At 57.0% G+C, this 230,686-nt stretch carries 196 protein-coding genes and 6 tRNA genes (1 of these 202 cut by a window edge); 34 read left to right on the top strand and 168 right to left on the bottom strand.

What is annotated here, in order from left to right; translation table 11 throughout:
* The 6 genes in view from ISF27_RS01000 to ISF27_RS00975 are tightly spaced (at most 33 nt apart) and all read right to left on the bottom strand, a layout consistent with a single transcriptional unit that may run on beyond the window.
* On the bottom strand, positions 1-130 hold the start of the coding sequence (locus tag ISF27_RS01000; RefSeq protein ID WP_194608293.1) for a PASTA domain-containing protein. It extends 2,090 nt beyond the left edge of the window; 130 of the gene's 2,220 nt are visible here — the first part of the coding sequence; its start codon is at positions 128-130; its stop codon lies off the left edge, out of view.
* Positions 131-163: 33 nt separating this feature from the next.
* Positions 164-2,140, bottom strand: coding sequence for a serine/threonine-protein kinase (locus tag ISF27_RS00995; protein ID WP_194608291.1), 1,977 nt, complete (start codon positions 2,138-2,140; stop codon positions 164-166).
* Positions 2,137-2,937, bottom strand: a complete 801-nt coding sequence (locus ISF27_RS00990) for a PP2C family protein-serine/threonine phosphatase (RefSeq protein ID WP_194608289.1) — start codon at positions 2,935-2,937, stop codon at positions 2,137-2,139. Before ISF27_RS00990 ends, ISF27_RS00995 begins: the two co-directional genes overlap by 4 nt.
* Entirely contained in the window at positions 2,930-3,715 is a 786-nt protein-coding gene (locus ISF27_RS00985; protein WP_194608287.1) for a PP2C family protein-serine/threonine phosphatase, read from the bottom strand. Before ISF27_RS00985 ends, ISF27_RS00990 begins: the two co-directional genes overlap by 8 nt.
* An 11-nt stretch (positions 3,716-3,726) precedes the next feature.
* The gene (locus tag ISF27_RS00980) at positions 3,727-5,331 is read right to left on the bottom strand and encodes a DUF6382 domain-containing protein (protein ID WP_194608285.1); all 1,605 of its coding nucleotides are present in this window, start codon (positions 5,329-5,331) and stop codon (positions 3,727-3,729) included.
* A gap of 30 nt (positions 5,332-5,361) precedes the next feature.
* Positions 5,362-6,471: a P-loop NTPase family protein gene (locus ISF27_RS00975; RefSeq protein ID WP_194608283.1), complete on the bottom strand. Its 1,110-nt coding sequence runs from the start codon at positions 6,469-6,471 to the stop codon at positions 5,362-5,364.
* A gap of 651 nt (positions 6,472-7,122) precedes the next feature.
* Between ISF27_RS00975 and ISF27_RS00970 the strand changes: the two genes are divergently transcribed.
* Complete coding sequence (locus ISF27_RS00970) at positions 7,123-8,286, top strand: hypothetical protein (RefSeq protein WP_194608281.1); 1,164 nt, start codon at positions 7,123-7,125, stop codon at positions 8,284-8,286.
* Positions 8,287-8,554: 268 nt separating this feature from the next.
* Here ISF27_RS00970 and ISF27_RS00965 read toward each other — a convergent pair whose 3' ends face one another.
* The 4 genes from ISF27_RS00965 to ISF27_RS00950 form a co-directional block, all read right to left on the bottom strand.
* Positions 8,555-10,069, bottom strand: coding sequence for an IMP dehydrogenase (locus ISF27_RS00965; protein WP_194608280.1), 1,515 nt, complete (start codon positions 10,067-10,069; stop codon positions 8,555-8,557).
* 370 nt (positions 10,070-10,439) lie between these two features.
* Positions 10,440-12,056 (bottom strand): chaperonin GroEL, encoded by a 1,617-nt coding sequence (gene groL / locus ISF27_RS00960; RefSeq protein WP_194608278.1) that lies wholly within the window; start codon positions 12,054-12,056, stop codon positions 10,440-10,442.
* Positions 12,057-12,090: 34 nt separating this feature from the next.
* Positions 12,091-12,375, bottom strand: coding sequence for a co-chaperone GroES (locus tag ISF27_RS00955; RefSeq protein WP_194608277.1), 285 nt, complete (start codon positions 12,373-12,375; stop codon positions 12,091-12,093).
* Positions 12,376-12,607: 232 nt separating this feature from the next.
* A complete protein-coding gene (locus tag ISF27_RS00950; RefSeq protein WP_194608276.1) occupies positions 12,608-13,582 on the bottom strand; it encodes a tRNA dihydrouridine synthase in 975 nt (324 codons plus the stop codon).
* Positions 13,583-13,720: 138 nt separating this feature from the next.
* On the opposite strand from ISF27_RS00950, the gene ISF27_RS00945 reads away from it, so the two are divergent.
* Both ISF27_RS00945 and ISF27_RS00940 read left to right on the top strand, forming a co-directional pair.
* Positions 13,721-14,119: a hypothetical protein gene (locus ISF27_RS00945; RefSeq protein ID WP_194608275.1), complete on the top strand. Its 399-nt coding sequence runs from the start codon at positions 13,721-13,723 to the stop codon at positions 14,117-14,119.
* Positions 14,091-14,843 (top strand): IclR family transcriptional regulator, encoded by a 753-nt coding sequence (locus tag ISF27_RS00940; protein ID WP_194608274.1) that lies wholly within the window; start codon positions 14,091-14,093, stop codon positions 14,841-14,843. Before ISF27_RS00945 ends, ISF27_RS00940 begins: the two co-directional genes overlap by 29 nt.
* 161 nt (positions 14,844-15,004) lie before the next feature.
* On the opposite strand, the gene hgdB is transcribed toward ISF27_RS00940, so the two are convergent.
* From hgdB to hisS, 23 genes are all read right to left on the bottom strand, one after another.
* Positions 15,005-16,165, bottom strand: a complete 1,161-nt coding sequence (gene hgdB / locus ISF27_RS00935; RefSeq protein WP_194608273.1) for a (R)-2-hydroxyglutaryl-CoA dehydratase subunit beta — start codon at positions 16,163-16,165, stop codon at positions 15,005-15,007.
* On the bottom strand, positions 16,162-17,484 hold the full coding sequence (locus ISF27_RS00930; RefSeq protein ID WP_194608272.1) for a 2-hydroxyacyl-CoA dehydratase subunit D: 1,323 nt from the start codon (positions 17,482-17,484) through the stop codon (positions 16,162-16,164). The genes hgdB and ISF27_RS00930 overlap by 4 nt, the downstream gene beginning before the upstream one ends.
* 27 nt (positions 17,485-17,511) lie before the next feature.
* Positions 17,512-18,294 carry a (R)-2-hydroxyglutaryl-CoA dehydratase activase HgdC gene (gene hgdC, locus ISF27_RS00925; RefSeq protein WP_194608271.1) on the bottom strand — a complete coding sequence of 261 codons (783 nt, stop codon included), beginning with the start codon at positions 18,292-18,294 and terminating at the stop codon, positions 17,512-17,514.
* A gap of 109 nt (positions 18,295-18,403) precedes the next feature.
* Entirely contained in the window at positions 18,404-20,176 is a 1,773-nt protein-coding gene (locus tag ISF27_RS00920; protein WP_194608270.1) for an acyl-CoA carboxylase subunit beta, read from the bottom strand.
* A gap of 98 nt (positions 20,177-20,274) precedes the next feature.
* Positions 20,275-21,075, bottom strand: a complete 801-nt coding sequence (gene gctB, locus ISF27_RS00915) for a glutaconate CoA-transferase subunit B (RefSeq protein WP_194608269.1) — start codon at positions 21,073-21,075, stop codon at positions 20,275-20,277.
* Between the two features lie 3 nt (positions 21,076-21,078).
* Positions 21,079-22,041: a glutaconate CoA-transferase subunit A gene (gene gctA, locus ISF27_RS00910; protein ID WP_328701460.1), complete on the bottom strand. Its 963-nt coding sequence runs from the start codon at positions 22,039-22,041 to the stop codon at positions 21,079-21,081.
* A 100-nt stretch (positions 22,042-22,141) separates the two neighbouring features.
* Positions 22,142-23,314, bottom strand: a complete 1,173-nt coding sequence (locus ISF27_RS00905) for a sodium ion-translocating decarboxylase subunit beta (protein ID WP_194608267.1) — start codon at positions 23,312-23,314, stop codon at positions 22,142-22,144.
* A gap of 17 nt (positions 23,315-23,331) precedes the next feature.
* Positions 23,332-23,802, bottom strand: coding sequence for a biotin/lipoyl-containing protein (locus ISF27_RS00900; protein ID WP_194608265.1), 471 nt, complete (start codon positions 23,800-23,802; stop codon positions 23,332-23,334).
* Between the two features lie 27 nt (positions 23,803-23,829).
* Positions 23,830-24,288 (bottom strand): biotin/lipoyl-containing protein, encoded by a 459-nt coding sequence (locus ISF27_RS00895; protein ID WP_194608262.1) that lies wholly within the window; start codon positions 24,286-24,288, stop codon positions 23,830-23,832.
* A gap of 78 nt (positions 24,289-24,366) precedes the next feature.
* On the bottom strand, positions 24,367-24,657 hold the full coding sequence (locus ISF27_RS00890) for an OadG family protein (RefSeq protein WP_194608260.1): 291 nt from the start codon (positions 24,655-24,657) through the stop codon (positions 24,367-24,369).
* A 338-nt stretch (positions 24,658-24,995) separates the two neighbouring features.
* The gene (locus tag ISF27_RS00885) at positions 24,996-26,693 is read right to left on the bottom strand and encodes a glutamine--tRNA ligase/YqeY domain fusion protein (RefSeq protein ID WP_194608258.1); all 1,698 of its coding nucleotides are present in this window, start codon (positions 26,691-26,693) and stop codon (positions 24,996-24,998) included.
* Between the two features lie 311 nt (positions 26,694-27,004).
* Positions 27,005-27,077, bottom strand: a tRNA-Lys gene (locus tag ISF27_RS00880).
* Between the two features lie 16 nt (positions 27,078-27,093).
* Positions 27,094-27,165, bottom strand: a tRNA-Gln gene (locus tag ISF27_RS00875).
* Between the two features lie 24 nt (positions 27,166-27,189).
* Positions 27,190-27,263: transfer RNA gene (locus tag ISF27_RS00870), tRNA-His, on the bottom strand.
* Between the two features lie 54 nt (positions 27,264-27,317).
* A tRNA-Arg gene (locus ISF27_RS00865) sits at positions 27,318-27,391 on the bottom strand.
* Positions 27,392-28,045: 654 nt separating this feature from the next.
* Positions 28,046-28,540 (bottom strand): YfcE family phosphodiesterase, encoded by a 495-nt coding sequence (locus ISF27_RS00860; RefSeq protein WP_194608256.1) that lies wholly within the window; start codon positions 28,538-28,540, stop codon positions 28,046-28,048.
* Positions 28,540-29,148 (bottom strand): RdgB/HAM1 family non-canonical purine NTP pyrophosphatase, encoded by a 609-nt coding sequence (rdgB, locus tag ISF27_RS00855; protein ID WP_194608253.1) that lies wholly within the window; start codon positions 29,146-29,148, stop codon positions 28,540-28,542. Before rdgB ends, ISF27_RS00860 begins: the two co-directional genes overlap by 1 nt.
* Positions 29,145-30,305 (bottom strand): THUMP domain-containing class I SAM-dependent RNA methyltransferase, encoded by a 1,161-nt coding sequence (locus ISF27_RS00850; RefSeq protein WP_194608251.1) that lies wholly within the window; start codon positions 30,303-30,305, stop codon positions 29,145-29,147. Before ISF27_RS00850 ends, rdgB begins: the two co-directional genes overlap by 4 nt.
* A 273-nt stretch (positions 30,306-30,578) precedes the next feature.
* The gene (locus ISF27_RS13470) at positions 30,579-31,469 is read right to left on the bottom strand and encodes an NlpC/P60 family protein (RefSeq protein WP_194608249.1); all 891 of its coding nucleotides are present in this window, start codon (positions 31,467-31,469) and stop codon (positions 30,579-30,581) included.
* 182 nt (positions 31,470-31,651) lie between these two features.
* The gene (locus tag ISF27_RS00840) at positions 31,652-33,448 is read right to left on the bottom strand and encodes a sensor histidine kinase (protein ID WP_235985979.1); all 1,797 of its coding nucleotides are present in this window, start codon (positions 33,446-33,448) and stop codon (positions 31,652-31,654) included.
* Positions 33,445-34,182 (bottom strand): response regulator transcription factor, encoded by a 738-nt coding sequence (locus tag ISF27_RS00835; protein ID WP_194608247.1) that lies wholly within the window; start codon positions 34,180-34,182, stop codon positions 33,445-33,447. Before ISF27_RS00835 ends, ISF27_RS00840 begins: the two co-directional genes overlap by 4 nt.
* 102 nt (positions 34,183-34,284) lie before the next feature.
* A complete protein-coding gene (mscL, locus tag ISF27_RS00830; protein ID WP_194608245.1) occupies positions 34,285-34,716 on the bottom strand; it encodes a large conductance mechanosensitive channel protein MscL in 432 nt (143 codons plus the stop codon).
* Positions 34,717-34,863: 147 nt separating this feature from the next.
* Positions 34,864-36,123 carry a histidine--tRNA ligase gene (gene hisS, locus ISF27_RS00825; protein WP_194608243.1) on the bottom strand — a complete coding sequence of 420 codons (1,260 nt, stop codon included), beginning with the start codon at positions 36,121-36,123 and terminating at the stop codon, positions 34,864-34,866.
* A 1,019-nt stretch (positions 36,124-37,142) separates the two neighbouring features.
* Here hisS and ISF27_RS00820 point away from each other — a divergent pair.
* The gene (locus tag ISF27_RS00820) at positions 37,143-38,324 is read left to right on the top strand and encodes an FprA family A-type flavoprotein (RefSeq protein ID WP_194608240.1); all 1,182 of its coding nucleotides are present in this window, start codon (positions 37,143-37,145) and stop codon (positions 38,322-38,324) included.
* Positions 38,325-38,450: 126 nt separating this feature from the next.
* Here the strand turns inward: ISF27_RS00820 and hemZ are convergent, their stop codons facing one another.
* The 27 genes from hemZ to ISF27_RS00690 form a co-directional block, all read right to left on the bottom strand.
* Positions 38,451-39,986 carry a coproporphyrinogen dehydrogenase HemZ gene (gene hemZ / locus ISF27_RS00815; protein WP_194608237.1) on the bottom strand — a complete coding sequence of 512 codons (1,536 nt, stop codon included), beginning with the start codon at positions 39,984-39,986 and terminating at the stop codon, positions 38,451-38,453.
* Positions 39,983-40,666, bottom strand: coding sequence for an MBL fold metallo-hydrolase (locus ISF27_RS00810; protein WP_194608236.1), 684 nt, complete (start codon positions 40,664-40,666; stop codon positions 39,983-39,985). Before ISF27_RS00810 ends, hemZ begins: the two co-directional genes overlap by 4 nt.
* Positions 40,667-40,810: 144 nt before the next feature.
* Positions 40,811-43,105, bottom strand: a complete 2,295-nt coding sequence (locus ISF27_RS00805) for a RelA/SpoT family protein (RefSeq protein WP_194608234.1) — start codon at positions 43,103-43,105, stop codon at positions 40,811-40,813.
* Between the two features lie 27 nt (positions 43,106-43,132).
* Positions 43,133-43,636: an adenine phosphoribosyltransferase gene (locus ISF27_RS13180; RefSeq protein WP_328701507.1), complete on the bottom strand. Its 504-nt coding sequence runs from the start codon at positions 43,634-43,636 to the stop codon at positions 43,133-43,135.
* Positions 43,521-46,292: a YfhO family protein gene (locus ISF27_RS00800; protein WP_194608232.1), complete on the bottom strand. Its 2,772-nt coding sequence runs from the start codon at positions 46,290-46,292 to the stop codon at positions 43,521-43,523. Before ISF27_RS00800 ends, ISF27_RS13180 begins: the two co-directional genes overlap by 116 nt.
* A complete protein-coding gene (locus ISF27_RS00795; RefSeq protein ID WP_194608230.1) occupies positions 46,289-47,578 on the bottom strand; it encodes a PLP-dependent aminotransferase family protein in 1,290 nt (429 codons plus the stop codon). Before ISF27_RS00795 ends, ISF27_RS00800 begins: the two co-directional genes overlap by 4 nt.
* 102 nt (positions 47,579-47,680) lie before the next feature.
* A complete protein-coding gene (gene hydE, locus ISF27_RS00790) occupies positions 47,681-48,754 on the bottom strand; it encodes a [FeFe] hydrogenase H-cluster radical SAM maturase HydE (protein ID WP_194608228.1) in 1,074 nt (357 codons plus the stop codon).
* A gap of 9 nt (positions 48,755-48,763) precedes the next feature.
* Positions 48,764-49,015, bottom strand: a complete 252-nt coding sequence (locus ISF27_RS00785; RefSeq protein ID WP_194608226.1) for a TM1266 family iron-only hydrogenase system putative regulator — start codon at positions 49,013-49,015, stop codon at positions 48,764-48,766.
* The gene (locus ISF27_RS00780) at positions 49,012-49,824 is read right to left on the bottom strand and encodes an ABC transporter ATP-binding protein (RefSeq protein WP_194608225.1); all 813 of its coding nucleotides are present in this window, start codon (positions 49,822-49,824) and stop codon (positions 49,012-49,014) included. Before ISF27_RS00780 ends, ISF27_RS00785 begins: the two co-directional genes overlap by 4 nt.
* A gap of 1 nt (position 49,825) precedes the next feature.
* Positions 49,826-49,966 (bottom strand): hypothetical protein, encoded by a 141-nt coding sequence (locus ISF27_RS00775; protein WP_194608223.1) that lies wholly within the window; start codon positions 49,964-49,966, stop codon positions 49,826-49,828.
* Entirely contained in the window at positions 49,963-50,973 is a 1,011-nt protein-coding gene (locus ISF27_RS00770) for a FecCD family ABC transporter permease (protein ID WP_207727358.1), read from the bottom strand. Before ISF27_RS00770 ends, ISF27_RS00775 begins: the two co-directional genes overlap by 4 nt.
* Before the next feature lie 14 nt (positions 50,974-50,987).
* Complete coding sequence (locus ISF27_RS00765; RefSeq protein WP_194608220.1) at positions 50,988-52,232, bottom strand: ABC transporter substrate-binding protein; 1,245 nt, start codon at positions 52,230-52,232, stop codon at positions 50,988-50,990.
* Complete coding sequence (locus ISF27_RS00760; RefSeq protein ID WP_194608218.1) at positions 52,232-53,452, bottom strand: nitrogenase component 1; 1,221 nt, start codon at positions 53,450-53,452, stop codon at positions 52,232-52,234. The genes ISF27_RS00765 and ISF27_RS00760 overlap by 1 nt, the downstream gene beginning before the upstream one ends.
* Positions 53,449-54,858: a nitrogenase component 1 gene (locus ISF27_RS00755; protein ID WP_194608216.1), complete on the bottom strand. Its 1,410-nt coding sequence runs from the start codon at positions 54,856-54,858 to the stop codon at positions 53,449-53,451. The genes ISF27_RS00760 and ISF27_RS00755 overlap by 4 nt, the downstream gene beginning before the upstream one ends.
* Complete coding sequence (locus tag ISF27_RS00750; RefSeq protein WP_194608214.1) at positions 54,855-55,640, bottom strand: nitrogenase iron protein NifH; 786 nt, start codon at positions 55,638-55,640, stop codon at positions 54,855-54,857. The genes ISF27_RS00755 and ISF27_RS00750 overlap by 4 nt, the downstream gene beginning before the upstream one ends.
* A gap of 430 nt (positions 55,641-56,070) precedes the next feature.
* Entirely contained in the window at positions 56,071-56,778 is a 708-nt protein-coding gene (locus ISF27_RS00745) for a V-type ATP synthase subunit D (protein ID WP_194608212.1), read from the bottom strand.
* A 12-nt stretch (positions 56,779-56,790) separates the two neighbouring features.
* Positions 56,791-58,164 carry a V-type ATP synthase subunit B gene (locus ISF27_RS00740; protein ID WP_194608210.1) on the bottom strand — a complete coding sequence of 458 codons (1,374 nt, stop codon included), beginning with the start codon at positions 58,162-58,164 and terminating at the stop codon, positions 56,791-56,793.
* 1 nt (position 58,165) lies between these two features.
* Positions 58,166-59,935 carry a V-type ATP synthase subunit A gene (locus tag ISF27_RS00735; protein ID WP_194608207.1) on the bottom strand — a complete coding sequence of 590 codons (1,770 nt, stop codon included), beginning with the start codon at positions 59,933-59,935 and terminating at the stop codon, positions 58,166-58,168.
* Positions 59,936-59,953: 18 nt separating this feature from the next.
* Positions 59,954-60,286 carry a V-type ATP synthase subunit F gene (locus tag ISF27_RS00730; RefSeq protein WP_194608205.1) on the bottom strand — a complete coding sequence of 111 codons (333 nt, stop codon included), beginning with the start codon at positions 60,284-60,286 and terminating at the stop codon, positions 59,954-59,956.
* Positions 60,279-61,247, bottom strand: coding sequence for a V0D/AC39 family V-type ATPase subunit (locus ISF27_RS00725; RefSeq protein WP_194608203.1), 969 nt, complete (start codon positions 61,245-61,247; stop codon positions 60,279-60,281). Before ISF27_RS00725 ends, ISF27_RS00730 begins: the two co-directional genes overlap by 8 nt.
* A gap of 24 nt (positions 61,248-61,271) precedes the next feature.
* Positions 61,272-61,868 (bottom strand): V-type ATP synthase subunit E, encoded by a 597-nt coding sequence (locus ISF27_RS00720; protein ID WP_194608201.1) that lies wholly within the window; start codon positions 61,866-61,868, stop codon positions 61,272-61,274.
* Positions 61,869-61,911: 43 nt separating this feature from the next.
* Entirely contained in the window at positions 61,912-62,388 is a 477-nt protein-coding gene (locus ISF27_RS00715; protein WP_194608199.1) for a V-type ATP synthase subunit K, read from the bottom strand.
* Positions 62,389-62,393: 5 nt separating this feature from the next.
* Entirely contained in the window at positions 62,394-64,409 is a 2,016-nt protein-coding gene (locus ISF27_RS00710) for a V-type ATP synthase subunit I (protein ID WP_194608197.1), read from the bottom strand.
* 62 nt (positions 64,410-64,471) lie between these two features.
* Positions 64,472-64,786, bottom strand: a complete 315-nt coding sequence (locus tag ISF27_RS00705; protein ID WP_194608195.1) for a hypothetical protein — start codon at positions 64,784-64,786, stop codon at positions 64,472-64,474.
* A gap of 319 nt (positions 64,787-65,105) precedes the next feature.
* Entirely contained in the window at positions 65,106-66,257 is a 1,152-nt protein-coding gene (locus ISF27_RS00700; protein ID WP_235985977.1) for an NAD(P)H-dependent oxidoreductase, read from the bottom strand.
* Positions 66,258-66,371: 114 nt separating this feature from the next.
* The gene (locus ISF27_RS00695) at positions 66,372-67,667 is read right to left on the bottom strand and encodes a Rossmann-fold NAD(P)-binding domain-containing protein (RefSeq protein WP_194608193.1); all 1,296 of its coding nucleotides are present in this window, start codon (positions 67,665-67,667) and stop codon (positions 66,372-66,374) included.
* Between the two features lie 40 nt (positions 67,668-67,707).
* Positions 67,708-72,543, bottom strand: a complete 4,836-nt coding sequence (locus ISF27_RS00690) for a nicotinate-nicotinamide nucleotide adenylyltransferase (RefSeq protein ID WP_235985976.1) — start codon at positions 72,541-72,543, stop codon at positions 67,708-67,710.
* 294 nt (positions 72,544-72,837) lie between these two features.
* Between ISF27_RS00690 and ISF27_RS00685 the strand changes: the two genes are divergently transcribed.
* The gene (locus tag ISF27_RS00685) at positions 72,838-73,707 is read left to right on the top strand and encodes a phosphoribosylaminoimidazolesuccinocarboxamide synthase (protein ID WP_194608191.1); all 870 of its coding nucleotides are present in this window, start codon (positions 72,838-72,840) and stop codon (positions 73,705-73,707) included.
* Positions 73,708-73,828: 121 nt separating this feature from the next.
* Here ISF27_RS00685 and ISF27_RS00680 read toward each other — a convergent pair whose 3' ends face one another.
* The 8 genes from ISF27_RS00680 to glmS form a co-directional block, all read right to left on the bottom strand.
* Positions 73,829-74,425 (bottom strand): hypothetical protein, encoded by a 597-nt coding sequence (locus tag ISF27_RS00680; RefSeq protein WP_194608189.1) that lies wholly within the window; start codon positions 74,423-74,425, stop codon positions 73,829-73,831.
* A 19-nt stretch (positions 74,426-74,444) separates the two neighbouring features.
* Positions 74,445-75,461 carry a GHMP family kinase ATP-binding protein gene (locus ISF27_RS00675; RefSeq protein ID WP_194608187.1) on the bottom strand — a complete coding sequence of 339 codons (1,017 nt, stop codon included), beginning with the start codon at positions 75,459-75,461 and terminating at the stop codon, positions 74,445-74,447.
* A complete protein-coding gene (locus ISF27_RS00670; protein ID WP_194608185.1) occupies positions 75,458-77,209 on the bottom strand; it encodes an O-antigen ligase family protein in 1,752 nt (583 codons plus the stop codon). The genes ISF27_RS00675 and ISF27_RS00670 overlap by 4 nt, the downstream gene beginning before the upstream one ends.
* Before the next feature lie 27 nt (positions 77,210-77,236).
* On the bottom strand, positions 77,237-78,385 hold the full coding sequence (alr, locus tag ISF27_RS00665) for an alanine racemase (RefSeq protein WP_194608183.1): 1,149 nt from the start codon (positions 78,383-78,385) through the stop codon (positions 77,237-77,239).
* Positions 78,351-79,313 (bottom strand): diacylglycerol/lipid kinase family protein, encoded by a 963-nt coding sequence (locus ISF27_RS00660; RefSeq protein WP_194608181.1) that lies wholly within the window; start codon positions 79,311-79,313, stop codon positions 78,351-78,353. Before ISF27_RS00660 ends, alr begins: the two co-directional genes overlap by 35 nt.
* Positions 79,314-79,365: 52 nt before the next feature.
* The gene (gene glf, locus ISF27_RS00655) at positions 79,366-80,484 is read right to left on the bottom strand and encodes a UDP-galactopyranose mutase (RefSeq protein ID WP_194608179.1); all 1,119 of its coding nucleotides are present in this window, start codon (positions 80,482-80,484) and stop codon (positions 79,366-79,368) included.
* Entirely contained in the window at positions 80,481-80,912 is a 432-nt protein-coding gene (locus ISF27_RS00650) for a GtrA family protein (protein ID WP_235985975.1), read from the bottom strand. The genes glf and ISF27_RS00650 overlap by 4 nt, the downstream gene beginning before the upstream one ends.
* Before the next feature lie 106 nt (positions 80,913-81,018).
* Positions 81,019-82,857 (bottom strand): glutamine--fructose-6-phosphate transaminase (isomerizing), encoded by a 1,839-nt coding sequence (gene glmS, locus ISF27_RS00645; protein WP_194608177.1) that lies wholly within the window; start codon positions 82,855-82,857, stop codon positions 81,019-81,021.
* Between the two features lie 570 nt (positions 82,858-83,427).
* Here glmS and ISF27_RS00640 point away from each other — a divergent pair.
* The 7 genes from ISF27_RS00640 to ISF27_RS00610 all read left to right on the top strand — a co-directional run bounded on the left by ISF27_RS00640 (position 83,428) and on the right by ISF27_RS00610 (position 90,056).
* Entirely contained in the window at positions 83,428-83,880 is a 453-nt protein-coding gene (locus tag ISF27_RS00640) for an Rrf2 family transcriptional regulator (protein WP_194608175.1), read from the top strand.
* 89 nt (positions 83,881-83,969) lie between these two features.
* Positions 83,970-84,941 (top strand): ABC transporter substrate-binding protein, encoded by a 972-nt coding sequence (locus ISF27_RS00635; protein ID WP_194608173.1) that lies wholly within the window; start codon positions 83,970-83,972, stop codon positions 84,939-84,941.
* Positions 84,922-85,917, top strand: coding sequence for a FecCD family ABC transporter permease (locus tag ISF27_RS00630; RefSeq protein ID WP_194608171.1), 996 nt, complete (start codon positions 84,922-84,924; stop codon positions 85,915-85,917). The genes ISF27_RS00635 and ISF27_RS00630 overlap by 20 nt, the downstream gene beginning before the upstream one ends.
* Positions 85,914-86,675, top strand: a complete 762-nt coding sequence (locus ISF27_RS00625) for an ABC transporter ATP-binding protein (RefSeq protein WP_194608169.1) — start codon at positions 85,914-85,916, stop codon at positions 86,673-86,675. Before ISF27_RS00630 ends, ISF27_RS00625 begins: the two co-directional genes overlap by 4 nt.
* A gap of 237 nt (positions 86,676-86,912) precedes the next feature.
* On the top strand, positions 86,913-87,965 hold the full coding sequence (locus tag ISF27_RS00620) for an IS30 family transposase (RefSeq protein WP_194609583.1): 1,053 nt from the start codon (positions 86,913-86,915) through the stop codon (positions 87,963-87,965).
* 62 nt (positions 87,966-88,027) lie between these two features.
* Complete coding sequence (locus ISF27_RS00615) at positions 88,028-88,849, top strand: MerR family transcriptional regulator (protein WP_207727357.1); 822 nt, start codon at positions 88,028-88,030, stop codon at positions 88,847-88,849.
* A 175-nt stretch (positions 88,850-89,024) separates the two neighbouring features.
* Entirely contained in the window at positions 89,025-90,056 is a 1,032-nt protein-coding gene (locus ISF27_RS00610) for an NAD(P)H-dependent amine dehydrogenase family protein (protein WP_194608167.1), read from the top strand.
* A gap of 170 nt (positions 90,057-90,226) precedes the next feature.
* Here the strand turns inward: ISF27_RS00610 and asrC are convergent, their stop codons facing one another.
* Genes asrC through asrA form a run of 3 tightly spaced genes read right to left on the bottom strand, consistent with a single transcriptional unit; the run spans position 90,227 to position 93,046 of the window.
* Complete coding sequence (asrC, locus tag ISF27_RS00605; protein WP_194608165.1) at positions 90,227-91,210, bottom strand: sulfite reductase subunit C; 984 nt, start codon at positions 91,208-91,210, stop codon at positions 90,227-90,229.
* 10 nt (positions 91,211-91,220) lie between these two features.
* Positions 91,221-92,009 (bottom strand): anaerobic sulfite reductase subunit AsrB, encoded by a 789-nt coding sequence (gene asrB, locus ISF27_RS00600; protein ID WP_194608163.1) that lies wholly within the window; start codon positions 92,007-92,009, stop codon positions 91,221-91,223.
* Positions 92,006-93,046, bottom strand: a complete 1,041-nt coding sequence (asrA, locus tag ISF27_RS00595; protein ID WP_194608161.1) for an anaerobic sulfite reductase subunit AsrA — start codon at positions 93,044-93,046, stop codon at positions 92,006-92,008. The genes asrB and asrA overlap by 4 nt, the downstream gene beginning before the upstream one ends.
* A 187-nt stretch (positions 93,047-93,233) precedes the next feature.
* On the opposite strand from asrA, the gene ISF27_RS00590 reads away from it, so the two are divergent.
* The 3 genes from ISF27_RS00590 (at position 93,234) to ISF27_RS00580 (ending at position 96,464) form a co-directional block, all read left to right on the top strand.
* Positions 93,234-93,932: a Crp/Fnr family transcriptional regulator gene (locus ISF27_RS00590; protein ID WP_194608159.1), complete on the top strand. Its 699-nt coding sequence runs from the start codon at positions 93,234-93,236 to the stop codon at positions 93,930-93,932.
* Between the two features lie 241 nt (positions 93,933-94,173).
* Complete coding sequence (locus ISF27_RS00585; protein ID WP_194608157.1) at positions 94,174-95,094, top strand: SIR2 family NAD-dependent protein deacylase; 921 nt, start codon at positions 94,174-94,176, stop codon at positions 95,092-95,094.
* 17 nt (positions 95,095-95,111) lie between these two features.
* Positions 95,112-96,464, top strand: a complete 1,353-nt coding sequence (locus ISF27_RS00580) for an MATE family efflux transporter (RefSeq protein ID WP_194608155.1) — start codon at positions 95,112-95,114, stop codon at positions 96,462-96,464.
* 332 nt (positions 96,465-96,796) lie between these two features.
* Here ISF27_RS00580 and ISF27_RS00575 read toward each other — a convergent pair whose 3' ends face one another.
* The 9 genes from ISF27_RS00575 to ISF27_RS13580 all read right to left on the bottom strand — a co-directional run bounded on the left by ISF27_RS00575 (position 96,797) and on the right by ISF27_RS13580 (position 109,448).
* Entirely contained in the window at positions 96,797-97,063 is a 267-nt protein-coding gene (locus ISF27_RS00575; RefSeq protein WP_194608153.1) for a hypothetical protein, read from the bottom strand.
* Complete coding sequence (locus ISF27_RS00570) at positions 97,053-97,487, bottom strand: PIN domain-containing protein (RefSeq protein WP_194608151.1); 435 nt, start codon at positions 97,485-97,487, stop codon at positions 97,053-97,055. The genes ISF27_RS00575 and ISF27_RS00570 overlap by 11 nt, the downstream gene beginning before the upstream one ends.
* Complete coding sequence (locus ISF27_RS00565; protein WP_194608149.1) at positions 97,484-97,699, bottom strand: type II toxin-antitoxin system Phd/YefM family antitoxin; 216 nt, start codon at positions 97,697-97,699, stop codon at positions 97,484-97,486. Before ISF27_RS00565 ends, ISF27_RS00570 begins: the two co-directional genes overlap by 4 nt.
* Before the next feature lie 105 nt (positions 97,700-97,804).
* Positions 97,805-98,047 (bottom strand): pyruvate formate lyase family protein, encoded by a 243-nt coding sequence (locus tag ISF27_RS00560; protein ID WP_194608147.1) that lies wholly within the window; start codon positions 98,045-98,047, stop codon positions 97,805-97,807.
* 309 nt (positions 98,048-98,356) lie between these two features.
* Entirely contained in the window at positions 98,357-98,743 is a 387-nt protein-coding gene (locus ISF27_RS00555; RefSeq protein ID WP_194608145.1) for a DUF5655 domain-containing protein, read from the bottom strand.
* Positions 98,744-98,748: 5 nt separating this feature from the next.
* The gene (locus ISF27_RS00550) at positions 98,749-99,348 is read right to left on the bottom strand and encodes a hypothetical protein (RefSeq protein ID WP_194608143.1); all 600 of its coding nucleotides are present in this window, start codon (positions 99,346-99,348) and stop codon (positions 98,749-98,751) included.
* 206 nt (positions 99,349-99,554) lie between these two features.
* Positions 99,555-107,999, bottom strand: coding sequence for a DUF7601 domain-containing protein (locus ISF27_RS00545; protein ID WP_194608141.1), 8,445 nt, complete (start codon positions 107,997-107,999; stop codon positions 99,555-99,557).
* A gap of 869 nt (positions 108,000-108,868) precedes the next feature.
* Positions 108,869-109,162, bottom strand: a complete 294-nt coding sequence (locus ISF27_RS00540) for a hypothetical protein (protein WP_194608139.1) — start codon at positions 109,160-109,162, stop codon at positions 108,869-108,871.
* Positions 109,152-109,448, bottom strand: coding sequence for a TNT domain-containing protein (locus ISF27_RS13580; RefSeq protein WP_207727378.1), 297 nt, complete (start codon positions 109,446-109,448; stop codon positions 109,152-109,154). Before ISF27_RS13580 ends, ISF27_RS00540 begins: the two co-directional genes overlap by 11 nt.
* 126 nt (positions 109,449-109,574) lie before the next feature.
* Here ISF27_RS13580 and ISF27_RS00530 point away from each other — a divergent pair, with 126 nt between their 5' ends.
* Positions 109,575-110,627 (top strand): IS30 family transposase, encoded by a 1,053-nt coding sequence (locus ISF27_RS00530; RefSeq protein ID WP_194609583.1) that lies wholly within the window; start codon positions 109,575-109,577, stop codon positions 110,625-110,627.
* A gap of 64 nt (positions 110,628-110,691) precedes the next feature.
* Here the strand turns inward: ISF27_RS00530 and ISF27_RS00525 are convergent, their stop codons facing one another.
* The 5 genes from ISF27_RS00525 to ISF27_RS00505 form a co-directional block, all read right to left on the bottom strand.
* Positions 110,692-111,828, bottom strand: a complete 1,137-nt coding sequence (locus tag ISF27_RS00525; RefSeq protein WP_194608137.1) for a M20 metallopeptidase family protein — start codon at positions 111,826-111,828, stop codon at positions 110,692-110,694.
* 104 nt (positions 111,829-111,932) lie between these two features.
* A complete protein-coding gene (locus ISF27_RS00520; RefSeq protein ID WP_194608135.1) occupies positions 111,933-113,060 on the bottom strand; it encodes a succinylglutamate desuccinylase in 1,128 nt (375 codons plus the stop codon).
* 10 nt (positions 113,061-113,070) lie between these two features.
* Positions 113,071-113,223 (bottom strand): hypothetical protein, encoded by a 153-nt coding sequence (locus tag ISF27_RS00515; RefSeq protein WP_194608133.1) that lies wholly within the window; start codon positions 113,221-113,223, stop codon positions 113,071-113,073.
* A gap of 16 nt (positions 113,224-113,239) precedes the next feature.
* The gene (locus ISF27_RS00510) at positions 113,240-114,526 is read right to left on the bottom strand and encodes a TRAP transporter large permease subunit (protein ID WP_194608131.1); all 1,287 of its coding nucleotides are present in this window, start codon (positions 114,524-114,526) and stop codon (positions 113,240-113,242) included.
* A gap of 62 nt (positions 114,527-114,588) precedes the next feature.
* The gene (locus ISF27_RS00505) at positions 114,589-115,308 is read right to left on the bottom strand and encodes a DUF6305 family protein (RefSeq protein ID WP_194608128.1); all 720 of its coding nucleotides are present in this window, start codon (positions 115,306-115,308) and stop codon (positions 114,589-114,591) included.
* A gap of 197 nt (positions 115,309-115,505) precedes the next feature.
* Here ISF27_RS00505 and pgsB point away from each other — a divergent pair, with 197 nt between their 5' ends.
* Genes pgsB through pgsW form a run of 3 tightly spaced genes read left to right on the top strand, consistent with a single transcriptional unit; the run spans position 115,506 to position 118,219 of the window.
* The gene (pgsB, locus tag ISF27_RS00500; RefSeq protein ID WP_194608126.1) at positions 115,506-116,645 is read left to right on the top strand and encodes a poly-gamma-glutamate synthase PgsB; all 1,140 of its coding nucleotides are present in this window, start codon (positions 115,506-115,508) and stop codon (positions 116,643-116,645) included.
* Entirely contained in the window at positions 116,642-117,067 is a 426-nt protein-coding gene (pgsC, locus tag ISF27_RS00495) for a poly-gamma-glutamate biosynthesis protein PgsC (protein WP_194608124.1), read from the top strand. The genes pgsB and pgsC overlap by 4 nt, the downstream gene beginning before the upstream one ends.
* An 18-nt stretch (positions 117,068-117,085) precedes the next feature.
* On the top strand, positions 117,086-118,219 hold the full coding sequence (gene pgsW / locus ISF27_RS00490) for a poly-gamma-glutamate system protein (RefSeq protein WP_194608121.1): 1,134 nt from the start codon (positions 117,086-117,088) through the stop codon (positions 118,217-118,219).
* A 64-nt stretch (positions 118,220-118,283) separates the two neighbouring features.
* Here the strand turns inward: pgsW and ISF27_RS00485 are convergent, their stop codons facing one another.
* Both ISF27_RS00485 and ISF27_RS00480 read right to left on the bottom strand, forming a co-directional pair.
* The gene (locus ISF27_RS00485; protein ID WP_194608119.1) at positions 118,284-118,904 is read right to left on the bottom strand and encodes a response regulator; all 621 of its coding nucleotides are present in this window, start codon (positions 118,902-118,904) and stop codon (positions 118,284-118,286) included.
* Positions 118,870-120,291, bottom strand: a complete 1,422-nt coding sequence (locus tag ISF27_RS00480) for a sensor histidine kinase (protein ID WP_194608117.1) — start codon at positions 120,289-120,291, stop codon at positions 118,870-118,872. Before ISF27_RS00480 ends, ISF27_RS00485 begins: the two co-directional genes overlap by 35 nt.
* 402 nt (positions 120,292-120,693) lie before the next feature.
* Here ISF27_RS00480 and ISF27_RS00475 point away from each other — a divergent pair, with 402 nt between their 5' ends.
* On the top strand, positions 120,694-122,940 hold the full coding sequence (locus tag ISF27_RS00475; protein WP_194608115.1) for an alpha-galactosidase: 2,247 nt from the start codon (positions 120,694-120,696) through the stop codon (positions 122,938-122,940).
* Positions 122,941-123,083: 143 nt separating this feature from the next.
* Here the strand turns inward: ISF27_RS00475 and ISF27_RS00470 are convergent.
* Together ISF27_RS00470 and ISF27_RS00465 are read right to left on the bottom strand one after the other, a co-directional pair.
* Positions 123,084-123,157, bottom strand: a tRNA-Met gene (locus ISF27_RS00470).
* A 7-nt stretch (positions 123,158-123,164) separates the two neighbouring features.
* Positions 123,165-123,237: transfer RNA gene (locus ISF27_RS00465), tRNA-Val, on the bottom strand.
* A 139-nt stretch (positions 123,238-123,376) separates the two neighbouring features.
* On the opposite strand from ISF27_RS00465, the gene ISF27_RS00460 reads away from it, so the two are divergent.
* Positions 123,377-124,126 carry an ATP-binding cassette domain-containing protein gene (locus ISF27_RS00460; RefSeq protein WP_194608113.1) on the top strand — a complete coding sequence of 250 codons (750 nt, stop codon included), beginning with the start codon at positions 123,377-123,379 and terminating at the stop codon, positions 124,124-124,126.
* Between the two features lie 56 nt (positions 124,127-124,182).
* On the opposite strand, the gene ISF27_RS00455 is transcribed toward ISF27_RS00460, so the two are convergent.
* The 4 genes from ISF27_RS00455 to ISF27_RS00440 all read right to left on the bottom strand — a co-directional run bounded on the left by ISF27_RS00455 (position 124,183) and on the right by ISF27_RS00440 (position 127,866).
* Positions 124,183-125,037 carry a TVP38/TMEM64 family protein gene (locus tag ISF27_RS00455; RefSeq protein ID WP_194608111.1) on the bottom strand — a complete coding sequence of 285 codons (855 nt, stop codon included), beginning with the start codon at positions 125,035-125,037 and terminating at the stop codon, positions 124,183-124,185.
* Positions 124,988-126,223: an AI-2E family transporter gene (locus ISF27_RS00450; RefSeq protein ID WP_194608109.1), complete on the bottom strand. Its 1,236-nt coding sequence runs from the start codon at positions 126,221-126,223 to the stop codon at positions 124,988-124,990. The genes ISF27_RS00455 and ISF27_RS00450 overlap by 50 nt, the downstream gene beginning before the upstream one ends.
* A 93-nt stretch (positions 126,224-126,316) precedes the next feature.
* Positions 126,317-127,540, bottom strand: coding sequence for a tyrosine--tRNA ligase (gene tyrS / locus ISF27_RS00445; protein WP_194608107.1), 1,224 nt, complete (start codon positions 127,538-127,540; stop codon positions 126,317-126,319).
* A 62-nt stretch (positions 127,541-127,602) separates the two neighbouring features.
* The gene (locus tag ISF27_RS00440; protein WP_194608105.1) at positions 127,603-127,866 is read right to left on the bottom strand and encodes a TIGR03905 family TSCPD domain-containing protein; all 264 of its coding nucleotides are present in this window, start codon (positions 127,864-127,866) and stop codon (positions 127,603-127,605) included.
* A gap of 161 nt (positions 127,867-128,027) precedes the next feature.
* On the opposite strand from ISF27_RS00440, the gene ISF27_RS00435 reads away from it, so the two are divergent.
* Positions 128,028-128,906, top strand: a complete 879-nt coding sequence (locus ISF27_RS00435) for a DMT family transporter (protein ID WP_194608103.1) — start codon at positions 128,028-128,030, stop codon at positions 128,904-128,906.
* A gap of 172 nt (positions 128,907-129,078) precedes the next feature.
* Here the strand turns inward: ISF27_RS00435 and ISF27_RS00430 are convergent, their stop codons facing one another.
* The 34 genes from ISF27_RS00430 to ISF27_RS00265 form a co-directional block, all read right to left on the bottom strand.
* Complete coding sequence (locus tag ISF27_RS00430) at positions 129,079-129,984, bottom strand: TIGR01212 family radical SAM protein (RefSeq protein WP_194608101.1); 906 nt, start codon at positions 129,982-129,984, stop codon at positions 129,079-129,081.
* Entirely contained in the window at positions 129,981-133,562 is a 3,582-nt protein-coding gene (gene mfd / locus ISF27_RS00425) for a transcription-repair coupling factor (protein WP_194608099.1), read from the bottom strand. Before mfd ends, ISF27_RS00430 begins: the two co-directional genes overlap by 4 nt.
* Positions 133,559-134,191 (bottom strand): aminoacyl-tRNA hydrolase, encoded by a 633-nt coding sequence (gene pth / locus ISF27_RS00420; RefSeq protein ID WP_194608097.1) that lies wholly within the window; start codon positions 134,189-134,191, stop codon positions 133,559-133,561. The genes mfd and pth overlap by 4 nt, the downstream gene beginning before the upstream one ends.
* Before the next feature lie 11 nt (positions 134,192-134,202).
* A complete protein-coding gene (locus ISF27_RS00415; protein WP_194608095.1) occupies positions 134,203-135,510 on the bottom strand; it encodes a S41 family peptidase in 1,308 nt (435 codons plus the stop codon).
* A 66-nt stretch (positions 135,511-135,576) separates the two neighbouring features.
* On the bottom strand, positions 135,577-137,052 hold the full coding sequence (locus tag ISF27_RS00410; RefSeq protein ID WP_194608094.1) for a murein hydrolase activator EnvC family protein: 1,476 nt from the start codon (positions 137,050-137,052) through the stop codon (positions 135,577-135,579).
* 102 nt (positions 137,053-137,154) lie between these two features.
* Positions 137,155-138,063: a cell division protein FtsX gene (locus ISF27_RS00405; protein WP_194608092.1), complete on the bottom strand. Its 909-nt coding sequence runs from the start codon at positions 138,061-138,063 to the stop codon at positions 137,155-137,157.
* Positions 138,060-138,740, bottom strand: a complete 681-nt coding sequence (gene ftsE, locus ISF27_RS00400) for a cell division ATP-binding protein FtsE (RefSeq protein WP_194608090.1) — start codon at positions 138,738-138,740, stop codon at positions 138,060-138,062. Before ftsE ends, ISF27_RS00405 begins: the two co-directional genes overlap by 4 nt.
* Positions 138,740-139,828, bottom strand: a complete 1,089-nt coding sequence (locus ISF27_RS00395) for a PucR family transcriptional regulator (protein ID WP_194608088.1) — start codon at positions 139,826-139,828, stop codon at positions 138,740-138,742. Before ISF27_RS00395 ends, ftsE begins: the two co-directional genes overlap by 1 nt.
* A gap of 13 nt (positions 139,829-139,841) precedes the next feature.
* Positions 139,842-140,699, bottom strand: coding sequence for a CvfB family protein (locus ISF27_RS00390; protein ID WP_194608086.1), 858 nt, complete (start codon positions 140,697-140,699; stop codon positions 139,842-139,844).
* Positions 140,696-141,430: an acyl-[acyl-carrier-protein] thioesterase gene (locus ISF27_RS00385; RefSeq protein WP_194608084.1), complete on the bottom strand. Its 735-nt coding sequence runs from the start codon at positions 141,428-141,430 to the stop codon at positions 140,696-140,698. Before ISF27_RS00385 ends, ISF27_RS00390 begins: the two co-directional genes overlap by 4 nt.
* Before the next feature lie 311 nt (positions 141,431-141,741).
* Complete coding sequence (locus ISF27_RS00380) at positions 141,742-142,284, bottom strand: HAAS signaling domain-containing protein (protein ID WP_194608083.1); 543 nt, start codon at positions 142,282-142,284, stop codon at positions 141,742-141,744.
* Complete coding sequence (locus ISF27_RS00375; RefSeq protein ID WP_194608081.1) at positions 142,281-144,233, bottom strand: fructose-1,6-bisphosphatase; 1,953 nt, start codon at positions 144,231-144,233, stop codon at positions 142,281-142,283. Before ISF27_RS00375 ends, ISF27_RS00380 begins: the two co-directional genes overlap by 4 nt.
* A 58-nt stretch (positions 144,234-144,291) precedes the next feature.
* Complete coding sequence (locus tag ISF27_RS00370; protein ID WP_194608079.1) at positions 144,292-145,584, bottom strand: DUF1015 domain-containing protein; 1,293 nt, start codon at positions 145,582-145,584, stop codon at positions 144,292-144,294.
* An 88-nt stretch (positions 145,585-145,672) separates the two neighbouring features.
* Positions 145,673-146,836 (bottom strand): phosphoglycerate dehydrogenase, encoded by a 1,164-nt coding sequence (locus ISF27_RS00365; RefSeq protein ID WP_194608077.1) that lies wholly within the window; start codon positions 146,834-146,836, stop codon positions 145,673-145,675.
* 2 nt (positions 146,837-146,838) lie between these two features.
* A complete protein-coding gene (serC, locus tag ISF27_RS00360; protein ID WP_194608075.1) occupies positions 146,839-147,924 on the bottom strand; it encodes a 3-phosphoserine/phosphohydroxythreonine transaminase in 1,086 nt (361 codons plus the stop codon).
* Positions 147,925-148,153: 229 nt separating this feature from the next.
* Positions 148,154-149,827 (bottom strand): dihydroxy-acid dehydratase, encoded by a 1,674-nt coding sequence (ilvD, locus tag ISF27_RS00355; RefSeq protein WP_194608073.1) that lies wholly within the window; start codon positions 149,825-149,827, stop codon positions 148,154-148,156.
* Between the two features lie 155 nt (positions 149,828-149,982).
* Entirely contained in the window at positions 149,983-151,068 is a 1,086-nt protein-coding gene (gene leuB, locus ISF27_RS00350; protein WP_194608071.1) for a 3-isopropylmalate dehydrogenase, read from the bottom strand.
* A gap of 261 nt (positions 151,069-151,329) precedes the next feature.
* Complete coding sequence (gene yajC, locus ISF27_RS00345; RefSeq protein WP_194608069.1) at positions 151,330-151,605, bottom strand: preprotein translocase subunit YajC; 276 nt, start codon at positions 151,603-151,605, stop codon at positions 151,330-151,332.
* A gap of 42 nt (positions 151,606-151,647) precedes the next feature.
* A complete protein-coding gene (gene tgt / locus ISF27_RS00340) occupies positions 151,648-152,781 on the bottom strand; it encodes a tRNA guanosine(34) transglycosylase Tgt (protein WP_194608067.1) in 1,134 nt (377 codons plus the stop codon).
* On the bottom strand, positions 152,778-155,306 hold the full coding sequence (secD, locus tag ISF27_RS00335; protein WP_194608066.1) for a protein translocase subunit SecD: 2,529 nt from the start codon (positions 155,304-155,306) through the stop codon (positions 152,778-152,780). The genes tgt and secD overlap by 4 nt, the downstream gene beginning before the upstream one ends.
* Before the next feature lie 44 nt (positions 155,307-155,350).
* On the bottom strand, positions 155,351-156,787 hold the full coding sequence (gene scfB, locus ISF27_RS00330; RefSeq protein WP_194608064.1) for a thioether cross-link-forming SCIFF peptide maturase: 1,437 nt from the start codon (positions 156,785-156,787) through the stop codon (positions 155,351-155,353).
* Positions 156,788-157,073: 286 nt separating this feature from the next.
* Positions 157,074-157,220 carry a six-cysteine ranthipeptide SCIFF gene (gene scfA / locus ISF27_RS00325; RefSeq protein ID WP_194608062.1) on the bottom strand — a complete coding sequence of 49 codons (147 nt, stop codon included), beginning with the start codon at positions 157,218-157,220 and terminating at the stop codon, positions 157,074-157,076.
* A 187-nt stretch (positions 157,221-157,407) separates the two neighbouring features.
* Positions 157,408-158,709, bottom strand: a complete 1,302-nt coding sequence (locus ISF27_RS00320; RefSeq protein ID WP_194608060.1) for an HlyC/CorC family transporter — start codon at positions 158,707-158,709, stop codon at positions 157,408-157,410.
* Positions 158,699-159,262, bottom strand: coding sequence for a signal peptidase II (locus ISF27_RS00315; RefSeq protein ID WP_194608058.1), 564 nt, complete (start codon positions 159,260-159,262; stop codon positions 158,699-158,701). The genes ISF27_RS00320 and ISF27_RS00315 overlap by 11 nt, the downstream gene beginning before the upstream one ends.
* 169 nt (positions 159,263-159,431) lie before the next feature.
* The gene (locus tag ISF27_RS00310) at positions 159,432-160,622 is read right to left on the bottom strand and encodes an ABC transporter permease (RefSeq protein WP_235985974.1); all 1,191 of its coding nucleotides are present in this window, start codon (positions 160,620-160,622) and stop codon (positions 159,432-159,434) included.
* Positions 160,573-161,388 carry an ABC transporter ATP-binding protein gene (locus ISF27_RS00305; protein ID WP_235985973.1) on the bottom strand — a complete coding sequence of 272 codons (816 nt, stop codon included), beginning with the start codon at positions 161,386-161,388 and terminating at the stop codon, positions 160,573-160,575. The genes ISF27_RS00310 and ISF27_RS00305 overlap by 50 nt, the downstream gene beginning before the upstream one ends.
* Complete coding sequence (locus tag ISF27_RS00300) at positions 161,388-163,202, bottom strand: HlyD family efflux transporter periplasmic adaptor subunit (RefSeq protein WP_235985972.1); 1,815 nt, start codon at positions 163,200-163,202, stop codon at positions 161,388-161,390. Before ISF27_RS00300 ends, ISF27_RS00305 begins: the two co-directional genes overlap by 1 nt.
* 57 nt (positions 163,203-163,259) lie before the next feature.
* Positions 163,260-164,372 carry an S-layer homology domain-containing protein gene (locus tag ISF27_RS00295; RefSeq protein WP_194608056.1) on the bottom strand — a complete coding sequence of 371 codons (1,113 nt, stop codon included), beginning with the start codon at positions 164,370-164,372 and terminating at the stop codon, positions 163,260-163,262.
* 78 nt (positions 164,373-164,450) lie between these two features.
* Positions 164,451-166,109: a S1C family serine protease gene (locus ISF27_RS00290; RefSeq protein ID WP_194608054.1), complete on the bottom strand. Its 1,659-nt coding sequence runs from the start codon at positions 166,107-166,109 to the stop codon at positions 164,451-164,453.
* Between the two features lie 263 nt (positions 166,110-166,372).
* Positions 166,373-168,112: an LCP family protein gene (locus ISF27_RS00285; RefSeq protein ID WP_235985971.1), complete on the bottom strand. Its 1,740-nt coding sequence runs from the start codon at positions 168,110-168,112 to the stop codon at positions 166,373-166,375.
* A gap of 15 nt (positions 168,113-168,127) precedes the next feature.
* The gene (locus tag ISF27_RS00280; protein ID WP_194608052.1) at positions 168,128-169,549 is read right to left on the bottom strand and encodes an undecaprenyl-phosphate glucose phosphotransferase; all 1,422 of its coding nucleotides are present in this window, start codon (positions 169,547-169,549) and stop codon (positions 168,128-168,130) included.
* Positions 169,550-169,579: 30 nt separating this feature from the next.
* A complete protein-coding gene (locus ISF27_RS00275) occupies positions 169,580-171,385 on the bottom strand; it encodes an LCP family protein (RefSeq protein WP_235985970.1) in 1,806 nt (601 codons plus the stop codon).
* Positions 171,369-172,376 (bottom strand): glycosyltransferase family 2 protein, encoded by a 1,008-nt coding sequence (locus tag ISF27_RS00270; protein WP_194608051.1) that lies wholly within the window; start codon positions 172,374-172,376, stop codon positions 171,369-171,371. The genes ISF27_RS00275 and ISF27_RS00270 overlap by 17 nt, the downstream gene beginning before the upstream one ends.
* Before the next feature lie 33 nt (positions 172,377-172,409).
* A complete protein-coding gene (locus ISF27_RS00265; RefSeq protein WP_194608049.1) occupies positions 172,410-174,596 on the bottom strand; it encodes a glycosyltransferase family 2 protein in 2,187 nt (728 codons plus the stop codon).
* A 454-nt stretch (positions 174,597-175,050) separates the two neighbouring features.
* Between ISF27_RS00265 and ISF27_RS00260 the strand changes: the two genes are divergently transcribed.
* The gene (locus ISF27_RS00260) at positions 175,051-176,730 is read left to right on the top strand and encodes a DUF5722 domain-containing protein (RefSeq protein WP_194608047.1); all 1,680 of its coding nucleotides are present in this window, start codon (positions 175,051-175,053) and stop codon (positions 176,728-176,730) included.
* A gap of 166 nt (positions 176,731-176,896) precedes the next feature.
* On the opposite strand, the gene ISF27_RS00255 is transcribed toward ISF27_RS00260, so the two are convergent.
* The 17 genes from ISF27_RS00255 to glpK form a co-directional block, all read right to left on the bottom strand.
* The gene (locus ISF27_RS00255) at positions 176,897-177,427 is read right to left on the bottom strand and encodes a PTS sugar transporter subunit IIA (RefSeq protein ID WP_328701453.1); all 531 of its coding nucleotides are present in this window, start codon (positions 177,425-177,427) and stop codon (positions 176,897-176,899) included.
* 178 nt (positions 177,428-177,605) lie between these two features.
* Positions 177,606-179,417: an ABC transporter ATP-binding protein gene (locus tag ISF27_RS00250; protein WP_194608043.1), complete on the bottom strand. Its 1,812-nt coding sequence runs from the start codon at positions 179,415-179,417 to the stop codon at positions 177,606-177,608.
* Complete coding sequence (locus ISF27_RS00245; RefSeq protein ID WP_194608041.1) at positions 179,404-181,197, bottom strand: ABC transporter ATP-binding protein; 1,794 nt, start codon at positions 181,195-181,197, stop codon at positions 179,404-179,406. The genes ISF27_RS00250 and ISF27_RS00245 overlap by 14 nt, the downstream gene beginning before the upstream one ends.
* A 131-nt stretch (positions 181,198-181,328) precedes the next feature.
* Positions 181,329-181,871, bottom strand: coding sequence for an NADH peroxidase (locus ISF27_RS00240; RefSeq protein WP_194608039.1), 543 nt, complete (start codon positions 181,869-181,871; stop codon positions 181,329-181,331).
* 16 nt (positions 181,872-181,887) lie between these two features.
* On the bottom strand, positions 181,888-182,316 hold the full coding sequence (locus tag ISF27_RS00235) for a Fur family transcriptional regulator (protein ID WP_194608037.1): 429 nt from the start codon (positions 182,314-182,316) through the stop codon (positions 181,888-181,890).
* 179 nt (positions 182,317-182,495) lie between these two features.
* Positions 182,496-183,773 (bottom strand): DNA polymerase Y family protein, encoded by a 1,278-nt coding sequence (locus ISF27_RS00230; protein ID WP_194608035.1) that lies wholly within the window; start codon positions 183,771-183,773, stop codon positions 182,496-182,498.
* A gap of 40 nt (positions 183,774-183,813) precedes the next feature.
* Positions 183,814-184,323, bottom strand: coding sequence for an energy coupling factor transporter S component ThiW (thiW, locus tag ISF27_RS00225; RefSeq protein ID WP_194608033.1), 510 nt, complete (start codon positions 184,321-184,323; stop codon positions 183,814-183,816).
* Positions 184,324-184,676: 353 nt separating this feature from the next.
* Positions 184,677-185,732 carry an IS1096 element passenger TnpR family protein gene (locus ISF27_RS00220; protein ID WP_194608031.1) on the bottom strand — a complete coding sequence of 352 codons (1,056 nt, stop codon included), beginning with the start codon at positions 185,730-185,732 and terminating at the stop codon, positions 184,677-184,679.
* 117 nt (positions 185,733-185,849) lie between these two features.
* Positions 185,850-186,758: an NAD-dependent epimerase/dehydratase family protein gene (locus ISF27_RS00215; protein ID WP_194608029.1), complete on the bottom strand. Its 909-nt coding sequence runs from the start codon at positions 186,756-186,758 to the stop codon at positions 185,850-185,852.
* Positions 186,755-188,596 carry a thiamine pyrophosphate-binding protein gene (locus ISF27_RS00210; RefSeq protein WP_194608027.1) on the bottom strand — a complete coding sequence of 614 codons (1,842 nt, stop codon included), beginning with the start codon at positions 188,594-188,596 and terminating at the stop codon, positions 186,755-186,757. Before ISF27_RS00210 ends, ISF27_RS00215 begins: the two co-directional genes overlap by 4 nt.
* Positions 188,593-189,657 carry a glycosyltransferase family 2 protein gene (locus ISF27_RS00205; protein ID WP_194608025.1) on the bottom strand — a complete coding sequence of 355 codons (1,065 nt, stop codon included), beginning with the start codon at positions 189,655-189,657 and terminating at the stop codon, positions 188,593-188,595. The genes ISF27_RS00210 and ISF27_RS00205 overlap by 4 nt, the downstream gene beginning before the upstream one ends.
* Before the next feature lie 58 nt (positions 189,658-189,715).
* The gene (gene rlmD, locus ISF27_RS00200) at positions 189,716-190,894 is read right to left on the bottom strand and encodes a 23S rRNA (uracil(1939)-C(5))-methyltransferase RlmD (protein WP_407926031.1); all 1,179 of its coding nucleotides are present in this window, start codon (positions 190,892-190,894) and stop codon (positions 189,716-189,718) included.
* A gap of 25 nt (positions 190,895-190,919) precedes the next feature.
* Positions 190,920-192,188, bottom strand: a complete 1,269-nt coding sequence (locus ISF27_RS13170; RefSeq protein WP_235985969.1) for a D-alanyl-D-alanine carboxypeptidase family protein — start codon at positions 192,186-192,188, stop codon at positions 190,920-190,922.
* A 433-nt stretch (positions 192,189-192,621) separates the two neighbouring features.
* The gene (locus ISF27_RS00195; protein ID WP_194608021.1) at positions 192,622-192,987 is read right to left on the bottom strand and encodes a DUF1667 domain-containing protein; all 366 of its coding nucleotides are present in this window, start codon (positions 192,985-192,987) and stop codon (positions 192,622-192,624) included.
* A gap of 5 nt (positions 192,988-192,992) precedes the next feature.
* The gene (locus tag ISF27_RS00190; RefSeq protein WP_194608019.1) at positions 192,993-194,258 is read right to left on the bottom strand and encodes an NAD(P)/FAD-dependent oxidoreductase; all 1,266 of its coding nucleotides are present in this window, start codon (positions 194,256-194,258) and stop codon (positions 192,993-192,995) included.
* A complete protein-coding gene (locus ISF27_RS00185) occupies positions 194,258-195,712 on the bottom strand; it encodes an NAD(P)/FAD-dependent oxidoreductase (protein ID WP_194608017.1) in 1,455 nt (484 codons plus the stop codon). Before ISF27_RS00185 ends, ISF27_RS00190 begins: the two co-directional genes overlap by 1 nt.
* Before the next feature lie 295 nt (positions 195,713-196,007).
* A complete protein-coding gene (gene glpK, locus ISF27_RS00180) occupies positions 196,008-197,519 on the bottom strand; it encodes a glycerol kinase GlpK (RefSeq protein ID WP_194608015.1) in 1,512 nt (503 codons plus the stop codon).
* 363 nt (positions 197,520-197,882) lie between these two features.
* Between glpK and ISF27_RS00175 the strand changes: the two genes are divergently transcribed.
* Entirely contained in the window at positions 197,883-199,217 is a 1,335-nt protein-coding gene (locus tag ISF27_RS00175) for a Glu/Leu/Phe/Val dehydrogenase dimerization domain-containing protein (RefSeq protein WP_194608013.1), read from the top strand.
* Here the strand turns inward: ISF27_RS00175 and ISF27_RS00170 are convergent.
* Positions 199,214-204,124, bottom strand: coding sequence for a nicotinate-nicotinamide nucleotide adenylyltransferase (locus ISF27_RS00170; RefSeq protein ID WP_194608011.1), 4,911 nt, complete (start codon positions 204,122-204,124; stop codon positions 199,214-199,216). The genes ISF27_RS00175 and ISF27_RS00170 overlap by 4 nt on opposite strands.
* Positions 204,125-204,321: 197 nt before the next feature.
* Between ISF27_RS00170 and ISF27_RS00165 the strand changes: the two genes are divergently transcribed.
* The 3 genes from ISF27_RS00165 to ISF27_RS00155 are packed head-to-tail and all read left to right on the top strand — an operon-like array spanning position 204,322 to position 207,692.
* A complete protein-coding gene (locus ISF27_RS00165) occupies positions 204,322-204,741 on the top strand; it encodes a GntR family transcriptional regulator (RefSeq protein WP_194608009.1) in 420 nt (139 codons plus the stop codon).
* The gene (locus ISF27_RS00160) at positions 204,734-205,639 is read left to right on the top strand and encodes an ABC transporter ATP-binding protein (protein WP_194608007.1); all 906 of its coding nucleotides are present in this window, start codon (positions 204,734-204,736) and stop codon (positions 205,637-205,639) included. Before ISF27_RS00165 ends, ISF27_RS00160 begins: the two co-directional genes overlap by 8 nt.
* Entirely contained in the window at positions 205,611-207,692 is a 2,082-nt protein-coding gene (locus ISF27_RS00155) for a hypothetical protein (protein WP_194608005.1), read from the top strand. The genes ISF27_RS00160 and ISF27_RS00155 overlap by 29 nt, the downstream gene beginning before the upstream one ends.
* Positions 207,693-207,841: 149 nt before the next feature.
* On the opposite strand, the gene ISF27_RS00150 is transcribed toward ISF27_RS00155, so the two are convergent.
* Both ISF27_RS00150 and ISF27_RS00145 read right to left on the bottom strand, forming a co-directional pair.
* Positions 207,842-209,185: an RNA-binding domain-containing protein gene (locus ISF27_RS00150; protein ID WP_328701452.1), complete on the bottom strand. Its 1,344-nt coding sequence runs from the start codon at positions 209,183-209,185 to the stop codon at positions 207,842-207,844.
* Between the two features lie 213 nt (positions 209,186-209,398).
* On the bottom strand, positions 209,399-209,965 hold the full coding sequence (locus ISF27_RS00145) for a flavin reductase family protein (protein ID WP_015541466.1): 567 nt from the start codon (positions 209,963-209,965) through the stop codon (positions 209,399-209,401).
* Between the two features lie 120 nt (positions 209,966-210,085).
* On the opposite strand from ISF27_RS00145, the gene ISF27_RS00140 reads away from it, so the two are divergent.
* Positions 210,086-210,424: a winged helix-turn-helix transcriptional regulator gene (locus ISF27_RS00140; RefSeq protein ID WP_117517817.1), complete on the top strand. Its 339-nt coding sequence runs from the start codon at positions 210,086-210,088 to the stop codon at positions 210,422-210,424.
* 132 nt (positions 210,425-210,556) lie between these two features.
* Here ISF27_RS00140 and ISF27_RS00135 read toward each other — a convergent pair whose 3' ends face one another.
* The 4 genes from ISF27_RS00135 to ISF27_RS00120 all read right to left on the bottom strand — a co-directional run bounded on the left by ISF27_RS00135 (position 210,557) and on the right by ISF27_RS00120 (position 215,535).
* Positions 210,557-210,793: a hypothetical protein gene (locus ISF27_RS00135; RefSeq protein ID WP_013978455.1), complete on the bottom strand. Its 237-nt coding sequence runs from the start codon at positions 210,791-210,793 to the stop codon at positions 210,557-210,559.
* Positions 210,794-210,970: 177 nt separating this feature from the next.
* Positions 210,971-212,398 carry an IS5 family transposase gene (locus tag ISF27_RS00130; RefSeq protein ID WP_194608004.1) on the bottom strand — a complete coding sequence of 476 codons (1,428 nt, stop codon included), beginning with the start codon at positions 212,396-212,398 and terminating at the stop codon, positions 210,971-210,973.
* A 110-nt stretch (positions 212,399-212,508) separates the two neighbouring features.
* Positions 212,509-215,346: a class I SAM-dependent DNA methyltransferase gene (locus tag ISF27_RS00125; protein WP_194608002.1), complete on the bottom strand. Its 2,838-nt coding sequence runs from the start codon at positions 215,344-215,346 to the stop codon at positions 212,509-212,511.
* An 18-nt stretch (positions 215,347-215,364) separates the two neighbouring features.
* Positions 215,365-215,535, bottom strand: a complete 171-nt coding sequence (locus ISF27_RS00120) for a hypothetical protein (RefSeq protein WP_194608000.1) — start codon at positions 215,533-215,535, stop codon at positions 215,365-215,367.
* 219 nt (positions 215,536-215,754) lie between these two features.
* Here ISF27_RS00120 and ISF27_RS00115 point away from each other — a divergent pair, with 219 nt between their 5' ends.
* The 5 genes from ISF27_RS00115 to ISF27_RS00095 all read left to right on the top strand — a co-directional run bounded on the left by ISF27_RS00115 (position 215,755) and on the right by ISF27_RS00095 (position 219,869).
* Positions 215,755-216,807 carry an IS30 family transposase gene (locus tag ISF27_RS00115; protein WP_194609570.1) on the top strand — a complete coding sequence of 351 codons (1,053 nt, stop codon included), beginning with the start codon at positions 215,755-215,757 and terminating at the stop codon, positions 216,805-216,807.
* Positions 216,808-216,949: 142 nt separating this feature from the next.
* The gene (locus ISF27_RS00110) at positions 216,950-217,459 is read left to right on the top strand and encodes a hypothetical protein (protein ID WP_194607998.1); all 510 of its coding nucleotides are present in this window, start codon (positions 216,950-216,952) and stop codon (positions 217,457-217,459) included.
* A complete protein-coding gene (locus ISF27_RS00105; RefSeq protein WP_194607996.1) occupies positions 217,459-217,686 on the top strand; it encodes a helix-turn-helix transcriptional regulator in 228 nt (75 codons plus the stop codon). Before ISF27_RS00110 ends, ISF27_RS00105 begins: the two co-directional genes overlap by 1 nt.
* A 180-nt stretch (positions 217,687-217,866) precedes the next feature.
* Entirely contained in the window at positions 217,867-219,012 is a 1,146-nt protein-coding gene (locus tag ISF27_RS00100) for an MFS transporter (RefSeq protein ID WP_194607994.1), read from the top strand.
* Between the two features lie 5 nt (positions 219,013-219,017).
* Positions 219,018-219,869, top strand: a complete 852-nt coding sequence (locus ISF27_RS00095; RefSeq protein WP_194607992.1) for a histidinol-phosphatase HisJ family protein — start codon at positions 219,018-219,020, stop codon at positions 219,867-219,869.
* A gap of 5 nt (positions 219,870-219,874) precedes the next feature.
* On the opposite strand, the gene ISF27_RS00090 is transcribed toward ISF27_RS00095, so the two are convergent.
* Positions 219,875-220,033: a hypothetical protein gene (locus tag ISF27_RS00090; protein ID WP_194607990.1), complete on the bottom strand. Its 159-nt coding sequence runs from the start codon at positions 220,031-220,033 to the stop codon at positions 219,875-219,877.
* A gap of 219 nt (positions 220,034-220,252) precedes the next feature.
* Between ISF27_RS00090 and ISF27_RS00085 the strand changes: the two genes are divergently transcribed.
* Positions 220,253-220,435, top strand: a complete 183-nt coding sequence (locus ISF27_RS00085; RefSeq protein ID WP_194607988.1) for a hypothetical protein — start codon at positions 220,253-220,255, stop codon at positions 220,433-220,435.
* A 242-nt stretch (positions 220,436-220,677) separates the two neighbouring features.
* Here ISF27_RS00085 and ISF27_RS00080 read toward each other — a convergent pair whose 3' ends face one another.
* From ISF27_RS00080 to ISF27_RS13140, 16 genes are all read right to left on the bottom strand, one after another.
* Positions 220,678-221,040, bottom strand: a complete 363-nt coding sequence (locus ISF27_RS00080) for a hypothetical protein (RefSeq protein ID WP_207727356.1) — start codon at positions 221,038-221,040, stop codon at positions 220,678-220,680.
* Positions 221,041-221,067: 27 nt separating this feature from the next.
* Positions 221,068-221,307, bottom strand: a complete 240-nt coding sequence (locus ISF27_RS00075; protein WP_194607986.1) for a hypothetical protein — start codon at positions 221,305-221,307, stop codon at positions 221,068-221,070.
* 174 nt (positions 221,308-221,481) lie between these two features.
* Entirely contained in the window at positions 221,482-222,258 is a 777-nt protein-coding gene (locus ISF27_RS00070) for a hypothetical protein (protein WP_194607984.1), read from the bottom strand.
* A complete protein-coding gene (locus tag ISF27_RS00065) occupies positions 222,255-223,166 on the bottom strand; it encodes an ABC transporter ATP-binding protein (protein WP_194607982.1) in 912 nt (303 codons plus the stop codon). Before ISF27_RS00065 ends, ISF27_RS00070 begins: the two co-directional genes overlap by 4 nt.
* A gap of 96 nt (positions 223,167-223,262) precedes the next feature.
* The gene (locus ISF27_RS00060; protein ID WP_194607980.1) at positions 223,263-223,499 is read right to left on the bottom strand and encodes a hypothetical protein; all 237 of its coding nucleotides are present in this window, start codon (positions 223,497-223,499) and stop codon (positions 223,263-223,265) included.
* Positions 223,487-224,017 carry a hypothetical protein gene (locus tag ISF27_RS00055; protein ID WP_194607978.1) on the bottom strand — a complete coding sequence of 177 codons (531 nt, stop codon included), beginning with the start codon at positions 224,015-224,017 and terminating at the stop codon, positions 223,487-223,489. The genes ISF27_RS00060 and ISF27_RS00055 overlap by 13 nt, the downstream gene beginning before the upstream one ends.
* Positions 224,018-224,029: 12 nt before the next feature.
* Positions 224,030-224,803, bottom strand: a complete 774-nt coding sequence (gene yaaA, locus ISF27_RS00050; protein ID WP_194607976.1) for a peroxide stress protein YaaA — start codon at positions 224,801-224,803, stop codon at positions 224,030-224,032.
* Positions 224,800-225,255 carry a thioredoxin-dependent thiol peroxidase gene (gene bcp / locus ISF27_RS00045; protein ID WP_194607974.1) on the bottom strand — a complete coding sequence of 152 codons (456 nt, stop codon included), beginning with the start codon at positions 225,253-225,255 and terminating at the stop codon, positions 224,800-224,802. Before bcp ends, yaaA begins: the two co-directional genes overlap by 4 nt.
* An 88-nt stretch (positions 225,256-225,343) precedes the next feature.
* Complete coding sequence (locus ISF27_RS00040; protein ID WP_194607972.1) at positions 225,344-225,697, bottom strand: iron chaperone; 354 nt, start codon at positions 225,695-225,697, stop codon at positions 225,344-225,346.
* On the bottom strand, positions 225,694-226,104 hold the full coding sequence (locus tag ISF27_RS00035; RefSeq protein ID WP_194607970.1) for a peptide deformylase: 411 nt from the start codon (positions 226,102-226,104) through the stop codon (positions 225,694-225,696). The genes ISF27_RS00040 and ISF27_RS00035 overlap by 4 nt, the downstream gene beginning before the upstream one ends.
* A 4-nt stretch (positions 226,105-226,108) precedes the next feature.
* Entirely contained in the window at positions 226,109-226,450 is a 342-nt protein-coding gene (locus ISF27_RS00030) for an arsenate reductase family protein (RefSeq protein ID WP_194607968.1), read from the bottom strand.
* Positions 226,447-226,905, bottom strand: a complete 459-nt coding sequence (locus tag ISF27_RS00025) for an AlkZ-related protein (RefSeq protein WP_328701447.1) — start codon at positions 226,903-226,905, stop codon at positions 226,447-226,449. The genes ISF27_RS00030 and ISF27_RS00025 overlap by 4 nt, the downstream gene beginning before the upstream one ends.
* Before the next feature lie 403 nt (positions 226,906-227,308).
* Complete coding sequence (locus ISF27_RS00015) at positions 227,309-227,890, bottom strand: hypothetical protein (protein ID WP_194607961.1); 582 nt, start codon at positions 227,888-227,890, stop codon at positions 227,309-227,311.
* 164 nt (positions 227,891-228,054) lie between these two features.
* A complete protein-coding gene (locus ISF27_RS00010) occupies positions 228,055-229,092 on the bottom strand; it encodes an ORF6N domain-containing protein (protein ID WP_407926030.1) in 1,038 nt (345 codons plus the stop codon).
* A gap of 906 nt (positions 229,093-229,998) precedes the next feature.
* A complete protein-coding gene (locus tag ISF27_RS00005) occupies positions 229,999-230,199 on the bottom strand; it encodes a DUF3847 domain-containing protein (protein WP_235986015.1) in 201 nt (66 codons plus the stop codon).
* Between the two features lie 255 nt (positions 230,200-230,454).
* Positions 230,455-230,686, bottom strand: a 232-nt coding sequence (locus tag ISF27_RS13140; protein ID WP_207727354.1) for a hypothetical protein, incomplete at its 5' end; no start/stop codon positions are given.

The raw sequence follows: 230,686 nt of genomic DNA, 5'->3' as shown, positions 1-230,686 counted from the left end.
CCTGAAGGAAACTGCCCGGCGCGATATAGTATGGTTTCTCCGGCCTTGTCCCGGGAACATACCCACAGTGCGGGCATCGCTCCGCCGAGTCATCGATGCGGCGCATACATCCCATACAGAGTGTCTGCATCTGATATCCTGCCCCCTTCTGCTGGCCTCCGGGCTATTTGCCCTCCTGGTCAAGTTCTGCTTCTAAATCATCACAGGCCTGCTGAAAATCCTGGCCATTGACAAGTTTTCCATCCATCGGCGAAAAATCCGAAAGAAAATTCAATTCCACATTGACCTGATCCGTAAAGAGCCGGAATGTCGAGCGGTTCACCGGAAGCGCAGTGAAATTCCTGACGCACAGGATATCCTGCGCCTTTTCTCCGAGATAATAGGCGAGAAGCCGCTCTGCCGCTTCACGGGTGATCGAATCTGTCTTCGCGCTCACGGCCATCAGGTGGCGGTATCGCACCGGCGTCCTGTCATGATCCGGAAGGGAAACCTGATACTTTCCCGGGATCGCATCCTGAACTGTCCTGTAACTCCCTACGCCGGCGACGCAGGATCCAGTCTTCTCCGTGAGAAAATTCTCCAAAGAATTTGCCGCATCCCCAGCATCCCCGGAATTCGCAGAGATTGCCTGGTTTTTATACCTTACTGCCGGCTCCCATTCCAAGGGCACGAAGTGGGAATTTTGATCCCGGCTGAGGAAATATTCTTCTTCCGTCTTGCCGCCTTCCGCCTCCTCCGAGAGCATGACGAAGAGGCTGTCAAGTGCTGCGGCATGCCCGTCATTTTCCCCGGACGGGCTGTCCAGCTCGAAGAGATCAGGCGCATTGCCGCCATCAATCCTTTCTCTCAGGGCATCTTCATACCCGGATTCATCAACATTTGTGATGGTAAGGATGACATCGGGATAATCTGCCTGAAATTCCTCCGACATCTGCCGGAACAGGCCGGCATCCTCCGCAGTGCCTGCAATCATAACCTCTAGCTGGGTTCCGGCGAGTGAAGCCGCTCTCGCCTGCCCTCGATAGACCGCGCTGCAGAATACTGCACCTGCGCCGATCATGCCGGCGATTCCACCGATCATAAGCCTCTGGCGTCGTTTCAATCGCCGGATATGGTGTTCCACATCCTCTGTTGTCTTTTCTCCGCACAGTGCCCGGCGGAAATCCTTCATATTCTGAAACCGAAATTTGGGTTCCACCGCCATCGCCCGTATGACCGCATTGTTAAAATATTCCGGGACCTCCGGAACCAATTCCCGCAGCGGCTTTACCGGGTCTTCCTCCCCTCGCCGCAGCGCTTCGAGCCTGTTCTGGGACTCCGCCGGGAGTATCCCTGACACACAATGGTAAATTGTCGCCCCCAGCGCGTAGACATCCGTGTATGGTCCCTGGATGCTGGTCTGATTGTACTGCTCCGGCGGCGCATAACCGATCTTGAGAATAACCTGCCGGTCGTGCTCTCTCTCCGTGTCGGAAAACCGGGCAGCGCCAAAATCGAAGAGTTTGACCCGCGGTTCCACCCCATCACGGCCTTCATCCGTGATCATAATATTATCAGGGCTGACATCCCGGTGAAGTATGCCCCCCTTGTGGACAACCGCGAGAATCTCGGCAACGCTGGCGCCGATCCCCCTGGCCATCTCCCATGGCATTCTGCCACCGTGCATCTTCAGATACTCCTTCACCGTAATGCCCGGCATGAATTCCATGACCATATAAGCTGTATGGTTGGCCTCGAAGAAATCATAGACCTTGACAATATTCTCATACTCCGAGAACCGGGAGGTATTTCTAGCCTCATCGAGAAACCCGCGGATACCGTTTTCAAATTCCGCTGTTCGTTTTTTGTCGAAGACAAGAACATCGTTTTTTCCCGGTTCCCGGCTTACAATCCCGGCGGGATAATACTCTTTGATCGCGACAACCCGACGGTTTTTTGTGTCGTAAGCCTTATAGAGAATACCGAATCCGCCACAGCTGGCAGCTGTTCCGATCACATACTGGCCTGACAGGACTGTCTCTGCCGGCAGATCGAATGGCTCCTTCGGTGGTGTTCCGCGAACATAACCGCAGTGCGGGCATCGATCGCCAGTTTCTTCGGTCTCATAGACCTTCATGCAGTTCAAACACAAAATTTTCATGACAGCAGATCCATTTTCATCCAGCCAAAAAGCCCCCTTCTCTGCGACTTTCTGCAGAAAACCGCGATCCCGGTATAATTATCCATTTCCTTTCCCGCCCCGGCTTTCCGGATCTTCTCATTCATTTTCCAGAGCCATTCTTCGGGGCTTGCCGACGCGGCCAGGCTTCTTAACATCTCTTTCTCGATTATCCATTCCCAGTAACCATCCGTGCAGAGGAGGAAGCTTTCCGCACCGGACATTTCCACCGGCCCGCCCAGCACATATTTCCTGCCCTGCCATGGAGTACCGATGACCCGCAGAAGCCGGCTTCGATCTGGATGGAAACGAATATCCTTCTCCCTGATTTCGCCGGCGGCAGCCAGCATCTGTGGCACACTGTGATCCTGCGTATGAAAACGCATTTTTCCGTTCTTAAATAGATACAGGCGTGAGTCGCCGATGTGCCCCCATTGCACCCTGTCGCCATCCCGGAGCAGAATTACCATGGTTGTTTTCATATCAGCCGCTTCCGGATGAGACGACTGATAGCTGAGTACCGCAGATTCGCTTAGTTCAAAGCATTGGCTGAGGCATACGGACATATCAAATTCCGGCTGTGCCGCCATATGCCGAAAGATTTGAATACTTCTGTCCGCCGCGAGGTGGGAGGCAATCTCCCCGCACCGATGGCCGCCAAGGCCATCACAAGCCACAAAAATCTGCCGGTCTCCTTCCGCGGCAGCTGCAGCCGCATCCTCATTAATTTCTCTCCCTCCCGGGTCGCTGAATTCGGCTGATGTCCAGATTTTATCCATACTCATGCCCCTGAGCTACGGCAACCACAGCCGTGATATTATCCTGTTCACCCTTATCCTTAATGGCTTCCACTTCGGCTCCAAGCTCCTGATCTGCCCCGGCACGGTCAAATACCGAGGGAATAAAATGAGCCAGCAGCCTTGCAGAATCCATCTGGTGCCAGAACCCATCGGTGCAAAGAAGATATCCCCTGTCCTCCGGTGCCTTTTCATAGTGCAGATATGGATTGGCGAGCTGCCTCTCTGTTCCCAGGCATTGAAGAATGATATTCTTCTGTCCGGAATGCAGTGCCTCCTCCTGGGTCATTTTTCCCAGTTCTACCTGGCGAGCAACCCAGGAGTGATCGGGCGTCAGCTGATTCATTCCCTTCTCCTGGATCTCGTAGATACGGCTGTCTCCGACGTGTGCGATGAACCGATATCCGTCCCAGAGGAGGAGCAGGCTCATGGTTGTTCCGCCGCATATCCCCCTCTGCTGGTTGGCAAAAAACAGGCTGCTGTTCGTATTTTCCAGAAAAGTCTTCAGCCGGAGCGAAACATTCGCCGCATCGGCTCCTTCCCTGACCAGTGGGGCAAATTCCGTGTCAAACCACTCCGATGCCATCATCGCAGCTTCCCGGCTTATCTTTTCTCCCTCGGCAAGCCCGCCGAGGCCGTCACAGACTGCAAGGAGGAGCGAATCCGAATCATCAAAGGATAAAGAGCGGATCACCAGGGAGTCTTGATTTACCTCCCGTGTCGTGCCAACATCCGTGCGATAAATGAATGCATATTTCATAAACCCACCCGTCAGTGTCTCTCCAGGCAAAAAACAAATTCCTCATTGGCCAGACGGATTGTATCCTGATCCTTCAGGGGCTCCTGCGCTCCCGCCGGCACCGCCTTTCCGTCAAGAAACGTTCCATTTTGTGAATTGTTGTCGCTCAGGAAAAATTGATTCCCTCGGTGGCAGATGATGGCATGAATGCCCCCGATTGCCGGATTGCCATTAATCCAAAAATCAACGACATCCGCAGCACTGCCGATCAGATAGCGATCCTTGGTAATCATCATGGTCTGGCCAGTCTGCTTTCTCTCTAATTTCACAATGGCAAACCCCTCGCTATCCGGCTTTTTCTCATCCACTGCGTCCCCCAGCTTTACTGTCGGCTGATAGCCATCGCCTCCGCCGATAATGACTGTGCTGTTGTTAAACTCACCCTGCCCTGCGCTTCCAAAATATACACTCATACCGTCTTCCGCCTTCCGCACAGGTGGCGCAGCTGCGGCTTGCTTTGCATCGGGCATGTTCTGCATGTGGGGCGCTGTCTGTTCTGTGGATTTTGCGCCGTTCACCGGGGGCATGACCGGTGGAATTGTTTTCCCCGGGATAGCAAATCCGATATCGCTGCCCGCCGCAGTCCGCTCCTTGGCTGATACGCCGGATGGTTCGGATGCCTGCTCCGGCTGTGGGGCAGGTTGGACAGGCGCAGCTTCCGGCTGGTTTGGAGACGCCTTTTCCTTCCTTTTGCCGAAAAGATGAAATCGCCGTTTGCTTTTCCCCTGCTGTGGCAGCGGGGACTGTGGAAACAATAGCGGTTTCTCCTTCACCACTTTTCCGGTATCGGCATCCAAATTTACAAATATTTCCGGCTGAACCTTCACCGTAACCGGATCATCCGGTGGATACTCTTTTTTCTGTTCCGCGTATTGCATCTGATTTTGGGATACTTTCGGTTTATTTTCTTCATGAGACGCCCCGGCAGAAACAGACTCCGGAACATCCGTGATTCCCCTGGCAGGTGCACTGGCATATTTCAGGCTTTCCGTAACCGGATGTGGGGTTTCCCGATGCGCCGGCGACTCTGCTGCCATTTTGCGGAGCTCCACCAGTATCGTTTCATAATCTGGAACAGGATCACGGTTCAACAAAGTAATGATCCCGGCAACGTAAGAACAGTTTTCGAAAAGATCATACCGGATGTTTGTCAGCAGCTCCATGACCAGCGATCGAAAGCTGCCTTCATTCTGATATCCCTTGATCGGCACATAGACAAGTTCCACGTTCAGTGTACCTGCGTGAACGAAGACAGAATCCAGATCCATGGCAAAGCGCTTTGCAGAAAGCGCATAGGCCTCCGCATTATACAGCGCCTCAACAAGGGAGATCAGCAGGTGCAGCAGATTGTCCCGCTTGAAGTCCCGCCCCAGAAAGAGGCGCATAGAAGTCAGTGAAGTGATCGGATATCGCAGATATTGATCCAGATCGCGCTGGGTAAATGAAGGCGTGATCACACCTCCTATGGGGTTATTCTGAAGAACCCCCTTTTCATAGCTGTCCAGGACATCTTCCGGGTTGAGATGCAGCACAACCATCGACTCAGACCCGTCCTTTTCATAGGATTTTTCTGCCATTTTTTCTCTCCTCCGCCTTCCGGTTTTTTATCAAACGAAGCCGCCTTCCAAATACCGGAGAAGGACGTCCTGCTGATTCTGGGCGATATACTCAACGATCTGTCTGGTTGTCGCGTGTTTGATCGGTGGAATATTCCCCATGACAGGTATGCCGGGGCGCGTAATTTCCTTCATATATCCCTCTGCGGCTGGATGAAAACGGTTATAGATGAGACGCATCCGATCACGAATGGTCACCTTTTCCTGCTCCTCAAGGTGCGGGAGTGCGGCCATCACACGGACAAATTTGCTGTTTGCTGTCATTGTGCCATCGGTCACAACAATGATATGATCCATCTGTGCCATCTTGCGGACAGTTTCGGCAGAAAGCGAAAAATCTTCCGTTACAACAATTCTGCTGTACTTCATCGATGTCCCCAGGGTTTCCAACAATTCCTTCCGATTTTCCTCTGTGAACTCCAGCATGTACATTGCCTCGGTGGACGCGGCAAAAAAATCTACACCGGAGCGATCCGTGCGAACACAGCTGGAAATCTTGAGAGGAAGATTTCCATGTTCCTTGAGGGTATAGAGAATCTCATCAAAAGTAAACTCCCCATCACCGTCAAACAAAACCTCGCTTGCTCCAGCCTTCTCAAAATTCAGATATATCGTCGATTCGCCTTTTGCAGCAAAGCTCCTGGCCATCGCCGCTGCGATCGTTGTTGACCCGGTACCTCCGGAAAACGAGGTGACCAGGATTCGATCACCACTTCTGATTCCCGAAGCCTGCACTTTCGCATTTTCTGCATTGCTTCGCTTCGATGGTGCTGCGTCCGCATAAAGGCTGACAACATCCTTGTAAAGGAGATCTGTCCTTTTGAATTTAAAAAATGACGGGGCATCTTCATGGCTTGCATTCTGATCTGCGGTAAGGTACGCGATCCGGCTGCAGGCATCTGCCAATTCAGATGCCTTGAGTCCAAACTGGTCATCCATAAGCAGAACATCGGTGCCATGATTTTCGAGGTATTTTTTCAGAATCTCTGCCCTTGTCATCGTAACCAATTCAATATCATCGCGATGATTTTTATCAAAATAACTTTGCAGATGCTCCAGGACATTCAGATCCTGTTCCGCAATAATCAGGGAAAGTCTCATGTCTCCTCACCATTCGTCCTAAATCACATCAATACCGCGGCAATGCCAGACGACATCTGTCAATTATTCAAAATTTATTATAATTATTTTGATGCCATTCTCCACATGTGGCAGGATATTGGACAGCAATTTTATTGGAATACAACCCATGTGTTTCCGATCCTTCCCGCACTTTTCGCATGGGAATTATTGTCCAATTTCCTGCCACTTATAGTTTGTTCTGGTCCTGATCGTCTATAATTATTTTCGAAATATGCTGAACAGATGACATTTTGCTTATCTTTCGCTGGCTGATGTTGATAAACCGACAGGTACTGACCGATGATATCATTTGCCGAATTGCTCAAAAGCTATATAGACCAAAATCATGTGACCATCAATGAGATTGCTCATTACACCAGGATTGATCATTCAACGCTGTACAAAATCGTGAAGGGAACCCGCAGGCCTTCCAGTATGCAAATGGTCAACAGCATTGCCCACTTTCTCAGGCTTTCCGCAAAAAAACGCCATGATCTGCAGGAGGCTTACTATTGTTCTCTTCTCGGGGAATCCAGATATTACGGATTCCAGCAGATCACGGACCTGCTGGGTGAGCTCCGCTCTCCCCAGCCTGCTGATCCGCAGCTGTCCATGTCTCCCGATGATTCCTTGAACAGCGCTGAGCGTATTCTTTCCGGCACCACGGAAATTTCCAGTGCGATCATTGCACTGTTCCGGGAGGCCGCCAGCAACGGGGAAAAACGGATTTCCTGTTTTACTGCAGGATCTTTAACCTTTTATCCCTCCCTCTTCCGTCAGCTGCTGAGTCTCTGGCCGAATATCGTGTTGGACCATCTCATTGTACTGGATGAATCCAGCCACCTCAGCAAAGAGTACCGCGTTTATAACCTGGAATGCTTTCGCTCCATTTTCCCGCTGCTGATCCAGTATCCGAATTATCATCTAAGATGCATCTACGCAGACATTAACACGCTGCAAAGTATCCACCCGCTTCTCAGTGAGATGGTGATTACCGGAAGCGGTGCCTGTGTCTTCCGTCCGGACGGAACCGCCGGTTTTCTCTTTCACGACAATGCAAAGCGAAGTGTTTATGAGGACAGCTTCCGGAAGCTGGAATCGGCTTCCAGCAAATTTGCGGATTATCTCTCCCCTGAACTGCTTCTTGCTGCTTACCAGAAAAATCCATTTTTATCAGATCTACAAACGGATCATTTTCTTGTCAGGCAAATCACCGGCCTCTTTAATCCCGGAATCTGCTCTGTTCTTGTCCTTGGACAGGATGACTGCACTCTGATTCAAAAACATCTGAATTTGCCTGAACCCCAGAAAACGCAGTTTATTCACGCACTGAACCAATATCTTCCCGCCCAGCGGAATCTGTTGTTGAACCCTGACACTGCTTTTCCTATTATTTCCACTCGTCAGGGAATTGAATATTTTACCAGCACCGGCTATATCAATGAGTTAAATCCCTCCGTAATGTATCCGCTGAATATCGGGGAAAGAATTCAGATATTGCGCAAATGGTATCAAGTGTATGAAGAACATGCCTTTGTCCTTGTCGATATGCCGCGGCTGAAATATGACAGCCATTCCTGGGTTGTCAAATCCTGGCAATCCATCATCCTGCAGGTCTCGACAGAAACCGGCATCTATCTGGCAGGACAGATCACTGAGCCCAATATCGTTTCTCTCTTCAATGCGTACTTTTCTTTCATTACCGATGAATTTGCCATGGATGAGAACGATGTCCGTCAGTTCTTTGATGAACAAATCAAGAAGCTGAAAAGGCAAAACAAGCAAATTTGCTAAGTTCGAACTGCGCTTACGCTTGTTCTCACTAAGCAAATTCGCATAGCTCGCACTAAACTCGCGCTTCGCCCGCCGGGCTCGCGCCCCGCTCCGCGGATAGCCACTCCACTAAACTCGGACTGCGCTTTCGCTTGTCCTCGTTAAGTGGCTGGTTATTGTTAAGTGCTCTGCATAATAAAAAGAGCACTGGCTGACTTACGTTCTGTAAATCAGCCAGTGCTCTTTTTGTATACAGACAATCCCTCTGCAGCCTATCCTTTTCTGTTGATCAGTGATTCTCCGTCGAAGTTTTCTCCTTGCGGATGACATCGTGGGCGCCACCCTCGACAATGGAGGTAGCGGACACCAGCGTGATCTTCGCTTTCTGCTGGAGCTCCGGGATCGACAGCGCACCACAGTTGCACATCGTGGACTTGATCTTCATGCAGGTCTTCTCCACATTTTCCGCCAAGGGGCCGGCGTAGGGAACGTAGGAATCCACACCCTCCTCAAAGCTGAGCTTCCGGTCTCCGCCGAGATCATACCTCTGCCAGTTTCTCGCGCGGTTTGAACCCTCACCCCAATACTCCTTGACGAAGGAGCCTCCGACAAGAAGGCGGTCTGTCGGGGATTCGTCAAAGCGGGCAAAGTAGCGACCCAGCATGACGAAATCCGCGCCCATCGCCAGGGCCAGCGTGATATGGTGGTCATAAACGATGCCGCCGTCCGAGCAGACAGGAATATAAACGCCGGTTCTCTTATACCACTCGTCTCTCGCCTCACAGACCTCGATCAGCGCGGTCGCCTGGCCGCGACCTATCCCCTTGGTCTCACGGGTGATGCAGATCGAACCGCCGCCAATGCCGACCTTGACAAAGTCCGCGCCGCACTCGGCAAGGAAATTAAATCCCTCGCGGTCAACAACATTTCCGGCACCGACCTTCACCTTGTCACCGTAGGTATCGCGGATCCATTTGAGGGTAAACTTCTGCCAGTCGGAAAATCCCTCGGAGGAATCAATGCAGAGGACATCCGCGCCCGCTGCAAGCAGAGCAGGAACTCTTTCCTTATAATCTCGGGTGTTGATGCCCGCACCGCAGATATAGCGCTTCTGGCCGTCAAGAAGCTCAAGCGGGTTTTCCTTATGCTCCGCATAGTCCTTGCGGAACACGAAGGAGGTGAGCCTTCCGTCCTTATCCACGACCGGAAGGGCATTCAGCTTCTTGTCCCAGATGATGTCGTTGGCCTCGCTCAGGGTCACTCCCTCGCGGGCAAAGATCACCTTCTCGATCGGGGTCATAAATTCCCGCACCTTGGTCTCCGTGGACATCCGGCTCACGCGGTAATCACGGCTGGTCACAATGCCGACCAGCTTGCCGTTCGTCGTTCCATCCTCGGTGACCGCCACGGTAGAGTGGCCGGTCTTCTTCTTGAGCGCCAGGATATCCGCCAGCGTGTCATCCGGGCGGACATTGGAATCGCTGGGCACAAAGCCGGACTTGTAATTCTTTACCCGGGCTACCATCGCCGCCTCACTCTCGATGGACTGAGACCCATAGATGAAGGATACGCCGCCGGCCTTTGCCAGGGCAATGGCAAGGCGGTCGCCGGAAACAGCCTGCATGATCGCGGATACCATGGGGATGGACATCTCGATCGCGGGCTTCTCGCCGGCGCCCTTATTGTACTTCGTCAGAGGAGTCTTCAGAGACACATTGACCGGTGTGCACTCGCTGGATGAGTACCCCGGAATCAAGAGATATTCGTTAAAGGTATGAGACGGTTCATTGATATAAGTAGCCATTTTTCCTCCTTGAGTAAATCCCTTGCCTGCTTTCGTCCCGGAAAGCAGCGCCGGCTGGGCTGATATTTGCTAAAAATCATAGCATTATTAAAAGAAGAAAACAAGTGCCTGTTCAGAACATGTTACTGTTCAGTGCATGCTGGGGGATATCCCGCAAACTGGCCGCTTGCGGACGGATTTGCGGGATATCCCCCAGCATGCAGCCAAGCGCCGCAGGCGCTCGGCCACCCCGACATCGAGCGAAGCAAAGCTTCGCGAGATGCGGGGGCTGAACAGTTACAAGAACAAAACTGGGGATGCGGAAAGGCATTTCTGTCTTCCCACATCCCCAGGATAATTTCAGGAGCTTATTGTCTTCTTCCTGTCCGGATTACATCATGCCGGGCTGCGGAGCCGCAGCAGCCGGAGCCGGTTCCTTGATCTCGGCAACCACAGACTCGGTGGTCAGGAAGGTGCTTGCCACGCTGTTCGCGTTCTGCAGGGCGCTTCTGGAAACCTTGGTCGGATCCAGGATGCCTGCCTCGATCATGTTCACATACTTCTCGTTGTATGCGTCGAAGCCTTCGCCGGCCGGAAGCTCCTTCACCTTGTTGACAACGACAGCGCCTTCAAGGCCTGCGTTGTAAGCGATCTGATAGAGCGGAGCCTCCAGAGCCTTCTCGATGATCATGGCACCGGTCTTCTCATCGCCGTCAAGCTTTGCGGCAACCTCATCGACTGCCTTCTGCGCGTGGATATAAGCGGAACCGCCGCCGGAGATTACACCCTCCTCAACAGCAGCCTTCGCCGCGTTCAGGGCATCCTCCATACGAAGCTTAGCTTCCTTCATCTCGGTCTCGGTTGCGGCACCGACACGGATGACAGCAACGCCGCCGGCCAGCTTAGCCAGTCTCTCCTGCAGCTTCTCCTTATCGAAATCAGAAGTCGTCTCAGCGATCTGTCCCTTGATCTGGGCGATTCTGTCCTTGATCGCCTGGGCATCGCCGGCACCGTCAACGATCGTCGTATTCTCCTTCTGAACCTTGACGGACTTCGCACGGCCGAGGTCGGTCAGCTGCGCGTCCTTGAGCTCAAGGCCGAGGTCGGAGGAAATCACCTTGCCGCCGGTCAGGATCGCGATATCCTGCAGCATCTCCTTTCTTCTGTCGCCGTAGCCCGGAGCCTTAACCGCAACAACATTGACTGTGCCTCTCAGCTTGTTGACAATCAGGGTGGTCAGCGCCTCGCCCTCGACATCCTCGGCGATGATGAGAAGCTTCGCACCGCTCTGGGCGATCTGCTCAAGCAGCGGGAGGATCTCCTGGATGCTGGAAATCTTCTTGTCGGTAATCAGGATGTACGGATCGTCCAGGGTAGCCTCCATCTTCTCCATGTCCGTAGCCATGTAGCTGGAAACATATCCTCTGTCGAACTGCATACCTTCAACCAGGTCGAGCTCGGTCTTCATGGTCTTGGACTCCTCGATGGTGATGACGCCATCCTTGGAAACCTTCTGCATGGCATCGGCAACCATCTTGCCGACCTCATCATCGGATGCGGAAATCGCGGCAACTCTGGCAATGTCCGCCTGGCCCTTAACCGGGGTGCTCATCTTCTGGATAGCCTCAACGGCGGCCTCGGTGGCCTTCTTCATGCCCTTTCTGAGGACGATCGGGTTTGCGCCGGCCTCAAGGTTCCGGAGTCCTTCATTGATCATCGCCTGTGCGAGAACCGTTGCGGTCGTTGTGCCGTCGCCGGCAACATCATTCGTCTTCGTCGCAACTTCTCTGACGAGCTGTGCGCCCATGTTCTCGAACTCATCCTTGAGATCGATCTCCTTCGCGATGGTGACACCATCGTTCGTGATCAGCGGAGCGCCGTAGGACTTGGAGAGGACAACATTTCTGCCCTTCGGTCCGATGGTCACCTTTACCGTATCCGCAAGCTGATTAACGCCGGCTGCCAGAGCCTTTCTGGCATCTACACCAAACTTGATTTCCTTTGCCATGATTTTCTACCTCCGAAAAATATGCTGTTATCGATTATTTTACAATCGCGAGAATGTCGTTCTGCTTTACGATGACATACTTCTCATCATCGATCTCTACGTCTGTGCCGGAATACTTGGAGTAGATCACGGTCTCGCCGGCCTTGACCTGCATCTTGATCTCCTTGCCGTCAACAACTCCGCCCGGTCCCACAGCAACAACCTCGGCCTGCTGCGGCTTTTCCTTTGCTTCGCCCGGAAGGATGATTCCTGCCTTGGTTGTCTCCTCGGCAACAATCGGTTTTAATACGACTCTGTCGAATAACGGCTCTAACTTCATCTTGATTTCCTCCTGTTTTTATCGTTATACTTCTGAATTTTCCACTTGATGGACCTCACGTCCTTTTGGCTACATGAAAAGTTATAACACGCGCTGTTAGCCATGTCAATATTTGAGTGCTAATTATTTATTTCATCCTGTAACCGGCTGCCGCAGACCCTCGGAACCCTGCACCCTGCGAAGCAAAACTTCGCGGGATGCGTGGTTCCGGACAGCTGCGTGCCTCCCACAATCACTCCCCGCTGAACAGCTCGTTCACCGCGGCGAGATATTCGTCCATTCTCCGGGCTTTCCGGATCCGCTTGAGCGCCTTTTTTCCATTGGGAAATTCTTCCCCGAACATCCCCCACAGCTCCTTCATCTTGAACAGGACATTATCCTCCTCCGGAATGACTGCCCGATAGTTCCCGAGCACCTCCCGGTGAAATTCCCGAAGTTTCTCCCTGCCCGCCCGCGCCCCGCCGCGGCACTCGGAGAAAAGGGACGGCCGGGAAACGAGCCCCCGCCCCGCCATCACCGCGGTAAGCTGCGGATATTCCTCTGCGGGGAACGCCGCGAGCAGGCTCCCGACATCCTCCGGCGCCCTGAGGTCCCCGTTATAGCAGACCGGGTTCCGGCTTTGCCGGAGCATTTCCCGGAAAATGTCCCTGTGCACCGGCCCCTTGTACCCGTCCCGCAGCGTCCTTGGATGGATGGTGAGCAGGGAAATCGGATACCGGTTGAACACCGCGATAAGGCGCAGCCCCTCCGACGGATCCGCGACCCCGATCCTGGTTTTCACGGAAATGCGGATCTCCGACATCTCCCCATGGCCGGCCGCGGAAAAGACTTCCGCAAAGAAATCGTCCAGCGCTTCCGGATCCCGCAGGAAGCCGGCGCCCCTCCCCTTCCTCACCACCGTGCCGGAAGGACAGCCCAGGTTCAGGTTGACCTCGGGATACCCCAGGGCGCTCATCTCCCGCGCCGCCCAGATAAAATCTCCCGGGTCGGATGCCATAATCTGCGGGACCAGGTGGAGCCTCCCGTTATTTTCCGGCAGGACATCGCGGATCTCCCGTTTCCGGAAGGCTCTCGACGCGGTCGCGGTCAGAAACGGGGAATAGTAGAAATCGGTTCCGGGAAAGCAGGAAGCGTGCGCATTTCTCCAGGGGAACCCGCACACGCCCTCCATCGGGGCCGCAAGAAACAACAGATTCTTCGTCTTCACAGGATTTCCTCCTCCTTGAATTTTAGAGGGCTTCGTATTACAATCATCATAATATCGGTTTTGTCAGGGGATGGCAAACCGATGATTTCTGGAAAATCCGTCCGCCGAGGCGGAATATGGAATGGGAAGGAGTTTTTTATGGCAAAACATTTGGGAAGGTTAGTCGTCCTGGCTGCTGTCGCCGGGGCAGTTGCCGCGGGAGTTTCCTATGTGCTCCAGTATAAGTCTTTCCACAAGGATCTGGATGAGGATTTCCATGAATTTGAGGATGACTTCGACGATTTCGACGATGATGAAGACAAGGCCGGGGATGCTGAAGCCCCGCAGGCGAAGCGCAATTATGTCTCGCTGAACCCAAAAAAGGAGGAAGCCGCTCCGAAGGCTGAGGAAGCTGCTTCTGACGAAAAATCCGCGGAGAGCGCAGCTGACGAAGTGGTAAAGGACGCCGCGGCTGGCGATTCCGCTGAGGCTGCTGCGGAAGCTGAGAATCCGGAAGAGGAAACCGCTCATGATCAAGAGTCTGCTCCGCGCGCTTGAAATCCTCGACCTGATGAAAAAGAACGATCACGGGTACACCATCGCAGAGCTCTCCGACCGGACCGAGCTGCCACCCAGCACCGTTCACCGCATCCTGCAGACCTTCTGCGAGATGCACTACGTCACGCGGAATGATGAATCCCATACCTACGAGCTCGGGCCTGCCCTGATCTCCCTCGGCCGCGCCGCCATCGGGAATTTCGACATCCAGCGGGCTGCCGTGCCGGTTCTCCGCTCGCTCACCCAGGAGACGCGCGAGGACAGCTATCTGGTGGTCAAAAACGGCAACATCGGCCTGGTCCTCCTCAAGCAGAACGGGCCGAACCACCTGAAGGTCGTCGAGGAATTCGGCTACGAGATGGATCTGCACTGCGGAGCGATCCGCAAGGTTCTCCTCGCCTATCAGCCGGCATCCTATATCCGCTATTATCTCGATGAGATCGTGAGCCGTCCGGAGGCATTTCCCCAGATCAGCAGCCGCGCGCTCGAGAAGGAGCTGGCGGAAATCCGCAGGGACGGCTACGCCATCTCCTACGGGGACTATGTCCATGACAGCGTCGGAATCGGCGCCCCGGTCTTCGACGCGGAGGGAAAAATCTCCGCTTCTCTGGGGATTATCGCCCCGATCAGCCGTGTGGATGACGCCCGGAAAGACAGGCTCAGCCGGGCAATCCAGAAGGCTGCCCGAGACCTCTCCTACAGCGCCGGCTATGCGCCGGCATAACGGGAACAATATTTCAGAAGCCCTCACCCCGCGAGGCGGATCTTCGCGGGATGAGGGCTTCTCATGATCTGCGGTGTCTGGCCGCAAAATGTTTTTATATCCTGAAAGGGCCGCCGGCGGAAAACCGCCGGCGGCCCCTCTGAAATTCTTTATCGGAATAATTACTTTCTCATCTCAAGGACATCGGCAAATGCCTGGAGAGAGGTTCTTACCTGTCCGAAGTCTCTCATCTGCATATCCAGGCCGAGCTTCACGTGCGGAACATTGGCCTGATCCAGCGCCTTCTTCAGATACGGATACTCCATCTCCTCAGGATCGCAGAACTGGGTGATGAAGACAACCGCGCCCTGGGCACCGTTATCAAGCGCCAGCTTCGCGACATGCTCGCCGCGGCGGTTCTCATTGGACTTCTCGTCGAAGAGGATCGTGTCATAGTCCTGGTGGGAGAACTGGACAGCCAGGTCTCGCATCGGATCGTCGGTCTCCGGCGCGTCCGTGCGGAAGGAACGTGTCCACTGTGCCACATCATCGGCGACAATGGCGATGTTGTAGTCCTCAAATACCTTGAGCAGGTCCGGATTGTCGCAGATAATGCCGCTGACAATGACCTTGGTTCCCTTCCAGTCGCACTTCGGCGTCTTCGCCAGCTCGGCGTTCAGCTCCTCGAGCTTTGCGGTATACTCGTCCTTCTTCAGGTAATACGCGGCCTTGAGGACAGCACATCTCACGGTAGGCGTGCAGATGTCCAGATGATCCTTGGCCAGCTCGTTGAAAGCGCGGCGTGCCTGGCGGCTCTTGTTGTATACGCGGACGGCGTTCTTCAGGGCTTCCTTGTCGAGCGGCTTGCCCGCAATCTTCTCCAGCGCCTCGCGCACGTTGTTATACTGGTCCATGCAGTACTTGATGCCGTACTCCGGAACACGGTTCTGCGGATGCGCCAGGAAAATCACCGGGAACTTGTGTAGCTTCTCATCGAGGGCGACACGAAAGTTCTGGGATGCCGGGCGGAGGGTATCGCAGCAGGTCGGCGTGATCATACCGTCAAGGATATCCAGCGTGCCGTCCAGGCCCATTTCCATATCCAGCTGAACCATGGAGCAGTAGAATGTGAGGAAATACTCCTTGGCCAGGGTAACGGTCTTGTCATTGCTGCCCCAGAGCCCGACCGGAACCATGTCCAGAGCGTACACCAGCTCCTCCGGCGCATAATAGGGAACAATACCGATCAGCTTTTTGCCCTGATCCTTATATGCCTTCATCTGTTTGCCAGGGTTGGAGACAACATCCTGGAACTCACTGATAATTTCTTCGATTCTGCTCATTTCGCAGCCTCCTCCTTCTTGGCAAGTCTCTTCTGACGATTCTCTTCCATTGCCTCGACAAGGCCCTGTACCCTGGTCAGATACTGTGCCTCATTGAAGTTGCGGGGATCTGCCTGGTCGCCGTCGAAGGATACGCACGGAATACCCAGATCCTTGTTGAATCTTCTTGCCATCTCGGACATGTAGCCGGACCACGGTTTGCAGGAACGGTTGTTGTGGATCAGCGCGCCATCAACCTTATTCTCGCGGCAGAGGCCTTCACGCCATGCAACGCCCTGCTCGATGGATACCGAGTTCGGAGCCTTGTAGTATGCGCGGCAGAGGCCGTCAAGGTTATCCAGGCTGTCGGTATCATAGACGAAGCCGAACGCCGGGGCATAAACGACCGCGGTAACATTGATGCCGTTCGCCTTGAGGGGCTTGAACAGCGTCTTTAGCTCCGGCCAGCACGGAATTCCCTCGAACATGATCCTGTACTTCTCCGGGAACGGTGTCGTGGTCTCGCCCTTCTTGACGAGCTCGGCCAGGTTCTTGTCGAGCAGCTCAAATGCCTCGGCAGCGGCAACCTTGCCTCTCGCGGTAACAACGTCCGCCATGTGGTTGAACAGGTCGAAGCCGCTCATCGGCGACGGGTCATACTGCAGATAATCGCAGACCTTGAGCCATGCCTTGGCGGTGCGGTTCGCGTTGTGACATGCCTCAGCGAACTTCTTCTCGCTGAACTTCGTGCCGGCGATCTTCTCCAGCTTCTTGATGGCATCGAGGAACTGGCCTTTGATGTAGGCAACCTGGGAATCCGACACCGTCATATCGTTGTTGTACGGAACATCGATCATGATCAGCGGAATGTTGTGCATTCTGGCGATGTTCTCATACCACTTGGTCATATCGTTGCAGATGTTGTTGCAGCAGAGAACGAAATCCGGCATGGGAACACGGCGGGTCTCGTTGGTTGTCTCAACACCTGCGGAATAGGCCAGGGAAATGCGGGTGTAGCCGCAGATATCCGGATCATAGCCCATATCCTCGGCAGCCTCGCACATTCTCTGTCCGTCGTGGCGGGCACCGATGCCGGCAGCCTGGTTCTCCGGATAGACAACGGCGAGGTCAAGAGCCTCGCAGATTTCGCACGGGAACTTGGAGGATGACCAGCCTACCGGCTTGCCGGCCTTCTTGGCATCCCATGCCGCCTGGTATACATCATTGACGACCTTGCGCAGGGCGAGAACTCCGGGAAGAGTCGGCTTCTTCGGCGGTTTTGCCGCCGGTGCCGGTGCTGCCGCTTCCGGAGCTGCGTTCACTTTCTCATTTTCAGCCATAATATTCATTTCTCCTTTCAGGATTTGTTACATCGTTGCCTTCTGCCAGGCAAATAACGCCGCACCTAAAGCCCCCACATACTGGGTCAGCGGTGAGGTGTTGATGACATGTCCGAGCTCCTCCTCAAGCGCATTGACGACGCCCTTATTCTGCGCAACGCCGCCGGTCATCATAACCGCGTCGCGGACGCCGACGCGGTGGGCAAGGCCGACAACCCTGGCTGCGACCGAGTGATGCACGCCGTTGATGATGTCGCACTTGTCCGTTCCCTTCGCCAGCTGGCTGATGACCTCGCTCTCGGCAAATACGGTGCAGGTTGAGCTGATATCGACACGCTTCGTGGACTTCGCGCCGAGGTCGCCCAGCTCGCTGACCTTCACCTCGAGAACCTTCGCCATGACATCCAGGAAACGGCCGGTGCCCGCGGCACACTTATCGTTCATCTGGAAATTGACCATCGCGCCGTCCTCGATCTGGATGACCTTCACGTCCTGCCCGCCGATATCGATAACCGTGCGGACACTCGGAAGGAGGAAATACGCTCCCTTGGCGTGGCAGCTGAGCTCACTCATGTTGTGATCGACAATCTGCAGGGAATTGCGCCCGTAGCCGGTGCCCATAATGTAGGCCATTTCTTCCTTTTTCATCCCGGCATCCTCGAACACTTCGTCGATCGCCCTCTGTGGGCCGCTGGTTCCTGTGCCGACATCGACGAGCGACTTCCCGACGATCTCCTTCCCGTTTTTCAGGATGATCGCCTTGGAGGCTGTGGATCCGACATCGATCCCCATGGTAAAAATATCGCCCATTTGGCATTTCCCCTCTCTTCAGAAAATTTTTCCTAACATACTCCGAAGCGGCAGGGTCTTCCTGCCGCCCGGAATTATTGTATCATTGATTGCATTTCCTGCAAAGAGATTACTTCTTTTCGAAAGTATTGAAATCGCGGATTACTCTCGGGGTGATCATCTGGTGGAACGGGCAGATCGACTGCGGGTTCTGGTAAGCAGCCTCGGTGAATGCCTGCATGTACGGGCGAATCTCTGTCATGTCGACAATCTCATCGACCATGCCGAGCTTCGCGGTGTAGGCCGGTGCGGACTTCACCTCGTAGTCCTCAATCAGCGCGTTCATCTTGTCGATGGTCGGCTGGAGATCGTTGCCGGCCTTCTTCTCCTTCACCAGTCTTCTGGAGTAGAGGGCGTTGGCTGCCGTCACGCCGGGCATAACGTAATACTTGGAAACCGCTGTGCCGATCGAGAAGACGTTGTTGTCATTTGCCTGCGGACCGCCCAGGACATAATGGGCAGCGGCGGAAGCGATACGCAGCGTGATCTCAAGGGACGGCATACCGGAGTTCTGGATGGAGTAAATAAGGGACTGTCCGAGGCCGAGCAGCTCCGCCTTCTCCGCGTCATCGCCGACGTCGATGCCAGTGGTATCCTGCAGCCAGATCAGCGGGATCCGGTCGCGGGCGCAGAGGGTGACGAACTCGTTCATCTTGATCAGGCCCTGGCGATAGAGCTTGCCGCCGACAGCCATGTGCTTCGGATCGTTATAGTACTCCGGATAGCCCATGAAGATGCCCTGGACATTGGCGATGATGCCGACCAGGAGGCCGTTGATCTTGGCAAGGCCGGTGGTCATCTCGCGGCCGTACTCCTTCTTGTACTCAAGGTACTCGCTGTTATCGACAAGGCGGGCGATAATCTGGTAGATATCATACGGGCGCTTTACATTGGCCGGAAGAAGCTGGTACAGGTCCTCCGCCGGGAACTTCGGAGCCTTCGGGCTGTCCACGCGGAAGAACTCGAGGTTGTAGGCCGGCAGGTAGCTGACATATTTCTTGATGCCCTCAATCACACCGAGGTCATTCTCGTAAACCTCGCGGAAGAAACCGGTGCAGTCATAGTGGATCGGAACGGAGCCCGGAGCCGGAACCTTGTGTTCCTTGTTCGCCTCAAGGTTCTGGATAATGCCCTCGGCAACTTCCTTGTCCACCCTGCCCTTCGGGTTCATTCCGGAGAGAATGCCGGCGCCGCCGACAGCCATATTGGCCTTCTGGTGGGCAATCAGGATGGTCGGGGAAATGCTGTGGTAGCCGCCGCCCGCCGGGTTCGTGCCGTAGATGCCGACAATCACCGGTACGCCGAGCTGGTTCAGCTCAGCATTGCGGAAGAACGGTGTGCCGCCGCCGCGGCGGTTCGGATAAACGAGATCCTGCACCGGGAAATCAACGCCGGAGCAGTTCAGCAGGTAAACCACCGGGATGTGCAGAAGTTTTGCGGTATCCGACGCGCGGAGCAGGTTCTCCGCCTGGCCCGGAACCCAGGCGCCGGCGATCTTCTTGTTATCGGAAGCAATCACCATGACCCACTTGCCGCCGACACGGCCAAGGCCCTTGACGATGCTGGTATCGCCGAACTTATTGTCTGCCGGATTGAACAGGCTGTTTAACGGGCAGAAGGTTCCCTCATCCACAAGGGCGTTGATTCTCTGGAGCGCAGTGAGCTGTCCCTTCGCGTTCAGCTTCTCCTCCGTCGTGATGCCTGCCGCGTGAGCAGCCTCGATCTTCTCGTGGATCTGCTTCTCGACGGTCTTGATCTCCTGCTCATTTTCCGCATTCGGAGCTGCTGCCTTGCCGATGGTCGGCATATTCTGGAAATAACTCGGCATGGAATAGTAATTCATTGTATCTCTCCTCAATAGAACAGAGCATCTGCCGGCGGCGGGAGGCTGTCGGCAGAACGCTGTTTTCTGCAGTCCGGATAACTCTTATCCGATGAATATTACTTTGCCTCCGGAGCCGGAACCTTGATGAATACCTGTCCCGGATCAATCTCCTCACGGATCAGGCGGATGACATCCGGATCCGGCGGAGCAAGCTTTACGGCTCTCGAAACATCCAGCTCGAAGCCGGTGTTCTCGATCACCTGCTCCGGTGAGGAGGACTCATAATAGCCGGCAAGGTACATTCTCTTGGTCTTCTCGTCGAACTTCAGGATACCGAGATCGGTAACCACGGCGAGAGGCCCGCGGTTGCCCGGAAGGCCGAGTCTCTCACGCCCGCCAGGACCGTCGATCCAGCCCGGGCTGGTGACATAATCGATCTTCTGCATGAATCTTCTCTTTTCATGCTGGATCATGATGATCGTATTGGCAAAGGTGGCGATGGCGTTCGCGCCGCCGGAACCGGTAAATCTGGTCTTCGGGTGATGATAATCGCCGATGCAGGTCGAGTTCACGTTGCCGTAAGGATCGATCTGCGCGCCGCCGATGAAACCAACCAGGCGGTTGGAATCATGGAGCCACTCATTGGTCTCAAATCCGATGAAACGGATGTTCGGCCACTGTGCGCCGCAGTGTGCCATGAAACGGAGGTCGCCGACACTTCTCGGCACCTCGATCGGGGAGCAGTCCATGAGGCCGCTCTCCACGATCAGGTTGCAGCCCGGAGCGTAAACTCTCTTTGCCACGGACGCGCCGATCAGCGGCAGTCCTGTCCCGACAATGGCGACATCCCCGTCATGAATCTGCTCTGCGAGGGTGATCGCCTGCATCTCTTTATTGGTATAATATGTCTCTGCCATCGCTTAATCCTCCTTGCTCACATCTGCATGATATCCGTAGCCTTCGGTTACCTTCAGATTGAGGAGACGCTTAACCCCAAGCTTCTCCAGATACTCGTCCTGGTCCTTGACACCGTATACCCACTCGTTGAGGAATGCCTTGAAGTCCTCCTCAGTCTTGCTGGCCGCGCCGTAAGCCTTGAGGAATGGGTTGTCATAGTCATAATATCCGTAGCACTGGGTCGGATGGGCGCCATAAGGAACATGGCATACCGCGTCAACGCAGAAGCCCGGAATCTTGGTCTTGGTGGGATCGCGGCGGATCACGTCATTGCTGATCAGATCCTCGCAGGTCACGATCGTGTGCTTTGCGGCAACCGCGATATCAACATCGTGGAACTCATCGCCGATCAGGACGCAGGTGCCGTCCGGGGATGCCTTCTGTACGTGGATAATAGCGGTATCCAGCTTCGGAACCGGCAGGCAGACACACTTCTCGCCGGGGTTGAACGGGTTGTCCATCATGACAAACTTATCCTCGGTAAGTCCTGGGATCGTCTTGCGGACTTCCTTGCTGATGCCCCACTCGTCAACGAGGCTGGAGCCGATCATGAAGCGGACCGGAAGGAACGGAAGCCCGAGGGAGGCGGCGTGAAGCATGAACATGATGGCATCCTGGGAGTAATCCTCCATGATCAGCTCTCCCTGCTCGATCTTCTTGCGGAAGCGGCGGGATACATTCGTTACACCGGAATCGGCGGTGTAGCAGTTGATGTATGCCTTTACACGGCCTTCACCGATCAACATATCCCAGTCTGAACCGGCAGGGCCAGCCCAGGCAATGAAATCCTTCTGTCCCTGGCGCAGAATCTCGCGAACCGCTGCCTGCGGCTTCTTATTCGTTGTGAAACCGCCGAAAGAGATCTGATCGCCATCGTGAACATAGGTGGCAACGGCATCGTGCAATGACATAACCTTATTACTCACAATAAAGCCTCCTTTATAAAAAGTTTTCATGCTTTTTATCTATCTGCAGGCGGAAGAAGCGCACACCGCCCTCCCGCCGTACATGTGAAGTTTTCCAGGATCATCCCTTGAAGACAACCATGAAGAATCCGGCAGCGACCGCGGAACCGATAACGCCGGCAACGTTCGGCCCCATGGCGTGCATCAGAAGGAAGTTCGTCGGGTCGTCCTTGGAGCCGACCGTCTGTGACACACGGGCAGCCATCGGAACGGCGGACACGCCGGCCGAGCCGATCAGCGGGTTGATCTTGCCGCCCGTCAGGGCGTAGAGGACATTTCCCAGGATGATTCCGCCCCAGGTGGCAAATGCGAAGGCGATGAGGCCGAGGGCGACGATGCCGAGGGTCTTCGGGGTCAGGAAGGTCGCGCCGTCCGCCGTCGCGCCGACAGACACGCCGAGCAGGATGGTGATGATGTTGCAGAGCTGGTTGGTTGCCGTATCCACAAGACGTTCAACCACCCCAGATTCCTTGAACAGGTTGCCCAGCATCAGCATACCGAGAAGCGGGGCTACCGACGGAAGAAGCAGGGAAGTGAACAGCGTAACAAAGATCGGGAAGACGATCTTCTCTGTCTTGCTGATCTGTCTCAGTGTGGTCATTCTGGTTCTGCGGGCCTTTCTCGTCGTGAACGCCTTCATGATCGGCGGCTGAATCAGCGGGATCAGCGCCATGTAAGAATAGGCGGCAACCGCGATGGGCGCCATCAGGTGGGGTGCCAGGTTGTTGGCCAGGTAAATGGAGGTCGGGCCGTCCGCCCCTCCGATGATGCCGATCGCCGCGGCTTCCTGCGGGGTGAACCCGAGGACATTGGCCAGGAAAAAGGCAACATAGATGCCGAACTGTGCCGCAGCGCCGAGAAGCAGGGAAACCGGATTTGCGATCAGCGGCCCGAAATCGGTCATCGCGCCAATCGTCAGGAACATCAGGCAGGGAAATACCGAGCACTTGTCGCCCATGTAGATGATATGGAGAATACCGGACTCATACCATGCGCCGCCGTTCACCGTGGCATCGTATGTCAGGCCGGTCAGCGGCAGGTTTGCCAGGAACATGCCGAAGGCGATGGGCAGGAGCAGGAGCGGCTCATACTCCTTCTTGATGGCCAGATACATAAGGACGAAGGAAATGATGATCATCACAATCTGCTGCCATCCGGTGGTGGAAAAATTCGCACCGATGGAAGCAAATCCTGACTCACCCATCAGCCTTCCCAGGATGTCAAAAAAGTTCATTGCTTACCTCCCTCAAATCATTCGAGTGTCGCCAGGACCGCCCCGGTATCGACCATGTCTCCGGCCTTAACCAGAATCTGCGCAACCTTTCCATCCTGGGGAGCAACGATCTCCGTCTCCATCTTCATCGCTTCCATGACAATGACAGCCTCACCATATTTCACGCTCTGGCCGGCCTGCACATTGACCTTCAGGATCTTGCCGGGCATCGGCGCGTCAATCTTCACACCGCCTGCCGCCGGAGCCGCCGCCGGGGCGGGTGCAGCGGCAGGAGCAGCCGCAGCCGCGGGGGCCGGGGCAGGAGCCGCAGCCTTCGGAGCCGGAGCCGCTGCCGGGGCAGGAGCCGCAGGCCTCTGAACCGGAGCCGTCTTCGGAAGATCAGGAATCACCGGAGCCGCCACACCGTCGCGGTCAAGTGACTTGTACGCATCGAGCTTTTCCACCATGACCTCGTATTGTTTGCCGTTGATCGTAGCAATGTATTTCATAGCTTTCCGTCCTTTCGCTTATCCCTCTCAGTTCATGGTTGCCAGCGTAGCGCCGGTATCTACCATATCGCCCGCCTTGACGCTGACATTCGCGATCGTGCCATCCTTGGGGGCGACAATCTCGGTCTCCATCTTCATGGCTTCCATGACGATCACTGCCTCGCCATACTTCACTGCCTGGCCCGGATTGACGTTGATCCGGAGAATCTTGCCCGGCATCGGTGCGTCGATCTTCGTGCCGCCGGCCGCCGGTACTGCCGCGGGAGCCGGGGCTGCTGCCGGAGCAGGTGTGGGTGCTGGTGCCGCCGCCGGAGTGGGTGCTGGTGCCGCCGGGGCGGGTGCCGCTGCCTTCGGGGCAGGCGCCGGTGCTGCCGGTGCGGGTGCTGCCGCCGCTGCCTCCCCTGCTCTCGGGATCGGCTCATACTCTTCGATCCGCTTTAACTCAACCTCATATTCTTTTCCATTCAGAGTGGCCCTGTACTTCATCTCAGGTAAACCTTCCTTTCCTCCTGCCGCCCTCTCTCCGGCGGGCGTCCTCTATCGCTCACTGTACGGAAACTTCCCTCAGCGAATCTCTTTCACGCTGGTAATCCGGAATTCCGAGGGATCAGCATCAAGGTCTTCCGCAATGACGGAAGACAAAACTGCCAGCAGTTCCTTATCTGCCTCATCGTCGTATGCCGCCGGGGCAGCTGTCTCTGCCTTGGCCTTTCCCTTCCCCTCGATTCCCTGAATCACTTTCGATGTCACGATGATCGCGAGATCCAGGACAATCAGGGCGAGGAAAACAACCACTATACCCAGAAGACACACGATGAGCACATCCGGGATAGGCATGGTCTGCTCAGTCCACATGTAACCGCACCTCCTTTAATCTGCCGGCCATTCCCAGGATACCTGGGGCCACTTTTTCTTATGGATTCCATATTGTGGAATGTGTTCCATTTTTGTGCTCAAAAAATGAAATCGGACTTTTCTCATCCGAATTTATTCATTTTGCACAGAACTCTTCCCTGCAAATCCGCTTAAATTATACCTGCCGCCTAACAGAAAGTCAACGCAAATCAGTCTCTGCCAACACTTTAGTTCATAAGGAAAGCCCGCCCCTCCGGCGTTTTCCGGCGGAGAGGCAGGCTTATTGATCTTTCTGTATAAGTGTTATTTCCTTTTTTCTTTTCCGGATCAATGCGATTTCAGTTCTTCTTGTCCGGCAGCTTGAAGGATGCTTTCAGGGAGACAATGCGGTTAAATACCGGCTCTCCCTCCCTGCTGTCCTTGCAGTCCACACAGTAATAGCCATCGCGGACAAACTGGAAGCGGTCATAGGCCTTCGCGTCCCTGAGGCTCGGTTCCAGCCAGCAGTCTGTGAGGACAGTAAGCGAATTGGGGTTCAGGTTCAGCGTGCCGTCGGCATTGAGTTTCCCCTTTTCCTCGTCGATCAGGTTCTCGTACAGGCGGACCGTGGCCTTAAACGCTGTCTTCGCGGCAACCCAGTGGATGGTGCCCTTGACCTTCCGCCCGGTGAACCCGGACCCGCTCTTCGTCTCCGGATCGTAGGTGCAGTGGACCGCCGTCACCTTGCCCTCGGCATCTTTGTCAACGCCGACGCATTTGACAAAGTAGGCGTTCATCAGGCGGACCTCATTGCCCGGATAGAGGCGGTGATATTTCTTTGGCGGTTCCTCCATGAAGTCATCCTGTTCAATATAAAGCTCACGCCCGAAGGGAAGCTTCCGGGAGCCAAGCGCCTCATTTTCCATATTGTTGGGCGCATCCAGCATCTCGATCTGGTCTTCCGGATAATTGTCGATAATCAGGCGGAGCGGATGAAGCACGGCCATCACACGGTTGGCCTTGAGCTTCAGGTCGTCCCGCACACAGCTCTCCAGCATGGCACTGTCAATCGAGCTGTCCGCCTTGGAGACACCGGCGAGTTCCACAAATTTCTGGATCGCCTCCGGCGTGTAGCCGCGGCGGCGCAGTGCCGCGATCGTGACCAGCCTCGGATCATCCCAGCCGTCCACAACCTTGTCCTCGACCAGCTTCTTGATGTAGCGCTTCCCGGTAACCACGTTGGTCAGGTACATCTTGGCAAATTCAATCTGCCTCGGCGGATTCTTGAACTCGCACTCGCGAACCACCCAGTTGTACAGCGGGCGGTGATCCTCAAACTCCAGGGTGCAGATGGAGTGGGTGACCCCTTCCACCGCGTCCTCGATCGGGTGGGCGAAATCATACATCGGGTAAATGCACCACTTGTCGCCGGTATTCTGGTGGGTCTGGTGTGCGACGCGGTAGATCACCGGATCGCGCATGTTGATGTTCGGGGATGCCATGTCGATCTTCGCGCGGAGCACCTTCTCGCCGTCCTTGTACATCCCGTTTTTCATGTTCTCAAACAGCTGGAGGTTCTCCTCGATCGAGCGGTTGCGCCAGGGGCTCTCCTTCCCCGGGTGGGTGAAATCCCCGCGGTACTCCTTGATCTGCTCCGCCGAAAGGTCGCAGACAAAGGCCTTGCCCTTCTTAATCAGGAAGAGCGCGCACTCATACATTTTGTCAAAGTAATTGGAGGCAAAATACAGCCTGTCGCCAAAATCCGCGCCCAGCCACCGGACGTCGGCGATGATGGACTTTACAAATTCTGACTTCTCCTTGGTGGGGTTCGTATCGTCAAACCGCAGGTTGAAAGTCCCGTTGTACTCCTTTGCGAGGCCGTAGTTGAGCAGTATGGACTTCGCGTGGCCGATATGGAGATAGCCGTTCGGCTCCGGCGGGAAACGGGTGGTCACGTGGGTGTAGACGCCCTCCTCGAGATCCCTGTCAATCTCCCGCTCAATAAAGTTCTTGCTTTCCTTTTCCTCAGCGCCCTCAGCCGCCCTGACTTCTTCCATGCTGTGTTCCTCCTCTTTTTTCGCATATTGCCGTTACGGACAGACTCCTTTTCCGGCCGAAGAAATTTACCCTGATTTTATCATAGCCGCAGGGAATGCGCAATCTTTCCCGCGGCGCTTGCCCCCCGGAGAATCCTGCCTTTTCCGCCCGTCAATCAACCCCTCGCAGCGCTTGCCCCCCGGAGGAACCCGCCTTTTCTGCCCGTCAATCATCCCTCGCAGCGCTTGGCCAACCGCGCGGGGGGCGCCCGCAAAGCCGTCCGCACAACGTCAAAAGCCGCATCCGCGGAATGCGGACACGGCTTTTATCGTGAGGCATGCGGGATTCGAACCCGCGACAACTTGATTAAAAGTCAAGTGCTCTACCACCTGAGCTAATACCCCTCAGCAAAAAATTAAACTGGGCTAGTTGGATTCGGACCAACGCTGTGGGAGTCAAAGTCCCATGCCTTAACCGCTTGGCTATAGCCCATCACCAATTTTCCCAGAAGGAAAGGGTGGGTAGTGGGGCTCGAACCCACGATCTCCAGATCCACAATCTGGCGCGCTGACCAACTGCGCCATACCCACCATACGAGTATATCGATTACGGACCGCCTCTGCGGAAGGCAGAAGTTAGTCCACTGATCCAGCGGGGATTCGAACCCCGGACACACGGCTTAGAAGGCCGTTGCTCTATCCAGCTGAGCTACTGAATCTAAGCACGCCCGGAAATCCGTACCTGATCACCGAACAGCAAAACTAGTATACGACCATCGGTTATTCTTGTCAAGCATTTTTTGTCCCTGTTCAGCACATGCGTGTGGATACCCTGCGGAACGACTGCTTGCAGGCAGTTCCGCAGGGTATCCACACGCATGTGGCCAAGCGCCGCAGGCGCTCGGACCCCCACATCGAGCGAAGCTTCGCTTCGCGAGAGGCGGGGGCTGAACAGGAATGGATAACCCGCAAACCGACTGCTTGCAGGCAGTTCCGCAGGGTATCCACCCGCATGTGGCCAAGCGCCGCAGGCGCTCGGACCCCCCACATCGAGCGAAGCTTCGCTTCGCGAGAGGCGGGGGGGCTGAACAGGAATGGATAACCCGCAAACCGACTGCTTGCAGGCAGTTCCGCAGGGTATCCACCCGCATGTGACCAAGCGCCGCAGGCGCTCGGACCCCCACATCGAGCGAAGCTTCGCTTCGCGAGAGGCGGGGGGCTGAACAGGAATGGATAACCCGCAAACCGACTGCTTGCAGGCAGTTCCGCAGGGTATCCTCACGCATGTGGCCAAGCGCCGCAGGCGCTCGGCCACCCCCACATCGAGCGAAGCTTCTCTTCGCGAGAGGCGGGGGCTGAACAGGAACTTCAGCTCACAGTTCACTGATCGTGTAGTGCGCCTGCCCCTCCCGGTCGATCTCCATCTGGATATATGTCCTCTCCCTGCCCTCCTGGCGCGGGTAGGAAATGCTGCCCGGGTTGAGTGTTGTCAGATTCTCCCCGATTTTCAGGAACGGCCGGTGGGTATGTCCAAACATCACAATGTCCACACCGCGGTCCCGGGCCTCCTCCTCCAGCACCTCAACGCCCATCGAGACGCCGTAATTATGGCCGTGCGTAAGCAAGGCGGTATAATCGCCGATGCAGATCATCTCCTCTTTCGGAAGGTCTGAGAAAAAGTCATTATTTCCCTGAACAATATGAACCTCACAGTCCGGATTCTGCTCAAGGCACCATTCCCGGATCCTGTCTTCCGATCCCTCCGTATCCCCGAGATGGATCAGCATGTCAAATGGCTTTGTGCGCTGGATCACCTCGCGGACATTGGAATCCTTCCGATGCGAGTCGCTGATAATCAGGATTTTCATCAGAGAACCCCCTCCCCGGCCAGCAGGTCCCGCATGAGGCGGAGCGCCCTGCCGCGGTGGCTGACGGCGTTTTTTTCCTCCTCCGTGAGTTCGGCGGATGTCTTTCCAAACTGCGGCAGCCAGAGAATCGGATCATAGCCGAAGCCGTTCTCCCCCGCCGGCTCATGCGCCACCTCCCCCTCATAGGGAGCCTCCGTGTGGAGCACCCGCCCGTCCGGGAGAACCGCGCAGATATTGCAGATAAATCTCGCCCTGCGGTCAAGGGACGGGTTCTCGGCGATGGCCTGGTCCACGCGCGCAATCAGCACGCGGTTTTTCTCCGCATACGGATGTCCCGCCATCCAGCGCGCGGAATACACGCCCGGCTCCCCGCCGAGGCAGTCCACGACAAAGCCGGAATCGTCAGCGAGGACAAGTCCGCCCAGGACATTCCAGACGGCTTTTGCCTTGATTTCCGCATTTTCCCGAAAAGTCGTGCCGTTTTCCGCAATATCTCCGGAAAATCCGGCTTCCTTCATGGAAATGATCTCACGGCCCTGCCCGCCGAAGATCTCCCGGATTTCCCGCATTTTGTCCCTGTTGCCCGTGGCAAAGACCACTCTCGTCATGCCCTGTCCTCCCGCTTTCTCCTCGGCGGCTTCGGCCCCATAAACTGGTAAAAATACGTCTTCATCATCCCATTGTAGATCTTCCGGTTTTTGTCGGCCTTCCTGCCGATCCAGCGCTCGGCGTCCTCATAGGAAGTGATCACAAACATCGACCAGGAATCCAGGGCGCGGAAACGTTCCCCCAGCGTCCGGTAGAGCACGGGCAGATTCTTCCGGTCCTCCATGCGCTCGCCGTAGGGCGGATTGGTGATGATAAAACCGTACTTTTTCGGGTGGCTGAGATTCGCCACCGGCCGCTGCTGGAAATGGATCAGCTTCTCGACCCCGGCGCGCCCGGCGTTCGCTCTCGCCGCCTGGACAATCTCCCCGTCGATATCATAGCCCTGGATGTCGACATCCACATTTTCCCGGACCATGGACTGTGCCTCGTCCGCCGCGTCGTACCACAAATTCCGGGGAATCAGGTTCGTCCACTTCTCCGCGAGAAATTCCCGGTTCATCCCCGGGGCTATCCCCGCGGCGATCATCGCCGCCTCGATGGGAAATGTCCCCGACCCGCAGAAGGGATCCACGAGGATGCGGTCCGGATGCCAGGGGGTGAGGAGGATCAGCGCCGCCGCGAGCGTCTCCGTGATCGGCGCGGCGCCCTGCAGCAGGCGGTATCCGCGCTTGTGCAGCGAATCCCCGCTGGTGTCCAGCCCGACCGTGACACGGTCACGGTTTAAGAAGACTCGCAGCGGATATTCCTCCCCTGTCTCCGGCATGGAGGAGAGGCCGAGCTTCTCCGACCAGCGCGTCGCGATCGCCTTCTTCATCATGCTCTGGATGGAGGAAGGCGCGTGCAGCTTGCTGTTGATGCAGGAAGCCTTCTTCACCCAGCATTTCGCGTCCTTCGGCAGATATTCTTCCCAGGGAATCGCCTTTGTCCCCTGGAAAAGCTCCTCGAATGTATCCGCATGAAAATCGCCCACCTTGATCATGACGCGCTCGGTCGTGCGGAGAAACATGTTCGCGCGGCATACGGCGTCCGGCCCGCCACAGAACATGACGCGGCCATTCTCCACCTCCGTGATCTCATAGCCGAGATCCTGGATCTCCCGCCGGAGCACCGCCTCAAGCCCGAAATGGCACGGTGCCATCAATGTAAATTCTGTCAATGCCGTCCTCCCTGTCTCCGCCGGGTATGGCGGTCTGCGGTTCAACCAATTCCCACTAATAGTAAATGGATGCCCGATTTCTGTCAATCAAATTCAGCGCAGGCGCCTGCGGCGCTTTAACGCGGTGTGGAAGAAAGCCCGCCGTTCGGCCGCCTGCGGACGGCCAGGCGGGACTTCTCCCACGCCTCGCTGAACAGAGAACAGACACAAAGACGGGCTCCGCCGAAGCGGAAGCCCGTCGCTCTCTTTTTTGATCGCTCTCACTGATCTCCCTCAGCCAAGGACGTTCACGATCTTGAGCGGTGTGCGGTAATCCCAGTCTGAAATCTTGACCCCGTCCCGCTCATTGCTGGAATGGATGATTTTCCCGTCCCCGATATATATCGCCACGTGGCCGATACCGATCTGCGCATCCGTCGCGGAACCCCGGGTATAGAACAGGAGGTCTCCTGGCTGGAGCCGGTCCTCCGTGATCGGCGTTCCCTGCTGTGCCTGCTCAATCGCCGTGCGGTTCATCGAAACCCCCGCCGCGTGCGCCATCACATACTTGACAAAACCGGAGCAGTCGGCGCCGACATTCGGATCCTCCCCGCCCCAGATATAGCGTCCGCCGAGATACTGCTCAGCAAAGGCCACGACCTGGTTTCGGAGCGCCTGGTTGGCATTCTCTGCCGCCTCGGTTGCCGCGGCCTCAGCCGCCGCCTGCGCGGCCGCCATGGCTTCCGCCTCCTTTTCGGCGGCATCCTCGCGGGCAACCATCGCCGCATCGGCGACCTGCCCGACGTTGACGAGGGAAACTGTGCTGCCCGGCTTCAGATATCCGGTCGTATTCCCGACAGACACCTCGGTCCAGCCGCTGGTATCCGCGTTGCTGACTTTAAAGGAATCCCCGACGCTTCCGTTCGCGATCACCTGCGAATTGCCGCTGTCGCCGGAATAAATCGTCACATCATCATCCTTCACCACAGCGAAAAGCTGCTGTTCCGGGACAACCTGGCTGTCATCTTCTGCGGAGGCGTCCTCCGGAGATGTGGAATCTGTCTGAAGTTCTTCCGTCTCGGCCTGGGTCTCTGCCGCGTGAATATACGCCGGCGACGGCACCGCCGCTGTAATCAGCCCGCAAAGGCTGAGGGCTGCTACTGTCCTGATTCGAGTAAAATGCACCTGCAAGCTCCTTCCGGCCGGTTCCCGATGGTCTGCTTCCGGCCGTTGATTGTTACGTATTTATTACGTATTGTTACATAAATTATATTTTCCTGCAGGGTATTTGTCAATAAAGCCGGTGAACTTCATAAAATATTCATTTTATGCCATGTTCAGCGCAAGCTGGGGCTGAACAATACCATTCACTTGCCGGGATTTTCCGCCAGGGCAAGCTCAAACCAGAATTCCACGCCGTCCTCATGATCGATGACGCCGTAGGCCTGATGGTGCCGGTCCATGATTGCCTTGACGATCGAGAGCCCGATGCCGCTGCCGCCGTATGCCCTGGTTCTCGCCTTGTCCACCTTATAAAACTTCTGCCAGAGCTTGTTCAGGTCCTCCTCCGGAATCGGCGTTCCCGTGTTGAATACGGCGATCCGGACCTTGCCGCTCTCCGGCTTCGGAATCGTCCGAATCCGGATCATTTTCCGGTCATCCACATGGTTCAGGGCGTTATTCAGATAGTTAGTGACAACCTCCTCAATCTGGAACTCATCGCCCAACACCGCCATCGGCGCATTCACATCCACCGTCACCTGGACTCCCTTGTCCCGGATAACCAGCTGGTTAGCCTGCACAACGCCATTGACCAGCTCGGCGAGGTCGAAGGCGCGCAGCTCCGTCTGCTCAGAGCCAGACTCAAGGGCGCTCAGCGTGAGCAGCTGCTTCACCATCTTGTTCATTTTCCCCGCTTCATCCATGATGACATTGCAGTAATAATCACGGTTTTCAGGGTCCTCCGCCATGCCCTCGACAAGCCCCTCGGCATAGCCCTGGATCAGCGCGATCGGCGTCTTCAGCTCGTGGGAGACATTGGCGATAAATTCCTTCCGCATCTCGTCGATGCGCTCCTTCTCCCGGATGTCCTTCTGAAGCTGAGCATTCGCCGCCTTCAGTTCCCCGATCGTCTCATTCAGGCGGTCAGAGAGGCTGTTCATACTGTTTCCCAGTGTCTCGATCTCCAGCGTCTGCCGGCGCTCAGGCTCGTATTTGGCCCGGAAATCCAGCCTGGACATCCGCTCCGAGAGTTGGGACAGGCGGTTGATGGGACGGGTAAAATGCTGGGTCATAAAGTAGACGACCACGGAACCGATGACGAGAACCACCAGGCCGAGATACATCAGCAGCTGGTTGGAAATGTGCACCGCCTCGCGGATGCTGTCCACCGGCGTCGACATGAAAAACATGGTGCCGTCGTCGGCGAAATACCCCCAGCTTTCCAGGTAGGTCTTGTCACTTCTGCGGTCGGACGATTCCTGGATTGTGTAGTTGCTGGTCTGTTTGATCGTCTCGTATTTCGCCGGATACTGCCCCAGAATGTAGTGCTGCATTTTGTCCAGCATCCGGTAGGCCTCGGAACTGGAGGAAACCAGGATTTTTCCCTCCATGCTGTCGTAGATCAGGACGGAAATGTTGGACGTCTCCCCGAGAGCCTGGACCGTGGCGACCACCGTGTCATCGCTGGCGATGCTGTAGCTGCTTCCGCTCCCCTCGCTTCCAATAATAAAGGGAGAGTCGTCATCCGGCTCGGAAGGTGGCTCGACCGCGTCAGACGGGCGGGCTGCCCCTGCCGGAGGTGCACCCTCCGGAGATGGCAGCGTGGGAAGGGATTCCTCCGTGGTGCCCTCCGTCTCCGCGGAGGATTCCGATTCCTCCTGCGAATCCGACGCCTCCTGCGAGTCCGACGCCTCCTGCGAATCCGACGCCTCCTGCGAATCCGTCCCATTCCCGCTGTGCTGGGCATTTGCCCGGGAAATCACGGTATTGATCTCTTTGTAGCCATTTTCCAGCAGCCGTACCTTGTAGCGGATATAAAAATCCTCCAGGAACCAGTTGTTCATGATCCAGAGGAGGGTGATGAACAAGGCTATGATCGCGATGAAGGCGGCGGTCATGCGGAAATGCATGGAATTGGCGCGTTTAATCTTGAATCGTTTCAATCTGTTCTCCCGGCGGCCGCGCCTTTCGCGTCCTTCTGCTCCTTCGCGTCCTTATCCTCATGTTCCGGGGTGAACCGGTAGCCCATCCCCCAGATCGTCTTGATATAATCGCCCTTGTCCCTGAGCTTGCTGCGCAGCTTTTTCACGTGGGTATCGATCGTGCGGGCATCGCCGTAATAGTCATAATTCCAGACATTGTTGAGAATCTTCTCGCGGGAGAGCGCCTGCCCCTGATTCTCCGCAAAATAGGTAAGAAGCTCAAATTCCTTGAAGCTGAGCTCCACCGGTTTTCCGTCCACACTGACCTCATGTGCGCCCCGGTCGATGCGGATACCGCCGATCTCGATGGTGTCGGAGGCGGCGGTGCCGCTGCGGCGGAGAATCGCCTCCACCCTGGCGACCAGGATCTTCGGGCTGAACGGCTTGGAAATATACTCGTCCGCACCCAGGTCAAAGCCCTGAAGCTCGTCGCTCTCCTCGCTTCTTGCCGTGAGCATGATCACCGGCACCCGGGAATACTGGCGGATCTCCTTGAGCACCTGCCAACCGTTCATTTTCGGCATCATCACGTCCAGGATCACCAGGTCGATATCCTTCTGGGCAAAGAAGACATCGAGTGCCTCCTCGCCGTCCCCGGCCTCGACCACCCGGAAGCCCTTCACGGAGAGGAAATCCCTCACCAGCTTGCGCATGCGCGCTTCATCGTCCACCATCAGAATTTTCAGAGCGTCCATCTCTTCATTCCTTTCTTCCCTGCCCGCGGAAAAGCGGTAAAGCAAAAGCTGCCGCAGGGAGGGATTCCCCCACCGCGGCAGGCGTTGATTCTATCTAAGCAGTTACTCCAGTTCAGAAGTGCAGTGCGGGCAGCGGGTCGCGTCGATCGGGATCTCGCTCTTGCAGTAGGGGCAGATCTTCGTGGTCGGCGCCTTGGGCTCCTCCGGCTTCTTCCCGATCGACATCAAGCGGTTGATTGCCTTGAGCAGGCAGAACACCACGAAAGCCATAATCAGAAAGTTGATCACCGCGGTGATGAATTTTCCGTAATTCAGCACGACCTCACCGCCGTTCAGCGCTTGGAAGCTGAAAGTCAGCGAATCGAAATTTGCGCCGCCGAAGATGCCCAGGATCGGCGACAGGATATCCTCGGTCAGGGATTTTGTGATGTTGGAAAATGCTCCGCCGATGATCACGCCGACGGCCATGTCCATCACATTGCCGCGAAGCGCAAACTCCTTAAATTCTTCGATAAACCCTTTCTTCTTTGCCATCTCTCTTCTCCTTATCCCTCCCCGGAATTCCGGGGAGCCGATGCCATCGGTTCCCGGAGCCGCCGGAACTTATGCCTCCACAGGTTCCCGGAACCATCCGCCAAACCGCGCCTCACGGGTTCCCGGAACCATCCGGCAAACCGCGCCTCACAGGTTCCGCCGGTAGAACTCCTCAAATTCCGTATAGCCGTCCTCGGCGAATTTCTCTTTCTGGAACTTTTTATTTTTCGCCATCAGGGCCAGGGCGACCTTCGTCCCCTTCTCCCGCTCCGCCTCGGCGGCAGAGAGCACCTTGGAAAACTGTTCCGGAGAAAGCCCTTTCTCATACAGGAAGGCTTTCTTTCCCGCGCTCTCCGGAACCTTGAACCCGGCTTCCAGGAGAATCGTGATAATCCGCTCAAAACCGATGGAAATTCCGCAGGCGGGAACATCCTGCCCCGTGAATTTGCCGACCAGGTGGTCATAGCGGCCGCCGCCGGCCACCGCGCCGCCGAAGCCGTCCATCGACACCTCGAAAATCGTTCCGGTATAGTATCCCTGCCCCCGGACCATCGTCGGGTCAAAAATCAGGTCAAAATCCAGGTGGGAAACTGCCCGGACGGTCTCCATGATCTGGGCAAGGTTCTCTGCCTTTGCCGGATCCATGGCGCTGCTGATCTTCTCCCCGAGGCGGCGCACGCCATCCGCGTCGGCGGTAACATTGTCCAGAAGGCCAAGATAGCGGTCAACCGACTCTTGTCTTAGGCCGCGTCCGAGGAGCTCCTCCCGGACGCCGCTCTCCCCGATCTTATCCATCTTGTCAAGGATGACGAAGATCTCGGCGATATCCTCCTCCGGGAAGCCGCAGTAATCCGCCATTCCCTTCAGGATCGCGCGGTCGTTGATGTGCACCGTCATATGGCGGTCCGGAAGAATCCTGTGAAGGGTCTTGGTGATCGCGAGCACCGACTCGATCTCGACCTGGTTTGTCGGATCCCCGAGGACGTCGATGTCACACTGGACGAACTGGCGGAAACGCCCCTTCTGCGGACGATCCGCGCGCCACACATTGCCGACCTGCAGTGCCTTGAACGGCATCGGCAGGTTTGCCGCGTTATTGGCGTAGTAGCGGCAGAGCGGCAGCGTCAGGTCATACCGGAGGCCGGAATCCACAATATCGGTATCAGACTTTGCCTCCGCGAGGTTCAGCCTGTCGCCGCGCTTTAAAATCTTGAAGATCAGCTTCTCATTGTCCCCGCCCTGCTTGCTCGTCAGGTTCTCGATATGCTCAACACCGGGCGTCTCGATTGTCGCGTAACCGTAAGAACGGTAAGTCTCCCGGATGATGCCGAGCACATAATCGCGAATTTCCATCTCCGCCGGCAGAATATCCTTCATTCCGGTAACCGGTTTCTTGATCAGTGCCATTGATTTCCTCCTGCTTTTCCATGATCTCTATCTTTTTAATACTAACAAACCGGCGTCATATTTCAAGCATTTTTCCCTCACCGGACGGTTTTTTTGTAAATGTTCAGCCCTTGCGGGGGGGAGATGCGGCTGCAAACCGGCTGCTCGCGGACGGCTTTGCGTCCTTCTCTCCCCTCTCTGTCAATTTGCACAAAAACGGAATCCGGGTATCTTCCAAAAGCGTGCTCCCCAATTCTCAATTTTCTTTGCCCTGTCCGGATTTTTAAACTTTCCCGGAGTTCGGAATGACTTTTTTCTGTGTATAATTTACCCCGTTTTCTGCTTTCTCCATTTCGCGGGCTTCTTTTTTTCAGTCGGCGAAAAATGGCCTGGTTCTCCGGGGTCTGTCCCGATTTTTCCAACTGTCTTTATTTTCACAACTGAATTTGATTTGCGAATTTTCTGTAAAAATAGTGTCCTCTGCAAAAATTTTGTTAAATTTTCCCATATTATTTGACAATTTATGCGGTATAATAAAACTGACATCGAAGGGGACAGCTTAGCTGACATCTTAGGTGTGACCCGAAGAGCCTGGCCGGTGCATTCTTCTCATGCGCGGGTCAGGCTCAAATGGAGAAACATCTGGGAGGATCCTCGGAGATGCCGCCAACACGGCCGGCCCTATGCCACTTCAGCACGGGCTGGCCTTATTTTTTTGTCCCTGCCCGGCACTTGCAGGGGGGAAATGCGGGGGGTAAACAATACCTCGGGGCTCCGGCAGTCACATTTTTTTCCGCAAAGCCAACACAGGCGGGCGATTTTATGCTATGATTTCTGCGAAAATGTAACTGTTCAGCCCATGCCGGGGAGGATCCGAAAAAGCAGCCGCCTGCAGGCGGTTTTGCGGGTACTTTCCGGGATTTGGCCGTGCGCCGCAGGCGCCCGGAACCCGAGACAGGTTCAGAACAGCTACCGAAAGATATGAAAACGCAGGGCGCCCCGCGTCGCCGGGGAATTTCCGTCGGAGAAAGGAATCTGTCATGGAAGCAGCTGATTGCAGGGTAACTGATGACATTCGTTATGTGGGAGTCAATGACCATGAGATTGACCTCTTTGAATCCCAGTTCGCGGTTCCTCGCGGCATGGCTTACAATTCTTATGTGATTCTGGATGACAAGATCGCGGTCATGGATGCAACCGCAAGGGAATTCGGCGGGGAGTGGCTCGCGAACATCGAGCGGGTCACCGGCGGAAAGGCGCCGTCCTACCTGATCGTCCAGCACATGGAACCGGATCATTCCTATAATATCCAGGCTTTTGTGGAGAAGTATCCTGACGCGCAGGTCGTGGGCAACGCGAAAACCTTCGCGATGATCGGCCAGTTCTACGGCCTGGACAGCCTGAAAAAGATTGTCGTAAAAAATGGCGACACGCTGGAGCTGGGGCACCACACCCTGACCTTCATCTTTGCCCCGATGATTCACTGGCCGGAGGTGATGATGACCTGGGACAGCCGGGACAAGGTCTTCTTCTCCGCGGACGCCTTCGGAAAGTTCGGGGCAAATGACGTCGAGGATCCTGATGGCTGGGCCTGCGAGGCGCGCCGGTACTATTTCGGCATCGTCGGAAAGTACGGCATGCAGGTGCAGACGCTTTTGAAGAAAATTTCCTGCCTGGAGATGAAGACCATCTGCTCCCTCCACGGCCCCGTGCTCACCGGAGACATTTCCGAATACCTGAATCTCTATCTCACCTGGTCCGCGTATAAGCCGGAGGAGCCGGGCGTGACCATCGCGTATTCCTCCGTCTACGGGAACACCAGGGAGGCGGCGCTCCGGCTCGCGGACATGCTGAAAGCGGGGAACTGCCCGAACGTCTCCGTCTTCGATGTCTCCCGCGACGACATCCACGAGGCTGTTGAGGACGCTTTCCGCTACAGCAAGCTGGTTCTCGCCACAACGACCTACAACGCGGACATTTTCCCGACGATGCGGACCTTCATCGAGAACCTTACCGAGAGGAATTACCAGAACCGGACGGTAGCCCTGATCGAGAACGGCAGCTGGGCGCCGATGGCGGCCAAGGTAATGCGCGCCCTCCTGGAAAAGAGCAAAAATATCACGTTCACGGAGACAACCGTGACGCTGAAATCCGCCCTGAACGCGGAGAGCGAGGAGGCGCTCCGGAAGCTGGCGGACGAGCTCTGCCGGGACTGGCAGTAAATAAAACTTAAAGCAAAAAGAAGGCGGAGAACCTATCCAACCGGACCGGGCTCTTCGCCTTCTTTTTCTCTCGCGGCAGTTCAGCACAGGCGGGAACCGGCATAAACCACGCCGTCCCCATTTTTCTCACGCGCGGCAATCACGAAGTTCCCGGAAGCGCCGCTCTTTTCTCTCCATCATCTCCTGAACATTCGCGATGTAGGTGGCGACATCCTTACAGTTCTCCGCCCGCTCAATCCGGTTTTCCTCCGGAACCAGGAACTTCGACGTTGTCCCGGCACCGCAGGCGAGGATCGTCTGCTTCTCCTCCATAATCAGGACATTATAGAGGCACTCTTTCCCCGGAGCCGCGTAGCCGGTATTCTCAAAATTGCCGGCCATGTTCTTCTGGCGATAGAGATAATACGGCGAAAGCCCCATCTCACGGGCCGCCTCCGCGGTCATTTCAATCATCTCCTGCGTATTCACAATCCGGACATCCCTCCACTGCGCCCGCTGGACATTGAGGCGGGCGGCCCGTTTGACCGCCAGTGAGTGGACGGTCAGGCTGTCCGGGGCGAGCTCGCGGATTTTGCCCAGCGTCCGCGCGACATCCTCCGGATTCTCCCCCGGAAGGCCGCAGATGATATCCATGTTGATGTTGTCAAAGCCCAGCTCCCGCGCCATGTGGAACTTCCCGATCACCTCCTCCACCGTATGCCGCCGGCCGATCAGATCCAGGGTTGCCTGGTTCATGGTCTGGGGGTTGATGGAGATCCGGCTGATGCCGTGGGCGCGGAGGACACGGAGCTTCTCCTCCGTGATGCTGTCCGGGCGGCCCGCCTCGACGGTAAATTCGCGGAGCCGGTCCAGGGAGAAGGTTTCCCCGATCTCTGTGAGCAGCCGGTCCAGGTGCTCCGGATCCAGGGCGGTCGGCGTCCCGCCGCCGATATAGATCGTCTCGGGACCACGCCCCGGCTCGCTCCCGCCCGTCCGCTCCGCCAGATAATGCATTTCCCGGAAAAGGGCATCAAAATAGCTGTCCAGCCTGTCCTTCCACGCGCCGATCGGGAAGGAAGTGAACGAACAGTAGAGGCAGGTGGTCGGGCAGAACGGGATGCCCACATAGAGGCTCCAGCCGTGCACCGCGTCGAGGCCGGAGATCATCCGCTTCTCCCGCTCGGCGACCGCGAGGCAGAGGGCGATCTTCTCCCCGCTCGTGTAGTAGTCCTCCCGCATTTCTTCCCGGATTTCCCGGCTGTCCCGGCCATCCAGGAGCGCGGTGAGGGCGATCTTGGTCGGGCGGATGCCGGTCAGCGTGCCCCAGGGGAGCTCCCGCCCGGTGATTTCCCGGCAGAGCCGGTAAAGGGTGCGCTTGATTTCATTCTTCGCGGATTTCCGGACAGCAAAATCCGGCTGGCAGGACCTGGTCCAGGTCTTTCCGGCAGCCTCCGCCGGGAATTCGCCAGGATAGGCCTCCGGATGGAGATCCGTATCCCCGGATTGTTCCGGAAAGCTGAGCGAGAGGATAAAGGCACTGCCCTCCCGCTCACCACGGCAGACCAGGGAAGCGCCCGCAGCCTCCTCCTCGGTGTGCACAAAGCCGTGTCCGGGGAAATACGCCATCAGCAGCTCCCGGATGTCCTGCTCAAAGGCATTGTCCTCGAGAATCAGCGCGATCATGCTTCCGCCTCCCCGTCCGCACGGGCGCTGTCTTCCGGGTAATTCCCGGCAGACAGGGGATTTCCCGCCCGCTCATCGGCGATTGTCGTGAAGCCCATATGGCCTGGGAATACTTTGGTCGCCGCCGGCAGCCTGAGAAGGATATCCCGCACGGAGTGCACCATCTCCCGCTCACTCCCCGTCGGCATATCGGTGCGCCCGTAGGACTGGGCAAACAGGGTATCGCCGGAAAAGAGGACGCCGGCCTCAGGCAGATAGTAGCAGCAGGAGCCGGCGGTATGGCCGGGCGTCCAGATGACACGGATTTTTACCCCGGCCAGGACAAATTCCTCCCCGTCCGTGAGGTAGCGGCTGGCATCCAGCGTAAATCCCTGCCCGCCGCCGAACTCGGCGGTGAGGTTCGCCTCCGTATCGTGCAGGACTGCCTTCTCCCGGTCGAGCGCCCAGACCGGTACCTGGATCTGCTTCTCCAGTTCGGAAATGCCGCTGATGTGGTCCGCATGCCCGTGCGTGAGGAGGATCGCCTGCGGATGCATTTCCATGCGCCTTACCTCCCGCGCAATCCGCTGCGCGTCGCCGCCGGGATCCAGGATAAATCCTTCTTTCGTATCCTCATTGGCTGCGAGATAACAGTTGGTGCCGATCACGCCTACCATGAGGCGCTTTAACATGAGTCCCATAATCCTCCTTTATCCCCGGCAAAATGCCGGGCAAGCGAATTTGCTAAGTTCGAACTGCGCTTACGCTTGTTAAGTGCTCTGCATAATCGCAAATGCCCACCGCCTTCCCCGGCAGTGGGCAGCTTCTCTCTCGGTTTTCCAGGATCAGCCCGCGTTCCGGACAATATCCAGAACGCCTTCAATCTGGCGGAGTTTTTCCGTCAGTTCGTTCAATTCCTCCTTGCCGTGAATGTCAAAGGTCATGATGATCGTCGCCTTGCCCTGACGGCTGGTGGTGACATTCATGGAGGTGATGTCGATCTGTTTTTCCGTAAATACCTTGGAAATATCCACAAACATGCCGATGCGGTTGTTCGCGATGATGCGGATCTCGGTGGCATATTTCTCCATGCCGGTCAGATGCTCCGGCGCCTGCCATTCCGCCTCGATGATGCGGCTCCGCTCCTCCTCCGGGAGCTTCGCGAGGTTGATGCAGTCGCTCCGGTGGATCGTGATCCCGCGCCCTCGGGTGATGAAGCCGACGATATCGTCACCCGGCACCGGATTGCAGCACTTTGAGAAGCGCACTGCAAGGTCCCCGAGCCCCTTGACCACGATACCGCTCCTCGATTTTCCCTTTGCCACAACCGGCATCTTGTTGCCGTCCGCGGCGATGGTATCGAGGATGGTCTCATCGGTCTCCTCACGCTTTTTCTGCTTGTTGCGCTCCTCGACCATCTTGTTGATGATCTGGCCTTCCTTGATCCCGCCATGCCCGACAGAGGCCAGCACAGACTCCCAATCCCGGTAGGAATAGCGCTGCAGCACCTTCTGGACGCACTCCGGCTTGTTGATCTCATTGAAATCGATGCCGTGCGCCCGGCAATACCGGTCGATCATGTCCCGGCCCCGCTGGATATTGTCCGCCCTGAGCTCCGCCTTGAACCACTGGTTGATCTTGTTCTTGGCCTGTGTGCTCTTCACCAGCTTCAGCCAGTCGCGGCTCGGTCCCTTGGAATTCTGGGAGGTGATGACCTCCACCCGGTCGCCGTTCTGGATCTTGTAATCGATCGTCACGAGGCGCCCGTTGACCCTGGCGCCAACCATCTTGTTGCCGACAGCGCTGTGAATCGCGTAAGCGAAATCAATGGGCGTCGATCCGGCGGGCAGGTTCTTCACATCGCCCGTCGGGGTGAAGCAGTAGACACTGTCCTGGAAGAGGTCAAGGTCACTTTTCAGGAGGTTCATGAACTCCTTGTCATCGGACATGTCCTGCTGCCACTCGAGAATCTGGCGCAGCCAGGAGAGCTTGGCCTCGGTGTTGTCGATATTGGCCGCCTCGCCGCTGCCGGATTCCTTGTACTTCCAGTGTGCCGCAATACCGTATTCCGCCGTGCGGTGCATCTCAAAGGTGCGGATCTGGATCTCGAAGGGCTCGCCGCTCTTGCTGATCAGCGTCGTGTGGAGCGACTGGTACATATTCGGCTTCGGCATCGCGATGTAGTCCTTGAACCTGCCGGGGATCGGCTTGTACATCTCGTGGATGACGCCGAGCGCCGCATAGCAGTCCTTGACCGTATCGACGATGATGCGGACGGCAAACAGGTCGTAAATCTGGTCGATGGTCTTGTTCTGGTTGACCATCTTCTTGTAAATGCTGAAGTAGTGCTTGACCCTGCCCTCGATCTTGCAGTGGATCCCCTGCTCCTTCATCTCCGCGGAGACCTCGCCCATAATGTGGTGGACGAACTCCTCCCGGTTCTCACTCCGCCTCGCGACCTGCTCCTTGAGGCTCTTATATACCTCCGGTTCCAGGTACATGAGGGAGAGGTCATCGAGCTCGGTCTTGATCTTGCTGATGCCCAGACGATCCGCGATCGGCGCGTAGATATCCATCGTCTCCCGGGCCTTCTCTTTCTGCTTCTCCGGCTTCATGTACTGGAGCGTCCGCATATTGTGCAGGCGGTCGGCCAGCTTGATCAGGATCACCCGGATATCCTTGGCCATGGCAAGGAACATTTTCCGGAGGTTTTCCGCCTGGATCTCGATCTTGTCCTTGTGCCAGGAGATCTGGGTCAGCTTGGTGACGCCGTCGACCAGATTCGCAACCTCCTCACCGAATTCTTTCTTGATGTCGTCGTAGGTCACCTCGGTGTCCTCGACCACATCGTGCATGATCCCGGCGGCGATAGTCTCCTTGTCGAGCTCGAGATCCGCCAGGATGATCGCGACGCAGAGCGGGTGGATAATATAGGGCTCCCCGGATTTTCTCTTCTGGTCCTTATGGGCGGTCTTCGCCACCTCATAGGCCTTCTCGATCATGCTGATGTCGTCCGAAGGGTGATAGCGGCGGATGGCCGCAATCAGCTGCCGGTAGAGCACCTCCGGATCCGTGAAATCCGCCGGGGACTCAATCACTCTCTCCTGCTTCGGAGTCTGGCTGCGGTCTTTTTCCTCCATGTATCATCCCTCTTTCCCAATCTGTGATTATTTTCCCGGATAGGTGATCAGTGAAGCGACATCATAGCTGCTGAGCTTCTTCCTGCCTTCCAGTCCGGCGAGCTCCATGACGAACGCGATCTTCACAACCTCGCCGCCCATCTCCCGGACCAGCTTGCAGATCGCCTCCATCGTACCGCCGGTGGCAATCAGGTCGTCAATGATGACCACCCTCGTGCCGGGCTTGATGGCATCCTTGTGGATCTCCAGCTCCGCGGAGCCGTACTCCAGGTCATATTTCACGGAAACAGTCTCCGCGGGGAGCTTCCCCTTCTTGCGGACCGGGACAAATCCCTTGTGGAGCTTATACGCCACCGGCACGCCGAAGATGAACCCGCGGGATTCCGGGCCGAGGACGAGATCAAAATCGCAGTCCTCAACCGCCTTCGCCAGGCCGTCCACCGCCATCGTGAGTCCGTCCGGATCCTTCAGGATCGTCGTGATGTCCCGGAATATGATCCCCGGCTTCGGGAAGTCCGGGATGCTCCGCACATATTCTTCCAGTTTCTTTGCCATAATCATCAGCCCTCTCTTTTTTCGTGAGACTCCGGAGACGCAGCCGCCCCCGCGTGCCATTTCCCCCCTGCCGGCGTTTCCCCGCCGCTCTCTTCCCCCGGAGGATGTGCTCTGCCTGCCAGGCAGCTCCGAGGAGCAAAAGCCCCGACAGGGAAATGCAGATGCCCGGCCGGAAGCCCTGCGGGGTATAGCAAAGCGCAATCGTGTGTGTGCCGGCCTCCAGATCGATGCCGCTGAACGCGTCAAACATCTTATATATTATACTCTTGTTTCCGTCAATAGTCACCCTCCAGCCGCTGTCGTACGGGATCGACAGGAAGAGCGTCCCCGCCTCCCGCATCGTGACCTCGCCGGTGATCCTCGAATCCTTCCACTCCGTCACGGTCATGGTCTCCTGCGACAGGGTATCACACACCTTCGCCAGGCTGTCATAATTAAAACGGTAGACGGCCGCGCGGAGATCCTGGTTCTCGGGGTCATCCGCCCGGAGCGTCACCATTTCCCCCGCGGAGAGCCAGCCGGTCTCAACAAAGAAGCCGCGGTTCACATTGGAAATCTTCTCCGAGCCGGCATCCTTCTCCAGCTCCACCTTCTTGACGGCGCTGTTGCCCACATAGATATAGTACTCGCCGGATTGGTCCGCGGTGAAGGTCACGGTACTTCCGCTGTCGTCCGCGCTCACCATATCCAGGACGTCCCGGGCGCCCAGCGCGTTCGCAAAATCATTCTGCACCGCCGCCGGATCCTTCTGCTTGTAATCCCAATGATCGGCAAAGCCGCCCGGAAGGCCGAAGCCCAGGGGGAGGACATACTCATTCTCATAGAGGGACATCGCATCGAGCTCCTGCAGGAGATGCATGTGGGGATTGTCCGTCTGCGTCTTCGTCAGCGTATACTGTGTCGCGAACAGGGCGTCCGTGAGAGGCGTCGCCCCGACGGTGGAGTAGGCGTTGGTTGAGCCCTCGCAGCCGAAAGAGCGGAAGAAATCGGTGACCCCGGCGCTTGCCACCGAGGAAAACAGCGACGAAGTGGGGAAATTCATCCAGGCGCCGTCATTTTTCGTCCTCGCCTTGACCTTGTCGATCCGGTAGAAGCCATATCTGGCGGAGAGATCCGAGGTCAGCATCGCGATGGCACTGTCATCCGCCTTGTAGGTGGTCCGGTTAGTCGTCGGGACGCTGGTGACCGCCGTGTTGATGAGGGATTCCGCGATGACGAGCGCGAAGGCCGATGCCCCCAGGATCCTGCGTATCCCCTGCCTCGTCATGCGGTAGTACAAAAGCAGGGCGTAGAGGCCGAGAAGAAGCATCGCGCCGTACCAGGCGCCGTCATGGAACGCGTCATCCGTGACCAGCTTCTGCCCGAGCAGCACAAAGCCCATGGCGGCGGCAAAGGCGGTTCCCAGAAGGCGCGCGGGCAGTTTCCGGAGATCCAGGTAAGCCCTCGCCGACATCGTCAGCAGGAGAAAAATATAGATAAAGGACTGCCTCGACGGCAGGCTGTTGGGATAATGGAAGCCATGCCAGATAAAGTTCAGGACATTGACCGAAAAGCTCGCGTAAAACACCACGAGCAGGACGCCGTACACACATTTTTCCCGAAGGGAGACGCGCCTGTCCATAAAGTACAGCGGGATGAACAGGAAGACGGCCGTGCTGCAGAAGACGTTCGGCCAGTGGTCAAGGCCTTCCTCCACCTCCACGCCGCAAAGATGGCGCGCGATCATGTCAAAAATCGGGAAATAGGTCTCCACGGTCTTCGGAAAATCGAAATCTCCGGATGCCGTCGACCTGAGCGCCGCGATCTCCGGGAGGAGGATCGCCGCCGCCATCATCCCCGCAAGGAGGGAATACAGCGCAAAACGGAGCATGTCCACCAGAACCGCCCGGGGGGACTTCCCCGGTTTCAGGATTTCAAGGGAGATGGCATAGATCACCATGAAGATGCAGATCATGATGGAGATATAATAATTGGAAAGGATGGAGAGCCCGAGCGTCACCGCGTAGAGGAACGGCTTCCCCGCAAAGACCAGCCGCTCCAGCCCGTACATGATCAGCGGGAACAGCCAGATACAGTCCAGCCACATGATGTTCCAGCTGTATGCCGCGATATACCCGGAGAGAGCATAGAAAACGCCGAAGAACGACGCCCCGACAAACCGGCGTCCGAAATGCTTCTGGATGTACCAGGTGAAGGTGAGGCCGCAGAGGCCGATCTTCAGGACAACCAGCGAGGTGATGAACTCGATCACATGCGCCTTCGGGCAGAGGATGATGAGCCAGTTGGCCGGGCTCGCCAGATAGTAGGCGTAGAGCGCCGAGAAATTGACCCCCATGCCCACATCCCAGCTGTAGAATAGGCTTTTCCCGTGCTGGAGCTTGTACTGGAACTCCGAGAAAAACGGCGCGTACTGGTGATAGAGGTCCGTCCGGAGAAAGCTGTTGCTCCCGAAGGGGTAGATCCCCCTCAGGGCAAAGACCACAATCATGACCAGCACCGGAATCAGGAAGGACAGCAGGAGGCTGTCGCCCGGCTTAACCTCCGGAAGATATTTCCAGACAGAGAGCCGGCGGGGGCGGACCTGGTCCGCCCCCGAATTCTCCCTGCCTGAGGTGTGGGAATCCTCAATCATCCTTCTCTCTCCTCAAGGATCTTATCAATGCTGACGATCTTCACGGAAAGCGCAAAGATCTCCGCCGCCGTCTTCAATTCACTGAGAGACGGATAGGACGGTGCCACGCGGATCGTGGAATCCTTCGGATCCTTGTGGTACGGGAACGGCGCTCCCGCGTCGGTCATCTTGACGCCCGCCTTCTTGCAGCGCGCGATGATCCGCGCCGCGCAGCCGTCCAGCGAAGTGAAGCAGATGAAGTAGCCGCCTCTCGGCTTTGTCCAGCTGCCGATCTCGAGGCCGCCGAGTTCCCTCTCCAGGATCTCCTCCACCGCCTCGAACTTCGGGCGCAGGATCGCCGCATGCTTCTTCATGTGCTCATGCATGCCGTCGATATCGCGGAAGAAGCGGACATGGCGCAGCTGGTTCACCTTATCGTGGCCGATGGTCTGCACCCGCAGCTGCCTCCGGATATCCTCCAGATTATTGTGGGAGGCGGCAATCGCCGCGATGCCCGAACCCGGGAAGCTGATCTTCGAGGTGGACGAGAACTTGTAGACAATGTCCGGATTTCCAGCCTTCAGGCACTCGTTGAGAATCTCCGGCACCTCATCGTGCTCCTCATAGAGGTGATGGATGCTGTAGGCGTTATCCCAGTAGATGCGGAAATCCGGCGCGGCGGGCTTCAGATGAGCGAAGCGGCGCACAACCTCATCGGAATAGGAATTGCCGGTCGGGTTGGAATACTTCGGGACGCACCAGATCCCCTTGACTGCCGGATCCGTGGAGACCAGTTCCTCCACCATATCCATATCCGGCCCGTCAGCCAGCATCGGCACGTTGATCATCTCGATGCCGAAAAATTCCGTGATCGCAAAGTGGCGGTCATAGCCGGGAACCGGGCAGAGGAATTTCACCTTGTCCAGCCTGCACCAGGGCGTATTGCCCATGACGCCGTGGGTCATAGAGCGGGAAATGGTATCGTACATAACATTCAGGCTGGAGTTTCCATAGATGATGACATGATCCGGCGTAACCTCCATCATGTCCGCGATCAGCTTCTTCGCCTCGCTGATGCCGTCCAGGACGCCGTAATTGCGGCAGTCCGTCCCATCCTCGCAGCGGAGGTCGCTGTCACTGTTCAGGACATCCATCATCCCCATGGAGAGATCAAGCTGCTCCGGGCAGGGCTTCCCCCTGGACATATCCAGATGCATATCCTGATCCTGGAAGCCGTGATATTTTTGAGAGAGCTCCTTGCGGAGAGCTCTCAGTTCATCTGTTGACATTTCAGAATAAGCTGCCATCGATCTTACCTCCTGCTTGTCATCAAATCCTGTCTGTTCAGAAATTCCCTGTCATCATAGCATGGAAAAAGTTCACAGACAAGAACAAATCCGCAGAAGCGTTCAGCATCCCGCGGCCCTGTCTTTTTTCTCCCAGCCGGGGGCGTCCCCACGGGAGCGGGAAATCGTCCTGCCGATCGCGGCCATCCTTCTCTCCATGCAGGCGCTGCACATCGCGGCATCCTCGCCGGTACAGATCTTGCCGTCGTAGAGGAGATATTTTCCCCGGTTCTCCACCGGGGAGACGTTCGGCATGATGACATTTGCCCCCGCGAGGATCCCCTTCTCCCTCCCCTTCGGGTCGAGCGTGCCGAGCGCCGTGGTCGCCGGGATCAGCGCCTCCGGGAACATCAGGCGGAGGACGCCGAGCATGAACAAGGTGAGCTCCACCGTCCCCGCCGGGAAATCCCGGAACGGCGTGTCCTTGTGCGGAATAAACGGGCCGATGCCGATCATCTCCGGCTGAAGCTGCCTGAGGAACAGGAGATCCTGCACGAGATCGTCTGTCTGCTGGTACGGCGCCCCGAGCATCATGCCGGCACCCACCTGGTAGCCGATCGACTTGAGGTCGAGAAGGCAGCGGATGCGGTTCTCCAGGAGCTGGTTTGCCGGTTTCAGCCTCTTATAGAGGGAAAATGACGCCGTCTCGTGCCGGAGCAGGTAGCGGTCTGCCCCCGCGTCGTAATATCTCTGGTAAGATTCCCGGGATTTTTCCCCGATGGACAGGGTGACCGCCATCTCCGGAAACTCCCGGCGGATGTCCCGGACAATGCCGCAGATCTCCTCATCGCTGTACGCCGGATCCTCCCCGCTCTGGAGCACCACGGTCCGGAAGCCGAAGGAATGCGCGCGCCCCGCGCAGGTGAGGATCGCCTCCCGGCTCATCCGGTAACGCTCCGCCTTCCCGTTTGACCGGCGGATGCCGCAGTAATTGCAGTCCGACGCACAGTAATTGCTGAACTCAATGATCGCCCTGAGGTAGACCTCATCGCCGAAGACGGCATGGCAGCGCTCTCTCGCCAGGGAAAAGAGATATTCCGCTTCCTCCGGATTGCGCTCATCGATCAGCGGGGCGTATTCCTCCGGCGGAAGCTGCCCCTTCCCATAGAGTTCCCTGATCCGTTCTCTCTCTGTCATACCCTTTCCTCATTTCTTCGCGTACGCGGTCTTCACGCTGATGCCCTCGATGCGCCCGATCTGCCCGGTCAGGGCGCTGGTCACGGTCTCCGGGGCGTCGATGGCAACCGCGATGAGAAACAGCCCCTTCTCCCGGTAGGGAATCCCCATCCGCCCGACGATATAGGCATTGCAGGCGTGCAGAAGCTCGTTAAGCCTCCCGGTTTTCTCCGGATCCTCGACAATGATAGACAGCATGGCAATTCTCGATTCTTCTTTCATCCGTTCTCTCCTTCTTCGCGGAATCCCGCGGGGATCAGGGAGACCAGGGTCTTTCCCCGGTACTCCGCCTCCGCGCGGACCACCTCGACGCCGAATGCCGCCCGCATGTTCTCCCCGGTCAGGACCTCCTCCGTGGGACCGGACAGGGCGCGGCCATTTTCCAGGAAAAGCAGCGTCCTGTCCGCCGTATCTAATGCGTGTTCCGGATAGTGCGTGTTGAAGATGACCAGCAGGTTTCGCTCATGGGCGAGCTTCCGGATCAGGCCGAGCACCATCAGCTGGTTCCGGAAATCCAGCCCGGTCTCCGGCTCGTCCATGATGAGAAGCTCCGGCTCCGAGGCGAGCGCCCGGGCAATCAGGGTCATCTGGAGCTGCCCGCCGCTGATCTCCCCGCAGTTTTTTCCGCGGATCCCCAGGACGCCCGCCATCGCCATGGCTTTCTCCGCTGCCTCGATATCGCGCCTGCCCGGCTGTCCGAAAAGGCCCAGATAGGCTCCGCGGCCGAGGAGGACATTTTCCTCGACCGTGCAGGGAAATGCCTGCCGCCCCGCCTGCGGCACATAGGCGGCCCGCCGCCAGAACCGGCGCCCGCCGGCGGACGCCGGATCCGCGGGTTTCCCATCGAGATAAAGCCCGCCGGAGGTCCAGCGCCGGAATCCGAGCAGGCAGCGGAGCAGCGTGGTTTTCCCGATGCCGTTCTTCCCGAGAATTGCCCAGGCCTCGCCGGAATACGCGGTGAGGGAGATATTTTCCAGAAGCGGCTTTCCCTTCTCATAGGAAAATGCCGCGTTTCTCAGTTCCAGTTTCATTTCAAGGTTCTTCCTTTCCGCCGCCGGGCAAAACCGTGCCGTAAAACCGCGCCCAGCTCCGGGCAGCTTCCGGCGTCATGGCGCCGCGCCCCGTTTCAGTTTGCCTCCGGTACCATGGCGCCGCGCCCCGCTTCCGGCTCATGCCCGGATCCCCCCGGTTTTCCGGAGCAGCAGGATAAAGAGCGGCGCGCCGATCACCGAGGTCAGGATGGAGACCGGGATCTCGGCTTTGGCGGCGCAGCGGGCTGCGGTGTCCACCACGAGGAGGAACAGCGCCCCCGCCACCATGGATGCCGGGATGATCCGCCGGTTGTCATTGCCCACCGCCATCCGGACAAGATGGGGAACCAGGAGCCCGACCCAGCCGATGACGCCGCAGAGGGAGACCACCGCCGCCGTGACCGCCGCGGAGGCGCCGATGACCAGCCCCCGCACGAGCGGAAGGTTCAGTCCGAGCGACCTCGCCTCGTCCTCCGAGAGGGACAGCGTGTTCATCCGGAAGCGCAGAAGCCAGAGAAGCAGGGTGCCCGCCATGATCAGCGGGGCGCCGAACAAAAGGGACCGGAAGGTGGTTCCCGAGAGGGAACCCATCAGCCAGAAGGTGATGGCCGGAAGCGTATCCTGGGGATCCGCCGCGTACTTGATGAGGGACACCAGCGCGGAAAACAGGGCGCTGATCACCATCCCGGCGAGGATCACCATCATCATCGACCGGCGCCCGCTCCCGCCCTCCGCCGTGACGAGGAAGACGAGGGCGACAGCCGCTATGCCGAAAACCAGGGCGAAGAGCTGCACGCCGAGGGCGGGCAGGCCGAGGAGAAGGCCGAGGGCCGCGCCGAACGAAGCGCCATTGGCCGTTCCCAGGGTGTCCGGGGTCGCCAGGGGATTGGAGAATAAGCTCTGGAACGTCGCGCCGGAGACCGCCATCCCGCAGCCCGCAAGCATCGCCAGGAGGATGCGGGGAAGCCGCACTTTAAAAATGACCGTCCGGTCATTGGGCGGCACCCCGGGTGCCCCCGCCAGGGCGCGGAGAACCGCCGCCGGGGCGATCCGGTACTGCCCGAGGCAGAGGGCAGCCGCCGCGAAGCCAAGGAGCAGGATCAGGCCGCCCGCCCAAAGGAGGCGGTAATTTCTCATTTCTCTCAACATCCGGACCTCCGGGATCAGTTATTCAGCTTCCCGCCTGACGGATCCGGGTTGAACATGCTCTCCACCTGCTGATCCGTCAGCGTGATGCCGTAGATATCGCGATAATAGGACACGGTGTCCGCCTTCACATCAAGATCCCCGAAGAGATCCGGATAAACCTTCTGGGCGAGCCACTCCAGGGTAATCGGGGTATCAACCCCGGGTGTGTAGCTCCGGTAGGTGCCGAGCGGCATTTTGTATACCCGGCCGTCCCGGACTGCCTTCACCGTGCTCCAGTCGTCACTGCCGACCGCATTGTTCAGCAGGTCCTCCGGCTTTGTCTGCGTGAAGTTGGTCAGGATGATGACATCCGGATTCCAGCTGTACACCTGCTCCATGGTGATCGGCGCGTTCCGGTTTTCCCCGGCGATCTCCTCCGCCGCATTCTTCGCGCCGACGGCATCGCACCACCACTGGCCGAAGAAATGCTTCCCCGAGGTGATCATCTGCTGGTCATCGTACTGGAACAGGAACAGCACCTTCTGCCGGTCCTCATCGGCAAGCCCGCTGACCTTCGCCTGGATCGCGTCGTATTTCTCCCCGCTGTAGCCGCTGACCTTCTTTGCCCTGTCCTCCCCGCGATCCGGGTAGATCTGCGCGAGAAGCCCGGTCCACTCTTCGTAGGTCCGGATGCAGTCATAATCCCACTTGCTCGGGGAAATGGCGACCGCCGTGAGGCCCGCATTTTCCAGGGTCTTGATCTCTGCATCGTTCCCGGCGCTCACGAAGACCACCTGCGGGTCGAGCGCCATAAGCGCCTCCACATTGACGTCATTCCCGGAAAGGATGTCCGTATCGACGTCCAGGATCTCGGGGTAGAGCTCGGAGAGCACGCTGTTTTTCGCGGCATTCATGCTGGCCGGCTCCATCGCGACAAGGCTCTTCGCCGAATTGAGATAGACCGTGAGTGCCGCCGCCATCGGGTAAATGTCCAGGACCGCGGCCCTCTCGGGATTGACGGGAACGGTGACCTGCCGGTCCGCCTCGTCCGTAACCGTCACCGTCCCCGCGCCCTCAGCCGCGCTTCCGGCAGAATTTCCGGCCGCCGCCACACCCCCGGTTCCGCTTTCCGCTGTGCTGCCGGCCGCACCTCCAGCCGCGGCATCCGCCTGCGTGCTTCCGGACGCGCCCGTTCCGGCCGCCGCGCCGCAGGCCGCAAGGTTCAGGGTCAACGACGACGCGAGAAGCACCGCCGCCAGGGTAAGAATATGCTTTTTCATCAGACTTTCCTCTCCTCTTTCTTTCCGTAAGTCAAAAGCTTGCCGGGATCAAAGCCGTCCCCGCAGAACCCGGGAATCAGCTCCCGGAAAATGCGCCCCGAATACCCCTCATGGGGGAAGGGCACAAAGGTTTTCTCCCTGCCGCGCAGCGCGCTTCGAAAGAGCGGATCCGCGATCACCCGGTCCGCGGCGCCGATTTTCTCCAGAAGGACATCCTCGTCCAGCCCCTCGTCCACATCCGGCGAGAGCGTATCCACCAGAAATCCCGGATTTTCCCCCGCGCTGTCGAGAAGCCCACGGGCGAGGCTTCCGGCAAAAACCGGTTCCCCGACGATGAGGATCCTCGGCGCCCCCGGAGCCGGGGGCTTTTTTCCCGTAAAGGCCAGGGCTTCCCCGCCGCGCCCTGAGGCGACCTCCCCGTCTCCGCAGGCCGAGCGGTTTTTCCCGTCTTCCTGGGAGCGGCGGACCGCCTCGGCGATCCGGCCGGCCATCGATGCCCCCACCGGCGTTCCCAGCACATAAGGGATGCCCGCCTTTGCCCGGAGGAATTTCGCCGGGAGAAGGCCCGCAGAGGAGACCACAACGTTCACCGAGGCGCGCAGGGCGCCCTGAAGGTTCTCAAAGGCATCCCCCATGGCGAAGGTGCCGTTCACGGCAAAGCCCCGGTCGGTAAATGCGCGGATCATGGCGGAGACATTTTCCATCCGGGAAAAGTCAATCGGAGTCACCCCGAGAAGGTTGATCCGGTTTTTCTCCGGTTTGAGATCCTTCCGGGCGAACCGGCGGAGCCACTCCCGGAGCGCGAGGCCGGCACCGGAGGTGTAGAGCCGGAGGCCGTCGGTCGGCACAGGGAGCACGGGGATGCCGCATTTTTCCTCGATGAGGCGCGCGACCCCGCGGAAATCGAACGCGATAATATGCGGGATCGATGCCCCGCACAGGGTAATAAACCGCGGCGAAAGGTCCGCTGCCGCCGCGAGGACGTCCCGGATGACCACCGAATCATCCCCGAGGACCGCGGTAATCTCATCGAGACCGGAGACGTACATCAGGGAATCGCTGTCATACCAGCGTGGCTCGTCGTGCGTGGTGTAGGTACTGTTGCAGCCGCTCGGATCGTGGAGGATGGTCATCCCGCCGAGCTCATACATCGCGGAGCAGACGCCGGAGACATCCGCCGTGTAGGTCGAGGTGAATACATGCACATGCCAGTCCCTCATGCCCTCTCCTCCTGTTCCGTCTGCCGCTCCCTGGCGCAGATGTCTGTGAAATACGGCCCTGCGCGCCAGCCCTTCTGCTGGACAAGCTCCCGGAGCGGCTTCTCCTCCACGGCCGCCTCCGCCATCAGCCGGAAGAGCCTCCGGATGCCGCGGTAGCCGTAGAGGCCGTCATTCTGTGTCATATTGACAAAATATCCACATCCCGCGAAATACGCGCTCTTCTGCCCGACCGCGAGCAGCTTCCCGCTGTGCTCCCGCCGGACACGGCGCATGTTCCAGCCGAGGGCGGAGTACACCTTAAGATCCGGCTTTTTCTCCCGCAGCCGCTCGAACACCTCCCTGGGTTCGGTGATGCTCTCAAGAAATACCGATTCGACGGAGAATCCGTGATCCAGCAGATAAAGGGCGAGCTCGAGCGGCCTGTCCACCGCCGTGTCATCCAGAGAAATGGCCGTGCCCGCGAGCGCCTTTCGGAGGGCTTCCGCCGCCTGCTCCGTCTCCCGGCGCTGCCGGCGGATTTCCTCCCCGGATGGCGCAGGGATCCCGAGGAGCGCGGAGGCTTCCGCCATGTCCTCGTCGATCGCGTCATAGTCATAGCCGTTCCGCATCGGCTTCCATGCCTGGCCGAGCCTGATCTGCAGATCCTTCGCCGCCGCGGCGCCCACCCCGTGGAACGTGAAATTCACCGGGGACGCCGCCTGACCGAGAAATTCCTCATAGGTCTTCATCGACGGAAGGTCAAGGACGCGGATGCCGTGCTCACGCAGATGGCAGTAGAGGTCGCAGTCCTCCGCCATCGGGAAGCAGTTTCCCAGGAAATTCGCCTGGCGCGGGTTCTTCTCCGCCTGCGGGAGCACCCGGGTGACCTGCCGCACCAGGTTCGGGAACGGCGGTTTCTGCCGCCGCATGATCGGATCCATGTAGCAGTCGATAAAATCGATATCCGGATATTCCTTCCGGAGAATCCGGTAGACCCGCTGGTAATTCACGGCCAGGAAGTGGTGAATGCAGCTCGTGAAGATCATCATCAGCCGGGGATGCTCCGGAAGGCTGTCAATGATCTTCTCCGTGCCGCGGAGGAGCTCCTCCTCCATGTCCCCGTCGAGAAGATTGTCCTCCCCGACCGTGATGGTCGAGAGCTTCTCCATGGCGCCCATCTCCGCCGTGGTCAGCACAACCCCGCGGAGACAGCTCGTGGGGCAGACATAAACCTGATGGCCGCCGGGCACGAGGGTTCCGTAGTGGACGATATTCCAGACACCGCGGCAGGGGCTGGAGTAGGCGATGCCGATATCCGCGTTGTAGGTGTACGCCATCTGCCCGATCAGCCGGAAGGCCGGGGATTCCGGCTTTCCGGACAGCCCGCGGATGGAAGCGGATTCCGGAGAAAGTGTTTTTCTGTTCACAGCCCGCCCTCCCCGCTCTCCAGCGGCCGGTCAATGCCGTGCCCGAGCATCCGCGCGGCCAGGGCATCCACCGCCTGCATATACGGACAGTCCGGATAGCGCTCCGCCGCGAGGGCTCCGGCCTCCTCCGCCAACGCGATATGGTTGTCCCGGGGGAGGTCCGCCGCAATCTCGGTGTGGATGTCCCGGCAGAGCGTTTCCACCTTTTCCCGCTCGTCCGGGACATTTCTCCGGTTCAGGATCACGCCGCCGACGGAGGCGTACCCGCGCTCGCGGAAATTTTCCACCGCCATCGCGATGTTCGCCGCCGCGTAGATCGCCATATTCTCCCCCGAGGTCACAATGTAGACCTGGTCCGCGTATCCCTCCCGGATCGGCAGCGCAAAACCTCCGCAGACGACATCGCCGAGCACATCGTAGATGACGACGTCCGGTTTCAGGACGGAAAATGCCTCCCGCTCCTCGAGCGCCTCAAAAGCCGCGGCGATCCCCCGGCCGGCGCAGCCGAGGCCGGGCATCGGCCCGCCGGATTCCGCGCAGATGATCCCTCGATATCCGGTGACGATGAGGTCGTCCAGCTCCGCGAGATCCCTCTTCTCCCGGAGAACATCCAGGATGGCCGGAATCCGCTTTCCCCCGTGCAGATAGAGGGTAGAATCCGCCTTCGGATCGCAGCCGATCTGGAAGACCCGGAGCCCCCTGCGGGCAAATGCGCAGGACAGGGCTGTCGCCGTCGTGGATTTCCCGATGCCACCCTTCCCGTAGATCGCAAAACGATACATAAGCTGTCCTTTCTGTCGGTTTTTGGGTACACGAAATACAGTGCCGGAACATGCGGTATCCGCCATCTTCCGGGACTGCTCCCTGTATTCCTGTCCTTCCGGCCGGCCCTGCCTACCGGTTGGACGATAAAATTGTCTCTGTGGGTGCCAAAAACATACCGTATTCGTTCAGAGCCCCGCATCCCGCGAAGCCGCGCCTCGCCGGACTCCCGCCCCGCCCTGCGGATAGCTGCTCCGCCAAGCTCGGACTGCGCTTTCGCCTGTCCTCGTCAAATGGCTGGTTATCGTTAAGTGCTCTGCGTAACAAAAAACAGGCTCCCAGGTAAGAATACCACAGGGAACCTGTTTTGTCTCTCGAAAATTCGCAAACGCCGCCGGCCGCAGAAGGCCGCCGGTCCGGCAGAAATGCAGAAGTCCCCGCCGCGGGGTCTCAGGCGCCGTCCGCCTCGAAGCGGGCTTCCGCCTCGTCCAGCCGCTCCTCGTTCTTCTCCCGGTAATGGTGTGCGTCCTCGAGCATCATGTCCTTCACCTTCATCAGGCGGATCTGCGTCGAGCGCTCATTCTCATCCAGCTTCATCGTGATGTACTTGATCGTCGCCCGCGCGTCCGGGATCGTCACATGCTCCAGGGCGTTCACGCGGCGGCGGGTCTTCTCAATCTCTGCCGCCATCAGCCGGCAGGCCTTCTCTGCCTCCGCCAGCTTCAGCATATCGGGAAAGACATCCGCCAGCGATTTCACCGCCCCGTCGAGGTCGCCCGACGTGAAGGCGAAGCCGTAGGAATAGATATCATTGGCATCCGCGGTCTTCGTCTTCGCCGTGAAGACGGGAATCTCCACACCCATGGCATTTTTCGTGCCAATGTCGAGGGAGACCGCCTGCTTCGGCGCCATCATCGCGGTGTTGAGCGTCTCGGCGTCCATGCCGGCCCGGGCGATGACAAAGTTCACATTGGCTTTCCGGATGCCGGCCTCGACCTTCCGGCGAAGGCGCATGTTCTCCCGCACGAGGTCAAAATACTGGCGCATCAGCTCGTCCCGCTTGTCCTTCAGGAGCTTATGGCCCCGGAGGGCCATGGAGAGCTTCGCCTTTGTCCTCGATAGCTCCATTCTGGTGGGAATGACCTGTGTTGCTGCCATAGCCCCACCTCCTTACACTTTGCCGTAATACTGGTCGAGGAATTTCTCGTTGATTCGCTTGAGCTCCGTTCTCGGCAGCATGGACAGGAGCTTCCAGCCGATGTTCAGCGTCTCCTCGATCGGGCGGTCATTCTCGTACCCCTGGGAGACATACTCCTTCTCAAAAGCGTCAGCAAAATTCGCGTATTTGATATCGACCTCGGTCAGCGCAGCCTCGCCGAGGATGGTCGCCAGCTCCTTGGCGTCCTTGCCGCGGGCGTAGGCCGCGAACAGCTGGTTCATCGTGTTGGAATGATCCGCGCGGGTCTTGCCCTCGCCGATGCCCTTATCCTTCAGACGGGACAGGGACGGGAGCACATCGATCGGCGGCTGGATGCCCTTGCGGTAAAGCTCACGGCTCAGGATGATCTGGCCCTCGGTGATGTATCCGGTAAGGTCGGGGATCGGGTGTGTCTTGTCGTCCTCCGGCATGGTCAGGATCGGAATCAGCGTGATCGAGCCGTCCCGCCCCCTCTGCCTGCCTGCCCGCTCATAGATGGTGGCAAGGTCCGTGTACATGTAGCCCGGATACCCGCGGCGCCCCGGAACCTCCTTGCGCGCGGCGGAAATCTCGCGCAGGGCATCGGCATAGTTCGTGATATCGGTCAGGATGACCAGGACGTGCATCCCCTTGTCGAAGGCGAGATACTCGGCAGCGGTCAGCGCCATCTTCGGGGTGGCGATCCGCTCAATCGCCGGGTCATTTGCCAGATTGACAAACATGACGGTCCGATCGATGGATCCCGCCTTCCGGAAGGATTCCACGAAGAAATTGGACTCCTCGAAGGTGATGCCCATCGCGCCGAAGACGACGGCGAATTTCTCGTTCTTGCCGAGAACCTTCGCCTGGCGGGCGATCTGTGCGGCCAGGTTATTGTGGGGAAGGCCGGACGCCGAGAAAATCGGCAGCTTCTGGCCTCTGACCAGCGTATTCAGCCCGTCGATGGCGGACACGCCGGTCTGGATAAACTCCTGCGGGTAAGCGCGGGCCACCGGGTTCATCGGGAGGCCGTTGACATCGCGGCGCTCCTCCGGCAGGATTTCCGGCCCGCCGTCGATCGGGCGGCCGAGGCCGTCAAAGACGCGGCCGAGCATATCCTCGGAGACACCGAGCTCCATGGAGCGCCCGAGAAAGCGCACCTTGCTGTTGGACAGGTTGATGCCGGTCGAGTTCTCGAACAGCTGGACGAGGGCATCTCCCCCGTCGATCTCCAGGACACGGCATCTTCTCTTCTCCCCGGAAGCGAGCTCGATCTCCCCGAGCTCGCCGTAGGCGACATCCTCGACACCGTGAACCAGCATCAGCGGCCCGGCCACTTCCTGTATGGTTCTGTATTCTTTAGGCATGTCAATCCTCCTTCTTAAGCGCCTCGCCGATCTCCTTCGCCAGCTGGCCGAGAACCGCCTCGTACTCTCCGTCGATCTTGTCCTCCGGAGTGTACTTGTATCGGCCGATCGCCTCACGGACGGGCAGGTCGATCAGGGGCTGCAGGGCACATCCCTTCTTCAGCGCCTCGCTGGACTGCTCATAATAGGCGATCACCAGCTTCGCCAGCAGATACTGCTTGCGGAGGGAGGTGTAGGTATCAATTTCGTCGAAGGAGTTCTGGTGCAGGAAATCCTCGCGGATCGACCGCGCCGCCTCCATCTTCAGACGATCCGGGGCGGACAGGGCGTCCATGCCGACCATCTGCACGATCTCATTGAGCTTGGACTCATCCTGCAGGATGGACATCATCTTCTGCCGGCTCTCCATCCAGTCCGGAGCAACCTCGCGGTCAAGCCATTTGCCGACCGTATCCAGATAGAGGGAGTAGCTGGTCAGCCAGTTGATCGCCGGGAAATGCCTCTGGTAGGCAAGGTTGGCGTCCAGGCTCCAGAATACCTTGACGATCCGGAGCGTCGCCTGGGATACCGGCTCGGAGATATCGCCGCCCGGCGGGGATACGGCGCCGATGACGGACAGCGCCCCGGTCCTGCCTTCGCTTCCGAGGGCGACCACATGGCCGGCACGCTCATAGAACTGCGCAAGGCGGGATCCCAGATAGGCCGGGTAACCCTCCTCGCCGGGCATCTCCTCCAGACGGCCGGACATCTCGCGGAGCGCCTCCGCCCAGCGCGAGGTGGAGTCCGCCATCAAGGCGACGGAATAGCCCATATCGCGGAAATACTCGGCGATCGTGATGCCGGTGTAGATTGACGCCTCACGGGCGGCAACCGGCATATCGGAGGTGTTCGCGATCAGGACGGTTCTCTCCATCAAGGATTTTCCCGTCTTCGGGTCGATCAGCTCCGGGAACTCATTCAGAACATCGGTCATCTCGTTTCCGCGCTCGCCGCAGCCGATGTAGACCACGATGTCCGCATTTGCCCATTTTGCCAGCTGGTGCTGGATGACGGTCTTGCCGCTCCCGAACGGCCCGGGAACCGCGGCGACACCGCCCTTCGCGATTGGGAAGAACATGTCGATGACTCTCTGGCCGGTGACCAGGGCTTCATCCGGCGGAAGCTTCTTGGCGTACGGCCGCTCGCGGCGGACCGGCCATTTCTGCATCAGGGTGAGCGGAACATCACCCTTCGCGGTCTCGATCACCGCCACCTTGTCGGTGACGTGGTATTTTCCTCCCGTGATCTCCTTCACGGTTCCGGTGACGCCGTAAGGAATCATGATCCGCTCCTCAACGACATCTGTCTCCTGCACCGTGCCGATCACGTCGCCCGGGACAACCGGATCCCCCGGCTTCGCCTTCGGCACAAATTCCCAGAGCCTGTCCCTCTTGAGGGACGGAACCTGGACACCGCGCAGAAGGTTATTGCTCCCGGTAACTTTCAGGATATCATCCAGCGGACGCTGGATGCCGTCGTAGATACTGCCGATCAGGCCGGGGCCGAGCTCGACGGACATCGGGGCGCCGGTGGATTCCACCGGCTCTCCCGGCTTAAGTCCCGCCGTTTCCTCGTAAACCTGGATGGACGCCTGGTCTCCGTGCATCTCGATGATCTCGCCGATCAGCTTCTGCTCGCTGACATGCACCACATCGAACATGTTGGCGTCCCTCATGCCGGTGGCAATGACCAGCGGCCCGGCGATTTTTTTAATCTTTCCTATGCTGCTCATCTGGACGAATTTCCTCCGTTAATCTTCATCTTCATCGTTTGAAAAGAGAATATCTGAGCCGACCGCCCGCTCGACCGTCTGCTTGACGCCCCGGATTCCGGCGCCCGTGTTGCCCGAAACCCCGGGAATCGGGATCACGGCCGGCGTGATCTGGTCCTCGTATTTCTCGATCTCCTTCTGGATCCGGGCGGCGAGGGCCTCGGTGATATAGATCACCCCGTAGCCGCTTCCGGCCATCTCCCTGAGCTTTTCCCCGCCTTCCTCGGCGGTGCTGACCGGGAAAATGTCAAGGCCCAGCGCGGCAAAGCCGTAGATACTGTCGTAATCGCCCAGAACTCCGATCTTAGCCATACATCTTCCTTACCCTTTCCCGGATCGAATCCTCCGGCAGCCCGTTCTGCTTTCCGGAGAGGATAATTCTCACCGTCTTGATCTCATTCTGTCTGGCAATCACCCACGCGATCACGGGTCCGATGGTAAACGCATTGTACTTCTGCGGGCTGATCGTCTCGATCATGCGGTTGTCGCACCAGCGCTCGAAGGCGGAATCCGACTGGGCAAGCGCCTCGCCTCCGCCGGCATAGTCCGTCTCCGCGAGGTAATCCCGGAGCGCTTCCTCCCCGGTCACCGCTGCCCGGACAAGCTTCCCCTCATCCAGCGTCCCGCACGGGGCGATGGCCCTGGACAGGAACTCCGCGGATTTTCCGGTCTTCTGCCCGCGGACCGCTGTGCGGATATCCGCGACCGCGACCGTGGATTCCGCGTAATCCCGGATCATCTGCTCCTTCGCCGCCTCCCCTGCCCGATGAATCGCGTCCAGGCAGGCGCGGTCGATGAGAATATCGCAGAGCTGGCCGTCCCCGGTATGGAGAAGCGTATCAAATGCCTCATGGGCGGCCTCCCGCATCATATCCGGAAGCTCGTCCCAGGCCTTCCGCGAGATCCGGTCGAGAAGCTCCTCCCCGGAGATCGCGGTGCCGCTGTAGAAGATATCGGCCACCGTCTTTCCCGTGGCAGCCGTCTTGACCGCCGCTTTCAGGTTGTGAAACTGCTTGGGCAGGGAGAGCACATCGAACTTGTCCATGCTGATGTGCAGATCCTTCACAACCTCCCAGATTTTCTCCTCCTCGCGCGCGAGAATCGCCTCGGCGGAAGGCTCCGCGCCCGGATCCCCCCAGCCGCGCTCCTCGAGAAACTGCAGGCACTGCCGGTAAGTCCCGCAGGCAATCAGCTGGTCAATCGTCTGGTCAGAAAAGAGGGAAACTTCCAGCGCACGGATCCTGGCGACCGCATAGGTATATTGTTCACTCATGAATACACCTCCTTGTCTGCCGCGTCATGAAAACAGGATTCTGCCTACTCTGTCCGAAAGCTCGTCCCTGCGCGCCTCGAACATGGCACCCAGCGAACAGTTCTCCTCAATTCCGCCGTACACCAGGATAAACCCGCCGCCGATCTCCCGCGTCTCCCTGGAGATCGTGAGGGATGAATGTTTCGCTTTCGCGATCTCCGCCACCCGCTCGGCAAATCCCGCCGGCATGGCATCCAGATCCTTTTTCGAGAGGATCATCTCCCCGTCGCGCCCGGAAAAGGCATAGCGGGAGAGCAGCCTGAGCAGCATCGGATAGTACTTATCGGACGGCATGGAGGTAAGCGCCCTCTCCGCGCTCTCCAGCACGCCGGCAATCATCTGCTGTTTCGCCGAGAGAAGCCTGGTACGGCGGTCCATATCCGCGGCGGAAGCCGTCCGCTCGGAGATGGAGGCGGCGTCCGTCTCCGCCTTCTTCAGGATCTTCTCCGCCTCACGGTTTCCCTCGGCTTCGGCCTCGCGGATGAGCGCATCGCCGTCCGCCCTCGCCTTTTCGATCGTCCCGTCGGCGGAAGCCCTGGCATCTGCCAGGATCCGGTCCTTAATCTTATCAATTCCTGCCATAACAAACCGCTCCTTTTCTATCGCTCCGTAACCGTGTGAACTCTCAGATCTTGATCGCGTTGACGGAGAGGATGGAGATCAGGAGGGACAGGATGGCGTAGGTCTCAACCATGGCCGGGAACAGCATCGCCTTACCGAACTGGTCCGGCTTCTTCGCGACGATCCCGATGCCTGCCGCGGCGGTCTCCCCCTGCGTCTTCCCGGAGATCAGCCCGACAATGCCGATCGGCAAGCAGGCAGCGAGAACCATAAGCCCGGTCGCAAGGTCAAGATTCGCCGGAGATCCGCCCAGAAGCCCGATCTTGGACAGGGTGATGAAGCCGACAAGCAGGCCGTAGATCCCCTGTGTGCCCGGGAGCAGCTGCATGATCAGAACCTTGGCGAATTTCCCCGGATCCTCCGTGACTACGCCCGCCGCTGCCTGTCCGGCGATAGCAACACCGATCGCCGATCCGGCACCTGCCAGAAATACAGCTGCCGCAGCCCCGAGTAACGCGAAAAACAGTCCTAAACTTGCCATAATCCTTAATCCTCCTTATGATTGATTTCTACGTATTTTGTTTCGGAAGCGAACGGCTCAAAGGGTTTTCCGCTGCCGTCATAGAACTTCCCGAAAAATTCGACATACTGAAGACGGTTCGTGTGGACATAAGCGCCAAGGATATTGATGCCCATATTCATCAGGTGCCCGATCACAAAGATCACGATAAACATGACTGCCCCGCCGATGCCGGCTCCGCCCATGGATCCCATCTGGTTGATGACCTGCGCGATAACGCCGGTCGCGAGCCCCAGGGCGAGAAGGCGCGAGTAGGAGAGCACATCGGAAAGCCAGCCGGTCACCCCGTACACGCCATAGAGGCCGAGCGCGATCCGAAGAAGCGGATTCTTCGTCCCCCGCTCTGTGAACAGGATGATCCCCGCCATACCGGTAAGCGTGATCACATGGGAAAAGGTCACAAGCCCGGGCGAAAACGCAAAATGCATCTGCGAAATCCCCTCAAACAGGCTGGTCGGAAGCAGCATCAGGATCAGTCCAATAAGAAAGAGGTACCAGCAGGCCACATCCACGAAAAAGCCCATATAGTCATGCGCCTTGAGTTCATTGTATCCCTTGATCGCAAGCCCCGTGAACAGGTGGATCAGCCCGAACAGCATGCTGTAAAGCAGAAGCTTCATCGGGTTGTCGAGCGGCACAAACCAGAGGGCCGGGATCCCGGCCTCGTGCCCGAAAAATACCCGGGAGACCACGTTAACCAGGTCGCCGAAATAGCCGCCGAAGAGAACGCCCCAGACCACCGTGGAGATACCGCAGTACATGAACATCGTCAGCGTCTTCTTCATCTCCCTGCCCATCCGCGGGTACCGGTGCACCAGAAGGAAGCAGCAGGCCGCGATAACCGCGCCGTATGCCGCATCCGAGAGCATCATGCCGAAGAAAAAGACATAGAAGAAGGACATGATCGTCGTCGGATCCAGCTCATGCCGGTTCGGCAGGCCGTAGGACGCCACAACCCCCTCCATATTCCTGGAAAATGCGTTATTCCTCAGAATGGTCGGCGCTTCCTCGTCGTCCGCGGCAACCTCCTCCGCGTCGAACGCACAGGAAAACCTGCCAAGCGCCCTCTCCAGGACGGGCACATTCTCCGCCGCGGTGTACCCGGTCAGGACGAAGGTTTCCTCCGACTCCGGGATCTTCTCCATCGCCGCGAGCCTGCCGGAGGCAAGCCTCGCCTCATCGCTGATCACCTCGAGATCCGGACGGATCTCCTTCATCGCCGCGATCTCCTTCGCGAGGCGCTCATTTTCCCTCGTGAGGTCCGCGATCTCTTTCCGGTAATCCTCCGTGCGCTCTGCCGGAGTGCGGTCACTGTCCTGCCAGAAGCGGGCAAATCCGATCGAGCGCAGGGCATCTTCCACCTGCGTCCGGTCACTCCTCATGCAAATCACCGCCACATAGGCGGTATCCGTCTCCTGCGCGATGAGATTCACATCCACCGGAACATCATCCCCGCATTTTTCCAGGACGGCACCAGTGACGTCATCAAGCCTCAGCGGCGTGGGCAGCGTACCCGCAAGGAGTGCTGTCTCCTCTGTTCCCCCGCTGTTCATCGGAAGCCCGTAAGAAAGCCAAGGCTTCAGCGTCTCGATCTGGTTCTCCAGCTTCTGCACGGCCGCCCTGTTCTCCGCCATCTCCTTCGCATGGGCGACGATGTCTTCCGCCTTCCGGATGACCTCATCCCGCCGGCTCCCGGCGCGCCTCGCCTCGATCCCGGAAATCTCCCGCCTGCCCTCAAACGCGGCAAACATGGATTTCTTCTCCGGGGCGGTTTGCTCCAGAATGCCCATCGCCTGCTCCGCCAGGTTTACCCTTCGGTCCTCGGCAGATTTCTCCTCAGCCGTGGAGTCCCGGCAGAACCCTTCGGCCTCCGGCACTTCGGAGAGCTGCACAAGCCCGAGCGCCTGGAGGGTGTCCAAAAGCTCCGTCCTGTCTTTCTTCAGCGCGCAGATACTGATCTTCCGCATCTGCAGTATCGCCATAGCCAAAATCCTCCTTTTTCCGGATTTCCGCCAGCCGGGCCTTAGCCCTGCCGACGGATTTCTCATGACTCCGTGAGGACCTTAAGAAGCTCGTCCACAGCGTCATTTTCCTTTTTTTTCGCCGACTCGCGGAGATCCCGGATCTCCCGGTCAACCCTGGCGGCAGCTTCCTTCCGTGCCTCCTCTCCCGCTTTCCGGGCAGCCTCCAGCTTTCCCTCCGCGGCATCCCGCGCCTTTTGTCGGGCCGCTGCCAGGATTTCCGCCGCCTTCTCGTGCGCGTCCTTCCGGATCTCCGCGCCCTTTGCCGCGGCATCCTTCTTCACCTGGCCTGCCAAAAGCTCCGTCTCGCGGATCTGTTTCATGGTTTCCTCCACCATTACTTCCTGCCACCTCCTCTTGTCTGCTCTGTCCTGAAACAGCGGAATCAGTGATGTCTCCGGGCTCCTTAATATTGAAAATAAGCCCCTTGCGTTTCATGATTTGTACATATTATTCCGCCGATTTCATGCTATTCTTACTATATTACAAATTTATCAGCAAGTCTATTCTTGACATCAGGATAAACGATGTTCCCCGGCCGCGCCATGGACAGATTTCAAAAAATGTTGGAAAAACCGGGGCGGAACCGCCTTTTCCCTTCGGAAAATGCGATGCTGCCCCGGTTTTTCCCGGCATCCGGCCGCGTAAGCCTTCCTCCTACCCGCACAGTGTCCGCCGGATATTTTCCGCAAATTCCGCGCAGCGCCCGTCGATCCCCGGGAGCCTCAGCGCGCTTCCCGGGTCGTTCGCAGTCTCCAGCATCGCGAACCTCGGCGGGAGATAGAAGCTCTTGTTCATATTGAGCGCCGCAATTAGCTGCCGTGCGACGATGTCGCAGCCGGAATACCCGGAAACGATGATCGCAAACAGCGCCTTGTCGTAAAACTGCCGCTTCCGGTAGAGCGCCGTCAGCCGGTTGATAAATGCGGTGAGATTGGCGGAGAGCGCATCGTTGTAATTCGGGCAGACCATGAGGATCGCGTCCGCCGCCCGCACGGAAGGATAGACATTTTCCACCATGACCCCGCCGTAGAAGCAGCTCTCCTTCTCGCCGTAGTGCAGGCACATCTTGTAAGGACAGCCCGCGCAGTCGCTCAGGGTGCCGTTCCGTAGGCCGATCTCCTCGCACGCGATGCCGGAAAGGCTCCCGCCGACCTTCCGCCAGAGCGCAAAAGTGTTGGACGTTCTGTGGCTCGAGGCGTGCAGGACCGTGAGACGCGGGGATTTGGACGGGTAGCCCGGAAAGTTCAAAAGATTTTTCACCATTTTTCCCGCGCTGTCCCGGTAAGCCGCAAGGAGGTCATCCGTGCCGAGGTTTTTCGCGGCGACCCGGAAGTTCAGGAGCGACCCGGTGCCCTCGACGAGAGGATGCCCGATAAAGGCGCAGCCCGCGCAGTTCGCCGTGAAGACCAGCTCGGTCGCCGTGGACTTGGTGAATAACTCACTCTCCCCGTCCACGAGGAGTGCCCCGGTAAACCCGTCAAGAAGGCAGGGATTCTGCCGGAGGAGGCGGAGAAGCCGGGTATACTCCCCGTTGATCCCGTCCCGGCCAAGCGCCACGGCAAAGAGAATCCGGTCCGCCGGGACAGCCTTCCCCCGGTTCTCCGCGAGCGCCCGGAAAAGTCCGTCCGCCGTCCGGACCAGGTGATGGGGAATCCCGGCGAGCGCGGAGGCGAGCACAGCGTCCATGCGCCGGTACCGCCCCCTGTCCTCCCCTGCGGGGAAATCCTCCTTCAAAATCCTCGTCTCCCCGGACCATTGTCCGTCCGCCTGTTCCTCCGGGCGGACCACCAGCAGTTCTTCTCCCATGATTATGCCTCCCAAGCCTTCCGGCAGCGGCTGCCCTCCGGGGCAGTCCCGCCGGCAATTCCCTTTTCCGGAGCAATTCCGCCGGCAATTTTCTCTTCCGGCAGCCGCAGGCGTTTATTCCGCCGGGTCAAGCTCATGCAGGTGCTCCTCCGCCGTCCGGATCCGCGCAAACAGCGCATCCGGCAGCGGCAGGATCTCATGCTCCTGCCCATAGGGCGTATAGCGGTTTTTGACGCCCATATAGATGCCTCCCAGGAAAATGGAGCCGCAGTGCCATTCGCCCCGGAGCGTGAGCAGGATCGACAGGGCGCCCGAGGAATAGGCCGGCGCGACAAAAGGCTTGAAGCCCAGGGCGCGCATCTGGAGATTCGCGGTCACCGTGAGCTCGGTCAGCTTCCGGGAAATCCCGTCATGATAATTGGCGATCGAGTCCGCCACGACGAGATCCTGCCCGTGCGGGCCGAACGTGCGCCCCTCGGTCAGGAACTGGCGCATGTCCGGATTTCTCTTCGCAAAGTACGCGGCGCGCGCGTTCATCACCCCGAGGCCGTAGCCCTGGATCTGCTCCGGGAGCAGCCCTTTCCCGTCAAACTTCCCGTTTTCATCGCGGTTGCTCGCGAGAAATGCCTCCTGCGCGAGCGGGTCGACCGGATCCGCCACCTCGCAGAACAGCCCGCGGAAATGCGCCTCCCGCGCCTGCTTCGCGTATTCCGCGATGATCTTCCGGTTCTTCTCCAGCTGGAACATGCGAACATCCTTCACCCCGGAGCCGACCGCCGGAATACCCGCCGATGCCACGAACACAAAGACATCACAGTCAAAGAGATGGCTGCGGTCCACGACATAGACCTCGGGCAGTCGGTCATAATCCCAGGGATAGCTGATCTGGTTCTCCTCAAATTCCCAGCGGGCGGTTACCTTGTCGTCGATGTCACAGATGCCGATGTGGCTGATCACATCGCCGCCGAGAAGGTGAAGGCCGGTCAGCAGGTGGCTTCCGACATCCCCGATCGCCAGGATATGAACGACCTTCTTCGCCGTGGTCACCCGGCTACTGTAGATCTCGGTAAGCCCGAGAAGGTTGCCGGCGAGCGCGTCCATGAACCGCGGGCTCGCCAGGTTGACCGCCCGGAGCCTTCCGGCGCTGATGGCGCCCATCACCTCACGGTCAACGTCCTCCTTCTGCCCCGCCTGCTGTTCCAGAAGCCTCGAGGAGAGCCAGGTGGCGTCCTCCTTCTCCTGAAAGAGGAGGTCCGAGGAGGTCACCCGGAAGGATGTCCTTGAAACCCGCGGATCCCTCCGGAACAGGAAAACGCTCACGTCCGCCCTCTCGTCCTCCTCAGTCTCCGGGAAAGGAAGATCCCGCTCAAACGAACAGCAGATATTATTCTTGATTTTATAAAATTTCATCTCTCTTTTCCTCCATCACGTTCTCTTATCCAAAACCCGGTCACTCCGTCCGGGAAAGCATCTCCAGCGCATTTTCCAGGTAGGCAGATGCCCCGAGGTTCGGGTCATAGCTCATGCAGTCGCCCTGGTCCGGGCAGAGCGGCACATTCACCGCCTCCGTGAGGCGCTCGAGCGTCAGGTTCCGCCCGAATTTCATCCGGTACTCCTCCTCGAGCGCGAGGAAGATGTCCCGGGCATTCCGGATACAGCAGGCGGAATACGCAAAGAGCGCCTCCTCCGCCACCCCGGGGATCCTCGGCCGCCGGTAGGGCAGGATCATATTGATGGACGGCGCAAGCCCTGCGACCTTGGCGCCTCCCCGCCGCACGGTGTCGCCGCCGATAAAGGGGTAGAGCGTGGATTCCACCAGCCAATAGCGCAGATTCGGCACAAAATAGACACTGTCCACATCGACGCCCTCCCCCGCCATCACGTCCCGGCCGTAGCCGGACAGCAGGCCGACCAGCACCCGGCGGATCGGGATGTGCTCCGCGGCAAACCGCGGGAGCAGCGCCTCCAGGCGCCCGCCGCGGTGGAGCAGGTCATCCACCAGGATCACCGGCCTCCCGAAGGAGCGGATCATCCGGATCTGGTCTCCGAGCGGCGGGTAATTCGGAAATGCCTCGATGGTTCCCTTCCGGATCGCCGGGTCATAGACCTTGTCCGTATGCAGCGTCTTCGTCACCGTGTTCGGGATAACCCGGTTCCGGAGAATCTTGCCGAACGGGACGCACATGGCTTCGCCAAGGCGCCGCGGCTTCGCCGGCTCCCCGGGAACCCCGTTTAAGGCTGTGATCTTCCGGACAAGCTCCGGATAAATCACCCCGGCGGACAAAGAAAGCACAAGATTCCCGGGGTAGAACCCGCTGAGCGAGCGCTGCAGCGCCCGGTGCGCCTTCCGGAGGGCACCCGCCACCCGTGGGCTGCTCCCGAGCGGATCCTTGATCGTCGTGCTCATGTTCTGGATGAGCACCAGGGGGGAGCGCATATCCACGAGGTAGAGCGGGCTCATCCCCTCTTTCGGCGGGAGCTCCACCTCCCGGACAAACCCCTGGCGGAGCAGCAGGCGCTCCGTCTCCCCGGAAAATGCCCGCGCCGCGCCCCAGAAGATGCCGCAGGCTGTCCCGGCCGCCACCGCCGCCGCGAGCACCTGCGAGAGAAGAAGCTGTCCCGGATCCGCGATTCCCGCCTCATCGCTCACGCAGAGGCCGCGGATGGCAAGCACATCGCCCTGGGCGAATCTGCGGACCCGGTCCGCCGTCCCCGCATCGCCAAACAAGGTGTAGAGCCCGCCGGAATCCATCCTGCGGTACCGGATCATTCCGGCAAGACGGCCGCCGTCCTGCGCGTTCCGAAGAAGCATCAGGTGATCCCCGGAGCAGGCAATTTCCCGGAGAAGCGCTTCCCTCTCCTCGCACTCGCCGAGAAGGCGCCTGCCGATTTCCCGGAGAAGCTCCTCCCCCGGCTGTTCGTAAGTCTCAAAGAGAAAGCGTTCCCCGCCGGCCATCAGCTTATCCACCGGCTCCCGCAGGTACAGCCCGTTGCTGTAGATATAATCCTGCACAGAGGGCGCCACCAGATGGCTGATGTCCCGGTTCAGGTCAACATTTTCCCGGATCATCGGGGAGGAAATCTCCTCGAACCGCTCCGGGAGCTCGAGAAGGATCGTCTTCCCGGTGATCTGCCGGAGGATATCGCCGAGGAAGCCATTTTCCCCCCTCTCCTCCCCGCGGCGCCGGAACAGGATATGGTTCATCGCGAGGACATCCGGGTTTCCGCTGTTCCGGTAGGGGGATGCGTTCAGCACCACATCCGTCCCCATGACGAGGTACACCTCCCGGCCGCCGAAGAGCCCGCGCAGGCGCCGCAGATCCTCAGGATTCCCGATATTTACCGGGATGTTCTCCGGAAAAAGGTTCACGCCGAACTCATCCGCGATCGACATGCTGATGATCCGCCGCCGGATGAGGTGGGGCTCCGTCATTTTTGACCAGGAAAATTCATCCACGGCGAGGAGAACTTCAAAGCCCATATCCCGGATCCGGCAGGCAATCTCCTTCTGGGAGAGATTGAAGGGGTCAAAGCTCCCGGGGAAGAACGCCACCTTCTCCCGCTGGCGGATGTCGATCCTGCCGCGATCCATGTGCCAGAGCGTGATAAAGCTGCCGATGGCCGCGAGGGCAGAAGCCCGGTAGTAAACCGTGATGTCCGAGGGATCGTCCATGCCGAGATAAAAGAGGAGCTTGCGGTATGCGAGGCGGAAGGCCTCCCCCTTCCTGTCAAGGGAAATCTGCCCGCTGGAAAATATCCGCGCCACCGCGAGAAGTGCCTCCTGGCGCACCGGCTCCCGGTAGCTCGCGAGGCCGCGCAGAAGGAGGCCGAAAAGCCTGACAATCCGCTTCTGCAGCTCCTCCTCCCCGAGCGGGAACCGCTCCGGGTAGGCCGGGATATGTTCCAGGATGACGCTCACCGTGTCCAGGGCGCCGCTGACGATCCGGTCATTAAGGCTGGTGAGCAGGCTCTCGAGATAGTCAATGATCTCATCCAGCTGCGCCGGCGGGAGCCAGAGGGACAGCGCCCCCAGGTAGCGGGGGACATACTTGGCAAATTCGTACTCGCCCGACTCCAGGCCGCGGGCAAGCTCGACAGCAACCTCATTCCGCTCGTCATCCCGGAGGTACGGGACGACCTCGAGCAGGGCAGCCCCCGCATCCTCACGGACCGTGACATGCTCGCTGACCTTGATCAGATTCGAGAAATGCGCCGCAATCGGCATCCGGTGTCCGAATTTTCCGTATTTTACCTGATTTTTCAGCAGTTTAATGTTGACCGCCTTGACGATCCAGGGCGTCGCGGTCTTCAGGTCATCGAGCAGCACCGACGGAGTGATATCCGCCCCGTAGAGCGCCTGCTCCTCCCGGCCGGTGTCCTCCCCAAGGCCGCTCAGGATCCGGAAGCCGAGGTAAGTCATGGTGATGCTCCCGTCCATATCGGCTGCCCGGACTTTCCGGCGGATCTCCTCCTCCGCCCGCAGGCCGCGGGCGAAGCCGGTCAGGATCTTCGCCGCGCGCCAGGCCGCAACCCGGACCTCCTCATCCGGGTCATCCGCCTTCGCGGCCGCGAAGGCGGCCGCCGTGTCCAGATCCTCCCGGGACATCTTCCCGAGCGGCAGGTCGTGCGCGGAGTCCAGGATCACCAGGGATTCGCCGGCCTCACGGCTTCCCGGATCGCGGCAGCAGTCCATAAAGGCGCCAAAGAAATCCGCAAAATCACTCTCCCCGGCATAGTCCAGGGCCGAGCGCATCACGGTTTTCAGGCAGAACCGGATCCTCCTCTGCTGGCGCCCGGTCAGCTTGACATCCGGGCGCAGAATCCGGTCAAGATAATAGCGCCATAGGCGCAGGGCTTCCCGGCTGTCCGTGTCCGGCATATCCGCCGGGCGCTGCTTCCGGTAGCCGAAATTGAACTGGGCAAGGATCTTGCCCATGAGATGCGCCGCCTCCGCGCGGATCTGCCCCTCCCGGTGAAGCAGCAGCTCGTAGAGGAACGCCAGGATCTGACGCTTCTGGGTATCATTCACGAATGCTGTGTACTCGTCGAAGATATTCAGGTAAGCGCGGAGGTTTTTCCAGTTTTTCTCGCTCCGCGCCGCCTCCAGGAAATTGCCGAACTGCCTTTCCGCGGTCATCCGGTGCATCACGGTGATATTGTGCGCGACCCCGAGATAGACCAGGGATTTCACCGTGTCCTCGGCATTGCGGAGCGTCGTCTCCGGCATTCTCGGCGGCCTTGTGGTCTTCCCGTCAAGGCCCGTATCCACGCCGAGATCGCGCATATACTGCTCGAAATCGTCGAGGCGGGCGTAGACAAAACGGTAGCGGCGGAGCTTTTTCGCGTCCACATTGTCGAGCTTATGCAGGATCACGTCGAAGGCATCCTTAAGGCTCGAGATCACCGTGATCTCCCGGTTATCCTCGCCCCGGCTCTGCTTCACGCGGAAATCCGCGTAGATCAGCACGAGGGATTCCACGGACAGGTGCTCCGGCTCGAGATCCCAGGTCGAGTGGTTTGCCGCGATGTGGCCGATATAATCCATCTCCCGCTCGGAAAACCACTGATTGGTATAGTAATAATGCAGGTAAGGCACCCTCTCGTTTGGCTTGCAGCCGAACTTGCCGATATCATGCCCCGCCGCCGCGCCGGAGATCAGGGTCAGGTCGATCGGCACCCCGGCGGCGTAAAGCCCCCGCGCGACATGCATCGCCACAAAATGGACGCCGGCGATGTGCTCGAGTGTCCGGAACGGCGTCACCTCGGCGTTCAGGCGCATCATCTCGTAGACATACTCCTCGCGGAAATAGCGGAGAAACCGGCGGTATTCCTCCCGGGACTCGAATTTTTCCTGCTCGGCGCCGTCCAGAAAAACGAAGTCGTAGAAGGGCTCCGGTTTCAGCGCCTTCCGCTCCTCGTCAAAAAGAAACTGCATGACCGCCAGGTAGAACCTCGCCGCGGCGCCGTACTTCCGGTCCGCCTCCGCATAGGCGGGATCCGGAAACAGGATCCGGCAGGCGTATGCGTAAGTGAATTTCATCCAGCCGTCCGCGGGTTCCAGCGATATCCTGTTCATTGCCTCCCGGCAGAAGGCATAAATATCGGCGCAGCAAAAGCGCCCGGTTACCGGGAAGAACCGGGCAAATGCCGCCGCCCGCTCCTCCCCGCCGAGCAGCTCCCGCACAAGGGCTGCCGAAATGCCGGTTTCTCGGAGAAAGGAACGTCCGGCCAGCTTCTCCGTGAGCTGCGCCAGTTTTTCCCTGCCCTCCTGGATTGCGTCCATCATAAATCCCCCTGTTCTTTCCTCATCCTCCGCGAGCGGGCGGAAGACGGAATCCTGTTCTTTACGCCTATTTTACACCATTCCGGGCGGCGGCGGTACCGCGGCACCCACAGAACCCGAAGATAAGTGTTCCTGTTCACCCCCCGGACACTGCCTTGCATAAATCCGAAAATGTTTTATACTAGCGTTGTGAGCCTGAAACCGGCCGGGCATGCGGCTTTCGGGCTTATCCGTTTCTGACGGCGGATATATTCCCGGAAAACCGCCGCGCAGCGCACATCCCCAAGGAGGACAGCAATGAAGGAATACAAACCGTTCAAAGAGGGAAAAGTCAGAGAGATCTACGACATCGGCGACGCCCTCGTCATGGTCGCGACCGACCGGATTTCCGCCTTTGATGTTATTCTGAAGAATAAGGTGAGCAAAAAGGGTACCGTACTCACCCAGATGTCCCGCTTCTGGTTCGACTACACAAGCGACATTGTCCCGAACCACATGATCAGCACCGACGTGAAGGATATGCCGGAGTTCTTCCGCAAGCCGGAATTTGACGGCAACAGCATGCTCTGCAAAAAGCTCAACATGATCCCGATCGAGTGCATCGTCCGCGGCTACATCACGGGCAGCGGCTGGGAGAGCTACAAGGAAAACGGCACTGCCTGCGGCATCCGCCTTCCGGAAGGCCTCAAGGAATGCGCAAAGCTCCCGGAGCCGATTTTTACACCCAGCACCAAGGCCGAGATCGGCGATCACGATGAAAATATCAATTTCGAGCAGTGTGTGACGGTTCTCGAGAAGGCATTCCCCGGACACGGCACCGAATACGCGACAAAGATCCGCGATTACACCATCGCGCTCTACAAAAAATGCGCAGACTACGCGCTCTCCCGCGGCATCATCATTGCCGACACCAAGTTTGAGTTCGGCCTCAATGAGAAGGGCGAGGTTGTCCTCGGCGACGAGATGCTGACCCCGGACAGCAGCCGCTTCTGGCCGCTCGAGGGCTATGAGGAAGGCCACAGCCAGCCGTCCTTCGACAAGCAGTTCGTCCGCGACTGGCTGAAGGCGCACCCGGACAGCGACTACAACCTCCCGCAGGATGTCATCGACCGGACCATCGCCAAGTACAAGGAAGCCTACACAATGCTGACCGGAAAGGAACTGTAACCCTCGTCCGCAGGCAGCATGAAGCCCTGTTGCGCAAAAAACGCACCCGGAGCGCTCTCCCCCTTCATCGGGGAAAGCGTCCCGGGTGCATTTTTTCTATCCTCGCCCGAAATCAATGCCCTTATTCCGCCGTGCCCGCCTCAATGGCGTCAAACAGCGCGGCGACATCCTTCGCCGTCCAGGTGACCGTTCCCTTCCAGCCGGCATCCGAAAGGAGGCTCCCGCCGTCGCTTCCCGCCGTCTGCTCCGCCGCGCCGCGAACCATCTTGAGCCCGTCGCGGAAAGCCGCCGCGTCGCTGACGCCGGCGATGAACTTTTTCGATTCCCCGGTAACCGCGGCCGCCTGCGGCTTCTCCTCCATATACCAGGTCATGAGATCCGCCGCGCAGGAAGCGGCCCGGAGCGAGATTCCGGCTGAGCCGCCGTCGGTGAAATTCTCGTCAATCTGCGTGAGAAATTCCGCGAGCTTTCCGCTGACCGCCGCGGGAGCCGCAGAATCTGTGGTCCCCGCCGCTGCGGAAGCTTCCGCGGCGGAGGACGCCTCCGTGCCCGCTGCCGAGGTCTCCGCCGCGGTCGTCTCCTCAACGGCAGCGGTACTCTCCGGCGCCGTCGTCTCCTGCGTCTTCCTTCCTCCGCAGGCGGACGCGGTGACGAGAAGCGCCGACATCCCGGCGGCCGCGGCCGCCCGTTTCAGTGCTTTGCGTGTGCTGTCTTTCATCCAAGCCTCCTTTCCCCGCTCAGGAGAGCGGGCGGGCCCCGTTCAGGTCATAATCCTCGGGGGTATAGTGAATCACCCTGGTTCCGCCGTTCTCAAACCGGAACGGCACATAGAGAAGTTCCTTCATCGCCTCCCGCACCCGCGGCTGATCCTCCGGGCGGACATAGAACAGCAGGAATCCGCCGCCCCCCGCGCCGAGAAGCTTGCCGCCGATGGCACCGGCCTCAATCCCCTTCCGGTAAATGCCGTCGATGCTGTCCGTGGACACCTTCGCGCCGGTCTGGCGCTTGAGCCTCCAGGTGGTGTCCAGAAGGCGCCCGAAATCATCGAGGTCGCGGCTCTTATCGGTGAGCACCGCCTGCGCCTCGTCAACCAGCGCATACATTCTGAGGAGCTGCTGGGTCTTCTCCCCATCCGTGATGTGGTTCGCCTTCTGCACGTCGGAGGAAAGCCGGGTGAACCCCGTGAAGAACATCATCAGCCTCTCATTCAGCATCCGCTTTCTCTCCGGGGAAATGATCACCGGCTGGACATCATATCCGGAGGCGTCAAAGTCGATGCGGTTAAAACCGCCGTAGGACGCGGCGATCTGGTCCTGCCAGCCACCGGCCTCCCTGCAGAGCTCCCTCTCCAGGTAAATGGCGTCGTCCGCCAGCTTTTTCTTGTCCGCGTATTTTCCCTTGAGCGCGTAAAAGGCGTTCAGCATGCCGACCGCGAAGGAGCTGCTGGTGCCGAGGCCGGAGCGCGCCGGAAGGTCTGCCTCGTACGTCAGGCGGATCTCATGCATATCCAGCATCTTCATGGCATTGCGGACGGCCGGGTGCTCGATCTCATCGACCGATTTCACCCGCTCGATCTTCGCGTAGGAGAGCTCCGTGGTGTAGTCAAAAAAGCGCGGCAGATGGCGCACCGTCACATAGCAGTACTTGTCAAATGTCGTCGAGAGGACAGCGCCGCCGTGCTCCCGGAAGAAATCGGGGATGTCGGTGCCTCCGCCGAAAAACGACATGCGAAAAGGTGTCCTGGTGATAATCATGATTTTTCTCCTTCAGAAGCGGACGGTTCTGCGGCGGATGCTTTCCCGCGGCGGAACCATTTTCCCGGAAGATCCAGCTTCCAGTCCTTCCGGCAGCCGGCAAGCCCGATGCCAATCATCGCCCACATGATCGGGGTGACGATCGGCATGCCGATGTTGATGATTGCCTGGATGTTGTACGCGAGCACGGCGGCCGCGGGGGCGAGAAGCCAGGGCAGCTCCTTCTGCCTCCGGAGCATCTTCCTGACCGCGCCGGCGAGGAACAGGATGTACGCCGCCGTGCCGACGGGGCCGATGGTCACCAGGTACTGCAGGAACTCATTATGCGCGCTCTCGTAGTAGACGCCGAGGTTCTTGATCGAATCCGAGCGGAAGTTCCAGGTCAGGATACCGTAGGTGTCCGGCCCGAAGCCGAACAGCCGGTGCAGGAACGGCTGCTTAAGGTAGGACTCCATGCCGATGCGCCAGCAGTAGCCGCGGTCCGTGCCCCAGGCATCATTGAAGACCAGATACTGCGCAAGATCCCCCAGGGAATCCGGATCCGCGATGAAGTTGGTGTAGATCAGGACCAGCACGAGGAGGGCGAGGGCGGCGATCACGAGGTACTTCCAGGCCCGGACCACCTTTCTCAGTCCGGCGTCCGCGCTCCCGTCGAGGTCCCGGTCAGCACCGGGGTCAAGACTGCCCTCCGCGCCGTCCTTCTTCCACCGGAACGAAAGAACCGCGGCAATCGCGTAGAAGATCGCCGCCACGGCCACCGAGAGCGGGCTGCTGCCGACAAGCCTGACGAGGCCGGAGATGTCCAGCGTAGCCCCCTGGTAGGTATTGTACCAGAAGGCAGCCAGACGCATGGTGAGGAAGATCGTCCCGAGGAGCATAAGATAGCGCACGATGCCGGCCTTTCTCCGGAACAGCGCAAACGGAAGGAGCGCCATCGTCGCCGCGAGGGACAGAAACGCATTGTCGCTCTGCCCGGTGAACTGCGCGGTGAGGAAGACCACGGTCAGCACAAAGTACCAGGCGGACAGCCCTCTCCGCTTCTCGAGGCCGAAAAAGCTCATGCCGACCGCGATGGAGAGCGCGAGAAATGCCGTGTAGTTGTTCACGTTTCCTATGCTGGAGATAAAATGGTTAAGCTCCGGGATCCCGGCGGCCGCGCCCCGGAATCCCAGAATATCCAGCTGGAAGAAATCCGTGATGCCGAAAACCGCGACAAAGAGCGAGGACAGCAGGAACAGATCCATGAATCCCCGGCGGAACCTGCCGAATCCGGCGAGAAGCGCCGTCGTCACGCAGTAGATGGTGATCAGGAAGAGGCCGCTGTACCGCCCCTCATTGCCCCAGAAAGATTCATAGAGATAATCCGAGCACAGCGTGGCGATGCCCGCGCAGACCCAGAAAACCAGCAGCATCAGCCAGGTCCGGCTTCCTTCCCGCCCGCCGGTCACAGCATTCCGGAAAAAGCGCCTGACCGCGCGCCCGCCAAACTTCTGCCGGTCCCTCACGGCAAATCCGGCACCGATCAGGAGGCAGATCCCGATCGTGACCAGCGAGAGAACCCAGTAGAAGACATACTTGGCCTCCATGATGTCAAAATAATAATCCCGGTAGTAGACCGGAAAGACCAGGAGAATGACCGCCGCATAGAGCGCCAGGATCCTGCCCGCAGCCATTTTCGGCTTCTCCGCGAGCTTATCTTCCTCCTCCCGGATTTTCGAGGCATCTGTTTTCACGATTTTCTTCGACATGACCAATCCCTTTCGTGTGCGCCTGGATCAATCGACATGCACCCGCGGAACCCGCGACGCGATATCGCAGATCACCTCGTAACCGATGGTATCCGTGACCTTCGCCACATCATCCGCGGTAATCGTCTCCCCGCTGTCCTCACCGAGAAGAACCGCCGCATCGCCCATCGCCGTCTCCGGAATGTCGGTGACATCGACGGTCATCTGATCCATGCAGATGCGGCCGACGATCCTCGCCCGCTTACCGTGAAGAAGGACATAAAACCGGTTTGACAGGGCTCGCGGATAGCCGTCGGCGTATCCCGCGGCGATGGTGGCGATGCGCATTTCTTTCTCCGCGCGGAATGTCCTGCCGTAGCCGACCGTCTCCCCCGGATGGAAATCCTTGACCATGGACACCACCGCCTTCCAGGTCATCGCCGGCTTGATCCCCGCCGGAAGGACATTGGCCCGGTCGGGCTTTAACCCGTAGAGGATGATGCCCAGGCGGGCAAATGCGTACGGCGCGCAGCTGTAAGTCCGCCCGCCCGCCGAATTGAGGCAGTGACAGTAGGGGAGATGAAGATCCCGCACGGCGTCCATGACCCCGTTAAAGAGCGAGAGCTGCTTTTCGGTAAATGCCACCGCGGACTCCGTATCCGTGTCCGCCACGCAGAGGTGGGTGAAAATCCCGTCGATGCCCAGAATCTCACGGTACTTCCGGATGACCTCACCGCTGTGCCGGGGATTCTCCGCATCCAGGCCGATGCGGTTCATCCCGGTGTCAATCGCAAATTCGCAGAGGAGCGGGGCGCACTTTTCGGCAAATTCCGGCTTCCTGACCTCCGCGGCCAGGGCAGCTGCGTACTCCTCCGAGAGGAGCGCCTGGGTAATTCCAAGCACAGACAGACGGTAAGCCTCCTCCGGCGGCGTGTAGCCCAGAATCAGGATTTTTCCGGTGATTCCGGCATTTCTCAGCCTCTCCGCCTCGTCGATATTGGAGACCGCAAAAAACCTCACCCCGTTCTCCTCCAGCATCCGGGCGACCTCCCGGTCGCCGTGCCCGTAAGCGTCGGCCTTGACCACCGCCATGATCTCCGCCTTCTCCGGGAGGCTTGCCCGGTAAAGCTCATAATTTCTTCTCAGCGTCCCGAGGCTGACCTCAACCCAGGACCTTTTTGTCACGTGCCTGTCCATTCTGTTCCTCCATGGTTTCCTCCACCTCCTCGGGCAGAAGAATCTTCATCCGCGCCGGACACACTTCCATGTGAATCTCCTCCGGCGTCCCGCCGTACTCGCCGTCCAGGGTCCAGGCGGCCTTATCCGGAGATTTGATCAGAAGGCTGCGGGTCCGGAAGACCCGCACATATTTATTGTCCACACTGCCGGAAGTCAGCGTCGTCACGATCTCGCCGAGCTCCCGGATACTGTCGGGGGCGGAGATGAGGATAACCTCAAACAGCCCGTCGTTCAGGGAGGCCTTCCGGATCAGCGCCGATTTCATGCCGCCGACGGAGGTCGTGTTCGAGATGGAGCCGAAGACATACTCCCCCTCCTCCCTTCCGCCGTCGTGCTCGAGGATCAGATGGCTGTGCATGCTCATACTCTCCGGCAGGGAGAGAATCCCATTCAGCAGGTAAGCGCCGTAGCCGAGCACATTCTTGATGCTCTGCCCGGTAGAGTAGCTGACCCTGGTAAATGCGCCGAACGCCGCGACATAATTGAAATACCGGTCGTTGAAGCGGCCGATGTCGTATGCGAAAATATTGTTTCCGCAGATTCCCCGGCAGTTTGCCTCCGGATCCGCGGGTATCCCCAGGCTTCGGGCGAAATCATTGGTGCTGCCCGACGGGATATAGCCGATCGGGATGTCCAGCCCCAGGGAAGCGATGCTGCTGACCACATGGTTGAGCGTCCCGTCGCCCCCGCAGCAGGCGATCACATCATAATCCCGGTGCTTCGCCCGGATAATGGCCTCCGAGGTCAGCCCGTTTTCCGGGAGGATCGGGTATGCAGTCACCTCAAAGCCGCCGAGTGTCAGATATTTCACAAGATCAAACACCATCCCGCGGGCACTTCCCGTCCCTGCCGCGGAATTCAGCAGCAGCAAAACTTTCCTGCGCAAACTTCTCTCCTCCGTATTCTCTTTCTTCTGAACTCCAGCTCCTCCGGAGCTCTCATCCGAGCTCCCGCTCCGCCATATCCAGGGCGGACGCGATCACCGCGTCCATATCGTAATACTTATATTCCCCAAGGCGTCCGCCGAAGACCACCTTCTTCTCCCTGTCCGCGAGATTCCGGTATCTCTGATACAGAGCGCCGTTCTTCTCATCGTTGACCGGATAATAGGGCTCATCTCCAGGCTTCCACTCGGAGCTGTACTCCCGGGAAATGACCGTCTTCGGCAGGTCTCTCCCGCCATCGTCCTTTCCGAACTCGAACCACTTGTGCTCGATAATGCGGGTCCAGGGCGTTTCCCGGTCCGTGTAGTTCACCGCCGCATTTCCCTGGAAATTCGGAATGTCCAAAAACTCCGTCTCAAAGCGCACCGAGCGGTACTCCAATGCGCCCAGGGAGTAGCCGAAATAGGCGTCAATCGCCCCGGTGTAGATGACCCGGTCCGCCATGGCATCCCAAACGTCCTTATTTTTCAGGTAATCCTCGCCGAGGCGCACCTCGATGCCGTCCAGAAGCTTCGCCACCATCTTCGTGTATCCGCCCACCGGGATTCCCTGGTAGAGGGCATTGAAATAATTGTTATCAAATGTAAAGCGCACCGGAAGACGACGGATGATAAAGGCCGGGAGCTCCGTGCAGGGACGCCCCCACTGCTTCTCCGTATACCCCTTGACCAGCTTCTCATAGATATCCGTGCCGACAAGGCTGATCGCCTGCTCCTCCAGGTTCTTAGGCTCGGTGATGTGCGCCGCCGCCCGCTGCTCCGCGATCTTCTTCTCGGCCTCCACCGGCGTCACCACGCCCCACATGCGGTTGAAGGTATACATATTGAAGGGCAGCGAGTAGAGCTCCCCGTGATAATTGGCCACCGGAGAGTTGGTGAAGCGGTTGAACTCCGCGAACCGGTTCACGTAATCCCAGACCTTTTTGTTGTTGGTATGGAAAATGTGCGCGCCGTAGACATGGACATGAATGCCCTCGACGTCCTTCGTGTAGACATTTCCCGCGATATTCGGGCGCCGGTCGATGACGAGCACCGATTTTCCCGCCTTCTTCGCCTCGTGGGCAAATACCGCGCCGTAGAGCCCGCTGCCCACAACCAGATAATCATATTTCATGGCTTCTGCCCCTCTCTGAAAACAAATACTTTGCTGAAGACATAGTTGGCGACCGTGACCACCACCTGGTCGAAAAGCTTCATCACCTTGTCGCTCCCGCCAAGCACAGTCACCCCGATGAACATGATCGCCATATCCATGAGGAGCGTCCCGACCCTCGCGAGGACGAAAGAGGACGCCTCGTGGAGGACATCCCGGCTGTGGCTCCGGAAGACAAATATGCGGTTGGTCACATAGGCAAATGCGACGGCGCACACCCAGGAAAGGACATTGGCGCACTGCAGCTGGATGGCATTGTGCGGATCGAGAAAGGTCAGCACGCTCCCGTAATAGACCGCCAGCGAGACCACGGTGGTCAGGCCGCCGACGACGAGGTAACTGACAATCTCCCGGTGCTTTTTCATCTGCGCGAGCAAAAAGTTGATCATAAATCTCCCCTATACGCCCAAAACTCTCCTCCCGGGGGCAGTTCACCCCGGAAGGAGAGTCCGGCATCCGCCTGCCGCGGATTTTCCCGGGCAGCCAGAACGCAATTTATTCCACCGTCACCGACTTGGCCAGATTTCTCGGCTTATCCACATCCAGGCCCCTGGTGACGCTGACATAGTAGGCAAAAAGCTGCAGTGGAACAATGGCGATACTCGTCGTAAAGTGCTCGTCCGCCTTCGGGATATAGACGGTGAAATTCGCCGTATCCTCAATATTGTAATTGCCGTAGGTGGTCACGCCCATGAGGTAGGCACCCCGCGCCTTCACCTCGACCATATTGCTGCCTGTCTTCTCGAAGAGCTCCGGCTGGGTCAGGATGCCCACCACCAGCGTGCCCTTCTCGATCAGGGAAATGGTCCCATGTTTCAGCTCTCCCGCGGCATAGGCCTCGGAGTGGATATAGCTGATCTCCTTCATCTTGAGGCTGCCTTCCATGCTGATGGCATAGTCGATGCCCCGTCCAATGAAGAACATGTCCGAAGCGTTGGCGTACTTGGAGGCAAACCACTGGAGCCGCTCCTTGTCCTCCAGAGCCTTTGCGATCTTGTCCGGCAGGGCGTCGATCTCCCTGACATAATAGTCAAATTTCTCGTCGTCGATGACGCCTCTCACCTTCGCGAACTTGACAGCGAGCAGGTAACCTGCCGCCAGCTGGGCGCTGTACGCCTTGGTCGTCGCCACAGCGATCTCCGGGCCGGCCATCGTGTAGAACACGCTGTCCACCTCGCGGGCGATGGTGGAGCCGACCACGTTGACGATGCCCAGGGTCTTGAGGCCGAGAGACTTCGCCTCGCGGAGAGCCGCCAGAGTGTCCGCCGTCTCCCCGGACTGGCTGATGACAATCACAAGCCCGTCCGGATCCAGCAGCAGATGGCGGTAACGGAACTCGCTCGCCATCTCCACGCGGACCGGCACCTCCGCAATGTCCTCAAAGACATACTGCAGGGCAACACCCACGTGGTAGGCGGACCCGCAGCCCACAATATAGATGTGGCGGAATTTCGCAATATCCTCATCGGTGAGGCCGATCTCGCCGAAGTTGATGTCTCCGTCCTTCAGCACAGTGTTGATGGTGTCCCGGACAGCCCGCGGCTGCTCGTAGATCTCTTTGATCATAAAGTGCTCATAGCCATTCTTTTCCGCCGCGTCGGCGTCCCAGTCGATATGCACCGGCTTTTTCTCGATCTCCTGCTGATCCACATTGTAAAATGTGGCCGTGCCGGCGGTCAGCCTGCCCAGCTCGCCGCTGTTCAGGAAATAAATCTCCCGGCTGTACTTGAGCAGCGGGGCAACGTCGGAGGAAATAAAGCTCTCCCCTTCGCGGACCGCGATCACCAGCGGATTGTCCTTCCGGGCCACATAGATTTCGCCGGGATAGTCGTGGAACAGGACAGCCAGCGCATAGGACCCGCGGACCCGGAGCATAAACCGGCTCATGGCGTCCACCGGCCCCATCTGGTATTTTTTATAGTAGTAATCGATCAGCTTTACCGCCACCTCGGTATCCGTGTCAGAGTAGAACGAATATCCGCTCCTGGTCAGCTTGTCCCGAAGTTCCTGATAATTCTCGATGATGCCGTTGTGGACGGCCACCACAGCCCGGTCATCACTGCAGTGCGGGTGCGCGTTGGTCTCCGTCGGCTCGCCGTGGGTGGCCCAGCGGGTATGGCCGATCCCGCAGACGCCATGCATGGAAGCGCCGTCATCCGTCTTCTCATAGAGTGCCTTCAATCTCCCGCTGGCCTTCACAATATCAATGTCGCCGGAATCTCCGACCACGGCGAGGCCCGCCGAATCATAGCCGCGATATTCCAGTCTCGAGAGACCTTCCAGCAGTATCGGTGCCGCCTGAACATGGCCGCTGTAACCGACAATACCACACATATTCTCAACCTCCTGCCCGCCCGCAACCGGGAACGCAGAGCGTTCCCGGTTGTGGGCGCTTAATCGTTACCACAATTTTCCCCATTATAGCAGAAGGCCGTCTTAATAACAATGCGGAAGCATCTTAGAAAACCCTTAAGGTTTTCCCCGGAAATTTTTCCATTTTTTCTTATATTATCCCTTTTTCCGCACCATTTTCTTCTGCTGCCGGATTATTTCACGCTTCATCTTTTCATTTTTTGTAAAGCGTGATAATATACGGAAGTGATTTTTCCATCTTTCCGTGTGGACAAAAGCACAGCCGCAATACCGGTTTTTACTGGTATAATGCTGAATTTTTCACCCTGCATTCTTTATTTTTCTGTGTATAAATCCACCGGTCAGATAATTTTGCCTGCGTGCACAGCTTCATGTGCTGCCCGTCTGTATCTGTTCTGCACCTCCACTTGGAACACTTCGCGTTCCCAAGTGGGGACAAAGCGGCAAACCCGCTTGTCCACGCTGCAGGGTACACGCTGTCTTTGATTGCACACAGGATCTGAATTTATTCAAATTCTGGAGGCAATTGCTATGAAATACTCATCCAAACTGCTCGATGCCGTCCGCATCCTGGTCTGTATCCGGATGAACAGCAATCCGGAATTCACCAGCGAGGATATCGCGGAAATGATGAACTTAAGCCCCGCGAACGTGCGGCAGCTGATGGCCAAGATGAAAACCGCAAAGCTGATTGTGAGTGCCCGGATTCAGTCCACGCCGATGCTGGCGCGGCCGGACGACCAGATCACCCTCTATGACATTTACCGGACGGTGGAGGCTGGAAAACCGCTCATCCGTCTCGACCGGCATGCCGGCACCCGCCCGGACATCGGCCAGGATCTCGAAGATGTTCTCAGCGAATCCCTCTCCCAGGTTAACCGCGCTGCCGCAAGGGAGATGGACTCCATCACGCTCCGGGACATCGTCAACCGCTATCGGGAGCGGATAAACGGCATGCATACCGTGGAAGCCATCGCAGAATAACACGATTTGTTGCAAAAGCAATTCCTTTCGCCAAGTTAGCGGCTATAATTAATGTAGTAAAAACTGCCAAGCCGAAAGGAATTCTACTTATGAAAATAACATTTCCCGCCATTTTGACCGTCACCGCGCTCCTGCTCGCCTCCTGTGGAGGCAGCGCCGCTGGATCTTCAGGACAGACGAAAGAACAGACTGGTTCTGCCGTTTCCCAGACAGAGGAAACCGCACAGCAGCCGGAGGATACCACAGAGCCGGAAACTACGGTCCCGCCGGATACAGCCGCGCAGATGCCGGAATCCGTCGCTGCCGTGTCCAAGTCCATCGGTGAGCTCTGGCTCCTCTCCGGCGGCCAGCTCGCCGGAATTACCAGCGATGGCCTGTCTCTTCCGGGAATCGGGGAGGACACGGTCTCCATCGGCACAATCTCCAAACCAAACCTGGAAACTATCCTCTCCCTCTCCCCGGACATGGTCATGCTGAGCGAGGATATCCCCTCGCAGAAGGAAATCGAGCAGCCTCTGGCCGATGCCGGCATCACGGTATATCCGGTGGATATCAATTCTTTTAGTGATTACGAGGACGTGATGAAGGACCTGACCGGCATGACCGGCCGGGAAGATCTCTACAAGACGAATGTCACCGACGTGGCGGACCGGATCGACCAGATCAAGGCGGAAGCTGCCGACCTTCCCGAGGCATCCTATCTCGCGCTCCGGATTTCCGCCACCAAGTCCAAGGCGCTGAAAAATGACTCCTTCGTCACGGGAGTTCTTGATGATCTTCGGATGAACAACCTGGCATCGGACACGTCGGCGCTGAATGAACTGAGCGTGGAAGGAATCGCCAATCTGAATCCGGATTATCTCTTTGTCGTCTACTCGGGGGACGAGACGGAGTCAGAATCCATCTACAACACGCTCTTCGCGTCCAATCCCCTGTGGCAGAATCTCACCGCTGTGAAGAATAACCATGTCTTCCACCTGCCCAAGGATCTCTTCCAGTACAAACCGAATGCCCGATGGGACGAGGCCTATGAATATATCTATGACATCCGTAAATCGTAAGCGTCTGCTTCTCCTGGGCGGCATCCCGCTGCTGTTGTTCTCCCTTCTCCTGTCCCTATTTGGAGGCGCGGGATCTCTCTCCCTCGCCGATCTCCTGGGGGCACTCCGGAATCCGCAGGACGCGGGCTCCAGTATGCTGGTCCTCCGCTACGCCCGGCTTCCCAGAGCCCTCGCCGGACTGCTCTCCGGCGCGGCGCTCTCCGCTTCCGGCCTCCTCTTGCAGGAGGCCCTGTCCAACGACCTGGCCTCCCCGGGGATCATCGGCATCAATGCCGGCGCCGGGTTCTTTACTCTTCTCGCGATTCTGGCTGTGCCGGGCAGTTCCGGTCTCCGCGTTGCGGCTGCCTTTCTGGGCGCCGGTCTGGCGGCGGCTCTGGTTCTCGGCATCTCCCATCTCGCCGGCAGTGCCCGCTTCACCATCCTGTTGACCGGTGTGGCCGTCTCCTCCCTGTTCACCGCAGGCATCAACACCATCACCAGCTTTTTCCCTGAAACCGCACCGGACAAGGCCGCCTTCACCATCGGGGGGCTCCAGAATATTTCCACTCTTCAGCTCACCTACGCCTTTCCCCCGATCCTCATCGGAATCCTGGCCGCCCTGCTGCTGGCCCCGCGGATCGATCTCCTGCGCCTCGGGGACGAGGCCGCCTACGGTGTCGGGCTGAATCCTCGGGTCCTGCGCGCAGCCGCCATCCTTCTAGCCACCCTGCTCGCCTCCGCAGCCGTCACGCTCTCCGGCCTCATCAGCTTTGTTGGACTCATCATTCCCAACATCATCCGCCGCCGGACCGATGGCATTTTCCCCCAGATTTTATTCTGTGCGCTCTACGGCGCAAGCTTTCTCATTCTCTGTGATACGGCGGCAAGAAGCCTGTTCTATCCCTATGAGCTTCCCGTGGGACTGCTGCTCTCCTTCCTCGGCTGCCCTTTCTTCCTCGTGGTACTCGTCCGGCGGAAAAGGAGGATAAAGCTGTGATCTCACTTCGGCAAATGACCGCCGGCTACCCGGGAAAGCCTGTGCTCTCCATACCGGGGCTGGACCTCTCCTCCGGGATCATCACCCTGACCGGCGAAAACGGCAGTGGCAAATCCACCCTGCTGAAGGCCATTCTCGGGATGATCCCTCATACCGGCTCTCTCCTCGTGGACGGGCAGAACCCATCCGCCATGCGGTCCCGGGCCAGGGCAAAGCTCCTGGCCTACCTCCCCCAGGACACGCCGGCCCCGGAGATGACTGTCCGCACGCTGGCCTCCCACGGCTGCTTCTCCAGGCTCTCCTTTTCCGGAAAAATGACCGCCGAGGACGAGGCTTCTGTCGATCGGGCGCTCCGCTTGACGGGCATGGAAAATCTTGCCGGCCGGCGTCTCCCAACTCTCTCCGGAGGCGAGCGGAAACGGGCATGGCTCTCCATGGTGATCGCCCAGAACGCCCACTACATCCTGCTGGATGAGCCGGGCGCCGGTCTGGACGTCCATCATCAGCTCGAGCTCGGGGAGATTCTCCGCTCGCTCCGGGACCTGGGGCACACCGTTCTCCTGGCGTCCCACGATCTCCCCCAGAGCTTTGCCATCAGCGACCGGATCTGTCTCCTCAGGGACGGCGCCGTGCTCGCCGACGGAAGCCCTGACGACCTGGTGCGGCAGCCGGACCTGCTGGAGCGGGGGCTGCACCTGCACCTCATCCGGGCCGCGGATCCGGACAGTCTCTACCCCTACCTCCTGGCCAAATTCTGAAATTCCCGCCGGGGAACACGCTTCCCTCCGGCAGTCAGGCGGCTTCGGCGGGCGGCACTGTCTCTACCAGCAGAAAAGGATTTCCGGCAGCCGCCGGATAGGGAGAAATACCTTATGAAAAAAAATCTCGCCGATTGTAAAATGAAGTTGGACATCTGAATAAAATAAAGATCCATGGCAGGATCTTTGGTAGAATGTAAGTCACCACAACAAACTTTCTACAGGAGAATCGCCACCATGGACTACTCTCATTCTACCATATCTTCCCATATAAAAGGCAAACATCTTTCGTATGAGGAACGGGTTCTTATTCAGATTCGTCTTAAAGACCACTACTCCATCCGGGCAATTGCCCGTGAGATCGGCTGCTCACCGAACACTGTCTCGAACGAAATAGCACGTGGCTCCGTTGCCTTGTATAACGGCCATGTGACCCGTTATAAGGCGTCTGCCGGTCAGAAAGCCTATGAGGACAACCGAAAGCACAGTTGCCGGCATTATGACTTCCTGAGCAGATCAGCGTTTCTGGAGTATGTGCTGAAACACTTTACAGAAGATGGCTGGTCATTGGACGCCTGCACTGGACGCGCTGTTCTCGATGGTGAATTTACCAGAGAGCAGATCGTCTGCACAAAAACGCTTTACCGCTATGTTGATCTTGGCCTCTTTGGCATCAGGAACCATAACCTTCCTGAAAAGCTGAAGCGTAAGTCCAAGAAACATAGAGTTCGGATCAACAAGAAAAAGCTGGGTCGCAGCATTGAGGAACGTCCCAGAGAGATCGAGTCCCGTGAGGAATTCGGGCACTGGGAATGTGACCTCGTATTGGGTGCCAAAACCCGGGATGATCAGGTCCTGCTCACTCTTGCTGAACGCAAAAGCCGTGAGTTCCTGATGCTTCCTATTGCAAACAAGACATCAGCGTGTGTCATGAAGGCAATTAAACAGCTTCAGGAGACTTACAGCGAACACTTCGGTGAAGTGTTCAAAACGATTACGACCGATAACGGTTCGGAATTCGCCGACCTTTCAGAACTTGAGAAGATGGCTGATACGCTTGTCTACTATGCCCATCCCTACACATCCTGCGATAAGGGAACCGTAGAGCGGCATAACGGCCTGATCAGAAGGTTCATACCAAAGGGTAAGCGGATTGATGACTTTACCGGTCAGCAGATCTCCGATGTGGAGACCTGGTGTAACTGCCTCCCACGGAAGATCCTGGGTTACAGAACCCCGGATGAAATCTTCGAGGAGGAAATCGACCGAATCTACCAGGCTACTGCCTAGCGGAGGGTGTCCAACTTGTTATTGCAATTTACCTGAAAAAAAATCTTCTCAGTATTGGAAAAATGGCCGAGCTCAACCACACAACCGTCGCGACGCTCCGCCTTTACGATAAGGAAGGTCTCCTCACGCCGACCTACACGGACCCGGCGACCGGATACCGCTACTATGACATCCAGAAAAACGCGCGCCTCGATATGATCCAGTACATGAAAGAGCTGGGCATGAGCCTCGGCGAGATCCGGTCGGTGCTTAAGAGCGGAGATCTGGCGCGGATCGAGAGCATCCTGGCGGAGAGAAATGAACAGATCTATGCGGAAATCCGAGATCTGAAGACGCAGCAGAATGCTGTCGAGCGAGCCATCCACGCACTGGAGAGGTACCGCAAATCGCCGGTCAGGGGGACCATATCCCTCGAGTTCAATGAGCGCCGTTATATCTGGGCCATGCCATGCACAAAAAATTTCTATGACGGGGACCTGGCAGATTTCGAGGACTGTCTTACCGAACTGCGGAATGCCCTTATCCAGAATCACATCCCGAAAATCCACACCTACAGTATCGGAACTTCGATTCTCCGGAAGGATTTTGAGGAGCGCCGCTTTGCCGTAGACCAGGTTTTCATCCTGGGCGATTATACGCTCTATAAAACCAGGAACGATCTGAGGATCGTGGATGCCGGGATGTACGCCTGCATCTACGCCGACAATTATGATGAGGAAGTCTCCTATGCCAACAGACTTTTTGCGTACTGCAGAGAACATCATTACCGGTTTTCCGGAGATTATATCTGCGAAGTTTTGTCCGAATTTAATGTTTTTGACGAGAACAGGCGGAATATGTTCCTGCGGCTGCAGGTTCCCATCCAGTTTGAGGAGCAGAAATAGCGAAAATCTGCGGCTTTTCGGCGCAAATTGGCAAAAAATCCAATCCCGTTAATTCATAGTCAGGAGCGATAAAAATATATCAATTTTTCATTGACTCTCATCCCACATCAGACTTTATAATAAAGTCAAGAAAGGTACGAAGAACGTGGCCATAAAAAATGAGGAGGATAAAGCAATGAGAAAAATCAAAGTCGTTCAGTATGGATGCGGCAAGATGAGCAAGTATACGCTTCGGTACGCCTACGAGCACGGTGCGGAAATCGTCGGCGCCATCGACCTGAACCCCAAGGTAGTAGGCCTGGATGTCGGCGACTGGGCAGGGCTCGGGCTCAAGACCGGCGTCATCATCTCCGACGATGCGGACAAAGTTCTGGACGAGTGCGACGCCGACGTGGCGATTGTCACCCTGTTCAGCTTCATCAAGGACATCTATCCGATGGTGGAGAAATGCGTGAGCCGCGGGATCAACGTCATCACGACCTGTGAGGAGGCCATTTACCCGTGGACCACGGCGGCACCGGAGGTAAACCGCCTCGACAAGATCGCCAAGGAGCATAACTGCACCATCGCGGGCACCGGCATGCAGGATATCTTCTGGGTAAATATGGTCGCCATGGCAGCTGCCGGCTGCACGAGCATTTCCAAGATCAAGGGAGCCTACAGCTACAACGTGGACGAGTACGGCATGGCGCTGGCCAATGCCCACGGTTGCGACCTCACGCCGGAAGAATTTGAAAAGAAGATCGCTCACCCGGAGGTATTCGAGGCTTCCTACGCATGGAACTCGGTGGAAGCCATCTGCAGCAAACTGCACCTCACGATCCGCAGCATCACACAGAAACACGTGCCGATTACGCTGGATCATGATATTTACAGTGAGACCCTCGGGAAAGAGATCAAGGCCGGCCGGGTGATCGGCATGTCCGCCGTTGTGACCGCGGAGACAGCCCAGGGGATCACCGTGGAGGAGGAAACCATCGGCAAGGTTTACGCACCTGAGGACGGCGATATGTGCGACTGGTGGATTACCGGAGAGCCGGACGTGGAATACCATGTGGTGAAGCCGGCCACCGTGGAGCACACCTGCTCAACTCTCGTGAACAGAATCCCGACTCTGATCAACGCGCCGGCAGGCTATGTCACCGCGGATCAGCTGGATCCGATCGCCTACATGCCCTATCCGATGGAATTTTATGTCAAGGATTAAGTCTCCTTAAGAAGTTGGAGTTTTCGGCAAAGCTGCCAGAAGAGGCCGCCGCACTTTTTAAAGTGCGGCGGCCTCTTCGCCTTATCTCTGTCGCTTTGTCAATTCCTGTCATCCCCGCTGCGGTCCGTCTGTCTTATCCCCGCAGCGCAGTCCTCTCGAGGCAGTCAGCCTCAGTACGGATGGTCGTAATGTTTGCCGGACCAGTACATGGTCTTCGCGACCTCAGCCTTCGGCCCCAGCGTCACGTCCTTGAAAATCCACTTCTTGAACTCTTCAAATCCGGTCCGGTCCACGATGTAGCCCACATGCTCCTTGTGCTCCACCGCGTTCGGATCAATATATTCCTCAATGTAGGCGTAGCAGTTTTTGATCATCTTCACGATGCTCTCCTCGTCGCACCATTTGATGAAGTCCTCCGCCAGCCGGGGATTCTTCTTGCCGGTCCGCCCCAGAAGCACCAGGCGGAAATAGTGTTCCCGGCTCCTGGTCCACGCCCTCGTCGGGCAGTAGGCCACACAGACACCGCACCCGATGCATTTGTTGGTGTCGCGCACAACCTTGCCGTTGACCAGGGACAGAGCGCCCACGGACCGCTTTTTGCAGTAATTGATGCACTGCTCGCAGGCCACGCAGCGGTCAGGATCATACTGCGGCTCCGTCATGCCGATAATTCCGAAATCGGCCAGCCGCACCTTGGCACAGTCATTGGAGCAGCCAGTGCAGGCCACCTTCACGTGCCGGTCACTGGGAAAGATCTCCCCCTCAATCCGCTTAGCCAGTGCCGTGGTGTCGTAGCACCCGAACGGGCAGAGCCGCGCTCCTGGACAGGCTTCCACATTCCGCGTGCCCGAGGCGGGATAGCCGGCGCCCTCCTTCTCCTGATTAATGTGCAGGGCATCGATGATGGACTGGACTTCCTGGTTAACCTTGTCCACATCCGTGAGGGCAATCCCCGGAATCTCAATGCCCTGGCGGTTCGTGATGTCAATGACACCCTTGCCGTACTTCTCGGCGATCTCCACCACCTTTGCCATCGAGGCGGCATCAATCACGCCGCCCGGGATACGGATCCGGGATGCGGTCTCCCCGCGCACCTTGGAATAGCGGAACGCATTCTTCTTTAATTTTCCTACATGAATGTCTAAATTTCCCATATGCCCTTCCTCAATCCATCAGCTGTGCTGCCTCAGTATACTGGAATACCGGCCCATCCAGGCAGATGTACTTGTCATTGATCCGGCAGTGGCCGCATTTGCCAAGACCGCAGCACATCTTCCGCTCATAGGAAACGGTGATGTGCTCGTCGGTAAATCCCTTCTTCTTCAGTTCAATGATGGTAAATTTCATCATCGGCGGCGGTCCCACGACCACAGCCCTGGCGGAAGCCGGGTCTTTTAGAGGAAGATCGGCGATATACTTTGTCACCAGGCCGACTTTTCCGGTGTAGCCCTCCGGCGCTCCGTCCACGGTGAGAATCAGGTTAAGCTTCCGTTCCCATTCTGCGAGATCTTTCCGGAACAGCATGTCGTCCGGGCTCCGGAAACCGACAATCACGTACTTGTCCCGGGCATTCTCCATCTCGCTTAAGCCGTTGATCACCCCGCGCACCGGGGATACGCCCGTACCGCCAGCGACGACTACCGTCTCCCCGTCCCTGTAGAGGCCGAGATCAAAGCCATTTCCATAGGGGCCGCGGAGCAGCAGGCTCTGGCCCTTATAATACTCGAAAACCTCATTGGTCACCCGGCCGACGCGCCGCATGGTGAGGTCCACAAAATTCTCCCCGATGCCGCTGACGGAAATCGGCGCCTCGCCATATTTGGGCATGGACACTTCAAAAAACTGACCCGGCTTCACCTCCCCGTGGAACTCCATGCGGAAGGTGTATTCCTTCGCCGTGTGCCGGATCACATCCAGAATCCGGGACGGAAATGGGATATAGGCGTTATTCATTCCCCGCACTCCTTTCCGGCACCTTCCGATTCCTCAAGGGATGCCTCATTAACCTTATTGATGATATTGCTGTAGGAAATGTACTCCGGGCACACGTCATCACAGCGGCCGCAGCCGACGCACATCGTATAGCCGAAGCGCTTGCCGAAATCCTGAATCTTGTGCAGCACCTTGAAACGCATCCGCTCTCCCTGCGTCCGCCGGTACTGGCCGCCTCCGGCGACGTTGGTGTACCCGTCTACCATACAGGAGGCCGCGACCCTGCGGCGCTCGCCGACCCGGCCATTGTCCGTATAATAGACATCCTGCATGGAGAAACAGGTGCATGTCGGACAGACAAAATTGCAGCGCCCGCAGCCTATGCAGCGGACGGTATACTCATCCCAGAGCTTGTCTTTGATTATCGAGGCGGGAATCTTCTCCGGGACAGTCACCTTCGTGGCATTTTCCGTCACATGGAGCGGCTCCACGTCTTCCTCACGGAGCGCATGCCCGGCAAAAGTATCCTTAAGCGAGCTGTCGCGGACATCCGAATACCACTCGTCTCCTCGGCGGTCAATGGAGAATGCATACCCCTCTTTTGCGATATTGCTGCCCATGGAAACACAGAAGCAGTTTTCAAAGCTGTGCTGGCAGCCGATGAGTGCCAGCTTGATCTTGTCTCTTCTGCGGCGGTAAAACCAGTCCTCCTCCCGTCCGTTCCGAAGATAGATTTCATCCAGACGGCGGAGTGCGTGGAGATCACAGCTCCTCAGGAATATCAGCACCGGCCTCTCATCGAGCTCTGCTTCCTTCGCGCTGCTTTCCGTAAAGAAAAACAGGATCTCGGAGAGAGGTGTCAGAAATTCCTTGAAGGAATAATCCGATTTCCTGTCCAGGACAATATCCGAAGCCTCCGTAACCCAGTCATACATGACCACATCCGTATCGGTGAATCTTCCTGCTCCGGTCTTTTTTACCGGCGCATAGATACGGAATGTCTGAGAAAGGTCACGGACGATCTCCGAAAACCCCTTCTCGTTCATGACATACCCCATAGTTTCCTCCTGTTCATGCACACGTGTAATCTGCGTTTCTCCACAGGTGCCAGGGGCTGTCTTTCTGCTTTGCCCCGGCATCTATGAAGTTAACTCATCATTTCTATTTTAGCGTTCATGGGTTATAATGATGTTGCAGCTGCAACAAAAAGGGACCTATTTGGCATCCATTTGGAGCGGAGATATCATGGACAGAGAGACTCTGAAAGTCTTAAGGAAATCGCATGTATTTGACGGCATCAGCGATAAGAACATCGCGGCGCTTCTCGCCTGTCTGGGCACTTCCGTGCGGACATATTCCGCCGGAAATTATCTGATTATGGAGTCGGACAGCGTGCAGTATGTCGGTCTGGTGCTGGAGGGAAGAGTATCCATGCAGAAAGAGGACGCGCTGGGCAATCTGACCTATATGACGGACATCCGGAGCGGCGAGCTGCTGGGGGAATCCTTTTCCCTGGGATTTTCCACCAGGTCGCTGGTCCATTTCGTCGCGGTCTCCGACTGCCGGGTCCTCTTCCTTCCCCTGTGGAAAATCCTTCACGTCTGCGGCAATCAATGTGCCTTCCACAGCCAGCTGATTGTCAATATGTTCTCCCTCCTCTCCGAGAAGAACAAGCGGTTGATGGAGAAGCTGCACATCATCTCCCAACCCACGATCCGGGGCCGGCTTCTGGCCTATTTTCAGAATGAAGCTGGGAAAATCAGCAGTTCCCCGATCGCAGACGAGACCGCCAAAAGCGGATATTGCCTTACTCTCCGCTATTCCCGCCGGGAGCTGGCCGACTATCTCTCCGTGAACCGGAGTGCCCTCAGCCGGGAACTTTCCCGGATGCAGGCCGAGGGAATTCTCCGCATTGAGGGAAAACAGGTGACGGTGCTCGCATGACTGGCCCGCACCATTTTCCGCCAAAAGCTTTCAGGTCATATTCCCAGAGGGCAGTAAATGCCCTCTTCTGTTTTCTTCTGCTGCATTTTCGCACTTCTAAATTTCATAGTGTCTAATAAATTTGTTCCTATCTTACTCCCTGCGATATTCCATGCTACGGTATAGCTGCACAGGGAAATAAAAATGTGCGCGTAACCTCAGACAACACTTTTCATCATTTTCACAAAGGACCTGTTATTTCATGTCGGATTTCAAGGATTATCAACAGAAGATAGAAAAACTGGGAAATGCCATCGCAAAGGCGGATTCCCTCCTGGTCGGCGCGGGAAGCGGTCTTTCCTCCGCCGCCGGTCTGGATTTTGCCGGCGAACGTCTGCAGAAGTATTTTGGAGATTTTGTCGACAAATACGGCATGACCGATATGTACAGCGGCTGTTTCACAAATTTTGAATCCAGAGAAGAGCGCTGGGCCTACTGGTCAAGATGGGCCTGGTTCAACCGTTTTGAGGATATTCCGAGGGACACGATCAGGAAGCTGAAAGCGCTGTTGAAAGGAAAAGACTACTTCGTCCTCACGACCAACATTGACCATACGTTTATCCGCGCTGGATTTGACAAGCAGAAACTCTGCTACACCCAGGGAGACTTCGGCCTCCTTCAGTGCAGCAGGCCCTGCCACAACAGCACCTATGATGACCGGGACCTGCTCAGGCAGATGATCGCCGCTCAGGGGTATATTCCCGGTCCTGACGGCCATTTCCATGTTCCCGCGGACAAACCTGTGCAGATGGAGGTTCCCACTGCCCTGATTCCCCGCTGCCCGCGCTGCGGACGGGAAATGGACTTTAATCTCTTCTGGGATAACCGCTTCGTGCGTGACAAGGGCTGGCATATTGCCCACGACCGGTATGAGTCCTGGGTAAATGCGCACAAGATGGGAAAGATTCTCTTTCTGGAGCTCGGTGTCGGGTTCAACTCCCCGGGTGTCATCAAATACCCCTTCTGGCAGATGACGGCCTCCAACCCGGATTCCCTCTTTGCCACCATAGCCCTGAAACAGGCCTGTACCTGGGACAGAATCGAGGACCGCTCCATCGTCATCCAGGCAGATCTGGACAGGGCTGTCTCTGACCTGCTGCGAGATAAAGAGCAGAAATCTTAAAATACCGGAGATACAGAATGGAAGCAGATGATTCGGAAACCCTGCTGGGCTCCATGCCGGTACCCAGGGCTTTGTTCAAACTTGCTGTTCCGGCTGTGGCCGCACAGCTCATCAATATCCTATATAACCTGGTAGACAAAATGTTCATCGGACGGATTCCGGGAGCCGGCAGCCAGGCTCTCGCCGGCGTCGGCGTCACCACGCCGGTGATTCTGGCGATTTCCGCCTTTGCCGCGCTGGTCAGCATGGGCGGCGCGCCCAAGGCCTCCATCTATCTGGGGAAGGGTGACCATCTTCAGGCAGAGAAAGTCCTGGGCAGCTGCACCTGGATGCTGCTTCTTCTCTCCTTCCTGATCACGGCCATCATACTGATCTTCGGACGGCCGATTCTTCTCCTCTTCGGCGCCAGCACGGAAACCATCGGCTATGCCGTGGATTATATGAACATCTACTGCCTGGGGACAGCCTTCACACAGCTGACCCTGGGTCTGAATGCCTTCATCACCGCCCAGGGGAAGACTCTCGTCAGCATGCGCAATGTGTCCATCGGTGCTTTTACCAACATTGTTCTGGATGCCCTGTTCATCAACGGTTTCCAGATGGGCGTCCGCGGTGCCGCCATAGCGACAGTCATTTCTCAGGGCGTCTCCGCCTTTTTTGTCATCCGCTGGCTCTGTCCCAAAGACAGGGTGCTGCGGCTGCGCCCGGAACTGATCCGCTTTGACAGACGCATTCTCTGGCCATGTATCCTGCTGGGGGCTTCCCCGGCACTGATGCAGCTGACGGAAAATCTGGTTGCCATCAGCTTCAACACTGCTCTGCAGTGGTATGGAGGGGATATGGCTGTGGCGTCCATGAGTATTCTGAACAGCGTCATGCAGTTCGTGATGCTGCTGCTCCCCGGACTGGTGCAGGGCGCACAGCCGCTTCTCAGCTACAATCTCGGCGCAAAAAATATTCCGCGAGTGAAAAAGACCTTCCGCCTGCTGCTGTTTTCCTGCCTGACTGGTTCATTTCTCATCTGGCTGCTCTGTATGACTGCCCCGGGAACCGTCGCCGGCATCTTCACCAACAACGCTGAGCTCATCCAATACTCCAGACACAGCATGCGGATTTATCTTGCCATGCTGCTGATCTATGGCATCCAGGTGGCCTGCCAGTACAGCTTCGTTGCCCTGGACCAGGCGCGGGCTGCCATTTTCCTCACCATCTGGCGGAAAATCATCCTGCTGATCCCGCTGATTTTTCTTCTTCCCCACGTCTGGCCGGATCCAACGACTGGAGTATACCTGGCAGAGCCTGTCGCCGACACCATCGCCGTCTGCACGACTGCTCCTATGTTTTACTGTTACTATCGAAAGCTTAAGTAGCTGTGGCCCGGCTTTCCACCCGAATCCATCATCTCCCATTCCACGTAAATCCCACGCCGACCACAGCGGCAAAGGCCACCGGCCCATAGGGCGGAACGGATAAAAGCATACGCAGCATATTGAGAATCTTTTTGTGCTTTATTTTGTGGACTGCGGAGATGGGCCGGAAACAGCACAGTTCATCGAAATGGACGATGCAGCATGAGCCGCTCACCAGAATTCCGGGTTGGACAGCACCGTTGCCCGCCGGTCAGGTAACTTTGCACTTTGCTAAAATAGGACCTAATGTTGAGCAGACACTATGTACAGAGCGCGCCTGAGCTACGGCAGGTCTACGACATGGATGGCTTCCCCGATGAATTACCAGGTGAAATATCCGCTTTAATCAGGGAATCACCGATGTCGTAACCTCCGGAAAGAAAGATGTGATGATCAATTACAAGAAGACCGGTCTGAAGAAGAAGGTCGCCAGGCAAATGCTGGCCCATCCGCAGATCGCCATCAGCGGCATGGCCGATGACAAATGGATCCGCCTTACCGCCGAGGCCGTGCACGATGAACGCATTGAGGCCCAGCATTCCCGCTTTATTACTCTTCATCGTCTTCTGCTGACACAAACCGTTTCACAAACTCCTCCGGTGTATATACAGGAATGGGTGATTTGCCATAATCCCTGATGTTCCGCGTGACAATACAGTCCGCACCGGAGCGCACTGCTGTTTCGATCATCACCGCATCTTCAAAATCAGAAACATCCGCAGAAATTGCCCTTCGGATGTCCAATGCCGTGGTGTCCGCAATTCCAAACAATGCGCAGAGCTTTGTCAAAACCTCACGAGTCTCTTTGTCGCTGTGCATCTGACGATGCGTCAGATAATAGATATCCGTGACTGCCTTCGCAGTCAGAAAACCGTCAAACCGCCGATTTGCACAGAGCAAAAAAATTGACTGCGCGTCCTTGCAGAATGGTTCGCGGCTTTGCAGAGCATCTACAATGATGCATGTATCAATAACCGCTCTCATATCTGGCTAAGCCTTTCTTCCCTTGCTTCCTCCAGAGTCACATCATCTGGAAGAATGCCAAACAGGGACCTGGCAATGTCTACTCTGTCCTGATAGGGATTGGAAAGCTTTGCGACCACCTTGCCGTTGCGCGTAATGTATATGTCCTCCGTCGCCGCAAGCAGAAGATACTTTCCCAGATTACTTTTCAGTTCCGTTGCTGTAATTGACATACTCTTCATCCTCCTCCCGCGATTTGCTTACCTTTATTCCATTATATCGGATTCGGACAAAATGCGCAACACATTCGCACGATTAATCCGTTTAATCGTACAACTTCATTGCTTGATTGCTTTCTTCCACCATTCTAAGCCTACGCCCTGAGTTCCTCCTCGCTGACGGGAACTTTCCCCTCCCGGGCGCGATAAACCGGTTCCCAGCTTGATGACCTCGGCGATCTTCTTCAGGATGCTGCAGGAATTCTGGGCCAAGCTGAACCGCACGGACAGCGGCGGCTGGTAGAGCTGCACCTCCGCAGTCGCCTCAGGGATCATGTACGAGAGATCGTTGACCGCGTTCATCCCCCGGCTATCGAACCGCCGCCTAGACGATGCCGCTCAGCTCATCCACAGTAAAAAGGACTTTTCCATGTTGGTGATGGGCTGAATGTTGTTGCGGAAAGTGTAGCCGTGGCTCAGGATCGCTCGGATATCCTCCTCCGGAACGCTCACGCAGGCGGACACCCTTGTCAATAGCGATATAAAAAAGTTCTCTGATCCTTGAAGGAATTTCAAAATAATACAGAATACCGCAGCAAATTAAGGGCTGAAAAACGCTGGAAACTGTAACATCACGAGTTTCCAGCGTTTTTTCTTTGTCCGGCCGCAGGGTTATTTCCTCTCCGCAAAATCATATGCCCGTCCGATCCAGTTAAACAGTTCTTCATCCAGCTCCGCTGAGCTGCTGATCACAAAATGTGTTGTCCATCTTCCCGGATATGGCTCAGTGATGACCGCCGGCCGGGAAGATGACAGCGGTGCAGGCATCCCCAGTGTCAGCACAAAATAGGCAGCGGGCAGTTCCGCCTTCTTTTTCACCCGGAGAAAAGATACACAGGCATACATGTGCCGGTTATAGTAGGAGATCTGTGTTTTCGACACCTTGATCCTGGTATCCGGAAATTCCTCAAGAAGCTTGCTCTGGAACATTTCGAACAGTGGATAGATACCATCATGTCCGGCAAAGAAGAATTGAATTTTCTGCATCACCTCATCCACAGCCATTACCTCCAGTCCCAGTGAAAGCCCACGACGACGTCTCCGTGCGGCAGATAGGTGACTGTCGCATGAAACAGATCACTGCCGTATTCCTTCAAGGCCTGCCTGCCCTCCTGCCACTCCTTGTGCTTGAGACGGAAGAGGCGGTATTCCCCCTGCTCATCCGTTCCACCGACCCGATAGAATATGACATCGCATCCATCCTCAGAGAACCTGCACTGCGACAGGTGGGCGGTGCGCGGGTGCAGGAAATACGGCAGATTCCGCTTAAATTCGATGATTCCCTTCACGGAAACCACAGAGCCCACAGTAAACGCCGCAAAAAGAACCAGCATCGCCAGCGCCAGTGGTAAACTCATTTCCCCGTTCCGCGCCATATAAACAGTGAAAGCCGCGGTCAGGATAAGTAAAGGCGCAAGGACAAGCAGCACTCCGCACCACACAATACCTTCCCGTATCGGCTCTATCCTCGAGCTGTGTCCATGAAGATCCGAGACATCAGACAGAAGGAATCCCACCATCATTACGCCCACGCCGACCACTGCGACAAAGGCCACCGGCCCATAGGGCGGAACGGATAAAAGCATACGCAGCATATTGATCATGATCTGACTCCTTAGAAACAATCCCGTTTTTATTGTGACCGATACAGCAGAGGAAAACAATCCTCTCCCTGTAAATTCTGGGTAAATTGCACCTTGTCCGGCGCTCGTCCCGGATTATCTTAAAGTACACGGCAATCCCCGGTTCGAGAGCAGACAAGGGAAGGCCCCGGACAATCCCTGTCCAGTGCCTTCCCTATGTTATCGTCTTACCTTCTCTTATTCTTCTTATATCTGATCAACAGCGCCAGTAACGCCGCCAATGCCGCAAGGCTGACCGTTCCCCACAAGACTGTGTGAGAGTTGTCTCCGGTCGCCGGTCTGCGCATCACCCTCGGGCCGCTTTCTGTACCCTGTTCAGGCGCCGTCCCGGTTTTTTCCGGTTCCCCGGGAACCGTCTCTTCTCCACTGTCCGTCGGCGTTTCATACTTCTCCCCCGGTACATTGACGGTAGAACTGCCATTGCCTCCATTCCCGCCGGAGCTGCGGCTCGGATTGCCTCCACCGCCGCCGGAATGACCGTCGGAATGACCGCCGTCAGGCGAATTCGGCTGAGTCGGCTGGTCGGGATTATGCGGCGTGTCCCCAGGCGTTGCCGGATGATCGTCCCCAGGTGTCGTTGGATGATCATCTCCAGGCATCGTCGGATGATCCGGTGTCGGCTTCTTCTGTCGGTTGACAAATGCCGCCACCGCCTCCGTGGACGCAGTGCCCGAGAGCTCTTCCTGATCTGCAGTGTAGCCGTCCGGAATGTCACATTCCTTCACCAGATACTGTGCGCCGGAGACAATGCCCTGCATCGCTGCTGTCTCCCCCGCACGGAGCTGAAGTTTTCCATCTCCGTCGGTGAACATCGTTGATCCATCCTGCTTCCCGTCAGCGCCATAGAGAACATAGCTTCTGTTGCTGAAAGGCTTGCCGCCGACCAGGATCTGGAAGGTGAATGTCTGCGCCGGGAACACGGTGTTGTCCTCGGCATCCCGCACAGATTTTGTGATCTCCAGGTTGGTGGTTCTGGAGTAGCGGTTTACGAAGGTCTCGGTCTCCGGTATTTCTCCGGGAACTACACTTAAGCCTTCCTCCTTAGCCGGAACCGTCTGCCGGTAATATTTCTTTGCCTCCTCTCTGATCTGATATTGTTCTCCCTGGGTGAGGCCCGTGAAGAGCGCATATTCGCCCGCTTTCAGGGTAAATGTGCCGTCTTCCCCTGTCATACCCTCGGCCTGTTTTTCTCCCTGGGCGTTCAGCAGCTCATACTTCTGACCCGCAGCAGGAGTATCCCCCTGGGTAATCACAAAGGTAAATTCATCCTCCGCCGGGGCAGTCTCTCCCACTGCGCTCACCACCTGCTTCGTCACCGCCAGATAACCGTAGGCATTGACAAATACCGCTTTGGCGCTGCCCTCGTCTGTGGAACCGGCGATTGTCGTCTTCCCCACCGGGTGGAAGCTGCTGTCCTGCGCCAGGATCTCCTCCACCTGATAGTCGGAATTATCCGGAAGATTTTTGAAATACGCGTACTGGTTTCCGGCAATGGTCAATTTTCCTTCGCCGTCCGTGAGCTCTCCGCTCCGGATCAGCGTGCCGTCCTGGTCATAGACCGAGTACTCCCTGCCGGCGTAGGCATTTCCATCCATAGACACCCGGAAGGTAAATTCTTCGTCCGGCGCCGCGTTCGTGCCGTCGGCCTGCATAATCTGCTTGCTGACCCGAAGAGTCTTCCCGTCCGATTTCGGCGTCTCGTCCGACAGATTGACAAATTCTGCCTTGGCGCCTTCCTCGGTCATCACGCCGCTGCGGTCCGCACCCTGTGCCGGCTCAATCTGGGTATATCCGTCCTTCGCCTCCTCCGTCACAGTATACGTGCTTCCTGTGCCGATCCAGTTAAACTTCGCATACTCCCCGGCCTTTAATGTGAACCGGCCAAGGGAATCGGTCTTCCAGGGATAGGTGACATCGATGCCGTCAACCGTCTGAACATCTTTCCGCTCCGCTCCATCCGCACCGACGATCGTGTACTCCTGGTTTGCATAGGGCTGTCCGTTGACCTTGAGGACAAACGAAAACTCCTCATCTGCATCAGCCGCAGCGCCCGGCATCGTCCTTACCGTCTTCTGAACGACGAGGGCCGAAGTACTGCCGTAGACATTTTTAAAGGTGATCGTATCCGCAGCCATCAATGTGCCCGCATTTCCTCTGGTCACCGTCGTCGTCACATCATCGGCATGTTCCTCATGACCCGGTATCCAATTCCCCGTGTCCGGATCCTCATAACCGCCAATCCACTTGCCCTGATTATTAAAGCTGTGGTGAACCACCGTGACCTGTGGGTCGTAATCCGCATAGGGCGTCTCGACCACTTTGTACAGAATATCATCATCATCGGGGTGGCGGTTCCAGTAGCCGTCCGGAGAAACACCGCTCCAGGAATAGTTCCGGTATCCCGTAAATTCCGCGTACTGCCCCGCTTTCAAGGTAAACTGTCCATTGGCATCCGTCTCGTAAGTCCCAAGCTTTGTTCCCTCCGCCGCGTTGTAGAGATCATAGGACGCATTGGGCATTGGGACAAATTGGTAACTGGAATCTGCGTCTTCGTCATACTTGCCGGAGATCTCATCGTAGCTGTACACCCTCGCGTCAGATTTGTAGAGGGTATAGGTAAAGGTCCGGTCTGCATTTCCCCCTTCCGCTTCCTTGTAAACCTTGAATTTGTAAGTGGAATTGATGTTCAAAAAGTCAAACTGATAATGTCCTCCGCCGCTGCCATTGTTCTTGTAGAGGACAAAGCCCTCGGCATCCATTTCCGGTTTCTGGTAGGTTGTCCAGTCCAAAACGGCCACAGCACCGAGTTTTCCCAGGATGGATACCGGACTGGCGTCGACCTCCTCCAGCTTGTAGTCATATCCCGCCGGAATCGTGAGATAAAAATCATTGAGATCGCCAAGATAATGGGTGGAAATGGTGATCAGGCCATCATCGTCGATCTGGAATTCTCCCTCATCAATCTCGGGTGGCTGGACAATCGTATCCGGACCGGTCAGCAGGCTGCCATCCGCGCCCCGGAGAGTAAGCCGGAGCTTTAAAACATAGAGGCCGTCATAGTCCGGGAAATAATCGCTGGCATCCGTCGCCCATCCGGTATTGATCATCTTCCGGATTTCCAGGCTGCCCGCCATCGTCAGCTCATTCGTGAAGGCCGCTGCCTTGGCTGTGCCGTCCATGGTTCCCGTCTCCGCGTTATCCTCCGGAAGAATCTGCCGCCAGTAGAACGGCGCACTGTACTGTTCCCCTGTGTCGTGGTGGTAAAGGGTATCTCCGCTCTGCCAACCGTCAACGGGCGCGTTCTGCCCCCACCGGCTCACTTCCTCCACTTTATAGCTGTCGCCGTCCTGCAAATTGCCGAACATTGCCACCTGCGTGGCATTCAGAGTGAAAACGCCATTGCTGTCCGTCTTCAGTGTCTTCACGTTTCCATCGGTGGAGGACACCTGGAAGGATTGTCTGGCATACGGCTGGCCGTTTACCGTGATCCGGAAGTAATAGGTGTAGCCTCCGGCAGACCATTTTCCAAAGGAGTAGGTCCACTTGGAATCCTCGGCGAGGCCAGGAATACTGGACTGGACGGATTTCGAGACAAAGAGGACATTCTTATTATCCCCGTTGGTAAATGCCGCTTCCGCCTGGTCCGTGCCTCCGGAAATCACGCCGTTCCACGATGCGCCGTCCTTCGGGATCACCTGCGTGTAATTGTCATTTTTCTCTTCCTTTACAGTAACCTTGTCTCCTTCCGACAGATTCTGGAAAACCGCCTTTTCTCCGTTCCGGAGAACCAGCGTGCCATCCTGGCTGTCGGTGGTGAGGGTCTCCGTGCTGCCGTCCGCAAGATATCTCGTATATTCCTGACCGGTATACAGATTTCCATTGACCGTCACCAGGAAGCGGAACTCCGTCGTGCTGTCACTCCCTGTCGTCATCAGGTTCTTGGTTATCGCCAGGGAATGGCGGGTGCTCTTATTTTTCAGCACGACGGTCTTGCCCAGGGAGTAAGTGGGAAGATCGCCGGAGACCGTCGAATCCCCGTCCGGGACAATGCCCTCCGGAAGGCTGCCGGTCTCCTCAGACACTTCATAGGCCGCTCCCTGGGGCAGATAGATAAATCTCGCCCGCTGTTCCAGCGTCAGGGTGAATCGCCCGTCCGCATCGGTCTTTTCCGTTCCGGTCTTTTCCCAGGTCCCGCTGGCGGAAGCGTCCTGGCCATCCCCTTCTTTATAAGTGTACAGTTCATAGACCTGACCGGCCACAGGTTCTCCATTCAGCTTCAGGATAAAGGAATAAGCATAATCTGGCACAGTCACCCCATCGGGAACGGTCAGCTGCTTTCCCACCGTGAGATACTTATAGGTATAAGTATTCGTGATATAGGTCAGCTGCGAAGCTCTGGACGCCGTCCCGGAAATCTGCGGCTGATCACACGTATATGCGCTCCCGTACTCCTTTTCCGTTATGCTGTACTCCGTTCCCGAGGTCACCACGAAAAGGGCCCTCTGCTGCGCGGTGAGCTTGAAGTTCCCATCGCTGTCCGTGGTGTGGACTTCCCCGTCTTTTTCCGGGCTCGTCCGGTAATCCGCCGCCCGGTCGACCAGGTAATACTCTATATCTGCCGCCGGCTGGCCGTTCAGGAGCAGCTGGAACGTGAACTCGTCGGTATCCGCGCTCCCGAAATCCTGCTGGCGGTCGATTCTCTTCTCAAAATAGATTTTTGCTTTATAGTGGTTGGCGAATACCTCTTCCTGGGTTCCCTCATTCGCAAAGGTTCCCGAGCGCAGTTTTCCGCCATCCGCATACCAGTTGTCTCCGCTCAGCTCCTCGACGGTATAGCTCTTCCCTTCCGGAACAGAGGCAAAGACCGCTCTCTCCCCAGCCTGAAGATAGAGAAGGCCATTGGTGTCGGTGGAGTGAACCTTCCCGTCCGGTGTCCCGTTCTGATAAAGCGTATATTCCTTCTGAGAGAATACCTCCCCGTCCACGGTGATCCGGAAGGGGAAGCGGGCATTCACCGGGGCGCCGTCTCCGTCCACGGACCTTTTCTCGACGGCAAAACCTGCCTGCTCCGCCAGTTTTACCTGAACACTGTTGCCGACCACAAGTTTGGTCTCTGACTTTGTTGTCCCGTCCATCAGCGTATAGGAACTGAAGGCCGGGTTATTGTAGGCATACTCTGCATCCGGCTTGGTCTCCGGTGCCTTCATGGTAACCTGAACCTTGATCGTTCCTGAAGGATCAAGCAGATAATCGGTGCCGTCCGTCTTTTTGCTGAGGTCGAAGGCCACCGACCGCACCTCGGACAGATCCTGATCCCAATCCTCTGCCTTGACCCATCCGGCCGCACTAAGATCCATTTCCTGGTCCCGGTCAGCGGAATACCACACAACGGGCGATACTCCGGCAGCCTCGGCGGATTTCACCGATGTGCCGACAAAGGTTCCCTTCCAGTCGGCATCGTCAAAACCGGTCTCCTCATCCGCGCGGTCCTTAATTGCATTTTCCAGATGGTCATAAATGATCAGTCCGCCGGTATCGTAGATGCCGTTCTGCACCGTCAGCTCATAGGTGTAGGTCTTGCCCGTCATCACTGTGGCCGACGAGGCAAACTCCGCGTAGTAGTCTTCATCGGCCCGGACCTTCTTGACAATCCCGGACTTCGCCGAGACAACATCCGTGCCGCTGTTGGACGCCTGGGCGTACTTTACTGTGGCCTGCTCAGAAATTCCGTCATCCTCGGGATCATAGAAATAACTCTGCCCGGAAGTATCCTTGCCGACAGAGAGGGGTACGCCGGTGCCATCGTCCTTGTAAGTGCCGTCGCCTTTCAGGCGGTCCTTGACCGTGTAGGCCATGACATTTACGCCGGCGCTGGCGATATCCCGGTCCTTCCACAGATAATAGGCGCTGAAACTTACACCGTAGCCGCATCCCCAGATATACCCGTTGGGATAGGAATATTCGGTAAAGCTGCTGTCCGATTCGGTTCCTGTGATGATGAACCGGACCATCTGGCGCCCGCTGCCCCGGTAGTTATCCGTCACCTCGTAGGTCACGGATACATTCTTCTTATCCCAGGAACCTGCCGAGTTCTTATACTTGTCCGATGTCAGTCTCCCGACAGTCACCGACTCCGAGGCGTCAAAGGTGACGCCCAGCGGCAGCAGATCGTAGAGGACGACCTGATCCCGATTTTTATCCGGGACGATACCGGCATCCGAGAGTATCGTCTGTACGGAAGGACTGTACAGCTGATAACCATCCCAGCCTGCCAGATTGTAAGTGAGGTTTACCTTGCCTTCGTTTGGATTGTTCTGAGAGTATACCGTTTTGCTGACGCCATTATTTTCCTTTACCTGTGTCAGCGTTACGGTGTCAAAGTCCCGAACGGTCAGACAGCCGTAATTTTCCTGATCATAATCGTCCACGCTGACATCCGTCGACGTGGGCCATCTCCCTCCGCGCTCGGAGCGGTACTGCCCGTCCACCAGAGCCGCCTCCGCACACACATTGCAGATCCGGATCTGCGACACAGAGGAATCCGACGTGTACGAGGTAAAGAGCGGGGAATCCGCCCGAAGAACCGTCGTGGCGTTGATCCGGAACGAGAAGATGCCGGACTGGGTTTTATGTTCGGCCTTGATCCGGTAAATTCCCTCGGAATACCAGCTGTCCGGGATTTGATACTGATTGATATCGCCATAGGCGACCGTGTCCGTCAGCTGCCATTCCCCAGGCTGCGCAGCCGTCATGACATAAATCCGGAACTCTTCCCCGTCGACTGCCGTCTCGCTCTGATCGCCGTAAATATCCACCAGAGATCTTTCTGTATTTCGGAAAGAGATATCCTTGTAGTAATAGTCCTCATAGGACATTAACCGGTACTGATTCCGGTTCGTGTCCGCATACTGCAGATCATCCATCAGGGCATAGGTATAGGAATAGTCCGGGTGGTCAAACCGCTCGTCCGTCCGGTCGCCATCGATGCTGACTGTCCACGAGTACGGCAGCGCCTGGTCGCTGCCCTGATCCATGGAGGCTTTCAGCACATCCAGAAACGCCGGTTCCACCGCAGTGTCCTTTGCCACGCCGGGGTGATTGTAGACTTTGTGGATATGGATGTAGCCCAGATGTGGCTTTCTCTGATACTCCTCCCACACCCAGGATGCCGTGCTGCTGAGAACATGGTCAATCTTGTCATCGGTCCCCGTCATGGTCACGTCGATGGTATTGTGGATGGTGAGATCATCGGGGAAATCCGCCTTAGGGTATGCCGTGACCGAATAAACGTAAAATGTCGAGTTGTATTTCCTCTGTTCACTCTGGACAATCGTATCCCCCGCGGTCACCGGAGATTTCGCGGAAGACTCCGTTTTATAATCCGAGAGGAACTGTGCAAGCACAATGCCGTTGTTGGACGGCGTATCCTTGATCGTCATCGTCCACGGCTGGTCCGCCTGGGACACCACCGCCGTGATCCATACCATGTACCGGTAGTCATCGAAATTCTCCGGCAGGGAAATTCCGCTGCCGATCCATTTCTGGACCTGGTAGGTCTCGAACAGTTCCGGCGGGTAAATCTCCGTGGCGTTTCCGTAAGGGTTCTTCGTGACCTGCATGAGCTGCGTCTGGGTATCCATACTGCCGGTCAGCACATTTCCCAGCTTGTCCTCTGTGCCCTCAATCCCACAGACCGTGATGGACGGCTTAATCTCCCAGGTGGTCCCATCGATGGTCGCCATATCGTCCAGATCATACTTAACCTGCACAATATTGTTCGATCCGGCCGGTATCGCCCGCACATTGGTAAATACGAGAGTCCGCACGCCGTCTATCGTCTCTACGGAGTAATTAAAGTCGTTGTCTTTACTCTCCTTCGGTGCCCTCGGGACGCCCACGCCGGAAGGCGCAACTCCGTTTCCATCCCGGTCATTGTAAAGGTAGTAGGGAAGACAGATCCGGACATCGCCCGCCTGATAATCCTCATCATTGTGAAACTGGAACTGATATTTCACCGTCTGCTTGGATTCAATGCAGTTCCCGATCAGGTCCAGCTGCGTCTTATTCTTGGTCGTCGCCCTGGCCCCTTCGTAGCTGATATAATACTGGGAATACTGCCATGCTGTACCCGAGGCGTCCGGATCAATGGTGTCCACGGTCTCCTCGGCAGACTCTGTGCCGGCGTCTGCGGACGACGCGTCTGCGATGAGCAGGTCATTCTCCAGTGTTTCCGCCGTTTTGGCATTACTGCGCGGAAGATCGCTCTCGCTTGCCTCGGAATCGTTATCTTCAGCTGATGACCCGGCAGAATTGACACTGCTGACGGCAAAATCGCTGAGGCTGACCGCAGCATCGGCATACTCCTCCGCCTCCGTCATGGGATTGCCGGAATTCCCGGTATCTTCCGCAGCCTCTGTCCCGACATCCTCAGCTGCGCCGCTGCCGGAGAGTTCTTCAACCTGCTCCATCTCCGCCGCATCAGGACTTTCCTCGTCCGCCGAATCGTCCTTCTTTGCCTCAGTATTACGTACTTCCGTCTCCTCCGCCGTGCTCCCGGTGATCGTATCCGCCAGCAATCTCATCGTGGTGAAATTGGAGGAGGTCAGAAGCATGGACAGAATCAACAGACTGCATATGATTTTCTTTCCCCAATTTTTCTTTTCCATAACACTACCCCAAAACATCAACTCAAACTGCCAAAATTACGGTAACAAGAGTATTCCCGTTCCTCCCCATCGGGCAGGAGGGTGCTTCAGGCGCCAGAAAATGCAGGTGCTTACCCAATCATAGAAGTCTGGGAATTTCCGCCTGCATATCTTCAGAAACCGTGTCGTCTTCCAAAAAAGCGCAAAAAGCCGGAGGCTTCCCACTGGGGTTCCAGTGAGCAGTCTCCGACTAGGGATCTCGCCAAAACAGGCAATAGAATTCTGGGCACAAAAATAAATCAGACTACGTCTGTCTGTCTGTCTGTCTGTCTGTCTGTCTGTCTGTCTGTCTGTCTGTCTGTCTGTCTGTCTGTCTGTCTGTCTGTCTGTCTGTCTGTCTGTAGAGATTGTGGAATAAGTGAGCATAATGATCAACCCCCAAAATAAACACAGTCTGTGCAGATTACCTGCGTCTATTCAGCCTTCCCTGGAGAGTCCGAAAATTATGCCCTATATTAGAAAAACTCATGCTGGCGGTGCCGAACAGGCGCTTATGGTTATATGTATATAATGATAAGTTTGTTCAAAAGCCGCGAATTTCGTGCTGTCTAAGTTAAAAATGCTGTATTCCCGTAATACAGCTAACATATTTCATTCACAGGTATTAAGATTTTGTAAAGATATTATCGAAGATATCGCTGAAAAAGTCAAGATTAACTTGAATGTTATTTACTGTAAATAATATTATATTTTTAATTATAAAATGATTTATTGTAAGTTTCTGTACAAAAAAGAAAGGCACCGGACAATGCCGATGCCTGCATGTAATGAGTTTATTACGCTACCCTGACAATTTTCTCAAAGAATGCGTCTTTTATTTTTTCTTCCTCCTCGCTGCTTACGCAAAGCCTGTTCAACATATCAAAAAATGCCTCCGTAAGATTTCCATAATGCTTCAGATCATACTGATTATTTCTTTCTCCGGTATATACATTCCAGCCGGCATGATCTTTTTCAAGGCAGCAGGCAGATTCTTTATAGCCGGATAAGCTGTATGCTGAAGCATAAAAATTTTCTTCCAATAACGTTTCCATTGCTGAAAATATGGTCCGGTTAATCTTATCTGTCATAAATGACCTCCTGTAAAAATCCTTCCCTCATTTCCATATTCATATTGCGGAAATGCATGTATTGTACTCCACCGCCTTTTCTTCCAAACATAGCGGCTGATCTGCCTTCTTGCACGCTTAATGGAATTTCCTGCACTGTCAGATGTCCAGAAATCACAATGTATACATGGAATTCTACAGTTTCAATTTTCCATGGCAGGCTCAACTCGTTATACTCGGTTTCATTCTTTGTCGTAAATTTTCCTTCTGGATTTCCAAATCTCCAGAGAAGAGTTCCCTTTGGCAGAGAAACAATTTTTCGATCGCCGATTGTAAAATGAAGTTGGACATCTGAATAAAATAAAGATCCATGGCAGGATCTTTGGTAGAATGTAAGTCACCACAACAAACTTTCTACAGGAGAATCGCCACCATGGACTACTCTCATTCTACCATATCTTCCCATATAAAAGGCAAACATCTTTCGTATGAGGAACGGGTTCTTATTCAGATTCGTCTTAAAGACCACTACTCCATCCGGGCAATTGCCCGTGAGATCGGCTGCTCACCGAACACTGTCTCGAACGAAATAGCACGTGGCTCCGTTGCCTTGTATAACGGCCATGTGACCCGTTATAAGGCGTCTGCCGGTCAGAAAGCCTATGAGGACAACCGAAAGCACAGTTGCCGGCATTATGACTTCCTGAGCAGATCAGCGTTTCTGGAGTATGTGCTGAAACACTTTACAGAAGATGGCTGGTCATTGGACGCCTGCACTGGACGCGCTGTTCTCGATGGTGAATTTACCAGAGAGCAGATCGTCTGCACAAAAACGCTTTACCGCTATGTTGATCTTGGCCTCTTTGGCATCAGGAACCATAACCTTCCTGAAAAGCTGAAGCGTAAGTCCAAGAAACATAGAGTTCGGATCAACAAGAAAAAGCTGGGTCGCAGCATTGAGGAACGTCCCAGAGAGATCGAGTCCCGTGAGGAATTCGGGCACTGGGAATGTGACCTCGTATTGGGTGCCAAAACCCGGGATGACCAGGTCCTGCTCACTCTTGCTGAACGCAAAAGCCGTGAGTTCCTGATGCTTCCTATTGCAAACAAGACATCAGCGTGTGTCATGAAGGCAATTAAACAGCTTCAGGAGACTTACAGCGAACACTTCGGTGAAGTGTTCAAAACGATTACGACCGATAACGGTTCGGAATTCGCCGACCTTTCAGAACTTGAGAAGATGGCTGATACGCTTGTCTACTATGCCCATCCCTACACATCCTGCGATAAGGGAACCGTAGAGCGGCATAACGGCCTGATCAGAAGGTTCATACCAAAGGGTAAGCGGATTGATGACTTTACCGGTCAGCAGATCTCCGATGTGGAGACCTGGTGTAACTGCCTCCCACGGAAGATCCTGGGTTACAGAACCCCGGATGAAATCTTCGAGGAGGAAATCGACCGAATCTACCAGGCTACTGCCTAGCGGAGGGTGTCCAACTTGTTATTGCAATTTACCTGAGATTTCTATCATTGGATTTCAGACTATTTTATTTTTGAGAAATCCCGCTGGAAATAGCCAGCTGCCAGAACATGTCCACGGCAGTCTCCAGAATACCGTCGTTGAAGTCATAATCCGTGGTGTGAAGTGCCGGGTAGTTCTCCCCGTTCCCGATATAGAAGATCGCGCCCGGGCACCGCTTCAAATACCAGCCGAAATCCTCGGAGGCACGCCAGAGTTCCTCCATATGGATGACCGGCCTGCCCAGCCGCTCTGCCGCCGCCTCCACCTTTTTCAGGCACTTCGGGTGATTTCTCGTCTCCGGGAAGTAGTCGGACTGGGAAAATGTAACCGCAAGTCCGTCCCGTCTCCCGACCGCTCCGGCCTTGTCCTCCAGCGCCGCCTGGAGGTGATCCATCTCCTCCTCGTTCTCCGCGCGGAGAGTCAGGGAAAGCTTCCCATCGCCGGCCGATATGCCGAAATCGCCGTTTCCGCAGTTCATGCCGACAATCGTGCACAGCACCATGCCACGGTGGGGCCCTTCTCCTTCTCTTCGGATAAAATCCACCAGCTCCGCCATGGCGAAGGCCGGATTTCTGCCCTCCTCCGGATAGCTGGCGTGGCTGGTCTTCCCCTGGAACCGTATCGTGAGTCCCTTCGATGCGGGCTGGGAGAGCCCGTCCCGCACCACGATGCTGCCCGCAGGGTATCCGCTGAGATTGTGGAAGGCATAGACTTCGTCGATGTTCTCTTCGGTCAGCAGTCTGGAACAGCCCTCTCCGCCCGCGCCGATCTCCTCCCCCGGCTGGAAGATCAGAAAAATGGCAGGCAGATTCTCTCTGCCCGCCTCATCCAGCTCGAGCGCAAGACCAGCCAGCGCGGCGGAATGTCCGTCGTGGCCGCACTTGTGGGCAACTCCCGCATGGCAGGACGCGTAGGGAAGGGCGATCGTCTCCGGAATGGGGAGCGCATCCATGTCGGCGCGGAAGGCTATCCGTCTTCCTGCGCCATTTCCCTCCCGCAGTGCGTAGAACCAGTTTCCCCGGTCCACAATCTCGAGGCTGGTATTCTCCGCCAGGAAATCCATCAGGCACTGCTTTGTCCAATTTTCGTGCAGCGAGAGCTCTGCATGTGCGTGCAGGTTATGTCTCAGCTCAGTTATTTTCTTCAGATTTTCTTTTCTCATCCTTTTTGCCGCAGTCTCCTGTCTGTCCTTTCTCCGCCCTCAGCGCATTCTCCTGAGAAGACCGGGTCGAAAAGGAACAGCCGGTTACCGCGGCATACGGGAAATCACTTAAGGTAGTACCCCACGCCGTTGGAGAGCATCTCGTCATAAGCCGGGATTCCCTCGACATCGATCTGCTTGTCGGCATCGCTGTTGTTATTGTAAGCATCGATGTAGGCGCTGATGCCTGCGAGGTGGCGGCCTACGCGGAGCTCAATCGGGAATTCGCCGGAGCTGTAGTCCACATAGAGCAGGCCGAGATCATTGGCAATCACATAGCAGGGATCTTTTCCCGTGAGGACCAGCTCCTCATCGGTTCTGCCGCGCAGACGACCCTGAGACGGGTTGCCGGTCTCCATCAGCAGTGCATATGTGTGAGTATAGTCGCCGAGCTCCCGGTGTGTCAAGCCGTGCAGGGTCACCGGCGAGGGTTCAAGGCTCATCTGGATTCCCTCCAGCTGAAGATCGAGGACGCCCTCGGAGGCAATCGTCATCGCGCGCTCGTGGGCCACAGTGGCGTTATTCACCGCGTACTCCGGACTGGATTCGTGGAGGTCAATCTCCATGTCGATTCCCAGCGTGTTGATCATGTTGGTCACCGCGTAGGCGACTTCCTCGGACAATGTGCCGTTCTCCACACCCGGGTAGCAGCGGTTCAGGTTCCTTGTCTCGGAGCCGGAAAGGGTCTGCCCGGAGGACTTGTGCGTGTAGATATCCGGGTCCGGCCACTGGTCAATCGGATTGGTGGCCCGGGAGCCGTACTGGAAGGTCCTCGTCTCCCCGCTCTGCGTCGTGAAATGCATGTACTGCGGGCTTCCGTCCAGCGCGTCGTTATGGGTCAGCGCTGAATGGTTAATGCTGGGAATCACGTAGATCGTGCCCGCGTTCACCTTCGCATTTTCCTCAAGGACAATGCCTGCCATATGGCCTGCCGGCTCATTGGCGTGAGTGGAGCCGAGGACAACCAGGGAACCGCCCTCCTTCTCCCCCTTGAGAACATAAACCTCGGTATCCCCTGCCGTCCCCTCAAGGTTCGGGTTGTAGCGGGAAAGATTGAACACCTCGGTGACATTTTCCCCCTGGACAATGTCTTCCTTAAAATGTCTCTTCTTATAGAAGCTGTAGCCGGCGATTCCTCCGACCAAAGCGGCGCAGACAAGAATCACCGCCGCCCTCATGTAAGTTTTCTTCATTCCGGCCTCCTTATTTGATCATCAGGATGCGAAGGAGAAGCGGAATCAGGATCATCGCCGCGTTAATCTGATCCGCAAGCTTCTCCTCCTTAAAAATCATGTTGTAAAGAGTGCTGGCGAAAATGATGGCAGCAATGAGAATATAGATAACTGTGATCACCATATTTTCCGTCCCCCTTTCAGAACAGCCCGGCGATCATCTTGGATTTGGCCAGGAAGAACGCAGCCCACACAAGAAGAATCACGATCGGAATAAGACATTTCTTCAGAATTCTCGTGTAATCTTTGACACCGGTCACCTGGGCGGCAAAAAGTCCTGCCAGCGCGGTAGGCGGCATCATATCGCCGACGGAGGCGATCAGGCTGATGGCCGCAAGAACCACAACCGCATTTCCCCCGAGGAGCGAGGCGTAGATATAGGCAAAGGGAACGCCCAGAACCGAGCAGGCGCCGTAGGACGATACCGCGCCGAACAGCGGGATGCTGACACAGCAGGCCAAAAGCCAGAGGAAGGACGGAAGGCGAAGGCAGCTGATAACCACGAGGCCGCGGACACCGGTTGCCGTCATAACCTCGATGAACATGCCGACGCCCATCAGGATGCCCATAACCGGAGCCGCCGTGCGGACCGCCTCGGGAACCGTCTTAAGGACATTGATCTTCTTTCCGGTGAAAAGGCCGGTGGCAGCACTGATGAGGAACATCAGCGGCATGCCGATATCCTCGCCGATCTTCACGATCTTGAAAAGCACCATCAGGATCACAAGGACGAGCAGCGGAAGGTAGATCTTCGCACCGTAGGTTTTCCGAACCTCATCCTGCTTCACCAGGGCCGGCTTCAGCTTTTCATAGTCGAGGTGCCTGGCCTGCTTTAAGCCGAGCATAAGGACGAAGAGAATCGCGAGCGGGAAGGTGATCAGGGCAAGCGGCCCGGTAAATCCGACATACGGCACATCGATGCCGGCGCAGATGATGAGCGCCGCGGTGTTCACCGGCGGGGCAATCATGCCCAGCAGAGCGCCCATCGCGATAATGGAGCCGGCGGTCACCGCGTCGATGCCCATGAGGGCAAGGATCGGCGCCATGATCGAGCCGGAGGAAAGAACTGCCGCGGTGGAAGACCCGGTGATCATTCCGGGGAACATAATGATCAGCATGATCAGGATCAGCAGGATCGCCGGAACTTTATGGAACTTTTCAATAATGAGACTGCTCATCGCATCCAGGGCGCCGGAATCCTCGATGACCTTCATGAAGATCATCGCGCTGCCGATCGTCAGGATGGTGTCGACATAACCAAATTCCCCCTCAACCATCATCCGGATGCTCTCAGTGCCGAGGCCGCCCTCGATGGCGCCGCAGAGTGCGGCAATCATCATCGAGACGCCGACCGGGAGCTTGAACTTGAAACAGCCCACCATGAAGACCCCGACCATGATGATAAAGGTGATAAAATATCCCGTCATAAGGTATCTCCTATATTCTGTTCATCCGCCGGCAAGGATGCCGGCGGAAATCTCCGGCGTGATTACTTTCCGAACGCGGTCTTCAGCGCAGCCATGCAGTCCGTGATCTGGTCCACATACTGGTACTCGGCGCCATTGCCGTCCAGGATGCCCTTCATCAGGCCGTCAGAATCACCCTCAGACACAACGATGGCAACGTCAGCAGCCTGGAATGCCGGCTCGATGAAGCTGTCGGAAAGGGTGCCGCGGCGTGCGCTTCCGCCGGTGTGCATCGCCAGGATCTTCGTGCCCTGCCCTTTCGCCTTCTCCAGAAGTGCGCTTGTTCTCGCAAGCTCCTGGTCAGCGTCGATGCCTGCCGCGCCGAGCCCCTTGGAGGAGCCGCCGACCGCGAGAATCAGGGTCTTGGTATCTGCCGGAAGATCATCAGCCGTGATCGTGGCATTCGTCTCCGCGTCGATGCCGGACTTGGAAACCAGCGTCTTTACGATGTCGACATCAGCACTCTGGCCGATGCTGGTGATGATCGCCGGGGTCTCGCACACGCCCGCCTCGATCGTGCCTGCTGCGGAAGCGCCATCCTTTGCGCCCTCGGACGCGGATGCGTCGGCGGCAGCCTTCGTCTCCGCCTTCGCGTCAGCCTTGGTCTCGGCAGCAGCTGCCGCTGTCGTCTCCTGAACCTTCGTCGCCTGTGTCCCGGATGTCGCGTTTGAGCCGCCGCAGGCCGCCAGTACACTCACCATAGCGCCAAGAACAATCGCCGCTGCTGCATTTCTCTTTTTCATAGCCATTTCCTCCTCTGAAAAAATATCATTTTGCTTATACTTACCTTTTCAGGCCTGTCTGTGAAAAGGATACCCGAAAGGAGCTCCCTTGTCGATTTTTTCTCATTTTTCGCGGGGAGAAATCCCCCGATTGGTGGATTTTTCCAAAAAATCTCCGTATACTGATAACAACCAATCTGGGATCACAGGAGGAAAATGTGTCTGTCTTTCTTATCTTTTCCGGAATATATCTTTTATATCTTCTCTGGGAGAATTTCGCGAACCGGCGCGCGCGCCGGTCTTTCCTGCATGTGATCCACGTGAACGGCATCCGCGGGAAGACTTCGACCTGCCGCACCCTGGACGCGGTGCTCCGCACGAGATACCGGGTTTTCACCAAGACCACCGGGACGGACGCCGCGGTCATCGACGTATCCGGCAGGGAAATGCCCTTGCGCCGCCTGGGACCCGCGAATCTTCACGAACAGCTCCGGATCATCCGCCGGGCAAAGCGCGAGGGCGCCGAGATCCTGATCCTCGAGTGTATGGCCGTAAACCCCGAGCTCCAGAAGGCCGCCCAGGAGAAGATCGTCCGGTCAGACATCAGCGTGATCACCAATGTCCGCTACGACCACACCTTCGAGATGGGCGACACCCTGGAGGAAATCGCGAACTCCCTGTCCGCGGTCATCCCGGACGGAGGAACGCTGATCTCCGCCGACCCGGCGGCGGAGCGCTATTTCTCGGCCGCCTGCCGGGAAAAGGGCACCCGACTCATCGAGGTCTCCAGTGATCCCGAAAGCCGCGATGCGGGAACCAGCCGGGAGAACATCGCCATTGCCATGGCTTGCGCCCGGCTGCTCGGCGTACCGGAAGAGGAAGCCAGGCGGGCGCTCCCTGAAGTCCGCCAGGACTTCGGCGTCCTCGCCCTCTATACCCTTCCGGGAAATGTCGATTTTCTCAATCTTTTTTCCGTCAATGACCCCCAGTCCACGGAGACCAATCTCCGGCACTCTACTGCCCCTGAGGATGGAGACCGGCTTGTCTTCCTCTATAACCACCGGCAGGACCGCCCGGACCGGGCGGTCCTTTTCGCCCGGCATTTCATCCCGCACTATCCCGAGGTCCCGGTCTATGTCACCGGGAGCGGCGCCTCTCTCGCCGCCCGCCTGTTCCGCAGGGCGGGCGCCGGAAATGTCCGGATCGTTCCGGGGAAACAGCTGGCCGCCGCAAATCTCCGCCAGAGTCTTCCCGGTCTTCCGGATCATGCCCTCGTCTGCGGGATCGGCAACATCAAGGGAACCGCATACCGCCTGATCCAGGAAATGGATGCGCCAGGCAGAAAGGAGCGCTCATGAATACCACTCTTCTCGCCGGCATCCTCTTCTCTCTCATTTTCACGGAGCTGACCGACCTCTCCCCCGGCGGTATCATTGTGCCCGCCTACTTCGCCCTCTATGCGGCAAGCCCGGCGCGGATGGCCGGGACAGTACTCATCGCCCTGCTCTCCATGGGGTTCGTCCGCCTGCTCTCCTCCTGCATGATCCTCTACGGAAGGCGCCGCTACGCGGTCTACCTGATCTGCGGCATCCTGCTCAAATGGCTGCTTAGCACCGCCGGATTTTCCCTTGGGTTTGGGAGCTTCCTCTCCATCGGCTCCCTGATCCCCGGAATCCTGGGGAGAGAGTGCGAGCGCCAGCACATTTTCCCGACCCTGCTCTCCCTCGCGGCGGTCACCGCCGCGACCGTCCTTCTCGAAATGCTGATCCGGATCTTCTGAGCGCAAGGAGTGAACCCCATGGCAAACCATCAACCGAATCCCCGCAACCCCGAAACCTCCGGCTGCCGCACGCATTTTCTTCCGCCGGACAAACTGCGCCTCCGCCTGCTTCTGGCCGCCCTTCTCACCCTTCTGCTCTCGATTGCGCTTCTGCGCGCATCGGGATATTCGGCGGAGAAGGACAATGCGGCAGTCATGAAAAAAGCCTCGGAGAACCTCCGGGACTGCTTTCAGGCTGTGAAAGACGAGCGCCTCCGCCTCGGCCACCCGATCGACTATGACGCCGATGTCAACGGGACGGGCATGCTGGGAGACGAATATACCGCCATCACCACAAGCCACGGGAACCTCGAGGCCAAGCGCTCAGCGGCCAACCCGAATACCGCCGCCATGATGGTCGATCTCCTGGCCCGGTGCGGCGTAAAAGCCGGGGACACGGTCGCCTGCAATTTCTCCAGCTCATTCCCCACGCTGAACCTGGCCACCGTCTGCGCCCTGGACGCGCTCGGCGCCCGCGGCGTCATCATCAACTCCATCGGCGCCTCCACCTACGGCGCAAACCTGCCGGATCTCACCTACCCGGACATGGAACACCTTCTGCTGGAAAATCATCGGATACAAAATCACGCGGAATATTTTTCCGCCGGCGGCGCCGGCGATCAGGGCAGAGAAATGCCCGAGGATGTGAAGTCGGCCATCGTCTCCCGGATCGAAGCCTATGGCCTGAGCTATATCAACATTTCTGATCTTGAAGAAAATCTGGATTACCGGAAAAATATCTACAACAATTCTTCCGGGCCGGTAGCCTGCTTCGTCAATGTGGGCGGCAACCTCCTCGCCTTCGGCGGCGGCGACGAGATGACCGGCGTCGGAAGCGGCATCGTCACCGCCGGGGATCATCTTCCGGGAGACGGGCTCATCCCCTACTATTACAATCAGGGGATCCCGGTAATCCATCTGCTCAATATGAAGGCGCTTCTCCCGGAAAACGGCCTGCCCTTTGACCCTGTCCCGCTCCCGGAGCCCGGCGAGGGGGAGGTTTACCGGGAGACACGCTACCCGAAGCCGCTGGCCGCCGGCGTCCTGGCGGCAAATCTCGCCCTCTGGATCCTCCTCGCCCGGCATTTTCCCCGGCGGAGGATCCCTATCTGACCTTCGCGGCTTTACCCGTGCAGCAGGCCGCCGGCCAGCGCCTCGGCCGGCACGGCTGCTTGCTTTACATTCTCCCGTTCCAGCGGTAGAGCGTCCTCGGCCGTCCCATTTCCCCGTAGGAGAGATCCTGCTCGATCATCTTCTCCCGGATCATGTACTGGAAATACCGGTACAGCGTCTTTTTCTTGATTCCCGTGATCTCCTCCAGCTCATCGATATCCTGGAAGTCCCGGATATTCTGCATAATGCCGACGATTTTCTCCAGCGTCACCTCGCTGATTCCCTTGTCGCGCGGCTGATAATACCGGCTTCTCTCGGAAAACTGCAGGTGCGCCCGGATCCGGGCAATGAGATCGATCGCCTTGATCGGCTTCAGCGCGTAATCATTCGCGCCCGCCTCAAAGAAGCGGGTCATCACCTTCTCCGTCTCCTCAATCGTCAGGACAATGACCGGCGTGTCGGGAAGAACCTGGCGGATTTCCCGAACCGCCCGGATGCCGTCCACCCCGGGCATATGGTAGTCCACAAGGATGAGATCCGGCTTGTTCTTTTCCAGGATCCTCTCCGCGGCATCATAGCTCTCCGCGAGAAGCGGCGTCCAGCCCTGAAAACGGCAGATCTGCTCCAAAGTGTACAAAATATCCGTGTTGTCATCGATCGCCAGGATCTTTTTTGCTATCGCCATCGTCCTCCACCTCTTTTATGATGATCACCGCCCGGGTTCCGCCGCCCGGCCGGCTCGTGATCTCGAGCGCACCCCCGCTGTGCTCAACCACCTGCTTCACGAAAGCCAGCCCCATGCCGGAGGATCCCCTGCCGGAGTAGCCGACCTCGAAAATATGCTTCATCTGCTCTTCCGTCATGCCGCAGCCATCGTCCGTAACGCTGATCCGGATCTTCCCCTCCCTCTCCTCAGCGGTGAGGTCAATCTTCCCCTTCTCCGGATCCACCGCATATCGCGCGTTGTCAATCAGATTGACGATCGCCCGGGTAAAACGGATCTTATTGCAGCGGATCCGGGACTGCTCGCAGGAATCCGCAAACAGGAGCATTTCCCTGGGGATCCTGACGGAAACCTGTGCGAGAACTGTCCGCATCAGCTCCTTTACCGTGATCACCTGCTCCCGGTTTTCATAGAGGATCTCGGAGATCATCGTGCTCATGCTGTTCAGGGAAATGGTGATCTTCTCGAAATACTCCAGAATCAGCGGGTTGTCCTCCATCATCTGTGCCAGGCTGACCAGCCCCTGGACGGTGGTCAGCGGGCTTTTCAGGTCGTGCACGAGGTTCTGGGCTTCCGAAGTATTTCTCATCTTCATCGCCTCAATCTGGGTCTCATAGAGGTGCTTCTGCATCTTCACCCGCTCCTCGTTATCCAGCTTCCGCCGGTGCTCCCCCACGAGAAGCCGGATCTGGATCACCGCCATAAAGCCGAAGACCGTCAGCATGCACCAGGCAAAAAGGCTGAGCGCCCTGCCATGATCTAAAAGCTGCGACGCCATCTTGATGTCCTCCGACACCTCGCCGCGCCCGAAACCGTGCCCGGTCAGCCCGGGAACGGTGTCCAGCCACTGGATGCTCATGAGCAGGGAAAACAGCAGGATCCCCTTGTCCGGCATTTTCACCTCAAAGAGGTCGAGATAGGACAGGTACAGGGTGAAGGCAATCGTCAGGATCGCCGGGATGCCGAAATCCAGCTGCACCGGATAAACCGCGTTGATCATCCGGTACATCAGATAGATCAGGAGATACGTCATCAGGATATTGAACAGGAACAGCCGGCGTTTTCCCCGTCGGATATGGATCGACTCATTGATCATGAACGCGCCGAGATAGTGGGGAACCATCCGGGCGACATTGGTCAGGACGAGCTTCAGGGCTGCGGTGAGAATCAGCGCCACGCTGTCTGTAAGGAGCGCGCTGGAGATATTGCGGTAAATGTGCAGAAGATTCGGCGTGAGCACCGCGGGGAGCAGCAACCCGAGAAGATACACGGCAACCCCCTCCAGCGCCATGCGCCGGTTCAGGTCGACAGTGCAGCCGCCAATCTGCCTTGTGCTGATCTCTGCCATGGTGCCCCTCTCCCTTTCCCTGATCCTCTTCCGCTTTCTACGGTTCTTCTCCCTATCACGCACGTTCCGGGAAGCGGTGATCCGCGGGACAAGGGATGCTGAACATTTACGCGATACTGTTTATTTTAACGGATTCACGGGAAATGTAAAGCCGGAGGCAGATGGGCTTCGTTTGCGAAAACTTGTCCGGTTATGAAGTGGATTCTGCTCACCCAGCAGGAGGTTTCTTAGAAACAGTTCCAGATCATCCGTCGTCTCGTGGATGCCGTTCGTCAAGTCCTTATCATCCGCCTGAACAAGTGAATCCCGAAAATCCCCCGCGTTCCCGGCGAAGATATTCTCGATCCAGACATTCCTCTGCTGCTATGCTTATGTTATAGTTTCGTCAGGGGGTAAGAATCGATGGCCATCATCTATTTGCAGGATAAAGAACAGTTTCATCTCACCGGCGGGGGCGCCAGCTATGTCTTCCGCGTCATGGAAAACCGCCAGTTAGAGCACTTATATCACGGAAAGCAGCTTCCCGCGGACGCCGATCTTTCGTACCTCGCAGAACGCGGGCACCGGGACATGCAGGCCGGGCCGTTTTTCCGAAATCCGGATTTTTCCCTGGAACACATCCGGCAGGAATATCCGCCGGCGAATACCGGGGATTGCCGCCATCCCGCCTACGAGCTGGAGCGGGGCGACGGCAGCCGGGTGTTCGATTTCCGTTACCGGACACACCGGATCTACGATGGGAAGCGCGAAATCCCGGGGCTCCCGGCAGTATACACGGAGGATCCGGCGGAGGCCGAGACCCTGGAGGTTGATCTCGAGGATGAGGAGACCGGGACGATTCTGACCCTGTACTACACGGTTTTCCGGGATTTCCCGGCGATCGCGAGACACGCCCGGTTTACCGGAGGAAAAGAAACTGTGGTGATCCGCCGGGCGATGAGCCTTTCCCTGGATTATCCGGACAGGGACTGGCAAATGCTCACGCTCTGCGGTGCCTGGGCGAGGGAGCGCGCCGTCCGGACGCAGCCGCTGCACTACGGCGTCCAGTCGGTATACAGCCTCCGCGGCTGCAGCAGCCATCAGTTCAATCCCTTTCTCGGCCTCGTGCGGGACAACACCACGGAGGAGAGCGGGGAGGCCATCGGGCTCAGCCTGTTGTACAGCGGGGATTTCGTCGCGGCGGCGGACGTGGACAATTTTGATGTCACACGCCTCCTGATCGGAATCAACCCCGACGAGTTCAGCTGGACCTTACGGCCGGGAGAGATTTTTGACACCCCGGAGGCTGTCCTCGTGTATTCCGATCACGGGCTCGGGGGCATGAGCCGGACTTTTCATACCCTGTACCGGGAGCGCCTCGCGCGGGGATACTGGCGGGACCATGTGCGCCCGATCCTGATCAATAACTGGGAGGCCACGTACTTTGATTTCGACGAGAGCTGCCTCCTTTCTATGGCAAAAAAAGCCCGGGAGCTTGGCGTGGAGCTCTTTGTCCTCGACGACGGCTGGTTCGGGAAGCGGAATTCCGCCATGTCCTCCCTCGGAGACTGGATCCCCAACCTTGAAAAACTCCCCGACGGCATCAGCGGCCTCTCCCGGAAAATCGTCCGGATGGGTCTCGCATTCGGGCTCTGGATCGAGCCGGAAATGGTGAGTGTGGACAGCGATCTCTACCGCCGGCATCCGGACTGGGTGCTCGGGGATTCCCGGCATCCGCTCAGCTTCGCCCGAAATCAGCTGGTGCTGGATTTTTCCAAAGAAGAAGTGGTGGACTTCCTCTATTCGGCGCTCACGCGCCTTTTTGACAGCGCGGAAATCTCCTATATCAAGTGGGACATGAACCGTTCCCTGACGGAGGTCTTCTCTGCGGGAAATCCCGCCTGGCGGCAGCCCGAGACAAAGCACCGGTATATCCTCGGCGTGTACCGGCTGTATGAGCGGCTGCGCAGGGCATACCCGAAAATCCTCTTCGAGTCGTGCGCGAGCGGCGGCGCGCGCTTTGACCCGGGTATGCTGTACTACGCGCCGCAGGCCTGGACCTCAGACGATACCGATGCCGTGGAACGGGTGTCTATCCAATACGGGACGAGCATTGTCTACCCTGTGTCCGGCATGGGATCCCATGTCTCCAAGGTGCCAAATGAGCAGCTCGGCCGCATGGAGCCCCTGCGCACCCGCGGCATCACCGCCATGTTCGGCACCTTCGGCTACGAGCTCGATATCACGAAACTTTCGCCTGAGGAACTCGGGGAAATGGCGCAGCAGACCGCCCTGATGAAGAAATACCGGAAGCTGATCCAATTCGGGAACCTGTACCGCTTGCGCTCCCCATTTGCCGGCAGGCGGAATGAAGCCGCCTGGATGATCCTGTCCGAGCAGGGCGATCATGGCCTCGCCGCCTATTTCCGCTTCCTCCAGGAGCCGGAAGCCCCTTACCGGCGTCTTCGGCTGCAGGGGCTGGATCCTGACGAAACCTATCTGGTCCGTGAGCTCTATCTCGAAAGCCCCCGGGAGGTCGTCCGCTCCGGAGCGGAGCTCATGCAGACCGGGATCATCCTCTCCGACTCGTACTCCGGCGTCCGGGATAAGAGCCTCCTGCCTCTCCGAGGGGATTATCTGGCGAGGCTGTTCGAGATTATCCGGATTTAGATGGAAACGAGATTCCTCCGGGCAAGCAAGGAAATAAAAGTTGTCGGCTGATCTGCTACATTTCTGCTACACGGCGGCGTTTCACGATAAAAAAAATAACCCGGAAGCCTTGAATTTCCAAGGTTTCCGGGTTTTTCATCCAATAGCGGGAGGGGGACTTGAACCCTCGACACCGCGGGTATGAACCGCGTGCTCTAGCCAGCTGAGCTACCCCGCCATATGAATGGGGCCTACAGGGCTCGAACCTGTGACCCTCTGCTTGTAAGGCAGATGCTCTCCCAGCTGAGCTAAGACCCCATGATCTCGTGTTCGTCACACGCGACTTTGTTAGTATAAGCGGAATTCCGGAAAATGTCAATCGGATTCTGCATTTTTTTGCATTATTATTTTCCGCCTGTTATAATAATTCCTGCAAAAAAACAGGAGTGATTTTTTTATGGATATTTTAACCTTTGACCACGTTTCCTATACCTATCCCGACGACCGCGGGCCGGTGATCCGGGACCTCTCCTTCGCGATCCCGGACGGTTCGTTCATCTGCCTCCTCGGATCCTCCGGGAGCGGCCGAAGCACGATCTTCCGCCTGACCAACGGCCTGCTCACCCCCGACAGCGGCACCATCCGCGTAGCCGGCGTGCCGGTGCGCACGGGAAAGAGCTTCTGCGGTTCCATGCAGAAGGCAGACCTGCTCTACCCCTGGCAGACGATCGGGGAGAACCTGACGCTTCCCCTGAGAAAAGACACCACCGCCTCGGACGTCGAGCGCGGCCATGCGGTATCCGCCGCGCTGGATTCCGTCGGCCTCGGCGGATACCGGGACAGAAAACCGGAGGAGCTGGACGCGGTCGGCCGGAAAAAGGCGGCATTTGCCCGCGCGCTTCTCGCCGGGGGCAGTCTTCTCCTTCTGGACGACCCCCTCGCCGGCCTCGGGCCTGAGGAGCGGGCAGAAATGGAAGATTTTCTCGCCGCGCAGTGGAAGGCCACCGGGAAGACGATGCTCCTTGCTACCGACGATATCCGGGAAGCGATGCTCCTCGCGGAGGATATTTACCTGCTCTCCGGGACGCCGGCGGACACGCTGGAAAAGCACACCGTTCCTCTCCCTTACCCGAGAAGCCGCGATATGCTCGGGCAGCCGGATCTCCTCGCCCTGCGGGAGACCCTGCTGAAGAACATGGCGTTCTGACGTTTTCCCCGCCCGCGCCCCTGAGATTGGCGGCTGTTCCGGCGCGCAGGAAGCCGTCAGCCTTCCTTTCCGTGGATAAACCGGAGGATCTCCTCCTCGTGCAGCCCGAGGAAAAATGCCACGGCAAACAGGGCTGCGCTGATCAGGACCGCCAGGAAGATATGCCCGTGAAGGAGCAGATGGCCGGCAAGGCAGTCGGTGATAATCGGAACCGGGCTCCCCACGGCGACCCCGGCGAGAAAGGCTTTTCCGGAGATTTTCATGCTCGCTGCGTAGTAGGGAACAATGCCGTTCGGAAAAAACGGCAGGATGCTGACCATGACGATCCGGATCGTGCCGCCCTCCTCCTGCGTCAGCCGGTCGATCATTTTTGCCGCCTTCCTGTTCATCTTGATTTTTGCGGGCAGTGTCACGTTCCGTTTTCCGGCTCCGGAACGTCGAAGCCAGGAGTAGACGAGCGCATTTCCCAGAAGAAAGCTGAGATAGCACGCCAGGAAGCCCGTCACCGGACCGAGCAGGATGCCTGCTGCGATGTGGATCGGCATCCCGGGAAATACAATCGTGACGAACTGGAGCACCTGGATCACCGCGATAAAGATGGCTGCCCGAATTTTTGAGGCCTCCTCGAGCGCGGCAATGATCCCATCGGCATTGCCGTCCATGATCGCCCGCATAAGATCGGGATGGCTTAGGCCGAACGCCGCGAACATCACCAGCAGGATGGCGCCCTGGAGCAGCCTCGTCTGCCTGGCGGATCGGTGCCGGTTGCTCTGATGGACGATCACGCTGAACGGCTGCGGCCTCCTCCCGCCTGCCTGAGTTTTCTCCTCACTCTGCGGATCTTCCTGTCCCCGGAGGGTCTCATCCTTCGGAGGATTCCCCTGATCCTGAGGGTTCTCCCGCCTCATCATGTGCATCCTCCTCTCCTGCCTCCTGTCCTTCCTGCCGGTCTGCGCGGGCACCTCCCCTGCGGTTCAGCGTCTTTGCCAGATCCTTGAGATAGGTTTCCTTCCGGATCGCGTAATCCATGATCGCGGCGAAGGGGATGCCGAGTACCATGCCGGCGACGCCGAACATCCGGCCGCCGACGATGATGGAGATCAGGATCAGGATCGGGGAGATGCCCAGGGTGTCGCCATACATTCTCGGCTTGATGACATAGCCGTCGATCGTCTGCAGCACGTTCGTGAAAATAATAAAATACAGGGCATTCCTGGGCTCGGCCAGGAGCAGGATCAGCGTGCCGATCACGCCGCCGACGATCGGCCCGAAGGTCGGGGCCAGGTTCGTGACGCCGACCACTACGGAGATCAGGGCGCCGTAGGGCATCCCGGTGATCACCATGAAGAGAAAATTGGAGACGCCGACGATCAGCGCGTCCAGAATCTCGCAGACAATGTACCGGATCAGGATCGCGTTGCACCCCTGCCAGAAGGAGGCGATGCCCTCATACCATGGCTCCGGAATCAGCTTTTTCAGGATAATGCCGGTGTATTCCATGATCCTCTTCTTGTCATTCAGGAAATAGATGGCCATGACAAAGGAGACGCCGAAATTCACCAGCTTGTGGCCGATCCCCGTGGACGTCGTGATGACATCCCCCAGGTTCCCGGTGACGTAGTCCTGGAGCGTATCCAGCAGCTTGTCACTGTAGTTGGTGAAGGTTGTGATATCAATCGGGGCGTCCTTCTTTCCCCTGGCGAGCCGGCTGATCAGGTGCTGCAGCCGGTTCACGTAGGTGTTCATATTTTCCAGGAACCCCAGAGCGCTGGTCACCAGCTGGGGGATCAGCGCGATCAGGAGGATCGCCGCGAAAATGACGACGATGATGATTGTCGCCGCGACAGAAGCTGTCCAGGCAGCGTTCTGGTTCTTCATCCGGGAAAATACCTTATCGCGTCCCCATTTCACCATCGGGTTCAGGATATAGGCGATGATGACGCCGGCAAAAACCGGCGAGAAGAACCCGAGAAAATGCCCGGCGGCGCTGAAGATCACCCTCGCATTGCCCAGAAGGAAATAGAGGATCACCGCGGAGCAGGTGGCAAATGCATACTTTGAATTGTTGTCCCGGAACCATTCCAGAAAGTGTTTCATAATTCTCCAAGGCCTGTCAACAATGGACAGGATTTCTCAAAAAACGCACGGCCGTCCCCCGGAACCTCCGGCGGCAGCCGTGCGCAACCTGTCTTATTTCAGAACAACCCTGCGGAAGTTCTTCTTTCCTCTTCTCACCATTTTTCCGTCGCCGGACATCTCCGCCTTGGTAAATGCTGCCATGGCGTCCTTCACCTGCGCGCCGTCCACGGTCACACCGCCCTGCTGGACATTTCTCCGCGCATCGGAGCGGGAGGTGCAGAGGCCGGCTTTCGTGAGGATGGTCAGGATGTCGATCTTGTCGTCACGGAAATCTTCCTCGGAGAGGACGGTTGTCGGAACCTCGGCCTCGCCGCCGCCCGCAAAGAGCGCCTTCGCGGCTGCCTCCGCCTTTTCCGCTTCCTCCTCGCCGTGTACGAGGACGGTCAGCTCGTGAGCCAGGATCCGCTTCGCCTCATTCAGCTGGCTGCCTTCCCACTTGTCCATCTCGTCGATCTGCTCGAGCGGCAGGAAAGTCATCATGCGGAGGAACTTGAGGACATCCGCGTCATCCACATTTCTCCAGTACTGATAGAATTCGTAGGGCGAGGTCTTGTTCGGGTCGAGCCATACCGCACCGCCGGCGGTCTTGCCCATCTTGGTGCCATCGTGCTTGAGCAGCAGGTTGATCGTCATCGCCGAGGCGTCCTTCCCGAGCTTCCTGCGGATGAGGTCTGTGCCCGCGAGCATGTTGGACCACTGATCGTCGCCGCCGAACTCGAGGTTGCAGCCGTAGGTCTGGTATAATTTGTAGAAATCATAGCCCTGCATCAGCATGTAGGAAAATTCCAGGAAGGAAAGCCCCCTCTCCAGCCGGTTCACGTAGCATCTCGCCCGGAGCATCTCGTTGACGGAGAAGCAGGGACCGATGTCGCGCATAAATTCCATGAAGTTCAGGTTCCGGAGCCAGTCGGCGTTGTTCGCGAGGATCGCCTTGCCCTCCCCGAAATCAATGAACCGGCTGATCTGCTTCCGGAAGCACTCCACGTTATGGTCGATCGTCTCCACGGTCATCATTTTCCGCATGTCCGAGCGGCCGGACGGGTCGCCGATCATGGCGGTACCGCCGCCCATCAGGGCGATCGGCCGGTTGCCGGCCATCTGCAGCCGCTTCATCAGCAGCAGTGCCATGAAATGGCCGATGTGAAGGCTGTCCGCCGTAGGGTCAAAGCCGATGTAGAATACCGCTTTCCCGTTGTTGACAAGTTCGCGGACGACATCCTCGTCGGTCACCTGGGCGATCAGCCCGCGGGCAACCAGTTCCTCGTAAATCTGCATAGTTTTCTCTCCTCAATTCTCTTTCATCCCGCCTCCCGCCGGCGATCTCCGGCGAGGCGTCATCAGGCTGTTTTCTCCTTCTCCAGCGCCGCGGCGAGTGCTCTCGAGAGCTGGTCCGCGCAGGACGTCCCGCGGCCGCCGCAGTCATTGCCCCGGAGAAGCTCCGCGGCTTCCTCCGCGCTCCTGCCCTCCAGGAGTTTGCCGATGGCCTTCAGGTTTCCGTTGCATCCGCCGGTGAAGACAAGATGATGGATCTTTCCGTCCTCCAGCGCAAATTCGATCTGGGTTGAACATACCCCCTTCGGGGTATAGCGGTACGATGTCATAAGCGTGATTCCTCCTTTTCCGGGGGGATTCTGTTCCCTGCCTGTATTCGTCAATGGAGACTACTTTACACCCGAAAAACGCTTCCGTCAATCTCCCTTTCCTGTGTTATAATGGCTTCATGCATGTGCTGAACAATAATGTGAATATCGGGAGGATTTTCATGACGCAGTACAGACGCCTGGTCACCGGCATTTTTTATCTCATCGTCTCCGCCTTTTTCTTCGCCCTGATGGCAGCCTTTGTGCGCCTTTCCGGCGACCTGCCGTCCCCGCAGAAGGCGATGTTCCGCAACCTGATCGCGGCCATCGCGGCGGCGGCCTATATGGTGCGGCACGGAATTTCCTTCCGCGCCGGGAAGCGGGAGAATCTCCGCTGGGTGCTCGCCCGCTCCATCTCAGGCCTTACCGGCGTCCTGATGAATTTCTACGCGATTGACCGGCTGAATCTGGGAAATGCCTCCGTGCTCAATAAGTTTTCCACCTTCGCCGCGATCATTTTCAGCATCTTCATCCTCGGCGAGGCGGCGACAGCGGCGCAGTACCTGATCGTCGCCGGGGCCTTTGCCGGTGTCCTCCTTGTGATCAAGCCGAGCCCGGCCAACATGGTGCTGTTCCCGTCGGTCATCGGCTTTCTGAGCGGTGTCTGCGCCGGCCTCGCCTACACCTGCCTCCGCCGGGCGACGCGGGGCGGGGAGAACGGCAAGTTTATCGTCTTTTTCTTTTCGGCGTTCTCGACGGTTGTGCTCCTCCCCTGGGTCATCACCCATTATGTGCCGATGACCGCGGCGCAGACGATTTTCCTGCTGCTTGCGGGAGCTTCCGCCGCCGGAGGGCAGTTTGCCATCACCGCGGCCTACACCTACGCCCCGGCGAAGGAGATCTCGATCTATGACTACTCGCAGATCATCTTCTCCACCGCCCTCGGCTACTTCCTGTTCGGCCAGGTTCCGGATATCCTCAGCGTCGCCGGCTGCGCGGTCATCATCGCGATGGCTGTCCTCATGTATCTCTATAACCGGAGGAAGACAGAGGCAGCCTGAGCGGGCACGGTTTCCCGGCTGCCCGGCGCTCTTCGCCGCCATGGCGGATTCCGGCGCATGCCCAACGCCTGGCGGCAGTGTGACGCTGTCATGCAGTACCTGGAAGGCCACGATTCCGGCGCATGACAAACGCCTGGCGGCCGGGCCGGCTCCTGTTCTTCCGCCTGCCGGATCAGCGCTCCGCCGCCGCGATTTTCCGGCTCAGCAGGTTCATCACCCGCTTTTTGTCCCCGCTCCAGAGCGGGGCGATCAGAAGCCGCTTCGGCCCGTCGCCGGTCATCCGGTGGATGACCATCTCCGGCGGGAGACTTTGCAGGCAGCGGACCACAAGGTCTGTGTATTCTTCCATCGTGAACAGCGGGAAGGGATGCCGCTCGTACTCCCTTCCCATTTCTGTCCCCCTGAGCACGTGGAGGAGCTGGAGCTTTACGCCGGAGACCGGCGGCCTGTGTCCGGCGAGATAGCGCACGGTATCCAGCATCATCTCCTCCGTCTCCCCGGGAAGGCCGAGGATGACGTGGACAACCACCGGAAGACCCGCGGCTGAGAGGCGCCGGCAGGCATCCTCAAAAACCGGCAGCGGATACCCCCTGTTCACCCTTTTTGCGGTAATTTCATGGATAGTCTGGAGCCCAAGTTCCACAAACACCGGTTTTTCCCGGTTAATTTTGGAAAGAATCTCCACCATCCTGTCCGGCAGGCAGTCCGGCCTCGTGGCGACGGAGAGCCCGCAGATCTCCGGGATGGAAGCCGCCTCGCGGAAAATTTTCCCCAGCGTCTCCGGGTCCCCGTAGGTGGAGGTGTAGGCCTGGAAGTAGGCGAGATAGCGCCTGCTCCCGGGCGGAATGGACGCCGGGAATTTTCCGTCCACCCGCCGTTTCGCCGCAGCGACCTGTTCCCGGATGGGAAGCAGCGGGGCGGCGAAATCGCCGGAGCCGCCGGCGGAGCAGAAGGTGCAGCCGCCGGTGCCGCAGGTGCCGTCCCGGTTCGGGCAGGTTGTCCCCGCGGTCAGTGAGAGCCGGTAGACCTTGGTTCCGAACTGTTCCCGCATGGCATCTGAAAATGTGCGAATTTTCATGAATTATCCTTCTTCTCGTTCTCCCGCCGCTTCTGCTCCATGGGAACCACGGTCAGTTGAATAAAATCTGTCAGGATCTCCAGCGCGGTTTTCAGCATGGGGATCGCATCGATGTGCTTCTCTCCCCTGTCGCGGTAGGTGAAGAAGGGCTCGCTGCCTGCCCGGAAGGTCATCTGATCCTTGTGCTTCTCCAGGAAATCCGGGATTCCGGAGGGATCCAGGGCGGCATGCGGGTACATATGCATCGTGAATTCCTGTTTTTCCACGTTCAGCACCGAGACAAAGGCGCGGTGCGCCGCCGCCCGGACATCGGCAATCAGAAGCAGGTTCTCCACCGGCTTCGGGATGTCGCCATACCGGTCGGTCAGCTCATCCTGCATGTCCAGGCAGTCGTCGTGGCTGGTGAAGCTCGAGATCCGCCGGTAAATGTCCAGTTTCTGGCTCTCATTCCGGATGTAGGTGTCCGGAATGTAGGCGTTGATCTCGCATTTGACCTCGGTATCAAAGTCCTCATCCGGCACCGCCTCGCCCTTCAGGGCAAGCACCGCCTCATTCAGCAGCTTGCAGTAGAGGTCGTAGCCAACCTCGTCCATATGCCCCGACTGACGCCGGCCGAGAACATTGCCGGCACCGCGGATTTCCAGGTCGCGCATCGCGATGCGGATGCCGCTGCCGAGCTCCGTGAACTGGCGGATAGCCTGCAGACGCTTTTCCGCCTCCTCCCGGAGAACCTTGTTTCTCCGGTACATCAGGAAGGCATAGGCATTCCGGTTTGTCCTCCCGACGCGGCCGCGCAGCTGATAGAGCTGGGAGAGGCCCATCCGGTCTGCGTCGTGAATGATGATCGTGTTGGCGTTGGGGATGTCCAGTCCGGTCTCGATGATCGTTGTGGACACCAGGACATCGATGTCCCCGTTCACGAAATCCAACATGATCCGCTCAAGCTCCTGCTCCTTCATCTGCCCGTGGGCAAAGGCCACCTGGGCTTCCGGTACGAGCTTCTGGATCTGCGCCGTCATATCCGCGATAGACTGCACACGGTTGTACAGGTAGTATACCTGCCCGCCCCGCCCGAGTTCCCGCCGGATCGCCTCGCGGACAATCTCCGGGCTGTACTCCATGACATAGGTCTGGATCGGCCGGCGGTCCACCGGCGGCTCCTCCAGAACGCTCATATCCCGGATGCCGACAAGGCTCATGTGCAGGGTCCGGGGGATCGGGGTCGCGGTGAGCGTGAGGACGTCAACATTTTCCCGGAGTTTCTTGATCTTCTCCTTGTGGGTCACGCCGAAGCGCTGCTCCTCGTCGACGATCAGGAGCCCGAGGCTCTTGAAGGTGACGTCCTTCGAGAGCAGCCGGTGGGTGCCGATCACAATGTCGACCTGCCCGCTTTTTAACCCCGCAATCGTCTTTTTCTGGGCGGAGGCCGTCGCAAACCGGCTGAGGATGCCGATATTCACCGGATAATCCTTCATCCGCTGGACGAAGGTATTGTAATGCTGCTGGCAAAGGATGGTGGTAGGCACCAGGAAGGCAACCTGCCTGCCGTCCTGCACTGCCTTGAACGCCGCCCGGAGCGCGATCTCCGTCTTGCCGTAGCCGACGTCGCCGCAGATCAGGCGGTCCATGATCTTGCCGCTCTCCATGTCATTCTTCGTGTCCTGGATGGCCTGGAGCTGATCCTCCGTCTCCTCATAGGGGAAGCTGTCCTCGAACTCCCTCTGCCAGACCGTATCCGGCCCGTACTGGAAGCCCTGGAGCCGCTGCCGCGCCGCGTAGAGCTTCACCAGGTCCTTCGCGACCTCCTCAACCTCGGTTTTTACCCGGGTCTTGGTCTTCTTCCACTCGGTTCCGCCAAGGCGGTTGATTTTCGGCACCTTCTCCGCGTCCGCCGAGGCATATTTCTGGATCCGGTCGAGCGCAGTCGCCGGAATGTACAGTTTTCCGCTGTCCCTGTACTCGATCGTGATGAAGTCCTTCGGCCCTTCCTCGGTGTCCATCTTCCGGATCCCCCGGTAAATGCCCAGGCCATGCTTCTCGTGAACCACATAGTCGCCCACCTGGAGCTGGGAGAAGTTCCGGATTTTCTGTCCAGCGTAGGGGCTCACGGCCTTCCGCCTGCGCTTCTCCTTCCCGGCACCGAACATGTCGCTCTCCGTGATGACGATCAGCCGTATCATCGGGTAGGCAAAGCCGCGGTGCAGGCTCCCGGTGAGAATCATGATCTCCCCCGGCTTCACCTCATCGTCCGGGCTGTCCGGACAGTAGGCGCTGAGGCCGTAATCCCGGAGCTCGCCGGCAAGCCTTCCCGCCCGGGCGCTTCCTCCCGCGAGGAGCAGCACGCGGTACCTCTCCTTCTTCCATCGCGCAAGATCCCCCCGGAGCAGGTCCGGGCTCTCCCGGTAAGAGGCAATCCCCGCGGTGTCGAGGGAGAATTTCTGCCTGACCGGAATCCCCGGAAGCCGCTGGTCGAGGGAGAGCAGGCAGACGGTCCGGCTTCCCGAGAGGCGCCGCAGGGTCTCCTCCGCCGGGTAGAGAAAGGCGGCCTGCCCCGGCAGGATGTTGCCGCTCTCGATGCGCCCGCGCATGCTCTCGACAAATTCCTTCTCCACCGTCTTCGCCCGCTCGGCAAGGTGCTGCGGCTCATCGAGGAAGATCACGGTGTCCTTCGGCAGATAATCGGGGAAGGAGACCGTATCCTCTGTAAAATACGGCAGATAGCTCTCGAGCCCGCGGACAACCATGTTCTCCCTGAGCTCCTCCAGCACCTCGCCGACCGCCGACTCCAGCCGGAAGGCCTCCTCGGTGAGCATTTTCCCGCGAAAGAGCTTCGACTGCTTTTCCAGCTCCGCCGAGATCCGGGGAATCCCCCGCTCCACCTCCTCCCGGGTAAGCACCATCTCGGTTGCCGGGAAGATCTCCACATGGTCGAGATTCTCGATGGACCGCTGGCTTTCCGGATCAAAGCTCCGGATCGAGTCCACCTCGTCGCCCCAGAGCTCGATGCGGAACGGATTCTCCTCGGTCAGTGGGAAAATATCGATGATCCCGCCCCTGACGGCAAATTCGCCTGGCCCCTCCACCTGGGCATTCTTCTCATAGCCAAGGCGCACAAGTTCCCCCGCGAGCTTTTCCGCGTCCAGCGTATCGGCCGCATTGACCCGGATCGCACACCCGGTCAGCTTCTCCGCGGAAAGCAGGTGTTCCATCATGGCGTCCACCGTCGTGACGATGGTCCCGCCGGCGTCCTCGGCGATATGACGCACAACCTCCATCCGCTGGCGGGTGAGGAGACTCCCGTGGATATCCGAGCTGTAAAACAGCAGGTCTCTCGGCGGGAAGATATAGACATTTTTGGCAAAGCAGCGGCAGTCGTCGGCAATCTCCCTCGCCTTCTGTTCATCCTGAGCGACAATAAGGCGCCACGGGGAAATCTCCCCGAGCGCCATCGCCACATGCATCTTCTGGGAATCGAGGCAGCCGCTCAGCTGCACCGGCCCCTGTTTTTTCTGAATAGCTTCTCTCAGCTCCGTGAACCCCGCGAGTTCCTCGAGCGGGGCCAAAAAAGATTTCTTCATTCCTGCTTCCCGTTCTCCTCTCCCCTGCGGGGGTGTTTCCCGTTTTTCGCGGAATTGTCCTCCCTGGCCGCACCGTTGAAATGGTTCATGGCTGCTTCCAGCCCGTCCGTCATCAGCATCACCGCGGCTTCCCCGCCGTCCCGGAAGGCTGCCGCCATCTTCGGCTCATCTTCCGCGGAATAATGACCAAGCACATAGTCCGCGAGATCCATCTGCGGGGGCTTTGCCCCGGTGCCGATGCGCACCCGGGGAAATTCCTGGGTGCCCAGGTGCTGGATCAGGCTCTTCATGCCGTTGTGCCCGCCGGCGCTTCCTTTTCCCCGGACCCTGATCATGCCGGGATCGAGGGAAATATCGTCGTAGATGACAATAAAATGCGACGGCTCCACCTTGTAGTAATTGAGCAGCGGCCCCACGCACTCCCCGCTCAGGTTCATGAAGGTCTGCGGTTTCACCAGGATAACCTTCTCCCCGCTGATCACGCCCTTTCCGAGAAGTCCCCGGAAGGCATTCTCCGTGACACGGATCCCGCAGCGGTCCGCCAGGCAGTCGATGGTGTCAAATCCCGCGTTGTGCCTTGTATTCTCATATTTTTTCCCCGGATTGCCCAGGCCTGCGATGACATACATATCCTATCTCCTTACTCCCCGAGAACTTTCTTCGCTTTTTCCATCTGGCTGTCCGCCGCCTGCGCGTCCTGGCCATCCTGGCCCTGCGGCACCTGCGCATCCGCGCCGCCTGTGCCCTGGTTCCCGGCAGCCTGCGCGGGTTCCACCTCAACATCCGGGGTGATCCCGGTTCCCTGGATATCCGTGCCGTTCGGCGTATAATAATGATCCGTCGTGACCTTCAGCATGCTGCCGTCGGTAAGGCTGTAGACCGACTGGACGATCCCCTTGCCGAAGGTCTTTGTCCCCACAATGGTTGCCGCCCCGTTGTCCTTCATCGCCCCGGTAAATACCTCCGAGGCGCTCGCAGACTGGCCGTTGACCAGCACCACGGTCGGAATCTCCACGCTGTGCCCGTCCTTTGAGGTATAGGTCTCCCCCACCCCGTTTTTATCCTTCACGGAAAGCATCGTCTTCCCGTCGGGGAGAAGGTAATCGATCATGGCGAGCACAGAATTGAGCTCGCCGCCCGGATTGTTCCGGAGATCGACGACCAGCTTCCGCATCCCCTGGCTCTGGAGGTCATCCACGGCCTTCTTGAACTGATCCGCCACCTCGCCGTCAAACTGGACTACCTGGATGATGCCGATATCCCCCTCCAGGCGGGAATTCAGGTACGGGAGGACAACCTGGTCGCGGACAGCATCCAGATCGAGCGTCTCCCCGGTGGAAGGCCGGTAAACGGTCAGCGTCACATGGCTTCCCTTCTCCCCGCGGATGTGGTCGCTGACCAGGACATCCAGGTCGTAATCGGCAACATCGCTGCCGTCGACCTTGACCAGCGTGTCCCCCGCCTGCATGCCGGCCTTCTCCGCCGGGCTGTTCTCATAAACATGGAGGATAGTGATCGTCTTGGTCTCAGGATCCTGGCTGACGATCGCACCGATCCCGACGTAGGCGCCATTCAGGCTCTCCGTCAGGTCCTTCGCCTCGTCGGCGGTATAGTAGACGGTGTATTCATCCCCGAGGCTGTTCACAAATCCCTTGTAAATGCCTTCCTCCATGGCACCTGCGTCCACGCGGTCGGTAAAAAGGTAATTCTCATCCACCAACTGCTGGAGGCTGTCCAGCTTCTGGTCAACCTTTGTCCTGTCCAGCCCGGAAGTTACACCATTCCTCGTCCCGTAAGAACCGATCTTCACAATGCCCCTGGAGGCGAGAAACGGCCCGCCGAACGAGAGTGCGCCTGCCCCGGCGGCCAGGGTGCATAGAACGCCCGCCGCAAAACCGCGGCCGAAGCCGCCCCTTTTTCCCTTATTTTTCGTATCCTGAGAATCCAACACTGATGTCCTTCTTTCTGCTCATGACCGTGCGGGCTGACCATCGCGGCCCTGACCATGCGTACTTCACGGGGTTACATAATTCAGCGGGTTAACGTAATTTCCGTTCTTCCGGACGGAGAAATGCAGGTGCGGGCCTGTCGAGACGCCGGTGGAACCCACCTTCGCGATCGTCTCGCCTTTTGCCACGGTCTCCCCTGCCGAGACCAGGAGCTTCGAACAGTGCATATACACCGTGGACAGCCCGTTCCCGTGGGTGATCATGACATAATTGCCCGCCGTGGAGCTGTACCCCGCGATGGCCACCGTGCCGCCGTCCGCGGCGACGATCCCTGACCCGGAGGACGCGGAGATATCGATCCCCCTGTGATTGGTCGATGCCCCGTCCGTGGGCGCGCTCCTCGCGCCGTATCCGGAGGTGATGGTGGAGCTCGACGGGCACGGCCACTCGAGGCTTCCCGAGCCCTTGACCACGCGCACCGTGGTGCTCCCGCCCCCGCTTTTGCCGTCCTGCCCGGCCTTCGTCTCCGCTTTTTTCTCCGCTTTTCCCCCCGAATCTGCCTCAGGGTTCTCCTGCGGCCCAGCCTCCGGCGAGACGGTCTTCCCGCTGTCCGCCTCCGGGGCTGCGCCGACTCCCCCGCCTGCTCCCGCGGCCTCTGCCTGCGCTTTTCTCTCCGCCTCGGCTCTGGCTGCTTCCTGTGCTTTTCTCTCTGCCTCGGCCTCCGCGGCGCGGATTTCCTCCTCCATCGCCGCGATCGCCGCCTGCTCATCCTTAAGTTCCCGGGCGTACGAATCGCTTGCCCCCTGATTTAAGTCAATCTGGGCGGCAAGACGGCTGATCTCCTCATTTTTCGCATCCGCAAGTGTCCGAACGGAATGCTGCTTCGCCTCCGTCTCCGCCTGCAGGTCCAGAATGTTCTGATGATCTTCCTCGAGCTTTGCCTTGCTGTCGGCAATCTCCTGTCTGGTCGCTTTATACTCGTCCAGTTTCCTGCGGTCATATTCGGTAATCTGGGCGATGTATTCCGCCCGGTTCAGCAGCTCCGCGGCGGAGCCGGAGGTCAGCAGCAGATCGAGGAAGGTGGAATCCCCCTTCTCATACATATAGCGGATCCTGAGCTTCATCTCCGCGTACTGCTTTTTTTCGGTCTCCTCAGCCTCGCCGAGCTTCTTCCCGGTGTCCTCGATCTCCTGCTCCGTCTGTTTCCGGTTCACCGCGATCTGGTCCAGCTCATCCTGGAGCTGGCCGAGCTGGCCGTCCAGCTGCTTCACATATTCGAGGGCATTGTCCCGGACGCCCTGGAGCTCCCGGATCTTCTGATCTGTCCTGTCCTTCTCCTCCTGGATCTTGTCCGCCCGCTCTCTTGCCCTGTCCACATCAGCCCTGTCTGCCCCATAGACAGTGGCTGCCGGGAAGAGCTGCCCGGGCAGCGCGCTGTCCGCGGAAAAAAGGCCGGCAGCGGAGGCCGCCGGCAGGCAGAAGGACGCGGCAAGAAGAAGCGCCGCAGGACGTAGGAAAAATCTCCGTTTCTTGTCCCCCATCACCTTCTGCCTCCCTTCTTCGGCCTGCTCCCCACGGGGCAAGCCCTGGAAAATGCACGAAACCTCTGCCCGAAAAGTATCTGAAATGCCGAAAACGCCTGCTCACACCCGGAGCTGCCTGCGGATCGCAAAAAAGCTGCCGATAAAGCCGATGCCCACGCCCAGAAGAAGGGCGGACAAGGCCATCGGCGGAAAAATCTTCTCCAGGGGGACGAACCGGATGACACCGGACAGCATGCCCAGCCTCTCCAGCAGGGTGCCGGCGATCTTCCGGTAGAGCACATAGACCGCAGCGAGCGGGAGCGCGGCTCCGGCAAAACCGATGAGCATGCCCTCCACGACAAACGGCGCGCGGATCATGAAATTGGTCGCGCCGATGAGCCGCATGATCCTTGTCTCCTCACGGTGGAATTCCGCCGCCGTCGAGATTGTGCTGCTGATGAGGAACACGGAAACCACAATCAGGATCACCAGAATAGACAAAGAGACGGCGCTGAGCAGCCGGTTGAACCTCGTGAGGCCTGCGGCTGTGTTCAGGGAATAATTGACCTTCCGAACGCCGGAAATACCTTGGAGCCACTGGACGAACGCTGCCTGGTCCTCGATACTTTCCAGGTGGATCTCATAGGAGGATGACTCTTTCAGCGGGTTGTCGTCGGCAAATCCCTCCGCGAGATCCTCATTGTCATGAAAATATTCCTTCTTAAAGCTCTCCCAGGCTTCCTCCGCCGAGATGTAGGTGAGATCCCTCACCTCCGGGCGCGCCTTAATCTCCTCCCCGATCTTCCGGATTTCCCCGTCATCCAGGTTTCCGTCGAAGAAGACCGTGATGCCGACCTTCTCCTCCGCCCCGCGGACGATATAGGTGACATTGACGACAATACCAAAAAACAGGCAGAAAAGAAAGATGCTCGCGCAGATACTCGCGGCGGAGACCGCCGAAATCCAGAGATTTCTGCCGATATTCTTTATTCCCTGCCATACACAATAGAAAAATGTCTGTATTCTCATTCCTCAAAACTGCCTTCCGGGATTTCCCTGTCCACCTGGCCGTGATCCAGGACAATGACCCGCTTCTGCATTTTCCGCACAATCTCGTGGCTGTGGGTGACCACAACGACCGTGGTTCCCTGGCGGTTGATCTCATCGAGCAGTTCCATGATATCCTGGGATGTCTTCGCATCGAGGTTGCCTGTCGGCTCGTCCGCGAGAAGCACCCGGGGACAGTTCACCAGGGCGCGCGCGATCGCGGTGCGCTGCTGTTCGCCGCCCGAAAGCTGGGAAGGCAGCGCCTTGTACCGGGAGGACAGGCCGACCAGCTCCAGGATCCGGGAGACATTCGCCAGAATCTCCACCGGGCGGACGCCGACCACGCGCTGGGCGAAGGCGACATTCTCGAACACATTCCGATCCCGGAGAAGGAGGAAGTTCTGGAAAACCACGCCGATCTCCCGCCGGTAGCGGGGAATGCTTCGCCGGCGCATTTTCCCGAGAACCTCGCCGTTCACCGTGATGATTCCTTCGCTGGGCTCCAGTTCCTTGAGAAGGAGGCGGATCAGCGTAGACTTGCCGGAGCCGCTCCTTCCCATAATAAAGACAAATTCCCCGTCCCGGATCTCGATATTCACATCCCTCAGGGCTTTCGTCCCGGAGGGATAAACCTTGCTGACATGTTCAAGCCTGATCATCAGTAATCCTGATTTTCCATATATTTCATGTACTTCACAACCATCAGGGCAATCTTGAAGGTAATGGCATCCTCAAAGACGCGCAGGTCGAGATTGGTCATCTTCTGCAGCTTGTCCAGGCGGTATACCAGCGTGTTGCGGTGGATATAGAGCTGGCGTGAGGTCTCCGACACATTCAGGTTGTTCTCGAAGAACTTGTTGATCGTCGTCAGCGTCTCCTCGTCAAACTCATCCGGGGATTTTCCGCCGAAAATCTCCTTGATGAACATCCGGCAGAGCGGCATGGGCAGCTGATAGATCAGCCGGCCGATGCCGAGGCGGCTGTAGGCGACAACATCCTTGTCGCTGTAGAAGATTTTGCCGACATCCAGAGCCATCTTCGCTTCCTTGTAGGAGCGGGACACATCCTTGATCTCGCCGACCACGGTGCCGAAGGCCACATTGACCTTCTCCCCATTTTCCGGGCTCAGCATGTCCACGATCGCGTGTGCGACCTTCTCCAGATCCTCGAACGTCTCCTCCGGCTTGACTTCCCGGACGAGGATGATGCTCTTCTCATCGACAGCGGTGATGAAGTCCTTGGTCTTGGCGGTAAAATAGCTGCGCACCGTCTCAAGGGCATTCATGTCCTTCTCGTGGTGGGTCTCAATAATGTAGACCAGGCGCTTCACGTTGGTCTCGATATGAAGCTTCTTCGCCCGGTTGTAGATATCGACGAGGAGCAGGTTATCCAGGAGAAGGTTCTTGATGAAATTATCCCGGTCAAACCTCTCCTTGTAGGCCACCAGAAGGTTCTGGATCTGAAAGACCGCCATCTTCCCGATCATGTAGACATCGTCCTTCTCGCCCTTGACGAGCAGGATATACTCCAGCTGATGCTCATCGAAGACCTTGAAAAACTGATAGCCCTGGACGATCTGGCTGTCCGCCTCGGACTCCACGAAGGCCAGGATAGACTTCTCGTAGTCCTCTGTCCCGGAAAATGTGGACGCCAGGGTTTTCCCCTCGGTGTCGCAGATGCAGAAGTCCACCCTTGTGATCTCCTTCATCCCGTCGATATTGCTCTGCAGTATCTGATTTGAAATCATATCCCCTTCTCCTTTACTTCTTAACCTCCCCGCCCTCTGCGGCGCGGCGGATGGTTTTTTCTGTCATCTCAATCTTTCCCTCTTTCAGGAGATGGCCGACCGCTCTCTTGAACGCTGCCTTGCTGAGGCCGAATTCCCGGCGGATCACTTCCGGCCGGACATTTTCCCCGAAGGGAAGCGCCCCCGCATACTCGTCGATCACCCGGAGCACGAGCTCCGCGTCCTGGCTGATCTGGAGATAGGCCTTGTCCCGGGTGGTGAGATCCAGCTTTCCGTCCTCGCGCACCTTGAGTACCCGGCATTCAACCTTGTCCCCGGGGCGGAATTCCCGATAAACCTCGGATTTCCGGATCAGCCCGCAGTACCGGTCGTCCACGGCGACATAGACGCCGAAGGCGTCGCTGATCTCGTAAACCGTGCCGGCAACACGGTCATCCTTCTGATAAGGGGAATCCGCGGACAGGTACTTGTAAACCCGCATGGTGGCCGCGAGGCGCCCGCTGCGGTCGATGTAGAGGGCTACCAGGCAGCTGCTGCCTTCCTTTACCGGATAAACCTGTTCCCGATAGGGGAGGAGCAGATCCTTCTCCAGACCCATATCGAGGAAAGCGCCGATCTTCGTCACCTGGCGGACCGGCAGCACCGCGGTCTCCCCGAGGTGGATCTTCGGCTCCGCGGTCGTCGCGATCAAGCGGTCCCGGGAATCCCGGTAGAGAAATACCCGGATCTTATCCCCAATCTCCGTCCCCTCGGGAACCTGCTTTCCCGGAAGGAGCACGGACTCCTCATCCCCGGGATTCTCCCCGAGGAAGACCCCGAAATCCGCCTTCCGGAGAACCGTAAGCTCCTGCACCTCGCCCAGCCGCATCATATCTCTCCTCCCTGCTTCCCGCTGTTCTTCTCCCTGAGCAGAACATTGACGCACACCTGCCCGTCCGGCTTCCTGAGGGAAACCAGCCAGCCCTCGTCGGTCTTTGCGCGGAACGGGATCAGCGTATCCCCGAGTACCGCCATTTTCCGGTATTCCGCCCAGACACCGCCGAGGCGGAACGCAGCCGGAACCGACTCTCTCGCCATCTCGATGTACTGGGCATTGTTCACATGCCGGTTGGTATCCAGATGATGGCGCATCACCAGGATGCCCGGCATCTCCTCCATCTCATCCGGAAGACGCATCTTTCGCGGCATCTCCGGCATAGGAAGCCTCTCCTCCATCCCGTAGGGAACGACATCCTCGTTATCGGGCCGCGCCGGACAGTGCTTTTCCACATTGTAGAAGAACCAGACAGAGTCCGCGCGGACGAGGTCACGCCCCTCCTCATCCCGGATCACGAAATTCCGGTATCCGAAGACACCGCGGAACCGGTAAGGCCAGGTGGCGATCCGGATCCGGCTTCCGAGCTCAGGCATGGAGAGAATCTCAATATTCCAGGAATACACCCACCAGGCACAATGCTTCTCTGCCAGATGGGCAAACCCGACGTTCAGATCCTCGGACTGAAAGGTCGAGCAGTCCTGAAGATAATCCATCATGCTGAGCAGAGACAGGCTGCCGTTCTCGTCCGTCTCGCTGTATCTTACCCTGCTGTCAAAACTGTACATAAAAACCTCTATATTGATTTTATATTTCCGGCAAAACTACCCAAGCATTATACTTTAATTTATACACGTTGTCCAGAAATCCGTCAAGAAAAATGACAGAATATCCAATTTTAAAATATTTTATTGAATTATTATATCTATGCGCGTATAATATTATATTTTTATCATTCTGAATCTTCCATGCTTGCGGCAGAAAAAAGGGCCGCCGCCCGCTCATCCAGGCAGCCGCCCTAACCACGTAATTCTTTTCCGTTTCTCTGTCCGGCACCATTCTCATCCGATATGCCCGCGGATAACACGCGCCGCCATTCTCACCCGAAAAGCCTGCGGATCAGCCAATAGACCAGCAGGAAGCAGATGATTACCCCGCCGTAGCGGAAGATGAAGACAAAGGCTCCGCCGAGGACAAGGAAGAGCAGGAACATCACAAAAAACACGATCAGCACCGCGGCAAGGCGGACATACCACTTGCCCAGGTCGATCTCATGGAAATGAACATGCCCGCCATCGCGGCCCTGTTCTTCCGTGTCCTCACGCTTACGGCTCTCCCTGGTTTCCCGGGCGATATCACTTCCGCCGCTCTCCCCGGTGGTATCCCCGGTCGGCCCGTATCCGTCAGCGGGTGAATAGCCCTCCGGGGAAGCGGAGCCGCCGGCCGCCGCCGTATCGATGATGGTCTTCGCGATCAGCTGCGGGTCACCGAGCTCATCCGTGACCTCCTCCTCGCTCTTTCCTCCTGCCATCTCCGAGCGGATATACTGATCATAGTAATCCAGATTATTGCGGATGTCCTCCGGGGCAATCTCGCTGTTCAGCGCGTCCCGAAGGGCTTCGAGGAACTCTGTTCTTCTCAATTTCTGTCTCCTGTCCGATTGTTCTCTTTGATGGTACCGTTCCGGTACGCTGCCACCAGTTCCTGCAGGTCTTCGATTTTCTGCTCCATCTGCCGGCCGATGTCCGTATCCCCGATCATGACCCTCGCGGGCATCTCCTCCACAACCTTAAGGCGCGGCGTGTTCTCACTTGCCGGATCGAAGGGTCGATGCTCCGCCAGCATCAGGTGCCACGAATTATAGATCAGCGTATAGCCGGCGATTCCCGTCTTCTGCTGGTACGCCTTGGAAAGGCCGCCGTCAATGATGTAAAATTTCCCGCCGGCCTTCACCGGGGATTCGCCGTCCTTCCTCCGCACCGGGACATGGCCGTTGATGATGTGCGAGCCTGCCACCGGGAGGCCGAACTCCTTGAGAATCTTCTCACAGATTTCCGGCTTTCCGTTGAGGTCGTAGTAGGCGTTCATCTTCTCCTTCTTCGGCGCCGCGTCGTCCACAAAATAGTGCTCGAAGGACGCGAGGTGATCCTTGCCGAAGACCGGCGATTTCGGGCCGCACTGGAGATACCAGAGGAAATCGACGCATTCTCCCTTTCCCGGGTCATCCTCCGGAAGATAATAGGCATTCTGCACCACGGACTGGACCCTGTCCATCAGCGCCCGGCCGGCGTACGCCTGCCCGCCAAAATTCATGCTCTCGAACGAGCCGTCCTTCTCCATCGGGATACAGCCGTGATAGAGCAGGTTGCCGTTGCAGACCTTGTAAATGCTTCCGTTCGTGTAGAAGAAATCGATATGGCGGCCGAGCAGGCGGCTGTGCCGGAACGAGAATTCCAGCGTCCGCAGGAGTTCTTCCTCCTCCGCGGTCAGCCTGAGCGGATCCTTCGGATCCACCGTCGGCAGGTTCATGTCTTTCATCTCGTACGTCCTGCCCATGGACCGGACGGTTCCCTTTTCATAGTCCACCTGCTCCAGCATGCTCCGGCCATCCATCCGGTATTCCGGATGGCGGTGGATGATCTGCCCTTCCAGCTTAAACTGGATGATGGATACCGCCTTGTGCATTTTCGCCGCCAGGGCGGAATCCACGGCGTCATAGACATTGCGGTCCCACTCGTGCGGGAGGAAGCGGCTGCAGGGATCATCCCCGTACACCTTCGCCGCGAACATGGAGAGCGGGCGCAGGTTGATGCCGTAGCCGTCCTCGAGGATATCAAAGCTGTTGTAGCTGATCGCCATGCGGACGACGTCGCAGATCAGCGCCCGGTTTCCGCAGTAGGCCCCCATCCAGGCGATATCGTGATTTCCCCACTGGATATCCACATCATGGAAATGCATGAGCTCATCCATGATCAGGTCCGCCCGCGGCCCCCGGTCGTAAATATCCCCGAGAATATGCAGATTGTCGATCGTGAGATTCTGGATCAGGCGGCAGAGATCCTGGATGAAGTTCTCCGTGATGCCGGTGGCGATGATCGTACGGACGATCTCGTCGAAATAATCTTTCTTGTTGGCGTCGTTCTCATCGACATTCAGCAGCTCGTCGATAATATCGGCAAAATCCTGCGGAACCTTCTTAAAAACCTTGCGGCGGGTATATTTTGACGACACCACCTTCGCGATCCTGACCAGCCGGTAAATCGCGATCTTCTGGTAATCCTCGGTAAACTCCCCGTCCGCCCGCATTTTCCGGATAACCCGGTCTGGAAAATAGATCAGGTTCGCAAGCTGGATTTCCTCCGCCTCGGAGATAAAATGCCCGAAAGTCTCCCGTATTTTGTCCCGGATGATGCCCGACGAGCTGCGGAGAAGATAGATAAATGCCTCATTTTCCCCATGCAGGTCGCTGAAAAAATACTCTGTCCCCTTCGGCAGCTGCTCGATTGCCCGCAGATGGATGATCTCCGCCGCGGCAGCGCGCAGTGTCGGATACCTTCCCGACAAAAGCCGCAGATAATCCTGGTCTCTCATCGCCGAACCTCCCCCTGATTTCTCCCCCTATTATACTCTCTCCCCGCCGCTTGGCAAATTACTTCGTCCGGGGTTCCTCGAGATCGTGGATCAAAAGCCCGCTCCGGAGCTTCGGCTCAAAACAGGTGGACTTCGGCGGCATTTTCTCCCTCGCGTCCGCAACCCGGAGGAGTTCCCCCATCGACGTCGGCATCATGGAAAATGCCACCCGGAACCCGTGGCTGATCTCCGCCATAAGTTCATCTGTCCCCCGCAGGCCTTCCACAAACCGGATCCTGGTGTCCGTCCGGGGATCCCGGATGCCCAGGACCGGCCCGAGCAGGTTGTCCTGCAGGATGGAGACATCCAGGGCTGCGACGGGGTCGTCCTCCCGGAGGATCTCCGGCTTCGCCCTGAGGGTGTACCATAAGCCATCCAGGAGCATGCAGATCTCGCCTTTTTTCTCCGGGATTCTCCCGTCGCCGGGACGGTCGGGGCCGGCAATCTCCCCCGCCGGCACTCTCCGGAGAATCTCGAAGGATGCCCGGATCTTCGTGAGGAATTCCTCCGCTGTCATGCCGCCGAGATCCTTCACCGCCCGGTTGTATGGGAAGATCCGGAGCTCATCCTCCGGAAAAATGACCGAGAGGAATACATTGTATTCCTCGTTCCCGGTATATCCCGGGTTCTCCTTTCTCCTCATCAGGGCAACCTTCACCGCCGAGGCCGCGCGGTGATGGCCGTCGGCGATGTACAGCGTCCCGGCATCGCGGACACCTTCCGTGATTGCCCGGATATCCTCCGGATCATCCACGCGGAATACCCGGTGCCGGATGCCGTCCCCCGAGACGAAATCGCAGGCAGGCTGCTTCCGCTCCCGGATCGCAGCGATCCGTTCCCGCAGGGATTTTCCTGCCCGGCAGGCCAGAAGGATCGGCCCCGTCTGGGCACCGACCCGGCCAATGTGCCGGATCCTGTCCTGCTCCTTCTCAAGCCGCGTATCCTCATGCGTCCGAACCTCCCCGGACAGATAGTCATCCACCGAGGCCAGGGCGGCGATCCCGGTCTGTGTATGCCCATCCATCGTGATCTCGCAGAGATAATACGCGGGCTTCTCATCCCGGACATAGATTCCGTCCGCGAGCATTTTCCGGTAAGTTTCACGCGCCTTTGCGTAGACGCGGTCGTCATAGGTGTCCACGGTGCGGTCAAACCAGGTTTCCGCCCGGTCGATATGCAGAAAGGACAGCGGCTCCTTTCGGACAATCTCCTCCGCCTCCGCCCTGGTCACTACATCATAGGGCAGCGCGGCCACGCGCCGCTCGTATCCTGCCGCCGGATGAACCGCGGCAAATGGACGGATCTGTGCCATAATCTTCTCCTCCCTCAAGCCGGAAAGGGGCTGCCGGAAGAAATCGCAGTCCTCTCCCCCGGCAGCCCTGTCTGTCCTGATCTTTCGATTATTTGATCACCCGAAGGCGGATGACGCCCTCGATCGCGGTGAGTTTTTCAATGGTATCCGCGCTCACGTCGGAATCAAAATCGAACATGGTGTACGCGTATTTGCCGCGGCTCTTGTTCATCATGTTGTCGATATTGAGCCCCTTCTTGGACAATAAGCCCGTAAACTGGGAAATCATGTCCGGCACGTTCTGGTGAAGGATGGCGATTCTCTTCTTTGTCGCGCAGACGCCCATGTCGCAGTTCGGATAGTTGACGGAATTGAGAATATTGCCGTTCTCCAGATATTCCATCACCTCACGGACAGCCGCCTTCGCGCAGTTGTCCTCCGCCTCCTCGGTGGAAGCGCCGAGATGCGGGGTCGCGATCACATGCTCCATCTTGTTGACCGCGGCATTCGGGAAATCCGTGACATAGGTCCTGACTTTCCCGCTCTTCAGGGCTTCGGCCATATCCTCGTCGTTCACGAGCAGGTCGCGGGCGCAGTTGACAATAACCACGCCGTCCTTCATCTTCGCGAGCACATCTCTGTTGATCATGCCCTTCGTGGAATCGAGGAGCGGTGTGTGCAGCGTGATGTAATCGCAGTCGCGGTAGATGGTCTCCACATCCTTGATATGGCGGACATCGCGCACCAGCTTCCAGGCGGAATTGACCGAGATGAACGGATCGTAGCCGTATACCTCCATTCCCAGGGCGGAGGCCGCGTTGGCCACCTCGGCGCCGACGGCACCGAGGCCGATCACGCCGAGCTTTTTGCCGAGGAGCTCATGGCCGGCGAACTGCTTCTTCGCCTTCTCCATGTCCTTGCCGACGTTGTCATTATCCTTCTGGCTCTCGCACCAGGCCATGCCGCCGCGGATATCGCGGGCAGCAAGCAGCAGGTCGGCGATCACCATCTCCTTCACCGCGTTCGCGTTGGCGCCCGGGGTGTTGAATACCACGATGCCCTCGTCCGCGCAGCGGTCAAGCGGGATATTGTTGACGCCCGCGCCGGCCCTGGCGATGGCCAGGAGGCTCTTCGGGAACGTCATATCATGCATCTTGGCGCTGCGGACAATAATGCCTTCCGGCTCCTTGGCGTCATCAGAAACCTCGTAAGTATCTGGGAAAAGCTCCAGTCCCTTCTTCGAAATCGCGTTCAGCGTTAAAATCTGTCTCATGATTACTTCAGATTCTCCTTCTCAAATTTCTCCATAAACTGCACGAGCTTCTCCACGCCCGCCTTCGGCATCGCGTTGTAGATGCTGGCTCTCATGCCGCCGACCGTGCGGTGCCCCTTCAGGCTGACGAGGCCATTTTCCTTCGCCTCGGCGATGAACTTAGCGTCCAGATCCTTGTCGCCGGTGACAAACGGGACGTTCATCAGCGAACGGCAGTCCGGACGGACGGTGCTCTTGAAGAGCTTGCTGCTGTCCAGGAAATCATAGAGAACTTTTGCCTTCTCCTCGTTCCGCTTCTGCATCACCTCAAGGCCGCCCATCGCCTTCAGCCACTTGAAGACCTTGCCGCAGATGTAAATGTTGTAGCACGGCGGGGTGTTGTAGAGGGATCCCTTGTCCGCATAGGTCTTGTATTTCAGCATTGTCGGGGTGTACGGGAGGACGTCCTCGCGGATCAGATCCTCGCGGACAATGGCGATCGCAAGCCCTGCCGGGCCGACATTCTTCTGCACGCCGCCCCAGAGGATGCCGAACTTCGACACATCCAGCGGTCCGGACAGGAAGCAGGAGGAAATGTCTGCCACCAGATCCTTGCCCTTGGTGTTCGGCAGCTCATGGAAGCAGGTGCCGTAGATCGTATTGTTCATGCAGATGTAGACATAATCCGCGTTCTCGTCAACCGGAAGGTCAGAGCAGTCCGGAATATAGGAAAATGTCTTGTCCTCGCTGGAGGCAATCGCGTTGGCGGTGCCGAAGATCTGCGCTTCCTTCCATGCCTTCTTTGCCCACTGGCCGGTGATGATATAGTCCGCTACGCGGTTCTTCATCAGGTTCATTGGAACCATGGCGAACTGGGTATTGCCGCCGCCCTGGATAAACAGGACTTTATAGTTATCGGGGATATTCATCAGGTCGCGGAGGTCTTGTTCCGCGGCGTCGATAATATTCTGGAAGTCCTTAGATCGATGGCTCATCTCCATAACGGACATGCCGGTGTCCTTATACTCAAGCATCTCTGCCTGAGCCTCTTTCAGGACTTCCTCCGGCAGAACTGCCGGCCCTGCAGCGAAATTGTAGACTCTGCTCATAATAAATCTCCTCTCTGTTTTGTAGATAATACTAGGAAATCATTATAAACTCATCCGTGCGGATTATTCAACTCCTTATTGAGAAAAAAATATCATATTCCTGTTCAGCACATGCGGGGGAAGCGCCGGGAACCCCGCATCCCGTAAAGCAAATTCTCGCGGGATGCGGGGTTCCGGAACAGTTCCTGTATTTTTCTTTATACAAGCAGAAAAGCGCCTTGTCTTCTGATTACGCTTTCTCGTTTCCATCGGAGAGTATCGCGCCGCGGTTGCCGGAGGTCACCAGCTTCGCGTAGCGGGCAAGATACCCGGTCAGGTGTCTCTCCTTCGGCTTCCACTCTGCCTTTCTCTTCGCCATCTCCTCATCGGAAACCAGGACATTCAGGGCGTTGTGCTCGATATCGATGGAAATCGTATCCCCCTCGTGAACGAGCGCGATCGGGCCGCCGACAGCAGCCTCCGGGGAAACATGGCCGATCGCCGCCCCGCGGGACGCGCCGGAGAAGCGCCCGTCGGTGATGAGCGCAACGGAGGAGCCGAGGCCCATGCCGATGATGGCGGACGTCGGATTCAGCATTTCCCGCATGCCCGGGCCGCCCTTTGGCCCCTCATAGCGGATCACGACAACGTCTCCCGGATGGATTTTCCCGCCGGTGATCGCCGCGATGGCATCCTCCTCGCAGTCGAAGACCCTCGCCGGACCTTCATGCTTCATCATCTCCGGAGCGACAGCGCTTCTCTTGACGATGCCGGTATCGGGAGCAAGGTTGCCCTTGAGGACGGCGATGCCGCCTTCCGGCATATAGGGATTGTCGATCGGACGGATGACCTCAGGATTCGTGTTGACGATCCCCTCAATGTTCTCGCCGACCGTCTTCCCGGTCACCGTCATGCAGTCCAGATGAAGCAGGTTTTTCTTTTTCAGCTCGCTCATCACGGCATAGATGCCGCCAGCCTCGTTGAGATCCTCGATGTAGGTCGGGCCTGCCGGAGCCAGATGGCAGAGATTCGGCGTGCGGCTGCTGAATTCATTCGCCATCTCCATATTGAGCTCAACGCCCGCCTCATGAGCGATCGCCGGAAGGTGCAGCATGGTGTTCGTGGAGCAGCCGAGAGCCATATCCACGGTAAGGGCATTTTCAAAAGCCTCGCGCGTCATGATATCGCGCGGGCGGATATTCTTCCGGTACATCTCCATAACGGCCATGCCGGCATGCTTGGCGAGCTTGAGGCGCGCGGAGTATACCGCCGGAATCGTGCCGTTGCCGCGAAGGCCCATGCCGATCACCTCAGTCAGGCAGTTCATGCTGTTCGCCGTGTACATACCGGAACAGGAGCCGCAGGTCGGGCAGACATTTTCGACATAATTCTCCACGTCGTCCTCGGTCATTGTTCCCGCCGCGTAGGAGCCGACCGCCTCAAACATGGAGGACAGGCTTCTCTTCCTGCCGTTCACATGCCCCGCAAGCATCGGGCCGCCGCTGACAAATACCGTGGGAACATTGATTCTCGCCGCGGCCATGAGGAGGCCGGGGACGTTCTTGTCACAGTTGGGAACCATCACCAGGGCGTCAAACTGGTGGGCGAGTGCCATACACTCGGTGGAATCCGCAATCAGGTCACGGGTCACCAGCGAATACTTCATGCCCACATGCCCCATGGCGATGCCGTCACAGACAGCGATCGCCGGGAAGACCACCGGCATTCCGCCCGCCTCGGCGACACCGAGCTTTACCGCCTCGACGATCTTGTCGATATTCATGTGGCCGGGAACAATCTCATTGTAGGAGCTGACGATGCCGACCATCGGCTTGGCCATCTCCTCGCTCGTCATGCCGAGCGCGTTGAACAGGGAGCGCTGCGGCGCGCGCGCGATACCTTTCTTTACCGAATCACTTTTCATGGGAACCTCCGTTATCTTCGAGACAAGCTGTCCATTCGTTTCGCTTCTCCGGCACCTCCCGCGCCGGTAGGGGTTATTATAGCGCATATATTTGCGTTTGTCATTCCTTACTCTCATCTTTATGGTGAAATGTATTCATCTTATCAATGGCCAGATCAGCGGATCCGCTCACAGATGAGCTCTCCCATCTTCACCGTCCCGACCTTCGTCTTGCCTTCCGACATGATGTCCGCAGTGCGGTATCCCTCAGCGAGAACCTGCTTTACCGCGACCTGCACAGCCTGTGCCTCCCGATCCAGGTCAAAGGAATAGGTCAGCATCATCGCCGCCGAGAGGATCGTGGCGATCGGATTCGCGATGTCCTGGCCGGCAATATCCGGCGCGGAGCCGTGGCTCGGCTCATAGAGGCCGAACCGGCTCTCATTGAGGCTCGCGGAGGACAGCATACCGATAGATCCGGTGATCATGCTCGCCTCGTCGGAGAGGATGTCGCCGAACATATTTTCCGTCAGGATGACGTCAAATTGGCGCGGATTCATGACCAGCTGCATCGCGGTGTTGTCCACGAGCATATGATCCACGGTCACCTCCGGGTAATCCTTCGCCACCTCATTCACGACCTTTCTCCAGAGGCGGGAGGAATCCAGGACATTGGCCTTATCTACACTGGTCACATGTTTCTTCCGCTTCATGGCGATCTCGAAGGCCTTGACCGCCACCCGGCGGATCTCCTTCTCGCTGTAGGTCAGCGTGTCGACCGCCGTCTCCACGCCGTCCACCTTCTCGGTGTGGCGGGCACCAAAATACAGGCCGCCGGTCAGCTCGCGGACAATGATCAAGTCAAAGCCGTCGCCGATGATCTCCGGCTTCAGCGGGCAGGCAGATGCCAGCTCATCAAAAAGGTAAGCCGGACGGAGGTTCGCAAACAGGCCGAGCCCCTTGCGGATCGCCAGAAGGCCGGCCTCCGGGCGGAGGTTCGGGGCGACATCATACCAGCGGGAATTGCCAACCTTGCCGCCGACCGCGCCGAGCAGCACCGCGTCGCTCTTCCTCGCCGTCTCGAGCGCCTCGTCCGTCAGCGGGACGCCGTACTTGTCGATCGAGCAGCCGCCCATATCCACTTCCGTGTAAGAAAACTGATGGCCGTAAACCTCCCCGACACGGTCAAGGACATGGCAGGCCTCGCGGACAATCTCCGGGCCAATGCCGTCACCGGGAATCACAGCAATCGAATAGTTCATATTCTGCCTCCGTTCATATTAATGTTTTTTACTATAATATAAACTTATGGTTTGAAATGCAAGTGCCGGTGCGGAAAAATGTGTGACCCCCATACCGAGTGCGGCAATGTTCCGCGAGATGCGGGAGCCGAACAGTTACCCCCATTCGGACGACATAGAGAAAAGCCGCCGCGGCCATACCCTTGCGGTACAGCCACGGCGGCTCCTTTTTGCGGGATCCTCCGCCCCTGCCGGACGAAGGCGCTCCCCCTGGAAAATCGATCAGGCGTTGTCCGGCTTCTCGATGCGGACGATGGCATCCTTCTGCATCGGGATACGGCAGTTTTTGTTGCTGCCGAATTCCACGATGACAGTATCATCGGTCATATCGATGATCACACCGTAAAATCCGCTTGAGGTGAGAACGCTGTCGCCCACGGCGACCGAGTTCATCAGCTCCTGATGCCTCTTCTTCTCCTTGCTCTGCGGACGCACCGCGATGAAATACATCAGGGCGATGAGGGCAACAAGGTATACGACCCAACCAATTGTGCTCATGCTGTTTCCTCCTGTACACCAAACCGGAATCGACCGGAACTGTTATTCTCCGGCTTCCATCGACGCGAGCTTCTCCGCCTTGTACTCGTGAAAACGCTGCTGTTCTATGGCCTCCCGGATTTCTTTCATCATTCTATTATAAAAATATAAATTGTGCAACACGCAAAGCCGCATGCCGAGCATCTCCTTCGCCTTGAACAGGTGGTGGATATAGGCGCGGGAATAGGAACGGCAGGCCGGGCAGCCGCAGCCTTCCTCGATCGGCCGGAGATCCCGCTCATACTTCGCGTTCAGCAGGTTCAGCTTGCCGTGATCCGTGTATACGTGGCTGTGGCGTCCGTTCCGGGACGGATAGACGCAGTCGAAGAAATCCACCCCGCGCTCCACGCCTTCCAGAATATTTGCCGGCGTGCCGACGCCCATGAGGTAGGTCGGCTTCTCGAGCGGAAGGTGGGGAACCACGACATCCAGGATGTGGTACATCTGCTCGTGGGACTCGCCGACCGCAAGGCCGCCGACCGCGTAGCCGTCAAGGTCAAGTTCCGAGATCTGGTCCGCATTCCGCACCCGGATATCCTCGTAGACAGCGCCCTGGTTGATTCCGAAGAGCAGCTGCTCCCGGTTGATCGTCCCCGGAAGACCATTCAGCCTGTCCATCTCCTCACGGCAGCGGAGAAGCCACCGCTCCGTGCGGGCGACAGATTGTTCCACATAATCCCGGTCGGCAAGCGCCGGCGGGCACTCATCGAAGGCCATCGCGATCGTGGAGGCCAGGTTCGACTGGATCTGCATGCTCTCCTCCGGCCCCATGAAAATCTTGTGCCCGTCAATGTGGGAATGGAAGGTCACGCCCTCCTCACGGATTTTCCTAAGGCCCGACAGGGAGAATACCTGGAAGCCGCCGGAATCGGTGAGCACAGGCTTGTCCCAGTTCATAAAGCGGTGCAGGCCGCCGAGATCGCGGATCAGCGGATCCCCGGTGCGGACATGCAGGTGATAGGTATTGCAGAGCATCACCTGCGTGCCGATCCCGCGGAGGTCATCCGTGGAGACTGCCCCCTTGATCGCGGCAACCGTTCCCACGTTCATGAAGACCGGCGTCTCAATCGTCCCGTGAACCGTCTCCATGTGGGCGCGCTTTGCCCGCCCGTCTCTGGCTAGAATCTTGTAGGTCATTCGTCTTTCTTATCCTCTCCGCCGGCGCCGGCTGCGGAATCCGCCCCGGAAGGACCTGCTGCCGCGGCACCATTCTCAGCGTCGGGCTCTGTCCCTGCCGCTTCCTCTTTGGCAAGCTGCTCGCGGATTCTGGCCTTTTTCGCTTCCTCCGCCTCAGCGGCAGCCTTCTCCTCCGCGGCCTTCGCCTCGGCGACGCGGGCAGCCTTGGCGGCCTTGCCCTTTTCAAGCGCGGCCCTGGACTGGGCAGCCTTCTCCTCAGCGGTCTTCTTCACCGGCTTTGCCATTCTCCCGGCCGGAGCAGCGGAAGCTGTTCCGACAGGCGCGCTGCCGGCGGAAGCCGCGCCGGGCTCATCCGACGTCTTTGCCGCAGCGGCAACCAGCTTCTCCTCATTGGCAAACGCGGCATCCTTCTTAGCCCTGCGCATGTTGAAGATATACCACATGCTGCCGGTCAGGCATACAGACGAGTAGGTACCGCAGACAATGCCGACCATCAGCGGGAGCGCAAATTCGCGGATCGAGGACACCCCCAGAATATACATCACGAAGACCATGATGAAGGTCGTCAGGGAGGTGTTGATACTTCTGGACAATGTCTGGGTGATACTGTTGTTGACGATCCACTCGATCGACTGTCCCTGCTTCCGGAGCTTCAGGTTCTCGCGGATACGGTCGAAGATGACGATCGTGGCGTTGATCGAATAGCCGACAATCGTCAGCATGCAGGCGATGAAGGTGCTGCCCACACTCCACCGGAGCATCGCGTAGAAGGTGAGCGTCACCAGGACATCGTGGCAGAGGGCCAGGATCGCGCTCCCCGCGAAGGTGATGTTCTTGAACCGGAGCCAGATGTAGAGCAGCATGCAGACCGTCGCGATGGCGGTCGCGAGAATCGCGTCACGCTTCATCTCAGAGCTCACGGAGCCGGAAATGCTCTCCGCCGTGATCTTATCCTTGTCCACGCCGAAATTATCCGAAAGGAGCTGGTTCATCTCCTCGCGCTCCTGCTGGTCAAGGTCGCGCGTCTTGATGATGACCTCGTTCGTGCCGGTGACCTTCTGGGTCTGCACATCCGCGTCCCCGGTCACTTTCTCCACCACCGGGACAACCTTCGAGGAAATGTCCTCAAGGCTCATATCTTCATTAAACGTCACATTGGTGGATGTCCCGCCGGTGAACTCCATGCTGTAGTTCAGGATCTGCTTCCCGCGCACCCCGTTCATCCCCATAGCCGCAAAGCCGAGGACGATGACCGCCAGGGAGCAGGTGATGAAGATCTTCCGGTATTTTAGGAAATGGATCGGCTTCCTGTCCTTCTTCGTCCCGTAGAACTTCGGATCGGAGAAGCCAAGCCCATAGAGACGGTACAGGGTAAACCTGGTCACAAACAATGCGGTGAACATGGACAGGATGATACCGAGCGCAAGCGTTGTCGCGAAGCCCTTCACAGTGCCCGATCCTCTCCAGAACAGCACCGCGGCGGCAATCAGGGTGGTGACGTTGCCGTCGATGATGGCAGAGAGGGCCTTCTGGAAACCGGTCTTGATCGCGGAGTGAACGGTCTTTCCAAGGCCGATCTCCTCACGGATCCTGGTGAAAATAATGCAGTTCGCGTCCACGGCCATACCGATGCCGAGAATGATACCGGCGATGCCGGGCAGCGTCAGCGTCACCTCAAAGGCTGCCAGCAGGATCACGATAAGGCCGACATAGAGGCTGAGCGCCAGGGATGCGGCAATGCCGGGGAGCCAGTAGAACGCGATCATGAAGATGCAGACCGCGGCGAAGCCGACGACGCCGGCCTTGAGGCTCGTGGCGATGGCCTCCTGGCCGAGCTTTGCGCCGACCACGTTGGAACGGATTTCCTCGAGTTCAACGGAGAGGGAGCCGATGCGGATCGTGGAAGCGAGGTTTTCCGCCTCCTCGTAATCCTTCATGCCGTCGATCCGGCACTGTCCGCCGGTGATCGCCTCACGGACAACCGGGCTGGAGACAATCTCGTCATCGTAGATGATGTAGATCGGCTTGCCCACGTTGTTGGTGGTCGCGTCGGCAAATGCCTTCGTGCCCTCATCGTCGAAGGTCAGGGAAACCACATACTGGTCGCCCTTGGTGGCGTCGGACTTGTCGATTCCCGCCTGGGCGCTCGCCACATGGGTTCCGTCGAGGATGGTATTGCCCTGGGAATCCACGAAGGTGAGGGATCCGGGCTTCCCCAGCTCCTCCAGGATGGAGTTGGCGTCGGACACACCCGGGATATCGATGTTGATCCGGTCGCTTCCCTCCTGGTAGACCTCGGACTCGGTGCTGTAGTTCTGCACCCTCTGCTGCAGCTTATAGATGGTATCGGACATCTGCTCCGATGTCGGATCGCCCTTCGCCTGATAGGTGATGGATACACCGCCGGCCAGGTCAAGGCCGAGCTTGATATCATCGAGAGACGTATAGCCGAACCAGCCGAACAGCGCGATCGCCGCGATGACCAGCAGCAGGCCGAGGAAGTTCATTACTTTGTTCTTCTTCATGGTCTTTTGTTTCTCCTTATTCTCATTTCTTGGAAACTCTATGCTCATTCCTCCGACGGATCCTTCGGCCGGTATCCGTCATCCTGGCCGAGATCGCCGAGTGCAGCCCGGATCATGATCGCGCACTCAATGCGCTTTCTCTGCATCTCACAGCCGATGTCGTAGGCATCGGTGATCGTCCCGTGGAAATTCCAGGAATTGGCCGCGCAGCCGCCGCTGCAGTAGAAGCGGGCGTAGCAGTCGCGGCACTTTTCCTTGGCGTAGACGTTGCAGAGCTTAAACTCGTCCTGAATCTCCGTGTTCTTGATCCCGTCGCGGACATTTCCCAGAAGGAACTTCTCATTGCCCACGAACTGGTGGCAGGGGTAGAGGTCACCCCAGGGGGTCACCGCCAGATACTCGGTTCCGGAGCCGCAGCCCGCGAGGCGCTTCGCCACGCACGGCCCCTGGGAGAGATCCATCATAAAATGGAAGAACTTGAACGGGCGCCCCTCCTTCGCCCGCTTGATATATTCTCTTGCAAGGAGATCATACTGCTCGAGGATCTCCGGAAGATCCTCCTCGCGGATGGCGTACGGGGCTTCCGGCGGGGCAACCACCGGCTCCATCGACAGCTTGTCGAAACCGAGATCCGCATAGTGGATCACGTCCGCGGCGAAATCCTTGTTGTACCGGGTAAATGTCCCCCGGACGAAATAGTCCTTCTTGCCTCTCCGCTCCACAAAATGCTGAAACTTCGGCACGATGACGTCATAGCTGCCGCCGCCGCCCGGGAACGGGCGCATCCGGTCATTGACCTCGCGCCGCCCGTCAAGGCTCAGCACGACGTTGCTCATCTCCCGGTTGCAGAAATCGATCTTCTCATCGTCCAGAAGCACGCCGTTCGTCGTCACGGTAAAACGGAAATGCTTCCCGGTCTCCTTCTCGCGCTTCCTGCCGTAAGCGACCAGGTCCTCCACAACCTTCCAGTTGAGCGTCGGCTCCCCGCCGAAGAAATCCACCTCGAGGTTTGTGCGGTGGCCGGAGTTCGCAATCAGGAAATCCAGCGCCTGGCAGCCGACCTCATAGCTCATGAGGGAACGGCGGCCGTGATATTCGCCCTCATCGGCGAAGCAGTAGCGGCAGGCCAGATTGCAGTCGTGGGCGATATGCAGGCAGAGGGACTTGACTACCGTCTTCCTCTTCTTGAAATCGGTGACAAACCGCTGATAGACATCCGCGGCGAAAAGCTCGCCGAGATCCACAAGCTCCTGGGCCTCATCGAGGCACTCGGCGATCTCCCCGGCCGGGTATTTCCCGCTGAGCGCTTCCACGGTCTCCCTGCGGGCGCCCTCCGGGAGCTTCTCTGGCCTCGCCATGTCGGGCACGCGCTTCGCCAGCTCCCCGATGACGTCGTACATCTCCTCATCCACCGAGTGCACGGCGCCGCTGTTTACATCGAGAACGATATAGTATCCGTTGTTAATAAACTGATGAATCACTGTGATTTCCTCGCTGTCCTGTTATGATCAAAATGCGGTAACTGTTCAGATCCCCTTATCTCGCGAAGTTCCGCTCTGCCCGATGCCCGTGGCGCCTGCGGCAGGTGCCCCGGGCAGTGACAAAGCGCGCACAAAACAGACAAAACACATACTCCCGCCAAAACATCCGCGGCCGGGGTATTTGCTTTGCCTGTTTTCTGTCCATCCTGTCTCCGCCCTGAAATTTTCTCCGGAAAAACCGCAAGCGGGACGATGAACGCCCCGCCTGAATGTTCGGACGACCAAATTACCGATTCTCGTTCTCGCAAGTCTGATTGCCGACCGTGCAGCTTGTCTTGCATGCGGACTGGCAGGAAGTCTGGCATTCGCCGCAGCCGCCCTTGGTCATGCTGTTCTTCAGTGTGCTGGAAGTCAGTGTCTTAACATGCTTCATTGTCATTTCCTCCTATCGCTGCTTTATCAGAACTGCTGTTCGCAGTCATGCGCAGATCACAAAGCCTCTGTGCGCTTTCCCGTCGAATTATAGCATAGCCGGAAATTTCCTGCAATCGTTTTTGCCCGCCGGCAGCAACCCTGCCGCATAACCCCGCGCCCGGAACCCGCTGTATTCTCCCTCAGGCTTAATTCTCCGCAGGGCGGCCGGAATTCTGCCGTTTCTCCATGGGCGCGCCATTTTCCGGCAGGGTGATCCGCACTTTGTCGATCCGGTTGCCGCGAACCCGCTGCGCGGTGAGGCGGATCCGGTCGATGATGACCGTCTCACCCTGCGCGGGCAGGTGGTCCAGAAGGCCAATCATCAGGCCGCCGATCGAGTCGTAATCCTCGGACTCCAGGGAAATGCCCAGGCGCTCATCGATGTCGCCAAGGTTCATCGACCCCTCGACGACATACTCGCGGCTGTTCACCTGGCGGAAATTGTTGTCCTCATCGTCATCGTACTCATCGTGGATTTCCCCGACGATCTCCTCCAGCATGTCCTCCAGGGTGATCAGGCCCGCCGTGACGCCGTACTCATCGATCACGATGACGATGTTCACATTTCCCTTCCGCATGTCCACCATCAGGTCGGAAACCCGCTTCATCTCAAAGGTAAAGAACGGCTTCCGCAGGTAGTCGCGGACGTTGAAATTGTCGTCCTGTCCCCGGAGGAGGATATCCTTGATGTTCAGGATGCCGGTCACATCATCGGAGGAATCCTCATAAACCGGGTAGCGGGTGTATTTCTCCTTCCGGAAAATCCGCATCAGCTCGTCGTACGTGGCGTCGGCGCGGACGAAGGTCATGTCCACCCGGGGCACCATCACATCCCGGGCGACCGCGTCCCCGAAATCGAAGACGTTGTTGATCATCTTCTTCTCGGATTCCTCAATCTCTCCCTCCTGATGGCTGACCTCGACCATCGTCCGGAGCTCATCCTCCGTGATCGTGTCCCCCTTCCGGTGCAGGTCGACCCGGAGAATCCGGAGCACCAGAAATGCCAGCCTGTTGACCAGCACGATCGCGGGCGTAAGAAAGCGCATGAAGAACCAGATGATCCCGGCAATCCGCAGGGAAATCTCATCGGCATAAAGCGTCGAGGCGGTCTTCGGGGAAATCTCGCCGAAGACCAGGATCAGCAGGGTCAGGATGCCGGTGGCGGCGCCCACCACCCGGCTGCCGAACACGCTGGTCACCAGCACGGTGGAGAGTGACGACGCGTAGAGGTTCACGATATTGTTCCCGATCAGGATGGCGCTCAGCATTTTGTCCGGCTTCTGGAGGATTTTCAGCACGGTTTTCGCCCGCTTATCCCCGCTGTCCGCCAGATTTTTCATCCGGATCTTGTTGACTGTGGTGAGCGCGGTTTCCGAGGAGGAAAAAAACGCCGAAAAAATGATGAGGACAATGAGAACGCACAATCGGACACTGTCGTTAGAATCCAAGAATATAACTTCCTTTCCTGAGCAGCCGGCAGAGTGCGGCAAAGCCCGCGCCTTTCCGGGCTTTTCCGCCCTCCGCGGCAGTGACATGGGGTTTCCCCGGAAGCAGCACAGCCGCCTCGGCGAGAAGTGTTCCCGACACAATGCCGACATCACCGAGATTAAAAACCGCCTTCCGGAGCGGTCCCCGCTTTACGCAGAGATAATCCACCACATATCCGCGGCGCATCCGGTCCAGGAGGTTGCTCAGCGAGCCTGCCGTGATCATGGTGTATGCCAGCTTTTCCAGCTTACCGGAATCTTCCCTGGTGAAGAGGTGCATCAGGATCCCCGCCGAGGCGGAGGTGAGGCAGAGGGGAAGCGTCCTCACGAGCTCCGGATGCCGGTTCAGGATTTTAAAGGAGAAAACCGGATTATGGCTCCGGTAAATGGCCACCTTCCCCCCGGTGCCCGCGAGATCCCGGGGATAATCCTCCGGTTTTCCATTTTCGATCCTGTCCTTGAGCAGTGTGTCGGCGCCGAAGATGCCGGCGCCGAGCAGAAGATATGGCAACATTCAGCCTCCTCCTGTCCCGAAATCCAGTACTTTGCATAACGAAATCACAGGGAGCGGTACCGTCCCCTGTGATTCTACGATAGCATAATTCTGATTTTCCCGCAACGAGGCAGCGGCAAAAGATCAGCCGCCGCATTTCCCGCAAAGGGCTGCGGGATCAGCCGCGGAATCACTCGCTCCGGAGCGCGTCGATGGGGTTCAGCCTCGCTGCCCGGCTCGCCGGCATGTACCCGAAGATCAGCCCGATGCCGACAGAGACGCTGAAGGATACCGCGACGGCGCCGAAGGTCGCCGTCGCCGTGATCCCCAGAAGGTTGCCGGCAACCACCGTCAGGGCGCAGCCGGCAATAATCCCGATAATGCCGCCGATGGAGCTCGTCACCGCGGCCTCAATAACAAACTGCTGCATGATCGTGCTCCGCTTCGCGCCGAGGGACTTCCGGATGCCGATCTCCCGGGTTCTCTCCGTGACAGAGACCAGCATAATGTTCATCACGCCCACGCCGGCAACCAGGAGGGAAATTCCCGCGATTCCGCCAAGCATCAGGGACATCGACTGGATCATGGAATTCATGGAATCCAGGAGCTCGCTCATGGCGGTGATGTTGTAGAGATCCTCATTTTTAAATGTTTCATAGAGGAAATCGCTGATCAGGGACTTCGCCGCCGTCGAGTCGTCGGTACTGCGCACCGTGAAGAGATAATTGTTCACTGTACCGTTCCGGGAGAGCTTGATTGCCGCCGTGTAGGGGATATAAACGAAATCGTCGTCCCCGCCTTCCTCCATGGTGTCGCTCCCGCTGGTCTGCCGCTCCACCACGCCGACGATCTTGTAGCTCTCCCCGTTGACGCGGAGGGAATTGCCGAGCGCGGAATCGGCGCTGTCAAAGAATTCTTTGACCAGGTAGGCGCCGACAACGCAGACTTTCTGGCGGGACATAATGTCCGAGTACTGGATAAACCGGCCCGCCTGGAGATTTTCCCCGAGGATATCCAGATAGTCCTCACTGACGCCGGTCATAGCCGTGCTGTCCAGGGATTCATTGCCGTACTTGACCGCGCCGGTCGTCACACTGACTACCGGGCTCATATGGTCAAAGGTATCTGTATTCTTCCCGTAAAAGTCATACATATTGTCAACGCTCACGGACCGGGTCTTGAGGTTGACCATATTGACCGTGATCCGGTTCGTGCCCATACTCGCGAAGCTGTCCCGCATGGAGGACATTTCCCCGTTGACAATCCCGACGAGGATGATGACTGCCGCCACGCCGATGATAATGCCGAGCATGGTCAGGAAAGAGCGCATCTTATTGCTCCAGATGCTCTTCAGTGCCAGGATGAATGACTGCAGAAACATCGGCTGACTCCTCCTCCCGCCGCAGCAAGGCCCCATAGTCGTCCACGGAGCCGTCAAATACAATCTTCCCGTCCGACACCCGGACGACCCGCTTCGCCATCATGGCGATCGAGCTGTCATGGGTGATCATGACGATGGTATTGCCCTCGCCATTCAGCTGCCGGAGAAATTCCAGCACCTGGTGCCCAGTACGCGAATCCAGGGCGCCGGTCGGCTCATCCGCGAGAATCAGGGACGGGTCTCCCGCCAGCGCCCGGGCAATCGAGACACGCTGCTGCTGGCCGCCGGAAAGCTGCATCGGCTTATTCCGCCACTTGTCCTTAAGGCCGACCCGCGCAAGCGCCGCGAGTGCCCGCCTCTTCCTCTCCTCCGCCGGCACTCCGGCATAGAGGAGGGGAAGCTCCACATTGCCCAGCAGGTTCTCCCTCGGGAGAAGATTGTACTGCTGAAAAATGAAGCCGATCATCCTGTTCCGGATGCCCGCCAGTTCATCGTCCTTCATGTGGCTGACATCCTTCCCGTTCAGGAAATACTGTCCGCTCGTGGGGACATCCAGCGCGCCGATAATGTTCATCAGCGTGGATTTGCCGCTGCCGGACTTGCCGACAATAGCCACAAACTCGCCCTGGCTGATGGAGAGGGAAACACCGTCGGAGGCATGGATTTCCTCCCCGCCCATCTTATAGATTTTATAGATGTCCCTGAGCTCGATCAGCGGCCGCTTCTCCTGCCCGCGCTGCTCCCGGGCTGACGTTGCCGCGCCCATTACATCGGGCCTCCGCTGCCCCGGTCTCCACCTGGGCCGCCTTGGCCTCCCTGACCGCCTTGGCCTCCCTGGCCGCCGCCCATATCGCCGCCGCCCGGGCCGCCCTGGCCGCCGCCCATATCGCCGGGCATGCCCGGCTGCTGGCTGCCGCTGCTCACGGTGCTCTGGGTCACATAGACCACGTCCCCCTCGCTGAGGTTGCCGGAAGTGATCTCGACATAATCGTCGGTCACGAGGCCGGTGGTGACATCCACCTCACGGAAGCCTGACGGCACGCCGGAATCGGCATTTTCCGGGGAATCTCCGGATGCCTTGGCTGTCTCCGTGCCTTCTCCGGAATCCTTGACATAGACCTTATTGCCCCGCTGAAGGGCATCCGCCGGGATGGCAATGACATTCTCCGCGCTGTCCAGCGTGATCACGCCCTCGACGTTCATCCCCGGCAGAAGGCCGCCATAATCGGTAAGTGTCACGGTCACCGGATAGTAGGTGACTCCGTTCGAGCTTGTGCCTTCCATGCTGACGCTGGTCACCTCGCCCTCGAAGGTCTGCCCCTCAAAGGCATCCGCAGTCACGTCGACCTTCTGGCCGACGGAGACATTGCTGATATCCAGCTCATCGATGTCCATCTCAAAGGTGACAGAGGACAGGTCATAGATCACTGCAAGCGCCGTGGAACTGGAGAGATTCTGGATATTGTCGCCAACCTTGACATCCCGGGAAACCACGGTGCCGGAAATCGGTGCGGTGATCGTGTAATTATCGTAATCATCCTTGGTGCTGTCCAGACTGCTCTGGGCCTGCTCCACACTGCTCTGCGCCTGATCCACCGAATCCTTGTAGGTCTTCAGAAGATCCTGCGCGTCAGAGGCCTTCATCCGGAAGAGCGGCGTGCCCACGCTCACATGATCGCCCGCATGAACCAGGACTTCCGCGCACTCGACAGCATTTTTGAGATTGGAGGCCACAATCGTGGAATTGACGATCGCCGTAAATGTCCCCTCCGCGGCGGAGGTGTAATTCCCAATCACCGCGCTTGCGGCGGTGGAAGTCGTCAATCCCCCCGGATTCGACACACGAATCGTCACATAGCGGACAAGCCGCCCGCCGGCCAGGGTCTCATCCTGCGCAGCGACCGAGACCACCTGCCCCTCGATCTGCTCCAGCGTGTCTGAAAGGGTCAGCGCTGCCGTGCTTCCGGCTGCAATCTGCTGCGCCTCGATGCTCAGGAAGGGGATACGGATCTCCATGGTGGAATCATCATAGATCTCCGCGATCTCCGTACCGCCGCTGACATCGTCCCCGGCCTCGATCTTGACCGACTTGATATACCCGCTCTTTGGCGATTTCACGGTATTCCCGCTGAAATCGCTCTCCGCCTGGGCATAGTCCTTCTGGGCGTCGCTCAGCTCCGACTGTGCCCTGGACAGCGAATTCTCCGCCGAGGTCAGCTTTGAGGACATCGAGGAAGCATCGATCTCATAGAGGACCTGCCCCTCGGTTACCTGGTCGCCGACGTCAAAATAGCACCCTGTCACCTCGCCGTCCGCCATCGAGGTCAGATTGTAGGTCTGCTTCGGGGAAATGGTTCCGGATGCCGACAGCGTCTGGGTGATGGTCTGGCGGGAAACCGTGGCCGTCTTGACGGAAGCCTCCGCCGCCGCGTTTTTCTCCGCTTTCCGCCGCTGCCAGAGGACTGCCCCGCCCGCGGCCACGGCCACGATGAGCACGGCAAGAATAATCCTTTTCTTCGTCACATAAAATTTCCAGGTTCTTTTCATCGTCTCACCGGCTGTCTTATGCAATATTTTCATCTGCTGTTCTCCTGAACTCCGTCTCCTCCGGCGTTAACCGGCAATGGCGATGACCGGTTAATCGACGATGGCGATGACCACCTTGGCCTCCTCGCCATTGACTGTCCGGGTCGCCCAGACGATCGTGACATCGTCCTTCACCTCCACGTTGCCGTACACGGAAAATGCGTACTGCATGTCCGAGGTGGTGATCTTGTACTCCGTTCCGTCGATGACGATCGACGTCGGCGTCATGACGTCGGAGGAGCCGTAATAGATGGACTCCAGCTTTCCCTCAGCAGCACCGATGGTCTCATTTCCGTCACTGTCAGTCCCGCCCTCGGTGGAATAGGCGTATACCATCTTCGTGGTGGAATTATAATAGATGATCACCGTGTCCTCATCCGCTGTATTCTCAATCTGGGATTTGGTGCTGGCCTGCCCGTTCAGATAGTAACTCGCCTTATTCTTGGAAAAATCGATGATCGAACCGAGCTTGGATCCCTTTTTCAGCAGGTACGGCCCCCTGAGGTCATCCTCGAGGGAGGCAAAGGGGTTGAGGTCACCGTCGCTGTTGACCTCATAGCCAAGTGCCTTGCCATAGATCGTGCTGCTGGTCTTCGCCTCGTTCTCATGATCCTTCGTGTTCGTATCGAGAAGGTTGTAGATGAGGTTCACACAGTCCGAGTTGGCCAGCGTATCTGTGGACGCCTTGGAAATGTTTTCATTAAGCCCCAGGGCGTCGAACTTCGCCATCCGGTTAGAGACGAGGCTTCCGGTAAAGTCGGAATCCGTATAACCGAGCAGCGTGAGGACGGCCTTGGCTGCCTGCGCCATATTGACCGGGTCGTCCGGCTTAAACTTGCCGCCGAGAAAGCCGGTCATCCATCCCTGCTCCGCCGCGACGCGGATATAGGCGGCATTCTCACTGTTCGCGGCAACATCCGCATAGAGTGTAACGTTGTTCTCCGTACTGACATCCTTATAGGCGGAAGCCTTCACCAGCATCTTCGCGAACTGTGCCCGGGTGACCCCGGCGGAATCTGACGCTGCGGCGTCCATAATGCCCGCGGTGGTGATGATTTTTCTCCGCATCTCATAGGTGCTGGATGCCTCCGCCGTGATCGTCGGAGCGAGGGCGCTGACTGCCGTCATCGCCGCCATCGTGCCTGCCAGTAATCTTTTCCTCATTTTCTACCTCCGCGAATGCAATTTTAGAAAAAGTCCCGGCGAAAAGGACTCGTCGGGACCATATTCAGCTCGACAGCATCATGGTGTCTCTTCCTCAGCAACGCCGGTGCCCTCGTCGGCACTGCTCTCCGCCGCACTGCTCTCCGCCGGCGGCGTCTCTTCATCAGAATCGCCATCGCTCCCACTGTTCCCCGGGAGGTTCTGTGCATCCTTGCGGTAGCCCAGCGTCACCTGGACCTCACGCTCCTGATACTGTCCATTTTCCAAGGTCTGTACCGTCAGGGTGACTGTCTCGCCACCGCGGTAGTATTTCAGCTGATCTTTCAGCTCCTCTCCTGTCTTCACGCTCTGCCCGTCGATCTTCGTGATGATATCTCTCTCGTGGAGATCGGACTTTTCAGCCGCGCCGCCCTTGATGATCTGGTAGACATAAATCCCCTCGGGCATCCCGTACGCCTGCGCAAGGCTGCTGTCGATATTCTGCAGCCGGATCCCCAGGTAGCCCTGCTCATTTTCCGGCACAGCCTTTCTCGTCTGACGGGACATCAGTTCATCGATGATCGACTTTGCCTGGCTGATCGGGATCGCATACCCGATGCCCTCGACATCCGTATCCGAGTACTTGGCGGAATTGATGCCGATCACGTTGCCGTCAAGATCCAGCAGGGCGCCGCCGGAGTTGCCGGGGTTGATTGCCGCGTCGACCTGGATCAGGTTGCGGGTGACACCATCGATCGTCACCTGCTTGTTCAGGGCACTGACCACGCCGGTCGTGACTGACTGGCCCTTGCCCAGGGCATTCCCGATAGCAACAACCCCCTGTCCGAGCTTCAGGCTGTCGGAATCCCCGAGATTTGCGATCTTGATCTTTCCCTTCGTCTCGTCGGGGATATCAGAGAGCGCGACGGAGACCACCGCCAGGTCGGAATCGGAATCCGTTCCCTTGATGGATGCCTTGACGCTGTCCCCGTCGGTAAAGGTCACCGACATTTCCTCCGAATCTTTGACCACGTGGTTGTTCGTCACGATCAGCAGCTCGGAATCATTCTGCCCGGCAATGATGCCGGAACCGGAGCCGCTGGCCTCGTACTGCTGCTGGCCGAAGAAGAAATCATTCTGGGTCACAATCATCTTGTTGTTGATCGCGACAACAGACGGCATGGCATTGGCCACGATGTCTGTCACATCCATCGGCTTTGCGGAATCGGAAGATCCGCTCCCGGATGATGCGGAAGCATCCGCGGACGTTGCCGTGGTCTCCTGCTGGGCGATGGTTTCCTGCCGGGCCGGGGATGCCGCGTTCGCCGCCCGGTATACCCCGTACATGGTTCCGCCTGCCGCCGCGCCGAAGACGGCGCCGGAGAGCACGAGGACTGCCGCCCTCCTGGCGAATTTGCCGCCGTTTCCTCTTCCCGGCTTCTTCCCCCTGCTGCCGTCCCGCCCGGCATCCGCACTGCCGGAAGGCGCCGTGCTCCCGTACTGCGGCCCGCGGTACGGGTCGGACGACGCGCCGTCTGAGGCGTCCCTCCTGCTGCCGGAAGAAGAAGTGCTGTACGGGTCATCGTCCGTGCTGCTGTAAGAGCCGTAGCCGCCCTCTGATGCGCTGTCCGCACTGCTTCCGGCCTCCCGGTCTCTGTATTCTCTGTCTTCGCTGCTATCTCGCTGCGGGTTGAAATACTGGGGATTTTCTCCCGCGTCATTCCCTGGAAATCCGTTTTCCGGATAATTGCTGCTCATAACATAACCTCCCTGCTGATGATGCCTGCCGGCATCTATCCAACTATGATTATCCTAACAGCCAAATGTGTTGGAACTGTGAAAATTTTTCGCACAGATTGTGAAAGCGCTTTTCCGCGCCATGCCGCTGGTTTTCCCCGAGAACAGGCGGACATGGAAAGATCCCGGCCGGTTCACACAATTGCGCAAAGGCAGAAAAAGGCCCCGGCCGGTTCACGATAGAACCGCCGGGACCCCGATGTCTCGCTGCCGATGCTTCTTCCTTATTCTCTCGATTCTTCTGATGTCCGCGTGGAGGACGGCTTCGTCCCGGAGACCTTCGTCCCGGATGTCTTTGTCCCGGACGTCTTTGTCCCGGATGTCTTTGTCCCGGATTCCTTTGTCCCGGATGCCTTTGTCCCGGTTGAAGACTTCGTGGAGGATTTTTCGGCCTCCTCGGAGGATTCCCCGGCTTCCGTCGGGCTCCGCCACTCGCTGACCAGGGTTTCCTGCTGATCGTCATCCCCCACGCTGGTATCGCCCGCCTTCATTTTCCCGAGCCCGGTCACATCCGCGATGTGGCTGCTGATCTCCTGTACCGTTTCTGACGGTTCATAGTCCTTATCGCCGAAGAAAAATTCATGGAGCTTCACCACATTGCTCTCCAGTGTGCGCGGGATAACGCAGTATCCGCGGCCGCCTACCCGCTTCCCGCCGTTGTCCTCCGGGAACCCGTAGGTGGAGGAAATCTTATAGTGCCCGACATTGGCCACCATGGCCAGCAGGTCGTTCATGCTCGCGCTGGTCGCGATCTGGGGAAATACCGTCTTCACGAGATTATCCAGCGTGGCAAGATCCGCCGATTTCATCTTCTGCAGGGCAAGCTCGATGATGAGGCGCTGCCGCTGGGTCCTCCGGAAATCGGAATCCATCAGGCGGAGCCGCCCGTACGCCACCGCCTGGATGCCATCCAAGTGGTTCATCCCCGCGGATTTCAGCTGGGTAGAACCGATCCCGGTGGATTTCACCGTCTCCGTGATAAAGGCGTTGATATACTTGAATTCATCCTCGGAGATCTCGACATCCACGCCACCCAGGATATTGATTGCCTCCGCCACCGCCTTCCAGTTGAAGGTGGCATAGTCGTCAATTTCCAGGTCAAGGTTGTTGTTCAGGGCTTCCACAGCCTGAGTCGGGCCTCCGATCTGATAGGCGGCGTTGACCTTGTTATACATATCGTCGCCGATCTTCATGTAAGTATCTCGGTAAATGGAAGCGATGCGGATATCGCCGGTGTCATGATCAACATTGACGATCATATTGACATCCGAGTTATTGCCGGCGCCCAGGGAATCATCCCTGCTGTCTACCCCGAAGACCGCCACGGTCCAGTATCCTCTCATCTGTTTCCGGGTATTGACATTCAGATTATTGTTCGCCATCTCCTGCCGGTTCCACGGGAGGCGCTGGAGAAGGCTAAGGCGGCTGTAGCCGTAATAGCCGGCGAAGCCGGCAAGGAAACAAAGCAAAAGAAGGAAAACCAGCATCACCCTGCGGATTCGTTTTCCCTTTTTCCGTTTTCGCGACATATTCCGACGCCGCTTTTCCTCCGCCCCGCGGGATGCTGCCTGCGCGCTCCGGCTTTGCCCGCCTCTCCGGCGGGAATGTGCCACTTTGCCGGGATCCTCCGGCTCCCCGGAGATGCTGTACTCGGTGCGGGCGAAAGTGTCCTGCCTGCGGGAACCGCTGCGGGGAGAAGTGTCCCGCCTGCGGGAACCGCTGCGGGAAGAAATGTCCCGCCTGCGGGAACCGCTGCGGGAAGAAGCGTCCTGCCCCCGGGAGCTGCCACGGCTGAAGGAGTCAGAAATGACATCCAGGGAATATCCCTGGTATCGCCCTCTCGCGGCTATCTCCCCATCTTTCGGTTGTCTTTCCGGATGATCCCCGCCCCCGCCGAACCGGCTGGACAGGATATCCGGGCCGTCATCGGGAAGGCGGACACCGTCCTCTCTGTCTTTATCCATTGCTGCTCCCATTGATCAGTATGCGTTCTTGTTGATGAATCCCTTGAAAAAGGTCAGAAACAGGATCTTAAAGTCAAATCCCAGCGACCAGTTCTCAATATAGTAGAGATCGTGCTCGATCCTCTTGGTGATGGAGGTATCTCCCCGGAACCCGTTGACCTGCGCCCAGCCGGTCATGCCCGGTCGCACCTGGTGCTTGATCATATAGCGCGGGATCTCCTCCCGGAACTTTTCCACAAAGAAAGGCCGCTCGGGTCGCGGCCCAACCAGGCTCATATCCCCCTTCAGCACATTGAAGAGCTGGGGCATCTCGTCGATGCTGGTCTTCCGGATAAAGCGGCCGACGGGAGTTACCCTGGCATCACCGGGGGTCGTCCACCTGCTCTTCTCCTTTTCCGGCGCCTGCACCGTCATCGAGCGGAATTTGTACATCCGGAACGGCTTATTGTGAAGGCCGACCCGCTCCTGGCTGAAAATCACCGGCCCCGGGGACGTCAGCTTGACCAGAGCCGCGGTGACCAGCATGATCGGGGAAAAGAGGACAATCGCCACGAGCGCCCCGAAGATATCCACGATCCGCTTCATGATCGCGTTCAGCGGGTTCGTCAGCGGAACATGCCGGATGTTGATGACCGGCATCCCCTCCAGATCCTCCATATAGGGCTGCGTGGGGATGAAATTATAGTAATCCGGGATGAACTTTGTGTGGACACCGGACTTCTCACAGGCAGCGACGATATTTTCCAGCTTGGCATACTCGGAGAGGCTCAGGGTGATCGCGATTTCATCCAGGGTGTTGAGCGCGAGAATCTCCGGGAGATCCTCTGTTCTTCCAATCACCCGGATTCCACGGTATTCCTTCCCCCACGCCACATGGTCGTCCAGAATGCCCCGGATCTGGTAACCCCACTCGGGATTTGCCCGAACCCGGTCAATGAACCCCTCGGCTGCCTTGCTGTAGCCGACCAGCAGGACATGCTTCTGGTTGTAGCCGTTCGAGCGCATTTTCCGGAGGCCGAAACGGAGGAGATTTCTCGCCAGGGTTTCGGCCGCTGTATTGATGACGTAGAACAGGACAACCATCGGCCGGGAAAAATGATAGAAATACGGATTTTTCCCGCCAAAGAACAAAATCAGCGCCAGGGTCAGTACGCCGAGGGTGTTCGCCTTGAAAATATTGGCCAGCTCAACCCTGGCCACCTGAACCCGTTTCGGCGCATAGAGATGAAAAACCGCGTACAGGAACAGGTAGTAGGGGATGATCAGCACGCCTGCGATGATGTAGACCATGGACATGTAGTCCCGGTTGGCCGGCGTCACCAGCGACCGCGTGCTGCCATAGACAATGTACCAGGCGAGGAGATAGGATATGGCAATCACCACTCCGTCTAAGGCAACATGAAGCCGGTTCAGCCTCTCCTGATTATTTTTGATCATCTGTCTCTGCCTCTGTCACTCCCGGCGGGCTCAGCCCTCTGCGCCCGGGCCAACCGCCTCTTGATTGCTCTTATTGCTGCTGTTGTCCGAAGCGGGACCTGCCGGCTCAGCGGCCTTCGGCTCCTCCGCCTTGGTTTCCGCGGGTTTTGGCTCGGTCTCCGTCTTCGGCCCCACGGACGCGTGCGCATTCGTCTCGCTGCCCGGTCCGGCTGCCTTGGTCGCAGCCTTCTCAGTCTCGTCGTCCTCCGGCGGATCAATCACATCGCCATGCGCGTCCGTCGGATATTCGGTCTTGCCGGATTTGTCCGTGGGCAGAACCACTTTCCCGTTCTTCTCCGTCTCAAAGATCACGTCGCCATTCTCGTCCGTCTCATAGACCGCGTTCCCCTTGCTGTCGGTGGAGTACTCGTAAGCCTCCGTCTTCTTCTTTGCCTTGGTCTCCGGATCGGTCACCGGCTCCAGGGAATCATATTTTTTGCTGGACTTTCCGCTGGTCGACCCGCTGCCCATGATCCGGTGGAACGCATCGGCACTGATCCCCTGGTCTGTCGCCACATGGCCGATCACCTTCGCGTTGGTCGTGAGGCCGGTCACGCTGGCAATATGGCTGCTATACTCCTGAATCGAGTTCGGCACCTGGTAGTCCTGCTCATCAAAGAGGAACTGGTGCAGCAGCTTGACATTGTAGGCCAGGGTCTGCGGAATGACGCAGTCGCCGAGCTTGTCCATCCGCTTCTCGCCGCGCGCGCTCGGGAAGCCCTGGGTATCGGAGATATTGAATTTTGTGATCCGCTTCGCGAGCGGGACAATGTCATCCACGGAGACGTTGGTCGCAAGCTCCGGCGTGATCGTGAAAATCAGGTTCTGCAGGGTGCCCCAATCCGCGTTCTTCGCCTTTTCAAATGCTTTCTCCAGGACAATCCTCTGGCGCTCGGTCCGGGCGTAGTCGGTATCGCTGTAGCGGATGCGGGCATAAGCCACCGCCTGGATACCGTCCAGGTGGACATGGCCGCTGTGCGTCAGCTGGACACTGCCGATACCGGTCTCCTTCACGGTCTCCGTGATGTAGGCATTGATCCAGGAGAACTCGGCATCGCTCAGGTCGACATCCACACCGCCGAGGATATTGATGGCCTTTGCCACAGATCCCCAGTTAAATGTCGCATACTGCGTCACATTGAGGCCGAGGTTCTTGTTGAGCGCCTTGACCGCCTGCTCCGGCCCGCCCTGGGCATAAGCCGCGTTGATCTTGTTGTAGGAGTTCTTATCATTGACGTTCAGATAGGAATCCCGGAAGACGGAGATAATGCGGATATCCCCCGTCTCCAGATTCGCGCTGATAATCATGTTGACGTCAGCGTTCGTCCCCTTTCCGACGTTCTGCACACCGTTTTCCATGCGGGAGTCCACGCCGAAGCACATGATGTTGAAATAGCCTTCCATATCCGCGAGCTGCTGCTCGGAGAGATCCAGGTTCTGCACCGCGTTCTCATCGAACTCGATCTTCTGCATGGCACCGAAGGTCCGCTGGTAGACGTACCAGCAGACCGCGCCGATCAGGAGGGCGAGGACAAGAAAGACTTCCAGCACGGCAAGCCAGACCCTCCTCTTCCTGCGCCCGTACTTCCGGCTGTGCGCACCTCGTCCCCTGCTTTCGCGGCTTCCCCCCGGGTAGCCTCCGCCCGCGGATGCGCCGCGGCCTGCCACATGCAGGCGGCTCCCGGAGGAACCGTCAGACGAACCGCTGTTTCGGCCGGTTCCTGTTCTTCCCGCGGAATTTCTGTTTCTCCTCCGGGCGCGCATGCGCTCCAGTTCGTCGTCATTGTAAGCCATCATGTACCTTTCTCCGGAAAAATTCCCAGCAGTAGAGTAAGGCGCCGTAAATCAGCTCCCCCTCGATGAGCAGATAGTTTTTCAGATGCTCCGGCCGGTATGGCACCCGCCGCGCGCGCCCGGCTGTCCGGATTCCTTCCAGAAGCCCCGACACATAGTCCCTTCCAAACCCTCTCCGGGCAAAAAAAACAGATTTGACCGCAGTCCCCAGGGCGATCGCAGGAAGATTAAAGATAAGCTGCGGAAGGGGCATATTCTTCCAATTCAGATAGACATTATTCCTCGCCGCAAGACGCACCTTGAACGGATTGTATTTTGATCCGCTGGTGCCGCTGCCTACATGAAAAACCTTCGCCGACGGGCAGTACAGGTTGTCATAACCGTAAATCTTCGCCCGGTAGCCGACGTCGATATCTTCCAGGTAGGCAAAATGCATCTCGTCAAAATCCCCGATCTCCCGGAATACCGACCGGCGGTAAATGGCTGCCCCGGCGCAGGCCGAAAAGATCATGGAGCCCTTCCGGTACCGCCGGATACTCTGCCCTACCCCACGCTGGTACGCCCAGCCCATCACCGAATACATATCCCCGGCATCATCGATCAGCTCGGGATGCGCCATCTGGATCATCTTCGGGCTGACCGAGAAGATCCGCGGCGAATGGGCGATGGCCCGGACGAGTTCCGCCACGTAGAATTCGTCGCACTCCACATCATTGTTGAGCAGGATCACATAGGGCGTCCCGCTCTCCCGGATCCCCCGGTTGACCGCCCCGGAAAACCCGGTGTTCTCCCCGAGGTAATCAACCTCCAGCGGAACCGGAAAATCCCCCTCACGGTACCGCTCCAGGATTTCCCTGCTGTTGTCCTCGGAGCCGTTGTCAATCACGAGGACGCGGAAAGCGCGGTAGGACTGCCGCGCCAGGGAATCCAGGCATTTTTCCAAAAATTGCCCCCCGTTATAATTGGGGATCACCACAGTTGCTGTCTCTTTCATGAACTGCCCTCTCCCGGCACACGCCATCCCCCGTCATACCTCCAGCCGGTAAGGCTCGCCGATCTTCTCCTTCCGAAGATCCCGCAGGGAGAAGTCCGCCTTCCGGAGCGTGAGATTCGGGTTGTAGTACGGGTCGCCGTTTTTCAGGATATCCGGCCACTTTTCCGCGAAGGTCCGGATCTCGCTGTTAAATCTCGCCACCTTCTCCGGGGTATCCTCTAGGCCGCGGGACTTGGATTCGTAGTGGTGGAGCACCGCGTAGGGATTATAAACCACAAGCTTACCCTGGGCGCGGACCTTCATGCAGTAATCGATATCGTTGAAGGCCACGGCGAGATCCTCGGAAAAGCCGCCGGCTCGGTCGAACACCTCCCGCTTCGTCATCAGGCAGGCAGCGGTCACGGCGCTGTAATCCTGGGCGCTCATCGCCCGGTGGAAATAGCTCACCTGATACTTGCTCTGCCCGACAAAAGCCGCCCCGGCGATCCCGCCGAAACCGACCACCACCCCGGCATGCTGGATCGACCCGTCCTGATAGAGCAGGCGGGCACCGACCGCGCCGACATCCGGCCGCTGGCAGTAGCCAAGCATCTCCTCAATAAAGTTTTCGGCGATCAGCTCCGTATCATTATTGAGGAACAGCAGATAATCCCCCTTCGTCACCCTGACGCCGAAATTATTAATCGCGGAATAATTGAATTTCCCCTTCCAGGTCACCACGCGGACATTGGAAAATTCCTTCCGGATCCTCTCATAATAATCGAAGGTCTCCTGCTCCGTGCTGTTGTTCTCCACAATCACAAACTCGACATTCCGGTAGGTTGCCCGCTCCTCGACCGCCCTCAGGCAGGTGTCGAGATCCGCAGCGTGATCCTTGTTCGGGATGACGATGGAGACCAGGGGATCCCCCTGGATGCGGAAAACCGTGTGGTAAATGCCGTAGTCCACCCCTTTTTCCACCTTCTCGTAGGGAATGCCCACCCGGTCGTAATGGGCGCCGATCGCGCGCGCACCGGCCTCGAAGGCGTAGAGCTTGCTCTCCGGGTTGCTGGCCGTGGAATTCCGGTGGCATCTCCAGTGGTAGAGCACCTTCGGGATGTGGCGGATCTCCGCCGCCTGCTCGGTGCAGCGGAAAATGAAGTCGTAATCCTGTGCTCCGTCAAACTCCTGGCGGAAGCCGCCGACGCGGCCGGCGAGATCCTTCCGCACGCAGAGCAGGTGGCAGATATAGTTGACGCTGCAGAGCAGGTCAGGATTAAAGTCCGGCTTAAAATGCGGATCAAACAGCTGCCCGCCGTCCATATCCAGCTTATCCTCGTCGGAATACACCATGTCGCAGGACGGATGATCCCGGAAATTCCGGGCGAGCTCGTAGAGGGCATCCGGCGTCAGGGTGTCATCGTGATCCGCGAGGACGATATAATCCCCCTTCGCCATCGCGAGCGCCGCGTTGGTGTTGCCGGAGATTCCCCGGTTCTCCCCGAGAACCGAATAATGAATCCGCGGATCCTTGCCCGCGTACTCTCCGAGAATCCGGGAGACATCCTCCCCCTTTGGGCTCCCGTCGGCGATGCAAACCTCAAAATTCGTGTAGGTCTGCTGCCGGAGAGAATCCAGCAGGGCGCGAAGGTAGGCCTCCGGCGTCCTGTACGCCGGAATCACGATGGAGAACAGCGGTGACGGGTCAAAAATCTCATTTCGCTGCCGGGCGAGCTCCTCCTCGGTCGTCCGGACAAGCTCATACCACTCGGAATACTCATAATCGCTGTCGATTCCCTCGAATTTGAGCTTTGTCTTCCGGAGAAAATCCCGGATTCCGTTTTCCCTGAGGTAATCCATGCCGGAGCGCAGTGTCTGCGGCTTAAAGAGGCCGATCGCCCGGTGCAGCCTCTTATAGGAGGAACGGCTGTGCTTCCGGATCAGCTCATCGTTGTAATGGATCACGGCTTTCTTCCCGTCCCCGCGGATCACGAGATCGTAACTCTCCCCATGCACCCAGGGAAAACGGATATCAAAGCCGAAATCCTTGTCCACCGCCGTGCCGTAGTACGCCTCGCTGACATCGTCGCGGCGCGTGCGGACAAAATGCATGTCCACCTTCCGGTGGCTGCCGTCCAGTACCTCATATTCGATCACCGAATCGGGCGTCTTTCCGAGAGCCCAGCCGTTGAGCTCCATCGTATTCTCCCGGAGACGGACAACATCAATCTTATAGCGCATAATGGAATATCCTCTGCTGGTCGGCCTTCTCATTCTTCTGCGAAAAGGCGGGTATTCAAGCTCTCCCAAGTTTACCCGCAAAGCCTCCGACCTTCAATAAAATTTTTATTAAATCTGACCGCGCTGACCATTCTTATCCCTGTCCAGCACATGCGAGCGCCCGGAACCCCCGCCTCGGGCAAAGCAAGGATCCGCAGGAGGCAGCGGGCTGGACCATTTTCCATGCTTCTCCGCCGCTCCAACTGGACAGATTTCCACTTCATAATTCGATATTTTACCACAGGCCCCGGCATTACGCAAACAGGGCTCTCCGGCTGCTGCTGTTCAACCCCCGCATCCCGCGCAGCTTTGCTCCGCTCGGTCAGCCGTTACTTAATCGTAAGAAATAATCAAACACTTTCTGACCTGATCATGCTAAAATGGGGCAGCTAAGGAAAGGAGGCTTTTTGAACCTATGAGGCAAAGAACTGTATTTTCTGCGCGGCTGCTGATGACGGCTGTCCTCAGCTTCCTGCTGGTTCTCGGATGCGCATTCGTTTCCCTCGCGGACGAGACGGCAGAAAAGCCGGCAATCAACGCGACTGCACAGATCACCGGCTGCACCATCGACGCCGGAAGAACCACCGTCACCATCACCGCCACCGGCTCCGGGGACGCCACCGGCACTGACGGGCAGGTCTATGTAGTGGAAATGGGTTCCTGGCAGAACGACCTGGCCGGGCGGACGGACTATGTAACCTCCGCGCCCATCAGCTCCTCTTACACCTTTACCTTCCCGCTGAACGCGGGAACAGACAGTGACCGCTCCTACAAGTCCTTCATTCTCGCCGTGTGGGACGGCACCCAGTATCAGGCGCTCACCAGCCGTCACTTTATCACCAACCCGGAGATCGCCGCGAAGGACAAATCCACGGTAAAAATCACCGGCAAGAAGGGGCTCGCCGTCGATACCACGCTGCTGAACGATGCCATTTCCCTGGGCATCAAGCAGGCGAAGCTCGACATGGCGGTCAACCAGATGCAGGGGACGGGAATCTCCTACACCTGGAAGGGGAAGACCTACAATTTCAGCAAGGACTATTTTGACAAGTTTGACCATTACATCTCCACGCTGAGCAACCGCGGCGTCCTGGTGACCGCCGTCATCCTGAACGGATGGAGCGACAGCTCGCCGGATCTCTACCTCCCGGGGCTGACGAACGATGGCAAACACCCGTACTATGTCTTCAACACAACCACGGAAGCCGGGGAGAATTATGTTGAGGCGGTTGCCAACTTCCTCGCCGAGCGCTACAACGGGAGCAATGGCCACGGCAAGATCTTCGCCTGGGTCATCGGCAACGAGATCAACCATCAGTACTGGAACTACACCGGCGCGATGGACATCCGGAGCTACGTGAAGATCTACCAGCACGCCTTCCGGGTGTTCTACACGGCAGTCAAGGGCAGAAACGCCGATTCCCGTGTCTTCTTCTCCATCGACAATATCTGGAACGATTCGTCGCAGACCAACGGCACGACCTACTACAAGGGCAAGGATGTGCTCGACCAGTTTAACTCGGTAGCCGCGGAGGAAGGACAGATCGACTGGGGCCTCGCCTACCACCCGTATCCGTATCCGATGACAGACCCGGTTTTCTGGGACGACGGCAATAACGGCCTGACCCAGGATGTGTCCACCCCGATCCTGAACTTCTACAACCTGCATGTTCTCACCGATTACATGCAGACCGACGCGATGCGGAGCCCGACAGGCAAGGTCCGCCATATCACGCTCAGCGAGCAGGGCTTCACCTCGATGACCCCGAGCGGCAACAAGCTCCAGGAGCAGGCGGCGGCATTTGCCTATTCCTACTATCTGACAGAGAGCAACCCGTATATTGAGAGCTATCTCCTCTCCCGCCAGACAGACGCCCCGACAGAGACGCAGTCCAGCACGGCATTCGGCCTGTACTACTGCGATGAGAACAGCAGCGGCATCACCGCCACCCACAGCAAGCCGATCTACTCGATCTTCCGCGATATCGACAGGGCCGGGAAATCCCTCCAGGTATCTGCCGAGTGCAAGAAGACCCTGGGCATCAGCAAGTGGTCGGAGCTGATTCCGAACTTTGTCTGGTCCGGATCCGAATAAGGAAAGCCAAGCCGCGGGCGGCTTTTGAGAAAAGCCAAGCCTCCCGCGCACAATTTTCCGAGGAAAAAAGGCGTGTGAAAAATGAGCAGTCATTTTTCACACGCCTTTTTTTGTTACGCAGAGCACTTAAGGAGCGCGAGTTTAGTGCAAGCTATGCAAATTTGCCCTATTCTTCGTAGTAGTCGATCGCGAACAGCGGATCGCCCGCCTTGACCGCCCCCTCATGGAGCAGCCGGATCTTCATATTTTCCTCCATCTCGGAGCAGAGCACCGGGGCGGCCACCGAGGGCGCATGGGTTTTCAGATACTCCAGGTCGATCCTCAGCAGCGGGTCGCCCCGCTTCACCCTCTGCCCGGTCTCCACGAGGGCGGTGAACCCCTGGCCGTTCAGGTTGACCGTGTCTATGCCAACATGGATCAGCAGCTCCACACCGGAATCCGTGGTCAGGCCGACCGCGTGCTTCGTGTCAAAGACGAGGGAAATCTCCCCGTCCTCCGGCGCACAGACCGTGTCCCCGGACGGGGTGACCACAGCGCCGTCCCCCATCATCTTTCCGGCAAATGCCGCATCCGGCGTCGTGGAGAGATCCGCAGCGGTGCCGTCCATCGGGCTGTGGATGATGACTGTCTTCACCACGTTCTCATTGGTCAGCGAGCTTCCGATCCGCTGCAGGACGCCGAAAATCCTGTCTTTCATCTTGCGCTGCCTCCTCTTCCTCTCCCCCCCGCCGGAAGGAACCCGGCATGCAGCCAGGCGCCTCCGGCGCCCGGAACTCCACATCGGGCGAATCAAAGCTTCGCGGGATGCGGGGTTCTGGACAACTCTCTCTAATTAAAGAATAATACGCCCGGGCAGGTTCCACAAGGAAAAGGCATCAGAGAAGCGCATCCGTGGCGAGATCCTGAACCTGCCGGGTGTAGAGGCGGTAATAATACCCTTTTTTCCGGAGCAGCTCCCGGTGCGTCCCGCTCTCGACGATCTTTCCGTCCCGCACCGCGAGAATCAGATCGGCCCCGGTAATCGTCGACAGCCGGTGCGCGATCATGAAGGAGGTTCTCCCCGCGACGACCGTGCGGATCGCCCGCTGGATGGCCTGCTCGGTCATCGTGTCGACGGAGCTTGTCGCCTCGTCCAGGATCAGGATGGCCGGGTCGGCGAGAAGCGCGCGGGCGAAGCTGAGCAGCTGCTTCTCCCCGGTGGAGAGCAGGCTTCCGCCTTCCCCTACCTGGCTGTCCAGCCCCTCTCCCATCCGGAGGACCACCTGGTCAGCTGACACCAGGCGGAGCGCTTTCCAGATCTCCTCATCCGAGGCGTCCGGCTTTCCGTATTGCAGGTTTTCCCGGACAGTGCCGGAGAAGAGATGCGGTGTCTGGAGCACATAGCCGATCCGGCTGTGCAGCCAGAGCTGGGAACGGTCGCGCACATCACGCCCGTCGATCAGAACTTCCCCCTCGGTGGGCTCATAGAAACGGCAGACCAGGTTCACCAGCGTGGATTTTCCGGCACCGGTCTCCCCGACGATGGCCACGCTCGTCCCCGCCGGCACCTTGAGGGAAAAATGCTCCAGCACCATCTCCTGTCCGTCCGGATAGCGGAAGGAGACATCACGGAATTCCACATCGCCCCGGATGGGCTCCCAGTTCTCCCTTTTCGGGTGGAAGGAATCCCCGTATTTTTCCACCACCTCCGGCCGGTCCTGCACATCGGAGGCGGTCGCCGCAAGCCGGGTAAACCGCTCGATATTCACCTGGGCGCTGACCAGGGCGGCTGCCGCCTGGATGATGTACTGGATCGGCTCCATCATCCCGAGGGCGTAGGACATAAAAACGGAGAGTGTCCCCAGCCGCATCGCGCCGGCCTGGGTCAGCCTGCCGCCCCGCCAGAGGACGAGTGCCAGGGCAAGCCCCGCCATCGCCGTCACCGAAGCCGTGAAGAGTGCCTGGACATGGGCGGTATGCACCGACGCCCGGCGCATTTTCTCCGTATCCTCCTCAAAGGCTCTCTGCATCCGGTCCTCGGCGACCAGTGTCCGGATCGTCCGGGCTCCGGTGATCCCCTCGTTGAAATTGCCGGTGATCTTCGCGTTCAGCTCACGGACCCTGCGGTTCAGCACCACCAGTTTCTTCTGGAACCCGGCGGCGAGGAAAGCTGCCGCGGGCACCAGAAGGAGAAGGAGCAGAGCGAGCCGGAGATCCACGGCCATCATCACCCCGAAGACAAAGACGATATAGGAGACATTCCACACAATATCCATCATCCGCCAGGTCACCAGCGTGCCGATACGGTCCGTATCGCTCATGACCCTCGCGTGGATGTAGCCCACGCTGTGTGTGTTGAAGTATGAGAACGACAGCGTCTGGAGGTGACGGAAGGCGGTATTCTTGAGATCGCGCCCGATATCCAGCTCCGCGAAGCTGATCAGGAGGGAGCTCACCAGGTTGGAGATGACCTGGCCGGCGAGCACCGCCACGTAGAGCAGCAGAAATCCCGAAAATCCGTCCAGCGTCCTCTCCCCGACAAAGTGATTGAGCGCGTACCGGTTGAACAGCGGGTAAATGGAATCCGCCGCGCTGCTCAGGATGCCGAAAATGACCATCGCCAGCATTTTCCAGCGGTAGGGCTTAAGATAGGGCAATAGTGCCGGGATGCCGAACCAGGGCAGGCTCTTTTCCTCAGAAGTCTTCATTTTCCGCCTCCTCTCCTGTCCCCGACTGAATGTCACACACCTTCCGGTAAATGGGATTTGCCGCATAGAGCTCCTCGTGGCTCCCGATCCCTGCCGCCTTCCCGTGGTCGAGGATCAGGATCTGGTCCGCCTCCATCAGGGTGGTGATCCGGTGGGCGATCAGGATCACCGTCTTCCCCCGGAACTCCTCCCGGAGGGCATGGCGGATCTTCACGTCCGTCTCCGCATCTACCGCCGAGAGCGCGTCGTCAAAGACCAGCACCGGCGTGTCCCGGATGACCGCCTGGGCGATCGCTGTCCGCTGCTTCTGCCCGCCGGACAGGGTTACGCCGCGTTCTCCCACAACTGTGTCATATTTGTCGGTAAAATTATTGATCGTCTCCACCAGATCGGAAATTTCCGCGGATTTTATGATATCTTTTTCCACCGCGTCTTTTCTGGCGATGGCGATATTCTCCCGGATCGTTCCGGAGAAGAGGAACGGCTCCTGCATGACCAAGGCGACCTGCCCCCTCAGCCAGGGCAGGCTGATCCTCCGCACATCCACGCCGCCGACGGTGATGGTCCCGGAGCCCTCCGGAAGCGGGTAGAGGCCGAGCAGCAGCGCCGCCAGCGTGGATTTTCCCGATCCGGTTCCGCCCAGGATGCCGAAGGTCGTCCCTGCCTTCACGGTGAAGGAGACGTCATCCAGGATCGGCGGCATATCCTTCCGGTAGGAAAAGGTGACATGGGAGAATTCGATATCCCTGTCCATCGGCGGACAGAGGGCGCCCGCCGGATCGCTCTCCGCCTCCGCGTTCATGATATCCCGGATCCGGTCCACGGAAACGCCGGCCTTGCTCATATCGGAGATCACGCGGCCGAGCATGCGGACCGGCCAGGCAATCATCGCGTTGTACGAGACAAAGGCAATGTAGGATCCCGGGGTCAGCTCGCCGCGGACGGTCATCACCGCCCCGAGGGCGACAATGATCATCACCTGGAGGCCGGAGATGAAGTCCCCGACCGACCAGAAAATGGAGATCAGCATCCCCAGCTTCTTGTATGCCCCGGTGTAGGCCGTATTCTGGCGGGCAAACCGCTTTTCTTCATAGCGCTCCCGGCCGAAAGCGCGAACCACCCGGACGCCGGTCAGATTTTCCTGGGCGATCGAGGAGAGCTTTCCCTCCTCCTCGTCCGCGGTGAGAAAGGTGCGGCCGATCCCCCGGTGGAAAAACAGCGAGTACAGGAAAATCACCGGGACAAAGACCGCCGCCGGCACCGTCAGCTTAAGGCTGATGCCGCACATAAAAAAGAAGGCGATCGCCAGCATGACGACAATCCGCAGCATGCCGGTCAGCTGCTCTGAGAGAAACATCTTGACCGTCTCCACGTCGGAGGTGCAGCGCTGGATAATGTCGCCGGTCGGATTTTCCATAAACCAGGAGAAGGGCAGGTGCTGGATATGGCCGAACAGCCGGTTCCGCATCCCGGCAACCAGCTTCTCAGCCCCCTTCGCGTTAAAGAGGTTGTAGAGATAGCGGGACAGGGCGCCCAGAGCTGTGAACAGGGTGACGATGACCGCCACAAAAAACAGGTGCCCCCGGATCCAGGAAAATGCATCCGCCCGGTTCCCGCTCTCCAGCAGGTGATCGACCACGAAGGCGACGATCTTCGGATTCAGCAGGTCAAATAGGGAAGCCAATGACGCAAAGACCACACTAGCCAGGAAATACCCGGCACTCCCCCTGAGGAATGACGCCAGCATCGAGAGGCGGGTAGGAAATGTTTCTTTATTCATGCACAAAACTCCGTTCCTTCGCGCGGCCCAAAACCGCTGCTTCTTTCGCTTCTGTCCGACCATCATAACACAAAACCGGGCAGGAATACATCCTGCCCGGCAAAGCTCATCATATTCGATTCTCTTAACAATTAGCCGAAGTATCTCTTGAGGAGACCCTGGAACGCTCTTCCGTGTCTAGCCTCATCGCGTGCCATCTCATGGACGGTATCATGGATCGCGTCAAGATTCAGAGCCTTAGCTCTCTTGGCAAGATCCGCCTTGCCCGCGGTTGCGCCGTTCTCCGCCTCAACGCGAACCGTAAGGTTCTGCTTTGTGGACGGGGAGACAACCTCACCGAGCAGCTCGGCGAACTTTGCCGCGTGCTCAGCTTCCTCGAAAGCAGCGGTTCTGTAGTACTCACCTACCTCCGGGTAGCCCTCACGGAAGGCAGCGCGGGACATAGCCAGGTACATGCCAACCTCTGTGCACTCACCGGTGAAGTTCGCGCGGAGGTCTTCCTTGATATCTTCCGGAGCATCAGAGGCAACACCGATCACATGCTCGGCGGCCCAGGTCATCTCTTCCTCCTGCTTCACGAACTTGGAAGCCGGAGCCTTGCATACCGGACACTGAGCCGGAGCTGCATCACCCTCATAAACATAACCACATACGCTGCATACCCACTTTGCCATAATTTTCCTTCCTTTCTCACATAGCATTTTCTGCCATGCGGTTCGCTGTTTCTGTTTCCAAACCTTTGTCCCTGCATTCCCGGCATACGCCGGTAAATGTCACGCTGCAGCTCTCGAACAGTTTATCCGGCGCGGCTTTCTGCGCCTCTCTGAGAATCCTCTCCGGATAATCCCCGGGGAGATCATAGACGCGCCCGCACACCCTGCACTGGAAATGCGTATGCGGGTGGATATTGCCGTCGTAGCGGATCGCTCCATCCGAGCAGCTGAGTTTCTGAATCTCACCGAGTTTCTCGAGGAGCGCCAGATTGCGATAGACGGTTCCCAGGCTGACATTGGGATACTCCTGACGAATGTCATGAAAAATCATATCCGCTGTCGGATGGTCGGTTCGGTGAGCTAAATTATCTCGAATGCAGTCCCGTTGCTTACTGCTCTTTCTCACTGGACCTCTCCTTTCTGAAATCGATAACGATTACTGTTATCAATATACAGGCGCATCCCCTTTTTGTCAATACTTTAAAAAAATATTTTCGGAGGAATGATGATTCACGTTGAACATCTTCACCAACCCCCGCCAGGACAGGACGCGGGCATTTCTCTCAAGAATGCTCGCCTCCTGATCTATCCTTTCCCTCGGCCGGGCGGATCTTGTTTTTCGGATCCGCCCGGTTCCCTGCTGTCATCACGCAGCCTTCCGGCAAGGTTTCCCCGGGGGCCGAGGCTGATCGCGCCGCGGCCGAATTTGCCGCGGATGGCATCCAGCGCCCGGTCCGCCCTCTCCTCTTTTTCGCGTTTTTCCTGTGTGCCGAACAGATCCAGCTGGCAGCTGTCCTCCGTCGTCAGCCCGAACAGGCGGATGCCGAGAAGCCGGAGCCCCGTGCGGCCGTCCCAGAGGCTGTCAAACAGCCGGCAGGAGACCTCCCAGACCTCCCGGGTGATGTCCGTCGGATTTTCCAGCTTCGTCTGGCGCGACCGGTTAACCCTGACGCTGTAATCGCCGGCGCGGATCTGCACGCTGACCCCGTAGGCCCGGTAGCCCGCGCGCCGCATCCTGGACGCCACGCTGTCCGCGAGATCCTTCAGGATCGCGTGCGCTTCCGCCCGCTCCGTGACATCCTCCTCCGTCGTCGTGGAGACCGAGAATCCCTTTGCCTCAGGCGGCGCACTCTGCACCGGGGCGTCATCGATGCCGTTTGCGTAGGCATGATACTGTTCCGCGGCTTTCCTCCCAACCAGCCCCGCGAGATATGCGGTGTCCGCTGAGGCGAGGTCACCGATCGTGCGGATGCCATTTCTCGCGAGGAGCTCCGCCGACGCCCTTCCGACAAAAAGGAGCTCCGGCACGGGAAGCGGCCAGAGCTTTGCTGGAATCTCCTTGGTAAAGAGCGTATGAACCTTGTCCGGCTTCTCAAAATCGGAGGCCATCTTCGCCAGCAGCTTGTTGCTCCCGACGCCGACGTTGACGGTAAATCCCAGGGTGTCCCTGATCTCGTCCTTGAGCTTTCCCGCTGCCGCGAGAAGATCCGGGAAAATTCGCCTCATCCCGCTCATGTCGAGAAAACACTCATCGATGGAAAACTGCTCCAGATCCGGCGAATAATTCCGGCAGGCCGCGATGAACCGCCGGGAGCACTCCCGGTACCAGGCAAAATCCGAGGGGACAATGACGAGATCCGGGCATTTCCGGAGCGCCATGGACACCGGTTCCCCGGTCCGGATCCCGAGTTTCTTCGCCGGAATGGACTTCGCGGTGACGATGCTTGTCCGCTTTCCCGGATCCCCGCCGATCACCGCGGGGATATCGCGGAGATCGCTCTCCCCATGTTCCAGGCGCTTCACTGAAGTCCAGGAAAGAAAAGCGCTGTTGACATCCACATGGAAAATCACCCGTTCCGCCATACCGCCTCTCCCTCCCGGTTATCCCGCCGGATACCGGCGGTCAGTTCTCCAGCACGGCCCGGAGATAATCCAGGGCGTGGGACTTCATCATAATTCCGATCAAAACCGCGGCGATGAGCGTGCCGCCCGCTGTGCTGACGAGAAACGGCAGCACATACGCAAAGAGCGCCGCTGTCTTCCCCATGACGAACACGGCAACCGGCCAGGCAAGAAGGCCGCCAAGGACGCCGGTGCCGAAGACCTCAGCAAAGCAGGTGGGAAGAAGCTTCTTCGTCGCCCCGTACATGAGGCCGCAGCAGAGCGCGCCCACCATGCTGCCCGGGAAAGCCAGCAAGGTGCCGGTACCCATCATGTTCCGGATGAGGGATGCGCAGAAGGCAATGCCAACTCCCCACCAGGGACCGAGCAGCACCGCCGCAAGGACATTGACCATGTGCTGGACGGGGAAGCACTTCGAAGCACCGACCGGGATGTAGAACCCCGAAAGGCAGATGATGACCGCAACCAGCATGCCGGAAGCCGCAAGTTTTTTGATTTGTTCGTGACGCATAGCGTATCCTCCTTTAGACAATGGCAGACTGCTTCGGAAGCTGAAAAAAGCGGAACCCGCAGGGATTCCGCTCAGCATACATCTTCTGGACACGAAGATTCGCACCTCTTCTTCGATTCCTACGTTGGCATTATCCAAATCAGGTTTACGGGTCGTGCGGATATCCGCACCTCTCAGCCAGATCAGCTCCCCTGTCCGCTATTCTTTTTACCTGTTCTTTTATAGCACAGGCTGCGGAAAATGTACAGTCCCGATTTTTCCGCCCTTGCCCCCAGGGGTTCCGCCCCGCCCCGGGGGCAGATCCCCATCCCGCGCGGGGCATCCCCGCCCCGGCGCGGAGCTTCCGAAACATCTCAGAGCAGCGAGCGGGCATCCTTCAGGCTTTCCGACCAGTTCCAGAGATTTTCCGCCCACTCCCTCGACTCCGCGATGTCCTTCGCGGTTCCCTCGTGGATGGTCCTGAGGAAATCCGCAAACCCGCAGATGCCGCCCACATCATCCATGACCTGGATGCCGTCCAGGCTGGCGCAGAACGGGAGATGCGGAATCTCCGGGAGCTCCTCCGGCGTAACGCGGCGGACCGCCGTGATCTCGACAGTCCAGCCATCCCCGTAATCATAGACGTAGATTAAGGATGAGGTCACCGGAAATGTCGGGAGGTCGCTGTCGGTTCTCGCCTGAATCTTCTTCAGGACCGCGAGCTCGTCCCGGAGCTCATCTTCGCCGTCGAGCTCCTCCGCGGGCACCATCACATCCATGACCGGGAGGCGCTCAAGAAGCTCGTTGGCATTTCCCTCATGGAAGTTCTCGATGTCGTGTAGGATCGAGCGCGCCACCGGAACCTGCACCATCCGCTCCCGGTTTTTCTCCGGCGAGACCAGCGGATCGGACGGAATTTCCGGGAAGCGGAGGACAAAGTCCTCCAGGGCGTGACGGATAAATTTCCTGTGCTCCGACTGCCCGCGGTAAGGGCTCGGGCGGAGATATTTCTGCCTCATCCAGGTTTCCGGATCCTGCCCCTCCGAATCGTCATCATCCCAGTAGAGATCCTCATAATCCGTGCTCGGGAACCGGAAATACAGCCCGCAGTATCCCTTCCACTCGGCAAAGGAGCCGTCGTGGCGGACCGGTCCCGGGTCTCCCTCCTCCGGCACCGTGCCCCCGGTCATCTTCTGGAAGATCCGCTCCGGGAGCCGGTAGGCGTGGAGATGGCTGTTCGTCCATCCGAACGCCCGCTGGATGGCATAGTGCAGGGTATGCAGCATCATGTCACCGCGAACCAGGATATCCCTGCTGAGCTCCTTCTCCACATGGCCGTATCTCCGCAGGATCTCACGCCCATCCGCATCCAGGCCGTCTGTCCGCAAGGACAGGTGCAGCTGATAGACAGGTACGCTCAAAGTTTGCATTTCCGCCTCCTGATTTTCCGCCGCCGGCATCGGCAAAGCCTGCCTAAACCGGCATTTTCACACCGCATGGCCTGAGCCCGCCGGAATCCGCTTTCCCCGCCCCGGGGCTGCCGGCCGCTATTGGTCCGCCAGGATCGCCCGGATTCCCTCCGGGAACGGCGTCTTCGGCATCCAGCCGGTATCCCGGAAGATATCCCCGGTATCCGCGCAGAGGTACATCACCTGGTTTTTCGCGTAGGAAAGCTTCCCGATGCCCAGGGCTGCGCCGGGCCTCACCACGTCGCGGATTTCTTCAATATATTCCCGGAGCGGCCTCGCGGTTCCGCTGCCGAGAACATAGATGCCGCCATCCCGTCCCCGGTCTGCGAGATCCGCGAATGCCTCCGCCGCGTCGCCGCTGTAAAGATAGTCCCACCGCTGCTCCGCCGGGGTGAATTCCGGAATTTCTCCCGCGGCGAGCTTCCGGATCGTGGACATGACCATGCTCTGCGGCCCGTCCTTCGGCCCGTAAAGGCTGAGAATCCGGATCCAGACATGGGAAATGCCGAGCGCATGGGCATAATCCCGGGTCATCTCCCCCGCGCAGAGCTTCGCGTAGCCGTAGCCCATCTCGGGGCGCTGCGGCGTATCGGCGGTGAGCTTTCCCGATACCCTTCCGTACTCCGCCTGGGATCCCGCGCCGACAAAACGCCGACAGCCGAATCTCTTTGCCATCCCCACGGCGTCCAGCGCATAGCGCACATTGGCATTCTGCAGATACATATCATTTCTTCCCGCACCAGAGGTTCCCGCCCAGGCGAGATGATAGAACACATCATACGGGGCGGAGGAATTTTCCAGGCGTGAGAAGTCCTCCATGCCGCAGTCGAGAAGGCGGACCCCGGGATGGACCGGAAGATTCGCCCGTCTCGGGGAATTCGGATGAACCAGGACAAGAACCTCCGCGCCGCGGCGGACAAGCTCCCGCACAAGGGCCGTCCCGAGGGCGCCGGTCGCGCCGGAGACGATGGCCCGCTGCCCGCTCATCCGTCCTCCCCGTCCACCATCGGGATGAACATATTCCGCTTTACCTCCTCCCGAGGAAGGAAGGGGGCGAGATCCTCGAGAGGCGAGCTGACCAGGCGCCCGTCCGCAAGCTTCCTCGTGCTGCTCTTGGGCTCCCATACCTGGTCCGTGTCGGTGAAAATCTCACAGAACAGCGGACCCTCCATCGCGAGCGCCTGATCCACCGCCTTCTTCATCTCCGCATTGCTGTGCGCGGAGAGATACGGATAGCCGAACGCCTCCGCAATCCTGCGGAACTCCGGGAAGCCCAGGTCGCCGGACTCAGGTCCTATGCCCACCCGGCTGTGATCCGCGAACAAATTGCGCTGGGTGAGGCGGATGGAGTGATACCCGCTGTTGTTGATGAGGAAAATCTTGACCGGGAGGCGGTTTGTGATGATCGTCTGCAGTTCCTGGAGATTCATCATAATGCTGCCGTCGCCCTCGAGGCAGACCGTAGTCTTCCTTCCGCCGCCGACGCAGGTGCCGACCGCCGCCGGAAGGCCGTAGCCCATGCTGGCGATCGCGCTGTTGTTGTCAAAACGGCTGCCCTTCTTGATGACCCAGGCCTGATGGCCTGCCACGCAGCAGGCACCGTTCGAGACCGCGGCCAGGGTGCCCGAAGGGAGCCTTGAGGAGAGGTAGCCGACAAAGGCATAGACATTGGCTGTCTTTCCATTTTCCTCCCAGTGCTTCGGAAGAACGACCGGGTAATTCTTCTTCCAGTCCCGACAGATCCGGCGCCAGTCCTCGCCGGGGAATACCGGTGTGTCCCCGATCAGGCTGTCCATCCTCATGAGAAAATCCTTCGCGTCCGCCCAGACCGGCATCTCCACATGGATGGTGGGCTTCTTCATCTCGGCGGCATCGACATCCACCATGATGACCTCTGCCGCGCGCGCCCAGGTCTTCCAGTCGTAGCCGACCTGCCGGATGGAAATGCGCGTCCCGACAGCCAGAATGAGGTCCGCGTTCTGAATGGCGAAATTTCCCGGCCGGTCGCCCATATTTCCCGCGCGCCCCACATAGAGCGGGTGATCCGTCTCGATCAGGTCGATGGCATTCCAGTAGGTGACCACGGGGATGCCGAGCTTATCCGCCACCGACCGGAAGACCTCGTAGGCACCGGCGAGGCGGATCCCGTAGCCGGCATAGAAGACCGGCCGCTTCGCCGCGCGGATCTTCCGGAGGATCGTCTCCACAGTATCCTCCGGCACCGCGGGCGGGAGCGTCTTGTCATCCTCGGCGGGATCGTAGCCCGAAAGCTCGTCCGTCTCGATGACCGTTCCCTGAAAATTCACCGGGATGTCCACCCAAACAGGCCCCGGGCGGCCGGTGACCGCCAGATGCCAGGCTTTCTCCATGGCATACCGGATCATCTTCGGATCCTCGATCATGACCGCATATTTGGTCATCGCCTTCGCCGCCAGGGTGATATCGTACTCCTGGTCCCCCACCGCACGGAGCTTCGCCCCGGTGAATCTCTCCGCGTACCGGGCGGTTGTGTCATAGCGGACCTGCCCGCTCACGATAAACATCGGGATCGAATCCAGCCAGCCGCAGGCAACCCCGGTCAGAGCATTTGTGCCTCCGGGGCCGGTGGTCACGCAGACCGCGGCAATCTTATTTTCCAGGCGGGCGTAGGCCTCCGCCGCGATGGCGCAGGCTTGCTCATGGTGATTGTAGGTGACGTGGAGTCCCACCTTATGCCCGAAGGCGTCATTCAGGAACATGGCACCGCCGCCGACGACGCTGAACACGTCAGTCACCCCATGACTGACAAAGAATTCCGCAACATAGTCCGCTAATCTCTGTTTCATCGTCCTTCTCCCCCCTTGCGATTTTTTTCAGGTTCCGGGAGGGAGGACCCATTCCCTCTTCTGTCCGGTGCCCCGTTCTCCAAATTCTCCGCTGCGGGCCGGCCTGTGCCTTCTGCCCTCCCCGGTGTCCCGAAATTGATCCTCTCCTTCTCGATCACCAGCGGCCGGTTGATCACCCGCTGGTTGATGCTGAGGACATACTCGCCGATCAGGCCGATGAAAATCAGCTGCAGCGACCCCAGGAGGAAAATGCCGATCAGGATCGGCGCCGTGCCGGCGGAGAAGCGGTTCCAGTAGATCAGCTTCAGGATAAGGTACGCCAGCGCGATGAGAAAGCTGAGCACCGCGAAAAAGAAGCCGATGAATGTCGCGAGCCGGAGGCCGATCTTCGTGTACGAGGTAAAGCTCAGCATCGCCGCGTCATAGAGGCGGTAGAAATTGTTGCTGGTCTTCCCTGCCCGCCGTCTCGGCTGATCGTAGGGGATCGTCTTCACGCTGCTCGCGAATTCCGCCACAATCCCGCGGAGAAACGGCGTCGGATCATGCAGGTTCCTGAGCACCTCGATAAAGCTCTGGTCGTAGATGCCGAAGCCGGTGAACTGCTCGATCTGCTCCACCTCGGAATATTTATGAAGGATCTTGTAATACTGCCCCCGCATGAAATACATCAGCTTGTTTTCCTGGGAGCTGGTCTTCTGCCCGGCGACGACCTGGTACCCCTTCTCCCACTCATGGACGAATTTCGGGATCATCTCCACCGGATCCTGGAAATCCGCGCACATCAGGATCACCGCATCCCCGTAAGCCTGGGTCATGCCGTAGACCGGCGAGTTGAACTGGCCGAAATTCTTGGCATTAAAGATGGCGCGGATCCGGGGATTTTTCGCGCAGAGCTCCCGGAGCTCCGGCCGGGTATTGTCCTTCGAGTCATTGTCGATGAAAATGATCTCGTAGTCGTACTCCGGCAGCGTGTCCGCCATCTCCCTCGTGATCGCCTCCGACAGGGGGATCACGTTGAGTTCCTCATTGAACGTAGGCACCACGATGCTGATTTTTTTCATAGCCTGCCCTCCGCGGGGGAGAAATTCCCCGCTCCTTTTCTGTCCGCTCCCGCGGAAATCATCCGCGCCCCTTCCCATTTTCCTGTCTCCGGAGAAGCACGGCATTCTCGATCTCATCCGTCTCCGGGAACATATCTACCGGCTGGCAGCTCTCCGCCCGGTAGCCAAGCTTCCCGAGCACCCGGAGATCCCTCGCGAGGGATTCCGGCCCGCAGGAGATGTACACGATCCGGGAAGGCGCTATCCGTGCCGCCGAGCGGAGAAATTCCTCCGTGCTCCCGGTTCTCGGCGGATCCAGGAAGACCACATCCGCGCGGGCACCCTGGGCGGCCATCTGGTTCATGAACACCCCGGCGTCATTCTGGTAAAACCGGATATTCCGGATCCCGTTTCTCCTGGCATTCCGGACCGCGTCCCGGACTGCATCCGAGTTGAGCTCCACGCCGATCACCTGCCCCGCGTTCCGGCTTGCGAGCAGCCCGATTGTGCCGATGCCGCAGTAGGCGTCAACTGCCGTCTCGCCCTTGCCGAGCCCGGCAAGCCGCATCGCCTCGCCGTACAGATATTCGGTCTGCACCGGATTGATCTGGTAGAAGGATCTGGAGGAAATCTCAAAGCGCATCCCGCAGAGGACATCCTCGATGCTTCCCCTGCCCCAGAGCACGTGCTCCCGCTCGCCGAGCACCATGCTGGTCATCTTTCCATTGATGTTCTGGATAACCGTGGTGATCTCCGGGTGCTTTTCCCGGAGCGCCCGCACGAAATTGTTCTTCGACGGAAAGACCGGCCCCGCCGTGACAAGGACAACCATGATCTCCCCCGTCGCGCGGGCGGTCCGGATGAGGACATGGCGCAGCAGCCCGTACCCGGTGTCTTCATCGTAGACCGGGATGCGGAAAGACCGGAGCATCCCGCGGATCGTCTGGATAATCTCGTCCGCCTTCTCGTTCTCGATCATGCACCAGGTCACCGGGACGATGCGGTGCGTCCCTTCCTGGTAAATCCCGCAGACAACCTGCCTTCTCCGGTCTTTCCCGAACACGGCGTGCGTCTTGTTCCGGTAATGAAACGGATCCTCCATGCCGTGGATCGGCTTAACCTCGCAGATGCCGCGAAGGAGCTCCCGCATCCGCGCTTCCTTCTTCGCGAGCTGGCTGGCATAGGGCAAGTCCAGATACTGGCAGCCGCCGCACTTTTTGAACACCGGACAGAGCCCGGTGTGATGTTTTCTCTCCATTTCCATAACTCCCCCGCTCTCCGGCTCAGCCCAGGAACTCCTGGTAAATGGCCACGTGATCGTAGATGCACCGCCAGCTGCTGGTCGCCCCCGCCGTAACGCAGATGTAGTGCCCGCCGTCATTTCCTTCATTATAACTCGCCGCGCAGTTCCCGGATTGGACGACAAAGCCGGTTTTTGCCGCCACGACGGTTCCCTTGGCATCCTTGTCCTCGATCCGGCGGAGAAACCAGTTGGAGAGGGTGATCCCCTCCGGGTGCTCCGCGGTCGGCCCCGTCGTGTAGGTGTGGGCGGAGAGAACCTCGCGCGCGAGGTCATTTTCCAGGGCAGCCTTGAGGATCATCGCCATATCCGTCACCGTGCAGTGGTTGTCTTCATTGTATATGCCGATGCAGCTGGTAAAATGCGCCGTCCCGGAAAGCCCGAGTTCCGCCGCCTTCTCATTCATCAGAACGACAAAGGCGTCCTGCGAGCCGGCGAGCGCGGCGGCAAGCCCCAGGGAGGCGTCCGCGCCGGACGGCAGGATCGTCCCGTACATCAGGTCGCGGATAGTCACGGTATCCCCAACCTGGAAACCCGCCGTGCTGCAGTCATTCCGGTAGACGTAGTCGCTGATTTCCTGCGTGATCGTAAAGGTATCGTCCAGGCTCCGCACATGCTCGGCGGCGACAAGGATCGTCATGATTTTGGTCATTGATGCCGGGCTGATCACCGCGTCGGCGCTCTTTGCCCCGACAACCTTCCCGGTATCCAGATTGACCAGCACAGCGTACGGGCTGGCCACCGCCGTGTCCGCGACCGGCTGGGCGCCGGAGGCATCCGGCTGATAGCCGCGGAAAAATCCGACGTCCGATGCGCTTTCCGATGGCTGCCTCACGTTTCCGTCCACGCTGCCATCCGCCGAAGTGCTCCCTGGTCCGCCATCCGTGCCCGACAATGCGCCTCCGGATCCGCTTTCTGTGTCTGCTGCATCGCTTTCCACAATGCCCGCCGAGAACTCCTCCCCGGATGCGCCGGCGGCTGCGGAAGTCTCCATCATCGCGGCGGCGGCATTTCTCCGGCCGCCGGCCGTGACCATATTCATCAGGAAAAGAAACACAGCGGCGGCCGCCGCGGCCATCACCGCCAGCGTGAGCATACCGCGGAGGCGCTGCTGCCTCCGCCGTGCCCTGCGCCGCCTGCGGCGGTCTCTCTCCCGCCGGGCAATACGGCTTTTCCGGGCTGCCCTGCCGCGCCCCGCGCTGCCGGCGGATTCCCCGCCCGGGCGGTCATTCCTGTTTATTTTTTCTTCCATGGATAACCTCAAGCCTGCCCGCAGGCAGGCAATCGCTCCGATTTTTCCGGATTCCTGTCATAAAATCGTAACTGTTCAGAACGCGCATGTGCTGAACAGTTAACACTATATCCGCTTTTTCCCTATCCGTCAAACGCTGCCCGGGGAAACGAAGGGCAAGGTTTAGTCGCTGTTCAACCCCCACATCTCGTGAAGCAAAGCTTCGCCCGATGTGGGGGTCCGAGCGCCTGCTACGCTTGGCTGCATGCTGGAGGATAACCCGCAGAACGCAAAGTGCGTGCGGCCTTCCGGGACAAGTCCGGCGGGAGGCCGCACGCGCTTCTCTATCCGCTCTCCGGCGCCGGGAATCGCCAAACGAAACACCTGCGCGCAGAAACCGAAAATGACTGCCGTGTCAAAGGTCCGGCATGAGCCGCGAAATGGCGCATAAGCGTCACGCGGTCTTCGGAACGTTCTTTGTGGCGATGATGTTCACCCCGGTGCCGGCGGCATTTTCCAGGATCACATCGCCCATCCGGACCGGAGCGGCAACATGCACGCCCTTCAGCGCATCCATCACCTCGAAAATCTTCTCCTTCGGCACATCCTGCGCAGTCTTCACGGAAACCTGCGGGATGCGGCCGTCGTCCACCCGGACGGTGGAGGTCACGATCCTCGTCGGATGCGTCACTTCCTTACGGGCGTAGATATCCCCGCGCTTGCAGGTGTTCCCGGTCACGCTGTGGATATCCTCACCGTCATAATCTACAGTCACCTGGCAGCCCATCGGGCAGCCGATGCAGGTAATCGTCCTCTTCATTGCCCTCACGCCTCCTCGAGACAAATCGTAATCTTCTTCATGTCCGGCCTCGCGAGCAGATCCTTCTTCTGCAGGATCACCTGCTCCATCTCTCCCGGCGCCACAATCTGCTTTTTCCTGTGCTGGACCCGTTCACCGTCAAAATACACGCTGATGAAATGATCCTTGTAGACGTTGCGCACACGGAACCTGACGGTCAGGATGTCCGTCATGACCTCCGGGCGGATCGTCTCCGGAACTGTATAGCCGATCCCCTCGCCGGGAACCAGCTCCACCGGAGCCCCGTTTTCCGTCTTTGTCTCGCCGCGGACATAGGCGGCCGCGTTCTTTCCGGCGGTTGTGGCCTCCTCCGATACATAGTCTACCAGGTCGTGGACGTGAAGGACGTTGCCGCAGGCAAAGATGCCGTCCACATTGGTCTCCAGGGATTCATTGACCACCGGCCCCTTGTGGCGCGGGCTGAGCTCCACGCCGGCGCTCAGGGAGAGCTCGTTCTCCGGAATCAGGCCGCAGGAGAGAAGCAGGGTATCGCAGGTGTAATGCTCCTCGGTTCCCGGAATCGGCTTTCCGTGTCCGTCAACGGCGGCGATGGTAACCCCCTTCACCCTCTCCTTGCCCTCGATATCCACAACCGTGTGGGACAGCTTCAGCGGGATGCCGAAATCATCCAGACACTGGACAATATTTCTCTTTAAGCCGCCGGAGTAGGGCATAAGCTCGGCGACAACCTTCACCTTCGCGCCCTCGAAGGTCATCCGGCGCGCCATGATGAGACCGATATCGCCGGAACCAAGGATGACTACCTCACGCCCGGGCATATACCCCTCGATGTTGACCAGCCGCTGCGCGGTTCCCGCGGTGTAGATGCCGGCCGGCCGGTAGCCCGGGATATTCAGGGCGCCCCTCGGCCGCTCCCGGCATCCCATGGCCAGGATGACCGCCTTCGCCTGCACCTGGAACATGCCGTCCCTGCGGTTCATGGCGGTGACCACCTTATCCCGGCTGATGGAGAGCACCATGGTGTCGAGGCGGTACTCGATGCCCAGCCCTTTAACCTCGTCGATGAAGCGGCCGGCGTACTCCGGGCCGGTCAGCTCCTCCTTGAAGGTGTGGAGGCCGAAGCCGTTGTGAATGCACTGGTTCAGGATGCCGCCCAGCTCATTGTCCCTCTCGAGGATCAGGATGCTGTCCTCGCCGTTCTTCTTCGCCGCGGCTGCCGCGGCAAGTCCGGCGGGGCCGCCGCCGATAATGACAATCTGATAATTTTCCATCACTGCGCTCCTCCCTCAAGGGTATCCTTGATATCGCCGACAATCAGCTTCGACCCGCCGCCGGTCTTCGTGACATTGTACATGGAAACGCCCGGAACCTCCCTGGCGAGAATCTCCATGACCCTCGGCGAGCAGAATCCTGCCTGGCAGCGGCCCATTCCGGCCCTCGTCCTGCGCTTCACGCCATCGAGGGACTTCGCGCCGAGCGGGCGGTGGATCGCGTCAAGGATCTCGCCCTCGGAGATCGTCTCACAGCGGCAGATGATCCTGCCGTATGCCGGATTCTTCCGGATCAGCGCGTTTCTCTCCTCCATCGTAAGCTTCGCCGGATTGATCACGCCTTTTCTCGTCCCGATCCAGCGATCCTTCTTCGCAAAGTGGAAAATGCCTTCCACAATGTCCGCAGCCATCTTTCCGATTGCCGGGCTGGAGGTCAGCCCGGGGGACTCGATTCCCGCCACATCGACAAATCCCGGGCAGTCCTCAAGCTCTTTGATGACAAATTCATGGTGATCCTCATGGGCGCGGAGGCCGGCAAAGGAGGTGATCACCGAGCGGAGAGGTACGTTCTTCACGGTGAGGGCGCTCTTTTCCGCAACCTCATCAAGGCCCTCGCGGGTCGTGTTGTTGCCCTCCCGGTTCTCGATATCGGTGGCCGTCGGGCCAACCAGAAGGTTGCCGTGGATGGTTCGGGACACCAGGATGCCCTTGCCCATCTTCGTCGGCAGCATGAAGATCGTGTGGTTCACGTGCTTCCCGGCACTCTTATCAAGCAGGTAGTACTCGCCCTTTCTCGGGGTAATGTGGATTTTCTCCGCACTCATCATGTTGTGGAATTTATCCGCGTAGACGCCGGCGGCATTGACCACGCAGCGTGAGAACACCGTGCCGTTATTCGTGATGATCTCGAAGGCATCCTCTTTCCGGTGGATCTCGTAAACCTCCGTATTAAAGCGGAACTCCACGCCGTTCACATTAGCGTTCTCCGCCATCGCGATATTCAGGGTAAACGGACAGATAATTCCGGCCGTGGGCGCAAAAAGCGCCGCCACAGCGGTATCGGAAATGTTGGGCTCCATCCGGACCAGCTCATCGCGCTCGATGATCCGGAGATCCGGGACGCCGTTTTTCCTGCCTTTCTCCAGGAGCCTGTCGAGGCCTCCGCGCTCATTCTCGTCCGTGCAGACCACAAGGGAGCCGCAGCGGTCAAACGGGATATCCAGATCCTCGGCCAGCTGGCCCATCATCCGGTTCCCCTCCACGTTCAGCTTCGCCATGAGAGAGCCCGGCTCGCAGTCATATCCGGCATGGACAATGGCGCTGTTCGCCTTCGATGTCCCGTCACAGACATCCTCGCACTTTTCCAGCACACAGATATTGGCGTTGTACCGGGAAAGCTCTCTCGCCACCGCGCTTCCGCTGACGCCGGCGCCGATAATTACCACATCATACATGATCCCTACTCCTCCTGTCCTTCTGGCGGATGCCGCTTCGCTTCGCTCGCGTTCGCTAAGTACTCTGCGCTGGCAAAGCTGCTAAGCTCGAACTGCGCTTACGCTTGTTCTTGCTAAGCATCTTTGCGTGGCTCGTACTAAGCTCACGCTTCGCTTCGCTCGCGTTCGCTAAGTACTCTGCGCAAAAAAAGTATGCACATAAAGCCGCGTCTCCACGGCCCACATGCATACTCTTCGTCTCCTGCATCCCTATGAAATTCTGCTATTTATGTGATACCGCAAGTATGCGGAAAGATCAAGCCTTTTCTTCCGGTTTTGCCCATCCGCGTGTGACCGCGACCGCCTGCCGCCAGCCGCGGAGCTGTTTTTCCCGCTCATCCTGGTTCATCCTGGGCATGAACTCCCGGTCGATCGACCAGTTCTTCAGAATATCGTCCCTGCCCTCCCAGTAGCTGACCGCAAGCCCGGCGAAATAGGAGGCGCCCATGGCTGTCGTCTCCACGCAGGACGGCCGACGGATCGGCGCATTGCTGATATCCGCCTGGAACTGCATCAGGAAGTCATTCCGGCAGGCGCCGCCGTCCACCTTGAGGGACGAGAGCGGATAGCCGGAATCCTTCTCCATAGCCTCGAGAACGTCATTCGACTGGAAAGCCAGCGACTCCAGCGTCGCGCGAATGATGTGGTACTTGTTGACGCCGCGGGTGAGCCCGGTGATCACACCTCTCGCGTACGGATCCCAGTAGGGCGCGCCGAGGCCGGTAAATGCCGGAACCACATAGCAGCCGTTGGTGTCCTTCACGCGGGTTGCGTAATACTCAGAATCCGGGGAGGAATCCACCACACGGAGTTCATCCCGGAGCCACTGGATCGCGGCGCCGGCAACATAGACGGAACCTTCAAGAGCATACACCACCTTATTGTCCAGTCCCCAGGCGATGGTGGTGACCAGACCGTTATTGGAGAGCACCGGCTTCTCCCCGATGTTCATCAGGAGGAAGGCCCCGGTGCCGTAGGTGTTCTTTGCCTCGCCGGGATTAAAGCAGGTCTGGCCGAACAGGGCGCACTGCTGGTCGCCGCCGGCGCCCGCGATTTTGACTGGTCCGCCAAAAAATTCCGGGTCTGTCTCGCCGTATACCCAGCTTGACGGCTTAGCCTCCGGGAGAAGGCTCATCGGGATATCCAGAATCCGGCAGAGCTCCTCATCCCACTGGAGCGTGTGGATATTAAAGAGGAGCGTTCTCGATGCGTTCGAGTAATCGGTGACGTGCACTCTCCCTTTCGTCAGCTTGTAGATCAGCCAGGAATCCACGGTGCCGAAGGCCAGCTCGCCCTTCTCCGCCCTCTCGCGCACGCCGGGCACATTGTCGAGAATCCAGCGGATCTTGGTTCCGGAAAAATAAGGATCGATCACAAGCCCTGTCTTTTTCCGGAAAATATCCACGACTTCCGGGTAATCCGCCTTGAGCCTTTCCGTAAAATCCGAGGTCCGGCGGCACTGCCAGACGATCGCGTTGCTGACCGGCTGCCCGGTCTTCCGATCCCAGACAATGGTCGTCTCCCGCTGGTTTGTGATGCCGATTGCGGCGACCTGCCGATACGTGATCCCCGCCTTCCGCAGGGCTTCCCTGGCGACGATCAGCTGGGTCTGCCAGATCTCGTTGGCGTCATGCTCGACCCACCCGGGGTGCGGGAAGAACTGCTGGAATTCCTTCTGCGCCACCGAGACCATCTCCCCGCGGTGATTGAAAAGAATGCAGCGGTTGCTGGTTGTGCCCGCATCCAGGGCCATGATATACGTTTCCATAGTGCGTCTCCTTCTCGTGGTTTTCTTGTCACTGCGCGCCAATCTTCACAGCGCGCGTAAAAAAAGAGAGCGGCAGACAGACACCCTTCCGGATGTTCGCGCGCCGACTCTCTGTTCTCTGTCGTATTGCTGATATTTTTCATTTTTACTGTCTCGAATTTAGCACATTTTCCCAACAGATACAACAGTCAGAATAATATTTTCCCGAAGGATTCCCCCCTGTCATTTTCCAGGAAAATCTGCTATCTTAATACTTAATTCCTGTTCAGCACATCGCGCAAAGCTCCGCGGAATGCGGCGTCCTGAACAGACCCCGATTTTATCGGAAATCGGCAGGTCAGAAACGACCGGAAGGAGACCCTTATGTCCTGTACTGATGAAGTTTTCCGCAGAATACGCGAACGCACCACAAAGGAGCCGCAGTATCTGGCTTCTGTGAAGGAATTTCTTCTTTCGCTCCGCCCGCTGGTGGACTACGCGCCGGAGCAGCAGCGCGACGCGGAGATTCTGGAAAATATCCTCTGTCCCATGAAGGAGATCTCCTTCAATGTCTACTGGACCGACGAGAAGGACCGGTCGAGGATCACCCCCGCCTGGCGCGTCGAGTATACGGACATCCTGGGTCCCTGCAAGGGCGGAATCCGCATGCGGGAGAAGGTCTCCCTGGACTCGGTGAAATCCACCGGCCTGGACACACTGCTCCGCTGCACACTGACCGGCCAGCACTTCGGCGGCGCGAAGGGCGGCGTCTCCTTCGCCCCTGAGCAGCACACCGCCCGGGAAATCCATTCCTTTCTCCGAAGCTTTGTCCGTGAGCTCTATCGGCACATCGATCCGCTGGACGATATCCTGACCCCGGACGTCGGCATGGAAGGCGATATCGTCGAGATCCTTGTGGACGAATACCGGAATTACACCAATCTTGACACCGCCCCCCTGGTAGGCCGCCTCCCGGAAAACGGGGGTTCCCCCTTGAAGCGCGAGGGGGTAGGCTATGGCGCCGTCCTTCTCCTCACCGCCTTTCTCCGCGACCGCGGGCTTGACCTCAGGAAAATGACCGCCGTCGTCTCCGGTGCCGGCAGTGTCGGCATCGCCGCCATGGAGAAGCTCCAGTCGCTCGGCGCCACGGTGACCGCCTGCTCCGACACGATGGGGTGGGTCTACGACCCAAACGGGATGGACACGGAGAAGCTCAAGCGCGTAAAATTTGCCCGGCACACAGACCTCCAGGCGTACGCCGCCATGCGGGAGGGCGCGGAATATCACCCCGGGCGCGGAGTCTGGAGCATTCCCGCGGATATCGGCATCCCCTGCGCGATCGCCCGGGAAATCAACCTGGATGATGCCGTGCGGATCGCCCAGGGCGGAATCCGCTACCTCTGCGAGGGCGCTTTCTCGCCATTTACCCGGCAGGCCAACCGATACCTGAAGAGCCAGGGCATCGCGATCCTCCCCTGCCGCGCCTCCAGCGCCGGCGGCATCGCCGTGACCGGCATCGAGGCGGACGCCATCGCGGAGGGTCGGCACCTTAGCCGGGCAGAATACGAGGCGGAGCTCCGGCGGATCAGCGACCATGTCTGGGACCAGCTCCGTGACACTGCGGAAAAATACAATCTCGGCGCCGACTACCAGGCCGCCGCGGACATCGCCGCCTACCTGCGGCTCAGGAAGGCCTACCAGAGGAGAATCCTCCGCTAGCCCTCCGGCGCGGCGATCTTCCGGATCCGATAAAGCTGCTCGAGGTCATTGTCCAGGTACATGCTCGCCCGAAGGTTCGGGTCATAGTTCACAGCGCTCCCCCGGTCCGGGCAGAGCGGCGCAATAACCGCCTCGGCGAGACGCCCGAGTGTCAGGTTCCTCCCGAAGCGGGTCAGATAATTCTCCTCCAGGGCGAGAAGGATGTCCCGGGAATTCTCGATGCAGCACCGGGAAAATTCATAGACCGCATTACCGTCCGCGCCCTCAAGGTGCGGCGAGGTGTACGGCAGGATCATGTTCACCGACGGCGAAAGCCCCGAGATCTTCTGCTCATTCCGCCTGACGGTGTCCCCGCCGATAAAGGGATAGAGCGTGGACTCCGCGACAAACTGGCGGAGGTTCGGGATCATGTAGACGCTGTCCACATCCACGCCGCGCACGGCCATGATGCTGTGCCCGTGCCCGGAAATCACCCCGGTGATGACTTTCTTCACCTCCACATGCTCCCTCCGGAGAATCGGGTCGAGCGCCATGAACCGGTCTCCCTCATGCAGGATGTCGTCCACAAGGATGACCGGCCGCTCAAAGGAATGGATCATGCGGATCTGCGTCTCCAGCGGCGTATAGTTGGGGAATGCCTCGATTTTCCACTGGTTGATCCCGGGATCATAGACCTTATCTGTGTGCAATGTCTTCGTGACCGTGTTGGGAATTACCTTGTCCCTCAGGATCTTGCCGAAAGGCACGCACATATACGGCCCCAGTGTCCGCGGGGTGACCGCGTGATTCGGCACACCGTTGAGGTGCGTGATCTTCTCCACAAGCCGCGGATAGATCGTCGCCGAGGAGACGGAGAGGACAAGCTGTCCCGGATAGAGGCGGGTCATCGTCTCCTGGAGGCGCCTGTGCGCCCTCTCGATGGTCCGGCGCACCTGCGGGCTCGAGGCCAGCGGCTCCTTGATGGTTGTCTCCAGGTTTTTCAGGATCACCAGGGGCTCATGCATGTCCACCATCCACACCGGAACCTCATCTTCATACCCGGTGGCCTCCTGATAGCCCTGCCGGCGCAGCGCCGACACCGCAGTGTCCGGGATCGGCCCGAAGGAAGGATAGCAGATGCTGTAGCTGCATCCCGCCCTGAACGACCTGGCAATCGCCTCGGCGAGCAGGAACTGGTCGGGATCACCCATCATCGAATCCGGCTCCGTGAACAGGCCGGTGATCAGGAGGACCTTGCCGGACGTGCGGTGGCGGACAAGATCCGCAATCTGGACATTTCCCAGCGCGTCAAACACCGTATCCGGCTCGAGGCAGCGGTAAAACACCGCGCCGACGATCTTATTGTCCCGGAGCATATTGCGGAGGATCAGCACATCATCCCCGCTCTCCGCCATCTGCCGGATCATCCCGATCCTCTGCTCGTAGTTCTCAAACAGGGTGTGGCAGAGCTCTTCCTGTACCTCAGCCGACCGGATATCCGCGTCCTCGAAGGCGACCACCATCCCGCTCGCCAGCGGCTTATACTCCGGCTCGCGGAGGTAAAGGCTGTTGTTATAGATATATTCCTGGGCCGCCGGGTCGATCAGGTTACTGATATCACGGTTCATATCGATATTTTCCCTGATCATCGTCGAGCTGATCTCCTCGAGGCGAACCGGGAGCTCCAGTTCCTCGACATTTCCCTGGATCGCGTGCAGCATCCCCCGGTTGTACCGGGAATCCGCGTCCTTCGGCCCGACGCGCCGGAACGCGATGTGGTTCATGCTGTGGATCGAGTAGGGCACCGGCTCCTTCTTGTAGGAGGATGCGTGGGCGATCACGTCGCTGCCCGCGACCATGTAGACCTCCCGCCCCGGGAACAGCTCCCGGAGGCGGCGGAGATCCTTCGGCATGGCGATATTGACCGGGATATCGTCCGGGAAAATGTTTACGTGCAGCTCGTCCGCGATGCTCATGCTGACGATCTGCCGGCGGATGAGGTGCGGCTGTGTCTTCTTGGACCAGCTGAACTCATCCACCGCGAGATAGACCTCAAATCCCCGGTTCCGGATCTCCGTGACGATCTCCTTGTGGGACAGCGTGAAGGGGTCGAAGGTGCCTGGGAAAAAGGCGACCTTCTCCCGCTCGGGGATCGCGATCGGACCGTGATCGATCTGCCAGTTCTTGATGAACCGGCTGATCGCGGAGATCGCGCAGGCCCGGTAAAACAGCGAGGACTCGTCGCTCATCGCCTCGTTCAGGAGAAACAGGTATTTCTTGGCGCCGAGAATGCACAGGGCAAATTTTTCCTCCTCCGGGAACCGCTTCGAGGCAAAGAGCTGCCCCGTCACCATCATCGCCTCCTGTCGGACCGACGGACGGTAGCTCGCGAATCCGCGGAGAATGGCGCCGAGGAAGACGATCCTCCCCTTCCGGTACTCCGCGTCCGAGATCCGGAACCGCTCCCGGTACTCCGGCCAGTGCATCAGCATGACGCCGGCGGTGTCCATCGCGCCTGCCACGATCCGCTCATCCGCATTGGCCAGGAGGCTCCGGATATAGTGAACCACCTCGCGGAGCTGCCCGAGCGGCAGCCACAGGGCAACCTGCCCCAGATATTCCGGGATGTAGGCGGAATAATTGGTTCCGGTGATCTCCAGGCCGCGCATCAGCTCGACAACCACCTCGTTCCGCTCGTCCTGGCGGAGCATGCGGATGACCTCAAGGAGGGCGTCGCCGGCGCTCCAGCGGACCAGCACGTGGTCACTGACCTTCAGCAGATTGGCCAGGTGGGAGGCGATGTGCAGGCTGTGCTTCGTGCTCCCGTGGCGCATCTGGTTCTTCAGGAGCTTGATGTTGACCTCCTTCACGATCCACGGTGTCGCATTTTTCAGATCATCCAGGAAAATATCGGCAACCACGTCATTTCCATAGAGCCGCTCTTCCTCCTCCGCAACGTCGAGGCCGAGGCAGCCCCGGATCCGGAAGCGGAGGTAGAGCAGGGTCACATTTCCCGACACATCCACCGATTCCACCGCCCTGCGGATCTCATCCGCGGCGTCATTGTCCGGCTTAAACTGCACAAGAACCTTCGCCGCCCGCCAGGCGGAAACCTGGGTCTCGCGTCTTTCGGAGACCGCCTTCACAGCAAGAAAATGCCCGGCGCGCCGGAGCTGTTCCGGCGTAAGCACGCCGAGCGGCAGCTCCTGGAAGGAATTCATGAGATAGAACGCATCCAGGTCGTCCGTCCCCTCCGGATCCTGAAACCGCTCCAGGAAGGTTCCGATAAAATCCCCGATATCGAGCGGGTCCGCGTACGCCATGAGCGCGCCAACCAGGGATTTCAGGCGGTTGCCGATGCGGATCTTCTGCACAGAATTCAGGCGGAGATCCGGGTCGAGCGTCTTCTCCAGATACACGCGCCAGAGGGCATTGACCTCATTTCTCGCCTTGTCCGGCATCCCCTGGGGATACTGCTTCCGGTAGCCGAAATGGAACTGCGCGATCACCTTGCCGATCAGGCGGGACGCGGTGAGGCGGATGTCCCCCTCACGGTGCATCATCAGCTCATAGAGGAACTGCAGCGCCTGCCGCTTCTGGCTGTCGCTGATGTAGATAATGTACTGCTCAAAAATCGAGAGGTAGGCGCGGAGATTTTTCCAGTTTTTCTCGCTTCTTGCCGCCTCAAGGAAATTGCCGAACTGGCGGCCCATGGACAGCCGCCGCATGACGCCGATGTCGTGCTCAACCCCCATGAGCACCAGGGATTCCACCGTATCCTGCCCGTCCCGGAGGGTCAGCTTCGGCATTTCCTGCGGGAAAATGGTGCTGCCGTTCAGCGCTGTGTCAACGCCCTTCCTGCGCATAAAATCCTCAAAATTCGTCAACGTGGCATAGACGCCCTTGTAGCGGCGGAGCTTCTTCGCGTCCACGTTGTACATCTTGTTCCGGATGACGTCGAAAGCCGCGCCCAGGCTCGAAATCACGGTCACCGGCTGGTGGTCCGGCGTCCTGCTCTGCTTCACCCGGAAATCCGAGTAGATCAGGATCAGGGACTCCACCGACAGGTTCTCCGGCTCCAGATCCCAGGTGGAATGATTCGCGGCGATATGGCCGATCGCCTCGAGCCGGTGCGCCCGGAACCACTGGTCGGTGTAAAAATAGTGCAGGAACGGAACCTTCTCGTTGGGCTTGCAGCCGAACTTGCCAAGATCATGCCCGGCCGCTGCCCCGGAGACCATCGCGAGATCCACGGGAACGCCCGCCTGGTAAAGCCCCCTCGCCACGTGCATCGCGACATGGTGGACACCGGCGATATGTTCCAGTGTATGGAACGAAGTCACCTCAAGATTGAGCCGCATCATCTCGTAGATGTACTCCGCGCGGAAATAGCGCAGAAATGCCCGATATTCCTCTGCCGCCTCAAATTTCCCGATCTCATCACCGCGGAGAAAGTCAAAATCCCAGAAGGGCTCATGCGCGACCGCCTTCTTCTCATAGTCGAAGAAAAACTGCAGCACCTCGAGGAAAAGGATCACCGGGGCGCGGCGCCTGTCGTCCTCCTCCTCCGCTGCCTTGTCCGGATAGAGAATCCGGCAGGCAAAATGGTAGGAAAATGCCAGCCAGCCCTCCTCCGGCTCCTCCTCATAAAATCCGGCTGTCCGGACAATCTCAAAAATTTCCGTGCAGGTAAATCTTCCCGCCATCCCGGCACCCCGGGGAATGTTCACATATGCCGGGAGCTGGCAGTTCGGCCCACAGGGAATCCCATGGTCAAGAAGGACGCGCGCCATGGCCGCCTTCCAGCTCTCCCGCCCGGTGACCTCCCGCACCATCGCCGCGGTCATCCCGGATTTCTGCAGAAAGCTTCTCCCCAGAAGGCGTGCGCGCAGCGCCCCTTCCATCCCCGTATCATAAGCCGTTTCCATATCAGCACCTCGCCCGCGTTGAACAGCCTGGTGAAACCATAACTAAAAGTCAACTAAGTACATTATATTATAATACAATCGCGGCGTTCCGAAAGGTTTTTCCTGGAAAATTCCCGCGCCCCGGATTTCCTCTTGACATTCGCTAAGTGTATTAGTACTATTAGTACAGTTAATACGCAAAGGAACTGGAGGCGTCTATGATTCAGATTGATTATCAGGACAGCCGGCCGATTTATGAGCAGATCGCGGAAAAATACAAAACGCTGATCCTCAAGGGTGCGCTTCTCCCCGACGAGAAGATGCCATCGGTGCGGCAGCTGTCCATGCAGCTCTCCGCCAACCCCAACACGGTTCAGCGGGCGTACAGCGAGCTGGAACGGCAGGGATTTATCTACACCGTCAAGGGAAAGGGCAATTTCGTCCGGGGAGATTCCTTTCTCCGCGAAGAGCGGCTCCGGGAACTTCGGCAGGCGCTCCTTGACCTCATCGCGGAGGCCGGGGAGGTCGGCATTTCCCCGGAGGAACTGTTCCGGGGAATCCCGGCGGGCGGCAGGAACACAGCGCCGGAAGGCGGGGAGACAGGAGCCGGAAGGCAGGGAGGGAAGCAGGATGATTGAAGTAAAAGATCTGGAGAAATCCTTTGGCAGCTTTAAGGCGCTTGGAGGTATCTCCCTGAATATCCGGAACGGGCAGGTCTTCGGCCTGATCGGGACAAACGGCGCGGGGAAAAGCACGCTGCTCCGGATTGTCTCCGGCGTCATGCGGGAAGATCAGGGCAGCGTCACGATCGACGGGCGCACGGTCTTTGACCGGCCGGAAACGAAGAAAGACCTGTTTTTCATCGCCGACGACCCCTACTTCTTCCCGAACAGCAGGGCGGCCGACATGGCGGGCTTCTACGCTTCCGTCTATCCGTCCTTCGATACCGCCCGCTTTGGCAAGCTGCTCGGCGATTTCGGCCTGGATCCGAAGCGCCGGATCAATACGTACTCCAAGGGCATGAAAAAGCAGCTTGCGATTCTCCTCGGGCTCTCCGCGCGGACAACCTATCTGCTCTGTGACGAAACCTTCGACGGCCTGGATCCGGTAATGCGGCAGGGCATCAAGGCCCTCTTCGCGCGGGAAATGCTGGACCGCGGCCTCACCCCAGTCATCGCGTCGCACAATCTCCGCGAGCTGGAGGATATCTGCGACCACATCGGCCTTCTCCACAAGGGCGGCGTCCTCCTCTCCGAGGATCTGGAGACCATGAAGATCGGGATCCAGAAGATCCAGTGCGTCCCGAAAAATGAGGCTGACCTGCAGGCCGCCCTCGAAGGGCTTGAGGTGCTCAGCCTTGCGAGAACCGGCCGCCTGGCGGTCATCACCGTGCGCGCGGAGCGGCAGGAGATCCTCCGTCGGTTCGGCGGCGTGGATATGCAGTTTTTCGAGGTTCTTCCCCTCACACTCGAGGAAGTCTTTATCAGTGAAACGGAGGCAGTCGGCTATGACATCAAAAAACTCATCCTTGATTGACAGCGGGAAATTCCAGAAGCTGCTGTTCCGCAGGAGGCTCTGGCCGGCGGCCATGACCGGGCTCATCTTCTTCATCTACCATATCCTTGCCCCTGGCCTCATCCTGAATCCCAACAGCCATTTCAACGCATTCGGGATCGCGGCGGACAGCCAGGGTCTGAGCCTGCCGCAGCGGTACGCGCTGGACATCTTTTCCGATGAGGGGGCATTCTACCTGCTGATCACTACCGGCATCGCCATTGTCCTCGCGATCCAGGGCTTTGCCTGGCTGGACAGCCGCAGGCAGCTCGATTTCTATGAGAGCCAGCCGGTTTCCCGCAGGCAGCGATTCTTCGGGACAGTCCTGAACAGCTTCCTGATCTACGCGGGCTGCTACCTGGCGACGCTCGTTCCCGGCCTCCTGATCGCCGCGGGGAACGGTGCCATGAGCGCGCATCTTCCGGCCGGTGCCTTCCGCCGCTTCGGCCTCGCCCTCAGCCTGTTCGCCGGGGTTTACGGCATAAGCGTCCTCGCCGCGCTGCTGACCGGAACCGTCATCTTCGCGGTGCTGGGAACCTTTATCCTCCTGAGTGCTGAAGCCGCTTACCGGATTCTTTTTTCCAGCTACAGCCAGACCTTCCTGACCACCTGGAGCACCCAGTGGTTCACGGGAAAGACATTCACAATGCCGTTCTCCTGGTATACAGAGGATAAGTTTCTTCCGAACCTTCTGATCGCGGCGGCCGCCCTCCTCCTCTCCTGGATCAGCTTCCGGCTCAGGAAGAGTGAATCCGCCGGCACCACGGTGGTCTTCGCCCCGGTGAGGCTCCTGGTCAAGACCGGGATTGTCCTCTACGTGAGCCTTCTCGCCGGGCTGTTCGGCGAGAACCTGTTCAGCAGCTCGGAATTCGCCGCGCCGGTGATCCTGATCCTCTTCTTCACCGCGCTCTGCTGCTGCATCATGGAAATCATCTACGCGATGAGCTTCCGCGACCTGTTCCGCCACCCGGTACAGATCGCCGTCTACAGCGCGGCCGCGCTGGCCATTTTTGTGGGATTCCGCCTGGATCTCTGTGGAGTGAACCGCTATGTCCCCGACGCGTCCAGGGTGGAGAGCTGTGCCCTCCTCTTCGAGCAGAATCATTATAACAACTCCTTCTATGTCCCGGAGACCGGCGATGTATCCTACGACATGCAGCAATATCTGGAGAAGAACATGGTGCTCGGCGATGTCCCAGCTGTCCTGGACCTCACCCGCCGTGGGATCGAAGAAACCGTGGCAAATGCGGACCGGGATGAGGACACCGGCGTATTTTCCCGCAGGATCAATGTCGAGGTGCTCTTCCGCTATAAAAACGGGAGGAAGGCATGGCGGGAATTCCATGTCGACGCCGTGCAGGACGCCGCCCTCCTCGACGTGGCATTTTCCTCCACCGATTACAAGGATGCCCGCTATTTCCTGAATGACACCTTCTTCAACGGCCATGCCTCGGAGATCGAGTTGACCGCCTCAAACGCCTGGGGTTCGAAGAACGGCACCGGCGGTTACGCCGCCTTTCTGGACGCCTACCGCAGGGATCTCGCCTCCTTCCGCTTTTCCGACGGCGGCTCCGCCCCGCTGACCGGCTGTGTAACCGCGGAGTATGACATGAAGCGGGCAAATCCCGATTCCTGGTATACCGTTTACCACCAGTTCCCGGTATTTGAGAGCTTCACGAACACCCTCGCCTATCTCCGGGAAAATGGCCTGTGGATGGACATTCCCGCAGACCTCTCCGGAATCCAATCCGTTTCGGTCGACATCATCGATCGTGATGGAAACTCGGATGAGGAGCCGCGGGAAGTGACCTATAAGGATCCGGCACAGATCCGGGTCATCTGTGATTCCGCGGTATTCGTCGCGGATAATTTCCCCGGCGGCTATTATCCGGAATGGATGGCTGAGACCGGGGACGGGAGCGGGATCTATGCGGTAACTGTCCGCTACATGGACGGCACGACAGGATCCGGCTCGGCGTCGGGTTATTTCCGAAAAGGAAGCGTCCCGGGCTTTGCCGCCGCGGACCTGAAGTAAAAGCAAATTTGCTAAGTGAGGACAGCGCTTTCGCTTGTCCTCACTTAGCAAATTTACATAGCTCGCACTAAACTCGCGCTTTGCCCTCTCCTCTTTCTCGTATCGTATCTTAAATTACGCAAGAAGTACCTTCTTAACCCTGTTACGCGTTAATTGCCTTGCGGATAAAGTCTTCCATTTTCAGACTTTTTCTTCCCGCACTTCCCGTATTTTGTATTTTTTCCTCTCCCATATTTTTCAATTCGACCTTTAGCAATCATTTGCTTCAATAACCTGCTGGCAGTAGCCTGGCTCACTCCAAGAACTTCATTTACTTCTGAACGCGTTATGAAGTTTTTGTTTGTAAGCAGCTCCATGATCTGCTGTTCCGCGGGGAGCAGAGGTTCATTTTCATCTATTTCTTCTCCGCATCTAGGCAAAACCAATTTAAAAGAATTAGGTCCGGTTTCTATATCAGGCTGCCTCGCCTGGCCTGCATATGCACTGAATATTTTCTGAATGCCGGTTCCGTAAGCTTCAATTAACTTCATTCGATAAAAAATATCTGCAAGCCTTTTATTTCTGCAGATAGACAGCCCCAGCAATACGTCCTGGATCTGAATTCCCGGCAGCAGACCTCCCACAGAAACAAATTCCATGCGATCCGAGTAAATACTAATCAATGTGCTGGCACTGTATGAGTAATCACGATGCACCAGGCTGTTTAACAAAGCTTCTCTTACTGCATTTTCCGGAAAATCTCTGTGATCATTTCTGTATAGGCCCTCAAAGGACGCACTGGTAGGATTGTTCAAGTCTAAATATTCATAACAATCTGCCATCTGCCTAAATATAGATCCGCCGAACTCTTTTCTATCGATAAACTTTACTTTATCAGTCCCTCCAAATACTGCGCACTTTATTGTATATGGGCACTCATCCGATAACAGCAATCCAAGATTTGTATACAGCCCATTATGATCAACAATCCCAAGTGTCTTTTCCTTAAGCGTATCCAGCGTTATTCCTCTGTTTTTAAACTCCTTCCGCAGTTCATCAAATGTTAATTTCTGTAAAATAGAACGGCGTTCTTCAAAGCTATCGCCATCCGATATTTTAATCATTTGTCGGATAGCATCCTCCGAGGCCTGCGCCGATTCATTCCCCTGACGAACATATACCCCGGAAGGTTTTAACCCATGTTTTGCAATATAATACGGCTTGTTACTCCCCTCCTGCACCTGCACCTTAACAACGGTTTTGCCATCGATCAGCAGCCTTTCATATTGGACAAATCTTGTCAGATCCGGTTTTATTGCGTCTCTTACCATCGAAGAAATACGGTTTGATATCTCATCATAATTATCAACGCCACATACTTCTCCGTAATCTGTCACGCCAATATATATGGTTCCTCCTTGTGAATTGGCAAAAGCAACTACTTCCTTCTTCACATCTTCTACATATTCAGATTTCAATTCAACAGAAGAACTTTCTTCAAATTTCATATTCATCACAGCCCTCTATTCATTCTTGTCTTCTTTCTATTCATTATAATCATTCTATGCATTCAAATCAACAGATCTTTCGTGGCATACGGTCATGGAATCCATCCGCAGCCTATATGAACTGGCACGGGAGTTAGCGATCAGTACATCGGCATTTGTGAAATCCGCATATTTTAAGAAGGAGCCTTCGCTTATGCGAAAGCTCCTTCTTTGCACACCTTACTTTTTCAGCTTCAAGCCGTCGCGGAACGCCTCGCCCACACGCTCGGTGACCTTGTAATAACCGTGGGTATAGGGGTCAAATGCGATGGCATTGACCTTAGACATATCAATTTTTCCGTCCACCATAACGCTTTCATCGGCAGTGACATTGACTACCTTACCGATGACGCCGCATCCGTATTCATTGTTCTGATACTCGATGAACTTGCACTCCAGACAAATCGGGAACTCGTTGATGACCGGCGCATCGACGGCTTCGGCTTTGCTTGCGGTCAGACCGCTGCGGGCAAATTTGTCGCCTACTTTATTGCCGGACTCCACGCCGAAATAGTCCGCTTCCACCATGTGGGCGGCATCGGCAATGCTGACGGTAAACGCGCCCCGCGCTTTGATGTTCTGCACGGTTTTATGAGTCTCGGTGAGGTTCAAGGCGACGGTGTCCCTCTCCTGCATCGTTCCCCACGCGGCATTCATGACGTTCACGCTGCCGTCCTCGTTATAAGTCGCAACCATCAGAACCGGCATTGGGAAAATGCCCTCGGTGATTTTCAGTTTTGTTCTCATGCTAACTTCTCCTTGTGATCAGATTGACAGGACTGTTCATCCTGCTTATAATTATATCCACGCAAATTATAAATTCAAGTACTGATAATTATGATAGGTACTATCTTAGAGGAAAGTGAAATGATAAAAAATTATATTGAGAACGCCAATTTCGAGGACACCGGCTTTGCCTACACGCTGTCGCTGATCTCCGGCAAGCACAAGATGGTCATTCTCTATTGTCTGATGGAGTTTGAAACCGTGCGGTTCAATGAGCTGAAACGGTATCTGAAAACCATTTCCGACAAGACCCTCAGCACGAATCTCAAAGAACTGGAAGCTGACAAACTGATCGTCCGCACCGAGTATCCGCAGATCCCGCCGAAGGTGGAATATACGCTTTCGGAACGAGGAAAATCGCTGATGACTGTGCTGGATCAGCTCTGTGTTTGGGGCGAGGAGAATCGACTGACAGAGTGAACCATTCAATTTTGTTGAGTTGAGAAACTTTATCTCGCTTTACAAATCAATACACTTAACTTCCAGCCTTTTTGACACTCAACCAATCAACAGCCAGTAGCGGTCTCACTTACCTATTACTGGCTGTTTTCTTTATTCTGTCTCCGGAGCGCCTTTAATAAACGCCATGATCTCCGCGTAAGAGCGATCACTTTTTATAACAGCTTCCATAAGTTCTTCCTTCCGCATCTCATTGCGGAGTTTGATCAGCTCTGCCAGCGTTTCTTTCTCTGCTTCGTATTTCGCTTTTGCTTTCTCCAGAGCAGCCTTCTGCTGTTCGATCTTTGCATCTAGTGTGTCTGTGTTGACCTTACGTCTTCCGCGTGCCATCTTGCTTTCCCTCCTATATCCTGACCTTCCGCACCTTCGGGTTCATCTGGTCGCTGATCTCCCGGGCTTTCCTTTTTACATAGTGTCTGCTCAACATTGGGTCCAATTTTAGCAAACTGCAAAGGTATCTGGACGGCTGCCAACCGTACAGTGCAGCCCGGAATTCTGGCGAATTGCTCACGTTGCATCGTCCATTTCGATGAACTGCGCTGTTTCCGGCCCGTATCCGCAGTCCGCAAAATAAAGCACAAAAAGATTCCCTGTAGGAATTGCGAAGAGGTTGGTGACATAGACTGATAATGCGATAGATGCCAGTGTTGTTTCAGCCAGTCTGGTCATAATGAGACCAGCGCCGTTACAACGCTTCTCCCTGCTGAAGAAGCGCTCTACCTCGATCCGGTCAGTGTTGTCTTTATACTCCTCCCGGTTAGCCTTATGATCGGCTGCGGGACGCCCCAGTCTCGGGCCGGAGATGCGGATGCCGTGCTCTTTACAGTAAGCACGGTTCGCCCTTGTCCTGTAGATCTGGTCAACAAGAACCCGTACCGGATAATGCCCGGTGCGTTCCTTATAACGTTCTACCGCATCCTGCAGGACAGAGCTCTCATTGTAAGGATCAAACTGGAGCTTCTCCAGGCGGGCGTGGCCCTTTTCGTCAATGCTGACATCATACTTGGCGCCAAACTCCACGGGAGACTTGGCTTTGCCGCGCACGATGGGACGGATATACGGCTGGCTGATGCTCACAATCCGGTCATCCACTCTGTGAGTGTTGTTATCAAACATGTACTTCTGCTGTTCGTACAGCTTCTGGACGGTCAGATAGCAGTCAATATACTTCTGTGGCAGGGCATAGCCTTCTGTCATGTATGCCTCCAGATACCGCAGATCGCGATTCAGGCAGCCAAGCTGCTTACGGATCAGGCTCCGGAGCTTCTTCGTCGGGCGTTTTTTGGCTTTCGCCATGGCAAGATATTCTTTTCTTGCGCGCCTCCGGTATGTTCTGGGCTTCGTCCATGGATGATACTGGTGATGGAAATAGTCAATCATCTCTTCGAGCTTCTCCCTGGCATCATTGAGAAGCACAAAGTCCTGAGGATACTTGATGTTGGACGGAGAACAGGTGGCATCCAGAATGAAAGTCCCCACGTTCTCCCCGTCGGCGGATTTTTCCGGTTTATCGCCGGCATGTTCCGGCGTGGCAGCGCCTGCAGCAAGGTATTCTTCATTCGCCATCATCAGAAAACGGGAATCCAGCCTGCGGCGAAAATACACGAGAACTGTCGGCTTGAACGGGCAGGTGTCCGAAAACCGGTCCATACCAATGAAGTACTGGTAATACGGGTTTTGGGCGACTTCCTTAACCAGCCTGCGGTCAGAAAGCCCCTCACGTTTCTGAATGATCAGAGCACCGAGAGCAACACGCAGAGGAAAGGCCTGCCGTCCTTCGTGTGAGGGAAAGAGAGAAGCGTACACTTTTTCCAGGCTTGTCCAGTCGATGGCATTTGCAAGCCGGACCCATTCATTGTTTTCATCCAGCGGTGTTCCACAGCTCTGGTTGAAATCAAAAATCGAAATCTGGTGCTCGGACGGTTTTTTGTACATGGCGGACTGCCTCGGATATATCAATAAGTGCAAAGAAATTAGGAGAAATTGCAAAAATCTTTGCACTTATTATACCGCAATCCGCCGTTATTGTCAGTAAATATTGCATTCTACGCTATTGAGCAGACACTACATAGTTCGTGTCGATTCCAAACGCTTTTAGTATCTGCAACAAGACTCTGATACATCTTCATCAGTTCTGCCACACAGTCAGATTCTGTCATATTCGTGGAAAATCCATATGCGTGCATCACGGCTATATCATTCAAAGTGTGTGCTTTCCGCAGTTCTGGTGGCATTGTTAATGGATCATATAAAGCTGCTAAACTACTATTCGGATATTTGGCTCTCGCATCCAAGATGCCTTGTGCCGTTAATTCAATAGCCTTTTTTTGCGATTCTGTAGGATTCGGCCAAGGAAATGTATTGTACACATTACTTGCTGAATATTGATAGTCTGACTTCATTCGTCCTGCGACCACTCTCATCCAAGCATTATGGACATTGGAACTTAATACTCCAAACATGTAGTCATCTGCATCTGCAATCATCAAAGCACTTCCACTAATAATAGTAGACGGCTTTACAAATGATATTGGTATATATCTGCGCTTTTCCGAGGAAACTTTAGGAAATACGAGCATATCGCTATTCGGCTGTCTTATTTCACCAAACAGCATCGGAAATTGAGCTGCTTGCTTTGTCTGCGGACGACCACTTTTTTCACGAAACACCTTTACTCTTTCTATTCTCTCGACAATACTTGGAGACTTTTTGATTTCATTAGGATCAGCGTCAACTAGCCATAAGCACCAATGTTTTTTATTTTTCAGAAGTTCTGCACCACCCGCATAATCTCTGATATAACACTTGCATTTAGGATTTTCTGATAAGATTTTTTCAACATCTTCCTCCTCTAGCGTAAATGCACCATCATCTATCGGCATACTCCCATATACCATACGTGGGACATCACAGAGAGGTTTTGTCCTCGCTGCAACGATGATAAACGGACCATTGATCAAATATGGATTAATTTCCTTTACTGCTCTAACTTCATCACCATCAAAAATTTTCCTTACGCTATTATTTGCGTTTATAGCATTTGTGAATCCAATGATAACGCAATGCACATGCGCCTTAATATCTGCTTCGCTATCCCATCGAAAAGTTCGGTAAGCAAAAATAATTCTTAATCCTTCCTCCCGTAATATTGGCCATAGTACAGGCACCTGCTCTCCCTGCGTAATACTGTTTGTAGATACAAAAGCACATTTTACCTTCGATTGACCAATAAATTTAATTGCTTTAATGTACCAACAGCATACATAGTCCAGTATTCCAACACCTTTCCTATTATCGAAAGCATCAAACACCTCTTGTTTTTGTTTTGCCGTTTGCTCTTTTTTCCCTACAAACGGCGGATTTCCCATGATGTAATTCAGCTTCTGTGCCGGAATCACGTCATTCCAGTCAATCCGCAACGCATTTTCCTCAATGATGTTCGCATTCGTTTTTAATGGCAGGAACTCCAGATGGACACCGTAGAGAATGTTCTCCGTCTCCTTCATCATCTGGCTCTCAGCAATCCAGAGCGCTGTCTTTGCGACGGTAACTGCGAAATCATTGATCTCAATACCATGAAACTGACTTATGGAAACCTTGATTGGATTCTTAACCTCACCGATCATCATTTGCCCATGTTCCATTGCCTCAATCGCTTCATTCTCCAGACGACGAATCGAAAGATACGTCTCAGTAAGGAAGTTTCCAGAACCCGCGGCGGGATCCAGGAACTCCAACGACGCCAATTTTTCCTGATATGTCTCTAGTCTCGACGTGCGTGTACGCAGTACAGATATCGACTTGATTTCCTGAAGCTCTGCTTTCAGATCATCAAGGAACAATGGATCAATGACCTTGTGAATGTTCTCAATCGAGGTAAAGTGCATCCCACCGGAACGTCTTGTCTCCGGATTCAAGGTGGATTCAAAAACCGCGCCGAAGATGGTCGGGCTGATGTCTGACCAGTCGAAGTTCTCACTTGCTTCTCTGAGAAGGAGTTCACGGATCTCATCCGTAAACATGGGAATCTCAATATTCTCATCTCTGAAAAGTCCGCCGTTGACGTAAGGAAACGCAGCAAGTTCCGGCTCCAGATAGGGATCTCTCTCCTCCGGCTTCTGATCCAGTACGCGGAAAAGATCAATCAGTGCATTTCTCATCCGCTCGGTTCTGAAGGTCTGGAGATAATCATGGAACATTCCCTTCTCGCCGAAGATTCCGGAATCCTCTGCATACAGACAGAAAACCAGACGGACACAGAGAGCATTCAGACTTTTCAGTGAATACTCATTCTGTGGATCTTTGTACTGTTTGATCAGTGCATCATAGAGTTTGCCTACGATTGTTCCGGCTTTGATAGAAATCTCCATTTCATGCGAGATCTCTTTAACATCCTTCTTGACCAGAAAATCGAGCAGAGAGTACTTGGTCTGCAGATCCGGAAGCTCTATCTTTGTCGGCTCCGGGACTGCCGCATCCATGTCATAAATCCAAATATTCTGAAAGTTGCTGGTCACAATCCAGCGGGCCTTTTCCTTGTATGGAAGATTGTCATTGTACCGCTTTGCCTGCTCATACGGTGTCAGCATTTCTCCGCCGGACTGCGGCTCCTTCTCATCCAGTTTATGCACAGATCCCTTCTGTTCAATCAGGGCTTTGACTTCTGGAATATAGCCGTCAATATAACGGGTGTGGACTTTGCCATCGCCCTCCGGAAGCTTCACTGGCTTCTCAAACTGGATATACTCTGTCACATTGTTTACTCCAAAAACGTTCTGGAGTAGCTGAATCCAGTAAGGATGGCAGTCCTGCTTTTCATCTCCGCCGGATAACCATTTATTGATAAACTGCCGCGCAGCTTCACGCTGTTCTGCATCTGTCATAACCGTCTCCCCCCTCTATCAGTCTTTCTCTTCGTAATCGGCAATCCAGCTTGCCAGCACGCCAGCCATAGTCATCCCCTTCTGTTTTGCGATTCTCTGGAGCTTTGTCTTATTCTCTTTGGAGATGGAGAGGGTGAGCTGTGTGCGCTCTTGATTTACAGATCCTTTTGTTTTGTCTGTTCCATCCATGGATTGCCTCTTTCGATAATTATGAGCGATCAAATAATTGATTTTCAATTATTTTTATCATAGCAAAAGAGGCACTCGACAACAACGGAAAACAGTTATTCCTTTTCTTTCGCCAATTGTAAAATGAAGTTGGACATCTGAATAAAATAAAGATCCATGGCGGGATCTTTGGTAGAATGTAAGTCACCACAACAAACTTTCTACAGGAGAATCGTCACCATGGACTACTTTCATTCTACCACAACTTCCCATAAGAAAGGTAAACATCTTTCATATGAGGAACGAGTTCTTATTCAGATTCGTTTTAAAGACAACTGCTCCATTCGGGCAATTGCCCGTGAGATCGGCTGCTCACCGAGCACTGTCTCGAATGAAATAGCACGTGGTTCCGTTGCCTTGTATAACGGCAGCGTGACCCGTTATAAGGCGTCTGCCGGTCAGAAAGCCTATGAGGACAACCGAAAGCACAGCTGCCGGCATTATGACTTCCTGAGCAAATCAGCGTTTCTGGAGTATGTATTGAAACACTTTACAGAAGACGGCTGGTCATTGGACGCCTGTGCTGGACGCGCTATTCTCGATGGTCAATTTACCAGAGAACAGATCGTCTGCACAAAAACGCTTTACCGCTATGTTGATCTTGGCTTCTTTGACATCAGAAACTATAACCTTCCTGAAAAGCTGAAGCGTAAGTCCAAGAAACATAGATCTCGGATCAACAAGAAAAAGCTTGGCCGCAGCATTGAGGAACGTCCCAGAGAGATCGAATCCCGTGAGGAATTCGGACACTGGGAATGCGACCTCGTATTGGGCGCTAAGACCCGGGATGACCAGGTCCTGCTCACTCTTGCTGAACGCAAAAGCCGTGAGTTCCTGATGCTTCCTATTGCTGACAAGACATCAGTGTGTGTCATGGAGGCAATCAAACAACTTCAGGAGATTTACAGCGAACACTTCAGCGAAGTGTTCAAAACCATCACGACCGATAACGGTTCGGAATTCGCCGACCTTTCAGAACTTGAGAAGATGGCTGATACGCTTGTCTACTATGCTCATCCCTACACGTCCTGCAATAAGGGAACCGTAGAGCGGCATAACGGTCTGATCAGAAGGTTCATACCAAAGGGGAAGCGGATTGATGACTTTACCGGTCAGCAGATCTCCGATGTGGAGACCTGGTGTAACTGTCTCCCGAGGAAGGTCCTGGGTTATAGAACCCCGGATGAAATCTTCGAGGAGGAAATCGACCGAATCTACCAGGCTACTGCCTAGCAGAGGGTGTCCAACTTGTTATTGCAATTTGCGATTGTTATATTATTCCTAAAAATATGTAATATATAGTTGACATTTTGCTATTCATCATGCTATGCTCTTGATGTCAAATAAACTTGACACAAAGTAAGGAGGACGAATCATGTATTACAAAATAGGTATCGGTTTTGTATTACCATTTGCAGTTTTTGTGCTTATCGTGCTTATACTCAACGAGAAGAAAAAGCCTAAGCAGGTTGTGTATGATGAAATGCAGACAGCAGTCAGGGGACGTGCGTATCATTATGCGACTGTCACCGGTGTTCTTGCCGGGATCATAACTTCGTTCCTTCTGGACTGGGATGCATTCCCTATGGACGGAAGACTTGCAATAATGACTGTCAGCTTTCTGATGGTTACAGTGTACGTTGTCTATATGGTCATGAAGGGCGTTTACTTTGGCGTTTCCGGAAATTGGAAGAAAGGAACTCTCCTGTTCTTTATCATCGGTCTCTGCAATCTCATCACTGGCATACTTCGTATCGCCGAGGATGGGCTGCCGGAAGGGAAGCTAACCGCTACCAACACCACACTCATAATGGGCGTTATGTTTATGGTCATCGTGGTTGCCGTAATAATCCAGAAGCTGCAGGAAAAGAGGAATGAGGACTAATGAAAAATCTGAAGATGAAGTCCGCAAGAGCCGCCAAAGACCTCTCCCAACAGCAGCTTGCCGATTTGGTCGGCGTGTCACGGCAAACAATCAACGCGATTGAAAAAGGGGACTATAATCCCACCATCCGCCTCTGCATCGCCATCTGCAAAGCGCTGGATAAAACGCTTGACGATCTATTCTGGGAAGCTGGATACATTCAAAACCACGGAGATGCAACAACATGAATTTGCCACGCTCATCGTCTTATTCCGCTCCTGATCCATGACATCCCGCCCCGCAAGTGCTTCTAACATTGCACGCTTGATCCATCCCTCCGGAAGGATCTTCGTCACCTTCTCCACGACGTTCTTCAATACCCGCAATTTGAAAAGCTTCTGCAACATCAACGCAAAGGGGCAACTCGCATGATCCACATCCTTCTCGTCATCATCTATCTTGCGTTCATCAGCCTTGGCTTGCCGGATTCCCTGCTTGGATCAGCCTGGCCGGTCATGCACATGGAATTTAGCGTACCGATATCCTACGCCGGCGCGGTGTCCATGATGATCGCAGCTGGCACCATCATCTCCAGCCTGCTCAGCGACCGTCTGACACGAAAGCTCGGCACTGGCCGGGTAACGGCCATCAGCGTAGGCATGACGGCGGCCGCTCTGTTTGGCTTCTCTATTTCCGGCACCTACTGGATGATGCTCTTATGGGCAATCCCTTATGGCCTCGGCGCAGGCAGCGTGGACGCGGCACTAAACAACTATGTGGCGCTGCACTATACAAGCCGCCATATGAGCTGGCTTCACTGCTTCTGGGGTGTTGGTGCATCCGTCGGCCCGGTTATCATGGGTGCGGCCATCACGGGCGGCAGGGGATGGAACGGCGGTTATCGGATCATCAGCATCCTGCAAATCATCCTTACCGCAATACTGGTGTTCAGTCTTCCGCTTTGGAAGGGCCGGGGCGAAGAGAAAAAAGAGAATACAGCAGCCCCTCTGTCCCTGCGCCAGATCATCGGCATCCCCGGCGCAAAGTTCGTCATGGTATGCTTCTTCTGCTACTGTGCGTTGGAGCAGACCACTGGGTTGTGGGCCAGTACCTTCTTGATGCTGAGATGGAATGTCAGCGCGGAGCAAGCCGCGACGCTGGCAGGACTGTTTTTCATTGGCATCACCACCGGACGTGCTATCAGCGGCTTTGCCACCTTCAAATTCAACGACTCGCAGATGGTCCGCATCGGACAAGGCATTATGCTTGCGGGCATCATAATCATGCTCTTACCCATCAGCAAGACCTTGGCAATGATCGGTATCGTCGCCATCGGTGTTGGCTGCGCACCTGTCTATCCAAGCCTGATTCATTCGACACCGGATCATTTCGGTGCGGACAAGTCCCAGGCTATTATAGGTTTGCAGATGGCCAGTGCCTATCTCGGAACCTGCCTGATGCCGCCGCTTTTCGGCGTGCTGGCAAATGCTCTGTCCATCGGACTCATGCCATTTTATCTGCTCGCGCTGCTGGCACTGATGATTGTCACGCACGAGCAGCTTTGCAGGAGGTAAATACTATGTTTGCGGATTATCATGTTCACACCAGCTACAGCGACGATTCCGAGTACCCTATGGAAGAAGTCGTAAGGGATGCTGTTTCTCTCGGACTGGAAGAGATCTGCTTTACGGATCATGTGGATTACGGCGTTAAGCGCGATTGGGATGACCCGAGCGGCATACTATACCGCCAAGGCAGATCCGGAGAACCGGAACACATGGCTCTGGCAAATGTGGATTACCCCCGTTATGCTTCTGAGATTGCTGCACTAAAAGACAAGTATAAAGATCAGATCACCATCAAAATGGGGCTGGAATTCGGTATGCAGGTGTATACGATTCCTCAGTATAAAAAGCTGTTCTCCGCCTGGCCTTTTGATTTTGTTATTCTATCCGTGCACCAGATAGAGAACAAAGAATTCTGGACACAGGATTTCCAGTCCGGACATGCTCAGACGGAATACAACCTGCGGTATTATGAAGAAATCCTTGCATTGGTGCAGCAATACCACAACTACAGTATCCTCGGCCACCTGGATCTGATTTCCAGATATGACAAGGCGGGCTCTTTCCCGTTCGAGAAAATCCGTTCCATCATTGAGAAAATCCTGCTCACCGTCATTACAGACGGCAAAGGAATTGAAGTCAATACATCAAGTCACCGGTATGGATTGAGTGACTTGACACCGTCCATTGACATTCTTCGTTTGTACCGTGATCTTGGTGGAAAGATTATAACGGTCGGGAGCGACAGTCACCGAAAAGAACATTTGGGAGCGTATATTGCAGAAACACTAAATATCTTGAAAACGATCGGTTATAAAGAAGTTTATACCTTCGAGCAAATGCAGCCCATCCCACACAAAATATAATCAACTCAACGAAGCTCATAACCAATGTTTCGTGTTCGACCTCTCTGGCGATTTTTCTCCTCAATCAGATCACGCCCTTCCAGTGCAAGCAGCAAAGCATCACGAACCCATCCATCCGGCAGATAGGAGACAATCTTTTCTACGATGGTTTTCATTTTTCTCAAAGCTGATATGTGGCGCGGCAAATTGTGATCTCCACAAACAGCATTTTTTAGGAGGCAAAAACGACAGAATAAAGCGGCAGATTGTGAACCAGCATCACATGATTATTATATTATAAGAACCCGTCAGCAGATTTCAAAAACCACAATAGGGCAAAAGAAAAACCTTACCGATTCTCCAGTTTTGTTCTGAAGATCAGTAAGGTTTTTTAAATCGTATAAATGAGAGATTACGCAGTAAATATCAAAGAAATGTTGCCAATCTGTTGCCAGCACTTAACGGAGTATCATGCCATAAATGGCATGATAAATCAACGTATTTGGCATGATAAATGGCACGATAAATTTTATACGCTGATGATGCTTAACTTTTGCGAAATTGTAAATCCTGAAACCTCTTACTGAATGTATGATTCAAAAAAGGCAGTGGCTGCACAAAACCACTACCTTTTCCATATATTCCACATATTATACGTATTTCTATTCGAGCTCGATCCTGTCAAGCATAATATTAAACTTTTATGCTAAGTTTCGTAAGCTGTCGTATCTCTGGTATTCGTATTAGACTATTTCTATGGACTATCTGATTTATTGTTGCCAAAGTGTTGCCACCGTATTCCTTGCTTATTGCAAGTAGCCCTGATCAGTCACGCAAACGGAGGCAACTCTGATAGAGCGATTCTGGCATAAGCACCGTTCTTCTTATCTTCCGGATGAGGCTCCAGTCCAATAATGGTGATAGATTGCTGATCCGGTCCATATACCCAATACATCCGCATGGCACCGCTTGTCTTATTTTCCAGATAAGACTGCCAGACGCGTTCCCCATAGCGATCCGTCAATTCCTGAATATCATGCGTCTGTAAGCCCGGATGTCTTGGATTCTCGGATAGAAGCTTTAAAGTCTTACCCCACTTTTTATAGAGAGAGGCTTCTTTCTTGCTGATAGTCCCGCTGCGATATTCGCTCTGCAGCCTTGACCATAAAGCTTCCATTTCCGGTATGCCCATTCGAATATTATACTTTATCTCTATGCCTCAAAAATCAGAAAGATCTACCGGATTCGATACCTGACCGAGCTTAAAGTTGCGAATCGCCTGATCCATGCTGGCGAGTGTCTTGGATGATATTTCCTCTGGAGTGATCAGTTCTCGAGGTTCCAACATAATGCAGCCATTTTCATATTCTCTGACGTTGTAATACTGATATTTTGCGCCGCGGAGAGTTACGCGTTTTTTGCTGTCAATATGCACATCGTAATCTTTGACTGCCTCCATAAAATCACCTCCTAGCGTTGTGGGATTTCCCACTAGCAGAATAGCACTTTTAAGCAGGTTGTCAATCCTTTTCCAGCCTGTTCAATCAGAACACCTTATCTCCTAGGCATGGTGAACCTAACCTCGACGAGAAGTTAGTCTATTAGTTCCTCCTTCACCTCTGCCCTTCTGCTGTCAGTTGATGTTTTTCCGGCGGAACAGCCCGCATCCCAGAGCGGACATTCCGGCGATCATGGTAAGATCCAGAACTACTATGCGGACAGGATTCCAGACCTCCCAGGTAGAAAGCTGCGCCGCCTGCCCGCAGGGATTGAGATCGTGGAGGATGCCGCTTAAAAATCTGCGGATTCCCCCAACGTACTTGGGATTCAGAACGCCATCCTTAAATTCGGGTTGCACCAATATGGAATTGGTATGCATGGCGAGAAAAAGCATTACAAAAGCAAGGCCCATGCACAGGATCACCGCCTGTGTTTTATTGCCGCACAGCAGGGTGATAACAGCATACAGGCAGCCGGTTGTAAGGCTCATCCCCAACCCCAGAAAGAAAAATCGGATAAATGTGAGGCTATCGACGTTATTCTCAAAGAAAAACTGTCCGACTCCGGCGGTAAACAAGGTAACAATCGCATACACGATGGCACAGGCAATGCAGCTTACCAAGATTTGAGCAAGAACCAGGCTGCTTCGATGATCTGCTGCCAGCAGCTTATTGCGTATGAAGCCATCGCTGAAATCCGTCCCCACAAATACACTGACCAAAGCACCCATGAATACGCCATACATGCTCATCGGCAGGAATATCACCCTGCTAAGTGGGACGGTATAGTCCATGGAGGTTGCCTGTATTGCCATAAAGGCAGACGCCAGCGCCAGCATCCCGATGAGAGAAAGACGAAGCGCCGCACTTTTCCAAAGACGCTTCAAATCGGCTCGCAACATTCTGATCACTGATCCCCACCTCCTGTCAAAGAGAGAAAATAGTTCTCCAGACTTTCATCCCGTTCCTGCATGGACAGCACTTCACACTTCTCTTTTGCAAGTGCCAGCGTTAGCTGTGTTACATTCACACTTGCGAACACATCCGCAGTTGTGTCTGAAATAATCTGGTATTCCACGCCCATGGCGTCCAGGACACGCGCAAGCACTGATGTATCACTGACCTCCACCCGCACACATTTCCGGCAGGCAGCATTTAACTCCTGTGCACTGAGCTCTTTTACCATCTGTCCATGGTCTATGATGCCGTAATGGGTTGCCAGTCTGGAAAGCTCGTCGAGAATGTGGCTTGAAATCAATACCGTAATCTCTCTTTTCCTGTTCAGTTTTAGGATCATCTCCCGCATTTCAACAATCCCCTGCGGATCAAGACCATTCGTAGGTTCATCCAGAATGAGAAGCCTCGGATCGCCGGACAAGGCAATGGCAATGCCCAGACGTTGTTTCATGCCAAGAGAAAACTGCCTGACCTTTTTCTTTCCAGTATTCTCCAGACCTACCAGCTTCAGAATTTCCGGGATGCTCACATAAGAGGAAATCCCTAATATCCTGTACTGCTGTCTCAGATTTTCTTCGGCGGTCATATCCATGTAAATGGCTGGCGTCTCCACAATCGCACCGATTTTGCGCCGGGAGTTCACAATGTACTTACTGTCATTGCGAATACCAAACAGGGAAAAGCTGCCGGATGACGGCTCCTGTAGCCCGCAGATCAGTCGGATCAGAGTTGTTTTACCAGCGCCATTTCTTCCCACAAATCCATAGATTGCGCCCTTTGGAATGTGCATCGTCAGTCCGTCCAGTGCCGGAATGTTCTTATAGCACTTTGTCAGGTTGTCCGTCTGTAAAACATATTCCATGCTGCTCACCTCCTCCAATCCGTTCTAAAAGCCTTATATACTCTTTACTATTTTCCTTTTCTAATTACCTATCCTTAGATAAGCATAAAAGTAGAACTACATGGCAAGGCCTAAAACGTCTTTCCTGAAATCATCTACCTTTACATGCGCCGGTACCTCTGTGCCGATTATTTTGTAATAGTCCTTAACCTGGCGCGATGGCGTCTCTACTGTAACCATCCCGGAATGATTTCGGAAGCACATCAAAGACTGTGTTTTTCCATACAGTTCGGATGTAGATATACCGCTGCTATTCATCTTCTTCCTTAGTAGAAGGAGAACTACGGTGTCCATAATATCATGCAAAATCTTTCCTCGAACGGTTTCATCGGTCCATTTGGATATAGGAAGAAGATCAAGATATTCCTTGCTGGTCTTGAACACTGTTTCAATATCACGCCGCCCAAAATAGTCGGTAAGCAGCTGCTCTGGAGTCGTATCGATGTTTGAAATTTGTACTTTTCTCTTCCGATCAATGGTTTTATTTCCCAGTACAGCTCTTTGAACGGATAACCCTTTCTGGCCGGCATCCTGCCAATCAGTGTCTTTTCTGTTCCAATATGGAAAGCATCGACAAGATCATTGGAAACATAACCGGCATCAAGAACCAGGGAATCAATCACGATCCCGAGGCTGTCGGCCACATCATTCACAACGTTCATGATGGTATTGATGTCAAGAATGTTTCCTGGAATGGGTAGTCTCTTTGCAGCTGTCCGCTTATGATGCGGCAGGAAGAACACACTTATCAAGAGAAGAGCGACCAATAGCGCGATCAGGCAAATCGTTCTTTTTCTGTTGATCTTCTTCATAAATTCTGATTGTCAGCTACACCCGGCTTTCTTTCCGGGAATTCCCGTGCGGATGAAAACAAATTCCATATCGGACGAGCGATCGGCATCAAAATGATAGCCGCTCCAGTTGAACGCTTTGATCTGATCCGGCTCTTCAGCGTGAATGCCGGCCATAAAGCGCACCATCTCTCCCCTTGCCATTTTGGCATAGACGCCCTTCTGAACGATCTTATTGTCCTCCGGCTCACCGAAGATGCAGGTGATGAAGCGATCGTCCGGCTGCAGATATTTTCCCAAACATCTGGAATACTCCTTCGATGCCAGATTGATGATGATACCGCTATCGTCCCGCGCTTTCTGATAAAGGCTGCCGCCCCAGAAGTCGTACAGATTCTTATAATCGTCGAATGACACCTTTGCCTGCATTTCCAAGCGGTACGGCACCACTCCATCCATCGGCTTTAAGACACCGTAAAAACCGGACAGGATGCGCAGATGCTCCTGCACATACTCGTACTGGCCATCCTCGAACACGGCCGGAGCCATGTAGGTGTACTGGATACCGTCATAGGCAAGGAGCGCCGGCGTAAGATTCTTGTGCAGATCCATCTGTGCAAACCGATCTGCGTTCTGCCGGGCAATTTTGTCATTACAGGCCCAGAGCGCCTTCTGCTGCTCATAGGGAAGAGCGCTGATCCAGTCTTTGAGCATTTCCGTCTTATCCAGAAATACCGGGAGCTCTGTACAGGCGAAGGAATCCGTGTCCACCCGCATCTGCTTTGCCGGGGAGATAATGATCCTCATGACAGCTCACCCAGCATCTGTGCGGGATTGTCGGCGGCCTTTACCTTATCGAAAGCCTTCACGATGATGCCATTCTCATCGATCAGATAGGTCGTCCGGACAACGCCCATCGAGACTTTTCCGTAGTTTTTCTTCTCCTTCCAGACATCGTATGTCTGGATCACTTTCTTTTCAGGGTCCGAGAGCAGTGTAAAGGGAAGCCCATATTTCTCCTCAAATTTCTTATGAGAAGCCACACTGTCCTTGCTGACACCGAGCACGACCGCGCCCTTCTCCCGGAACTGCGGATACAGCTCACCGAACCCGCAGGCCTGCTTCGTGCAGCCCGCCGTCATGTCCTTCGGGTAAAAATACAGAATCACCTTCTGTCCCCGGTAATCCGAGAGGCTGTGCATCTCTCCGTTCTGGTCCGGCAGGGTGAAATCCGGTGCTTCTGTTCCAACTGTCAGCATCTCACGTTCCTCCTTTTATCATCAAAATCCGCTTTTCTAAGGACATTTTTTCTTTCTGTCTACTTGCCATAGTGACCTTTCCGCACGATCAATCCGAGTTATGTTTGCCACACCAGCGTGTTATCTCCGTGACCAAATCAAGAGGAAGGTTATCTCCATATGGGATCTGCACTGCCCCTTTGCTGAACTTCAGGCCGCGTTTCGTGAATTGGTCCGCAAAATGCTCCACTGCCCCAGGTCCCGGATAGATGCCGATATGCTTCTTTGCCGCCGCGAAATGGATGAGGTTATGCCCCTTCCACCATGTAGGCATTGACCAAGAAATCCGCTCTTCTGCTCCGGGAAGCTCCTTCCGGATCGTATCCCGCACGGCACACAGATTGTCTTTTCGCGCCGGATCCTGTCTTTCAATATATTCGTCAATCGGATTCGTCGAGGTCATATGATAATCCCCTCCAGATGATCGCACTCATGCTGGATGATCTGCGCGGTCCAGCCGGTAAATTTCTGAACATGCTTCTTCATGTCCAGATCCTGGTATTCCAGTTCAATCTCGCGGAACCTCTTTGTCTTCCGTGTTCCTGTCAGAGAAAGGCAGCTCTCTTCTGTTTCGAATGGTCCACTCTTCTTCAAAATGACCGGATTCAGCATTGCCACGTTCATAAACCCCATATTGACGACAATGATCCGCTTCTTCACGCCGATCATGTTAGCCGCCATTCCGACGCACTCATCTGTATGCGCCTTCAGTGTATCCAGTAGATCACGGGCGACCTGCAGATCAGCTTTCGTCGCCGGGTCTGATTTCTGTGCGAGGAAGAAGACATCCTTCATAATCTCTCTGACCATATGCTTACTCCCAGTTCTTCCAAACTTCCGGCTGATAGCCAACCGTAGCCTGCCGGCCATTCCGGACCACCGGCTGCTTCACCACTAGCGGGTGCTCTAGAACCTTATCGAACTTATCCTCGTCTGCCAGGTACTTAATCAGGAGATAAGCCTCCCGGTCCTTCGTCTTCTCATCCAAGAGATCGTCCATCCCGCCTACTGCCTGCAGGATTGAGGTCAGTTCTCCTTTACTGAAGCCCTTCTGTGCAAGGTCAATCGCCTGAAACTTAATTCCCCGCTCCTTGAAAAAGCGCTCCGCTTTTCTTGTATCCGCACTCTTCTTCGTGCCGAAAATCTGAATGTTCATGACTGTTGCTCCTTTTTCACAGCAGTCCGAGTTCCTGAACTGCCAGCCAGTTTCAGAATCGCCTTCTCCGCTGCCTCCGGATAGAACTCCTTCACCCTGTCCACAATCTTCTGCAGAGAATCCTTCGGCTCCTCACTGTAAGCCGCTGTCACCAGCTCCCTTCCGAAAATATGCTCCGGCGTCGCCAGCACCGCGATCGCCCAGCCGTAGGATTGTCCTCTCTTGTTCTTCCTCTGCCGAAAATCCCTGCAGACCAGATACGTCTCCATCTCCAGGCTCGTCAGCGTCCCCTCAGAATTCTTCTCTCCGCCCTTTCCGAAGCCGGCCTGCTCCTCCACAGAAAAGCCGGACACATCACCCGCAAAAAGCGGAAGAAAGCCTATCTCTTCCACTCGCCGCTCCAGTTCATCGATGTTATGAATGCATGACGGATCCTCCGCAGGAATGCCCCGCATGATCCATTCTCCGCCTTCTACAGACAAGTTACTCTTTCCTTTCTTCTACCTGGTCAGATCCAGATCGATCAGCCATACCCCGCCGCATTTCTTGTTATTTAAAAAGTTTGAACAAATCGCCTAATCCAAAGGTGGTCTTCCGATAGACCTTGTTATAGATTGCCTTCTTCGGATGTAGAACCCCCATTCCCTTCTTCCCATATCCCGGAATCAATGCCTTTTTCACAGCACGAGTTGCTCTCCCCTTTGTTCTGGCGCTCAATGATTTCTTTAGACTGGGTTTTCTCCTTCCGTACTTCACGTTATCTGCCTCACATTTCAAAAAACTGAACTACCAATCTTTACAAATCGATCTCCAGCTTCGGTGATCTCGAGATTTCTACAATTAGATTTCCGCCGATGATCAGCATATTGCCTGCTGTACATTGCAGATGCAGGCACTGGCGATATTGATATTCATGTGCAATACCGACATTCTCAAGATAGAGATTATTCCCCAGTGTTGTATTTTCATCGGTCTTGTACAGAGAAATATATCCTTCGCCCCATACCCACGTGAAATCAAAGGTCCCTCCGGAAGGTCTTTGCCAATGATATATCGTCCCTGAGGCAGCTGGTTTTTCCCAAGTTTGATAAGCGGCTTTCCTTCAGCACTTGCAGCATTTTGCCCAGATTTACCTTCTACGCGGTCAGCTGATGCATTCCTTTTGTCCGGATCCAGTGACATTTGCAGAAGTCTGTCAGCCACTGCTGTGCCTGACATCACCTTCAGGATCTTTTTCCTGCCGTTTTTATAAGTGATACTGAATGTAAGTTCTGTTCCATCCGGCACAGTCTGACTCATGGCAATCGGATCCCCGAATGCTGAATTTGAGAAGCTCAATCCCCAGGATGTTTTGTTCTTGTACTTCTGTGTCTGCTCTATCAGCACAACGGAAGTTATGTTGTTGTGCTTCTCTCCCTGATTTCTACTGAAGATTCCCATGCGGTCATCCCTCCCGCTTCGTGCCAAAACAGAGCATCCTGTTTCTCTATTTCCTTTTGATTCCTCTCATAAAGACATCCTGATATACGCGCCAGAACTTTTGCTTGAGATACAGCACAGATTTCGAATCCTTGTTTTTCCCATATCCACAGCTAAATTCAGATTTACAACCGGTTCAGTATATCCTGTATTGTTTGCTCATCCTGAATCTGTGAGATTCCGAAACACTTTTTCCCAGCATCTTTTAGTGAGGCACCGACATGGTAACCGACTGTATCATCCAGAATCAGGAAGCGATCATGAAAAGCAGTCATGTGCTTTACCGTAAGCTTTGGATATTGCGAATTAAACGTGTTGATATCTCTATTGCTTAGCCGCGTATTATTGAAGGTATAAATTATCGCATCAACACCGGGATTCTTCTTTGCCAGAATATTAAGCGTCCCAATATCCACATATCCATCTATCAAAACAATTTTCTTAATTGCCTTCTGCACCAGTGAGATCAGAAGCTCAAATGCATCATAAATCTGCCCATCAAAGAATATTTTCTGCTCTGATTCAGCATGATCATCAATATAATCAAAGACCTTATCGAACTTCTCATCAGTCTGTTTCTGATACTCAAGTTGTTTTAACTCAACAGCACTGATTCTTTCGAACAGAGCGGCATTACTGGCAATAAAGCGGCGCATCTCGACAAATGCATTGATGATCTGAATACTGACTTGAATGGCGGTATCGCTCCTTAGAACCGCAGACAGCATCGCTACTCCCTGCTCCGTAAAGACATATGGCATATATCGCCTTCCGCCTCTCCCCTTCTTTGAGGTCACAATTTGTGACCTCAAAGAATCATATTCTTCCTGCGTTAATTGGAACCGGAATTCCGCAGGAAATCTTTCTATATTTCTCTTGACCGCTTGGTTAAAAACTTTCGTATCCACTTTATATAAAGTAGCCAAATCACTATCCAGCAGAACCTGTTGCCCACGGACAATATAGATGAGATCCCTTATCGGCCTTGTATCAGTCTGTATTTCTGCCGATTCAACTGTTTTGATTTCATAAATTAAATCCTTTCGTTTACCATAGGCTCCTCCCACTACCTTCAGATAGTGGGAGGAGCCTGGATGTGGTATAATTGACACTGAGCCACCTTTACAAGAGAAAACCGTTAGTTCCGGCTCAGAACGAGGCACTCTTTGTCCATTGAAAAGTATATATGAGGTTTTAATGTGAAATCCTAGCATTATGTAAAATATACTAAGGTTTAACATGTTTGTACTGCATGGGAAGCTTTAGTACCTGGTACAGACAGTAACTACGAAATCGTAGTTACTGCAGAGCAAGCTTTGTCGAAAGGGGTGCTGTCAACCACCCCATAATGTAACGCCACTTTAGATAGCAATATCTATTGGGGTTAAAGGTCGGAGACGCAAGTCGTTAGTACGACTGGGCAGTTACAAGCCCATGACCTTTAGGTCGTGGGTAGTTGACTATCCATAACGTTCCTCATGCATCTTGAGATGCCAATTTGGCATCTCAAGTTCTGTTATTAATTGTGTAAGCATGTTTTGCACAAATTCGAATTTATCCATTTATCTATTTCTTTCTTCTTGAAACGATAAACCTGACTACCGCAAGCGTAACACCAAAAGTAATACCAAAGGTTAATCCCCACTCTAATTCACTCATCGATATAACCTCCAAATAATTTCAATTTTCTTACACCGATCTGCGAGTTATTTACTTCGCTCGTGATCATGCCTCTCTCAAATAATAATACCCACAAGTTGAACATACCATAAAGCTCCTATGAGCACCAGAATAATTATTATCTGTGTAATCAAAAAGCATTTTCATAAGCTTTCATCCCCATTTGGATAATATCGATTACCAGCACGGTTCAACAAGAGGGTAGCCGTCGGAGACGGCGCAGGGGGAACGCAGTTCCCACTGGATCGGCAGAGCATCCATGATGCAATGCCGATCAGCTATCCGGCGAGGGTGCAGAATGTCCAGTGGACTTCCGCTTTGCACCGACCGAAGCGGAGCGGAGATCTCCGAAGGACGCAATAACACCGGAACGGTGTATAATTGCGCCCTCATAAATTCGGGACTATCCCCTCTTTCGTTTCCGCTTCTTTGATCATCTCCCGGAGCATTGCCTGAACATCATCCTTGTGAAATACAAATGTGAGTAGCTTCATAATCTGCTCATCAGACAGAATGTCCGGTCTCTCAATGAACTTCTCCAGCATCCCGCCGCGACTGCAAAGTCTGTGCGTCCGCTCGGTGCGGGTCAGATGTTTTATCTGATGCTCCTTGATCTTAATTTCGTTCTCATAATACTTTTTCCTCTGCGTGCGCTGATGATGTCAAGGAATGTTCGCAAAAAGCAGGGCCTATCCGAACATGGTTTCGTTCAGATAGACCCTGCTTCTTTTTGCTAATCTTTGTCCTACGTGCTAACCACGCGTATCGCTTCAGAATAATCGCAGAACATCAAATGTTATCATTTTGTTATCAAATCGGCTCCGGAGAGCCTGAGAACCCTTTGTTTATGCCACTTTCAGCGAATAGTTATTTATTCCAGCTCTTCGATTGAAAAGGGGTAAGAGGTCCATAGATCCCATATCAGCGTCTAAATCAGTTCGTTTCTGAACTGTTTTCTTCTGACTCATGAATTTACGGATGATTTGTGAACTTCCAGAGATTTTACAACTAAAGCACCAGATAACGAGCTTCTTTGCAGTCTCTGGAAGTTTTTCCCGTTTCAGTCTTCCTCTTCTG

This window comes from Clostridium vitabionis (assembly GCF_015351765.1).
Taxonomy (GTDB): Bacteria; Bacillota; Clostridia; order Lachnospirales; family Lachnospiraceae; genus Clostridium_R; species Clostridium_R vitabionis.
This window is presented reverse-complemented; position numbering and strand designations above follow the sequence as displayed.

Bases quoted from the DNA above. Each gene is read 5' to 3' on its own strand.
- ISF27_RS00245 (WP_194608041.1), bottom strand. From the start codon at position 181,197: ATGAATAAAGAAACATTTCCTACCCGCCTCTCGATGCTGGCGTCATTC.
- ISF27_RS00035 (WP_194607970.1), bottom strand. From the start codon at position 226,104: ATGGTCAGAGAGATTATGAAGGATGTCTTCTTCCTCGCACAGAAATCA.
- asrA (WP_194608161.1), bottom strand. From the start codon at position 93,046: ATGGGGTATGTCATGAACGAGAAGGGGTTTTCGGAGATCGTCCGTGAC.
- ISF27_RS00305 (WP_235985973.1), bottom strand. From the start codon at position 161,388: ATGGGCGCGGCAACGTCAGCCCGGGAGCAGCGCGGGCAGGAGAAGCGG.
- ISF27_RS00805 (WP_194608234.1), bottom strand. From the start codon at position 43,105: ATGGAGGAAAAAGACCGCAGCCAGACTCCGAAGCAGGAGAGAGTGATT.
- ISF27_RS00700 (WP_235985977.1), bottom strand. From the start codon at position 66,257: ATGGGAGAAGAACTGCTGGTGGTCCGCCCGGAGGAACAGGCGGACGGA.
- ISF27_RS00725 (WP_194608203.1), bottom strand. From the start codon at position 61,247: ATGAGTGAACAATATACCTATGCGGTCGCCAGGATCCGTGCGCTGGAA.
- ISF27_RS00975 (WP_194608283.1), bottom strand. From the start codon at position 6,471: ATGAGACTTTCCCTGATTATTGCGGAACAGGATCTGAATGTCCTGGAG.
- ISF27_RS00860 (WP_194608256.1), bottom strand. From the start codon at position 28,540: ATGAAAATCCTGATTATCAGCGACTCGCATCGGAAGGATTCCAATGTC.
- ISF27_RS00585 (WP_194608157.1), top strand. From the start codon at position 94,174: ATGTCGGATTTCAAGGATTATCAACAGAAGATAGAAAAACTGGGAAAT.
- ISF27_RS00040 (WP_194607972.1), bottom strand. From the start codon at position 225,697: ATGACCTCGACGAATCCGATTGACGAATATATTGAAAGACAGGATCCG.
- ISF27_RS00030 (WP_194607968.1), bottom strand. From the start codon at position 226,450: ATGAACATTCAGATTTTCGGCACGAAGAAGAGTGCGGATACAAGAAAA.
- ISF27_RS00430 (WP_194608101.1), bottom strand. From the start codon at position 129,984: ATGAAAATTCGCACATTTTCAGATGCCATGCGGGAACAGTTCGGAACC.
- groL (WP_194608278.1), bottom strand. From the start codon at position 12,056: ATGGCAAAGGAAATCAAGTTTGGTGTAGATGCCAGAAAGGCTCTGGCA.
- ISF27_RS00480 (WP_194608117.1), bottom strand. From the start codon at position 120,291: ATGGCAGAGATCAGCACAAGGCAGATTGGCGGCTGCACTGTCGACCTG.
- ISF27_RS00220 (WP_194608031.1), bottom strand. From the start codon at position 185,732: ATGCAAACTTTGAGCGTACCTGTCTATCAGCTGCACCTGTCCTTGCGG.
- ISF27_RS00185 (WP_194608017.1), bottom strand. From the start codon at position 195,712: ATGTATGATGTGGTAATTATCGGCGCCGGCGTCAGCGGAAGCGCGGTG.
- ISF27_RS00060 (WP_194607980.1), bottom strand. From the start codon at position 223,499: ATGGACACCGTAGTTCTCCTTCTACTAAGGAAGAAGATGAATAGCAGC.
- ISF27_RS00740 (WP_194608210.1), bottom strand. From the start codon at position 58,164: ATGCCTAAAGAATACAGAACCATACAGGAAGTGGCCGGGCCGCTGATG.
- ISF27_RS00885 (WP_194608258.1), bottom strand. From the start codon at position 26,693: ATGGAAGAAGTCAGGGCGGCTGAGGGCGCTGAGGAAAAGGAAAGCAAG.
- ISF27_RS00635 (WP_194608173.1), top strand. From the start codon at position 83,970: ATGAAAATAACATTTCCCGCCATTTTGACCGTCACCGCGCTCCTGCTC.
- hgdB (WP_194608273.1), bottom strand. From the start codon at position 16,165: ATGAGCAGAATCGAAGAAATTATCAGTGAGTTCCAGGATGTTGTCTCC.
- ISF27_RS00085 (WP_194607988.1), top strand. From the start codon at position 220,253: ATGAGAGATTACGCAGTAAATATCAAAGAAATGTTGCCAATCTGTTGC.
- ISF27_RS00115 (WP_194609570.1), top strand. From the start codon at position 215,755: ATGGACTACTTTCATTCTACCACAACTTCCCATAAGAAAGGTAAACAT.
- ISF27_RS00265 (WP_194608049.1), bottom strand. From the start codon at position 174,596: ATGCGCTATAAGATTGATGTTGTCCGTCTCCGGGAGAATACGATGGAG.
- ISF27_RS00900 (WP_194608265.1), bottom strand. From the start codon at position 23,802: ATGAAATACATTGCTACGATCAACGGCAAACAATACGAGGTCATGGTG.
- ISF27_RS00095 (WP_194607992.1), top strand. From the start codon at position 219,018: ATGTTTGCGGATTATCATGTTCACACCAGCTACAGCGACGATTCCGAG.
- ISF27_RS00525 (WP_194608137.1), bottom strand. From the start codon at position 111,828: ATGAGAAAAGAAAATCTGAAGAAAATAACTGAGCTGAGACATAACCTG.
- ISF27_RS00720 (WP_194608201.1), bottom strand. From the start codon at position 61,868: ATGGCAGGAATTGATAAGATTAAGGACCGGATCCTGGCAGATGCCAGG.
- ISF27_RS00100 (WP_194607994.1), top strand. From the start codon at position 217,867: ATGATCCACATCCTTCTCGTCATCATCTATCTTGCGTTCATCAGCCTT.
- ISF27_RS00240 (WP_194608039.1), bottom strand. From the start codon at position 181,871: ATGGCAAAGTGGGTATGCAGCGTATGTGGTTATGTTTATGAGGGTGAT.
- ISF27_RS00750 (WP_194608214.1), bottom strand. From the start codon at position 55,640: ATGTATCGTTTTGCGATCTACGGGAAGGGTGGCATCGGGAAATCCACG.
- ISF27_RS00405 (WP_194608092.1), bottom strand. From the start codon at position 138,063: ATGAGAATACAGACATTTTTCTATTGTGTATGGCAGGGAATAAAGAAT.
- ISF27_RS00620 (WP_194609583.1), top strand. From the start codon at position 86,913: ATGGACTACTCTCATTCTACCATATCTTCCCATATAAAAGGCAAACAT.
- ISF27_RS00710 (WP_194608197.1), bottom strand. From the start codon at position 64,409: ATGGCGATACTGCAGATGCGGAAGATCAGTATCTGCGCGCTGAAGAAA.
- ISF27_RS00455 (WP_194608111.1), bottom strand. From the start codon at position 125,037: ATGATGAGGCGGGAGAACCCTCAGGATCAGGGGAATCCTCCGAAGGAT.
- ISF27_RS00990 (WP_194608289.1), bottom strand. From the start codon at position 2,937: ATGGATAAAATCTGGACATCAGCCGAATTCAGCGACCCGGGAGGGAGA.
- ISF27_RS00995 (WP_194608291.1), bottom strand. From the start codon at position 2,140: ATGAAAATTTTGTGTTTGAACTGCATGAAGGTCTATGAGACCGAAGAA.
- ISF27_RS00890 (WP_194608260.1), bottom strand. From the start codon at position 24,657: ATGTGGACTGAGCAGACCATGCCTATCCCGGATGTGCTCATCGTGTGT.
- ISF27_RS00835 (WP_194608247.1), bottom strand. From the start codon at position 34,182: ATGGACGCTCTGAAAATTCTGATGGTGGACGATGAAGCGCGCATGCGC.
- mscL (WP_194608245.1), bottom strand. From the start codon at position 34,716: ATGGCAAAGAAGAAAGGGTTTATCGAAGAATTTAAGGAGTTTGCGCTT.
- ISF27_RS00745 (WP_194608212.1), bottom strand. From the start codon at position 56,778: ATGGCAGCAACACAGGTCATTCCCACCAGAATGGAGCTATCGAGGACA.
- ISF27_RS00195 (WP_194608021.1), bottom strand. From the start codon at position 192,987: ATGAAGAGGACGATTACCTGCATCGGCTGCCCGATGGGCTGCCAGGTG.
- ISF27_RS00440 (WP_194608105.1), bottom strand. From the start codon at position 127,866: ATGACATCGTACCGCTATACCCCGAAGGGGGTATGTTCAACCCAGATC.
- ISF27_RS00640 (WP_194608175.1), top strand. From the start codon at position 83,428: ATGAAATACTCATCCAAACTGCTCGATGCCGTCCGCATCCTGGTCTGT.
- ISF27_RS00375 (WP_194608081.1), bottom strand. From the start codon at position 144,233: ATGAGAGACCAGGATTATCTGCGGCTTTTGTCGGGAAGGTATCCGACA.
- ISF27_RS00210 (WP_194608027.1), bottom strand. From the start codon at position 188,596: ATGAAACAGAGATTAGCGGACTATGTTGCGGAATTCTTTGTCAGTCAT.
- ISF27_RS00945 (WP_194608275.1), top strand. From the start codon at position 13,721: ATGGCAAAACATTTGGGAAGGTTAGTCGTCCTGGCTGCTGTCGCCGGG.
- ISF27_RS00580 (WP_194608155.1), top strand. From the start codon at position 95,112: ATGGAAGCAGATGATTCGGAAACCCTGCTGGGCTCCATGCCGGTACCC.
- ISF27_RS00190 (WP_194608019.1), bottom strand. From the start codon at position 194,258: ATGGAAAATTATCAGATTGTCATTATCGGCGGCGGCCCCGCCGGACTT.
- ISF27_RS00780 (WP_194608225.1), bottom strand. From the start codon at position 49,824: ATGAAACTGGAACTGAGAAACGCGGCATTTTCCTATGAGAAGGGAAAG.
- thiW (WP_194608033.1), bottom strand. From the start codon at position 184,323: ATGCGTCACGAACAAATCAAAAAACTTGCGGCTTCCGGCATGCTGGTT.
- glmS (WP_194608177.1), bottom strand. From the start codon at position 82,857: ATGTGTGGTATTGTCGGTTACAGCGGCCATGTTCAGGCGGCACCGATA.
- ISF27_RS00800 (WP_194608232.1), bottom strand. From the start codon at position 46,292: ATGATTGAGGATTCCCACACCTCAGGCAGGGAGAATTCGGGGGCGGAC.
- ISF27_RS00565 (WP_194608149.1), bottom strand. From the start codon at position 97,699: ATGTCAATTACAGCAACGGAACTGAAAAGTAATCTGGGAAAGTATCTT.
- ISF27_RS00550 (WP_194608143.1), bottom strand. From the start codon at position 99,348: ATGATCAATATGCTGCGTATGCTTTTATCCGTTCCGCCCTATGGGCCG.
- ISF27_RS00920 (WP_194608270.1), bottom strand. From the start codon at position 20,176: ATGAATTACTATTCCATGCCGAGTTATTTCCAGAATATGCCGACCATC.
- ISF27_RS00685 (WP_194608191.1), top strand. From the start codon at position 72,838: ATGAAGGAATACAAACCGTTCAAAGAGGGAAAAGTCAGAGAGATCTAC.
- ISF27_RS00385 (WP_194608084.1), bottom strand. From the start codon at position 141,430: ATGTACAGTTTTGACAGCAGGGTAAGATACAGCGAGACGGACGAGAAC.
- ISF27_RS00905 (WP_194608267.1), bottom strand. From the start codon at position 23,314: ATGAACTTTTTTGACATCCTGGGAAGGCTGATGGGTGAGTCAGGATTT.
- ISF27_RS00610 (WP_194608167.1), top strand. From the start codon at position 89,025: ATGAGAAAAATCAAAGTCGTTCAGTATGGATGCGGCAAGATGAGCAAG.
- ISF27_RS00980 (WP_194608285.1), bottom strand. From the start codon at position 5,331: ATGGCAGAAAAATCCTATGAAAAGGACGGGTCTGAGTCGATGGTTGTG.
- ISF27_RS00365 (WP_194608077.1), bottom strand. From the start codon at position 146,836: ATGAGACAGATTTTAACGCTGAACGCGATTTCGAAGAAGGGACTGGAG.
- ISF27_RS00730 (WP_194608205.1), bottom strand. From the start codon at position 60,286: ATGGCTAAGATCGGAGTTCTGGGCGATTACGACAGTATCTACGGCTTT.
- ISF27_RS00295 (WP_194608056.1), bottom strand. From the start codon at position 164,372: ATGAGGAAAAGATTACTGGCAGGCACGATGGCGGCGATGACGGCAGTC.
- ISF27_RS00475 (WP_194608115.1), top strand. From the start codon at position 120,694: ATGGCCATCATCTATTTGCAGGATAAAGAACAGTTTCATCTCACCGGC.
- ISF27_RS00675 (WP_194608187.1), bottom strand. From the start codon at position 75,461: ATGATTATCACCAGGACACCTTTTCGCATGTCGTTTTTCGGCGGAGGC.
- ISF27_RS00165 (WP_194608009.1), top strand. From the start codon at position 204,322: ATGATTCAGATTGATTATCAGGACAGCCGGCCGATTTATGAGCAGATC.
- ISF27_RS00955 (WP_194608277.1), bottom strand. From the start codon at position 12,375: ATGAAGTTAGAGCCGTTATTCGACAGAGTCGTATTAAAACCGATTGTT.
- ISF27_RS00770 (WP_207727358.1), bottom strand. From the start codon at position 50,973: ATGTTGAGAGAAATGAGAAATTACCGCCTCCTTTGGGCGGGCGGCCTG.
- ftsE (WP_194608090.1), bottom strand. From the start codon at position 138,740: ATGATCAGGCTTGAACATGTCAGCAAGGTTTATCCCTCCGGGACGAAA.
- asrC (WP_194608165.1), bottom strand. From the start codon at position 91,210: ATGGGAAATTTAGACATTCATGTAGGAAAATTAAAGAAGAATGCGTTC.
- ISF27_RS00690 (WP_235985976.1), bottom strand. From the start codon at position 72,543: ATGATGGACGCAATCCAGGAGGGCAGGGAAAAACTGGCGCAGCTCACG.
- ISF27_RS00450 (WP_194608109.1), bottom strand. From the start codon at position 126,223: ATGAAACACTTTCTGGAATGGTTCCGGGACAACAATTCAAAGTATGCA.
- ISF27_RS00175 (WP_194608013.1), top strand. From the start codon at position 197,883: ATGTCCTGTACTGATGAAGTTTTCCGCAGAATACGCGAACGCACCACA.
- ISF27_RS00965 (WP_194608280.1), bottom strand. From the start codon at position 10,069: ATGGCTACTTATATCAATGAACCGTCTCATACCTTTAACGAATATCTC.
- ISF27_RS00510 (WP_194608131.1), bottom strand. From the start codon at position 114,526: ATGACGGGATATTTTATCACCTTTATCATCATGGTCGGGGTCTTCATG.
- ISF27_RS00715 (WP_194608199.1), bottom strand. From the start codon at position 62,388: ATGGCAAGTTTAGGACTGTTTTTCGCGTTACTCGGGGCTGCGGCAGCT.
- ISF27_RS00795 (WP_194608230.1), bottom strand. From the start codon at position 47,578: ATGGCAGCTTATTCTGAAATGTCAACAGATGAACTGAGAGCTCTCCGC.
- gctB (WP_194608269.1), bottom strand. From the start codon at position 21,075: ATGGCAGAGACATATTATACCAATAAAGAGATGCAGGCGATCACCCTC.
- ISF27_RS00140 (WP_117517817.1), top strand. From the start codon at position 210,086: ATGATAAAAAATTATATTGAGAACGCCAATTTCGAGGACACCGGCTTT.
- ISF27_RS00505 (WP_194608128.1), bottom strand. From the start codon at position 115,308: ATGAAAAAGAGAAATGCAGCAGCGGCGATTGTTCTTGGCGCTATGGTG.
- rdgB (WP_194608253.1), bottom strand. From the start codon at position 29,148: ATGACGAGAGTGGTCTTTGCCACGGGCAACAGGGACAAAATGCGGGAA.
- ISF27_RS00250 (WP_194608043.1), bottom strand. From the start codon at position 179,417: ATGAAGACTTCTGAGGAAAAGAGCCTGCCCTGGTTCGGCATCCCGGCA.
- ISF27_RS00410 (WP_194608094.1), bottom strand. From the start codon at position 137,052: ATGGGGGACAAGAAACGGAGATTTTTCCTACGTCCTGCGGCGCTTCTT.
- ISF27_RS00520 (WP_194608135.1), bottom strand. From the start codon at position 113,060: ATGAAGAAAACTTACATGAGGGCGGCGGTGATTCTTGTCTGCGCCGCT.
- ISF27_RS00540 (WP_194608139.1), bottom strand. From the start codon at position 109,162: ATGACAGATAAGATTAACCGGACCATATTTTCAGCAATGGAAACGTTA.
- ISF27_RS00290 (WP_194608054.1), bottom strand. From the start codon at position 166,109: ATGAGCAGCAATTATCCGGAAAACGGATTTCCAGGGAATGACGCGGGA.
- ISF27_RS00570 (WP_194608151.1), bottom strand. From the start codon at position 97,487: ATGAGAGCGGTTATTGATACATGCATCATTGTAGATGCTCTGCAAAGC.
- ISF27_RS00055 (WP_194607978.1), bottom strand. From the start codon at position 224,017: ATGAAGAAGATCAACAGAAAAAGAACGATTTGCCTGATCGCGCTATTG.
- ISF27_RS00270 (WP_194608051.1), bottom strand. From the start codon at position 172,376: ATGAAAGAGACAGCAACTGTGGTGATCCCCAATTATAACGGGGGGCAA.
- ISF27_RS00120 (WP_194608000.1), bottom strand. From the start codon at position 215,535: ATGGATGGAACAGACAAAACAAAAGGATCTGTAAATCAAGAGCGCACA.
- tyrS (WP_194608107.1), bottom strand. From the start codon at position 127,540: ATGCAGATTTACGAGGAACTGGTTGCCCGCGGGCTGATCGCCCAGGTG.
- ISF27_RS00530 (WP_194609583.1), top strand. From the start codon at position 109,575: ATGGACTACTCTCATTCTACCATATCTTCCCATATAAAAGGCAAACAT.
- hemZ (WP_194608237.1), bottom strand. From the start codon at position 39,986: ATGATCGCGCTGATTCTCGAGGACAATGCCTTTGAGCAGGACATCCGG.
- ISF27_RS00300 (WP_235985972.1), bottom strand. From the start codon at position 163,202: ATGAAAATATTGCATAAGACAGCCGGTGAGACGATGAAAAGAACCTGG.
- ISF27_RS00930 (WP_194608272.1), bottom strand. From the start codon at position 17,484: ATGGCTGAAAATGAGAAAGTGAACGCAGCTCCGGAAGCGGCAGCACCG.
- pth (WP_194608097.1), bottom strand. From the start codon at position 134,191: ATGTATGTCATCGCAGGCCTGGGCAATCCGGGGAAAAAATATGAGAAT.
- ISF27_RS00820 (WP_194608240.1), top strand. From the start codon at position 37,143: ATGGAAGCAGCTGATTGCAGGGTAACTGATGACATTCGTTATGTGGGA.
- ISF27_RS00575 (WP_194608153.1), bottom strand. From the start codon at position 97,063: ATGAAGAGTAATAAAGCGGGAATGCTGGGCCTCAATGCGTTCATCGTG.
- ISF27_RS00155 (WP_194608005.1), top strand. From the start codon at position 205,611: ATGACATCAAAAAACTCATCCTTGATTGACAGCGGGAAATTCCAGAAG.
- ISF27_RS00395 (WP_194608088.1), bottom strand. From the start codon at position 139,828: ATGATTTCAAATCAGATACTGCAGAGCAATATCGACGGGATGAAGGAG.
- hydE (WP_194608228.1), bottom strand. From the start codon at position 48,754: ATGACAGAGAGAGAACGGATCAGGGAACTCTATGGGAAGGGGCAGCTT.
- ISF27_RS00170 (WP_194608011.1), bottom strand. From the start codon at position 204,124: ATGGAAACGGCTTATGATACGGGGATGGAAGGGGCGCTGCGCGCACGC.
- rlmD (WP_407926031.1), bottom strand. From the start codon at position 190,894: ATGGAGAGAAAACATCACACCGGGCTCTGTCCGGTGTTCAAAAAGTGC.
- ISF27_RS00110 (WP_194607998.1), top strand. From the start codon at position 216,950: ATGTATTACAAAATAGGTATCGGTTTTGTATTACCATTTGCAGTTTTT.
- ISF27_RS00130 (WP_194608004.1), bottom strand. From the start codon at position 212,398: ATGTACAAAAAACCGTCCGAGCACCAGATTTCGATTTTTGATTTCAAC.
- ISF27_RS00125 (WP_194608002.1), bottom strand. From the start codon at position 215,346: ATGACAGATGCAGAACAGCGTGAAGCTGCGCGGCAGTTTATCAATAAA.
- ISF27_RS00145 (WP_015541466.1), bottom strand. From the start codon at position 209,965: ATGAGAACAAAACTGAAAATCACCGAGGGCATTTTCCCAATGCCGGTT.
- ISF27_RS00105 (WP_194607996.1), top strand. From the start codon at position 217,459: ATGAAAAATCTGAAGATGAAGTCCGCAAGAGCCGCCAAAGACCTCTCC.
- mfd (WP_194608099.1), bottom strand. From the start codon at position 133,562: ATGAAGAAATCTTTTTTGGCCCCGCTCGAGGAACTCGCGGGGTTCACG.
- secD (WP_194608066.1), bottom strand. From the start codon at position 155,306: ATGAAGAAGAACAAAGTAATGAACTTCCTCGGCCTGCTGCTGGTCATC.
- hgdC (WP_194608271.1), bottom strand. From the start codon at position 18,294: ATGGGCGATATTTTTACCATGGGGATCGATGTCGGATCCACAGCCTCC.
- alr (WP_194608183.1), bottom strand. From the start codon at position 78,385: ATGGACAGGCACGTGACAAAAAGGTCCTGGGTTGAGGTCAGCCTCGGG.
- ISF27_RS00390 (WP_194608086.1), bottom strand. From the start codon at position 140,699: ATGATGCGGCTGGGCGAGGTGCAGGAGCTTACGGTTCTCCGGAAGGCG.
- ISF27_RS00460 (WP_194608113.1), top strand. From the start codon at position 123,377: ATGGATATTTTAACCTTTGACCACGTTTCCTATACCTATCCCGACGAC.
- yajC (WP_194608069.1), bottom strand. From the start codon at position 151,605: ATGAGCACAATTGGTTGGGTCGTATACCTTGTTGCCCTCATCGCCCTG.
- ISF27_RS00150 (WP_328701452.1), bottom strand. From the start codon at position 209,185: ATGAATATGAAATTTGAAGAAAGTTCTTCTGTTGAATTGAAATCTGAA.
- ISF27_RS00705 (WP_194608195.1), bottom strand. From the start codon at position 64,786: ATGGTGGAGGAAACCATGAAACAGATCCGCGAGACGGAGCTTTTGGCA.
- ISF27_RS00775 (WP_194608223.1), bottom strand. From the start codon at position 49,966: ATGAGCCGGAAGCGGGGCGCGGCGCCATGGTACCGGAGGCAAACTGAA.
- ISF27_RS00215 (WP_194608029.1), bottom strand. From the start codon at position 186,758: ATGAGCGGGCAGCGGGCCATCGTCTCCGGCGCGACCGGCGCCCTCGGG.
- ISF27_RS00025 (WP_328701447.1), bottom strand. From the start codon at position 226,905: ATGCGGGGCATTCCTGCGGAGGATCCGTCATGCATTCATAACATCGAT.
- ISF27_RS00370 (WP_194608079.1), bottom strand. From the start codon at position 145,584: ATGGCACAGATCCGTCCATTTGCCGCGGTTCATCCGGCGGCAGGATAC.
- asrB (WP_194608163.1), bottom strand. From the start codon at position 92,009: ATGAATAACGCCTATATCCCATTTCCGTCCCGGATTCTGGATGTGATC.
- ISF27_RS00135 (WP_013978455.1), bottom strand. From the start codon at position 210,793: ATGGCACGCGGAAGACGTAAGGTCAACACAGACACACTAGATGCAAAG.
- ISF27_RS13170 (WP_235985969.1), bottom strand. From the start codon at position 192,188: ATGGAAGAAAAAATAAACAGGAATGACCGCCCGGGCGGGGAATCCGCC.
- ISF27_RS00310 (WP_235985974.1), bottom strand. From the start codon at position 160,622: ATGTTTCTGCAGTCATTCATCCTGGCACTGAAGAGCATCTGGAGCAAT.
- ISF27_RS00650 (WP_235985975.1), bottom strand. From the start codon at position 80,912: ATGATCAACTTTTTGCTCGCGCAGATGAAAAAGCACCGGGAGATTGTC.
- ISF27_RS00760 (WP_194608218.1), bottom strand. From the start codon at position 53,452: ATGAGGGACTGGCATGTGCATGTATTCACCTCGACCTACACGGCGGAT.
- ISF27_RS00285 (WP_235985971.1), bottom strand. From the start codon at position 168,112: ATGGATAAAGACAGAGAGGACGGTGTCCGCCTTCCCGATGACGGCCCG.
- pgsW (WP_194608121.1), top strand. From the start codon at position 117,086: ATGGCAAACCATCAACCGAATCCCCGCAACCCCGAAACCTCCGGCTGC.
- ISF27_RS00680 (WP_194608189.1), bottom strand. From the start codon at position 74,425: ATGAAAGACAGCACACGCAAAGCACTGAAACGGGCGGCCGCGGCCGCC.
- ISF27_RS00065 (WP_194607982.1), bottom strand. From the start codon at position 223,166: ATGGAATATGTTTTACAGACGGACAACCTGACAAAGTGCTATAAGAAC.
- ISF27_RS00695 (WP_194608193.1), bottom strand. From the start codon at position 67,667: ATGAAATTTTATAAAATCAAGAATAATATCTGCTGTTCGTTTGAGCGG.
- ISF27_RS00810 (WP_194608236.1), bottom strand. From the start codon at position 40,666: ATGGGACTCATGTTAAAGCGCCTCATGGTAGGCGTGATCGGCACCAAC.
- ISF27_RS00435 (WP_194608103.1), top strand. From the start codon at position 128,028: ATGACGCAGTACAGACGCCTGGTCACCGGCATTTTTTATCTCATCGTC.
- ISF27_RS00895 (WP_194608262.1), bottom strand. From the start codon at position 24,288: ATGAAGTACAGGGCCACTCTGAATGGAAAAGAATATGAGGTTGAGTTA.
- ISF27_RS00260 (WP_194608047.1), top strand. From the start codon at position 175,051: ATGAGGCAAAGAACTGTATTTTCTGCGCGGCTGCTGATGACGGCTGTC.
- ISF27_RS00630 (WP_194608171.1), top strand. From the start codon at position 84,922: ATGACATCCGTAAATCGTAAGCGTCTGCTTCTCCTGGGCGGCATCCCG.
- ISF27_RS00545 (WP_194608141.1), bottom strand. From the start codon at position 107,999: ATGCTTCTGACCTCCTCCAATTTCACCACGATGAGATTGCTGGCGGAT.
- ISF27_RS00160 (WP_194608007.1), top strand. From the start codon at position 204,734: ATGATTGAAGTAAAAGATCTGGAGAAATCCTTTGGCAGCTTTAAGGCG.
- ISF27_RS00080 (WP_207727356.1), bottom strand. From the start codon at position 221,040: ATGGGCATACCGGAAATGGAAGCTTTATGGTCAAGGCTGCAGAGCGAA.
- ISF27_RS00615 (WP_207727357.1), top strand. From the start codon at position 88,028: ATGGCCGAGCTCAACCACACAACCGTCGCGACGCTCCGCCTTTACGAT.
- ISF27_RS00765 (WP_194608220.1), bottom strand. From the start codon at position 52,232: ATGAAAAAGCATATTCTTACCCTGGCGGCGGTGCTTCTCGCGTCGTCG.
- hisS (WP_194608243.1), bottom strand. From the start codon at position 36,123: ATGGCACTGATCAAGAAACCGGTTACCGGAATGAAGGATATTCTGCCG.
- pgsC (WP_194608124.1), top strand. From the start codon at position 116,642: ATGAATACCACTCTTCTCGCCGGCATCCTCTTCTCTCTCATTTTCACG.
- ISF27_RS00015 (WP_194607961.1), bottom strand. From the start codon at position 227,890: ATGGGAATCTTCAGTAGAAATCAGGGAGAGAAGCACAACAACATAACT.
- ISF27_RS00280 (WP_194608052.1), bottom strand. From the start codon at position 169,549: ATGATCAAAAATAATCAGGAGAGGCTGAACCGGCTTCATGTTGCCTTA.
- ISF27_RS00275 (WP_235985970.1), bottom strand. From the start codon at position 171,385: ATGATGGCTTACAATGACGACGAACTGGAGCGCATGCGCGCCCGGAGG.
- ISF27_RS00205 (WP_194608025.1), bottom strand. From the start codon at position 189,657: ATGAAAAAAATCAGCATCGTGGTGCCTACGTTCAATGAGGAACTCAAC.
- glf (WP_194608179.1), bottom strand. From the start codon at position 80,484: ATGAAATATGATTATCTGGTTGTGGGCAGCGGGCTCTACGGCGCGGTA.
- ISF27_RS00590 (WP_194608159.1), top strand. From the start codon at position 93,234: ATGGACAGAGAGACTCTGAAAGTCTTAAGGAAATCGCATGTATTTGAC.
- scfA (WP_194608062.1), bottom strand. From the start codon at position 157,220: ATGAAGCATGTTAAGACACTGACTTCCAGCACACTGAAGAACAGCATG.
- ISF27_RS00560 (WP_194608147.1), bottom strand. From the start codon at position 98,047: ATGAACGCGGTCAACGATCTCTCGTACATGATCCCTGAGGCGACTGCG.
- bcp (WP_194607974.1), bottom strand. From the start codon at position 225,255: ATGCTGACAGTTGGAACAGAAGCACCGGATTTCACCCTGCCGGACCAG.
- ISF27_RS00735 (WP_194608207.1), bottom strand. From the start codon at position 59,935: ATGAGCAGCATAGGAAAGATTAAAAAAATCGCCGGGCCGCTGGTCATT.
- ISF27_RS00985 (WP_194608287.1), bottom strand. From the start codon at position 3,715: ATGAAATATGCATTCATTTATCGCACGGATGTTGGCACGACACGGGAG.
- ISF27_RS00940 (WP_194608274.1), top strand. From the start codon at position 14,091: ATGATCAAGAGTCTGCTCCGCGCGCTTGAAATCCTCGACCTGATGAAA.
- yaaA (WP_194607976.1), bottom strand. From the start codon at position 224,803: ATGAGGATCATTATCTCCCCGGCAAAGCAGATGCGGGTGGACACGGAT.
- ISF27_RS00515 (WP_194608133.1), bottom strand. From the start codon at position 113,223: ATGGTGATCACAGTTATCTATATTCTCATTGCTGCCATCATTTTCGCC.
- leuB (WP_194608071.1), bottom strand. From the start codon at position 151,068: ATGAACTATTCGATTGCTGTGATTCCCGGTGACGGCATTGGCCCGGAG.
- ISF27_RS00255 (WP_328701453.1), bottom strand. From the start codon at position 177,427: ATGAAAGACAGGATTTTCGGCGTCCTGCAGCGGATCGGAAGCTCGCTG.
- serC (WP_194608075.1), bottom strand. From the start codon at position 147,924: ATGAGCAGAGTCTACAATTTCGCTGCAGGGCCGGCAGTTCTGCCGGAG.
- glpK (WP_194608015.1), bottom strand. From the start codon at position 197,519: ATGGAAACGTATATCATGGCCCTGGATGCGGGCACAACCAGCAACCGC.
- ISF27_RS00315 (WP_194608058.1), bottom strand. From the start codon at position 159,262: ATGTTGCCATATCTTCTGCTCGGCGCCGGCATCTTCGGCGCCGACACA.
- ISF27_RS00230 (WP_194608035.1), bottom strand. From the start codon at position 183,773: ATGGCGGAACGGGTGATTTTCCATGTGGATGTCAACAGCGCTTTTCTT.
- ISF27_RS00670 (WP_194608185.1), bottom strand. From the start codon at position 77,209: ATGTCGAAGAAAATCGTGAAAACAGATGCCTCGAAAATCCGGGAGGAG.
- ilvD (WP_194608073.1), bottom strand. From the start codon at position 149,827: ATGAAAAGTGATTCGGTAAAGAAAGGTATCGCGCGCGCGCCGCAGCGC.
- tgt (WP_194608067.1), bottom strand. From the start codon at position 152,781: ATGACCTACAAGATTCTAGCCAGAGACGGGCGGGCAAAGCGCGCCCAC.
- ISF27_RS00485 (WP_194608119.1), bottom strand. From the start codon at position 118,904: ATGGCGATAGCAAAAAAGATCCTGGCGATCGATGACAACACGGATATT.
- ISF27_RS00075 (WP_194607986.1), bottom strand. From the start codon at position 221,307: ATGGAGGCAGTCAAAGATTACGATGTGCATATTGACAGCAAAAAACGC.
- ISF27_RS00785 (WP_194608226.1), bottom strand. From the start codon at position 49,015: ATGAAAGAAGAATCGAGAATTGCCATGCTGTCTATCATTGTCGAGGAT.